The following is a 230686-nucleotide window of genomic DNA, read 5'->3' as shown; positions in this document are numbered from 1 at the left end:
AGTCACCTCAGCGCCTTTCGCGTATTTCTTAATGCCCTCCAGGAAGCTTACCGCGTGCTGCTCCTCCCCGAAGAAGGACCAGGTGCCGTTCATGTCTGCTTTGTTGTTGCCTAGTGGTCCAATCACGGCTATCCTTTTAATGCTGACCGTCAAAGGCAGAACGTTGCCTTGGTTTTTTAACAAGACCATAGACTTGCGGGCCATGTCAAAGGCCGCGGCCAGGTTTTCTTTAGACCGTATCTCTTTCTTTTCGCGCTTCACGTCTGAGTACAGGTAGGGGTTGTCAAACAAGCCCAACTTGAACTTAAGCCAAAGCACCCGGCGCACCGACTCATCCAGAATCTTCTGGTCCAGCTTGCCGCTTCTCACTAATTCAGGGACGTATTTCAGATAGGCTTCGCCCATCATGTCTACGTCGGTGCCGGCTCTCAAGGCTTGCTCAGCGGCTTGGGCGTGGTCTTTGGAATAGCCGTGGTTGACCATCTCAGTTATGTTCTGCCAGTCAGAGATGACTGCACCTTTAAAGCCCCATTCTTTTCTCAGGATCTGGTCCATGGTGAACATATTACCCGTGGCAGGCACCCCGTTCAACTCATTAAACGCCGACATGATGGTAGCGGAACCAGCGTCCAAAGCGGCCTTAAAAGGAGGCAAGTACACGTCGCGCAAAACATACTCAGACATGTCAGTGGTGTTGTAGTCGCGTCCGGCTTCGGCGGCACCGTAAGCCACGAAGTGCTTGACGCAGGCGGCCATGGTGCGCGGGTCAGCCAGATCCTTGCCCTGAAAGCCTTTCACGCGGGCGGCGGCAATCAAAGAACCCAGGTACGGGTCTTCGCCAGCGCCCTCGGCGGTGCGGCCCCAGCGGGAGTCACGCGTAATATCCACCATGGGTGCAAAAGTCAGGTTGATGCCCCCGGCCGTGGATTCAATCGCGGCCACTCTAGCCCCGTTCTCAATAGCGGCCAAGTCCCAGCTGGCAGATTCGCCTAGGGGAATAGGGAACACGGTTTTAAAGCCATGGATGATGTCGGCGCCAATCAACAATGGAATACCTAATCTTGACTCTTTCACCGCCAGGCGCTGCAGCTTGCCTATGTAGGCGGCACCGTGGATGTTGAACATGCCCGTGATCTGGCCTTTCTTGATGGCCTCGTCAAACTTGTTGGACTCGGTGGTGCGAACGGTGGGGCCGGTGTTGAAGAGCTCGCCTACTACAAAATTGAGCTGGCCTACTTTTTCTTCCAGGGTCATTTTAGCCAGCAGGTCTTCAATGCGCTTTTCAATGGGCGCTTTCTGGGGGGCTGGCGTGAAGGAAGTAAAGGAAAAGATGGTAAGGAAAAGGAGCAGGCACGATGCGGAAAATCTTTTCATGAGATGGAAATTTGGTCAATGAAAGGTTGTACCATCCCTGTTCTCTGGCTTAGAGTAGCCAGAAAAGGTCATAAACAGGGAGGGGTAGGAGTTATTTCTGGATAAGAAGCCGTTTAAAGAGCATCGCTTTCTCGGTTTGGATCTGGCACAGATACACGCCGTCAGGGAGGTGCGTGGCCGGTTTCACTTCAGCGGTAGGTTTCCCTGCCACCTGAAAAGAAATCAACGCAGGAACCTCTTGGCCATTCAACGTGAAAAGCCGAATAGACGTGATCTTGGTGCCAGCAGGGTAAGAAAGGGAAAACTTGGACTTTGCCGGATTTGGGAAGATTTGCATTTGCCGGGCCAGTACCTCATCATTAGGCAAACCACTGATGACCCCAGCTACCGATGCTATGTTAGAAAAGCCAGCCATGCCCGCTGCATTGGCCGCCTGAATTTTGTAAAAGCTCTCCCTGGTGCCGGCCGGGTCTGTAAACGTTTTGGTGTTGGCGGCTACAGAGCCAATCTCCTGGTAGGTGCCGTGGCTTTGGGTGCCTCTGAAAATCTTAAAATTTTGCTCATTGGAGGCATTGTCTTGCCAGGTCAAGGTAACGCCAGAAGCCGCCGCAGCCGCAACGGCGTGGGAAGCCCTGTTAGGAGTAGTGGGCAAGTTTGGTAATACGCTGAAACTATCTATCCACAAAGAGTCTTGTCCCGGTGAGCCAAACAACCCATAATTAATCAGAACTCTGATTTTGCTAATGGTGGCAGGATCTACCTGCCCAGTACCGGTGCCAAAGGCACTGGCATAGTTGAAATGGTAGGTATAGTATTCGCCGTCATCAATGATGGGAGATAGCGTAAAAACTTGATTGCCACCGGTAATTTTACCGGTGGCATCTAGTAGGTCTATGCGTAAAGAAACAGCCTTGCTTTTGTTGAGCGTCTTGATGGAGGCCGCCAGCACCGGATAGTCGGTCATGTCCAGCGGGGATTCTAGTTCATACACCACCGCTGGCAGGTTGTTGGGAGTAGTGATGGTGTAATTAATCCGGAGGGCGTCTATGGCCTGGCTTAACTGGAACGTTCCCCCAGACGTTTTTAACAAAGACGAGGGAATGGGAGAGAAACCTTCAATCAGGAAGGAACTCCCCGAGGGCACCAGCTTCGTCTTTACCTCCAGGGTCTTGGTATAGGTCTGGCCGTTGTGCTGCATTTGCACCTGAACCGTTCCTGCTTTCCGGCCCCAGTTAATCACCACCTCTGACGTGTTCTGTCCGCTAACGATGGTAGCGCCTTCGGGCAGCGTCCAAACATAAGTGGCGTTGGCTAGCTGACTAGCCTTGTAGGTGACGTTCTGCGCCGATGGCTTCACCAAAGTTGGACCCGTTAGGGCAAGTTCTTTGAAGGTTTGGTAGACCCGTACATACTCAATCTCCATGCGGGTGCTGGTAAGATTGGGGTCCACGCCGTTCTTCTGGCCGTTGGTTTCCAAGCTTGGTTCACTGCCCATGTTACCGCCCACGGCAATGTTCATGATCAGGAACTGGTCCTCAGTGAACGGCCAGGTTCTGGCATCTCTCACCGCCGGTGCATAGGTATAATACAGGGTGTTGTCCACGAAAAACTTAATCTCAGTTGGGGACCATTCAGCGGCGTAGATATGATAGGTAGTGGTAGCGTCTGGGATTTGCGTAGAGCCTATGTTCTGAGTGTTGCCAAAACTGGACGGCGTGTGCAAGGCGGCCTGCACCTTGCCGGGCAAGCGGTCTATGTACTCCATCACGTCAATCTCGCCGCAGGCAGGCCAGCCTTTGGTGGTCACGGCCTCGCCTAACATCCAGAGGGCAGGCCAAGTACCTACGCCCGGGGCTAGTTTGGCTTTCCATTCCACGCGGCCATAGGTAAACTTGAATTTGCCCTGAGTCTTAACGCGTCCTGAGGTCCAGTTGCCGTTCTGCTTGATGGCTTCAATCACCAGCTTGCCCCCTGACTGGCGCACATTGGCCAGTTGGTTGGTATAAGACTGCAGCTCGCGGTTTCCCCAGCCGTTGTCTCCGGTGCCAAGGTCGTAGCTCCACCAAGCGGGGTTAACGGCACCTTCTCCCTCAAACTCATCGCTCCAGACAAGCTCATTGAAAGTGGTATTCTGCGCCTTTGCACCCAAGCTCCATAAGAGGCTCAGGCACAGGGTCAGATATTTTAATTTTTGCATTTTTGGGCTGTTTTAGAAAAAGTAGGCCAGAAACGGATGCCTCTGGCCTACAGAAAGTCAAAAAGCGTTTTACGGCATCAACCGGAAATCATCCAGGTAGAAAATACCCGGGTTAAAGTGGGCTTCGCCGCCAAACTGAACCACTATTTTGTCAAAGTCTTTTCTGGTGGCATGCGCCCCAAAGTCAAACGTCAACTCCACCCATTGGTCCATCTGGGTTACCTGCTGTACCACCTCGGCCTGCGTGGTCCAGGCGTTGCCGCCCAGCTCAGAGTTCTGCAGTTTCACAGACAGTTGTTTTTGCAAGGTTTTCACTGGTGACCAGTCCTCGGCGCCACCCATGGTGGTGTAGTCATTGTAGCTAGGCAAGAATACCTTCACTTTGAAGACGTGGCGTTTGGTAAGGTCTAGGTTATGGGTGAACTGAATAGATGCATTCCCGAACTCATTGGCCTGACCTGCCTGTCTCACATACCTGCCTACTTTGTCAGAAGGGTTAGAAGGCAATTGGGCTGGGTTGTCAAAGGACTCGTTGAACCCGATGTTCTCAAACTTCCAGGTGAAGGTACCCGGGGTGTCAAAATTGTCGGCTACGTCTACTTCTTTGTATTCCTTTACCGGTTTAGGCGGTGCATAGCCTTTGCGCACCAGTTTCTGGTACCAGGCGTGTTCTGCCACGGCGGCACTACCGCTGCGCAGGTACATTTCGTTCTCAGTGAGGGAAAGAATCTCATACTTTGAAACGCCGGTGTAGTAGCCAATGAACCCACCGTTGGAGATGATCAGGAATTTCTTGTCGCCTTCTTCAGAAATACTCCAGGTAAGGTTGGTAGGCGGGGTATAGTTAACCGTTTGGTCAGCGCCTTTGGTACCTCCAATGCCAGGGGCATTGTCACCATTGGAAAAGGTAGTGCCGTTGTTTTTATAGGTATAAGACAAGGTGTTGCCCAATACAAAGGTCATCTCGTCATCATAGTACCCTTCGCTGGCTTTCTCATTGGGTGCCGCGGTGTACCATTCTGGCGTAGTGCCCCCAATTGGACCAATGCCCAGGTGGCCACTGGCGTTTTTGTCAATCACCCAGGTCTTGCCTTCTAGTTGGTTCACACCTCCCGTCAAGAAGTTGTAGTCTTCACGGTTCAGCATGGTAGGGTTGGTGTTGGCAATAACCACCGTTTTGGTGCTGGAGGCAGAGCCGCCCGCGGTATAGATGGTGAGCTTTACCGGATAATTTCCTTTAACAGGATAGGCGTGCGATACTTTGGTACCCTCGCCGGTGGCGCCATCCCCAAAGTCCCACACCGCTTTAAAGCCTGGTGAAGTGGATTCAAAGTTAATGATGTTGGCGTTGGCCGCAGTAGGAGCCGTGGTGAACGACACCATCTCTGAAGAGGGAGCCTCTGCCAACTCTGGATCGTCTACCTCGCAGCCGCTCCAGACAAAGGTCATTAGCAACAGGGTTGCCAGATAAGATAAATACCTTTTCATATTTTCTGTCTTTAAATACATGTATTAATAGCCTGCGTTTGGCTTAAGCGTACCACCAGATAAGTCAATCTCGCTCTGCGGAATAGGGAAGAAGCCTTTTCTGGCGGCATTGTAAGTGATGACAAAATCGCTGTTGTCACCCACATACATAGAACCAACCTGCGTGGTTGGAATTTCTTGGCCCGCCGCGTTCCAGCGTAGCAAGTCCCAATAGCGGTGACCTTCTAAGGCCAGTTCTAAGCGTCTCTCTTTCTTGATGTTGTCCAAGGTAGCAGGCACTGGGGCCAACCCTACACGCGCTCTTACCTTGGTTAAGAAGGTTTCTGCGTTACCGCCGTTGGTTAGGGCTAATTCTGCCGCCATCAGCAACACGTCTGCATATCTGATGGCACGGTAGTTATTGCCCCAGTTTAATTCTGGTTGTCCAGCGGCAGGCGCATATTCTTTAGAGGTAGAATACTTCTGACTGAAATATCCAGTGTGCTGGTAGCCAATGTTGAGGTTGGCTTTACCCCCAGCCAATTCGGTTTCTACCAAAATGGTGGCATCGCGTCTTGGGTCATTGGCGCCAAATGCATCAAACAGCTCCTGCGTTGGGGTGGCAGCGCTCCAGCCGGCTACATAGCTCTCAGTGGCTGGGTTCTTGATGCGTGGTCCCTGCATTTGTGGTTGCATGTTGCCCTCTCCGCCGTGAATGTAGCCCCAGTCCCACCATGGGTTCTCATCTGAGTAAGAAATCTCCCAAACAGACTCAATACCAAATTCACTGGCTCTTTTGAAGACGTCGCCATAGTTAGGCATAAGGTCATGGCCGCTGTTGGTGATAATGTCCTGCAGATGCGTCAAGGCTCTGGCACCGTTTACCGTAGTACTACCAGCTTGCAAATCTTGACCGTACACGCCTTTGTAAAACATGTAGGTTCTGGCAAGAAGCGCTTTGGCCGCCCATTTAGTAGCCTTTCCTTTGCTCACTGTCAAGGTAGTGGCAGGCAGGTCAACAATGGCTTCCTCTAGATCCTTAGCTATCTGGTCATACACCGCCTTAGGGCTTGCCTGTGGCTGATTGTACTCGCTGGGTGCCAATGGCGTCAAAATAAGGGGAACGTTCTCAAAGAAGCGCACCAGGTCCAGGTAGAAATGAGCCCTTAAAAACTTGGCCTCGGCAATGGTTGCTTTCTTGAAGTTCTCAGAAGCTTCCAGGCCTTCCATTTTCTGAAGGAGCGTGTTGGCGCGGGCAATCCCAAAGTAATGCTTCTTCCAGAGACCTTGCACTTCTGGGTTGTTCGGTAAGATTTTATGAAAATCCATCTCTTGGATGTTCACAATGTCTGTACGGTTACCACCGCCCGCGTAAGCATCATCTGAAGCTACGTCCAGCAACATTGGAGTTGGGTGGAAGCCTCTCACGGTGTTCCACTGCAGGACGTCATATACACCCACCAAAGCCTCTCTGGCGTCTGCCTCTGTTTTAAAGAAGTTATCAGTGGTTCTGTTGTCAATGGGGGTTAGGTCCAGGAAGCTGTCACAGCTGGCAGAGCCAAATGCTAGCAAGCCCAGAACTAAATATTTGGAAGTGTTTTTACGAATATTCTTCATGAGTTCATTCTTAGAAAGTGGCATTGAAACCTAATCTGAATGTTTTTGACTGCGGATACACGCCTCTGTCAATACCTATGTCAATGGCACCACGGGCTCCAATTTCAGGGTCAAAGCCAGAGTAGTCTGTCAAAGTGAACAGGTTGTCTGCAGATACATACACCCGCAGTTTCTCCATATGGATTCTGGTTAAGAGACTTCCTGGCAAGTTGTATCCTAACTGTAGCGTTTTCAAGCGGACAAAGTCACCGTCTTCTACATACAAATCAGAGATGTTCTTGTAGTTGCCATTGGCATCATTGAAGGTGAATCTAGGGAAGTCATTGGTACTTCCTTCTCCCGTCCAACGGTTCAAAGCTCTTGACTGCGTATTAGAATACACTAGGTCATAGCGGCGGGTACCGTTGAAAATCTTGTGGCCAAAAGCGCCATAGAAGAAGGCGCTGATGTCAAAATTCTTGAAGTCAAAACCCATGTTAAAGCCCGTAGTGAACTTTGGGGTAGGATTGCCCAGGTACGTACGGTCATTGGTGTCAAACTTGCCATCATTATTGACATCTACAAAAATCACATCACCCGGCACCGCGTCAGGTTGAAGCTCTTGTGCATTTACCTGTGCTTGGTTTTGGAAGATACCAGCCGTCTTGTAACCATAGAAAGCACCCACTGGCAAACCAACTGCCGTTCTGTTGGCAGGGCCATAAGTAGAAATGTTTACCTGGCCAAGAATTCCTTCTTCGTTGTTGATTTGGGTAACTTCATTCTTATTATAGGTTCCGTTTAGAGACAAGTTATACCCAAACTCACCTGCATTGCCTTGATAGGAGAGGGCCATCTCCAAACCTTGGTTTTTAACCGTTCCACCATTGACGGGGCCAGGATTTTCACCTACGTGTCCCAAGATAGGGGCCACAACCAGAAGACCTTTGGTGGTCTTGATGTAGTAGTCAGTGGTGAAGTTCAAAGCATTGTTAAAGAAGGTAAGGTCTAAACCAATGTTGGTTTGCTCTGAGGCTTCCCAGCCCAATTCTGGATTGGCAATGGCCACTGCCGCCGCACCGCTGGTATAGCCTTTAGCACCTGGGTTCAAGAAAGTGTAGCCTCTGCCAACGCCAATCTGAGCGGCCCAAGGATAATTGCCTCCAATTTCTTCGTTTCCATTTTGTCCCCAAGAGGCGCGTAGTTTGGCCATTGACAGGAAGTCGTTTTTAGGGAAGAAGACTTCGTCTGATAGCACCCAGCCCGCTGAGAAGGAAGGGAACGTGGCGAATCTGTTTTTTGAACCAAATCTGGAGGAACCGTCTCTTCTAACCGTAGCTGAGAAAAGGTACTTGCCCATGTAATTGTAATTAGCTCTACCAAAGAAGGATAGAATAGCGCGTTCACCGGCTCCACCTAAGGCAGTTGCTGTACCAGCGTTCACTGCCAAGTTAAGATAGGCCATGGAAGGGTCTGTGGTTACCAGGCCAGTGTTAGAACCAAATAATCCTTCGCTGCGGCTTTTCAAGGCAGAAGTACCGCCGGTCACTTCTAGGTTATGCTCACCAAATCCTTTTTTATAGGTAAAGTAATTCTCAGCTTGCCATGTGTAGTATCTGTCTGTGTTTCTAGATACCAAGGACGTTGGATTGAATTGTGCGGCATTCAAGTAAAAGATGGGATTGTAATTGCTACCCACCACAAAGGCTAGGTCTATGCCCAAAGTAGAATGGAAAGTAAGGCCGTCCAGTAATTTCAGTTCGGCCATGGCGTTTCCTACAAACTTGTCCACGTTGGTCAAACCGTTCATCACTTGTAGACGGGCCAACGGGTTCACAATCTCCTGTGAGGCGTACGGCGAAATGGCAAACACATTGCCGTTGGCGTCTCTTACCACCGGATTCAAGGTGTATTGGGTCTGCGCCAACTTAGCTGGGTCTGTCTCAAACACTGGGGTCAAGGGGTCCATGTTGATGGCGTTGCTCAGAATACCACCAAACTCTTGATTCGCATCAAAAGATCTTCTCTTAATGTGTGTGTAGGCCAGGTTGGTGCCAATCTTTAAGAAGCTCTTTACTTGATTGTCTGCGTTGATTCTGGCCGTGTAGCGCTGGAAGTTGGACTTGTCGCCACCCACAATGCCGTCTTGGTCAAAATAAGAGAAGGCTGCTGAGTAACCCGACTTATCTGATCCACCATTTATGGTCACTTGATGATTCTGAATAGGAGCGTTCTTTTCAAAAATGGCGTCTTGCCAGTCTGTGCCTTCACCGTATTGGCTAGGGTCTGCAAACGGAGGAGTAAGGCCTGCATTGGCGGCGCCTTCATTCATCAAGGTGGCGTATTCACTGCCATTCAACAGTTCAAGTTTTCTCCAAGGATTCTGCACGCCATAATAGCCGTCATAAGAAACCGTCATTTTGCCGTCTCTCTTTCCTTGCTTGGTGGTAATGATCACTACCCCGTTGCCGCCTCTGGCTCCATAAATGGCCGCCGAAGCCGCATCCTTTAAGATGTCGATCTTTTCAATGTCGCCGGGGTTCAGGTAGTCAATGCCGCCCACCGGAAAACCATCTACTATATAGATAGGGTTTGAATTGCCAGTAGAGCCAATCCCTCTGATTCTAATAGTGGGTGCATCACCAGGCTGACCAGAGATGTTGGTGGCCTGCACGCCTGCTACCCGGCCTTGCAAGGCTTGCTCAATGCGGGTGACCGGGGTTTGGGTAATTTCTTCTGTAGAAACGGAAGAAATGGCAGTGGACACCTCTCTTCTTAACTGGGTGCCATATCCTACCACCACTACTTCTTCTAAAGCTCTGGCGTCTTCTTGCAAGGACATGTTCACAGTAGTTCTTCCGTTTAAGGCTTCTTCTCTGGAAATGAATCCTATATAAGAGAAGACGAGGGTGCTGCTAGACGCAGGCGCTTGAATTTGATAGCGGCCATCTGCGTCTGTAGAAGTACCATTAGTGGTTCCTTTGATCACCACGCTCACGCCGGGCAGTGGTTCACCGCCCACCGCAGAGGTGACGCGTCCCGTTACAGTGGTTTGCGCGAGGGCAACCCAGCTTAAATGGAATAAGAGGAAAAAAAGTAGCTTTTTCTTCATGTGTTAGGTTAGTTTAGATGGTAGCGTTAAGCATGGTTAAAAGTAGGAGAGTGGAGCGCGGGTACCTAACATTTGACTACATCAATACTACATCACCTCCTTAAAGATACTACATCACCACTACTACAAAAAGGAGCAAAACGCAGTTGGGATAGTTTAAATGCATTTTTATCAAAAAAGATAATGAGAAATATGTTTTTCATAATTACATCACGGAGTAATTACAGGATTATGGCAAATTTGTATATTTGAACATGTTCCCACTTAGGTTTTTCATTGGTATTTCAATTGGGTTTCTTCTGTTCTGGACTACAGCAGTCTCGGCGCAGGACTACTTCTTTGGCAATCCGGTAATTCGCAACTTCAAGCCTGATGAGTTTAAGGGCGGCATCCAGAGTTGGGGTATTGTCCAGGATGATAGAGAACTCTTGTATGTAGCCAATAACTTTGGGTTGCTGGAGTTTGACGGGGCTACCTGGAACATGTACTCTGTTAAATCTGGGACCAAAGTGCGGTCTGTGTATGTGGCTAAGAAAGGACGGGTCTACGTGGGCAGCCAGGGCGACTTTGGATATTTTGAGCCTAACAAATCGGGTATTCTTACCTATAATTCGTTAGCTGATAGCCTGCCAGTCAAGGACCGGAACCTAGATGAGGTGTGGCGCATCTATGAGCAGGCAGGCCACATCTATTTTTTTACCTTCAAAAACATCTACCAGTATACCCCGGGTCAGAAAGTAGAAGTCATCAAGACGAATGGCCCTTTAGAGTTTACCTTTCAGGCCAATAAGAATCTGTACACCCTTGCCTGGAACAAGGGCCTTTGCCAGTTTGAGAACAATAAACTAACCCTGTTGCCCGGCGGTGAGTTTTTCGCGCAGAAGCAAATTGCCTCTGTCTTGCCGTATGACAGAGACCGGCTGTTGATTGTGACCATTAAAGAAGGCTTGTTTCTGTATGATGGGCAGCAAATAAACCCCTTTACTCTACAAAAAGAACCTTCCTGTCAGGGGCTGGTCATTAACCAGGCCATTCTTTTAAAGGACGGCAACTTTGCCTTGGGCACCCAGAACAAGGGATTAGTGGTGGTAGATAACCAAGGCCGGCTGGTTTTGCATACCTCGGTACAGGACGGCCTTTTAGACAATACCATCCACACGCTGTACCAAGACACTCAGGACAATCTCTGGCTAGGCCTCAACAACGGTCTGGCCATGGTAGAGTTGAGTTCTCCGTTTAGCAAGCTGGACGGGACGCTGGGTTTGGCAGGGACGGGGTACGCGGCCATGCAAAAGGGCAACTCCTTGTTTGTGGGCACCAACAGCGGGCTGTACGTCTCCAACATCACCTCAGGTAAAAAGCGGTTCACGCTGGTGCCCAACAGCACGGGTCAGGTGTATCATTTAGACCATATTGGCGGACAGTTGCTCATGGCCCACCACAACGGTCCTTTTTTAATTAAAGGCAACAGCGCCAATCTGATCTATCCGCAGGGCGGGGCCTGGGAGTTCGTGCAGGTGCCCAACCAACCTGACAGACTGATCTATGGCTCCTATTACGGGCTTAGCCTGTTGTCTTCCGCGCCAGAAGGGTTACAACTCTTGCAGAAATTTAAGGGCTTGGACGAGTCCTCAAGGGTGTTAGAGTTTGACAAAGACGGCGACCTTTGGATGGCCCACGGTTACAAGGGCATTTTCAGGATTACGTTTGATGCCCGGTATGAGAGAATTGTGAAGGTGCAGTTCTATAACTCCAAAAACGGATTCCCCTCTGACCAGCTCATCAACATGGAGAAGATCAACAATGAGCTGATTTTCCCGGCCATGAGCGGCGTCTACAGGTTTAACAAAGCTACCAACCGGTTTGTGTTGGACAAGGCATACGCCTCCTTGTTTGCGCCAGAAGAGCACGTGATTGAGATGGAGGAAGACATCCAGGGCAACATCTATTTCATTTCTAACCAGCGGGTGGGCAAAATCTCCTTTAATAAGTTTGGCAAGCCTACTATTGAAGAAAAGCTCTTCCGGAACATCAAGGACCAGCTGAATGATGACTTGAGCTACATCCAGATTCTGGATTTGAACAACGTGCTGTTTGGCGCCAAGGACGGCTTTATTCATTACAACGCGGCCAAGCCCAAGCGCATGGCACCTTTCCAGACCAGGCTGGCACACGTGACCGGCACCGCCGGAGAAAGAGACTCTTTGCTATTAACCGGTAGATTGCTGGACCAGGCTAGTGGCATAGATTGGAAGTATGCGTTTAACTCCCTTAGGTTTGTGTACGCCTCATCTTTTTATGAGCAGCCCGAGAAGACGCAGTACCAATACTACCTGGAAAACTTTGACGGCGGCTGGTCTTCTTGGACGCCTAAAACGGAGAAAGAATACACCAACCTACCCGAGGGCACCTACATCTTCCGGGTAAAGGCCAGAAACGTTTACGGCACCATCAGTGAGGCGCAGCCTTTTGAGTTTACCATCCGGCCGCCGTTCTACCGAAGCAGTTGGGCGTTTTTGCTATATGCCTTGCTGGGCGGCTTGATCATTGGCGCAGTGGCCATGCAGGTGGACCGACGGTTTAAAACCGAAAAACGTCGCCTCATCCTGGACAAAGAGCGCAAACTGGGGCAGAAGGAGATGGAGATCAGGGAGATCACCAACCAAAGCGAGCAGGAGATTGACCGCCTGCGGGACGAGAAACTGCAAGCCGAGATTGACCACAAAAACCGCGAGCTCACTTATTCCACCATTCACCTGATTAACAAGAATGAGCTGCTCACCACGGTCAAGGCAGAGCTGCAGAACATTATCAAGAACGGAGGCCGCGCCGCGCAGGCAGATGAGCTGAACCGCATCATCAAGAACATTGACCACAACATCACCAGCGAGGTAGACTGGAAACAGTTTGAGCTGCACTTTAACCACGTGCACGGTGACTTTATTCATCGCCTACAGGACAGGTTCCCTAACCTCACCCCGCAGGAAATAAAACTAAGTACCTACCTGCGCCTCAACCTCACCACCAAGGACATCGCCCAGCTGCTCAACATCTCGGTGCGCGGCGTAGAGATCAGCCGTTACCGCCTCCGGAAAAGGCTGGAACTGGACCGCAGCGAAAACCTCACCGATTTCATGCTCAAGTTCTAGACATTGCCACCGCTATAAATAAAAAGCCGTTTTTGGCCTGTTTTCTAGAAAGCAGGCCAAAAACGGCTTTTGAATGATAACATAGCAGCTAGTTCAGATTACCTGAACTTCGCGCGCTCATATTGGACCGGCCATTCTAGTTCTTCGCCTAGTTCATGCGCGGCCCTGAGCGGGAAGTTGGGGTCCCGCAAAGACTGGCGGGCTAGCAGCACCAGGTCAGCCTGTCCGCTGGAAACGATGGCTTCGGCCTCTTGGCTGGTGGTGATGATGCCCACGGCGCCGGTCATGATACCCGCCTCCTTTTTTATCTCTTCAGCAAACCGAACCTGGTACAAGGGCCCCACCGGAATGGGCGCTTTGGGTACGTTGCCGCCAGTTGAGCAGTCAATCAAATCCACACCATGGCCTTTCAGGATCTTGGCCAGTTCCAGGGAGTCGTCCAGCGTCCAGCCGCCTTCGGTCCAGTCTGTGGCAGAAAGCCGCACGAACAGCGGATACTCCTCTGGCCAGACGGAGCGCACCGCCTGGGTTACTTCTAACAGCAGCCTGATCCTGTTCTCAAAGGAGCCGCCGTACTGGTCGGTGCGGTGATTGCTGAGCGGTGACAGGAACTCGTGCAGCAGGTAGCCATGCGCGCCGTGCAGTTCAATTACCTTGAAACCCGCCGTGAGGGCCCGCTGCGCCGCGGCCTTAAAATCTGCGATGACTTTGTCAATGCCTGCCTGGTCCAAGGCCAATGGCGTAGGCTCACCTTCCAGAAAAGGAATGGCGCTGGGCGCCACGGTCTGCCAACCATTGTTAGCCTGCGGCGGAATAGCAGTGCCGTCTTTCCAGGGAGAAGTGTGGCTGGCCTTGCGGCCCGCGTGCGCCAGCTGGATGCCGGCCACCGAGCCTTGGCTGTGCAAAAATGACACGATGCGTTCCAGAAACGGGAGGTGCTCGTCTTTCCAAAGGCCTAAATCGTCTGGCGTGATCCTTCCCTCGGGCGAGACGGCGGTAGCCTCCAGAATAATGAGGCCGGCTCCGCCCACGGCCCGGCTACCCAGGTGCACCAGATGCCAGTCATTGGCAAATCCGTCCTCAGAAGAGTATTGGCACATGGGCGAGATGGCAATTCTATTTTTAAGCTGGATGCCTCTAAGGGTGAGCGGTGTGAAAAGTGAAGCCATAAGAGAGTGAGTTGCAGATAGTGACGTGTACCTCGGCTGAAAGCCGAAAGTTATGTACAAAACCAAAAACGCCAGCTTAATGTAGCTGGCGTTTCTTATAAAGTGAAAGCGCTGATGCCTCCAGAATGTTTTCGTTTTTGGCCTCTTTTCCAGAAACCAGCCTAAAACGGCCGGTGGCTTCTTGACAAACAAGATTCCAGGAACTTGCGTTAGAAAATCTTGGGTCTTGAATCCTGTGTCTTACGTCTAAGAATTTACGCCTTAGTTAAAGTGGTACAAGAAGGTGATGACGCCGGAGAAGGCGGGTTTCTTGGTGTCTTGAATCTCCATGGTCACTTCCAAGCGGGCTTTGATGACGCCGCGCAAGTTCACCGCAGAAAGTAGCTTTACGCGTAAGCGCACGGCGCTGTCTACTAAAACCGCTTGGTTAAAGCGTAGGCTTTCAATTTCATAGTTCACCTGCATCTTGAGGTTCTGTATCTCAATGATCTGTCCCCACAGGTATGGTAGCAGGGAGACGGTCAGGTAGCCGTGCGCGATGGTGCTCTTGAACGGAGACTCGGTCTGGGAGCGCTCGGCGTCCAGGTGAATCCATTGGTAATCTAGGGTGGCCTCGGCAAATTTCTGGATCTGCTCCTGCGTGATGGTATGGTACTCAGAAACGCCTATTTCCTGGCCCTCATATTGCTGCAGTTTCTCAAAGCTGTCAATGGTAAGTTTGCTCATGTGGTAAAGGTTTTTCCTATAAAAAGGAGGACTTGGTGGTTGTGTTTGGTTGTATTTGGAATTGGTCTTTACTGCGCTGGACAGCGATGGTTGGTGCAAAAGCGCGTTTTTAACCTGTTTTCCAGAAATCAGTCCGAAAACGGAGGTAGGTGAACACTCCATTCTCGGGCCGAAAGTAGGAAGATTAATTCACTTCCAGAATCTTGAAGAGCTCGTCCAATTTTGGGGTGAGGATAATCTCGGTGCGGCGGTTCTTCTGGCGGGCGTCGGCGGTCTTAGCGGCAACTAAGGGCACGTTCTCGGCGCGGCCAGAAGGCGTGATTTTGGTGCCGGCTAAGCCGGCGGTGGTCAAGATGCGGGTGATCTCGGTGGCGCGCAGCACGCTCAGGTCCCAGTTGTCCTGCATGCCTAGGGTGCCTTTAGAAACCGGTACGTCATCTGTGTGGCCTTCCACTACCACGTTCACATCGTTCTGATCTTTTAGGGCGGTGGCTAATTTGCGGAGGGCGTCCTGGCCTTTGGCGTCTACTTTGGTGGAGCCAGACTTGAACAAGAGTTGCTCAGAAAGAGAGACGTACACTTTGCCGTTCTGCACGTTCACGGTCAGGTCTTTGCTATTAAAGCCCAACAGGGCGTTGCTTACTTTGGTTTTAAGGGCGTTCACGGCCTTATCCTTCTCAGAGAGGATGCGCTCCAGTTCGTTCAGGCGCTCTTCGCGTGATTTCAAATCTGTAGAAAGCTGGTCTACCTGCGAGCGGTTCTTGGCCAGGGCATCGTTCAGTTTCTTCAGTTCTTCTTCGCGGCGGGTCAAGTCTTTGGAGAGCTTAGAGGACTCCAGCGCGCTGTTGGCCATGAGCTTGTCATGGTTCTTCATGAGCTTGTCATAACTGTCGCTCATGTCATTGTAGAGCGCCTGGGTTTTGCGCAATACGTTACCCAATTGGGTGGTGTCTGAGGCCAGCTGCTGACGGTAGCTGGTCAAATCGGCTACCTGTTTGTTCAGGTCGGTGCGCTCATTGGTGATGGCAGCCAGTGAGGTTTCGCAGTCGGCTTTCTCGCGCTCCAGGTTTACTTTCTGGGCCAGGAGGGCATTATATTTTTTGGTGGTGGTGCAGGAACCCAACAGGCACGTACCAAGCAAGGCTACACCGGCATAGCGTAGTAGAGGTTTTTTAATCATGACAAAGTACTATAAAGTGAATAGGGTTTGGGCGGAATTACAAAGATAAAAACCTTGGGGGCGTAGCCAAGTCTAATTTCGTTTTCGGGCCGTTTTCTCAGAAACAGGCCGAAAACAAAACAGCCACGACCTGATGGCCGCGGCTGTTTCTTGCCCGTCATGCTAACAGGCGGGTGATGGTTTCTGAGCCTTAGTCGTTTTGCAACAGGTTCAGGATTTTCTCAAAGTTGGGGGCCAGGATGATCTCGGTGCGGCGGTTGCTTTGACGGGCCTCTGGCGTGCGGGTCATGGCCAACGGCGTATACTGGCCGCGGCCGGCGGGCACGATCATTTGCGGGGCCACGCCGTTGTTGATCAAGAGGCGCGTCACTTCGGTGGCACGCAACACGCTCAGGTCCCAGTTGTCTTTAAAAGTAACGTTAGACGGGTCCACCGCCACGTCATCGGTGTGGCCTTCCACTACAATCTCAGTATCACGTTGGTTTTTGATAGCGCTGGCCAGTTTGCCCAGGGCGTTCTGGCCGTTGGGGTTCACTTTGGTGCTGCCGGTGGCAAAGAGAAGTTTTTCGGGCATGGTCACGTACACCTTGCCGTCGCGAACGTTCACGGTCAGGCCCTGCTCTTTAAAACCAGACAATGCCTCATTCACTGAGGCGCGCAGCTCATTCAGTATCTTTTCTTTTTGGGCAATCTGCTGTTGGTATTGGGCCAGCTTGGCGTCGCGGTCGCGCACGTTGGCGTTGGCTTCTTCCAGACTACGCTGCGCAGCGGCTTTCTCTTGCTCCAGCGCGTTTTTACTTGCTTCTAGTTCCTTGTATTTCTTGGTAGAAACGCAAGAACCTAATGAGGTGACTGCCAATAAAACTGCTAGGGAAGAGGCGGCGAAACGTGTTCTTTTCATAGGGTTAAGATTAGGTGATGGATGTTGGTGAGACAATGGTGGGCTATACGCAAGACGGTCTCTTGGGTATAAAACACTTCTAAGGTAACGCCCCATCCGTTTTCTACATTGCCTTGTACGGGCGAATGGACGTGAAGTGATATGGTAAGGTGTTTAAAATCAGAAAGATGGCGCCATGAATAATTTTGCCGCCTGCGGCTCAAACTCCGGAATGGGACTGGCCGTATGCTTTAACCACTATCCTTAAAGAATATGTAGTTGGATTTTGTTTAGAGCATTTTACCTAGCCTTTTCCCTGAATCTATGAGTGTACAAACCGTTACTTCTCTCTTAGGCAAAGACGCCGAATCCTTGTTAAACTACCAAGCCACCGCCATCCCGAAGGAGCTGCTTCATCTGCCCGGCCCCGATTTCTTAGACCGCGTGTTTGTGAACTCCAACCGCTCGCCGCAGGTGCTGCGCAACCTGGGCCAGCTCTTTAACAACGGGCGCCTGGCGGGCAGCGGCTACGTGTCCATCCTGCCCGTGGACCAAGGCATTGAGCACACCGCCGGAGCCTCGTTTGCGCCCAACCCGATTTACTTTGACCCTGAGAGCATCATCAAATTGGCTATTGAGGGAGGGTGCAATGCCGTGGCCACTACGTTTGGCAACCTGGCCATGCTCAGCAGAAAGTATGCGCACCGAATTCCGTTTGTGGTCAAAATCAACCATAACGAGCTGCTCACCTATCCCAATAAGTTTGACCAGATCATGTTTGGGTCTGTGGAGGAGGCCTGGAATCTAGGCGCGGCGGCGGTGGGAGCTACCATTTACTTCGGGTCTGAGGAGTCTAGCCGTCAGATAATTGAGGTGGCCGAGGCCTTTGAGCAGGCGCACCAGCTGGGCATGGCCACCATCCTCTGGTGCTACACCCGCAACAACGCCTTTAAGAAGGACGGCACAGACTACCACGTCTCCGCAGATTTGACTGGGCAGGCCAACCACCTGGGTGTCACCATACAGGCAGACATCATCAAACAGAAACTACCGGAGAACAACGGTGGGTTTACGGCCATCAACTTTGCCAAGAGCCACCCCAAGATGTACTCAGACCTCACCACCAACCATCCCATTGACCTCACGCGCTACCAGGTGGCCAACTGCTACATGGGCCGGGCGGGTTTGATTAACTCGGGCGGGGAGTCTAAAGGCGAGTCTGACTTAGCAGACGCGGTGCGCACGGCCGTCATCAACAAGCGGGCCGGCGGCATGGGCTTGATCTCGGGGAGAAAGGCATTCCAGAAAGACATGAAGGCCGGCGTGGCGCTGTTGAATGCCATCCAGGATGTTTATTTGGACCAGGACATTACCATTGCGTAACCAATATCGTTTACAAACAAAAAGGGTAGTGCGTATTCTACGGCAACAAAGTAGGGCGCTACCTTTTCTTTTTTATCTTTGCAAGCTTTAGAAATCCTGAGCGGGTTTCTGCCCCCAAAGCTTCATTGTTGAAAAGAACCTTACAAATACACTATGTCTTGGTTTAGAAGAGTAGAAAAAGGCATCGTTACCCCAACGGAGCAAAAGAAGGAAACCCCAGACGGGTTGTGGCATAAATGCCCTGAGTGCAAGGCGGTTACCAGCAAGGCAGAACACAGACAAAACCTCTACACCTGCCCCAAGTGTGACCACCATGACCGTGTCAACTCACATGAGTACTTTGAAATCCTCTTTGATGACAACGCCTTCACAGAGCTGGATGAGAACATGAGCTCAGGAGACCCCTTGCACTTTGTAGACACCAAGGCCTACCCAGACCGCATCAAGGCTACCCAGCGCAAGACCAACCTGAAGGACGCCGTGCGCACCGCCCATGGCAAGGCCAATGGCCTGGACCTGGTGGTGGCCTGTATGGACTTTAACTTTATTGGGGGTTCTATGGGCTCTGTGGTAGGGGAGAAGATCTCAAGAGCCATTGACTACAGCCGCCAGCACAACATCCCGTTCATGATGATCTCAAAGTCTGGGGGCGCGCGCATGATGGAGGCTGGTTTCTCCTTGATGCAAATGGCCAAGACATCGGCTAAGCTAGCTCTCTTGTCTGAAGCTAAAATCCCGTACATCTCTTTATTAACAGACCCAACCACAGGTGGCGTGACCGCCTCTTATGCCATGCTCGGGGATTTTAACATCTCTGAGCCGGGTGCTTTGATTGGCTTTGCCGGACCGCGCGTGATTAAAGAGACCATTGGCAAGGACCTGCCCAAAGGCTTCCAGAGCGCTGAGTTTGTCTTGGAGCATGGCTTCCTGGACTTTATAGTGCACCGCAAAGCTTTGAAAGACCGCGTGGCGCAGCTAATTGCCATGTTGGCACCTTCAGAGGCAGTCATCAAAGAAAAATCTGCAAAGAATTCTGGCGCTAATTAAGCCTTGAATCCAATATAAAAGCAGCGTGGCCCGTTTGAAAGACTCAGACGGGCCACGCTGCTTTTATATTTTCCTTAAATTGGCACGATTATTACATTAGGTAATATAGTTTTGGAACTATACTGAACATTTTAACCGGAAATGAGTATGTATGTCCGATGCTAAAGACCTAAAACTGTCAACATCATTCATTAAAAATTAAAACGCTATGAAAATTCTAAAAGGAACACTCACCGCTATGTTAGCAGGAAGCTTGATCTTCTCTTCTTGTAAATCAAGCGAAACTGCTAGCACTGGTACTACTACCGGCACTACTCAGAATAAAGGAATGAGCAAAACCGCGAAAGGCGGTATCATAGGTGCCGGTTCTGGTGCCATCATTGGTGGTATCATTGGTAAGGCCACTGGTAACACGGCTCGTGGAGCCATCATTGGCGCGGCTGCGGGTGGTGCCACTGGTGCGATCATTGGTCGTAGAATGGACAAGCAGGCTGAAGAGCTTGAGCGTGAAATGAAAAACGCGCAGGTAGAACGTGTAGGCGAGGGTATCAAAGTAACCTTTGACGCTGGTCTATTGTTCGCTACTAACTCTGCTGAGCTACAGTCTTCTTCAAGAGCAGACATCGCTAAACTAGCCGAGACCTTGAAGAAATACCCAGGTACCAACGTATTGGTGGAAGGACACGCAGACAACACTGGTAACGATGCCATCAACCAGCCGCTTTCTGAGCGTAGAGCCCAGGCTGTTGCCAACTATGCCACTTCTTTAGGGGTAGAGTCTAGCCGCATCCAGACCCGTGGTTATGGTTCAACCCAGCCAATTGCAGACAACTCTACGGCTACTGGTCGTCAGCAGAACCGTCGTGTAGAGGTGGCCATCTTCGCGAGTGAAGAATTGAAGAAAGCCGCTGAGCGTGGTGAAGTGAAATACTAAGCACCCGTTGCTTTAAACTATTAAGAAGGCTGGCCTGCAAAGGCCAGCCTTCTTTTTTTGCCCCTTTGGTAATCCAACCTCTTGCCATACCTTCCGTTTAAGCGGTAGCAACCAATTGTACAAAACTATGAAAATGAACATACAGCCATTGGGCATCCTGCTGCTGGGTTTAACCCTTGGCGCCTGTGAGAAAGTAAAGACAGAAGAGGCCCGCGCTGACCTGCCCAAAACCACCGTGGAAGACACGTTGGTCTTTACGCCAGACAGCGCCGAGGTAGATACTACGGGCGTAGCCTACACGGGGGATGATAGCACCTACAACAGATATGCCTCTGAGTGGCCAGATGAAGACATGGCCTATATTCCCAAAGCAGACAGAGAGGGTGGAGAGGAAGCAGGCACTGTAGAGACGGACAGAACCAGGTCTAATAGTGCTACAGCGGGCACTGCGAAGGCAGAAACCAAGTCAACCGCCAGTACCACTGTAAAAACCAAGACCACTACCCCAGCCAAGAGCACCGTTTACCGCAAACCCACCAAAGCGGCTTTGCAGCGCTCGTTGGCCAATGACGCCCGCCGGTCCAGCCAGATGAGCCTGGAAGAGTTGCGCCGCTATTGGACCTCAAGGCAGTATTACTACAAGCGTGCTTCTAAAGAAGTGAAATACGTGGCCGGCAAAGTGAAAATCAACATCAACCAGGAAGAGACCAAGATTGAAACGCCGCTAGGCAAAGTAAAAATGGAGCCCGGTGATGTAAAGGTTAAACCAGACTAACCAGTCTATAACAGAAAAGCAATCCCCGTTTTTGGCCTGATTTCTAGGAAACAGGCCAAAAACGGGGATTTTTAGTTAGGGGAGAATCTATTGCTCAAGAAAACGGTACCCATGGTGAGCATAGCCCCAAACATGGCAATGGCAATGTCTTTCTGAGCATCCCAGATATCGCCTTGGGTGCCTAGGTAGGCCATGCCCTGCGCCGGGAAAAAGATGTCGGCTACGGCCCATTCAATCAGTTCATAGAAAGCGCCCAGGCTAATGGTCAATTCAATGGGCAGCAGCAAGGCAAACAGCAGGCGCATCTTGGTCAGGCGTCTAAACAGCTCATACATAGGGTAGGCCAACAGAAACCCGAAGCTAAAATGCACCAGCCGGTCATAGTGGTTTCGGGCCAAGTCCAATTCGTCTTTTACCCAATACCCAAACGGATTCTCTGAGTACGTGTACTGGCTGCCATACACGTGCAGCATCATGAACAGGAAGATGCAGGTGTAGCTGGCGTCTGAGAACCTAAAGTGCTTGTAAAACGCCACCAGCAGAATGATAGCCGTGAACGTGAGCGTGTTTTCCAACCACCAGTTGTTCAGATCTGGGGTGTTAAAACCGGTGTAGGCCCAGTAACCCAGGAAGACAAGTACATAAAAGATAAGCAGTGGGTTCTTCCTGAAATGTCTATGCTCAGGGTCAAGGGCAAACGAAAAAGCCATACGGGATCAAATGAAAGAAGCGCAAGATAGCGGTTCTACCTAAATGTTAAGACAACCGCCCAAATTTGGCTGCCTAAAGAGAGGGGTTAATGCTAGAAAATCCTTGGGAAAGGTTGATGGTTTGCGTTTTTGGCCTGATTTCCAGAAAACAAGCCAAAAACGGTAACGGGCTTTAATGGCTCAGCTCTTGGTGCAGGCCCGCCGAGACCATCATGCTGGGCTGGTGGTAGACCAAGGGAAAAGGATTGTCTTCTGGACTTTGGCTGGGATCACAGTGATACCCATACAGGTGGTAATCGCCTACCAACGGAATCAGCTTTTTATAATACGTGTGCGCCGTGTTCTCCTCTTTGAAGGTGATGTCATGGTAAAAGCAGGTAGGGCGTGGTGGCAGGCTTCTGATGTGGGCAAACAAAGCCTCAGGCTGACCTAAATCCCCCGAAAAAACCACGCGGTTGCCGGCGTCCTCAAAGATGTAGGCGTAGGTCTGGTAGTTTTCGGCGTGCTGGCCAAACGTGTCTACGGCCGTGATGCCGGGCATTTCTGAGAGGGGCATAAAATCTGCGTACTGTTCTGGCTTCTGCAACTGCAGCCGCAAAAACTCATACAGCTCACTCCTGAAATCATCATCTGGGTAGAGAATTACAGGCCGGCAGTTTTTATTGAAGAAATGGCAGTGCAACAGCACATTGGCCAGGCTGCCCGTGTGGTCATTGTGCAAATGGGTAATGAGAATGTATTCTATGGTGCGCGTAAGTTCATGCTGGCGCAGGGTAGGGTAGACCGTGAAACCACAGTCCAGCAGGATGCTTTTCCCTTTAAAAGAGACTATCGCCGCCGAATTTCCATAGTCCGTGTCAAAGGCTCCGCCGGTGCCTAAAAATCTGAATTTCATAGTGTTAGGTGTGTGATGGCTCTCTTGGGTTTTGTACGTAAACTTTGCCAACGTTGGCGCGTTTCAAGGACAAACCTTTTCTATATGTCGCAACTGGCCCACATGCTCCCGCCCAAAGAGAAAGCTTGGCAGGTACACCTACGGTTAAACGAGGTTTTTGGACTTCTGCCCACCTACCCCCGGCAGGACCCCATGCGTGAACTCATCTCTACCATGCTCTCACATAGGACCACGCACGCCAATGAGGAAAAGGCCTATTCCCAGATGCTGGAGCGGTTCCCAAGCTGGCAACAGGTCATGGATGCGCCCGTAGAGGAGTTGGCAGATGCATTGTCACCAGCTGAGTTTCCGGGCGCCAAGGCCGTCAACATCCAGAAGACCTTACGCATCATTCAGCAGACCCACCCAGACTTTAATTTGGCTTTTCTGGAGCAGATGGATGTGTCCCCCGCTATGGACTGGCTCATGGCCTTGCCGGGCGTTGGGCTGAAAACGGCCACGCTGGTCCTACTCTTCAACTTTCATAAGCCGGTCTTGCCCGTAGACACGCACGTGCACCGCATCAGTCAGCGGGTGGGATTGATTGGCGCTAAGGTGACCCATGACAAAGCCCACGCCATTCTGCTGGAGATGTTTCCGCCAGACGCCGATGTACTCTACAATTTTCACCGGCACATGCTCAAACACGGTCAGAAAGTGTGCACCTTCCGGTATCCTAAGTGCGGGTCTTGCGCCCTGCAGAATCTCTGCAATTATTATGAAGAGGTGCGAAGCAAAGGCATTGACCTGTAATACCGTTTTTGGCTTGTTTCTTAGAAATCAGGCCAAAAATGAGTAGTGCTGCGGCGTTCAAAACAAATAGCTTGGTTTCTAGGTTGCACGCATATTACCTCGTTTCTTACTAGTCAACATGAGACCCTTCCTAGCCCTATTTTCAGTTGTTCTTTTTCTGGGTTTTTATCAGGCGCAGGCCCAGAGCGTGGGCAGAATCACGGGCGTAGTGCGGGACCGGAATACCCAGGAGCCCATCATTGGCGCCACGGTAAGTTTAGAGGGAACTACGCTGGGGGTGGCCACAGATGGGCAGGGCCGGTACAGACTGGAGAGCGTGCCCACGGGCAGTTACAACCTCAAGGCCACGTATTTGGGCTATGAACCGGTCACACGTTTCAATATACCCGTGACATCGGGCAACGCCTTGACCTTGAACCTGGACTTGGCGCCCAGCCAGACACAGTTGCAAGCGGTAGACATCTCAGTAGACAGGTCTATACGGGTAGCCACGGTAGAGACGCCTTTGTCCGTACAGAGTTTGAGCAGTGAGGAGATTAAAAGCAACCCGGGTGGGAATTTCGATATATCAAGGGTGATCCAGACCTTGCCGGGCGTGGCCGGGGCAGGGAGTACGGGGGCTGGTTTCAGGAATGACATTGTGATTAGGGGCGGAGGCCCCGGCGAGAACGTCTTTTTTCTGGACGGCATTGAGATACCCGTGATCAACCACTTTTCTACGCAGGGCAGTAGCGGTGGTCCGCAGGGTATTTTGAACGTGTCCTTTATTGAGGACGTGACCCTGAGCACCAGCGCCTTTGACGCCAAGTATGACAATGCCCTGTCCAGCGTGTTCCAGTTCAAACAGCGCGACGGCAACCCAGACCGCCTGCAAGGCAACGTGCGCCTGAGCGCCACCGAGGTAGCCGGCACGCTGGAAGGTCCGTTGGCGCCCAAGACCACGTTTCTGGCTTCGGCCCGCCGGTCCTATTTGCAGTTGCTGTTCAAAGCCATTGACCTGCCCATCAGGCCTAATTACTGGGATTTTCAGTACAAGGTCACGCACCAGCTAAACGCCAAAACCACCATAACGGCGCTGGGCCTTGGGGCCATTGACGAATTCAGTTTTGCCGTGCCCAAGGAATCCTCGCCGGAAAAAGAATACGCCTTGCGGTCCAATCCGCTTATCAACCAGTGGAACTACACCACGGGCATAAGTGTGAAACGCTCCTTAGAAAACGGCTTTGTGCAGGTGTCTCTGAGCCGAAACGTGTTTGAAAACCGGCTGGACCGTTTTGAGGACGCGCAGTACGGAGACGAATCCAGAAGAGTGCTCAAGGCGCGGTCGCAGGAGAGAGAGAACAAACTACGCCTGGACGTGAACAAGTTTGTGGGCGGTTGGAAGTTCTCTTACGGGGCCATTGGGCAGTACGTGGGCTATGACAACGCTTTCTTCAGCCAGATACGGCAGGAGGTGCGCGACCAGAACGGCACTGTGGTACAGCCCCGCGTAGTCCTGGACTTCAATACTGATTTGGATTTCTTCCGCTACGGGTTTTACGGCCATACGTCCAAGAGCTTTCTGCAAGACAAACTGAGCCTTTCCCTAGGCGTGCGCACAGATATGAACTCGTTCACTACGGATGGCAACAATCCGCTGGAGACGCTGTCCCCGCGCCTGTCTGCGTCCTATGCACTGACGGAACGCTGGAAACTGAACGGATCTGTAGGCACGTATTACCGTCTGCCCGTCTACACGGTGCTGGGTTATAAAGACGCCGATGGCACCTACGCCAACCAAGGCAGCGATTATCTCAAGTCCACGCACTACGTAGCGGGCGTGGAGTTTCTGCCGTCCATTGCCAACCGCCTCACCGTGGAAGGTTTTTACAAGCGCTACGGCAATTACCCGGTTTCTTTGCGTGACGGGGTTTCCCTGGCCAACCAAGGCATTGAGTTCGGAGCTATAGGAAACGAGGCCGTGGCCAGCGTGGGCAAAGGCCGGGCGTACGGCGCCGAATTTTTCTTCCAGCAGAAGCTGACCCGCGGACTCTATGGCTCCGTTTCTTATACCTTGGTGCGCAGTGAATTCACAGGGCTGGACAACGAGAACTACATCGCCTCGGCGTGGGATAACCGGCATTTGGTGTCTGGGTTGCTGGGCTGGCAGTTTGGCAAGAACTGGGAACTGGGCGGGAAGTATCGGTTTGCCGGTGGTTCACCGTACACGCCCTTTGACCTGCAAGCCTCGCAACAGAACTACGCCTCGCTGGGCACTGGTCTGCTGGACTATGACCGCCTGAACACCCTTCGCCTGCGCTCTTTCCAACAACTGGACGTGCGCCTGGACAAGAAGTGGAACTACAAACGCACCACTTTGGACGTGTACATAGACATTCAAAACATCTTTAGGTTCAAAGGCCCGTCTTTACCGCAATACACGTTCCAGCGCAACGCAGACAACACCGGTTTTGCCACCACAGACGGCCAACCCCTGCAACCCAACGGGGCCAACGCCATTCCGTTGATTTTAAATGAGGATGAGGTGACGTTTCTGCCCAGCTTCGGGTTTGTGTTTGAGTTTTAGGCAGTCGTTTTTTTGGCTGTTTTCTGGAAAGTAAGCCAAAAATGCGTGCTTAAAACTATTGGTACTCGCCACCTCTTCTTGAATCCCGTATGCAATGCGTACCTTGCAGGAGCCAAGGCATCAGTAGAACCAACCCTAAATGCGCTTAATCCATCATCCCGTTCTGGCCAATTATTACGTGACGTACCGGTGCAACGCCAAGTGCTCCTTCTGTGACATTTGGGAGAAGCCGTCGCCGTATATTGAGCTAGAGGATGTGAAGCAGAACCTGAAGGACCTGCGCCGACTGGGGGTGAACGTGGTGGATTTTACCGGTGGTGAACCCTTGTTGCATAGACAGATAGACCAGTTTTTGGGCACGGCACAGGAGATGGGCTTCATTACCACGCTCACCACCAACGGCATGCTCTACCCCAAATGGGCCGAGCGCCTGAAAGGCAAGGTGGATATGCTACACTTTTCCCTTGACTCCGCGGACAAGACCGAGCATGACACCGGAAGAGGCGTGGCTTGTTTTGATTTCGTGCTAGAGTCTATCCAAATAGCTAAATCCTTGGGTGAGCGTCCTGATATCCTGTTCACGGTTTTCAAACACAACCTTGACCAGATTGAGCGGGTGTATAATGATATTTGCCTACCCAATAAATTGATGTTGCTCTTGAACCCAGCCTTTGAGTACAACCAGGTAGAAACCGGCGACCAGCTGTCAGAACAGGAGCTGGATTACCTGGTCACCTTCAGCAAGCAGAAATGGGTGTACCTGAACGAGGCTTTTGTGAAACTGCGCAAGGACGGCGGGAATCATATTGACAAACCGGTCTGCAAAGCGGCCAGCACCACGCTGGTGATTTCGCCGGAAAACGAGTTGGTCTTGCCATGCTATCATCTGGGCGCTAAAACCTTTCCCATCCAAGGACAGTTGTATGACCTGTACAAATCCAAAGAAGTAAAAGAACTGATTGCCCTGGAAGGCCGACTGCCCGCCTGCGAAGGCTGTACCATCAACTGTTACATGCAACCCAGCTTTGCCGTGGAGCTGAACAGCTACTGGTGGAAGGCCCTGCCCAGCACCCTTAAGTACAACCTCCGCAAAGGCACCTGGAAGAAGATGCTGTCATAGAGTTAAGGATTGAAAATCCTTGACTCTAATTGAAAGAAGTAATTGAAAAAAATCAACGGGTCGGGTTGCATTTCCCTGACCTCTTATACTGTTAAGTAGGTAAGCCGCCGCTTTGTAATAAAAAAAGCCTGTCATTCTGGAGAGGCTTTTTTATTTTAGCTTTGTTAAACCCATATCGCTATGCCAGTTATCTTACCTGTCAAAGGAATCATGCCCACCTTGGGCGATGCCTGTTTTATTGCCCCCAACGCTACCATTGTTGGAGACGTCCAACTAGGCGACCAATGCACTGTCTGGTTCAATGCTGTGATTAGAGGAGATGTGCACCGCATCCGCATCGGCAACAAGACCAACATCCAGGATGGAGCTGTCATTCATTGCACCTACCAGAAAGCGCCTACTACCATTGGCAACAACGTGAGCATAGGCCACAACGCGCTGGTGCACGGCTGTACGGTAGAGGACAACGTACTCATTGGAATGGGGTCTATTGTCATGGACAAAGCCGTAGTACAGCAGCACTGTATCATAGCCGCCGGGGCCGTGGTGTTGGAGAACACCATCTGCGAAAGCGGACACATCTACGCCGGTGTTCCCGCTAAAAAAGTGAAAGCCCTAAGCCCTGACCAAATCACAGGAATGGCGCAGACAGCTAATAACTATGTTTTGTACGCTAGCTGGTTTCAGGAAGGGGAGGAGAAGCAAGGGATTTGATTTCATCCTGATTTCCAGAAAACAGCCCAAAATCACCTTTCCTAGAGCGGCGTGCTGATCACCTCGGCTACTACAAAAGTGAGTACCGAGATGATAAAGCCGATCATGAAGAACATGTAGGAGAAACGTAGCCGGCGGTATTTGCTTTCCAACACTAGACCCAAGCTGTAGTTGTCCTTGATCATACTAGTGTAGAGAAAGTCAGAGTCGTTCATCATGGTCTTGATGCCTTCCTCATAGTCCTCATAGCGCATGCTGTGGTAGTTCCCGAAGAACAGCAGATTCACCTTTCTGTTCATGATGTCCTCTCTAGAGAAGGAGCCCTCAGTGATTCTGGGCATAGTCACCAAAATAGCCGATACAATAGTTACCAGGCACGTGATGAGAAAGCAGATGGTGGGAATAAGCAAATTGGGCTCGGTGCCCAGCTTGCGCAACAGCAATGACACCACAATGGAGACAATGATGGAGTTAATGGTGAGGAGAATGTGCGCCTTGTTGTCGGCCATGTCACTCAAGCGCATCTGGTTGGTGGCCGTGATGCGGAACATGGTTTCGGTGCCCTTTTTAGACCGTTTTACTTTGGGGGAATCTAGTTCAGAAAACTGTTTTTCTGTTTTCTCTGCCATGGGTGTGCGAAGGAAGATAGGATATGTACGACTGAGGCCTTCCTGTCAAGAAAATGGTACGCCCAGCCGATGGGGCGATGCCTCAACTTACTCCTATACTTCATTTAGCGCCGGTAGTTGGGCTTAGCGCTAAATTTTCTTCAGAAATCCTAAAAGCCCCAGAGAAACCAAGCCATTCTCTCTAAAAGAACCGCTTAAAACACAGTTTTTTGCAAGTGCTGCAAGGCCATAAAACACAAAGACACAGAGCAAGACACCTGAATCTCGCCAGCCATAATTTTAGGCATGACCTCTGCCAACGGAATAGGCACCACCTCCACGCATTCGGTCACGTCCCACTCTGGGGCACCGGTGAGCTGGGCACCATGCGCTATGAATAAGTGTACCTGGCTGGTGTCTTTGGTGGGGTTGTCATAGAGAATGCCAATAGGAGAAATGGACGCTACACTGTACCCAGTTTCTTCATAAAACTCACGGGCGGCAGCCTCACTGGGGTCTTCGGTTTCTGCGTCAAACATGCCACCGGGCAGCTCCAACAGAATCTTGCCGGCCGCGTGCTTGTACTGGCGCACAAAAATCACCTGGCCATCTGCGGTTACCGGAAACACCAGCGCCCCCGCCGGCCGTACGCTTACAAAATAATCATCGAGAATTAGGCCGTTGGGCAGCTGCACCGTGTCTTGGCGCAGGTTGTACCAGCGGTGCTTGAAAACAGTCTCAGATTTTAGGATAATCCAGGGTTGGGGCGTGGTCATGTAAACGTAAGTAAAACCGAAGTTATCCGTTTTTGGCCTGTTTTCACAGAAACAGGCCAAAAACGGACAGGTGCTACACCTACGCAGAAACCAGAAAACCGGCTGAGAGCCGAGGGGAAAACGTTTTCTTTTGGGGTGAAAAAAACTTGAAAATATTTGACTTAGTTCGCCAAGTCAAGATGCTTTAAAACTGCTTTATAGATTCTGGAGTTCTTTTTGGGTTTAGTATTTAAGAAACGATTCTAGTACGCTAATTTCAATTTATACAGGATTCTAATAACCTAGAAATTTGGCCCTCCTTCTAGCTGAAGTCTCCAATGCTTGGCTGTTATAGAAGGTAAGGCAAGAGGAAATGACATGCTTGCCGTCCATTCCTTCGGCCACTTGGTATTGAGCTCTATCCAAAGAGTCCAGCCTTATTTTTTTAACTTCACGCAACACCAGACTATCTATCGCGTCCCCTTCAGAGTAAAGCCAGTCAGGCGGACGGCAGCTAACATCATCATCTGCTAAATCAAGTTTCTTATTGTTAGCTAATTCCACACATCTGCAAAAGCTAATGGTCTTGAAGCTGTCTATAAATTCTGCTCTACTCAATCTTGCACCGGGTTTTCCAGCCGTTCTACAACTGAACATCAAGACTATAAACCATACTGAAAGGAGCAATTTCTGGTACTTCATTTTAGCAGGGACAAAAGTTATGAATGTCTTACCTGAAGGTAGTATGTTCAAGAAAACCAAAGCATTTATTTGTCAGATGTTGCTTAAACCGTTTTCGGCCTGCTTTAGAGAAAACAGGCCGAAAACGGTATGATACAAGAAGAGTAAAAACGTTTACAAGATATCGTCGCGCTTGTCCTCGGTGACGGTGAGGAGGACGGACTCTACGTTGCGCTCGGTCTTTTCCAGAATCTTGAACTCGTAGACGCCGTGCACTACGGTGTCGCCAATCTCTGGGATGCGGCCGTAAATCATGTTCAGGTAGCCGCCCACGGTTTCATAGTCTTCGCCTTCGGGTAGGGGGTAGGGCAGGTCATCATTGGCATCTTGGATGGATACAGAGGTATTAACCTTGTACTCAAAGTCGCCGGTCTTTTCAATAAGCGGAACCTCTTCATCGTACTCATCCTGAATCTCACCTACCAGCTCTTCAATGATATCTTCAATGGTGACAATACCCGAGGTGCCGCCAAACTCATCTGACACCACAGCAATGTGCATCCGGTTACGCTGGAAATCCTTGAGCAAGCGGCTGATTTTCTTGGTCTCCGGTACGTAGTACGCAGAGCGCATAAGTTTCTCTAGGCTCACCTGTTCGCCGGCGCGCAGTACTACCAGAAGGTCCTTCACATAGAGAATGCCCACAATGTTGTCAATGGTGTCGCGGTAGACGGGCATGCGGGTGTAGCCTTCGTTGAAAACCACTTTGAAGATCTCGTCCTCGGTAGATTCCAGGTCAAGGGCCACCAGTTTGGTGCGGGGCACCATGATCTGCTTGACCATGCGCTCATTGAACTCAAAGACGTTCTCCATGAGCTGTTGCTGGCTGTCGCCTATCTCACCGCTCTCAGCGGACTGCTCAAAGAGCAGGCGCAGTTCCTCGGCGGTGTGCACCTCAGAACCGTGCATGGGCGTGATGCCCACCCGCTTCAGGATAAAATTAGAAAGGCCATTCAACACCCAGATGAAGGGAAGCAGTACATAGTACACAATCCGCAAGGGCACGGCCACGGCCAAGGTGGTGGACTCTGGCCGCTGAATGGCCAGGGACTTAGGCGCCAGCTCTCCGAACACAATGTGCAGGACGGTGATGACGGCAAAAGAGATAGGAAGCGCAATCTTATGGGCCAGAACTGGGTCAGGATTAAAGCCCGCCGCGTGCATGATGGCAATGATGATCTCAGAAACCACGCCTTCGCCAATCCAACCCAAGCCTAGGGAGGCTAGTGTAATACCCAACTGAGTGGCTGACAGGTAGGCATCCAAATGGCCAATCATGTGAAAAGCGATTTTAGCCAGATTGTTTCCGGCTTGGGCACGTAGTTCTATCTGGGAGGCGCGCACTTTTACCAACGCAAATTCGGCGGCCACAAAGAAGCCGTTGAGCGCCACCAGAAACAAGGTCAAGAAGATATTTAGGATCATAGAGTATACCGGCTCTCAAGGTGTCAAGAAACCAGATTAGGTCAAATTTAACGGTTTATCAGCACTATCAAAGTGCTAATAACCGTTTGGTCTACGAGATTTGCCCCAGAAGGTAAGCCTTTTCTCTATGTTTGAACAAAGGGCTTTCTGTTGAGTTGTACTTGTTTATGGGGTAATTGTAGTAATTTGCCTCTTTATTGAAGACCGTAACTTTTAAATGATATGGCATTAAAACGCCTGTGGATGTTCTTGCTTCCTTTGCTGCTTCTGGTGACAATGGTGCAGGCGCAAGTATTAAAACCGTCCAGCTGGAGCTATGACGTCTCCAGCACAGAGGTGAAAGTAGGCGAGGAGGTGGACCTTATTTTCAACGCGAAAATTATCCCTGACTGGTACCTCTACTCCTCTGACTTTGACCCGGACCTGGGCCCGATGGTGACCACGTTCACGTTCCAGAAGCACCCGTCTTTTGCGCTGGTGGGCAAGGTGAAACCCATGGGCCCGAAGAAAAAATACGATGACACCTGGGGCGGCGAATACACTTATTTTACCAAGACGGCCCAGTTCAGGCAGCGCATCAAAGTCTTGCAGCCCACCTTAGTCCTGAAAGGCAGCTATGAGTACCAGGTTTGTTCTGATGTGACCGGCCAGTGCATTCCCGGCGAAGGCGATTTCAACTTCACCCAGATAAAAGTCTTGCCGGGCGCCGCGCCTACTATAACCCCTGCGACTCCCACTACCACCACTGGTACTGAGCAAACACCTGCGACGAGTGCCTTGGACAAAGCAAGAAGCACCTCTGTTTCTACTTCGGCGGGACTAGCTTCTACTACGGTGGATTCCTTGACTGCCACCACGCCTTTTCCCAACAAAGACATAGAGAATTCCAGAGCAGCCCAAGCAGATAAGAAAGCTGATACTGCCACTATAGCAGCCCCTGCGGTCATGGGTGGTGGAGCCACTGCCGGCGGTTTGCCCACCGAAACGCTTTGGGAGTTCATGCTGGGTGCGTTCCTCTCTGGGATGATTGCCCTGCTTACGCCCTGCGTCTTCCCGATGGTGCCCATGACGGTAACCTTCTTTACTGGCGGCAGCGCTAGCCGCGGACAAGCCATCATGAAAGCCTTGATTTACGGCTTGTCCATCATTGCTATTTATACCTTAATCGGGACGCTGGTGGCCAAACTGGCCGGGCCCGAGGCCGCCAATTTCCTGAGTACGCACTGGTTCCCTAACCTGCTGTTCTTCGCCATTTTCCTGTTTTTTGCCATGTCTTTCCTGGGCATGTTTGAGATTACCCTCCCGCATTGGCTGGTGAACAAGGCAGATGCGCAGGCAGACAAAGGCGGCTATTACGGTGTGTTTTTCATGGCCATCACGCTGGTGCTGGTGTCATTTTCCTGCACCGGCCCCATTGTAGGTTCTATCCTGGTAATGTCGGCGGGCGGCGAGACGCTTAAGCCCATTGCCGGCATGTTCGCGTATTCCCTGGCCTTTGCCTTGCCATTTACCTTGTTTGCTATCTTCCCGAACTGGCTGAGCAGCCTGCCCAAGTCTGGGGGTTGGTTGAACTCCGTGAAAGTGTGTCTGGGCTTTATTGAACTGGCGCTGGCGCTTAAGTTCTTGAGCGTAGCCGACCAAGTCTACCACTGGCGCTTGCTGGACCGCGAGGTGTATCTGGCGCTTTGGATAGTGATTTTCGCGCTGATGGGCGTGTACCTGTTGGGCAAACTCAAGTTCTCCCATGATTCAGACTTGCCGTTTTTAGGCGTGCCGAGGCTGTTGTTGGCCATTGCCACGTTTTCGTTTGTAGTTTACTTAATCCCTGGCATGTTTGGTGCGCCTTTGAAAGCCCTAGCCGGTTACCTGCCGCCGCAGTCTACCATAGACTTTGACCTGTATTCCAATAGAGGCACCACTGCTGGCGGAACGACGGTTTCTACCTTATGCGAGACACCCAAATACGCCGAGTTTCTAGAACTGCCGCACAATTTGCAAGGTTATTTTGACCTGGAGCAAGCCAAGCGTTGCGCCGAGGAGCAGGGCAAGCCCATCTTCATTGACTTCACGGGCCACGGCTGCGTGAACTGCCGTGAGATGGAGGCTAACGTCTGGTCGGACCCCGAGGTTCTGAAACGCCTGCGGGAGAACTTCGTGATTGCCGCGCTCTATGTAGATGACAAAACCGAACTCCCTAAAAACGAGTGGTACACCAGCACCTACGACCAGAAGGAGAAAACCACCCTCGGTAAAAAATACGCCGATTACCAGGTGACCAAGTTCAACGTGAACGCCCAGCCGTATTACGTGCTCATGGACGAGAACGAGAACATGCTGGTAAAACCGGTGGCCTATGAGAAAGACGTCCAGAAGTTCATTCAATTCTTAGACGCCGGCGTAGCCGCTTACAAAGCCAAGCAACAGGCGCAATAAGTATTAAATTGTTAAAACAGAGAAGCCCTGACATTTATGCTGGGGCTTCTCTGTTTTGGCCTATTTCCCTAAAAAAAGGTCAAAAACGCATCTATGCATTAACACAACCCCTCTCAATGTTAACAGCCTTTACTAAACGCGGATTCTCCCCTTGAGGGGAGCGCAGAGGGGTGTTGGCATCACCAGGTCAAAGCTTTCCCAACTGAGGAAGGTGATTTTTAAGAATAGAGATACTTCTCTATTTACTTAGGATAGCCTCTAGAGTAAGCAATATGTGCTCTCCTGTGTAAACACCCCTCTACGCTCCCCTCAAGGGGAGAATCGTTTTTAGTGAGGCCTATCCGTTTTAGCCTAATTCCCAGAAAACTGGCTAAAAACGCTACTTCTCATAATAAGCATCCCTAAATTCCTGCTTCTGCCTCAAATACTCTGGATGGTCTTTGGCTTTTAACCAATACTCCTTGAAAATTGCGGCCGATTGGGCTTTCTCGTTGGTGAGCGCGTCTGCCTCTTGGGGTAGAATGTCATTGCCTTTGTGGGCGCTTCCGGAGGAGTAGGGGTAGGGCAGGCCTTCTGAATGGTCTTGGTTGGTGGCTTCATACTTGCGGCCGCCTTTGTGGTTGGCGTACCGGCGCGCGCGCGTGAAACCCATCTGCAGGAACTTGCGGGCCATGTCGGCGCCCACGAAGTCATGCTGGGCGAGGTAGGTTTCAAAGAGCTGGTAGATTTTCTGAGCCGAGGGTAGGGCCACTTCGGGGTTCTTGAACCGCCAGTGCGGCAGAATCTCGCTTTTGTAGGGCTCTACCAGCAACACGCCCTGCTCGCCCACGCCCACACGGTACAGCTCTGGATGCTCCCTGAAGTCTACTTTCTTGAAATCGAGTTCGTACTTGAAACCGTTTTTTGCCATACCTTGCTACCGTGAACGCAGGCAAAAGCACCTAAATTGCCCTAGTCTGCGTATGCGAGTTGTTTACACATACCTACTACTATGAAACGCGTTCATCTGTTTTCCAAGACTTTCTGCTCGCTGGCAATTCTGTCAGGGGTTCTACTGTTGTCCAGCTGTGATACCACCCCCCGGGAGCGCAAGGAGATTGCCGCGCGTGAGATTGACCAGCTAGACGAGAAAGCAAGCGCCGCCGCCGCCAAGTCTAAAGAAGAAATCAAGAGATCCAGAGAAGCGTTAGCCAAACAGCGTGAGGAGCGCAAACTGCGCGAAGCCCGCGGCACTACCGCCGGCAAAAAAGCCCAGATGGAGAAAGACTTGCTAGGCGACTACCGCATGCTTTCCCAGACTACGCCTGAGAACCTCAAAGATGCCTACATCTATTTCCTGCAACAGGTGCGAGACCGCCGCGAGATCTGGACCCTAGAAGACTGGGACTACGCCAACGCCATCTATAAGCAGCTCAACGACCGTGAAAAAGTGTTGCATGATGACATCATCCTTCGGCACGCCACCAAAATCAAAGCCCTGCAGGCAGAATACTTGGCCCTGGAGAACAGCGCTGACCTGAAAGACTACCAACGCATCAAGAAAGAGCAGAAGCAGTAATTAGTGTGCTAATTGTTTAATGTGCTGAGATGCTATTTTCCTTTTGTCTTCCTGAAAGGACCTTGTGAGCGAATTAGACAGGCGTTTGCGTAAATGCGACTATAGTTTGCCCATAGGTTCGGTTCAAAAGGACACAAAGTGACCAATTGGGTTCATTGGGGAATATCTCCATCCCTTGCCACAGCCCGTTTTTACCATAATTCCCAGAAAAGAGGCCGGAATCGAATTTCGGCCCCTTTTTATTTGGCGGAGATGGAGTCTTTGGGCAGGTAGAACAGCTTCACCTTCTTCTCCTGGGCTAGCAATTTGGCGGTCGGGAATTTAGGCAGGATGTCCTGTTCTCTGAGCGTCATCATCAGTTCTGGATGCTCCAAAACCCCGTTGTTGATGAGCAGGAAAACCGTGTCTGCCTGCTGGTCTTGGGCTGAGTAAAACTCATACCGTTTGAAGGTATAATTCTTGGGTACCTGATAGCCATAAAAATACTCATAGCCCCAGAGCATGGTTGAATCCATTAGTACCACGTGGGTGCCTGTGGCATGACGCAGGTGCTGGTCTATGATTTTCTTCTGCTCAAAATAGTAGGAGACCGTAGGCTTCAGGATAAAATAAACCGGCCGTATAGCGCTTACCAAAGCCACCGCCCCTAAGCCTAGCCAGAAAGGTACGGGTCTGTTGTAAAGGTACAGCGCCAGAAAGAGCACAGCCAAGGGTGCGTACACTACCCAAAGATTATCGCCAGACAGCCAAGTGCCAAGGCCAAACAAGACCGCCATGAACAGGTAGGCGTTCCTGTGGTTCCAGGCTTTCTCCAGCGCCAGGCCAGCTGTCAGGCAAAAGGCAGGGAGCAAGGGGTGAAACATGCGCGGTACCAGGGGCATGGGCTTGTAGAAGTCTACTGTGGCCGAGCCAAACCAGATAGGGAACAGCATGCAGACCATGGCCAGCAACCAGAAGCCGTGGGGCTCGCGCCAAGAAACGGGTTTAGCAAAGCGCAGAAAGGAAAGCAAGGCAAACCCCGCCGGAATAGCCAAGGCAGAGCCAATGAAAAACAGCAACGGCCCGTAGGTCAGCCTCGGGAGCAAGGTGGCCGACCGGCTGTCTAGGTAGTCTTGGCGGGTTTGGTCTGTGTTGGTAGCGGCAATGTCATGCAGGCGGAGCAGCATGTCGCCGGTGAAAATCTTGTAGGAGAGGAAATAGATGGTCAGTAATACCGCACCCGTGGCCGCCGCAGCTACCCAGAACCTAATATTCTGCTTTCTTCTTATCTGCAAAAAAAACAGCGCCAGGTAGAAAGGCACCGTGTAGACGATGGTCTCCTTGGTTAAAAAGGCCAATAGGTTCAGCACCGCGAAAGAAATGCCCCAGTTGAGTTCTTGCTTTGGAGAAATGGCCAGCGGGTTTCTGAGCTTGTACAGAATCAGCAGACAAGTTGTGGTGAAGAACAGGAGGATGTTGTCTGGGTACAGGTAATTGACCGTGTTCAGCTGAAAGTAATACAGCCCTAGCAACACCAAAGCCCAGCAGGTGGCTACCGGGTGTTCCTTTTTAAAGCTGGCGTAGAGAAGGTACAGTGTGCCCAACGTGCAGAGCAGCGGCCAGAGCGTGGTGGTGTAGACGTTGTGTCCCCCAAGCAAATAAAAGAAGGCCGTGGGCACGAACACCATAAATCTGTGGGAGAAGGAGTAGTTGTCAAAGTGGAACGTGCCTTGCAGCAGTTGCATGGCAAATAGGCTGTAGTCATGGTCGTCCCCGAAATAAAAGCCCTCATGTTCCAGAAAGAAATACACCAGTGTAAAGCCAATGACCAGCAATAGCCAGAAAGTAGGTTTTGAGAAGAGTTGCCAGAGCGGTTGCAAAAACAGCGTCATACAGGTTACTTGGGTATGAGGTAAAGTTCGGAAATATAAACCGAGTTCTATAGCCCCTTCCTTTGGCAAAAGCCATTGAAAGCCCGACCTTTGCAGAAGATACGAGAAGGGGAGCCCTCTGCGTTAGAGGGAGAAGACGCAACCGCATTACATGAGAGCAACACTACTAACTAAAGTCTTTTTCTGGGTAACGCTGTGCTGTGCCGCCACTGTGGCGCAGGGGCAGGACATGATTGAAACCCGCCTGGGATACAACTACCTGGACAAGTTTGAATTCTCTGATGAGTGGCAGTACCTCACCACAGACATGTACCTGCTCAACGCGGGCCAGTTCACCAAGGTCATCAATGAACTAGAGCAGGGCACCACCAAAGCCCGCAAGCGCGACTACATCAACCTGGAGTCGTTGTTCATTTCGGCGCAGCTCAAGAATGCCAAGCTGTTTGGGCAACAGCCCATTGTGTACCCGCTGTTCAACTTCGCCATTGACAACTCCAAGAAGGAGTACACTACGCATATTTCTGACCACCTGGATGCCATCAGAATCATAGATAAACTACCGTTGGCCGCCGACGAGCGAAACATTGACGCGGTGGTGGAGGCCAAGCTGTTCACCTCAGACAGCCGCGAAGTCTTCTTTAACATCATCGCCAACCAGCTCACCAACATCGGGTCTTTGGCCACGCCCCAGACGGCCATGCTGTCTCTGGTAGGCGAGTTCGGGAATCTAATACGCAACTCCGCCAAGCGCCAGGAATACAAGTTCAGCTCCACGATTAGGCTGTACGAGGGCCAGAACTTTGACACGCGGCTGCATTCGGTAAGGGTATATGTGTTTGTGCCGTCCTTCGCCAAAGTGCCTGCCTTGCGAACCGCCCGGTTGACTGAGCTATTAAGCAACAGTCCACAGGGATTTGAGAAGCAGAAGCTGGAGGCGGCAATGAACTTCAAGGACTATCCGGTGCTGGTGGTGGCCAATTACAAGTCACTGTACAAGATGGACGCCCTGACCGGGAGTGAGATTTCCTCAGAGACCATTGAGCGCCGCCGCGTGCGCATTGAGCAGGCCTACAGCGCCGGCCTGGTGAACGACGATGCCTACAAGCAGGAGAAATTCTTCGTGGAGTATCTGCGCAACTTCGCCGACCTGAAGCAGAACCTGAACAGCTACCGCCTTAACTACAAGAACAACAGCCCCGAGGCCAACGCCAAGACGCTGTTCGCGGTGATACAGGATTATAAGCGCCTGAAAACGCTGGCCCGTCAGCGCGACAACGAGTTCGCCCGCAACAGCACCTACCAGCGCATCTTCAAAGGCGAATACCAATCCATCCTGGCCTCTGCCGACGGGTACATGGAAACCGACCATAACCTCAAGAACGGCAAAGAACTGGTGAACACCCTGGTGGAACTAGACCAGGAGCAAAGCAAACCCTTCACCGTGGCCCAGCGCGAGTTCTACCTGAACAAGCTGTACTCCGTAGAGATGCCAAGCCCCGAATTCCTGGCCACCACTCTGGAAGGAGAGGCCTTCACGCGACAAGTAAACCGCTTGGAAAGCGCACAGTACAATGACCTGTTCGCCAAAGAGGTGAGCCGCCTGCGCGAGGCCACGCCTACGGAGGAGACCCTGACCCAGCGCAACGCCTTGCTGGAGAAATCCACCACCACCAAATGCCGCACTTGCCGCGAAGACGTGAAGCAGTCGGTACGCGTCTTCAACCAACGCCTGGAAGAGCAGCAATTGGAGAAGGAGCGCGCCAGACGCTTAGACCTGGGTCTGCAAGTGGAGCGCAAGGTCATTTCTTGGCTCAAGCAAGACGCCTGCATGGAAAACGCCTTTAAGACCCAGTTTCCCACAGACACCTTGCCGGCCCACATCCAAAAGCTGCGCGAGAAGAAAGAAGAGCTGAAACGCGAGATAGCCGAACTGGAAGGCATCCAGAAAACCCCGCCCACCGATGAGAAGTCTGACCTCCTCAAAGAGCACAACCAACGCCTGGCCGGCCGCTTAAAATTGCTGGAACAGGGCTACGCCGATATCTGTACCGCTGAGAAAAGCCTTTGTGGCTGCGAGTAGTGAAACAGATTCAAACCTATAATTGCCGTTTTCGGGCTATTTTCTGGAAAACAGGCCAAAAGCAAAGAAGCCGCTCCTTGTACAGGAGCGGCTTCTTTCATTCTAAAATAGCTAGGCTAGCTTAGGCTAATTGGCCATCTAGTTTCTGAGCCAAAACGTTCTTCGGAACGGCGCCCACTTGCTTGTCTACTACCTGTCCGTTTTTGAAAACCAGAAGCGTAGGAATGCTGCGGATACCGAACTTAGCAGACGTCTGCGGGTTGGCGTCCACGTCCACTTTCCCAATGATTACGCGGCCTTCATAGTCGCCGGCCAGTTCCTCTACTACGGGTCCTACCATGCGGCAAGGTCCGCACCATTCTGCCCAGAAGTCTACCAGGACAGGTTTATCTGAATTGATGATCTCCTCAAAGTTAGCGTCGGTGATCTCGATTGCTTTATTTCCCATGATTGTCTTTTTATAAATCGGTGTATGGTAAATGTCTCAGTTCAAATATAGAACCATTTCTTGTTTATCTATCAAAACTGCGTGGCCTCTGCCAGTTTTACCAGTTTTCTGCATGATACCGTTTTTGGCCTATTTTCCAGAAAACAGCCTAAAAACGCTTTCCTATCTACTGATTCCTGTTCAAAAAGGTTGGATGCGGCTAGAGGTTGGTTCATGACAGTTTGTCCTTTAATCTGCTGGCTTCGGCTTTTAATTTATTATAATGACTACCAGATGGATAAACTTCCATATTCTATGCTGCCTCTTTTCTGAACCCTACTTTACCATAAATTTATTTTAGAGGGAGCTAATAACAATCCAAAGGAATTGTGATAATTTTAAGAGATAAAAATCACAAAATCATGTTGGCTGTTTTGGTAGGGGCTACGCGTAAAGGTTGGCGCTCAGGTATATTTCTGTTTCTATTGTTGGGTTTGTCTGTAGTGGGTTCAGCACAGACAAAGGTGTATTTCCCATTTTATTCTCCAGATACTGTACAATTGCACACCTTGGCCTTGACGCAAAAGGCAGGTGTCAAAACTTCCATGCCACTGCCCAAGAGCAGCTCGGTTACCTACCGTAATCATTTCAAAAGGATTGTAGATGAGAGTGCTGCCTATGCTTACAATAGAGTAAGGTACTCTGCGCTGTTAGATGAAGAACTGAATCCTTTTATCCAGAATATTTACCAGCGTATTGTTAAGAATAATCCAGGACTACCCGCATCTCAATTGATTCTTTCTAAAAGCCCAATAGAAAATGCGTTTGCCCTGTCTAACGGAACCATTGTCTTCAATGTGGGTTTGCTGGCGCGTTTAGAGAATGAAAGCCAAGTGGCGTTTGTGATTAGCCATGAGTTGGCGCACGTGTATTTTCAACACATGCAAACGGGAATAAAGCAAACCCTAGATGCCTTATATGACAAAGAGCACCAAAAAGAGGTCCGCCAGATTGTAAGGCAGGTATACAACACTCATTCTAAACTAGAAAACCTGGCCCTAAAGTTCTCCATGAACAACAACTTCCATCGGCGCGGGCATGAGAAGCAAGCAGATTCTCTGGCATTTACCATGCTCTTGAAAACTGATTTTGACCCGGCGCAGGCATACACCGCTCTACAGTTGATGGACAAAATGGACGCCCCAGCCAACCAGCGTCCGTTAGAATTAAATAGCTGGTTTAGCTGCCAGAGTTTTCAATTGCCACCCTCTGAAAAACAAAAGCCGAAATCCATTTTTGCGGTCATCCCTGAGGTGAAGGACTATGAGATGAGTGACACCCTGAAAACGCATCCAGACTGTAAAAAGCGGATGGGGTACATAAAGGAGTTGGCGCTGCGTACTAGCATTACAACTGAATTTGCCACCCATATTTCCCAAGAATTAAGTGCTTTACAGCTAAATTGTAACCGTGAGATTGTACAGAGCTGGTTTGATATGCAGCGGTATGACTATGCGCTTTACCAGGCTCTCTTGCAATTAAACGCCTCGCCTAATGATGACTACTTACAGGCTATGGTCATGTTGTGTCTACACCAATTCAAGGACCACTTTGAGCGGCACCAATTTGCAGATGTAGTGTCTAATGTCTCTGATGAGCAACCCAACAATTTAAAAGAGTTGTTGCAATTCCTGCACTTGCTCAACCTATCTGATTTTAAAGGACTGAGCAGTTGTTATCAACAGAAGGCGCCAATAAAAAGCCAGGGAAATGAGTATGCCTTGTTGGCCCAGTATGCGTGGGCCATTCTGCAGAATGATGTTAGCAAAGCTACAGAAGCGCAAGCTGCTTATTATACACAGTATAAAAACGGAAGATTCAAAAAATATTTTATACCTAAACTTTAATAAAAACTATTCCACAACCGCCCTTTATGAAACACTTATTACGCGCGCTTACTTTCAGCTTGTCTTTACTTTCTGCCACGGCGGGGTTTAGTCAATCCTATTCTATGGAGGGCTTTACCAACATGCCCAAAAACGCATTAACTCCCATTTATGATAGCCATGTAGTACGTGGCTATACCATGTATTACAAAGCAGACAAGGCTGCTAGAAACCTAGATAACTATGGGATCGACTTCTTTGACCAAGATTTGAACAAGGTGAAAAGCGTAACCCTGCAAAAAGCCCGCAACAGCCATTTTCTTTTAGAAAACGGGTTTAACGGCAATACCTTTGGCTTTTATTTCTATAACCTAAAAGAAAATAAGGTTGAGTTAGAGACGTATGATGCAGGACTTAATAAAATTGCCAGCAAACAGATAGACAACGTTTCTAAGTTAGACAGAATGATGATTGGGCAAGACATGGCTTCTACCACAGAGGAGTCAAATCACCCAATGGCTGGCTTTAATTTATATCCGGTACCTAACAAAGGATTTATCAGGAATCGTTATACCGGTATGGTGCAACAAGGTTTTGCGCTGGAGATGTATGACAACAACCTTAACCTAAAATGGCAATATGAGACTGATAAGAAAGAAAAGGACAATCTTTCTGTCATGGTAAATGAGGTTACTGAGAAATACCTAGTGGCTACCATTGCCCGTAAGTCTGGGATGATGTCTCAGAAAATGACCTTTTTCATAGCGGCCTTTGACATTGAGACTGGTAAGAAACTATTTGAGAAACTTGTGGAGGCGTCAGCCACAGAACAGCTTTCTATGAGTTCAGTCAACTATGACAAAACCAAAGATGAATTCTTAGTGGTAGGTGAATATTATCGTTTAAAAGACAAACCTTTTGTGAACACCAGCATGGGCTTCTTTGTAAAGCGTTTCTCGCCTCAGGGAGAACAGAAAGTTGCAAAGTTCTATGCTTGGGACAATGAAGTGCGTTCACTGTTGCCGGCTGCAGCCAAAGCTAGCCTAGCAGAAAACTATGTCAATTACATTCACCGCGTATTTAGAGGAGGAGATGGAAACTTGTACCTAGTGGCTGAGCAATACAAGATTGCCGGCAGAGGAGCCAGTATTGCCACCTCAGCCTTACTGGGTGTAACCACTGTGCACGGCGTGGTGGGCAATATGCTTATCTTCGGGATTGATGCTGATTACAAATTGAAACAGGTAGAGTTTTTCGCCAAAGACAAATCTAAGGTGTTTCTACCTTCTGGAGCTGAGATGATGAGCGCCGGTATTCTGGGCCACATGATCAAGCTGTATAGTGGCTTTGACTATCAATTTACGCAAGTGAGTGAAGACGCCTCTTCCTTTAGCGTGGCCTATTTTAACTTTGATAAAGAGAAAGGTGAAAAGACCAAGAAAATGTTGATGAACGCGGTGCAGACGCCTGCCAAGAAGTTTACTGTTGATCAACTAGATGTTACGTCTACTAAAGCTTCTCACTGCTATATCTACCCAGCCAAACCTGGGTATAATATGGTGGTGGACATACAGAGCAAGGAAAAGAAAATGGAAATGAAGTTGGTGAAACTAGCGAACTAAGCAGATCCTTTAAACTAAAAAGCAGGCCTGATTGCTCAGGCCTGCTTTTTAGTTTAAAGGATTTTATAAGTATTTCATACACAGCATTCTTATGCTGTGTATGAAATACTTATAAAAAAACTTGGCTTTTCTAGTAAAAGAGGTGGAAGCCAACTTAAACCGGAAAAGCCAAGAACCCGAAGGTTTGACACAAAGGTAAGCGTTTCTTAGGGAAGGGACAACGAAGAAGAGAATAAATTAGCTAGAAGAGTGATTGTGGAAAATGTAATTTGTTTGATTATCAGCTCTTTTAATCCTAATATTTAATATCTTTAGAGGTAGTATATGTTTGTTCCTGCTATTTAGCAATCCTAGTTTATATGAAAAGAAATCTAATAAAATTCTGTTCGCTGTTTTTTGTGCTTTGGATAATAAGTACACATGTAAAGGGGCAAGTAAAGGGTATGATCGTGTCCTCTAACTTAAAGGATGCAAACTATAACGGCAATTCTTTCACTGGGGTGGGAGGGTCGCCTTTTCTGTCTGACAAATGGGCTTCTGGAAAAGTTAAGCTAGCCGATGGCAGCAACTACACCGATTTGAAATTGAAGTATAACGTAGAAAACAACCAGGTTTTCTTGTTGACTGACAATAACGAAGTAAAAACCTTTCAATTCCCTGTTACAGAATTCACTTTGAGCCAAGGGGCTAATGAGGAGAAGGGGCAAGAGCGAGTTTTTAGAAATGGTTTCCCTAGCATAGATGATGCAAATGCAGAGACATATTATGAAGTGCTTGCTGATGGAAATACCAAGTTACTGAAACGGACTTTCAAAACCATTGTGGCAGAACGATCCCCAAGCGCTACTACTCCTACTAATGTATTCAAAACAAAAGAAAAATATTATGTTTTGAGAGATGGCGAAATGGTAAATACCAGAACTGTAAAAAAATCTGTCCTTACAACTCTAAGCAATAAGGCGGTTGAAATAGAGAAATATATGCAACTGCAAAAAATTAATATGCTAGATGAGAAAGCACTTGCAAAAATTGTCACTTATTACAATAGCTTGTAAGTCTTGAATTGCTATGCAGTGTGATTACTGCCTATGTAGTTAAATCTATCTAATCAAATTTGTTGAGTGGTTTAGCATTAGGTAGTCGGAATAGCTCTAATATCTTGCTATAAGAAGCCATAAAATTCATGACTTAGAATAATAAGTTAGTAAACAGATAAATAGCTACTGCTTATTACTTAAAACAATAAACCCTAGGTGAGGATAGCTCACCTAGGGTTTATTGTTTTAAGTAATGCTAGACAAACGAAATGGCTATTAGCTAAAGATTAAATCAACTGACACGTCGCCACTTCCAAGTCCTTCACGTTCTGCAGGAACACCTTCGGGTCAATTCTATACTTTCTAGAGAACAACTCTACCGCCAACCTCTCCCCCGGTTCCGTCAAGACCAGCTCCAATTTCTTTTGGCCGGGGCTGTTGACGGCGGCTTCTTCCAGACGGTCAATGAGCATGGCGTTTATGTTGCGGATGTCGATGTCCATGCGCACACCTTTGCTCATTTTCTCGGCTACATCGCTGAGCAGTTGCATGGAGAGCGGTTTCAACTCCCACTGGTCCTCAGACTTGTAGCGCAGGGTTACTTTGGCCCGAATGAACAGGTACATACCCTCTTTCACATAAGAAGAGAACTTTACGAAGTCCTCACCGAACAAAGCCAACCCCATGGTGTTGTCATAGTCTTCCAGGGAGAAGAGTAGGAACGGGTTGCCGTTTTTACCGGTGCGCATGACCACGTTGCTGATGATACCGGCCACGTTTACGTCACGGCCTTTGAATTCCTCAATGCGGTCCAGGCTACAGGTGCAGTACGAGTCAATCTCCAACTTGAATTGGTCCAGCGGATGGCCCGACAGGTAGAAACCAATCACTTCTTTCTCACGGCGAAGCATCTCGGTCAAAGACCAGGGCTGAACATCAGGCACCTTCGGCAACGGCATGTCCACGGCTCCGCCACCACCGAACAGCGACTGCTGGGCGGCGCTTTTCTCGGCCTGAAACTGGTTCCCGAAACGGACGGCCTTCTCCAGTAGGTTAATGGTTTCGCCGGGAGGGGTTTCTATGTACTGGGCGCGGTGGTAGCGTTCAAACGAGTCAAATGCGCCGGCTTGGGCTAGGCTTTCAAAGGTTTTCTTGTTCACGGCGCGCAGGTTCACGCGTTTGGCGAAGTCAAAGACATCGGTGTACGGGCCGGTTTTCTCGCGCTCTTCAATGATGGCTTCCACGGCGGCCTCGCCGGTGCCTTTCACGGCGCCCATCCCGAAACGGATTTGCCCCTGCTGGTTCACATTGAACTGGTGGATGGATTCGTTTACGTCGGGGCCCAGCACCTGAATCTGCTGTTTGCGCGCTTCCTCAATAAAGAACGTCACCTTCTTGATGTCGTTCATGTTGTGGGTGAGCACGGCGGCCATGTATTCTGCCGGGTAATGCGCTTTGAGGTAACCGGTCTGGTAAGCCACTACCGAGTAGGCGGCGGAGTGCGAGCGGTTGAAGCCGTACTGCGCAAACTTCTCCATCACGTCAAATACCTCAGAAGCCTGCTTGGCTGGAATGCCATGAATTTCCTTGGCCCCAGCCACGAATTTCTCGCGTTCCTGGGCCATTTTCTTCATGTCCTTCTTACCCATCGCCCGGCGGAGCAAATCGGCACCACCCAGTGAGTAGCCCGCCAATACCTGCGCTGTCTGCATAATCTGCTCCTGGTACACCATGATACCGTAGGTGTTCTTCAGGAGCGGCTCCAGCAAGATGTGCGGGTATTCCACTTCTTCACGACCTTGTTTCCGGTTAATGAAGTTCGGGATGAACTGCATCGGGCCCGGACGGTACAAGGCGTTCATGGCAATCAAGTCTTCAATGTTGGTGGGCTTCAGGTCTTTGAGGTACATGCGCATGCCCTCGGACTCGAACTGGAACGTGCCGATGGTGTCGCCGCGCTGGTAGAGGGCGTAGGTTTTCTCGTCATCCAGCGGAATGTTGTCGATGTCAATCTCCACCCCATGGTTGCGCTTAATCAAAGCCATGGCGTCTTTGAGGATGGACAGGGTTTTCAGGCCCAAAAAGTCCATCTTCAGCATGCCCGCACTCTCAATCACCTTCCCGTCAAACTGCGTCACCAACAGGTCTGAGTCCTTGGAGGTAGACACCGGAATGTAATTGGTGATGTCATCTGGCGCAATAATCACGCCCGCCGCGTGAATACCGGTGTTACGCACCGAACCTTCCAACTTTTCGGCTAGTTTCAAAACTTTAGCGCGCAGGTCGTTGCCATCTCTGATAGAAGCCAGTTCCGGCGATTCAATAAACGCCTTGGCCAGCGTAGTGCCGGGCACCTCAGGCACCATTTTGGCCAGTTCGTTGGCCTCAGACAAAGGCAAGTCCATAGCGCGGGCCACGTCTTTGATAGAAGATTTGGCGGCCATGGTACCGAAGGTGATGATTTGGGCCACCTGCGTCTTGCCGTATTTGTCTACCACATAGTCTATCACGCGCTGGCGGTTCACGTCATCAAAGTCAATATCAATATCGGGCATGGACACCCGCTCAGGGTTCAGGAAACGCTCAAACAGCAGGGCGTACTTGATGGGGTCAATGTTGGTGATACCCACGCAGTAGGCCACGGCAGAACCCGCCGCTGAACCCCGGCCCGGACCAACGGCTACGCCCATGCTTCGGCCTTTGTTGATGAAATCCTGGGTTATAAGGAAGTAACCCGCAAAACCCATGGTCTCAATGATGCCCAGCTCGTAGTTCAGGCGTTCCTTAACTTCTGCGGTAATCTCATGGTATCGCTTCTTGGCTCCTTCAAAGGTCAAGTGACGCAAAAACAAATCTGCCGTAGGGTGCTCCGGAGGGAGCGGGAAGTTGGGCAACAGAATGTCGCGCTGAAGCTTGGGCGGCGTAATCTTGTCTACAATCTCATTGGTGTTGTCCACTGCAAAGGGCACGTCCGCAAACAGCTGGTTCATTTCAGCTTGTGACTTAAAGAAGAACTGGTCGTTCGGGAACCCAAAACGGTCCTGCGGACGCGGTTTCTGTTGTTCTTCCTCAATGCGGTAGAGCATCCGGCGCACGTTCTCGTCGTGGCCGTAAGAGTTTCTAATGTTAGTTAGGGTATCATAAATCACCTCACCGCTACCCGACATCATCCTGAAGTACTGCGTCTGGAAATCGCCTACCGGTACGCTTTCCTGCTCACCAGTGTTCACACACAACAGAATGTCATGCGCGTTCCAGTCGGTCTGCTCTACGTAGTGAGAGTCATTGGTACAGATAACCTTGACGTTGTACTTGATGGCAAATTTGAGCAACACCTGGTTTACGTCTTCCTGAGACAGGCCGGTGTTGTCAATGTTCATGAGCCCATGCCGCTGAATCTCAATGTAGTAGTCATCGCCGAACAAATCCAGCCACCATTTCAGGAGTTTCTCAGCCTCTTCCTCGCCTTTCCAGAGAATGGCCTGGGGCAGTTCGGCACCAATACAGCAGGAGGTGGCGATAAGACCTTTGTGGTATTTGACCAGCAGTTCCTTGTCAATGCGGGGCCATTTGCTGTATAAGCCGTCAATGTAAGAGTAGGAGCAGAGCTTGGCCAGGTTCTGGTAGCCTTCCTGGTCTTTGGCCAAGAGCAACTGGTGGTGACGTACGTCTTTCTGTTCTTTGGTGAACGTCTTTTGGTGACGGTCATTTACCAGGTAGAACTCGCAGCCCACAATGGGTTTCACGTTGTACTTATTGGCCTCGGCCACAAAGTTGAACGCCCCAAACATATTGCCGTGGTCGGTCATGGCGACGGCTTTCATGCCATCGGCCTGCGCCTTTTTCATGAGTCCGCTGATGCTGGCGGCCCCGTCTAGCAACGAGTATTGGGTATGGGTATGGAGGTGGGAAAAATCTGGCACGACAGGGTAATTAGAAATTAGAAATTATGAGTTAGAAATGACCGCAAAGCCACCTCTAAAACCCGCCGGAGCGGACTACGAAGATACAAAGAAAACACCGGAAGCTTGGGTAAAAGTTGCTCTATGGGTGCATCGTTTTTGGCCTGTTTTCTGGAAAGGAGGCCAAAAACGATGGGGCTGAAAATTAGTAGGAATTAAGCGGGAGAGAATAAGATTTGAGAAGGGAAATCGTTTGGGGAAAGGGATGATTACCGGCGCGTGATGTACCTTTGTGATTCAATCTTACACAGTTATGGCTCTTTCGTTTTCTACTACCCTTGACCGCTTTAGGTCTATCGCTATCATAGAAGGTATCTCATTCTTGTTGTTATTGATCATCGCCATGCCCATGAAGTACATGATGGGTATTCCTGAGCCCGTAAAATACATGGGCTGGGCGCACGGCGTGTTGTTTGTGCTGTTTGTGGCCTTACTGCTTCAGGTTTGGATACAGTATAAATGGTCTTTCTGGAAAGTGACCTTGGCGTTCATCTCTTCGCTGGTTCCATTTGGGACGTTCTGGATGGACAAACGTATTGCCCGCGACGAGGTGCAGTAAGTTTTAGGACAATATTTAAAAAGCCGTTTTTGGCCTGATTTCCGGAAATCAGGCCAAAAACGGCTTTTCTGTTATACTACTTGGGTGCGGTTGTATGTGGGGATGAGGTATTCGTCCTTATCGCCTAGCAGATGGACGCGCAAGCCTTTGGCCGTGAAGGGTTGGCCGTTCTCAATGTCAAAGATGTTGGTTTCGGTCATGCCCATGCCGTCCACAATGGTGATGAGACCGCTGCCTACCACTTCCACCTTGCCCCCTTCGGTGACCAGGATGGCGGTGTCTTCTTCCAGCCCAATGCCGATGCACTCTGGGTTGGTGGCAATGGCCTGGGTCATGCGCACAATGCGGCCGCGGGTCAGGAAGTGCGTGTCAATGGCCACGTTCTTGATGAACTCCAGCCCAGTTGTCATGCGCACATCGCCTTTAATGTACCCACCATCCGACTCGCCCTCAAAAATCATGGGCGTGGACATGGCCGCCGCCCCGGCGCTGGTGCCGGCAATGATGATGTTTTCGCGCATGTAGCGTTCTTTGAGCCGGTTCAGAATCTCGGTGCCGCCGTAAATGGCCGTGAGCCGAAGCTGGTCGCCGCCCGTGAACATGAAGCCGTCTCCTTTGTCTATCATCTTCAGAAACTCAGGGTTGTAGACATCAGCCCTGGTTCTAACGTCCATCACCAGCAGGTGGTGCACGCCCAGATCTGTGAAGAGTTTGACGTAGTCTTGGGCAGATTCGTCGGGTTCATTAGAGGCGGTGGGGATGACCACTACGGTGGGGTTGTCTCCTTTTAGCTCATGTACAAAGCGCTTGAGAATCTGCTCGCTAATAAAGTTGATGTTCTTGTCCTTGCCTTCGGCTTTGTCAGCGCCTTTGTTTTCTTTGCCGCCAATGGCCAGAATTTTTCCCTTGGGCAAGGGGCCTCTGATAGGTTTAGGAGATGCTTTCGGTTTTTTAGACGATGTAGTCATGTTTGCATAATCTGGATGAATAGATACAAAACATTGGATAAACTATTTTCTGAAACGGATACACAGGCACCAAAGCAGAAGGCACAACAGCCCTCAACGCATTGTTGGTGGTTGGTGTCAATACGCGCGCCTTGGGCTTGGGTTGAAAATCATACATAAAGTGTAAGCTCAGGTGCCTTTCAGGAGGAGTAAAGTATCCTGTTTTTTCTACCCTTGGCCACGGCGGGTACGTACACCTTTCTGGCGTATTCCGCTACTTAGATTATGGCAGAAAGTATCTCTTCCACGCAGCCTTCCAGACTGGCTGGCATGTTCAGGGCCTTGCAATACCGCAACTACCGCTTGTTTTTTGCCGGGCAGAGCGTCTCTTTGATTGGAACCTGGATGCAGCAGGTGGCCATGAGTTGGCTGGTGTACCGCCTCACAGATTCTGTCTTTCTGCTGGGTATGGTCAGTTTTGCCAACCAGATTCCGTCGTTTGTGCTGGGTCCGTTTGCCGGCGTCATTTCTGATAGGTTCAACCGCCACCGCGTACTCTTGGTCACTCAGTTTCTGTTGTTGCTGCAGGCCAGCATCCTAGCGTTTCTGGTGCTCACAGACGCCATAACCATCACGCATATTCTGCTATTGGGTGCCTTCGCCGGGATTGTGAACGCCTTTGACATGAGCGCGCGCCAATCCCTGGTCATTCAACTGGTAGACAAGCGCGAAGACGTGAGCAACGCCATCGCGCTCAACTCCTCTATGTTCAACATGGCGCGGTTGGTGGGGCCATCGGTGGCGGGGGCGCTCATTGCCGCGGTAGGGGAGGGCGTCTGTTTTCTCATCAATGCGTTGAGTTATCTGGCGGTGTTAGGTTCCTTGTTTCTTTTGCGCTTGCCAACATTCATCAAAGCAACGGAAAAGGAGAATGTGTTCCAGTCTCTGGGCGAAGGGTTTAGTTACGCCTTCGGGTTTGCGCCCATCCGGACCATTCTGCTGTTGATTGCTTCTTTGAGTTTGTTTGGGATGCCGTTTAGCGTCCTGATGCCCGTGTTTGCGCGGGACGTCTTGCACGGCGATGCCAGCACGTTGGGTCTGCTCATGGGAGCCTCGGGCGTGGGAGCCTTGTGTGCCGCTCTGTACTTGGCCGCCCGAAAAACGGTGGTGGGCTTGGGTAAGGTCATTGTGGACGCGGCGGTGCTGTTTGGGGTGGGTCTGATTTGCTTTTCCTTCTCGCAAACGCTGGTCATCTCCTTGGTTTGCATCTTCTTCACCGGGCTGGGCATGATTCTGCAGATGGCCTCCAGCAACACGCTGTTGCAAACCATTGTGGACGATGACAAGCGGGGCCGCGTGATGAGCTTCTATTCCATGGCCTTCATGGGGATGGCGCCCATTGGCAGTCTGTTGGCGGGCTGGGCAGCCGAGAAGTACGGAGTCCACTACACACTCATGACCTGCGGCATCATCGGTCTCTTGACTATTCTACCATTTGCGCTCATGCTCCCCAAACTGCGCGCCATGGTGCAACCCATCTACCAGCGCCTGGGCATATTACCAGAAATTGCCACCGGCCTGCGGTCTTCCACCCAGTTGACCACGCCGCCCCGGCAGGAAAAAGTGTAGCCCGTTTTTGGCTTGTTTCTAAGAAAATAACCTAAAAACGAATCGGCCTGGCATATTCAATTGCCAGGCCGATTCTTGGAGAGAATAAAATAGTCTTAGTTAGAAGTGGTCTTCGGTTTGATGGTCAGGTTCTCGCCTAAGGTCACGTTGAAATCTGCCTTGTTGTTCCATTCCATGATTTCCTTGATGGTCACGCCGTACTTGCGCGAAATCTGGTACATGGACTCGCCGGCGGCTACTTTGTGGGTGATAGTGCCCGTGGCGGATTTTACGGGTGCAGCCATCGGCATAACAGCGGGTGCCGGTTTGGTTTCTGAAAGGGTCACTTCTTCCTCTGCCGGTCCCACTACTACCAACTTCTGCCCGATGGACACCGGGCTGTTGTCCGTCAAGTTGTTCCACTCCAATAGGTTCTGAATGGTGACGCCATATTTTCGGGAAATGGAATACAACGTTTCGCCGGCTACTACCAAGTGCTCACGGGCGGCGACTTTGGCCTCAGTGGCGGTCATGGCTGGAGTGGCCGCTATCGCTACCGATGACGCCGGTCCTTTCAAAGACAATTCCTTGCCCACCGACAAAGGCCCGCCGGTTAACTGGTTCCAGGCCTGCAAGTTCTCCATGGACACGTTATAGAGTTTGGAGATGGAATACAGGGTCTCGCCTTTCTGCACCACGTGGAAAGAGGCATTGGACACCGGAGCCGTCGGTTTAGCCGGAGTAGCTGGGGTTGCAGTGGTAGAAGGAGTCAAGACTTCTCTGCCGTTCACCTCCGGTGATTTTACCTCAATAGGTCTTTCTGGGCGGGCTCCGTTGCCTAAGGTTTTGGTAGGGTACAACACGGCATTGGTTGTGACGGTAGTAGTGACAATCACGCTGTCCATGGTGGGTTTGGGCGCGGGCGTATTGCCAGAAATCTTGGTTGTCATGCCCACGGTGTCTTCCACCATAATGGAAATGGCACCATCCTGTGGTTTAGCCGGCGTTACGGAAGCAGCCGGGGTTTGCACGGCAGCGCTAGCGGCTGGCGTAGCCGTGGCCACTACTGGCGCCACATCCTCGTTCAAATGTCTAACCTCTACCGGAATGTTGCTTGGACGCGTCTGTTGCAGCCACAAGACTCTGCCTACCAGCAGGGCCTCGTTTCTCTTCATGCGGTTCTTGCGCAACAGGTTGCTGAGCTTGATGCCGTATTTCTGAGAGACATCATGCATGGTTTCGCCAGTACGGGCCACGTGGTACTCGGTGTCTGCCTTGGTGCGCTTGGCTTGCAGGTAATAGATGCGGCCCGGTACAATCTCGTCAAAGCTGCGCATGTCATTGTACTTCAGGAAACGGCGCGTAGACAGGTTTGCCTGCAAGGCCAGCACGTCTTTGGTGTCACCTACCTGCGCAATGATGGCTTTGAGGCCGTTGGAGTTGGTGAACTGCGCGCGGCGCTTAGAAACTTTGGCCTCCAGTTCTTCTTTAGACTCTTTGCCTGTGATGGACTCGGTTAAATCCTTCAGTTTCTGCAAAGGACCGCTTCTCTGGTTGTCCTGCGCCAATACGCCCGTGGTAGGCGTGCCGTTGAACACCGGTACCATCACGTAGTAATCCTTGTCGGCGGGCACGGTAGAGGCCAGGAGCCACTTGTTGTACTGCTCCAGTTGCCCAGCTTCTACCTGAGCGGCCATGGCAATCTCTGTCAGGCTCTGGCCCGAAGAGACTTTCATGGGCTGCAAGGCTAGGCTGGGCTTCGGGTTTCTGCCGATGGCGTTCTCATAGGCCACCTTGTGCGCCAAGAAGGTCAATAAATAGCGGTTGGTCTGCGAGGTCACATCCATTTCCTTCACCCCAATGTCTGAGGTCTTAGTAAGGGCTTTGGTGCCGGTCAAACCTTGGTAGTAGGAGAGAAGCGTGTTAAACCAGTTCTTGTAGTAGTTGTTGCTGCGGTGAAGGTACTTGGCGGCGCCTCGGCTGGACTCAATGATGTGCTTGCGCTCATCTACCTGTGAGTTCACGCGCACGCCCAACTCCGTAGCCGATGTTTCTTTGAACTGCCAAAAGCCCACGGCATTGGACGTAGACACGGCGTCAGATACCAGCCCGCTTTCCTGCAAGGCCAAATATTTAAAATCTGAGGGCAGGTTCTCTTGTTTGAAGGCCTGCTCAATGTGCGGGAAGTAGGCATCAGCCAGTTCTACCTTCTTCTGGAAGTACCCCGGGTGCTTGACCAGACCGTCCACAATCTTCTGAATCTCTACGCGCGCGTCTTCCTTAATGGTCAGGCGCATGTCTGTGAAATGGATGGTATAGGGGACAATCGGGTTTTGGGCTTGCGCCGCCAGCGTGAAAAGGCAAAGCAGAAGGAGAGGGAATAGTTTTCTCATCTTCATAAACTGGGTTAAAACGTACTTTCGCACTTGGTGAGTGAGCCTCTTGTGATACTGGAATTACATATAGCTAAATTGCTATTTAGTAAAGACTTGCAAAGCAGGCTCCTGCTACAAAGTAGGCGATTTTGGGAGGGGAAAGGAAAGAACCGGGCGCTAAAATTTTTCCACCCAGTTATCCACAACGGGAAAATTTACTTTTTGCGGGCCACCAAGATGCCGTCTCTAATAGGCAGCAGCAGGTTCTCTACGCGCGGGTCTTGGTGCACCAACTGGTTGAAATCCAGCACCATCTCGGTGTCCTTATCCAGCTTGGGCCTGAACTTCTCTACCACCTTGCCGCTCCATAACACGTTGTCTGCCAGAATGAAACCACCCGGACGCACTTTGTCCAAGACCATTTCATAGTAGAGCGCGTTGCTTTTCTTATCGGCGTCAATGAAGACCAGGTCCCAAGTTTCTTCCAAGGTTGGAATCACATTTGCGGCCTGCCCGATGTGCATCTGAATCTTCTGCTCTAGACCAGCTTGGTTGATGTAACTGCGCACCATGTCCTCCAACTCATCATTCACGTCAATGGTATGCAGGACGCCATCCTCTGCCAATCCCTCGGCCAGGCAAAGCGCCGAGTAGCCTGTGTAAGTGCCAATCTCCAGAATTCGTCTAGGCCGCATCATCTGCGACACCATGGCCAACACCCGCCCCTGCAAATGCCCTGACAGCATGCGCGGCTTCATGACGTTCAAGTGCGTCTCGCGGTTGAGACGGCGCAACAGGTCAGACTCTGGCGAGGTATGCGCCTCTGCGTAGGCTTGCAGATCGGGATCCAAAAAATCCATTTTTGGTCAATTAGAAATTAGAAATTAAAGATTAGAAATGCCCAAAAGTAGAAGTAAGAAAGGAATCGTTTTTGGCCTGTTTTGGTGAAAACAGGCCAAAAACGAGCGGGCTAAAAACTTTCGCAGTGCCCTATTTCTGATTTCTAATTTTGAATTTCTAATTGTCGAGCTTTAGCTCGGGACGTATTGCAGGAAGCTCAGGTTGTCTTCCTGGAAGGTGTCATTGGCGATGTCCAGCAAATCCTTGGCTTCAATCTTCTTGATCTGGTCAAAGATTTCGTTGAGGGTTTCAATGGTGTCCAAGTCCAGAATGCTCTTGCCCATCATCATCATGAGGCCCATGTTGCTTTCCTCGGCCATGGCTAGTTGGCCCATGAGCTGTTGCTTGGCGGTGTGCAGCTGCACAGAGCCCATGGGTTTCTCGCGGAGCTGTTTCAGCTCCTTCAAGACCAGGCCAATGGTGCGCTTCAATTGCTTTTTCTCGGTGCCGAAGTAAATCCCGAACATACCGGTATCCACGTAAGTGGAGTAGTTGGCATCAATAGAGTAGACCAGGCCGTACTTTTCGCGCACGCCCATGTTCAGGCGGGAGTTCATGCCGGGGCCGCCCAGAATGTTCACCAAGGTGAAGAAGGTCAAGCGGCGTTTGTCTAGCAAGGAATACGCCGGACAGCCAATGATGCAGTGCGCCTGTTGGATAGGTTTCTCAGACAACAGCGTCTGGGCCTGGTAGCCCGTGAACGGCGTGCGCTCCCGGTTTCTGGTCTGGGTAGGAATCTCGCCCAGGTATTTGTTGGCCATCTTCAGGACTTTCTCAAACGGCCAGTTGCTCACTGAGCAGAACACCAGCTTGTCGGTGCTCAGGTTGCGCTTGATGAAGGCCTGGAAGTCTTCGCGCTGGAAACCGCTCACGCTCTCCCGCGTGCCCAGAATGTTGTTCCCCAACGAATGGTCTTTGAACACCACGGAGTCAAACTCGTCAATGATGGCGTCCTCGGGCGTGTCTAGGTACATGGCCATCTCCTCCAGAATCACGCCGCGCTCTTTCTCAATCTCCTTGGCCGGAAAAGTGGAGTGGAAGGTGATGTCGGTAAGTAGCTCAAAGGCCTTCTCAAAGTGGTTCTCCAGCACCGAGGCGTAGAAGCTGATTTTCTCTTTGGTGGTGTAGGCGTTCAGTTCACCGCCCACGCTCTCCAGACGATTGAGAATATGAAACGACTTCCGTTTTTGGGTGCCTTTAAAGGCCATGTGCTCCCAGAAGTGCGCCAGCCCCAGCTCATGGGGCAGCTCATCACGGGAGCCGATGTCCATCATAAAGCCGCAGTGGGCAATCTTGGTATGCGGCACCTGCTTGTGCAACACGCGGATGCCGTTGGGTAAGGTATGAATATGGTAATCAGGTAGCTTGGTCAAAGTCAATCTGTTTTATCTAGGGATAAACCTGCCGGCGCGGGGTTTGTTTCTGAGCCCCGCCAAGCAGCCTGCAAAGGTACGGAGGAAAGATGTGAAAATGAGTAGATTTGGAAATTTGAAAATGCCACAGCAATAACTGTGTAGTAATGCCAGAGAGCATTCGTTTTTGGGCAGTTTTACAGAAAACAAGCCAAAAACGACCCGAGCAGGAGGTGTGTCTATCTTTAACACTGTGGGCTTTGGCCGTATATACAGAGGTATGACAGAAAAAATACGCACCTATGTCCGGCGGTATTATACGCAGGTAGTGACCAGTATAGCCTTTTACCCGGCGGTTATTGCCCTTGTCTTTTTAATCATTTCCTATACCATGCTCCATATTGACTTCTCTGAGTCTGGCAGGGCATTAAAGAGCCGGTGGGACTTTCTTACCCTAAAAGACGCCAGCACCGCCCGCACCATAGCCGCCACCATAGCCGGTGGTATTCTGTCTTTGACCGTCTTCAGCTTCTCCATGGTAATGATTCTGCTCAACCAGGCGGCCTCCAACATGAGCAACCGTGTCTTGGACAGCATGATAGGCAACCGGTTTCAGCAGTGGGTGCTGGGCTTTTACATTGGCACTATTGTCTACGCGCTTTTCTTGCTGAGCACCATCCGGGACATTGACTCTGGCGTGCTGGTGCCCGCGCTCAGTGTGTACCTGCTCATTCTGCTCACCGTGGTAGACATCTTCCTGTTCATCTATTTTCTGCACTACATCACGCAGTCCGTCAAGTATGACACCATCATAGACCGCATCCATAAGCAGACCCGGCAAAAGCTGGAGGAGCTGTGCCCCTTAAAACAAGTACCTGGTGAAGTAGCGCCTATCATCATGCCCGGCTACGCCCTAATTGCCAAAACGTCTGGCTATTACCAGGGATTCAACCAGAAAGCCTTGTTGCGCCTGTGCACCCAACACCAATGGCAGGTGGTGGTTCTGTTTCCGATTGGGGCCTATGTACTAGACGGGATACCCTTTTTGAGGGTGCATTCCCATACCCCGGTCACAGCGGAGCAGGAAACCGCCCTTAGGCTTCTGGTAGAATTCTACCGTGGAGAGTCCATCCTGATAAGTGCTTATTATGGGTTCAAGCAACTGGTAGAGGTGGCCTTAAAAGCCTTAAGCCCGGGCGTGAATGACCCCGGCACGGCGGTGCTCAGTCTGCAAGTGCTGGTGGACTTGCTATCATTTCAACTAAACCATTACCCACGGCAAGTCATCCAAGACGCAGACGGTGGTGGTAGAATATTCATAAGGGTAAAGACCTTTGAAGAGATTTTTGAAGAGACCCTCTTGCCCATCTGGGACTATGGCCAGGAGGATAGAATTCTGCAAATAGAGCTAGAAAAGCTTTTACAGCAACTGCAGAGCCAGGTAGAGGGCCAGGAGAGAAGTGCCTGTATACGCTCCCTCCTGCATAGGGTAGAACAGAAGGCGGAAGAAAAGAATAAAACCTAATTTTTATCTTTGGGCCGAAACTTCCCTATCCAAAACCTTGGCTACTTCCACTAATCCAACCTCAGAAGTGTGTACCGTTACACCGGCAGATTTTCTAGAACTGACAGACGTCTGGGAAGTCTCCGTGCGGGCCACCCATCACTTTCTGCGGGAGGAAAACATTCAGTTCTTCAGGCCCCTCATCCTGCAAGAGTTTCTGGCGCAATTAGAATTGCGCTGTGTGCGGGAGAGCAGCAAAGTCTTAGGCTTTGTGGGGGTGGCTGATGGAAAAATAGAAATGCTCTTTCTGCACCCAGATGCCAGAAGCAAAGGCATCGGCAAACAACTCCTGCAGTACGCCATGTCAGAATTAAGCGCCACTAAAGTAGACGTGAACGAGCAGAATGAAAAAGCCGTGGGCTTTTACCTGCACAATGGGTTTGGAGTGAAAAGCCGCTCAGAGGTGGATGGCATGGGCAAGCCGTTTCCGTTATTGCATTTGAAATTAAAAGCGTAAGCACGCATTTCGTCCCCCTTCGGAGGGGGTAGGGGGAGGACTTCTCGTGCTGGATATAAACTTGATGTATTTTTTTGCCTTTGAGATTCGGCATTGAATAGAAGCTTTTGCTTTCTCAAGTTATTAGGTCATCCCCTTCAAAGGGGTCGATAAAGTAACACCTTAGGGAAAGCTTCACGCTCAGTAATTAACAACCAAGCACTTGCTCATACACTTGGTGCAGCTGCGGAATGGTCACTTCTGGCCTAAATGTCTGCGCATGCTCCAAGCCTCTCTGCACCATTTCCTTTTGCACATCGGTGCTGTTCAACACTTCCTGAATGGCTTGTGACAGCGCCTCTACGTCAGTAGGGGAAACGTACTTCGAGGACGGACCACCGGCCTCCGCAAAACAGGAACCGGTTGAGGTAATCACGGGCACGCCGCTGTTCAAGGCCTCCACAATAGGAATCCCAAAGCCCTCAAACACCGACGGGTACACAAACAGCGTAGCCAGCTGGTAGATGATGGGCAACTCTTGAAACGGGATGTAGGGCAAGAACAGCACCTTGTCCTGCAAGTTATGCTGGGTGATGAAGGCCTCCATTTCCTTGTAGTACTCCGTCTTGCGGCCAATAAACGCCAAAGGAATCTGCGCTCCGGCCGCGTGCCAGGCTTTGAGCAGGTGCAGTTGGTTTTTACGGCGCTCTAAGGTGCCCACGCACAAAATGAACTGGCTGGGCAATTGGTATTTCTGCTGGACGGCGTTTTGGGCCTCTTTTCCAGAAATCAGGTGAAAAACGGGGTCACAGTCCTGATAAACCACTTTTATCTTTTCTTGCGGCACGCCAAAGAACTCCTGCAAATCCTGCGCGGTCTGCTCACTGATGGCTACAATCTGGTGGGCCGCATCACAGGCCGCCTTGAACTTCTTCTTATAGATATAGCGGTCAATGGTGGGGTACAGCTCCGGGAAGCGCAGGAAAATCAGGTCATGGATGGTGACCACCAGCTTGGTGTGGTTGGTGTCCAGGCCGTAGGGCAGTTCATTGCTAAGGCCGTGGTACACTTGCACACCGTGCTTGACCAGCGCCGACCGCAAGCCAAACGTCCGCCACAAAGAAGAGACGCGCTTTCCCAGACCGTCTGGCTGAATGATTTGCGTTTTGGCTACCTTCGGGAAGAAGCCTTTGAACAGGTCTTTCTGCTTGGGCGTGAACAAGGCATACTCGTCCTGCGGGTAGAAAGTCATCATCCCCGAAACCACAAACCGGCTGTAATTGCCCAATCCCGAGGTATTGGTAAAGGCGCGCTTGGCGTCAAATCCTATTTTCATGCTAAAAGCAAAATTGAGGAAAAACTAGACGCATAGCAATTTTCTTAGGATGTATAGAAAATTACATGTGCTGAAAATTGAAATGCTTTAGGGTGAAGTAGTCCGTTTTCGGCCTGATTCTTAGAAATCAGGCCGAAAACGGATTTTTACTCCCAGACCACCTCCAAGACATTTTCCCCAAACTGAATAGTAGTATGCGTCTCACTGGTCATGCGTTTAAGCAGGAGAATGCTGGTGCGCACAGACAGCCGCTGTTGGGTTATGACCTGCGTGGCAGACTTCTTCCTAAAGAGCACAATGCCGCCTTTCCCCGCCACCTGCCACTCTTTGGGCCGCTTAAAGGAGAACTGGTCTCCAGAAGCTTTCATGACGGTGGGCGCAGGAAAAACAATGGTAGAGTCTTGGGCTAATTGAATGGCCCGCTCGGCGTTGGGCACGCCGTAGCCGATGTAGTTATTGCCATAGGGATACAGATGGCTGCTTCTCTGGATAACGCGGGTAAGTTGTTGAGCCGAAAGGTTGGGATTCACCTGCAAAAGGCAAGCCGCCAACCCGGTGATGATGGGCGTAGTGAAGGACGTCCCGAAGGCCGAGAAACAGGCTACATCAGGTTTGAGAAAAGGCAGAAAGCTGGGGCCTATGCCGCTGTAGCCCTGTTTTATCCAGGCGTTGTAATCCGTGGCACCCACGGTCAGGACACCGAGCGCGTCTGCGGGGGTATTCAAGACTTGCCAGCTTTTCTTAGCCCCATCGTTGCCTGCCGAAATCACCATACACATGCCTTTCTCCTGCACCGCCATCTGCGCGGCGCGCGCAATAAAGCTGTTGCCATCCATCTGCTCGGGTCGGTAGTTCTCAATTGGGTTATCAAAACCGGTGCCGTAGCCCAAGGACGAATTGACCAGACGCACCCCCAAGCTGTCCAGCCATTCCAGAGCGCGTACAAAATGCTCCTCCTCCAAGCGGTTTTCGCGGCTGCCATGGTCGGTGCGGGCCAGGTAATACTCTGCCTCGGTGGCCAGGCCAAGCTGAAGGTTCTGTTTGGGGTAGTAGCCGGCCAGGCATTCCAGAACCATGGTGCCGTGGTTGTCCAGAAACGATTCTTTGTAGGTATAAGGCTTGCCTGCGGCGGAGTTCACGAAGTCCTTGTAGCCGCGTACTAAGTCCTGGTTGAACAGCTTTTTGAGGCTGGGCTGCTTGTTCGCTTCGTAGAAGCCTACGTCAATCACACCAATTTTTACGCCCTTGCCGGTCAGGCCTTTCTCTCTAAACTGTTGGGCATTGATTTGATGCAGCACCGGCGCACCTTCGTCTTTTTTAGCCGAGGCAGAAGTGGCTTGGAAATAACCCGAAATAGGGGAGACCTCCTTGATAAAACACTTCTGCCGCAGGGCTTCTACCTGGCAGGTGGTGGCCGTGACGGCGGCGGCGTTCAGCCATTTAGAGACCGCGCTGACTTGGATTCCTTCTGAGATTAAGCCGTTCAGATAGGCTTGATGCACAGGAACGTCAGAAAACTGTGAGACCGGCAGACCCTGCTGCTGGCGCTGTTCCTGGGTTTCGGCGCTTACCCAGGTCGCAGTGGTTTTTTTGGCGGCGGGCTTGTCCTGGAAGGCGACCCAGTAGCGGTTTTGCGCCACGGCCAGGCTAGACGGAAGGGCGCAAATGGCAAAGAGCCAGAAAAAAAATACTTTAATGCAATTGCCCACCGTTACAAGATTTATACACGCCCGTAAGCCTGCAAATTAGCGTTTTATATCCTACATTTAAGCCGTCAAGACCGGGCCGTTTTTACGTTGTTTTCCAGAAAACAGCCTAAAAACCAAACCAGTTTTACCTGTGCCACACCACAAACCACTGCGCCATGAAATACGAAGCCCTCGGGAAAGACCTCTTCATTCACAACCGTAAAAAGTTTACCGAGTACATGAAGCCCCAGTCCCTGGCGGTCTTCCATTCCAATGACGTCATGCCCACCAACGCAGACGGCACCATGCCCTTCAGGCAGAACAACGACCTGCTGTGGCTGAGCGGCATTGACCAGGAAGAAAGCGTGGTGATTCTGTTCCCTGACGCCCGTGAGCCGCGCCTGCAGGAGATTCTTTTCATCCGGGAGACCAATGACCACATCCTGACCTGGGAAGGCTACAAGCTCACCAAAGAACAGGCCCGCGAGGTCTCCGGCATAGAAACTGTCTACTGGACCCATGAGTTTGACTCTATCCTCAATTCCTTGATGGCCTACGCCGAGAACGTTTACCTTAACTCCAATGAGCACCTGCGCGCGGTCATTGAAGTAGAGACCCGTGACGCTCGCTTCATCAAAAAGATAAAAGAGAGATTCCCGCTCCATAATTACTGCCGCAGCACGCCGCACCTGCACCACCTGCGCTCCATCAAGCAGCCCCGTGAGATTGAGATGATGCGCACGGCCTGCAACATCACAGAGAAAGCCTTCCGGCGCCTGCTCAAGTTTGTGAAGCCGGGTGTGATGGAGTATGAGATTGAAGCCGAGATTGCCCATGAGTTCCTGCGGAACCGTTCCCGCGGGCCGGCCTATGGGTCTATCATCGCCTCGGGCGCTAACGCCTGCATTCTGCACTACGTGGACAATTTTAGAGAGTGCCAGGACGGTGATGTGCTGTTAATGGACTTCGGGGCGGAGTACGCCAACTACGCCGCCGACCTCACCCGCTCCATCCCCGTGAACGGTAAATTCACCAAGCGCCAGGCAGACGTCTACAACGCTGTGCTCCACGTCATGAACACCGCCAAGCAGATGCTTGTGCCGGGCAACACCCTAGACCAATACCACAAGTTTGTAGGCAAGGTGATGGAGAACGAGCTCATCAAACTGGACCTGCTTAATGAGAATGACGTGCACAACCAGAACCCAGACGCGCCGCTCTACAAGAAATACTTCCCGCACGGCACCTCGCACTTCCTGGGCCTGGATGTGCATGACGTGGGTGACAAGTACCGGCCGTTTGAGGCGGGCATGGTCTTTACCTGTGAGCCGGGCATCTACATCAGGGAGGAAGGCCTGGGCATACGCCTGGAGAATGACTTCCTAATCACCGCCGGCGGCCCAGAAGACTTGATGGCCAACATTCCGCTGGAGATTGAGGACATTGAGCGCGAGATGAGAGCTTAAACAAGCATAAAATAAATGCCGTTTTTGGCCTGATTTGAGGAAATTAGGCCAAAAACGGATTGATATCCATCATAGTAGAAATTAGTAGCGTACCAGATTACCATTACCTAATTGTGAAAAAAGTAGCGACCAGCGGAGACGCTATGCCTTGGGTGTATTTGCTAGCCTTGCTGTTTCTGGCAACCGGCGTGCAGGCCCAAAAGAAAAGAAAATCCTTGCCAGAGGAAGAAGATTCACCTAACACCCGTCGGTACAGCCTGGTGGAGGTGGTGCGCATGGCCAAGGAACAATCGCCTAGCTATCAACAGGCAGTCACCACGCTTGAGAACCGTACCTGGCAGCACCAGACGTTCAAGAGTAACTACCTGCCGCAGCTCATGCTGCACGCCACGCTGCCAGACTACACCAAAAGCATTGACCCGGTGCTGCAGCCAGACGGTAGTCTGCAGTTTAGGCAACGAGACATTTCCACGTCATCGGCGCAGTTGGCCTTGAGCCAGAACATTGGCCTGACGGGTGGGGTGGTTTCCGTCAATTCTTACCTGCAGCGCATTGATGACTTTATGGCGGTAGAAGGCGGGAAATCCTACGCGTCCAATCCGGCCAACATTACCTTCAGCCAGCCGCTTTTCTCTTACAACGGCCTTAAATGGGACCGCAAGATAGAACCCCTGCGTTTTGAGGAAGCCAAGCGTGACTTCTGGGAAGACATGGAAGACATCTCCGTAAGGGCCACAGACCTGTACTTTTCCCTGTTGACTAACCAGCTGAGCTATGACATTGCCCAGAAGAACGTGGCCAACAACGACACCCTATTCAAGCTGGGGCAAGCACGTTTTCAGGAGAACCGGATTGGCGAGAACGAGTTGATGCAGCTGGAGCTGAGTTTGCTGACTTCGCAGCAGAGCCTGGAGCAGGCCAAGCTGGACATGGAGATAAGCGCCCTACGCCTGAAAGTGTTTCTGGGGCTCACAGATGACAGACCCATCAGGCTCACCACGCCAGACATTATTCCGCAGTTTGAAGTAGACGAGGAAATGGCCTTGACCCAGGCCCGGCAGAACCGCGCCCGTATGATATCCTTAAAGCGTGAAGAACTGGAGGCCGAGCGGAACAGCGCCCGCGCCGAAGGTGACGCCGGTCTCAATGCCAACCTTTTCCTCCAGTACGGCTTAACCCAGCAATCCAAGGAAGTGTTGGAAGCCTACCGTGACCCTTCTGAGCAACAGCGCGTGCGCATTGGCTTTAGCGTGCCCATCATGGACTGGGGTAGAACCAAGTCAAAGCTGGGCACTGCCCGCGCCAACCAGAAACTGGTCAAAGCCAACCTGGAGCAGCAGCAGGTCAACTTTGACCAGGACGTATACCTGCAGGTGAAGCGGTTTAAGATGCTACGCGAGCAGATGAAAGTGGCCTACCGGGCGAATGAACTGGCCGAGCGCCGGTTTCAGGGAGCCAAGGAACGGTACCTCAATGAGAAAATCAACCTCCTAGAGTTGAATCAGGCCTCCTCAGAAAGGGACTCTGCCAGGCGCGGGTACGTGGGCTCACTCAGAAACTTCTGGAACGCCTACTATAGCCTAAGACTGCAGACGCTGTATGATTTTGAGATGAATGAGCCGCTCACCTTACCGCTACCTTTGTAATGAAATAACCGGCCTTTTTTAGGCCGTTTTCCAGAAAACAGGTCAAAAACGCAGGAGCCCCGGCAGATAGTTTCTGCCGGGGCTCCTGCGTTTTAAATAAGATTTTTACTGCTTAGTTCAGAGTGGCGTAATACTCCACCAGCCATTGTTCGGCGGTTTTTATGTTGTCAAAGTATTGGGCGTCAAAGTCTTTTAGCTCATTGATAAAGGTGTCGGCAGAAGATTCTGCGAAGCTGGCGGGATTGGCCAGCATGGCAATACGTTTAAGGCCGGCCTTGGCCGCCAAAGGGGCCCAATCGTTAATCACCCACTCCATGGAGTGGTTCCAGGAGCCCACAATGGAACGGGTGTCGTTCAGCACGCAGCTGTAGCCTGCCTCGGCTAAGGCTTTGGTATAGGCCAGAGCGCCCGTCTTGACGTTTTCTTCTGTCAGGTACCCAATCCAGTTCACATAAAGTAACTTATTGTCCGTATCCTTCTTAATGGTGAGGTACACTTTCCCGAAAGGATTCACAAGTTCTTGGGTCATACAAAAAACGCCGTCAATTATATTTAGTGGAGCCAGTTTACACTGTTTCCTGACAGACGTTGCAGCAGTAGGTGTTGGTTCCTGACCTCTCAAAAATAGTAGCGGTATCTTCCTTACAAAGGCAAATGCCGTTTTTGGCCTGGTTTCAGTAAACCAGGCCAAAAACGGCATTTTAATGAAAGAGGATTTTATCCTCGGCTGGCAAGTAGGTACAGCACCGCCATGCGTATGGCCACGCCGTTTTCTACCTGGTCCAGGATGATGGAGTGCGGAGAGTCTGCCGCGTCTGAGGTCAGTTCCACGCCGCGGTTGATAGGGCCGGGGTGCATCAAGACAATCTCTTTGTTCAAGTTATCCAGCATCTTCTTGTTAATGCCAAAGTACAGGGCATACTCGCGCAGCGAAGGAAACAGCTTGCCCGTCTGACGCTCCAGCTGGATGCGCAGCACGTTGGCCACGTCGCACCATTGCAGGGCTTCCTGCACGTTCCAGAAGATTTTCACGCCCAGTTCACCAATGTGCTTGGGCAGCAGGGTAGGCGGTCCGCAGACAGCCACCTCGGCGCCTAGTTTCTGCAGGGCAAAGATGTTGGACAGCGCCACGCGCGAGTGCATGATGTCCCCAATAATGGCAATCTTCTTGCCTGCCACCTGTCCTAGCTTTTCTCTAATGGAAAAAGCGTCCAATAAAGCTTGGGTGGGGTGCTCATGCGTGCCATCGCCGGCGTTGACTATGTTGGCGTTGATTTTACGGGACAGGAAATGGGGCGCCCCGGGGCTGCTGTGCCGCATCACAATCATGTCCACTTTCATGGCCAGGATGTTGTTGACGGTGTCCAGCAAGGTTTCGCCTTTTTTTACGGAGCTACCCGAGGCAGAGAAGTTGATCACGTCTGCTGACAGTCGTTTTTCTGCCAGTTCAAACGAAAGTTTGGTGCGGGTAGAGTTCTCAAAGAAGACGTTGGCAATGGTGACGTCCCTGAGCGAAGGTACTTTCTTGATGGGCCGATTCAAGACCTCCTTGAACTGGTCTGCCGTCTCAAAAATCAACTGGATGTCCTGCTCGGTGATGTCCTTGATGCCCAACAGGTGCCGGACGCTAAGCTGTTGCATGGGGTTCTTGGTCTGGGGTTTTAGTCAATAGCCAGATGGCGTCCTGTTCTGATTCTGCGCCTTGCCAAGCCACTTCTACTCGCTGTGAGTGCAGGGAGTTGACTTTTTGGCCCACGTAGGTGGCTTCTACCGGCAGGTCTCTGGTGTATTGGCGGTCAATCAAGACCAGCAGTTCTACTTGGGCAGGCCTTCCGTAAGAAATCATGGCATCCAGCGCAGCCCGCACCGAGCGGCCGGTGTACAACACGTCATCCACCAGAATCACGCGCTTGCCCTCCAGAGAGAACTCTACCTTGGTGGCATTGGGCGCGAGGGGCGTAGAGCGGCGTCTGAAGTCATCTCTATGGAAAGTGATGTCCAGGTAGCCCGTTTGCACGGTTACGCCCAGAATTTCTTGAAGGGTTTCTTGCAGCCGGTCTGCCACAAAAATACCGCGGGGCTGCAAGCCCAGAATCACGGAGTTGGAAAAATCACGGTGGGTCTCAATCAGTTGGTGCGCCAGGCGCCGGATCATGATTTGAAACAAGGCGTGCGGAACAATGAGACGTTTGTGCATAGTCCGGGTTTTGGGCAAAGATAAACACTTCCGGTTTGTAGCACCTATCTGCAAGCGTATTTCTTGTCAGGAAAATATGGAATGGCGACAACCTCCCTTTGTTAGCTATGCATGGGAATGGTTTATTCAAAGGCCACCTTTTGCAAATAGAAAACTGTACGCGATGCTTCCTTTTTAGAACTGATTCTCTGAAAGCCATACGCAATGAAATTGGTGCCATGCCAGTGCTGAATGTCTTCTTGTGAGCTGGTCACACGTTTGTCTGTCTCTTTTGGCAGTTGTACCGGTATTCTATCGGAGTTGGTGCTGTTAACCTGTAGTTTCTTGTAGAAAATCTCGCTTTTGCTCAAGTATGTCATGATCATGTTGCCTTCTGGTGTAATAGCAGTTCTTACACTTGGTCCATAACTAAATCTCTTATTGTCAGGTAGTTTGTAAGAATTGTCCCAAAGTAAATTCCCGTTAAAGTCAAACACACAGGCAAAGGCATGCTGATATTTATACATTATCGTGCTTTTGGTAGTAGTGGTGGTACTGCTAAGTAGAAAACCGGAGGCTTCTACCTGAGTTTCTGATTTAACAAATGGCTCAAATAATTCTCCTACAAGCGCGTAGCCCTGCGGATGTGGCTGTACTTTGTGCAACACCATGCGGTACTGTTTGATGGGGGCACTGCCTTCGGCCTCATTCCGCAGAGCCCTTGCTTTCATGCGCAATGCTGCTGCAGGTGAAGATTTGTACTCATAAAAATGACTCAGTTTGCCAAAGTCATAGTAGTTCATTTCACCTTTCATGTTGATACTATACAAGCCCTGCACAAATTCATCTGATTTATAACCATAGGTGCCCAGAAGCAATTTTTGAGAAGTAAGTCCCGGCGTTAATTTGGCAGGCCAAAGCACCTGGCCCGTTATAGGCATTTCTTTAGGCTTAATAATCATAGTATTTATGGGAGCGCCTTGGGCGGTCATAAACTTTGCCTGTAGTCTAGCATGAATTCCTTGTGATTCTGTTATTAGAAGCTCTAATGCCTTATTGAGCGTGTCTATTCTAAACTCGCCTAAGTCTCTTGCTAGGCCTGAAACAGCTGGTAAAATTCTAACCTCTGGTTCTTTGGGATTTAAGTGCAACATGGCTAATTGGCCCTTGTCCAGGGCATTCAAAAATACCTGTCTGTCTAATACCTGCATGTCTCTCAAAGTAACATACGGCGAGTGTAGAAAATGCTCAGTCAAGGAAAAGCTACCAGATTGTTTGTCAATTTGATATAGAATAAGCTTTGTGTCTGAGATAGACGTGCTAAAGAGAAGGTAGACTCTGCCTCTTTCTTCAGCTTTGAACATTAGCTTGGTATTATTGGGTTGCGGTGCCTTGCTTTCCCAGACAGACTTTAATTGATGATTGTATTTGGTAAACAAGACCTCGTTTTTGCCCACTCCTACATCTCTTTTCTTAGTAATCAGCAATAGAGTACTATCCATCAATGGAAAAACAGAGTGCGCATAGTCAAAAGAGTTTCTGGGTAGCTCTATTCTTAGAGTCTGTTTGGGTGCATTCTTTTTTTCTTTGTCGTTGGTTGTTCGCGCCCCCGCAGATAAAGTAAAGCTAATGAAGAACAGAAATAAGATACACGATTTGTAGTGGGGGGTAAAGCCTTTAAACATAAGAAAATGAGCTGTTTGTATTATAAAATATAGGATACAATAAGCTGTTGCAAAGAGCAGCCTTTAAGAATAATGATTGATATAAAGTGGGAGTAATAAAATTCTTATCTTTTGGATAAGTAATATACTTAAAAGGCCAGGTTCTGCAAGACAAAAACCGTGCGTGCTTTCCCTTCTTTAGGGCGTATGCGCTGAAACCCGAAGGCGATGAAATTACCCCCGTACCAGTGTACCACGCCTTCAGAGTTGCTATCTACCCGTTTTTCATCTGTTTCCTCCACGCGCACTTCAAACTCCTCATTGTTTGTAAAAGAGACCCCCTGCAGCAAACGCTTGAATTTGAGCTCATCTTCGTCTGGGTATAATATGGCTACTTGGCCGTCTCGAGCCACGCCTGCTTCAATGGTAGGGGCCAGGTCAGCATATGTTTTGCCTTCTAGTTTATAGTTGTTGTCCCAGAGCAAGTTGCCCTCTTTGTCAAAGACACAAACAATGGCGTGCGTGAACCTGAACCCATCATAATTACGTCGCTGGGTATTGTCTACGTTATAGCGCGGGTCATAATTGTTGTAGTATGAGTTCTGGCGGTACTGCGGGTAATAGACTTCACCTACCAGTGCATACCCTTGCGGATGCGGCATGATGGGGTGCAGGAGTAAACGATAGCGCAGTACTAACGGCTTGCCTTGCCGCTCCCGCCGTACAAATTTGGCTTTCATGCGGCGCTGCTGCCGCTGCGAAAGATGGTCAAAGAAACGGTCGAATTTACTGAAGTCATAAAACTTGATGTTGCCGGCCAGGTCACTGCTAAAGACGCCTCTGGCAAAGGTGGTTTCTCTGTAGCCATAGGTGCCCAATATTAATTTAGAGAGCGTATCACCGGGCGTGAGCCGTCCATCCTGAATGTTGGTCTCTGTGCTGAAGTCTATGCGCGGTGGCAAGAAATACGTGCCCAACACATCTCCTTTGGGGTCCATGCGTTTGACCTGCACGCGGGACCGGTAATTGTTGGTTTCAGAGACTAGAAACTCGGCGGCATGGGTGAGGGTGTCCACTCTAAACTCGCCTAAATCTTCTTCCTGTCCAAATACGGCAGGCAGGATTCGGCAATCTTCTACGGCCGGGTCTATGAGTAAAATGTTGATTTTGTAATTCTCCACGCCAGACAAGAACACCTTGCCTTGGCTGGCCATAATCTCATTTACATAGATATAGGAGTTAGGCAGTACATGCGTGGTATAAGTTATCTCCCCAGTGCGGTTGTTGAGTTTGTAAAGGAGAAGTTTCTTGCGCTCACGGGTGGTGTAGAGCAGAAAAGTGGAGGCCCCGTCCGAAGTGATTTTATGAAAATCAGTGCCCTGTTGGTTTTCTTCTTCTTTAGTCCAGAGCACTTTAAGCGCTTTGCTGTACTTGGTGTATTTAGTCTTGCTCTTAGAGAACCAAGAATGCTTATCAAAAGTGATTACTAACACAGAACTGTCTGGCAAGGGATGCACAAAGTGTTCTTCCTCAAAAGAATCACTGACAATCTCTGCCCGTAACGTCTGCTCTGGAGCCTTTGGTTTTTCTGGATCTTTGGATTTTTGTTGCGCAAAAGCGCCTATGCCTGTGCCTAAACAAATGACCAATAGGCAACTCAACTGCTTAAGGTGGATAGACAAAGACATAGGCGTGCTGTTTTTCTGTTTAATATACAAAAAACCCTTGAAAAAAGCATGCTGTCAAAAACAGACAGACGTTTAATTCGCCAAGCCTAGCAGCATGTCAAATTCCTCAGCGCTCAAGGGCATGACAGACAAGCGGGACTGGCGCAGCAAGCCAATGTTTTGCAGCCGCTCATCTTTTTTAATTTGCTCTAAGGTGACCTTTTTTTGCAATGCTTTTTCTGGTGCCAAGGTAACCGCCACCCATTGCTTTTCTGGAGTGGTAGGATCCTGGTAGGCCTCATTTGCCACTTTGGCCACCCCCACAATTGCCTTCTCAGAGACGCTGTGGTAATACATCACTAAGTCTCCTACTTGCATCTGCTGTAAGTTGTTGCGCGCCTGAAAATTGCGCACACCGTCCCACGTGGTTTGACCATCGCGCACCAAATCTGACCAAGCGTATTTGTCGGGCTCAGACTTCACTAACCAGTACTTCATAAAGGTAAAAATAGGCACCTATGCAGACGCCATAAAAAAGGTGAAAGGGATAAACTGTTATTGGTCCTCAGAGGATTTTCGTTTGATTTTGAGCACGGTAGGCGTACCTGAAAGCACTTCAATGGTGTGCAATTTGCCAGGGGCTCCCTCTAATTCTACGGTGATGACATTCTTGCTCTGCGCAGTCCACTTGCCGGGCTGTTCTTCCAGGCCGTCTGTGGGGGCAATGGCGTAATTGATGAACGTGCCGTCTTCTTTGATCATGAACCCGGTCCGCCCCCTGGACGCCGGAAAGTCAAAGGTGTTGGGACGGTAGGTGCGCACATCTGCAGAATCCTCCTCATATGAATACAGCCAGGTTTTACCATACACTTCTTTCGGGAAGTTGGGGCCAGAGCCGCATTTGGCTGCCATCAATGCCACGGCAAACAGACAAAGCAAGGAAAGGTTTTTCATAGGGAGACGGGTTGCATGCCTTCATGCTTGGTTTCAATTTCAGGCACAAGATAGGCAAAAACGCTGAACCCGTATAAGGCACTATTTTTGGCCCTTAATTTTCGTTTTTAGTGTATTTTCTGGGAAACAGGCCAAAAACGGAAACCTTGGATTTGGTGTTGAACATGGCAGAATCTGTATCTTTACCAATTCCCTTACCAACTCAAATCCCGTGGAGAACAAAGACCTAATACGCCTTTTCCGTGTAACGGCTTCCTTGATGGAGCTGCATGATGAGAACCCCTTCAAGATACGGTCTTACACCAATGCCCTTCAGGTGCTGGAGCGGCTGGAGTCGCCCATTCACCAGATGAGCCAGGCGCAATTAGAAAAGCTGGACGGGATTGGCAAGGGCATGGCCGCTAAGATCATGGAAGCCATTCAGACGGGCAGCCATGCAGACCTGAGCCGGCTGCTGGAAACCACCCCCGAAGGCGTGGTGAAGATGCTCAACATCAAGGGCATCGGGCCGAAGAAGATACGCACCATCTGGAAAGACCTGGGCGTGGAAACTTCTGAGGCGCTCCGTGAAGCCTGTGAGAAAAATGAGTTGTCCAAACTAAAAGGCTTCGGGGCGAAGACGCAGGAAACCATTCTGCAGGCGCTTCAATACTCAGATGAAAGCAAGGGCAAGCTCCTCTGGGCTGAGGCCGAACCGCTGGCCCTGGATTTGCTCCAATTCCTGAAAAACAGGCCAGAAATGGCTGCCGCCGAATTGGTAGGAGACATGCGCCGCAACCTGGAAACAATTGACGGCCTACAGTACCTCATCAGCTTGAAGAATGACGCCACCTGGCCCACCTTTTTACAGGAATTGCCAGGCGTGACGGCCATAGAATCCATCTCGGGACCGTTTGTCTGGCGAGGGCAATTAGAAGAATCTGGCCTAAAGCTGGAGGTGCGCTTGGTGCCGGAAAGACGCTTCGCGAACCAAGTGTTGCTTTATTCCACCAATCCGGCCTGGCTCACGCACCCATTAAACAGCGTGGGTGATACACTTATGGATGAAGCCTACGGAGAGCCCGCTGCCTCTGAGGAAGAGATTTTCAAACGCGTAAACCTAGCTTATGTAGCCCCTGAACTTAGAGAAAGCCTGCGCGTTTTGGAATTGGCTCAGGAAAATAAACTGCCCACGCTATTACAGGACACTGACCTGAAAGGCATTCTGCATAACCACAGCACCTACTCAGATGGCGCGCACACTTTAGAGCAGATGGCTGTGCATTGCAAGCAGCTGGGCTATGAGTACCTGGGCATCTGTGACCATTCCAAGTCGGCGTTTTATGCCAATGGTTTGCAGGAGTTCAGGGTGCAGGCCCAGCAAAAAGAGATTGACCGCCTGAACCAGGAGTTGGGACCCTTCACCATCTTCAAAGGCATTGAGTCTGATATCTTGGCCGATGGCTCTCTGGATTATGAACCCGAGGTGTTGGCTACGTTTGACTTTATTGTGGCCTCTATTCACAGCAACCTCAAAATGGACGTAGTCAAAGCTACTGACCGCCTGCTCAACGCCATACAGAACCCGTACACCACCATGCTGGGCCACCCCACCGGCCGGTTACTCTTGCGCCGCGAAGGCTATCCCATTGACCATAAAGCCGTGATTGACGCCTGCGCAGAACATGGGGTCATCATTGAAATAAACGCCAATCCGCGTAGACTTGATATTGACTGGCGCTGGGTAGAATATGCCTTGAGCCAGAACGTGTTACTGAGCATTAACCCAGATGCGCACAGCATGCGCGGCTATGAAGACATGCGCTACGGTGTGCTGGTTGGCCGCAAAGGCGGGCTTACGCCAGAAATGACCTTCAATACCAAAAGCAGGGAAGAGGTAGCCGCCTATTTTGCAGAAAGAAAACGCCTGAAAGGAATATAAACTACAGAACAAAGCCCTTCACTGTTGCCAGCATTCTAGCAGCATTGTGAAGGGCTTTGTTTTACCTAAGGTGCGCGTTAGTTCTTAGGCGGAGAATACACCCAGGCAATGTTGCCTTTGTCATCAACCCCTACAGGGATGGCTACGTGCATGATTACCTCCCTTTCACCTTGAATGCCCGGATGAAAAGCGGGTAGTTTCTCTACTAGGCTCGCCAACAGCTCATTGGTCTTACGGCTATGCCCATTGAAGATTTTGGTGTTTCCTTTCAAGACAGTGCCATCTGTGTTAAGGTTAAAAGCCAGGATTAAGGGCTTAGCAGGATCCTTCACTAGAGGCCTGGGGATGTTTTTAAAACGGAGCTGCAATGCTTTTAAGAGTTCCTCTGCGCCACCTTTATAAGAGGGCATGTGTTCTACTGCCACGTAATACTGGTATTCCTGTATCTGTTTAAAGTTTTTATCATAGCTGCTTGGATACACCTTGACAGGCACGTTTAGAATACTGTGCACTTTCACGCCATTATGTTCTGCCGGCACCCAAGCCGGAACTGACTTAAACACCCGTATGAACTCCTGGTCTATGGCCGGTGAAATGCTCTTTAGTGTTTTTACCTCTACTAACTCACCTGCTGGGTTGATGGTAAGGGTAAACAGGGCCGTGGTGTACTCAGGAATAGCAGCCAAGGCTTCTTTGTCCTTGAAATTATCCGCTAGATACGCATACAGGGCTTCTCTTGCCTTCGCTTCAAGAGCTGGAACGCCACCCTCTGTTAAAAAGCTGGCCGGCTGCTCCACATAGGTATATACCTTGGGGGACTGTTGCTTTACAGGGGCTTGCTGCTTTGGGGTTGGCTTTCGTTTAACAGGCGCAGTCTGTGCCGAAGCTGGTAGATGGCCAAGGACTAAAAAAGATAAAAGCAGTAAGTAGCGCATCACAGTAGGGTAACGGGTAAGGTTGAAATGAAGTAGGATGGCCTGCAACTCTGCAGGTTGATACTAGATAGTTGATAATTGAACCAGGGGGGAGCTGGTGGTGCAAGAGGACGGGGGAGCGCCTCTAGAATGGTAGCAAGATAAGCGGGGCAGTAGGCATAAAGCAAGAGCGCCAGCCGGTTTCCCATCTGGCGCTCTTGCTTTCTATGGTAGACCTTGAAGGTCTTCTGGTTTCTAAGTGTTACCTGATGGAGTTGATTCTACCAGAACCATCTAACCCAATGGTGTAGGTGATTCTGTAAGGAACGGCGCGGTTATTAACTAAGGCCGGTGTGAATGCTGGTAAGCTGCTTAAGGTCTTCAAAAGTGGCTCATCTGAACCGTAACCCAGCGTCTTGATGATTTTAGTGTCCTTTAAACGAACTTTTCCTTTTTCATCTAGCACTACTTGTACAATGATAGTTCCTCCGCTGCCTCTGGCTGTAAAGCTTTCTGGCGCCTGGTAGTTGTCTTTCATGAACTTGGCCAGACCTTTGTCACCTTCTGGGAACACAGGCATCTGCTCCACCTTGTCATAAATCATGGCTGAGTCAGAGACCATTACCAAAGATTTAGAGCTGGCTTCGGCAGTAAAGGCACCACCAATTAAAGCGATTAGTAAGAAAAGGCGCTTCAAAGTAGAAATAGGAGATTTCATGTTGATTTAATGGAGTATAAATAGTTTACCAGTTGGTATTCTGTGTTTGCAGGCACAAAGATAGATAAATCCTTAACAACATATAATAATGGCTATCTATCTTATTTAATTTTTTTCTTGAATTGCTTATATGAGCCAAATACTCACATTTGCGCATCTTCCTTCATGAAGAAATTTACCTTTCAAGCCTCTCTGTGCCCCACCGCAACTATTTCCTACTTCGCACTCCCATCTCTGAGTAGCAATTGGCCATGTGCCTAGTTCGCTACTTCCTCCTTCAATAAATATCTTACGGATTAAATATAGTAATTTTATATAAACAACAAACATATTACTGGATAATTCTTCAAAAAGATTCACCATGGGATTAGCTTTGGTAAAGTAGAGATTGGTCTTGTCTCGTTTTTGGCTCCTTTCCCAGAAAACAGGGCAAAAACGGATACGTAAAACTCTTTGCGCCTAACTGTTTTCTGTTCAGTACCAAGACGCGTACCTTTGCCGAAGCTAAAACGGTTACGTGTGAAAAAAATCCTCATCATCCGGTTCTCCTCCATAGGTGACATTGTGCTCACCACGCCCGTCATCAGGTGCGTGAAACAGCAGGTGCCCGGTGCCGAGGTGCATTTCTGTACCAAAGCCGCTTTCAGAAACATACTTGCCAGCAATCCTTACGTGGACAAGGTATTCTGTCTGGAGCATTCGCTCAAAGACCTGTTGGTCCAGCTCAAGGCTGAGAATTATGATCTGGTGTTGGACCTGCACCACAACCTGCGCACCCGCATCTTGAAAGCTCGTTTGGGAAAACCCTCTAAAAGTTTTGACAAGCTCAATCTGGAGAAGTTGCTGTTGGTCAAATTCAAGATCAACTGCATGCCCAAGGTGCACATTGTAGATAGATATCTGGCTACGGCGGCCTCTTTGGGAGTGACCAATGATAATAAAGGCCTTGACTATTTCATCCCAGAGAAGGACGAAGTAAACTTGGCCACCTTGCCTGTCACCCATCAAAACGGCTACTACGCCATTGCCATTGGCGCCCAGCATTACACCAAGCGTTTGCCGGTAGATCGGCTTATTGAGCTCTGCGAGAAGATTAACGGTCCGGTTGTTCTTTTAGGCGGTAAGGAGGATATGGCTGTGGGGCATGTAATAGCGATGTACTTCCAAACGGAACCGTACAAAAGCCAGCACGAGGCAGATTCTACGCAAAATACGGTCATCTTGAATGCCTGTGGTCAATACAACTTGAACGGTTCTGCCTCCCTTGTGCGTCAGGCTTGGGCCGTTTTCAGCCATGACACGGGCTTGATGCACATTGCCGCCGCGTTCCATAAGAAGATTTACAGCATCTGGGGTAACACCGTTCCGGAGTTCGGCATGTACCCCTACACGCAGGATTATGAAGTGCTGGAAGTGAAGAACCTGTACTGCCGGCCTTGCTCTAAGATTGGCTATTCAAAATGCCCCGAGCGCCACTTTAGGTGTATGCGGGAGCAGACGTTTGATTTTACTCTGCCTGTCTTAACGCCTACTAAGGAAGCGTAGCCGTTTTTGGCTTGTTTTCTGGGAAATAGGCTGAAAACGATTCTCTGTTTAAGCCTTTATTAGGAAAAGAACTTCTTCGTCCCCCTTTGAAGGGGGTAGGGGGATGACTTCTTTATCTGATTATTCATTTAGGCCTCTGCCTCCCAAACTCATCACTACCAATTTCATTTTCCCTTACTTTCTACCCGCGTCTGTCACTTTTCTCCTTGATGAGAAAAGTAACCAAAAGAATCAAGAACCACCGAACTCGCTGCCGCTCAGACAGGCGGTGGTTCAGTTTTGTGCACCTGGCTGGCGTGATTTGTTTCATGGCGGGCTTACGGCTCTGCTACTTGTTAAGTCACTGCCGCTTCCTCCCATGCTCCGGGCGCACAGCCGATGGCTGCCCTGCGCAAGGTCGGTCGGTGGGCTTCTAGGTGGATGAAGGATTGCAATGCCTGCGTGCGCTGACGCGGATTTATCTGTAGAGACAACGGCACTGCCTTGTCTCTGGCGCCCATCGGATAAAACGGATGCGGCAAGGGACGTTTTCGGCATCATTTCTAGAAAACAGGCCGAAAACGAAAGAGGCAGTGATGATACATCACTGCCTCTTTTTAGTACATTTCCTAAGATGACAAGTTACTACTTCGTAATCATCTCAAAGCCTAAGTAAGAATGTAACACCTTTGGTAATTTGATACCTTCTGGCGTTTGGTTGTTCTCTAATAATGCGGCCACTATGCGCGGGAGGGCCAAGGCACTTCCGTTCAAGGTATGGAGCAGTTGAGGCTTTCCGCCTTCGGTGCGTTGGCGTAGCTTTAAGCGGTTGGCTTGGTAGGTCTCAAAGTTAGAGCAAGAACTCACCTCCAACCAACGGCCTTGGGCGGCAGAGTACACTTCCATGTCATAGGTAAGGGCAGAGGTAAAGCCCATGTCACCGCCGCAAAGACGGAGCACGCGGTAAGGCAACTCTAGTTTCTGCAACAAACCTTGTATGTGCTGGCTCATTTCTTCCAGGGCCTCATAGGATTTTTCCGGTGCCTGTATCTGCACTATCTCTACTTTGTCAAACTGGTGTAGGCGGTTCAGACCGCGCACATCGGCGCCCCAAGAACCAGCCTCTCTTCTAAAACAAGGCGTATAGCCCACGTTTTTGATGGGCAGTTTTCCTTCAGCGATGATCTCATCGCGGTACAGGTTGGTGATGGGAACTTCGGCGGTAGGGATTAGATATAAGTTATCTGCCTTGTCATGGTACATCTGGCCTTCTTTGTCGGGGAGCTGGCCGGTGGCAATGCCAGAGGCTTCATTCACCAGGATAGGTGGCTGTACTTCATAGTATCCGGCTTTGATGGCTTCGTCTAAGAAGAAGTTGATAAGCGCGCGTTGTAGACGGGCACCTTGGCCTTTGTACACGGGAAAGCCCGCGCCGGTGATTTTATTACCCAGGTCAAAATCAATGATGTCATATTGTTTGATGAGTTCCCAGTGCGGCTGGGCGTTCTCTGGCAACTGCGGGATGGCAACGTGCTCCAAAACTACCTCATTGTCCTCAGAAGACTTACCGGCGGGCACGCTGGCATGCGGCACGTTCGGGATTTTGTAGAGGGCCTGCTGCAGGTCATGCTCCAGTTGCTGTACCTCTTCGTCTAGGGCTTTGGTTTTCAGCTTCAGCTCGGCGGTCTCGGTTTTGAGTTGCTCGGCCTGGTCTTTCTGTCCGTTTTTCATGAGGCCGCCAATTTCCTTGGCTAGAGAGTTTGCCCGTGACAACAACTCGTCACGTTCTGTCTGCAAGGTGCGGCGCTTCTGGTCCAGGTCAAGGATGGACTGTACCTCCTGGGCGGCGTTGCGGAAATTTCTCTTCTCTAGGCCGGCCAGGACTTGGGCGGTGTTCTCGCGTAAAACGGGTATTTGTAACATGGTAAGGCGGTTTATCTGCTCACAAAAATAGAATATTTTGAATAGGCTACGGCAGCCGGCACTTTTTTATCAAAATTAACGTAACATAATATATAAAAAGCCTCGTATTGCTTGTAATTTAGAACGAGGCTGCCTAACATTGCAGGACATTTTCAGTAAGACCGCCATCCTGGTTCTTCATTACCAATTCACCACCAAAAATTTTCCTGATTTTTCGCCTGACCGTTGCGCTCGCAACCGCTATGTCTTTTAAAATCGAATAGCTAATTACCTATTTATGTACAACATTGAAGAGTTGAAAGAAAGTCTTCTTTCAGAGCTCAAAGAAATTGCCGAAAACCTCGGTGTCACCAACTTCAAGAAGCTCAGCAAGCAAGAATTGGTCTACAAGATTTTAGATCAGCAGGCTGTCACTCCTATTGAAAAACTCCCCAAGAAATATAAAGCGGCCGCTGCACCCGCAGAGGCTGAAGGCGTAGCCGTGCAACAAGAAGAAGAACTGGTGGAAGCCATGGCCGAAGCGCCAGTGGCCCTGGTAGCCGACGAGGCCCGCCCAGCCCAAGTGGCAGAGCGTCCGGCCCGCGCAGAACGACCTGAGCGTGCACCAAGAGAAGCCCGTGCCCCGCGTGAGCGCACTCCTAAGACCGACGAGGCCCGTGAGCAAAGAGCTGCCCGCCCAGAGCCCGCCTCTGACAACCCTGAGGCCGCCCCGCGCACCGAAGCCCGCGAGCCGCGCGAGAACCGCATGCAACAGCCGCGTGAGTTCCAGAACCGCGAGCCGCGCGAAGGCCAGCAGCCCCGCGCTCCAAGAGAACAACGTGAACCAAGAGAGCAACGCGAGCCCAGAGAAGCGCAACAACCGCGTGACAACAGCAACCGCGAGCCAAGAGACAACAACAACCGTGACCGCGAACCCCGCGACAATCAATCCAATACCCGCGACAATCAGCAAACCAACCGCCGGGACCAAAACCAAAATCAGAACCGCAACCAGCAACAGAACAACCAGCCCAACTTTAGAGAGTTTGACGGCGTTATTGCCAATGAAGGCGTTCTGGAGTTGATGCAAGACGGCTACGGCTTCCTGCGTTCTGCTCATTACCATTACCTGGCCAGCCCAGATGATATTTATGTGTCTCCGTCGCAGATCAAATTGTTTGGTTTGAAGACCGGTGATACCGTGAAAGGTACCGTGCGTGCCCCGAAAGAAGGAGAGAAGTACTTTGCTCTTTTGAAAGTGGATTCTGTGAACGGCCGTACTACTGAGGAGATCAGAGACCGTATTCCGTTCCAGCACTTGACGCCTTTGTTCCCAGAGGAGCGCCTGAAACTGACGACCAAATCCAGCCAATACTCTACCCGCATCATGGACCTGTTCGCGCCCATTGGTAAAGGACAGCGTGGTCTGATCGTGGCACAGCCGAAGACTGGTAAAACCGTCTTGTTGAAGGAGATTGCCAACGCCATCACCGAGAACCATCCAGAAGTATACCTGATGATTCTCTTGATTGATGAGCGCCCGGAAGAGGTAACCGACATGGCCCGTAGCGTAAAAGCCGAAGTGATTGCCTCTACCTTTGATGAGCAAGCCGACCGTCACGTTAAAATCTCCAGCATTGTGCTAGACAAAGCCAAGCGCATGGTAGAGTGCGGCCATGACGTGGTCATCCTGTTGGACTCCATCACACGTCTGGCCCGTGCCTACAATACCGTGGTGCCTTCATCTGGAAAGATTCTTTCTGGTGGTGTGGATGCCAACGCCTTGCACAAGCCTAAGCGCTTCTTCGGGGCGGCCCGTAACGTGGAAAACGGTGGTTCTTTGACCATCATCGCTACTGCCTTGATTGAGACCGGTTCTAAAATGGACGAGGTAATCTTTGAAGAGTTCAAAGGTACTGGTAACATGGAACTCCAACTAGACAGAAAGCTAGCCAACAAGCGTGTGTACCCTGCCATTGACGTTCCGGCGTCTGGTACTCGCCGAGAGGACTTGTTGATGGACCGCGACGAACTGAGCCGTGTTTGGATTCTGCGCAAGTTCATGTCAGACATGAACTCTGTAGAAGCCATGGAGTTCTTGAAAGACCGCATGAAAGGCACCAAGGACAACGATGAGTTCTTAATCTCTATGAACAGCTAGTCTTTATTTAGACACAAGATAGAAGACGCAAGACACCAGCTGTTTTGCGGAACCAACAAGGCCTTGCAGAGAAATCTGCAAGGCCTTGTTGGTTTATATAGTTGCCGTTTTTAGGCTGTTTTCTGGATAGTAGGCTGAAAACGGTGCCTTTCTATTATCTACTGATAGGTTTATAGTACTCCAAAATATGAATTATGAGAAGGTACTTGCTGCTTTTATACAACATATAATAATCCATATATTGGGCTAATAATTCAATTACGTTCACTTTACACAAAACCGGTAAGAACCTGCTTGCTAAAAATTAGATTTAAATGAAGAAAGGAGTCATCATCTTGGGAAGTTCTAATAGCAATGGAACTACTAAGAGTATAGCCAATTTTATAAGTACAAGAACAAACTTTCCTATCATAGATTTGAAGACCAAAAAGATAGGAGAGTTTGACTATGAGTTTAAAAACAGGGACGACGATTTCCTTCCTTTAATCAGGCATATTGTAGAAGAGTATCAGATTGTTGTTTTTGCAACGCCAGTTTACTGGTATGCCATGAGTGGAACAATGAAAATCTTCTTCGACCGTCTTTCAGACTGTTTGAAGACAGAGAAGGAAACCGGCCGAAAATTAAGGGGAATGGAAATGGCCGTTGTCTGCTGTGGGTGTGACCAGGAGCTGAAGGATGGGTTCTATATGCCCTTCAAGGAAACAGCAAAATATCTGGGCATGCGGTATATGGCAGATATGTACTGTGTAGAAGAGAGTGGGCTTCCTACTATTCATGAAGACGAGGTAGAATCCTTCTTAGCCAGCATAAAGGATGGTCATTCTGTTCTGTCTTAAAAGGTTAAATTACGTTAGCGTAATTTTTGGAAATGAGGGACTGTTTTGGGTGTGACTGGTAACCAGCCTGTTGAAGATAAATTCTAATTGATAAATATTCAATTGAAGGCATTAGGCAATAAGCATAGCTTAGGAATGTATTAGTGTAATATTTAAACGAACCTAAAATACAATGCCGACCAATTCTACAGCTTACCACGAAGGAAAGTGTATGCAATCAGCTTCCCAATATGTGCTTAAAATTGGCCGGAAGGTTGGCATTCTTTTGTTGCTTCAATTAATTACTGCGCTAACTCTGCCCTTTATCTTATCAAAGCCCATTACATTGGGCTCACCGGCTTTTCTTTCGGCGGTGGCAGAGCAAGCCCTTCAGATTAGGGTGGCGGTGCTTCTCTCTTTCATAGGTTCCGGGGTTACAGTGTGCCTGGGTATCACTGCCTTCCAAGTTTTCCGACGGTATAGTATAACAGGTGCGCTAGTGTTCTTAGTGGTTTGTGTTGTCAGTTGCATCTTGGATTTAGTGCACGCCAGCAGTATCATGTCTATGCTGGCAATAAGCGATAGGTTTGTTTCTGCAGGTGCCCCAGATTCAGAACTATATCAGGTGATTGGTGCAACGGTGGCTTCCGCGAGGCGCTCTGCTCATATAACGCAGTTGTTTGCCATTGGCGCCTGGATGTTTATTTTTTATGTCTCACTGTTTCGTTTCAAGCTGATTCCAAGAGCATTGGCTAGCATTGGACTCTTTGGGATACTACTTCAATTCACTGGAGTAACATTGATGATGTTCTTGGGACACCGTCCCATTGGAGAGATGGCTATGCCCTTGCTTCCTATCCAGATACTCGTTTCTGGCTGGTTAATTTTTAAAGAGTTCAACAACCTTACTATAGAGCCACCAACCCAATGGGGCGTAGGGTAAAGTTGTTGATTGGAAAACTTGCAGGCGAAATTGGTAAAAGCAAATCTCTTTCAGCAACTTAACTCAACTTATACATTGTACTGGTAAACATTACTGAAAATAATACCAGCAAAACTTCTCACAATGATTCAATCCCAAATAAGACCTGAAGAGTAAGAAGAAAGTTTGCTTGAATGATAAGACGAATTGAAAAGATTACAATAATATGACCACTACCCCAGAGCACGACGCCAAAATAGCGAGTTTGACCTTTGCCTCTGTATATCCGCATTACGTCAAGAAAGTGGAAACAAAAGGCAGAACCAAAGAAGAGTTGCACCAAGTGATAGAATGGCTGACGGGCTTTGGAGAGAAAGAATTGCAAGAGCAGATTGACCAGAAAGTGACGTTTGATACCTTCTTTCAAAACGCCAACCTGAACCCCAATGCGCACCTTATTACCGGAGTTATTTGTGGCTACAGGGTAGAAGAGATTGAAACGCTCTTAACCAAGCAGGTGCGGTATTTGGACAAGTTGATAGATGAACTGGCCAAAGGCAAGAAAATGGAGAAGATTCTGCGCAAAGCGTAATAAAACCAGTGCCTATTGACAATGCCTCTTTAAAGAAAACTCACCCCAGTTAAACTTCTTGCAAAAATGCCATCATCAAAAAAGCCTCAACGAGGTATAAAAAATTCTGCTTGGTTAATATTTGTGCTAGCGGGCATTTTAGGATTCTTACTTTATATCCAGCTCTGGTATAAACCCGAAATTGTAAACAGTAATCTTTTTAGCTTAACGTCCATCCTCTCTGGTCATCGGGCAGATATTTGGTCAGTGAGGTTTAGTCCAGACGGTAAATGGCTGGCCACCGGAAGCGTGGACAGCACCGTTAACATTTGGGACACTACCAACAAATCATTGGTTAAACGTCTGTCTCAACCAAGTGGGGTGACGGCGGTCACCATCAATCGCACACCCTATTATGTAGCCTCGGCGGGGTATGATGCCAAAATAAGACTCTGGGCTTTGCCGACTGGAACGCTTGCCAAGGAATTGGTAGGACACAATGGCACGGTTTGGTCCATAGATTTCAGCCCCAACGGAAAGGTGCTGGCCAGCAGCGGAGAAGACGGCACTATCAAAGTGTGGGACGTTGAAACTGGGCGCCTGTTACACGTCCTCAAAGGACATGAACGCAATGTGTGGGTCGTGAGAATCAGCCCTCTGGGAGACAAAGTGGCCAGTGGCAGTTTTGACAGCACCATTAAAATCTGGGACCTGCATACCGGTAAGCTATTGAAGACAATTGCGGGTCACTCAGAAGCCGTGGTCTCCATGGCCTTCAGCCACGACGGTACCATCCTGGCCAGCACCAGTGATGATAAAACCACCAAACTGTGGGCCACCGCAGATTGGCGGCTATTGAAAACACTTCACACGCCAGAACATGCCCAGGCCGTTGATTTCAGCCCTAACAATGAATTGCTGGTGACCGCCGGCCGTGACAAACCCGCTCTTGGGGAGTTCCTGCAAAATTTCTTGGGTGATTCTAAATACAACAAAGGCGTTTCTATGCGCTTATGGCAGGTGAAGACTGGAAAACTGCTACAGACCTTCTCGCAACATGAAAACGATGTGAATGATGTACAGTTCTCACCAGACGGGAAATGGATTGCCGCCGGAAGCTCAGACCGAACCGTCAGCCTCTGGAAGTCCTCCAATTAAGAGAAGGACCAAAATAATCAATATTAAGGATTGATGGATATATCATCACGTTGCGCAACTCTATATGAGATTGCATTTAATAAGCTTCACCTAATCTAGCTTACCCGCCAAAACTACCATAACGTATTGCTTTCTTCTGGCTGGGGTCATACACCAACAGCCGCCCGTCTTCCTTGCCTAGCAGGTACTTAAACCCAGTAGCCGAAGGATTAGCTTGGATAGCTTTAAACGTGGTCAAGGAAACAAAGGCCGTATCTGCGCGCATAGTGGCCGGAATGGCCGGCGTTACAAAATCATCTTCCTGCACAAACTCCTCCATGCGACGCAAGATATAGGCTTCGCGGTCACGGATAGGAGCAGTTGGCGTTTCCATCTCATATACCATGGCGGCCTCTAAGTCGGCGGCGGTGAACTGCTCCTCATAAATCTTCTGGCCGTCAGCAGCGGTGATGGTAAAAGCCACGTTTCCGGTAGTGATGGAATCGCCGGTCAGCACCAACCTAAAATAATCTGGTTGGGACGCAGAAGAGAATTTGTGCGTGCGTTGCACAATCTTTATCACTGGGATTTTGCCCTTTTTATTGTCTGCCGTGGTCTCTTGGGCTTCTACCGGGTTAGAAGTAGAAGTAGTTGTCTCTTTAGTGGCGGGCTCACAAGCAACCAGTAATGACAAAAGGCAGATAAAAGGGAAGGTACGCATGGGTGTATGAAGCTTCGTAAAAACCCATGTACGCAGTTCCTGCAAGGCTGTTGGCGTTTTACCCCAAATGCCAGATTTGCCAAGCCAAAATACCCGCAAATGTAAAGCTCATGCTTAGGCTGGAGACCTTGTTCATCTGCATGGTATGATCAAAATCTGCCACAGCGGCGTCTTTCTGTACCCGCAATACCCAACGCGTGAAAACCAGAATCACGGGGAACGTACCCAATAAAAAGAGCAGGCTGTGCGTGTTTTGATTGCGCAAGAAATATGTGTAAAGCAGTACGCTGGTAGCCAGTAACATACTTATTCCCGCAAACAGAAAGGTGCCGGTCAGGCCCAAGAGCAAACTCAAGGTTTGGTCGCCGCGGCGGGCGTCTTCTTGATGCTGATACACTTGGGTGAGGGGATAAGAGCCACACAAAAATAGTGAACTCACCAAAGCCAGCAACAGATTGGTGTCGTCTTGAATCTGATCCATAGGCACGCCACTCCCCACCTGTACCATGACAAACGTGAATGCCCCTTGGAATAGCACCACTACCAACGTACTCAGGAAAGGATACTTCTTCAGCCGAATCCCTTTAAAGCTATACGCCTTAGACACCAGCAAATACACAAGAACCATCACCGCAAACGGCCAGGAAATCAACAAAGACAAGCCCACCGCCAGCACATCAAAAACTAACACCAGCCAGTACAAAGATTCTGTGACCTGCGGCGGATGCTTGAGACCACCAATGCTGCCTTCGTCGCGATCATAATAGGAGTTGTAGCCGTTGCTGGCGGGGTACACTAACAAGTGCAGAATGCAGAACACCGCTGCGGCTCGCCAGACAGAAATAGTAGGCGTGGCACTCACCGCAAACCAGAAAATAGGCATCAAAAACACCGAGAACGGAATGCGCAACAGCCGCCAGGCGCTAGACAGGGAAAGGTTCATGGACGCAGTTTACGAAGGATAGCCTATTAAATACAACACACCCGTGCCACTCCAGTGTTTGGCCCGGCCAATCTGCCAGGTATAGTGCGGAGCATTCAAATGTTGCACCATGGTTTGTAGATGCTCTGGGGTGTACATGCGCAAGATAGAAACCGTCCCGTCCCACACCACGCCCAAAGGAATCAACGGGAGTAAGTAGGTAAAGAACAACCTGCTCCAGGTAAATGGCCTGATGAACGGCGTAATCAACAAAATCACCCACGGGAAGACCAGCCACACCAACAGCAACTCGTGCCATTTCTTGCTGGCGCCTTCAAACACCCCAATGCCTTGGTTCTGGCGAACCGCGTCTTGCAAAATCTTTTGCGCCATCTCAGGCTTAAAATGATGAAACGCCGAAAACACCGTCCTAAACCCTCTCAGGTCTGGCGGCACAGCGGTGGCATCTACTTCCGTTTCTACAAAAGAGATAGCCCCGTTAGATTGAGTCTCTAGAAATTGGTAAGCCTCTACGTTTGGGAATTTGTCTGTGACGGTAATGTTGATGGCTTGACCGCTCTGTTTTTCCAACTCCTCCCAAATCTGCAAGATGCCGCCGCCCGCACCCGCACACAGGTCTACAAGCTGAGTTTGGTTGGTCTGCTTTAAGCCATTCAATAGCAGGGGCACAATAGGTTTGTAGATGCCCAGCGCCGTAATCAGAAACCGCAATACGTCCATCATGCCCTGCCGCACCGCATGCGGAAACCACGCCTGGTCTTCCAGCTCAAAAAGTTGCCAGCGGTTTTTCATGGTTTAATGGAATGGCTGAGGGCTAAGGTGCTACTTATGTAATGCGCTGAAATTTTAATTTATGAAGCATGTATTCATTTAAAACTTAGAAGTGAATACATAAACTGGTTGAAAGTGAAGTAAGGAAATTTCTAGTTGATAAGTGAAAACCTGTGAAATTGTTTTTGGCCTGTTTTCTGGAAACCAGCCCAAAAACAGCTGTGGGTTTCTACCCTATTCTCTCACTAATTCAATCCTTCAAACTCTCAATAAAAAAGCCCGCCATGTACAGAGACAAACCGGGCTTTTTTTTAAATGCTAGTATGAAAATTATTCAGCTTCCATGGCCAGGGTAGAGCCATCTGGGGCCTGCAGTTTCAAGTCGTTTTTGGTAAGCTCCGTTACCGTGAAGTTCTCGCTTACATTGTTGTTGGCGTAAGTAAGGCTTAAGGTCTTGGTGCTGGCGTCATAGGTCCAGGTTCCGTTGGCCGACTGGCTGTTAGATGTCTGGGTGAAATTACCGTTGGCGAAGAACTGAATTTGCTCTTCCTTCTCGGCAGAAGTCAGCTTGTCTTTGTCACCGGCGGCGGTGGTTTCTTTGTCGGCTTTCCAAACTTTGCTGGTAGTGCCCGAAATCATGCTGGAGTCTCCGCCTTCGGCGCCTTTTTTACCGCAGCTAAAGGTGAACGCCGTGAAGGTAAGAACCATCACCAAAGAGAGTAGTTGAGTGAATGTTGATGCAATTGACTTTTTCATAGTTGTGGGGTTGTGGTTGCTATTACTTGTACTGATTGCGCAAAAGACAATCGGTAGTTCTTACGTGGTATTTACCACACAGTTCTACTAAATAATTCTAACAAAGGGGGCCAAGAATCGTAAGTAGAAAAGTGAAAACCAATGTGCTAGCTACAAGGCACATGTCTAGCTATTACCAACTAAACTAGAAATACTACTATGGGACTGTTTGATTTTTTAAAGAAAGGCGAAGAAAAGCCGGCCGCTAAGCCAGCCGCCAATAATGACTTTTTCAAGAACAACCCTAATGCGGCCCAAACGCCAGCAGCAGGAGCAGCAGCCAATCCAGCTACTGAGTACTATACCGTACAGAGCGGCGACTCGCTGTCTAAAATAGCCAAGCACGTGTATGGAGACGCCCAGCAGTGGCACAAAATACACCAAGCCAATACAGACCAGGTAAAAGATCCAAACTTGATCCACCCTGGTCAAAAACTGATCATTCCTAGATAGTAAGGCATTCAAAAGCTTCTTTGTAGATTTGTTTGGAAAAAGAGTTTCGGTGAAAGCGCTGAGGCTCTTTTTTTATGCCCTGCCATTTAGAATGATGTTCATAAAAAAAGCCGTTTTTGGCCTGTTTTACAGAAAACAGGCCAAAAACGGCTTTCACTGGTTTCAGGAACAGATTGCCTAAGACTGCGGGTTCTTCTTTAGGTAAGTAGCCACCGCCGTACAGGTAGCCCGTACCTCATAACCGTTTTGTCTGGCATGGTCCAGCCCGTGCTGAATCAGTTTGTCTGCCAGGCCTTTGCCCCGGTGCTGCTCCTCAATAAACGTATGCTGAAAATCTATGATCTTGGTGTCTGGCAGGGCATAGGCCAGTTCGCCAATCTCCTCGTTCTCTAAATACGCCGTGAACTGCTGATTCTGCGTGTCGTGTTTTATGTCTAAGGCCATCTTGGTTTATCTTAAAGGTCAGAAAAATTTGTTCTTGCTTGTACCCCGTTCCCGGTAAAAGGTTAGAAATTGAATGGATTCTGAAAGCCATTCTAAAGCAGAAAGCCAAGAAAAAAGGAGCCTACAAGGCTCCTTTCACAATCTCATCTACAATCGGCGGATCCAGCAAGGTGCTGGTATCGCCTAGGTTTGTCGTGTCTCCCTCGGCTACTTTCCGCAAGATGCGGCGCATGATCTTACCCGACCGTGTTTTGGGCAGGCCGCTTACAATCTGGATCTTGTCTGGCTTGGCAATCTTGCCAATCTGTTCCACCACGGTTTCAATGACTTCGGCGCGAAGGTTCTCTTCATTGGTAGGAGCCTCTTCGCCGCAGACCACAAAGGCGTAAATGCCTTGGCCTTTCACTTCATGCGGGTAGCCCACCACAGCGCTCTCCACTATGTGCTTGTTCTGGTTGATGGCGTTCTCAATCTCGGCGGTGCCAAAACGGTGGCCCGAGACGTTGATCACATCATCCACGCGGCCAATGATGCGCCATAAGCCATCCTTGTCGCGCTTGGCGCCGTCGCCGGTAAAGTACAGGTTTTTGTAGGTGCTAAAGTAGCTCTGGCGGCAGCGCTCATGGTCGCCGTAAGTGGTTCTAATGATGCCTGGCCACGGAAACTTCATGCACAGGTAGCCTTCCTGCTCGTTTTCTAAGATTTCGTTGCCCTCCTGGTCAATCAAGATGGGCTGCACGCCCGGTAGCGCGAAACCCGCATGGCTGGGTTTGGTGGGTGTGATGTTGGCCAGGGAGCTGAGCATGATGCCCGCCGTCTCGGTCTGCCACCACGTGTCTACCACAGGACAGCGCTCCTTGCCCACATGGATGTGGTACCAATGCCAGGCTTCCTCGTTGATGGGTTCGCCCACCGATCCCAGCACCTTCAAAGAATCCAGGCTATACGACAACACATGGTCCAAGCCCGAGGCCATCAACGACCGAATAGCGGTGGGTGCGGTATAGAAGATGTTGACGCCAAACTTGTCAATGACCTGCCAGAAGCGGCCCGGGTCTGGGAACGTGGGCACGCCCTCAAACATGAGCGTGGTGGCACCTGAGAGCAAAGGACCGTACAGCAAATAGGAGTGGCCGGTGATCCAGCCAATGTCGGCGGTGCACCAGTAGATGTCGCTCTCCTCGTACTGGAACACGTTCCGGAAAGTATAATCCGTGTAGACCATGTAGCCGCCGCAGGTGTGCACCACGCCTTTGGGTTTTCCGGTGGATCCCGAGGTGTAGAGAATGAAAAGCAAATCCTCAGCATCCATCTCCTCGGCGGGGCAGTTCTTGTCTACGTGCTCCAGTTCTTCATGGTACCAGACGTCGCGGCCCTCTACCATGTTCACGGCCCAACCAATACGGTCTACCACCACCACCTTCTCCACGCTGGGACAGGTTTCCAAGGCCTCGTCTACTACGCGCTTGACCGGTATCTGCTTGGGACCACGGTTCAACCCATCTGAGGTCAAGACTACCTTGGCTTGGGCGTCATTGATTCTATCGGCCATGGCCGTATGAGAGAATCCCGCAAAAATCACCGAATGCACCGCCCCAATGCGCGCGCAGGCCAGCACACTGAACGCCAACTCCGGGATCATGGGCATGTAAATGCACACGCGGTCGCCTTTCTGCACACCGTTGCGCTTTAAGATGTTGGCCATCTGGCAGACCTTCTCGTGCAACTCACGGTACGTGAACCGGATGAAGCGCTCTTTGGGGTCGTTGGGTTCCCAGATGAGGGCCAGTTTGTTGCCGCGTTTCTCCAGGTGTCGGTCCAAGCAGTTCTCCGTGATGTTGAGCTTGCCGTTCACAAACCATTTCACGTTGGGCTCTTCAAAGTTCCAGTCCAAAACCTTGTCCCATTTCTGGCGCCAGGTGAAGTTCTTGGCTACCCCGGCCCAAAACTCCTCTGGCTGCTCCACGCTTTTCTGGTACGCGGCTTGGTACTCCTCCATAGATCTGATGCGGTCGTCCATAGTGTTGCTGGTAGGTTGAATCCTTAAAGTTAAGGTTTACGCTGAAGCGGCCAAGAAATCAATGGTTTACTCTATGAAAGAGGTGTTTTTGGGGTGTTTTCTGGGAATTAGGCGGAAAACGAGGTTTGATTGCTAATTGCTTACCATTAGCTAACCTCAACTTGGATTACCGTGCCTTAACCTGCCTGCCGTTTTTAGTGTTCTCATTACCGACCGCTTTATGCCTTCAAGCCAACAGCTTATTGGACACTGTTCAAGTGCACGCCGTTGGCTGTTCGTTTGTAGTAGCCGCTTGTTCCGGAGCGCACTCACAGCCTTGTTTCATCTCATCCGCTAAGCGCTCACGGCCGCGGGGCCTCGTCCTGATCCTTCGCACTGCTGTTGTACTCTGGGCCTGTGGGGCCCTGCCTGCGGCAACGAAACAACAGAGGCGCTCAGGGTCAGGACTGGTTTGGGTTCCAGTTCTGAAATGGCCTGATGGTGGGTTTGTTGGTTGCAGGCAATTACGGTTCCTGTCGCTGCAGAGGCATGCGTGCCAAGGCACGGTTTGTTTGATCTGCATTCCCGTGCCCATGGTTCAAGTCTGCGAATTGGACCCATGGTGGAGGCAGTTTGCAACTGCCGCGAAGCGCTTGCTTTTACCTGCGCATTGCGTCCCCCTTTGAAGGGGGTAGGGGGATGACGAGGGCGCTGGGAATATTGACTACTGCTATCAAGGTCTCGCAGCGTCCGGCTAGACCTGCGAGTGTGCGCGCTACTGGCCATTAGTCGCTCGTTGTGGTAATGCCAAGTGTAATGATTAGGAAAGGAACCTCAACTTACTTTAGAAGGGCGTATTGTGCCAAGCGAGAAAATTGAGCTAGCCTACGTACCTTCGCTGAGAATTATTTTGGGGGAAGTGCTGTTTTACCCCAGACAGAAAAACGAAGGAATATGCTGATTGCCAACCATAGCGGTAAACTTTTGGAAGCGGGCTTGGATGAGGCGGGTAGAGGATGTCTGGCCGGGCCGGTGGTTGCTGCGGCGGTGATTTTGCCCTCAGATTACCACCACGCCCTGCTCACGGACTCCAAGCAACTGTCTGCCAAACAACGTGACTTGCTGCGCGAGGAAATTTACAAGGAGGCTCTGCACTGGGCCGTGGCCGAGGTATCGCCGCAGGAGATTGACCAAATCAATATCTTGAACGCCTCTTTTGAGGCCATGCACCGTGCAGTGAATCAACTTACCATAGAGCCAGAGTATTTGTTGGTAGACGGCAATCGGTTTAAGGCTTACAAGCAGGTGCCGCATGAATGTATGGTAAAAGGCGATGGGCGCTTCTTTAGTATTGCCGCGGCGTCCATCCTGGCCAAAACGCACCGCGATGAGCTCATGAAGAAGCTAGGCGAGGCACATCCTTTCTATGGTTGGGAACAGAATGCGGGCTATCCTACCAAATCACATAGAGCAGCTATTTCTCAATACGGCACTACGCCGCACCACAGAATGACGTTTAAATTATTGGCGGAAGAAGAGACGCTGGAGCTTCTATAGTCACCAATATTAGTAAAGAAAAGAGCCGTTTTTGGCCTGTTTTTATGAAAACAGGCCAAAAACGGCTCTTTCGTGTAAGCAAGAATGTCTGTTATTGCGGTTTCAGCTTCAACAGGTCAAGGAACAAACTGAAGGAGTCAATGCCAGAACCACCTTCCCCGAAGGAGTCAAAGGAGAGGGGCTTGACAATGTAGCCGCTCACGCGCAGGTCTTGGGCGGCATGGCGGTCAGAGTCTTCGTTGGAGGTGGTCATGATGAACACGTTCAACCCAGACAAACTGGGGTCTTTGCGTATTTCCTGTAAGAACTCTATGCCGTTCATGCGGGGCATGTTAATGTCTAGCAACACCACGGTTGGCAAGGGGGACAGCTTGGGAGTGCCTGGTTCGCCGCGGAGCATGGCCAGGGCCTCGCGTCCGTTTTTGGCTTTGTGTAGCGGTACCATCACCTTGATTTTACGCAACTCGCGCTCTACGCTCATGGCATCCAGGTAATCGTCTTCCACTAACAAAATACTGGCTTGGGATTCACTCATAATATAGAATTAAGTACTAAATAGATTGCTAAAAATAGGGTTAGGCTGCCTCGGCTAATTTAACCTTGGGCCAGGTAAAGGTAAAGACAGAGCCTTGGCCCGGGCTAGAAGCCACTTGGATCTTGCCGCCCTGCCGTTCAATGATCTTCTTGACAATTGACAGGCCCACGCCTGTACTTTCTACGGCATCGCGCTCTTGTAGTGTCTGGAACAGGACAAAGATTCTGTCATGGTACTCTGCCTCAATGCCGGGGCCGTCATCTGCCACAGAGAATTCATGGTAGTCAGCAAACTCATTATAAGACACGGTCACGTTGCCTTTTTCCTTGTCATGGTATTTGATGGCATTGCTGATCAAGTTACTGAACACCTGCTGCAACTCTACCTTGGCGGCGCGCAAAACGGGGAGCCTGTCGGGCATGTGAATCTGGAAACCAGCCGGTGGGTTGAGCATGTCTATCACGTCAAACAAAAGGTGCTGCACGTTCACATTCTCTTCCTCCAGTTTGGCCCTGCCCACCCGCGCCAGGGCTAGAATCCCGTTGATCAGGTTTTCCATGCGGTGCACACGGGCCCGCATCATGAGCAGGTATTCTTGAATATGGCTGGGGAGCTCCTTGCCCATGTCTTCTTCAACCCACTTAGAGGCGTTCTCAATGCCACGCAAAGGCGCCTTTAAGTCATGCGAGACCACGTAGGCAAACTGGTCCAGTTCCTTGTTCTTGCTGTCTAGCTCAGAGAAGGTTTTATCAATGGTGCCAGACATGCGGTTGAGAGAGTCTGAGAGCAAGGTGAGCTCATCATGGGCATCGTCCTGAATGGCGGTCTTATACTCACCGCTGGCAATGCGGTCTGCCAGGTTCACCATCTTCATGATACGCCTGGAGATAAGACGGGTAATGTAATAGGCCCAGGCAAGTCCCAGCATCACAGAGATAATGGTCAAAGCGGTAGACACCCGGCGCGTCTCATTGATACTCTGGTCTAGCCTGTTGCGACGCTCTTCACGCACCTGGTACTCAATGCTGTTAAACGCCCTGAAGTAAATACGCATCTGGTCTGTGAGGCGCTTTCCTTCCTCATTGAGCACCAAATACCCGTGGTCCAGATTCCTGATGCCCTTGGTATTTATCCCCTGTTCATTCTCTTTGCGTTTCTCTGAGATGAGCAGTTCAGCAAATTCGGTTTTCCATTTTACCTGCAGTTCTTCAATCTCCTGGATTTTCTTTAACTGCTCCGGCGAGTCATCTACCAGTTTCTTGAGGTCCTGGAAGAGGGCGGGCATGAGGCGGTCTGCGGTATGGTAGGGCTGCAGGAATTCTTCGTTGCCCGTGAGTAGGAAACCGCGCATACCGGTCTCCATGTCAATGATGTTCCGTTGCAAAGAAGAAGAGTTACGGATAACGTTCTGCGACTCAGAGACAAACTTGGAGTTCTCAATCACGTCCTCAGACAGGCGGTAGTTGACCACCCCCACGGCCGTGAATAGAAAAGAGATAAGGACGAAACCAGCAAAAAGCTTGGTAGATAATTTCATGAGCATGGGGTATGGATGGCGAAACAGCCACCGCCGGGAATCCAAAATGAAACAGAAAACCCCTCCTTACAACGGGTCTCTGCGCAAAAATAGAAAAATATATGAACCTGCCTTGGCAGAAGGCTGGGTAAGAAAATCCTTTGCCAAAAGCGTATGTTTAAATTTTATGTTGGTGATAGACAGCGGTTTGTTACTTGATGACTGTTTGTGAATGATGCTTTATTACCTCAATGCTTAAAGCTAAACAAGCTTGCCTTCTGCCAGCCAAAGGCAGTACGCCCGTCCACCTACTTTAGTTTTGGACCTTATGCGAAGATTGCTGCACTCAAAAAAGAATCAACTTTTGCAAACCTTTCCTAGGTAATGAACCTGTTGAGTAAAATGCGGGCGTCCACTTTCCAAGGTAAGGAATGGTAGAGAGTGCGGTTCTTAGACTTGGAAATGGCCAGCGTAAAACTTGCAGAGAAGTGGTTTCCAAACCCGCTTCAAATCTGTACTTTTGCCTTACTAGTACAGTTATTCCTTCAAACAAAGACATATATGGAATTAAAGAAAGTTGCCCTGAACGATGTGCACGAGGCCTTAGGTGCCAAGATGGTGCCTTTTGCCGGTTACAACATGCCGGTGCGCTACTCCTCAGACTTGGATGAGCACCACACGGTGCGCAAGGCGATGGGTATTTTTGACGTGTCGCATATGGGCGAGTTCATGGTGACCGGACCTGGTGCTTTGGACTTGATTCAGCGCGTGACCTCCAATGATGCCTCCAAGCTGACGCCGGGCAAGATTCAGTACTCCTGCTTTCCTAACCAGGAAGGCGGTATTGTGGATGACCTGTTGGTGTACTGCCTAGCTCCTGAAGAGTACATGATGGTGGTGAACGCCTCCAACATTGAGAAAGACTGGAACTGGATCAATCAGTTTAACACCGGCAATGCCAAGCTGGAGAACATCTCTGACCAGATGTCCCTGTTTGCCGTGCAAGGCCCTAAGACGGCGCAGGCGCTTCAGTCTTTGACGCCGGTAGATTTGCCTAACATGGTGTACTACACCTTTGATAAGGGCACCTTTGCTGGCGTACCCAACGTGATTATTTCTGCCACGGGCTACACCGGCGCGGGCGGGTTTGAAATCTACGTACCGAATGAGAATGCCAAAGAGGTGTTTGAGAAAATCATGAAAGCCGGCGAGCCCTACGGCATCAAACCAATTGGTTTGGGCGCCCGTGACACCCTGCGTCTGGAGATGGGCTACTGCCTTTACGGCAATGACATCACCGACTCTACCTCGCCGCTGGAGGCGGGCTTGGGCTGGATTACCAAGTTCAGCAAAGACTTTACCAACGCAGACAACTTAAAGGCCCAGAAAGAGCAGGGCGTGAGCCGCAAACTGATTGGCTTTGAGATGATGGAGCAGGGCATTCCGCGCAGCCACTATGAGATTGTGAACGCCGAAGGCGCTACCATTGGCGAAGTAACCTCTGGCACTATGTCTCCTTCTTTGGGCAAAGGCGTGGGCTTGGGCTACCTACAAACCGAGTACACTACTCCGGGCACTGACATCTTCATCAAGGTCCGTAACAAGAACCTCAAGGCCCAGGTGGTAAAATTGCCTTTCTATAAACCTACAGTATAGTTCTGAGTCTTGAGTCAAGAGTCCTGAGTCTGAGGGATTTGTTTTCAGCTCAAGAATCAGAATTTGTAATTGGCGTTTTTGGCCTGTTTTCATGAAAACAGGCCAAAAACGCCAAACTTTTTTAACAAGACTCGCGACTCATAACTCGCGCTCAAGACTATTTAAAAATGCCTTCTATAGATGTTTGCTTCAGCCCAGAGCTGTTGCCTTTGTATGATTTAAAGGGAAAGATTGCCGTAGCCGTAGACGTGTTGCGCGCTACTTCCAGCATGGTCACCGCCCTGGCGCACGGCGTCACGCACATTGCCCCGGTCAGCGAACTCCACGAATGCCTGGCCTACAAAGAACAGAACTACCTGGTGGCCGCTGAGCGCGACGGCGTAAAAGCTGAAGGGTTTGATTTGGGCAACTCGCCGTTCCATTACCGCGAGGATGGCGTGAAAGGCCGTTTCTTGGCCATCACCACTACCAATGGTACGCAGGCCATCAACCGGTCCCGCACGGCAGACGCGGTCATAGTAGGCGCTTTCTTAAACGTGGGCGCCGTGGCAGATTATTTGCGAAAAGCTAACAAAGACGTGGTGGTAGTCTGCGCTGGCTGGAAAGGCTTGTTCAACCTAGAAGACACGCTGTTTGCCGGCGCCTTGGCTGAGCGCTTAGAAGGGAATTTCTCCCTGAACCATGACGCCACGCTGGCCGCGCATTCCATGTACCAAAGTGCCAAGCATGATTTGCTAGGCTACTTGTCCAAGTCCAGCCACGTACAGCGCCTGGAGCGCCTGCACATTTTACCAGACATTGAGTTCTGTTTGCAGCATGATGTCTATGACGTAGTGCCGGTGCTGGAAGGCGATTTTCTAGTGCCTGCCAAATAAATAAAGACAATTACACAACGAATGAGGTAGCTAGTTACAATTAGCTACCTCATTCGTTTTTGGGCTGTTTTATGAGAACCAGCCTAAAAATCAAGCTGCGGTTAATCCTTTAGTTTCGGGTTGTTCTGATGGCGGTCCTTGTCACGGTGGGTGCGTTTGGCCACGCCTTTTTCAAACTCCTCGGTGAGGTTCACGCCGGTCTGGTTGGCCAAGGCAATCAATACGAACAGCACATCGGCCATCTCGGCGCCCAGTTCCACGTCCTCGTCGCTTTTCTTGAAGCTCTGATCGCCGTAGCGGCGGGCAATGATGCGCGCCACTTCACCTACTTCCTCGGTGAGAATGGCCAGGTTGGTGAGCTCAGAGAAATAGCGCACGCCCACTTCTTTAATCCAGGTATCTACGGTTTTCTGCGCTTCGTCTAGGGTCATGTTTCTTATTGTTAATTGTCTATTGCTGGTTGTTAAGGCTAGGAGTGACGTTAATCGTTTTTGGCTTGTTTTCCAGAAATCAGGCTGAAAACCGTTTTGAATCTACGTTCAAACAACCAGCCATTAGCAAGCAACAATCACTTTATTCTTTGTTCTTAGAGTCAATGGTGATGGTGACCGGACCGTCGTTGACCAGGCTTACTTTCATGTCTGCGCCAAAGACGCCGGTAGGAATGGGTTTGCCCAACTCTGCCTCCAGTATTTGGTGGAACTGCTCATACAAGGGAATGGCCACCGCCGGCTGCGCGGCGTCAATGTAGGAGGGACGGTTGCCTTTCTTGGTGCTGGCGTATAGCGTGAACTGGCTGATCAGGAGAATGCCGCCATTTACGTCCTGTACGCTCAAGTTCATCTTATCCTGGTCATCAGAGAAAATGCGCAGCTGGGCTATTTTCTTGGCGGTCCTCTGCAAATCTTCTTTGGTATCTGTGGGCGTGAAACCGGCCAGCACTAGCAGTCCCTGCTCAATTTGTCCGTTTACCTTTTCGTCAATCACCACGGCGGCCTGGCTCACCCGTTGTATCACTACGCGCATAAAAAATCTAATTTGGAAGCGCCAAGATAAAAAGAAAAGCGCGGCCACGGCGCCAGAATACCAGTATATGCAAATTGACGGGGCCTAAACGCTGAAGCGGAGCTTTTTCCGTTATTTTTGTGGTTCCTAACTCTGTAAGGATGCCGAAAAAGACGATTTACTGGCTGTGTGGCTTGTTGGTGCTGGGTGCGCTGGGATTTTACGGATTTACAAAATGGCAGGAGACCCGCGAAAAAGTGGATCTCTGGACGATAGTACCCGATGATGCCGTCTTTGTAGTAGAAACCAACAACGCCCCCCGCTTTGTAGAGCACCTGCAACAGACAGACCTTTGGGCCACCGTCTCGCGCATGCCGTACGTCTTGCGATTAGAAGACCAGCTCTCTTTACTAGACACCCTTTCCACGGGCCGGATTCAGCTCAAGAAATTCCTGACCAAGAAAAACGTGCTGGTATCCATGCACGTGCTGGGCCGCTCAGACTATGACTTCATCTATTACGTGCCCGTCAAAACGGTAGGGGAGCACAGGTACATCAGAACGCTGGTAGAGAACCTGGGGCGCAACCCAGAGTACCGCCAAGAGATGCGCGAGTACCAGGGCTTCCAGATCACGGATATCTCACACAACGGCAACAAGGAAAACCTTTCCTATTTCTCATACCACAACAACTTGATCATCAGCCCCAGCCCGGTCTTGATTGAGGAGATTGTGCGCAAGATCAACCGCGGGCAGCTGGAGTCGCCGGCAAAGGACTACAAGAACACCAACTACCTGAGCCAACCTGACGTGTACGCCAACGTCTTCGTGAACTACCAGCACGTACCCGACCTACTGGGCGTGTTTCTGCGCAAAGACTTGCAGGGCGATGTCAACCTTATCAGCAGCCTTTGCCGGAGCAGTCTGCTAGAATTAAAGCTGGACAACAACCGCTTGTTCATGAACGGGTTTTCTATTCCAGAGACCATTGAAGGCTCCTTGTACAGCCGCTTAAAGGGCCACAAAGCCAAGACCTTTAAGATGAAGGATTTTCTGCCCAGCAGTGCGGCGGTGGTCTTGCATTTGGGCATGGACAAAATGGGCGTCTTGAAAGGCGGTCCCGGCAAAGAAGGACCAAGTTTTGTAGATACGCTGGCCAACTCTTTTTCGGGGGAGCTGGGGCTCTGCTACCTGGAATCCTATGACACCAAAACCGCCACGGAGAAAGTCTTGTTCGCGCAGGCCAGCAATCCTTCTTACACCAGCGCCTTGCTCAACCGCCTGCAACCGGGACGTACCAACGGCACCGAGGAGCGGCACGGCAAAAACGTGATCAGGCTGCTGACTACCCGTGAACTGCCTGAGCAGTTGTTCGGCGAATTGTTCAGGGGCTTTGAGCAGGTGTACTATACCACCTTGCAGGACTACATTCTGTTTACAGATGACGTGCAGACCATGCGCACGCTGCTAAAAGAAGTAGAGGCGGGCAGGGTTTGGAGCAAGTCGGCGGCCCTGCAACCCATGCTGGAGCAAACCCAGCAACAAGACAACGTGGGTTTGTACATCAACACCGCCAATGCCTGGAACCTGCTTATGCGCGGCATGAGTGCAGAAAAGCAAACGGCGTTGGTGCGTAACAGCTCCATCATCAAGAAATTCAACCATTTCAGTTTTCAGTTCACGGCCAAGGAAGACAGGTTCTACACCAGCCTGCTGCTGCGCCACCAGGAGGAGTCATCTGTGAAGGCGGTGCTGGCCAACGAGGGCTTCCGGCAGGAGGATGTGTTCACCTTAAAGAGCCAGCTCCTCACTTCGGCGTTCTTGACGCAGTACCCGGTAGACAAGTCAGATGAGATTGTGGTGCAGGATTCGGCGCACGTCTTGTATGGCTTGGGCACGCAAACCGGCAAGCAGAACTGGACCGATTCTTTGGAGAACGCCATCATTGGTCCGGTGCAGCAGCTCACCTTCGGGGAGGACAAACGCCTTAAGTACCTATTTGCCACGGCCAACCGTATCTACTGCGTAGACAAGAGCGGCAAGGACGTGAGTGGTTTTCCGTTCACGCTGGGGGACACGCTGGCCCTACAGCACCTCACCGTCTTTGACTACAGCAAAAACCATGATTACCGGCTGGCCGCCGATGATAACCTAGGCAACCTCTACCTACTGGACATGCAAGGCAACCTACAGTCTGGCTGGGGGCCAATGCGCCTGGATGCCCGCCTGGCGGCCCCACCTCAACACCACCGGGTCAACGGCCGCGACGTGATTTTAGTCGTGTTGGAAAACGGATTTGTGTATGCCTTTACCACGCAAGGCGAAACCTACCCCGGCTTCCCGCTGAACCTGGAGAAAAACCTGCGCTCTACCGTGTACGCCAAACCGGGCATTTCCTTTAGGCGTTCCTTGTTCACCACCGTCACCCAAGACGGGCAGGTGATTACCTTTGACCTGACCGGCGAGATTACCAAGCGGGAACAACTGTTGCGCACCGACAGAAGAAGCACCTTTGAGCTGGTGCCTGAGGTAGGCGGCAAGTCCTTTATCATTGCCAGAAGTGACCCAGGGCGCGTAGCATTGTACAGCCAGGAGTTGAAGCTGCTGTTGGACAGGAAGTTTGTGACCTCATCCAGGAAAGTGATACAGTATTTCCATTTTGGGGGAGACCGCAAGCTGTATGTGATTACAGAGACTGGTCCGCGCAAGGCGTATCTATATGATGTGCAGGCCCAGCCACTGGGACAAGAACCCATCAATGCTAGTGCGCCGGTGACCGTGCGCTACAACGAGGTGCAGAACCAATATACCGTCTTCGCTACCTTTAAGAACGCCGTGCAGAAGATCATTGTGCAGGGCCGGGATTAGTTTTTAAGTCCAGACTCTTAAAAATTTTCTCAGAATTTCAGGATACCTTCTAAATCAACATAGACTTTCGTTTTTGGCTTATTTTACCGGAAATAGGTCAAAAACGAGGTATATACTGATGTTTTGGCTGAATACTATCAGCTCTTTCAACCTGTGACCTTAAGAGGAATTTGCAATCACTCATGAACTAAAAAAATATTTTTCATGTAGACATATGTATATACATCAATTGTTTATACATTTGTAACATCAAACAAAAAATAACCACAGCCATGAAATTGAAAAACACCTTATTAGTAGCCCTAGTGGCATTTGTAACCTTCGCGTTTGCCGGTAAAGGCATAGACTACAAAGTAGTGAATGGTCAGTCTAAAGTAACTTGGGTAGGTAAGAAGGTAGCTGGTGAGCACTCAGGCGCCATCAAAATCTCCCAGGGTAAATTGACTAGCAACGGTAAGAACATCACCGGCGGTACGTTCACCATGGACATGACCTCTATCACCAACACAGACATCACAGACGCCAAATACAACCAGCAGTTGGTAGGTCACTTGAAGAACGATGACTTCTTTGCCGCTGACAAATACCCAACTTCTACCTTGGCCATCACCAAAGTAACCAAAGCCAAAAACGGTCAGTACCTGATCAACGGTGACTTGACCATCAAAGGCATCAAAAAACCTATCCAGTTCCCAGCTACCATCACGCACGCTGGCAACCAGATCAAAGCCAAAGCAGCCATCAAAGTTGACAGAACAGCTTATGACATCAAGTATGGTTCTGGTAGCTTCTTTGACAACCTAGGCGACAAAGCCATTGACAATGAGTTTACCTTGAACGTGGATCTGGTAGCCCAGAAATAATCTCCCCTGCATGTTTAGAAAGGCCCCCGGGCAGAGCTTTTGCTCTGCCCGGAGGCCTTTCTCTTTTTGTACCCTAGTAGTGCTTTATAGGAAGCAGAAGCCTTTCCAGCAGCAATCACGTGCAGCATACCAAACTAAAATTCTTTGACTTTGCTTAAACAATTGATAGTGGTGGTGGTTTGGGTAATAGTAATGCTATCATTTTTGAGAGTAGCACCTAACTAGATCCTTGCACAGTGAGCACCGTAATTAATGTAAAGCTAAACGACAAGCTTTTCCTCAGGGACCCAGAACAGACAGAGTTGGGAAAGGTCCTGGTGAGGGAGAGCATCAAGCTGATAGACGAAGTAGGCTTTGAGCACTTCACGTTCAAGAAGCTGGCGCAGAGCATCTCTTCTACTGAGGCTTCTGTGTACCGGTATTTTGAAAACAAGCACAAGCTGCTGCTGTACCTGGTATCCTGGTATTGGAACTGGCTGGATTACCGCCTTAGTTACCACACGCACAACGTAACCAGCGCTAAAGAGAAACTTGAGATCTTTATTAAGATTCTGGCCCAAAGCCAGGTAAGTGATGAACTGACCCCGCAGGTAGATGTAGATGCCCTGTCCCGGATGGTTATCCTGGAAGCGTCCAAGGCCTACCTAACCAAAGAGGTGGACTCCAACAACAAAGACGGCCTGTTTCAGGACTACAAAGGCATCTGCCATAAGATGGCCTTGGTGGTGCTGGAGATAAACCCACAGTACCCTTTTCCGCATGCCTTGGTCAGTACACTGTTTGAGGCCTCCCGCAAGCATACCTTCTTTGCCGAGCACCTGCCTTCTTTGACAGAAGTTCGGTCCATGAATTCAGGTGAAACCAGTTTAGTCAGCTTTCTGCATCACCTTGCCTTCTCTGCTCTGGTCTCTTTGCCTGTTCCACCTGCGGTCAACCCCTGAATCTTATGCCCTCACAGCACACTACCCGGCCAACGCCGTTCCAGCGGTTTTTAGAGCTGCTCTCCTCTGAGCACAAGGTCATAGGGTACATTTACCTGTATGCCGTTTTCTCTGGATTGGTCAGCCTGTCCTTGCCTTTGGGTATCCAGAGTCTGATTGGGTTTGTCTCTAGTGGGCAGATGGTCACCTCGGTCACCGTCCTCATCCTCCTAATCATTGTGGGGGTGCTGGTGGTGGGTGGCTTGCAGGTGATGCAGTTGTATCTGGTGGAGCATATCCAGCAGCGCCTCTTCGCAACCAAGGCTTTTCAGTTCACTACGCAGCTCACTCACCTAAAGAGCAACCAGATGGCTGAGCACAACCTGCCAGAGTTGATGAACCGGTTCTTTGATGTGATCTCCCTGCAGAAAGGCCTGGCCAAAATGCTGACGGATTTCTCTGCGGCGGCCATCCAGATTTTGTTCGGGGTAATTCTGCTGTCCTTCTACCATCCGTACTTTATCCTCTTTGGGTTGGTGCTGGTGGTGTTGCTTATCCTCATCATTCGGATTACCAGTCCAAAGGGCATGCGCACCAGTCTGGAGGAGTCAAAGTACAAGTACCGCTTGGTGCACTGGTTGGAAGAACTGGCCCAGAACCTTGTCATTTTTAAATCTGCGTCCCATGAACGGCTGTCCCTGGAGAAGACCGACTATTACACCAGCGGCTACCTGAAGGCCAGAGGCGCCCACTTTAAAGTGCTCATCACCCAATACATTGGCTTCATTGGCTTTAAAACGGTGATCACGGCTGGCTTGCTCCTCATGGGTAGCTTTCTATTGTTAAACCAGGAAATCAACCTGGGGCAGTTTGTGGCCTCAGAGATCATCATCATCCTCATCATCACTGCCGTGGAGAAGCTGCTGGTGAAGCTGGATGTGGTGTATGACGTTTTGACCAGCCTAGAGAAACTGGGTGGCGTGACGGACCTGCCCTTAGAAGAAACCAAAGGGCTCACCAGAGAAATGCCCTCTACCTACCAGGGCGTGTCTGTGCAGGTGAAAAGTTTATCATTCAAGTATGCAGGCGCGCAGACGCCAGTCTTGCAAGGAATGGACCTGACTATAACCACTGGCGAAAAGCTGTGCCTCACCGGCCCAGAAGAAGGAGGCAAGTCCACGCTGTTGCAAATTCTGGCAGGCCTTCATACAGAATATGGAGGAACAGTGGTCTTTAATGACTTGTCCTTGAAGGATTACCTGCCAGAGGCACTGCATGAGCAGATAGGATTCTACCTGCTGCCAGCCCTTTTGTTTGAGGGAACCATCCTGGAGAACATTACCCTGGGCCAGCCGGATGTTACCTTAGAAGAAGTCTTGTGGGCCCTGCAGACAGTAGAACTAAGTGATTATGTGCAAAGTAAGCCAGAAGGTCTTTATACCCTGATCCATAGTAACTCACCGGGCATGCCCAATGGGGTGTCCCAGCGGCTGGCCTTAGCCCGCAGCATTGCCAGAAAGCCAAAACTTCTGTTGCTGGACAATTTCCTGCCCTTGGTGAACAAAGCCTTGCGGGCCCGGATTGCAGAAAGACTCCTCCATCCAGACATGCCTTGGACTGTGGTGGTGATCTCAAACGAGAAAAACGTCATGCGCCTCTGCACCAGAGTGGTGCTGGTGCAGCAGGGGCGGGTAAGCCAGGTAGTCACTGGAGAAGAAGCAGTCACCGCAGAATTTAACAAGCTTGTGTAATGGCAAAGCAGATAACACCTCATCCCGTGCAAGAGGAATGGGAACAGTTCAATTCCTTTAAGCTAGTGACCAAGCCCAGGCTGGCAAAAGTATTGGCCTACTGGGCCGTCGGCTTTTTTGTCCTGTTATTCATCGGCTTGTGGTTGCCCTGGACCCAGAACATCCGCTCCACCGGGGCAGTGACTACGTTACAGCCGCAAGATAGACCCCAGACCGTGCACAGCACCATTGCCGGGCGCATTGAGAGCTGGCAGGTGCAGGAGGGACAGAAGGTAAAAAAAGGGGACACCTTGGTAGTCCTCTCTGAGGTGAAGGAGAAATACTTTGACCCTCAACTACTGGGCCGAATCAAAGAGCAGCTGCAGGCCAAAGAAGGCAGCCTGGAGTCCACCCAAGCCAAAGCCGAAGCCCTCGCCAAGCAAATTGCCGCCATGCAGCAGGGACTGCGGTTTAGTTTGCAGAAAGCCCGCAACAAGGTGCTGCAGGCCAACTTGAAGGTACAGAGTGACAGCGCAGATGTAGTGGCCATGCGGGCTGAGTTTGAAGTGGCCCAAGCCCAGTACGCCCGGCAGGAGAAACTGTACCAGCAGGGCTTAAAGTCGCTCACAGAGTTGGAGAGCCGGCGCCTTAAATTCCAGGAGGTGCAAGCCAAGTGGCAGAGCGTGCAAAATAAGGTGAGCATCAGTCGCAATGAAAAGCAGAATGCCCGCCTAGAGCTCTCCTCCCTGCAGGCCGAGTATCAGGATAAAATTGCCAAGGCCCGTTCTGAGCTGAATGCCACCCTGGCCTATGTGAATGATAGCCGCGGAGAAATCTCCAAGATGGAAAACGAGTATGCCAACACCCAGATCAGGAGTTCCTTTTACCAGATAACGGCCCCGCAAGACGGGTACGTGGTGCGCGCCTTGAAGGCCGGCATTGGCGAAACCCTGAAAGAGGGCGAACCAGTCTGCAGCATCATGCCCGCCAATCCGCAGTTGGCAGTACAGTTGTATGTGCGGCCCATGGATGTTCCCTTGTTGGAGGTGGGCCGCCAGGTGCGGTTACAGTTTGAGGGATGGCCGGCCCTGGTCTTCTCCGGTTGGCCCAACATGGGCTTTGGGACGTTTGGCGGCGTGGTGGCCGTCATTGACAACATTGACAGCCAGGGCAAGTACCGCATTCTGGTGGTTCCAGATCCAAAGGAAGGGCCATGGCCAGCTCCGGTGCGGGTAGGGTCTGGGGCCTATGGCTGGGTCATGCTCCAGGATGTGCCTATCTGGTATGAGTTGTGGCGGCAGTTGAACGCGTTTCCGCCGGACTATGTGGGCAAGGTGAACGGACAGCAAGAAGAAGCGGGCAAAACCCCAGAGAAAGAGCAGAAATGAGAAGGCGCTCCTACATCCTTGGCTTGGGTCTTAGCTGGGCGCTGCTCCTGGTCAGCAGATTTAGCCTGGCCAGTGACAGCACCTCGGTCTTCACTATCCAGGATCTGCTGACCCAGATGGCAGTACATCATCCGGTAGTGAGGCAGGCCAACCAATTCTCCGAGCAGGCCCGGCAGGAGCTGCGCATTGCCAGAAGTGCCTTTGACCCGGTGGTGGCTTCTAAGTTCTATCAGAAGGAACTGGACGGTAAAAACTACTTCACCCTGTGGGACAATGTTTTAAGAGTGCCGGTCTGGATTGGCGAGGTAAAAGCGGGCTACGAGCGCAATAGCGGCATCAATGTGAACGGCGAGAACATCACTCCCCGCCAGGGACTCCAATATGTAGGCATCTCGGTGCCCATCGGGCAGGGCCTGTTGATTGATGAGCGCAGAGCCACCCTGCAACAGGCAAAGCAAGCCCAAGAACTGGCAGAGGCAGACCGCGTCAAACACATCAACAAGCTGCTGCTGGAGGCCGCCAAAACCTACTGGGACTGGGCCTATGCCTACCACCGCAGCCAATTACTGGCCCAAAGTCTGCAGTTGGCCACCGTGCGTTTACAGGCCGTGCAAGAAAGGGTGCGCCAAGGCGACCTGGCAGCCATTGACTCTGTAGAAGCGCAGATTGAAGCTCAGAACCGCCTGGCGCTGCTAAGGCAAGCCCAGATGGAGAGCCAGAACGCGGCCCTGCTGGTGTCTAATTTTCTGTGGGGACAGGACAATACACCCCTGGAACTGCCAAAAGGAGTGGTGCCTTCCTTGCTGGGCACTGACCTGGAGCCGCTCTCAGAAACAGACCTTGCCGCACTGCTGACCCTTGCCAAAGAACGGCACCCAGACGTGGCCAAGCTACAAATAAAGCTCCGGCAACTGGAGGTAGACCGGCGGTTTACCCAAAGCAAACTACTGCCCAAGCTGAACCTGGAATACAACCTGATTGGCCCCGGCGGTACGGCAAGTGAACAATGGCTGGAGGAGCGCTACCTGTCCAACAACTACAAGCTGGGCGCCAGCTTCAGCGTACCCCTGTTTCTGCGGCAGGAGCGGGGCAAGCTGCAGCTAACGCGGCTCAAAATTAACGCCGCGCAAATGGAATTGGAGCAGACCAGGCGGGAGAGCCTTAACCTGGTGCAGGCCGCCTACAATGAACGCCAGCAGCTAGAAGACCAAATCAACCTGCAAGAGCAGATTATTGCCAACAGCCGCCTGCTACAACGCGGGGAGCAGCAACGGTTTGAGAACGGCGAAAGCTCCCTGTTCCTGGTCAATACGCGCGAGATGAACCTGCTGAACCAGCAGCTGAAGCTCTATGAACTCAAAACCAAATACGGCAAAGCAAAATACTACCTGCAATGGGCCGCCGGCCGGTTAGGGGCTGCTGACTAAACCGGGCACGCGCAAAGCAGAAAAAATCCTATATTAACCCACAAGTTGCCTCTACATTATGAATCGCTGTTTTTTCCATTTTGGGAGATGACTGATCCTTCTTGCGATTCTAGCTGAGCCAGCCTTTTCTGTAGAAGTAGTACACCATGCCTATCACCACCAAACCCATAAAGCCCAGCAAAGTGACGTAGCCGTAGGGATGGTACAGCTCAGGCATGTTCAAGGGATTAACGTCTCCGTCTGGCTGTTCCCTGGAGAAGTTCATGCCATACAGGCCCACAATAAAACTAAGAGGGATGAAGATGGTGGAGATGATGGTCAATACCTTCATGACCTCATTCATGCGGTTGCTCACATTGGAGAGGTACAGGTCGGTTAAACTACTGGTGGTCTCTCTATAGTTGTCTACTAAGTCTATGAGTTGAACTGCGTGGTCATAAATGTCTTTAAAGTAGATTCTGAGGTCATGCGGTATCTGCGCCTCGTCCATGCGCAGAATCTCATTGATCTTGTCCCGCTCTGGCCAGATGATGCGCCTTATTTTGACCACTTGGCGCTTTAGGTCTAAAATGTCACTTAAGAGCTTTTTGCTGGGGTTTTCAAAGAGACAATCCTCCAGCTCTTCGGCGTATTCGCCTAGTTGGGCCATGGCCGGAAAGTAGTGATCTAGCACTACGTCCAGCATGGCATAGGCCAGGTACATGGATGATTTCTTTCTAATGCTGCCTTTGCCGGCCCTAATGCGTTCTCTTAAAGGGTTTAAACAATCCTCGTAATCACTCTGGAGGGTGAGTACATAGTTGGAGCCTGTGAACATGGAGAATTGGTCATCGTCAATCTCATGTTCCTCGGTGAAGGTGACCATGCGCGAAATAATGAACAGGCGGTTGCCGTCTTCCTCTACTTTGGGCCGTTGGTAGTCATTGATCACATCCTCCATCTGCAGCGGGTGTATCTGGAAGTCTAGCATGATGCGCTCCATCATTTCCAGGTTCTGGTAGCCGCGCACGTCTATCCAATGGCGGGCGTTGGGTTGGCTCACAAACGCAGCCATGAGGCTGTCATAATCCTCAAATTCACGGCTCTCATACAAGTCGCCGTCAAAGGTCACCAGAAACAGCCTTGGCGGAAGCGAGTGTTCAGCGACATTCAAGAAGCCCGGCTTTTGGCCAACTTTTCGCTCTAAAATGTTTTTGGTGAATTGCTTGGTAGGGCTAGGCGTCATGCAGTTTGGACTTTAAGCAGTGAGGCACGCCATTACATGAGCATGCGGACAAAAGGTACGGAAATCTAAGAATAATGATTGCTTGATCCTTCTTCATTGGCTATTGAGTAACTCCCAATGACGAAGGGTTAATACTGAGAAGAAACTATTAGGTGGATTTTATGCCCGTAGCATAAGTAAAGGCACAGTTCCTTTTCAATGAAAGAGAAGAAGTCATTTTTGACCTGTTTTCTAGGAAACACGCCAAAAATGGTCTGCCAATTACTTTATTGTTCACTGGTCATGACCAGAAGGTCCAGCTTTTCAAATTGTTCTATTAGTTGGGGGATGAGGCCTTTTCGGGCCTCCACGGTAAGGCGGCAGTCCAGGTTGAAGTCCTGCTGGCGCACCGGTAAGTCATGGTCTTTGACTAGCTTCATAACCTCGTTCATCTGCTCATATCCAAACTGGACGGTCAGTAAACCAGTCTCGTGGCGCTCCATCACTTCGGCTTGGGACAAGGCTTCTGCGGTGGCGGTTTTGTAGGCATGGATGAGGCCGCTCACGCCCAACTTGGTGCCCCCAAAATACCGAATCACCACCACCAGCACATTGCTCAGCCCCGCAGATCTAATCTGCCCCAGAATAGGATCCCCGGCCGAATGGTTGGGTTCACCGTCATCGTTGGCGCGGTAGGTGGCTCTGTCGGCGCCCAACAGGTAGGCGTAGCAATGGTGGCGGGCATCAAAATACTCTTTGCGCAAGGCCTGTAGCACGTCTTTGACCTCTTCCTCTGAGTACACAGCATAAGCCTTGGCAATGAACTTACTGCCTTTCTCTTTGTACAACCCCTCGGCGGGCGCGGCTATGGTGCGGTACCTATCCTCCATGCAGGCAAAGGTACGCAGGAAAACAGAATTGCAGGTAGGGCCCGTTTTTGGCTTGTTTTACAGGAAACAGGCTAAAAATGGAAGTACTAGATAAGAGAAGCTTTCCTAAGCCTGTCACCAATTGCCGGGCATTCCGTAACTTGGGCACATGAACCACCCGGAGCCGCATTTACTTTCTTTTAAGCAAATCAACAACGTAGAAGGTGTTCTTATCTCTACCCAAGATGAGAAGGGCTTGCCGTTTACCGCCAAGCGGGTTTTCTGGGTCATGAACACCACGCCCAACTCTGAGCGCGGCGGACACGCGCATCATACCACGCAGGAGCTTATGACCGTTTTGAGGGGCACCGTGCGCATTGACACCGAAACCGCCCAAGGCACCGAATCCTTTCTCTTGGATGCACCCACCATGGGACTGTACATTCCGCCGTATTGCTGGATCAAAGTGTTCCCTACGCCAGATGCCATTCTCTGCTGCATGGCCTCTACGGTGTATGACGAGGCAGATTACCTGCGTGATTACCCCGCCTTTAAGCACGTCATCCACCAGCAGGCCACGTCCAAATAACCGTTTTTTCTGATTTCATTCAACCACGTATGCACGTTCCGTTTTTTGAGTTGAGGGACTTCCCCGAGGGACTAGAAGCTTCCATTCAGGAGAAGGTAGCTTTTACTCTGGCTGAGAAGCGGTTTGTACTGGGTCCGGCGGTGACAGCTTTTGAAGAAGAATTTGCCCAGTACCAAAACGTGCCGCATGTGGTGGGCGTGGGCAATGGATATGATGCATTGGTCCTGTCCTTAAAAGCCTTGGGCATTGGCGAAGGGGATAAAGTTCTGTTGCCCGGCAATACCTACATTGCCACCATCAACGCCGTACAACAAGTAGGGGCCACGCCCGTGCTTGTGGAGCCCGACCCAGAAACCTACAACCTCACCGCTGCTGGGATAGCCAAAGCTATAACACCTGATGTGAAAGCCATCTTGCCCGTGCATTTGTATGGCCAAGCCTGTGACATGGAAGCCATCATGGAAGTAGCCAACCAAGCCGGTCTATTGGTGGTAGAAGATTGTGCTCAGGCTCACGGCGCCTATGTGGGTGGTCAAAAAGTAGGAACCTTCGGGCATGCCAATGCTTTCAGCTTTTATCCAACCAAAAACCTGGGTGCCTACGGCGATGCCGGCGGAGTAACCACTCAATCTGAGGAGGTGGCGGATTCCCTTCGCAAATACCGCAATTACGGCCAATCAGAGCGCTACTATTATGACGTGGTAGGTGTGAACTCACGACTAGACTCTTTGCAGGCAGCAATCCTCTCTGTGAAGCTAAAACATCTGCACGCCTTGAATTTGGAGCGCCAACGCTTGGCCAAAATCTACCTTCAAGAGTTACAGGGAGTAGGGGATTTGGTGCTTCCTGCAACACAGGCGGGTTGCGGGCACGTATACCATTTGTTTGTAGTAAGGACTTCGCGCCGCGATGCCCTGCAACAACACCTTCAGGCGAAAGAAATCACCACCTTGATTCATTACCCGGTGCCGGCTCATCTGCAGCCGTCTTACGCGCATCTAAACTTGAAAGCAGGTGATTTGCCCATCACTAAGGAACTAGCCAATACCAGCTTGAGCCTGCCGCTATTTCCGGGCATGACCGAACAAGAACAGAGTTTAGTCATTAAAGCCGTCAAGCAGTTCTTCGCCTAAATCTGACGCACCATTAAAATCATTCATCGTTTTTGGCCTGATTTCCTGAAAAGAGGCTAAAATCGGGAATCCTGCACCAATCTTCGTAGTTTGCACCATGGCTCGCAAACAGCTCATTCATCAGTTTCTGGGAGGTTCTTTGTGGTCTGGGCTGTCTACGGTAGCCCGGGCGGTGAGCGCCTTGGTAGTGAATAAACTGTTTGCCATGGCCTATGGTCCCAGCGGCATCACGTTGCTGGCCCATTTTCAGAGCCTCATCGCCATTCTTACTACCCTGCCTAACAGCGGCGTGAACGTAGGCCTGATCCGGTACCTGGCCAAAGGCCAACCCGAAGAACCTGCCTATCAATCTTATTTTTGGACGGGCCTAGGATTAAATCTGCTTACGTTTTTGGCGGTGCTGGGCGGCTTGTTCTTATTCCCATCATTCTTCTTTGAGCGGTTCGGCCTACCCGAGTTCCTTTCCTTGCACCCGTGGTATTGGGTAGCAGGGCTGGGGCTTTTTCTGTTGTTGCTGTTGCAGTTGTTCTGGCTGTCGGTGCTGCTGGCTAGGCAAAAGTTGCAGTTGTACGTGGGCTTGAGCCTGTTCACCAGCGCGCTTTCCATTGCCATTACCTGGCTAACGGTAGGTAAGATGAGTCTGCCCTTGGTACTCTTATTCTTCCTGGGGGCGCAAGCGGTGACCGGGTTGGTGGCTACTGCCGTTGTCCTTAGTAAAAAGTTGGTGCCAGCTTGGCGTGGGCATTTCTCAAAAGTGTCGCTCCAGGATTTGGGGAAGTTTCTGATGATGGCCATTGCGATGTTAGTAGGCGGCAAGCTGGCTGAGTTTCTGGTCCGTGAGATGGCCATCCGGCATTTTTCTCTGCATGAGACCGGCATGTGGCAGGCCGTGGCTAAAGTTTCTGATTCGTACACGCTGGTGTATACCTCGGTGCTGGGCATGGTGTATTATCCCAGAATTGCGGCCCTGCTCCACCAGGAGGAAAAGGACCTCCGGAAGTACGTGCGCACCATCTTCTTCACCTTGACTCCCTTGATTGCCGCCGGGCTGACCTTGGTCTGGCTATTGCGACGCTTTTTGCTTCTGCTGTTTTTCAACGAAGAGTTCTTGCCTGCCCAGTCGCTGTTTGAATATCAACTCTTAGGCGATTTCCTGAAGATGGTGGCCTGGATTCTGTCCTATGTGGTGACCGTGCGGGCGCAGGTGAAATTGTATGTGAGCGTGCATTTGGTGTCGCCGGCTATTTACGTGTTGCTGGTACTGTGGTTGTTGCCCTTGTATGGCTTGCATGGACTTTTGTGGGCCTATGCCTTGGACTGGGGGTTGTTTCTGCTGTTTCACGTATGGCTGTTCAGGTCGTATTTTTATTCCCAGAAATGACACAGCCGCTGGTCTCTATTATTTGCCTTTGCTACAATCATGAGCGCTTTTTGCGCGAGGCCCTGGACTCTGTCCTGGCGCAGACCTACCCGCGCGTGGAGGTGATTGTAGTGGATGATCTGAGCCTGGATAATAGCGTGGCCATCATCCAGGAATATGTGGCTGCGCACCCGCATATTCAGTTCATACAACATGCTCAGAACCAAGGCAACTGCCGTTCCTTTAATGAAGCCTTTGCCCTGAGCAAAGGTGAGTTTATCATAGACTTCGCCACGGATGATGTCCTTCACCCAGAACGCCTGGCCAAACAAGTAGCAGCTTTTGAAACATTGCCTGAAAAGGTGGGTGTGGTCTATACCGATGCGGAATTGATAGACGAGCAGTCCAAGCCCTTAGGCCTTTTTTACCGAAGAAATACCAAAGGCGAAATATTCCCAAAACCAGCCCAAGGAGACGTTTTTGCAGATGTGCTGGGCCGTTACTTTATCTGTCCGCCCACCATGATGGTGCGCCGGCAGGTCTTGCAAGGACTGGGAGGATATGATACAACGCTGGCCTATGAGGACTTCGATTTTTGGGTACGCTCTGCCCGTAACTGGCACTACCATTTCCTAGACGAAGTGCTCTGCCAACGCAGGGAGCATGCCAGTTCTCTGTCCAACCAAATCTACAAACCCGGCGACCGCCAACTCCAGTCTACCATTCAGATTATCCAGAAGGCCCAAATATTGGTGCAAAATGAGCGGGAGAAAGAAGCTTTGGTAAAGCGTATTCAATACGAGGCACGACATGCCTATTTCACAGGAAATTATCCAGAAGCGCTAACGCTGTTGCAAATGTTGGAGGATGAAGGAGGCATGAGGCCTGCGTATAGATTACTAAAGTGGCTTACTCAGAAACGCGTGCCTTTGCAGATGTTCCGGAAGTGGTATCATCTATTGCGCTATGGACGTATCGCCGCATAAAATTGCCTATCATTTGCGTGAATACCTTGTCTACACCCAAACCGCTGCCGCTTTGAATAGAACCAGTAGCTAGTACCGCATGTTGCTTTGACAACTCAGTAATAGTTATCTCGCCACCGCCGGTGCCATCCCAAGCATTATCCTCTTGTTTATAAACTTCTACATCAGAGGTAGCTATAGTTTTGTTAAGGCCACGGGCCAAGACCACTGTATTTTCAGGGCTGCTCCAGGTAGTTTTATCGGTTTCATCCCCGCAAATGGGTAAGCCGTCTATTCCTGCCTGGCCAAATACATCGCCGTTTTTCACCTCGCAGTTTTCAAATAGCCAATGACTTGCTTCTATAACTTGATAGGGAGCGTAGGTGCCCATTCCGGCCTCGGTGAAGTTTCCACCCAATAATTTACTTTCCGGGGTGGAGGTATGGCGCCAGAGGCCGCCTCGTTTTGGGCTGTTTTGGAAAAAAGAGCCATTTTTAGGACACTCCACCTGCGTGAAGTTCTGATGCCAGCGCACTTGCCAGTAGACTTGATTTCCGCCTAAAGAGAGTAGGGATTTGCCTTTTTGCCAGACAAGTTTCTGCAAGGTTAGGTACATGGCCTCAGAGAAATACTCGGCGTGGTAAGCCAGCACCAGCACTTGGTAGGAAGCCAGTTTTTCTGGATGCGCTTCTAGCCAATAATCGGGGAGGAGGTCTGCTTGGTAGTGCTCAGCAAACCAATAGAAGATATGGGACTCTATGCGTAGGTCGTGCTGGTGGCTGTTGCTTCTGCTATAGGTCAGGGCGGTGTTAGGCCGAAGCGCTGAAACCAACGACACATTTGCTGGGGCAACGGCATTCCGGTAGAGGGACTGTCCACCGTAGGCGTTGTAGGCGAGCCAGGTGGTGACCGGCGCCAACACCGCCACTTGGCTGGTGGGTTGAGCGCTTCCTACTATAAAATGGATATCAGAAGACAGGTTCAAGGCTTCATTTACCAATAAAGCACGATAATAGCCTTGGGGTTGGTCATGCGGCAACGCGTATTCCCAAACCACAATCCAATGGCATCCCTGCTGCGCCTCCTCTAGCGTTTCAGGCTGTACTATTTCCCCAAACGAATACTCTGTGACAAGCTCCCAGGTTTCTGCCGCGGTTCTGCATTGCAACAACAACCGGTTGCCGGGTTGTAGGGCTTTTAGATGGAATTGGATGGTTTGTCCCGGGGTGTAAAAGAGCTGGTGGGCATAGCCTTCCAAGGGTTGCGGAACCATGTCTGGCGTGACGGGGTCTGGAGCCGTTGGCTTGGTGAGGCGCATTCGCCACCAGTAATGCCGTAATGGACCCGACCAGCGTAAAGCCAGCTTTTGCAAGCCGGGTGCTGCGTGTAACAGGCGTTTAAGCAGGGACATGGGCAGAAGGAGTAGCCACAAAGATGATTTCCTGCTGACCCAGGCCTAGGTGTTGCTGTTCTTGGCTGGTTCTGGTGAGGGCGTATTCTATTGGGTTGACGGTAAAGCCTTGCGCGCTCACGCGGTCGGCAAAGTCCAAGCCATACTTTCTAAACCTGTCTGCCTGTCCGTGTGCTTTAAGGCGCAGCTGCGGCGTGGCTACGTCGGCTTCTTCCAATGTCTGCGGCAGGTCTTGGAAGATTCTAGCTTGGAGTAGCAACTGTCCTTGGGGCTTCAAGACGCGGCGCAATTCCTGCAAGGCTAGCTTCTCATCTGGAACGTGGGCCAGCACATGGGAACACAAGATCAAGTCAAAGGACGCGTCTGCGTACGGCAGTCGTTGAATGTCTACTTGGTCCATGGCCAGGGGAGAAGATAAATCGGCGCTTCGGTACTGGAGGTTGGGCAGGCGTTTGAGTTTCTCTTGTAACACCGGCTCGGGTGCCATGTGCAAGATGGAAAGCTTCTGGGTTTCTACCTGAACTTGCTCCTGCAGGTACAGCCACAGCAGACGGTGCCGCTCCAAAGTATGGCATTTAGGGCAGAGCGCCTGCGGTCTGCGCTCCACGCCAAAGGGCAGAAACTTCTGGAAATGCCCTTGGCACAATGGGCAGAAGACTTCCTTGCCTTGGTAAAACCACCCTCTGGCCCACCAGGAATAGCTACGCAGGCGCAGGCGGGTTTGGGCAGGCAAAAGGGCTTTCAAAAGGTACATGGGCAGGGCAAATCTTACCAAAGATACAGACCGTTCCGTATTTTATCTGCATGCGCACGGGATTAGTACTGACATCTTTAACGGCTGGTTTACGTAGGTAACAGTTCCTTCCTTCTCCCTTGTTGGCGCAGTAACAGTTATTAAGCCCAGAGTCAGGTAGAATGCTTGAAAACTAGTATATTTGACATTCCATATAGATACACGTATGATCTCAACGCTCACGACCACCCGTTCTGAGGTAATGAAATACCTGGAGAATTTCCTGGAGCAGAAGCTTCCGGAGTTCCTGAAATCAGTGGAAGACAGCTGGCAACCCGCAGACTTTCTGCCAGACGCCCGTTTTGACAACTTCTTCTCTGAAATAAAAGACCTGCAAGAGCGGGCCAAAGAACTGTCTTATGACCTGCTGGCCGTGCTTATTGGTGACACCATCACCGAAGAGGCCCTGCCTACCTATGAAAGCTGGATCATGAGCATTCATGACATCAACAATGACGAGCACAGCGCTTGGATGAAGTGGAACCGCGGCTGGACCTCTGAGGAGAACCGCCACGGCGACTTGCTCAACCGCTACCTCTACCTGACCGGCCGCATTGACATGCGCCAGATGGAGGCGTCAACGCAGTACCTGATTGCTGACGGCATGGACATTAAAACAGACAATGACCCGTACCGCAGTTTTGTGTATACCTCTTTCCAAGAGACAGCTACCAACGTGTCTCACCGCCGCGTAGGTGCCCTGGCCAAGAAAGTAGGCGAAACCACCTTATCCCGTATCTGTAACTTTATTGCCGCAGATGAAGGACGCCACGCGTTGGCCTACAAAACCTTTGTGAAGAAAATCTTTGAAGTGGACCCGTCTGAGATGATGATGGCCTTTGAAGACATGATGCGCAAGAAGATTGTCATGCCGGCTCACTACCTGCGCGAACTAGGAATTGATCAAGGCCAGACTTTCGGGCACTTTACAGACGCCGCCCAGCGTATTGGCGTGTACACGTCTACAGATTACGTAGAAATCATGGAAACCTTAATCCGTGAGTGGAAAATCTCTACCATGACGGGTCTCAATGAAAACGGCGAACGCGCCCGTGACTACATCATGCAACTGCCTAACCGCCTGCGCCGCGTGGCTGAGCGGTTACGCGTACCAGAACTGCAATACAAATTCAAGTGGATTGAAGTATAAGCTAGAAGTCGTTTTTGTCTTTTTTCCCAGAATATAACCTAAAAACGCCCTGCTGAAAAGTGGGGCGTTTTTGGTATAATGCATTTTGGTATTTTTAAAAAGAACAGATTGAAATCTAAAGTTTTAGCCTTTATCAACTCTCTATTTGTTGATGAAGAAGCCGTTGGTCGGGAAAAAATAATTGAATACGTTTCTAAAGGCTGGATTTATAAGGGGTATGACAAACTTTTAATAGGTGGCCTAATTTCTCTTTTTGAGCAACTGTGTAGCAAAGGCATCCCTTTAGAAAACATACAAGAAATTTCATGCATTGGCCGAATACCGGCTAATGCCGAAGGTTTGATTGAGTATAAACAACGGATAAGTGATAATAGATTTAAAGGTACTCCAGTAATTGATTTTGATGTGTGCCAGGACTATGTGCTGTTTAAGCAATTGCTTCTAAAAGATGGGAGTGCGTTTGCGTTTGCCTATGGAAGTCCAGCAGATTATATGGTAGGAAAGGTAGAAATAGGAGTCCTTTGGGTTGTTAAACTTACACAAAAGATATATCCTGCTTCTATAAGAGGATTTATTGAATTCTCAGCTTCTCCCATAGAGACTCTAAAGGCTGGAAACGAAATCCTCTAATGAAGAATTATTCCATTAGTACTGAAATGGTAAGAATTAAGATCAGGCTTCTATCCAGCAAAAACGCCCCACTTCTCAGCGGGGCGTTTCTTTTTACCAAATCACCATTAACTGTGTACGGGAGACGGGTGGCTGTGGACCACTTGTACCCCTTTCCAGAAGGCCACGTATCCTTCAATAGGTTTGGCGGCTTGTTCTTGGGTGTTGGAGTAGGTCCAGGCGGCGTCTTTGTTTTCAAACAGTCCCACCTTTACAGAGTAGTAAGAGGCTTCGCCTTTCCAGGGGCAAAAGGACTGGCGGGTGCTAGGCTGTAGAAATTCCCACTTAAGGGCACTCGGCGGAAAATAATGATTGCCTTCTATCTCCACGGTCTGTTCGCTCTCTGCAATAATTGTGTTTTTCCAAATGGCACGCATACTTTACTATAAAAAATGTAATTATTTTACTAAAATGATTGTATTCTCTCTAGTTGTTTACTGCTTTGCCATGAGAAGGTTGTGTATTTAAGGAACAATGCCGTTTACTCGTTGTTTAGTTATAGATACAAGACGTAAGACATAAGACACAAGATTTTCTTCTGTTACTTGGTTAAGAACGTTCTTTGTTCTTTCAGGAGTATAGTGTAGAAAAGGATACCATCTAATAGAAACTGTTCTTACCTGCGTCTTGTATCTTACCTCTTACCTCTTATGTCTTTTACCATGTCAGCCGGTTATAGATTCACCAATTTTGTGCCCGAAGAAACCACCCAGAAGGGGTTTGAGGCACTGCTCAATATCTTCTTACAAATCATCACCCTCACTGCTGGTGATGTAGCCGAGGCCATGTCCTGGCTTAACAAGCTGGACCAGAAGTACCGTCTCACCGATGATTCTTACGGCATGGGCGATTTCTTTGAAGACCTCAAAAAGCAGGGCTACATAGATGACCAAGGCCCAGACGGCCAGTTTCAACTGCAGGCCAAAGGGGAGCAAAAAATTAGAAAGAGTGCGCTGGAAGAAATCTTCGGGAAGCTGAAGAAAGGCGGCCGCGGAAGCCATTCCACGCCAAAGTCGGGCATTGGCGATGAGCCCAACGCAGACCGCCGCGAATTCCGTTTCGGGGATGCGCCCGAGCAGATTGAACTCACAGAGTCTATCCGGAATGCCCAGATTCACCACGGCCTCACGGATGACTTCTTCTTGACAGAAAACGACCTAGAAGTAACCGAGCGGGAGCACAAAACACAGACCAGCACCGTGCTCATGATTGACATATCGCACTCCATGATTCTGTACGGCGAGGATCGCATCACACCCGCTAAAAAGGTAGCCATGGCCCTGGCAGAGCTGGTCAAACTCAAATACCCCAAAGACAACCTGGACATCATCGTGTTTGGTAACGACGCCTGGCAGATTACCGTCAAAGACCTGCCATACCTGATGGTGGGCCCGTACCATACCAACACGGTGGCAGGCTTAGAACTGGCCATGGACTTGCTCAGAAGAAGGAAGACCAGCAACAAGCAAATCTTCATGATTACAGATGGCAAACCCACCTGCCTGAAAGAAGGCCTGAAGTACTATAAAAACAGTTTCGGGTTGGACAGGAAAGTGGTGAACAAGACGCTCAATCTGGCCGCTCAGTGCAGAAGGCTCAACATTCCCATCACCACCTTCATGATTGCTTCAGACCCCTACCTGCAACAGTTTGTGGAAGAGTTCACCCAGGTCAACAACGGCCAGGCTTATTACAGCAGTCTGCAAGGCTTAGGAGACCTAGTGTTCAGAGACTACGGCCGTAACCGCAAGAAGCGAGTTTAACATGCTAATTGGGTAATGTGTTATTGCTTCAATTTGAAAGTTTGGAGATGATAGCACGCATTTCGTCCCCCTTTGAAGGGTAGGGAGGAGGATGAACCGAAAACAGCAGTTTGTTAATTGGAAGGATGAGATTCTCGGGAATGTGATGCACTACAGATGTGAATCATCCCCCAACCCCCTTTCAAAGGGGGACGAAGAAGCTCCTTATGCAAGCTCCGTTTTTAGCCTAATTTCCAGAAAACAGGTTAAAAACGACTAGTCCTGGTCTTGGGCTTCTGAGCGGTCGTTCTGGTAGTTGAGTACGCGGGCGATGACCCTGAGCACCAGACCCAAACCAATAAAGATGAACACCACCGTCAAGCTGGCCAAATGGAATACGCGCAAAAGCAACCCGCATACAAACAAGATGATTGCAATGACGGTTAACCACGTAGGCACAGCAGTTTTTTTCATATGACAAAGACACCAATACCCAATACCATTTTTACGTAAGTCAGGATAGAACAATCAACAACCAGCAATCAACAATTATTTAGCCATCAGTCCTTAAAAATGCTTTATACAGATATACCACCCGCCCAGCTTTTGAAAATAAAGACCCTGGGGCAGTTGAAAGCCGCCGGCTATGAGCCGCGCAGTGTCAAAGAAGAACTAAGAGCTAACCTCATCAAAAAACTAAGCTCCGGCGAAGACGTTTTTCCTGGCATCTACGGCTATGAAGAAACGGTTATTCCAGATTTACAGCGGGCCATCCTAAGCCGCCACCACATTAACCTGCTGGGATTAAGGGGGCAGGCGAAGACGCGCATAGCTCGGCTCATGGTAGACCTGCTGGATGAGTTCGTGCCTGTGGTGGCCGGCTCAGAGCTCAACGATGACCCCTTACAGCCATTGTCCAGGTACGCCTTGGACCAGATAGCCCATCACGGCGATGAAACGCCTGTGGGTTGGTTGCCCCGCGCAGAGCGTTATACTGAGAAACTAGCTACGCCAGACGTTTCCGTGGCTGACTTGATTGGCGATGCTGACCCCATCAAAGCCGCCACGCTCAAGTTGCCGTACTCAGATGAGCGCGTGATTCACTTCGGGTTGATACCTAGAGCCCACCGCGGCATTTTTGTGATTAATGAGCTGCCCGATTTGCAGGCGCGCATCCAGGTGTCCCTGTTCAATATTCTGCAGGAAGGCGACATTCAAATACGTGGTTTCAAGATTAGACTGCCTCTGGATATTCAATTTGTATTTACGGCCAACCCAGAGGACTACACCAACCGCGGCTCTATTGTGACGCCGCTCAAGGATCGCATTGACTCCCAAATCATCACCCACTACCCTAAGAGCCTGGAAGTGGGCAAGCGCATCACCAAGCAGGAGGCCCGCATCACAGACGCCCAGAAGGACCGTGTGCTGGGCCATGAGCTTATCCATGACCTGGTAGAACAGATTGCCTTTGAGGCCCGCGAGAGCGAGTACGTGGATGCTAAATCTGGGGTGTCAGCGCGTTTGACCATCTCTGCCTATGAAAGCGTGATTAGTGCCGCTGAGCGACGTGTTTTATTGAACGGCGAAGCTAAAACTCATGTACGCGTCACCGACTTTCTGGCCGCGGTGCCATCGGTGACGGGTAAAGTGGAACTGGTGTATGAAGGCGAACAGGAGGGAGCCGGCGGCGTGGCATATAGACTGATGGGCAAAGCCATTCGGACGCAGTTTGTGCACTACTTCCCAGACCCAGACAAGTTCAAAAAGCAGAAAGACAAGGACCCCTACAAGAAAGTCACCGAGTGGTTCTCTGACGGCCATACCCTGGACATCTTAAACGATGCCTCAGACGCAGAGTACAAGCACGAACTAAACCAAGTGCCGGGTCTTTCTGAGGTGGTGAACAAGTTCCAGGCCACGCCTAAAAATGAGGCGGAGCACCTTTTCTGGATGGAGTTCTGCTTGCACGGTCTGGCTGAATACAGTTTGATTTCACGTAACCGCCTCACGGCGGGCTTGCAGTTCAAAGATCTTTTGAGCAGCATGTTCTCCGGAGGCGGCTTTAGCCTAAGCGAAGAAGACGAGGACGATGAAGATGAAGACCGTTTTTAGCCTCTTTTCCAGAAAATAAGCCAAAAACAACCTTAAGAAAAGCCTGAGTTTCTGTAGAGATCTCAGGCTTTTCGCCGTTTAAGGGTTTGCCTGCTCACTCATAGTCGAGAACAATTCGTTACTTTGGTTTTTACAACGGTGCAGCTTTGGAAGTGTGTGCGCCTCTCTATATGCTCCACTACCTGAAACACCATGAGATTGACTACGCAGAATGGGACTGGTGCCTGGAGGCCTCGCCCAATGCCATCATCTATGGGTTTACCTGGTACCTGGACATAGTGGCCCCGGGCTGGCAAGCCATCGTGAAAAAGGAAGGTGAGAAGTACCTAGCCATCATGCCCATTCCGGTGTTTCAGAAGTTTGGGGTGAACATAGTGCGTCAGCCTATCTTCGCGCAGCAGTTGGGAGTATTTCATGCGCAGCCGCTCACGCCAGCAGAATGGCAAGAGTTTGGCTGTCTGCTGTACCAGAACTTCAAGGTGATTTCTAGCTATGAGTTCAACACCGGCAACATTGAGCTGGTACAAGACGGCCTGCCCAACTTTGAAACAGCCAGCTTCTCTACCTATCATTTAGACTTGAAGCGAGGGTACCCCGCCATTGTGTCTGGCTATAGAAAAGACCGGCGCTGGCGCATCAACCAGGCCAAACGCGTGGGCCTGACGGCAAGGCCCTCTACCAACATAGACCTCATCATCCATATTTTTGACCAACACATCGCCCAAAAAATTTATGGCGTCATCGGTGAAGCCTATGAATACAAAATGCTTCGGCAACTCTATGCAGCAGCCAGTAAACGCGGCCTAGTCTCTATGCACGAAGCAGTGAATGCGCGGCAAGAAGTGGTGGCCATGATCATGCTCTTCCATTACAACCAGAAGCTCATCTACATCTTCAACTCCTCTACCCCCGAAGGCAAGAAAACCAACGCCATCTCATTTCTGGTAGACCATATTCTGCAGACCTACGCTGACCAAGACTTGGTATATGACTTTGAGGCCCCCGAAGTAGGCCCCATCTCCGACTTTTACAGAAGTTTCGGGTCAGAACCCGCGTATTTCCTGTCCGTGAAAGCTAATAATCTGCCTGCCCCTCTTAAGTGGATTCAGAAACTCAGAGCCAAAGCTTACCAATTGCTCAGGGCTAAACCAGAAACAGGAAATTGAAATAAGCTTAACCAGCCTTTGTCCTTCCAATTTCGAAATTCCAACTTATAATTCTTCAACCCACTTCTTTGTCATCCTGAAAGGACCTTGTGGGCCAGCTAGAAAAGCGGTGACTACAGGCAAAATCCGGTTTTGACGTAATTCCAAAAAAATAGCCGAGAAACGAATGTCCCTCGGCTATTTGAATTGTTCATTGCTGATTGTCAATTGTTGAATCAAAAAACAATCAACAACTAACAATCAATTACGCTTCTGTTACTACAATCTTCTCGATTTTGTCACCGGCTTTGATTTCGTCAATCACGTCCAAGCCTTCTACCACTTTCCCGAAGCAGGTGTGGTTTCTGTCCAAGTGCGCGGTGTTGTTGCGGCTGTGGCAGATGAAGAACTGTGAACCACCGGTGTTGCGGCCAGCGTGCGCCATTGACAACACACCACGGTCATGGTACTGGTTGCCGCCAGTCAATTCGCAGTCAATTTTGTAGCCTGGTCCGCCGGTTCCGGCCATGCCTTTAGAGCCTTCGCGGCTGTTAGGGCAACCACCCTGAATCACGAAGTCAGGCAATACGCGGTGGAACGCCAAGCCGTCATAGAAGCCGTCTTTGGCCAGTTTGGTAAAGTTCTCAACAGTTTTAGGGGCGTCTTGCTCGTAGAATTCTACTTTCATGACACCTTTAGCGGTATGGATTTCTGCAGTTTTCATAATAATAGGTTAATGTGCTAATGGTTAATGTGCTGATGTGCTATCGCTGATTTTCTTCAATAGCCAGCACTGGTTTTGACTCTACAAAGGTACGCAATTTTGCAATGTATGGCCCAAGGCTGAATTGCTGGTCATACTTTCACTTTTGGGCTGTTTTCCAGGAAATAAGGCAAAAACGGATTTAGCGCGTTTAGCCACCGCTCATCTAGTTTGGCCACAAGGTCCTTTTAAGATGACAAAAAGGGAATGAGGCTCTCCAAATTTTTGACTCGCGACTCAAGACTCAGAACTCGCGACTTGTCTTACCGGTGGCTGTCCTCGTCCTGCAGCAGGCTCAGGTAGCTCTCATAACGGGGCAGCGCAATCTTGCCCGCTTTGACGGCAGCTTGGATGGCGCAGCCGGGTTCGTTGACGTGCAGGCAGTTGTTGTATTTGCACTGGTTCAGGCGCTCGCGCATCTCCGGGAAGTAATGGCTAATCTCCTCGCGCTTCATTTCCACCACGCCTAGTTCCTTGATGCCGGGCGTGTCAATGAGGTAGGTTCCTGGCTCCACTTCAAACATCTCAGCAAACGTGGTGGTGTGTACGCCCTTGTCTGAGAAGGCAGAGATTTCTGTAGTCTTCAAGTCCAAATCTGGGACTAGCACATTGATGAGCGTGCTCTTGCCCACGCCCGAGTGCCCGGATAGCAAAGTCGTTTTGTCCTTGAGCAATGCCTGGATTTCAGGAATGCCTTCACCAGTGTGCGCCGAGCAGCTGATGCCCGGGTACCCGATCTGGCTGTACAGGCCCATCACTTGTTTTAGGTATTTCTGCGCCTCCTGGTCATACAAGTCACTCTTGTTGAAGAGCAGCGTGGTAGGAATCTGATACGCCTCTGCCGTCACCAGAAACCTATCAATAAACCCGAACGAGGTGCGCGGCGAGGCCAGCGTCACAACCAGAAAGGCCTGGTCTAGGTTGGAGGCCACAATGTGGGCGTGGTGTGCCTTGTGCGTGGACCTCCGGATGATGTAGTTTCTACGAGTGGCAATCTCAGTGATGACCGCGTGGCCCTCGCCACCCTCTAGCTCCATGGTCACCTCATCGCCTACGGCAATGGGATTGCTGACCTTAAGGCCTTTGTTCTTGAACTTCCCCCGAAGGCGACACCGGTAAAGTTGTGAATCTGCATGGTTGCGGACCAGGTACCACGAGCCGGTAGATTTTATGACAGTGCCAATCATGTAGTAGGAACGGGAATCCAGGTTTCCAGCGCCTCTAATATGCGGTTGGTGGCACCTGCCTGTTTGTGTATGTAATGTGTGATATGTTCTCTGATTTTAGCCATTTGTTCATCATTGCTGGATACTTTGTTAAAAACGGCATCCAGTTCTTGGGACGATTTCACGGGGAACGCCGCGCCCATCTCTACCAAATCAATTGCTTCCTGAAACTTCTGGTACTTAGGCCCGAAAAATAAAGGTGGCCCAAATACGGCTGGCTCTAGGGTGTTGTGCAAGCCCTTCCCGAAGGCGCCACCCACGTACGCATAGTCTGCATATTGGTATAAGGCGCTCAACATGCCAATGTTGTCAATTAAGAGCACGTCATAAGACGCCACGGTGTCTGGAATAGCTTTTGAGAACCGTACGGCTTTGCCGGATAGTTGCTGTTCTATTTCTGCCAGCTCTTTGTCCTTGATCTCATGCGGCGCGATGATGAACTTGAGGCTGCCCAACTGCTTTTTGATGAAGGGCAACAGCACTTTCATGTCTTGCGGCCAGCTGCTCCCCACTACCATCACCGGACTGTCCTGCCTAAAGGCCTCCACCAACGGGATGGGCGCTACTTTGTCGGCGGTTTGCAGTACGCGGTCCATCCTGGTGTCACCGGCCAAGGTTACTTTGTTGATGTCTACGCTGGCCAGCAGTTCGGCAGATTCTTGGTTTTGGGTGAAGAAAAAGGTAAACCGCTTTAAGATACGGCAGTAAAAATCGCCGCCCTTCTTGAAGTAAATCTGGTTGGGCCTGAAAATGGTAGACACGGAGAACAAGGGAATGTGCCGCTTCTTCAGCTCCTTGGTGTAATGGTGCCAGAACTCATACTTCACAAAAAACGCCACCTTGGGCCGCACCTTTGAGATGAATTTCTTGGCGTTGCCGGCAGTGTCTAGAGGCAGGTAAAAAACGTAGTCTGCACCCGCGTATTTCTTGCGTACCTCATACCCAGACGGGGAGAAGAAGGTGAGGACTACTTTAAAATCGGGATACTTCTCTTTGAACGTTTCTATCAAAGGGCGGCCTTGCTCAAACTCGCCTAAGCTGGCGCAATGAAACCACGCTACTGGGCTTTTGTTGCCCTTCATCTTGGCAGCAATCTCCTCCAGCAGATTCACCTGGCCATTTACCCAAAGCGCGGCCTTCTTATGGAACGGGGCAGCCACTCGGGCTCCTAGTCCATAGGCGTGAATGCCGGCATTGTATAAAATCAAAGACATACCTTTTGCGTGTGCGTTTGTAGGTTTGGGGGGAATACCACCTGGTAAGGTATATTCAATAATAAGGGACAAAGGTAAGGGTATTTTTAACTTGCCCTTCGCCTTGCTCTTTTGCCTTTGTGTATAACGGTTTTTGAGTACTACCTGTTTTGCTTGACCAAGAATAGCTGACCGTTAAAAACAAAGCAGCCTCTACCAAAGGCAGAGGCTGCTTCTATTAAGAGATTAAACTCTAACTAATTACTTGGCTAGGTAGCTAGAAACACCTTCGCGGGTGGCTTCCATGGCTTCTTTGCCTTCTTCCCAGTTAGCAGGACATACTTCGCCTTTCACCTCAAAGTACTGAAGGGCGTCAATCATTCTAAGCGCCTCATCAATGCTACGGCCTAGTGGCATGTCATTCACTACTTGGTGACGCACTACGCCTTCTTTGTCAATTAAGAACAAACCGCGGTACGCTACTGGCTCACCCACGAAAGTCATTTCGCCTTCGTCGTTGTAGTCATAGTGACCGGCCAACACGTCATAGTTAGACGCAATGGTTTTAGAGGTATCTGCTACCAATGGGTAGGCAACGCCTTCAATGCCACCTTTGTCGCGGGGGGTGTTCAACCAAGCCCAGTGCGAGAAGTGGGAGTCAATAGAGCAACCTACCACGGCTACGTTCTTGCGCTCAAAGTCATCCATGCGGTCCTGGAACGCGATGATCTCAGTTGGACACACAAACGTGAAATCCAGTGGATAGAAGAAGAAGATAACGTGCTTCTTCCCAACGTACTGCTCTAAAGAGAAATCTTCTACAAACTCACCGTCTACTACCGCGGTTGCCTTAAATGCAGGAGCTTTCTTGCCTACTAATACTGCCATGATGCTATGTGTTAAAATGTAAATTAAACCTTGCCTGAAAAGGGTGAAATCACCTTCCCGTTTGCGGGTGCAAAGGTACAACCTATAGAACTAAGCTGCAACCAAGGACCCTAACATAGAAGTACCCAAAAGGTTACCAGCTCGCTTTAGAATTTGATAAAACAAGAAATCCCGATTTTGACCTGATTTCTGAAAATCAGGTCAAAATCGGGATTCAGGTCTTACGTCTTGAATCTTGTGTCCTGTGTCTAAAAAACTACCTACCCGTGAACGTTGGTTTACGCTTCTCCACGAAGGCATTCATGCCTTCGGTTTGGTCTTCAGAGGCGAAGGTGAGGTAGAAGTTCTTGCGCTCAAAATGGAGGCCTTCGTCCAGGTGGGTTTCATAAGAGCGATTCACAGATTCTTTGGCCAGCTTCACAGCTACTGGCGACAGTTGGGCAATCTCGGTGGCCAGTTTGAAGGCTTCCTCCAAATACAGTTCTACTGGTACTACGCGGTTGATGAGGCCGTGTTTTTCGGCTTCCTGGGCGGAGATGAATTTACCTGTCAAGACCATTTCCATGGCTTTGGCTTTGCCCAGGGCACGGGTCAAACGCTGGGTGCCGCCAGCGCCGGGCATGACGCCAATCTTGATTTCGGGCTGGCCGAACTGAGCCGTCTCTGAGGCGATGATCATGTCACAAGTCATGGCCAACTCACAGCCACCACCCAAGGCAAAACCGCTCACGGCTGCAATGATGGGCTTCTTGGTTTTCTTGATCTGGTCCCAAGTAGAGAACTGGTCAATGTTGAGCATGTCAATGGCGGTTTTGCCAGCCATCTGCTTAATATCGGCGCCGGCGGCAAAAGCGCGGTCATTGCCCGTAAGGACTATGGCGCGCACATTCTCATTGTCGTCCAGCTCTTTGAGGGCATCGCGCAGTTCGCCCATCAGTTGCAGGTTCAAGGCGTTAAGTTCTTTGGGACGGTTCAGTTGGATGAGGGCTACCTGGGGACGGACCTGCTCGGTTACTTTTATGAATTCCATTTTATATCTATTTGTAGTTGGTCGTTTTTGGGTTGTTTTCGGTGAAAATAGGCAAAAAACGGAAAAAGCTTAGCCCGCCAGCGTTTCTGAAGGTCGGCAGACAAACTGGAAGGTAAGCCGGGTGCGCTGTTCCATCAAGATTTCGCGGTCCTGCGTGAGGCGCTGGATGCTTTCCTGGTCATAGTTTTTGATGGTGAACAGGTGCAAGGGCTGGTTGTATTTGATAATAAACTGGTCTTCCAGTTTCTTCTTGATTTGCTGTACCCGATCCTCGTCATAGTCACAGCAGACAGAGAAAGAGAGCGCTGAGTTCTGCATCATGTTAATCTTCAGACGACCTTCATGCACCGCCTGAAAGATCGCGCTTAGATGTTGTTCAGAAATAAAGCCCAAGTCTTTGGCCGTAAATGACAGCAAGCATTGGTTCTGCTTGAGAATAAAGGAAGGCGCAATACGCGCGTGCTGGCAGTCATGAATCACGGTGCCGGGCAACTCTGGCTGCAGAAACGATTTCACAAACAGTGGAATGCACTTGTTGGCTAGGGGCTGAATGGTCTTGGGGTGAATCACCGAAGCCCCGTAATAAGCCATTTCAATCGCTTCCTGGTAAGCCACCTCTTCATAGCGGGTGACTTCTTTAAACAGCTTGGGGTCCGCGTTAAGCAGACCGGGCACATCCTTCCAGATGGTGAGTGATGAGGCGTTGAGGCAGAAGGCGAAGATGGCAGCGCTGTAGTCAGAGCCTTCACGGCCTAGGGTGGTGGTAAACCCGTCTTCTGTGCCCCCTATAAAGCCTTGGGTCACGATGATTTGTTTTTGCAAGATAGCTGGCAAAGTGGCTTGAATCTGACTTTCGGTGAAGGTCCAGTCTACCCGTCCCTCTCGCCAAGTGCTGTCGGTGCGCAGGCAGGTACGGCAGTCCAGCCAGAAATTGGAGATGCCCTGGCTTTGCAGGAAGTGGTGCAGTATCAGGCTGGAAAGCAACTCGCCCCGGCTAATGACCTGGTCATATTGCTGGTCCCAATGGTCAGGCTGCAACGTAGCTAGTGTCTGCTCCAGTTCCTGAAACTGTTGGGCAATGTCTGCGTACACGGGGCTCCCGGCCTCTGGGAACAAAAGTTGCGCTATATCTTCATGGTAGAACCGGCAGGCTTGTAAGGCAGGGGCGAAGTCTTCCTTTTGGTGGGCTTTGCGGTAGATGGCCTCTAGCGCGTTGGTGGTTTTGCCCATCGCCGAGACCACAATCACCAGCTCCTCTTTCTCTGGCAGGCCAGACAGGATCCTGTAGATGTTGCGCACCGCGTCAGCGTCTTTTACAGAGGCTCCCCCAAATTTAAAAACTCTCATTTATTGACGTTAAAATTATCGAATTTATAAAAACATTGCCCTCTCTAACAGAATTAGTAGTATTTTCGTAATCTAATTCGATCTTACCCCGCTTTCATATGACTATTACAGAGAATCTGGCCCTGCCGGTAGGCACAACGCTTGACCGGTTTATTATGCGGAAACAAGAGGACTTTCCTTTTGCGACCGGGGAGCTTTCCCAGCTGTTGCGTGACATTGCCCTGGCGGCAAAGATCGTAAACCGCGCCATTAATCACGCAGGTTTAACAGATATTGGCGGTGCCTACGGCAAACAAAACGTGCAGGGCGAGGACCAGCAGAAGCTGGACGTGGTGGCCAACATACGGTTCATCAGGGCTTTGCGCAACGGCGGCGAGGTCTGCGCCATCATCTCTGAAGAAGACGAAGAGGTCATCCAGACCGGCAATCACAAAGGTAAGTACATTGTAGCCATTGATCCCCTGGACGGCTCTTCTAATATTGATGTGAACGTGTCTATAGGGACTATCTTCTCTGTGTACCGTCGTTTGTCTGAACAAGGCTGCGAAGGCACCATGGAGGACTGCCTGCAGCGCGGCGTACAACAGGTGGCGGCCGGTTACATCATCTATGGTTCTAGCACCATGCTGGTCTACACCACAGGCTGTGGTGTGAATGGCTTCACGTATGAGACTTCCCTGGGCGAGTTTTTCCTATCTCACCCTAACATCACGATTCCGGCTACAGGCAGCATCTACTCCATCAATGAGGGAAGCTACAACCAGTTCCAGGCGGCCATCAAGCAATACGTAGAGCTGTGCCGCGAGCGCAACTACTCGGCGCGCTACATAGGCTCTCTGGTGGCAGACTTCCATAGAAACATGCTGAAGGGCGGTATCTACATGTACCCAAGCACCACCAAGGCGCCAAACGGTAAACTGCGTCTGTTGTATGAAGCCAATGCCTTGGCCTTTATAGTAGAACAAGCCGGCGGAAAAGCGTCTAACGGCTCTGAACGCATCATGGAACTATACCCAACGGATCTTCATCAGCGCTGCCCGTTGTATATTGGTTCTACAGAAATGGTGGAAGAAGTAGAGCGGTTGCTGGCTAACTCAGAGGCTACAGTTTCTGCTTCTATGTCTGAGGCATCTCACAACTAATACTACCTCGTTTTGGCCTGTTTTCCAGAAAACAGGCCAAAAACAGAAAGGCCCCTACCAATGGTTGGGGCCTTTCTGTTTTATGTAAAAGCAATCAGCTTATTTCTTGGCGGCTGCTTTTTTAGCTTTCGGCTCTTTGGCTGGCGCTTCTTCTGTTGTCTCTTCTTTGGCTTCTGTTTTGGCAGGAGCTTCCTCTTTTGCTTCTGTGTACGGCACAAATTTGCTAACCAGAGAATACCACTGCACCAGTTTCTTCATGTCTGAGGCATACACGCGGTCCTGGTCATAGTCAGGCAATACGGTTTCCATGAACTTGGCTAGTTCTGGGTTGCTAGACTTAGAGGTTACCGGCAGGGTGTCTCCGTACTGGCTGCGCACGCGGTCAAAAATCTCCTCTAGAGGCACTGTGCTTTCCTCGTCATTGGTGTACATAGAGATCTCATGCAGGATAGACACGCGGTTGCGGGCCTGGGCCACGCTGCGCACCGGGGTCTCTGCCAGGCTTTCTACAATAATGCCGCTACGGGTAGGGGCTACAATACGGTATAAACCGGGCATGCCGGCAATAGAGGCAATCTCTCTCAGGTCAAATGGCATAGAGAAACAGGTTGGTTAAGTTTGATTATAATTTAAAGTTCACCGGCAGGCTGTAGGTCTGGCTATAACCTGGGGCTTTGAATTTAAGGTTCTGTACTACGCGCACGGCCTCGGCGCCGGTGCCGCTGCCCACTTCCTTCAAGATTTTGAAGTTGCTGGTGGAGCCGTCCTCGTTCAACAGGAAGCTTACAATGCATTGGCCCATCACGCGGTTGCGCTTGGCAGAGGCAGGGTACTGGATGCTGCGCTTAATGTGCGCTACCAATGAGTCCTGGCCACCTTCATAGTGCGCAGACACCGGGTACTTGGTGGTTTGCACGGCAACGGTTGCTGGTTCATTAGACGCAGTGGCAAACGCGCCGGCTGTGAATAAAACTAAGATGGCGGCTAAAATAGTGTGTTTTGCTTTCATTTTATTTAAGCGGTTATAAGTATTAATAGGAGTCCTCTTGGTTGTGGTAACGCTCATTGATCTCTTCTATGAAGGACAGAATCTCCTCACGGCCCTCTTTGGACGTAGAAGAACTTCTAAACATCATTGGGAGCTCATCCCAGCTTTCTTTCAAGACCTGCATGAACGCGGCAATGTTAGAATCTGTCTTGGGCGCCGATTGCTTGTCGGTTTTTGTGAAGATAAGCACAAAAGGCACCCCCATGGTTCCAAGTAACTCTATAAAATCTAAATCAACTTTCTGAGCGGGCAGCCGCGAATCAATCAAGACAAAGACGCAGGCCAGGTTGGGCCGGTTCTTTAAGTAGAAATTGATCATCTTGCGCCAGGCCTCGCGGGAGTCCTTGCTCACCTTGGCCCAGCCGTACCCTGGTAAGTCTACCAAATACCATTCCTCATTTATGAGAAAGTGATTAATCAGCTGCGTTTTTCCCGGGAAAGAAGAAGTCTTGGCCAGCTTTAAGTGGTTGGTAAGCATGTTGATCAAAGAAGACTTGCCCACGTTGGAGCGGCCAATGAAGGCGTATTCTGGCAGGGTGGTGGTAGGGCAGAGGTCTGCCCGGGTGTTGCTGCAGATAAACTTGGCTTCTTTGATTTTCATAGGTACTCCCTCAAAACTTTAGGCGGCAACCACAAAGTTACCAAATAATGTGGCAAGGCAATAATTACCGCAGTTTTAGGTGTGGATAAGTTAAATGGCCAAAAAGGCAACCCTAGCGTTGTTTTTGCAGTATCGAATCTCGGATAAGTACGGTGAAAATGTATTTCATATATAGCCCAGCGCTAATGAAACCCGCCTCTCATTAATTTACGTATAAAATATCTGGAATTTTTAATATCATTGTCCTTTCATGTACGCAAGTGCCAAGTGAACACCCCGGTCAAAACGGCTTTCTGGCCCCATAACCTTCTGCGTGTTTGCACTTGTTTCCGAAACCAAGCTATACCAAAATCTTTACCTATGGATCACTTAGACAAGCGGTTGTTCAAATCTTCTTTACTTGCCCTTCTGCTTTTTGTCCTGGCCTCTACTGCGGCTATGGCACAGAGCACGCGGCAATTGATCAGAAGCGGAGACAAATTATTCAACCAGACCAACTTCCGTTCCGCGCTTCCTTTCTATGAGCGCGCATTGGAGCGTGAGCCAGACAATGCCAAGGCCTTGTACAGAGCTGGTATCAGTTTAATCGCCTTTGACAAGGAGAAGGCAAGCGAGTACATCTACAAAGCCTATTCTCTTAAGCCGAAGGTAGAAGAGGATGTCCTGTACTGGCTGGGCCGCGTGGACCTGGTGAACTATGAGTTTGACAAGGCCATTCAGCACGCGCAAGAATACCAGAAAACCCTGGGCAAGCGTGACGAAGAAGGCAAAGAGCAAGCTGCTTTGTTGATTCAACACGCGCGTAACGCCAAGAAAGAAGTAGCCAACCAGAAGGACGTGTTTGTGAAAAACCTGGGCCCAACGGTAAACACCCCTTTCTCTGAGCACAGCCCGGTTATCTCTAAAGACAACAACTACCTTTTGTTCACCTCACGTGGGCAGAATGTGACAGGTGGCAAGGAAGCAGATGACGGAGAATACTTTGAAGACATCTTTGAGACCCGCCGTCTAGGACCAGACACTTGGGAGACGCCACGCGCCTTGAGCGGTGTGTTGAACGGTACCGGCCATGATGCCTCTATCCAGTTGATTGACAATGACTCTAAATTGTTGCTTTACCGCCAGGATGAAAACGGTGACATCTTTGTAACCAGCCGTGAAGGGGGTGACTGGGGCAAGCCAAGCAAACTGAACCGCAACATCAACTCCAGAGAATTTGAAAGTGATGCCTTTGTTACGGCAGATGGTCAAACTATCTATTTCTCTACCAACCGTTTCTCTGAAAACGGAGACCTGGACATCTACTACGCTAAGCGTGATGGCAACGGTGAGTGGGGCGAGCCTAAGAACTTCGGGAACGGCGTAAACACTGAGTTTGATGAGGATAGCCCTTATTTCACGCCAGATGGTTTGACTATGTTCTTCAGCTCACGCGGTCACACCACCATGGGTGGCTATGACATCTTCACCATCAAGTATGACACGGTGGCCCGCCGTTGGAGCCGTCCAGTGAACATTGGCTACCCTATCAACACGCCAGATGATGACACCTATTACCGCTTAAGCGGCGATGGTAGCTTGGCCTACTTGTCTTCTTACCGCATGGGCGGTTACGGTGAAAAGGATATCTACACCATCAACTACATCAAGAACGCCATTGTACGCGGTCATGTGTACAGCTTGCGTGACTCTTCTATCATCCCTGGGGTGGAATTGGTGTTCACCGGTAAGACTGCGGCTAGCACACCTCTGGAGTACCGTGACGTGACCAAGCCAGACTCTGGTAACTATGAGGTGACTGTTTTGTCAAATCGTCCTTACACGGTTACGCTTTCTAAAGACGGTGCTAACATTGCCACAGAACAGTTTGAAGTTCCTTTGTCTTTGGTAGACACTACCGTGGTGGAGAAGGATTTCTACATTGACTTTGCCGGAGGCTCTAGCATTGACGTTGCTTCTTATGCTTTCAAGAAAATCTACTTTGACACAGACAAGTGGGATTTACGCCCAGAGTCTATCAGAGAGCTGGATAACTTAGTGAAAGTGATGAAAGCCAACCCAGACCTGCGTATCTCTGTTGATGGTCACACAGACTCTAGAATGCCAGATTCCTACAACATGCTGTTAGGTGAGAACAGAGCCAACGCTGCGTATGACTACCTGATCAAAGCAGGAGTACCGGCCAACCGCTTGATCTCTAGAAGCTACGGTGAGCGCAGACCAATTGCGCCAAACACCTCTGCTGAGAACATGCAGCTGAACCGCCGCACAGAGTTCACCATCATCAAAGGAGCTGACCAGAAATAAGCTTCCGTTTTTGGCCTAAAATCCAGAAACCAGCCCAAAAACGCCGCCCCAGACCAGCAATGGCCGGGGCGGCGTTTTTATTGGGACGGGCGCTGTACAACATATTACAGGAAATGTAGTTAAAGCATAGTAGCTTTGCCCTCCATAACATGATGAGAAGTCAATGTCAGTAGTACCGTATAAAGATCAAAACGAGGGCAAGAAGACCCAGGTGGCCAACATGTTTAACAGCATTGCCAAGCGGTATGATTTCCTCAACCATTTCCTGAGCGCCGGCATAGATATTATATGGCGCAAGAAAGCCGTAAAATTACTGGAGAAGGCGCAACCCAAGACCATTCTGGACATTGCCACCGGCACGGGAGACTTTGCGCTGGAAGCAGTTCGTTTAAAGCCCCAGCAGATCACGGGCATTGACATCTCTGAGGGCATGCTGGCCGTGGGCCGCGAAAAAATTCAGAAGCGCGGGCTCAGCCATTTGATTCAGTTGCACGTAGGAGACTCAGAAAATATCCAGTTCCCAGACAACCACTTTGACGCCATCACGGTGGCGTTTGGGGTGCGTAACTTTGAGAACCTGGAGAAGGGCCTCTCTGAGATGTACAGGGTCTTGAAGCCGGGCGGCATGGTGGTCATTCTGGAGTTCTCCAAGCCCCAGAGCTTCCCCATGAAACAAGGCTATAATTTTTACTTCAAAAACATACTACCGCTTTTTGGCAAGCTGATTTCTAAGGACAATGCCGCTTACACGTACCTGCCCGAGTCGGTGCAGGCGTTCCCAGACGGCAATGATTTCCTTTCCATCTTCCAAAGAATTGGTTTTAAAGACACAAAATGGCATTCACTTACTTTTGGCATAAGCTCTATTTACACAGGCATAAAATAACCCTGGCCTTGGCAGTGGTGCTCACCAGTGCGTTACAACCGGTCTTGGCCCAGAAAACCATCAAAGGCGAAAACCTGCAAGGCTACGAGAGCCGCACCTTTAGATGGGGCTTCTCTCTGGCCATGAACACGTCCTGGTACCAGCTGGAGCATTCAAATAGCTATGTAGACCGCCTCAAAACGGCAGATCTCAGCGATGACATCTCCATGAATGCCAAGATGGGCATAGGCTTCAACGTGAACTTCATTGGCTCTTACCGCCTGTCGCCGGATTTTCTCATTAGACTGCAGCCGGGCGTGGGCTACTACAGCCGGTCTGTGGAGTACAAAGGAGACGTAACGGCACCCGGCAACACTGAGCCCTCTGAGGACGGTGCGGTGCTGCAGGAAATCAACACCTTTACAGGGGAGTTCCCGGTGCTGTTAAAGTATGAGTCGCTGCGCCGCAAGAACACCCAGATGTACTTTATTGCCGGTGTAAAACCCTCCATTGTGGTAGGTGGCCAGAAGAAGGACAATGAGATTCTGCAGGTGGGCACCTCAGACTTTAGCGTGGACTTTGGCGTGGGGCTGGACATGTTCTATCCGTTCTTTAAGTTTGCGCCAGAGCTGCGCTTCTCCAGAGGCATCACCAACTTGCACAAGCCCGTTGACAACAACTTTAACAACAGTATTCAGCGCATGAGCAGCAATACCATCACGCTCTACCTCAACTTTGAGTAATCTGTCCTCCACTATGTCACAGAAGAAAACAGCCCTCATTACTGGTGCCAGTTCGGGCATTGGCAGAGCCACCGCCATGGTCTTGGCTCAAAACGGTTTCAGGGTCATTGCCGCCGGCCGCCGCGTAGAGCGTCTGCAAGAACTAGTCAACCAGTTCGGCGAAGCCACCATTCAAACCCTGGCCTTTGACGTGCGGGACAAAGTAGCGGTGAAGGAAGCCATTGTTAGCCTACCGTCTGACTGGTCTACCATTGACCTGCTCATTAACAACGCCGGCAACGCACACGGCCTGGCGCCTATCCAGTCTGGTGATGTAGACGACTGGGACGCCATGCTGGACATCAACGTGAAAGGCTTACTTTATGTGACCAAGGCAGTCTTGCCGGGCATGGTGGCGCGCAAAAGCGGGCACATCATCAACATCGGGTCCATTGCCGGGCAAGAAGCCTACGCCAACGGAAACGTGTACTGCGCCAGCAAATTTGCCGTAGACGCGCTCTCCAAAGCCATGCGCATTGACTTGGTACAAGAAGGCGTGAAAGTCTCTGAAATCAATCCCGGTGCCGTTGAGACTGAGTTCTCTGAGGTGAGATTCAAAGGCGATAAGGAACGCGCCGCCACGGTCTACAAAGGCTACGAGGCGCTTCAGCCCGAAGACATCGCCGACCTGATTCATTTCATGGTCACTCGCCCAAGCCGCGTAAACCTAGCCGAAGTTCTGATTCTGCCCGCCGCCCAGGCTTCTTCCACGGTCATGCACAAGCAGCTGTAGTTTTAGGGGAACAAACCGCCAACCCTTACTATTCAAGGACTAGCTTCATAGCAACACCTCTTAGGACTTCCCTGGGAGGTGTTGCCGTTTTTGGGCTGTTTTCTGGAAAAGAGGTCAAAAACGAAGCATCTTTTAGAATTGGGCTCTCGTTGAAATAGGAAAGCCTTGCGTATGGAGTTCACCCAAATCAAAGAGACCTGTCTGTACGTGCGTGACCTGCACCGCACCACGCATTTCTACGCCAACATTTTGCATTTACCCATCATTGGGCAGATGCCAGGTCGTTATGTTTTTTTTAGGGTAGGAAGTTCCGTGCTGTTATGCTTTGACCCTGAGGTGAGCCGAGACAACCATGGTCTGCCGCCGCACTTCGGGTCTGGCCACCAGCATCTGGCTTTTGAATGCCAGCCAGAAGACTATGAGGCTTGGAAAGAAATGCTGTTGCGGTCAGACGTGCCCATGGAACATGAAGAGATTTGGCCGCACGGCCGAAAGTCCTGCTACTTCAGAGATCCAGACCAGCATCTGCTAGAGATTATCATGCCCGGCATCTGGGGCGAAGACTAATCTTCGTTTTTGGCCTGTTTTCTGGAAAATAAGCCAAAAACGAAGGCTATCTATTTTTCTTCCTCGGAGGCTTCTTCGTCCTCTGCATCCTCCATGCTTTCCAGAATAGAAAGATATTGGTCCCAGTCAGCGTCCTCTTCAACGGTCAGTTCTAAGGGCAGTTGGTCAAATTGATGTAGAGCCTCGTTCAGTTGTTCTTGAGCGGCGGCAACATCTGTAGTGTACCAATGCCATTCTCTTCTATCCTGGCCCGTGTAGACAAAGGCCAAGACGGTTTGAGCCTCCTCCTCCAGTTTTTCTATAAGCTTTTCCTCCACATCGGCCATCACATCTGCGTCTTCTGGCGTGGGGAACAAATAATCGTCTTCTGAGGTGTAGTTCCAGAGGATGATGAGGCGCTTGGTGTATTGCTGGGTGTTGACGAAGTCCTGCAAGTGGGGCCTGAACCGAAGGAAGAACGGCGTGCCACTGCTTTCACCCTCGGCCATGGTCCAAGTGTCTTCTTCCGTGAGGAGTGCTTTTAGATGGGCTAGGTTAGAGGATTGTGCCATGGTAATTCTAGTTTGCTAATGTTAGAGAAGATCGCCTTTTAACTGCGCCAGTATCTCTTTGTTTAATTCATGTTTGCCCTCAAACGGAACCATGACAGGCTGTATGTTCTGGGATTTAAGAATGTCCAGTTGGGTTTGCAGGCGTTCTTGGGTGATGAAGGGATCTTGCAGGCCGTACACCATGTACACCGATGCATGTGCCAGCGTAGTGCTAAGAACGTTGTATTCTATGTCTTCTGGAAAGGCACCGGCCCACAGGATCAGTTTCTCACAGGGTACGGCAGAAAAAGCCAGCCAGCGGCAGACGGTGACGGCACCTTGCGAAAAACCTAGTACGGTGAGCTTCGCGTTGGGCGCCTCAGATTTAACCATTTCCCACACCAAGTCCAGGTACCGTACATAGTCCTCAATCTCCAGCAGGCGTTCTTCCTTGGTCATCCAGGTAGCCCCCACGCGTCCAGAGAAGCCTTCCAGGTAAAACTTAGACAAGCCCTCAGGGGCCAGAATCACGGTTTGCTCATCCTCCAGTCCTTGAAAATGCCGGATGAAGTATTTTGCCAATTGGCCATAGCCGTGACACACTACCCATACGTGTTGGGTGGCAGGGGAAAGCGTGCCTAGTTGGTGCAGATGCGCGGTTCTGGGGACAGAAAGGGTTCTGTGTTGGGCAGTCAAGCTTACAGGCTCTCTTTGGAGAAGGAAAATGGCAGTAAATCCAGTGCGGTGGAGAAACGTACTACTTTGCCGTCTTCGGCTTGCATCAATAATTTGATGGGTTTGCCTTGGCGGTTCTGGTACTCGGCCATGACTTGGCGGCAAGCGCCACACGGGCAGGCAGGCAGGTAATGCGACTCATGGCGGCGGCGCGCGGTCACGGCTAAAATCTCAATCTGCTGGTCTGGGAAGTTGGAGCCCACGCCAAACAGCAAGGTGCGCTCAGCGCAGAGCCCAGATGGGTAGGCGGCGTTTTCCTGGTTGGTTCCTTGGTGGGTGGTTCCGTCTGAAAGCAAAAGGGCGGCGCCTACCATAAAGTTGGAGTAGGGGGCGTATGCTTTGTCGGTGGCTTTCTGGGCCAATTGGAGCACTTGTCTCTCTTGAGCGGTGAGGCCTTCTTGGGAAGACACCACTTCATAGGTGATGTTAAGTTGTACTTGTTCGGTCATAAGATGCGTTTTCCGCACGAGCACGTACGGGAGTCAAAGTTAATAAGTTAGCCCGAAAAACCAAGCAGAGGTTGCCTGTCCCGCAGAAAATGCCCATTTTGAAGCCTCATTCCACCTGCTATGAAAAACATTCTGCTGTTGGGAGCCGGTCGGTCGGCTTCAGTGCTCATTGACTACCTCATCTCCAACGCCCCACAAGAAAACTGGCTACTGGCCATAGGCGATGTACGCGTAGACCATTTGTCTAGCTCCGTTTTGACCAACCCCTTGGTGCGTGCTTTTACCTTTGATGTGCATGACGCCGCCCAGCGCGAAGCAGAAGTCAACCAAGCCGATGTGGTCATTTCCATGCTGCCGGCGTTGTTCCATCCCTTGGTGGCCAACACCTGTCTGGAGCAAGCAAAGCATCTGGTGACGGCCTCTTACGTGCCAGAAGACATCAAGCAATTACACACGCAGGCACAAGAGAAAGGCTTAACGTTTTTGATGGAATGCGGCTTGGACCCGGGCATTGACCACATGTCTGCCATGCAGATCATCCATCATTTGCAGGGCCAAGGCGCTACCATAACGTCGTTCAAATCCTTCACCGGCGGGTTGATGGCCCCTGAGTCAGATACCAATCCGTGGCATTACAAATTCACCTGGAACCCGCGCAACGTCATCTTGGCTGGGCAAAGCACTGCTAAATACATGGAGAACGGCAGCTACAAATACATTCCGTATCCCAAGCTCTTTAGCCGCACTGAGGCTTTTCATGTGGAAGGCTACGGCTTCTTTGACGGCTACGCCAACCGAGATTCTTTAGGCTATCGCGAACCCTACGGCTTGCAGGAAATCCCCACCATGCTGCGCGGCACACTCCGCAGACAGGGCTATTGTCAGGCATGGCAAGTACTGGTGCAATTGGGTCTACCAGATGACACGTATTTTCTGGACAATCCGCAGGAAATGACCTACCGCGAACTAGTGGAAAGCTTCTTGCCCGCCGACCATGGAACCGCACCGCTCCGTGATAGAATTGCTGCTTACGTGGGCCTTTCGCCAGACGCCAAGGAACTGGACCTGATTGAATGGGCCGGGCTGTTGGAAGACGAACCTATTGCCATGATCACCGCCACGCCTGCCCAGGCCTTAGAGAAACTGCTTACCCAGAAATGGCAGCTGAGCCCCGGCGACAAAGATATGATCGTGATGCTGCACCTCTTTGAATATGAGCTGGACGGTCAGAAACATAAATTGACATCTTCTCTGGTAGTACTAGGGGATAACGAGGTGCAGACGGCCATGGCCAAGACCGTAGGCCTACCCGTGGGAATTGCCACCAAGCTGTTGTTGCAAGGAAACTTGAAGCAAACCGGGGTGGTAGTGCCGTTGCAGGCAGATCTGTATTCGGCTATTTTACAGGAGTTGCAGGGGTATGGGGTGCAGTTTCAGGAAAAGGTAGAAGCGCTGGACTAAAAGCCGTTTTTGGCCTGTTTTCCAGAAAATAGCCGAATTTAGGAAATCGATTTCCTAGATAGCCGGAAAGATGCCATCTTTAAGAAGTAATTCTAGACAACGTTCTCTTGGCTAGGCTTTATTGGTCTCTAAACCATCCCACTATGCAGAAAATTTTCCTTTCGCTGTGCCTGCTGTTTGTCACGCTGGCCACCCAAGCGCAAACCCTCACCTCCCCCGACAAAAATCTAAACTTCTCCTTTGAAGTGCAGAACGGCGTGCCGTACTACCAACTCAGTTACAAAAACAAGCCAGTCATCAAAACCAGCCGCCTCGGCCTTGAATTGGTGAACAATGCATCTTTGCTGGATGGTTTTACCGTAACCAACACCGAGCAGAAATCTGTGAATGAGACCTGGGACCCCATCCTAGGCGAGCAGAAAACCATCCGGAACAACTACAACGAGCTGCTGGTAACCTTAACCCAGAAAGGGAAGAAGGACCGTTTCATCAAGCTCCGGTTTAGAGTGTTCAATGACGGCCTTGGCTTCAGGTATGAATTCCCGAAGCAGAAGGAGCTGAATTACTTTGTGATCAAGGAAGAACGCACCGAGTTTGCTTTGGCGGGTGACCACAAGATTTTCTGGATGCCGGGGGACTATGACACCAACGAGTACACCTACACCACGTCCAAAGTCTCTGAGATCCCAAGCCTTCAGAAGAAAGCCACCATCCAGATTTCGGCGCAATCGCCTATCAAGAACCCAAGTGTACAGACGCCTTCCATGATGAAGTCCACTGACGGGCTGTATATCAACATCCATGAGGCGGCCTTGATCAACTATCCGGCCATGCACTTGAACGTAGATGCGCAGAACCTGAAAATGAGCGCGCACCTGACGCCAGACGCAGTGGGCAACAAAGGCTACATTCAGACCAATGCCACCTCGCCGTGGCGGACCATTGTGGTGAGTGACAAGGCAGCCAACATCTTAACCTCAAAGCTGATTTTAAATCTCAACGAGCCTACCAAGTATCAGGACGTGTCCTGGATTAAGCCGGTTAAGTACATTGGCGTGTGGTGGGAATATTTTGTGGCCGGCAAGTCTTCGTGGGGTTACAGCACTGAGAACAACACCAAACTCACCGATGACTTTACTAAATACAAGCCCAACGGCCGGCACGGTGCCAACAACGAAAACGTAAAGCGTCACATTGATTTTGCCGCCGAGCATGGATTTGACGCGGTGTTGGTAGAAGGCTGGAACATTGGCTGGGATGACTGGTTTGGCAACTGGAAAGAAGAAGTGTTTGACTTTGTGACGCCGTACCCAGATTTTAACGTGAAAGAATTGCAGGCCTATGCGGCTTCTAAAGGCGTGAAAATCATGATGCACCATGAAACGTCTTCGTCGGCTACCAACTATGAGCGTCGCTTGGACAAAGCCTTCCAGTTCATGGTAGACAATGGTTATAATGCTGTGAAGACCGGCTACGTAGGTTCTATCATTCCGCGCGGTGAGCACCATGACGGCCAATGGATGGTGAACCACTACATTCACGTAGCCAAGACCGCCGCTGACTACAAGATTATGGTCAACAGCCACGAGGCCGTTCGTCCTACCGGTTTGAACCGTACGTTCCCTAACTGGATTGCCCAGGAATCTGCCCGCGGCACCGAGTTTGAGGCCATGGGCGGCTTAGCTCCTGAACATACTACCATTCTGCCGTTCACCCGCTTAATGGGCGGGCCTATGGACTTCACGCCGGGTATCTTCCAGACAGACCTTACGGTTTATGGGCACGGCAACCGCGTCAACACCACGCTGGTGAAGCAACTGGCGTATTACGTGACCATGTACAGCCCGCTGCAAATGGCCGCCGACATGCCTGAAAACTACGCCAAATTCCCAGACGCATTCCAGTTCATTAAAGACGTGGCCGTGGATTGGGATGATACCTATGTGCTGGAGGCTGAACCTGGAGATTACATCACTACTGCCCGTAAAGCCAAAGGCAAAAACGAATGGTACATTGGTGGCATCACGGATGAGAACAAGCGCACGGCCAACATTTCCTTCAGCTTCTTGCCTAAAGGGAAAGACTATATAGCTACTATCTACGCCGATGGCCCAGATGCCAGCTATGACAAAAAGCCACAGAGCTACACCGTGCGCAAAGTGAAGGTGAACTCTAAGAGCATCTTAAAGCAGGGATTGGCCTCAAGCGGTGGTATTGCCGTGAGTGTGAAAGAAGGCAACAACTCTGAGATGAAAAGTTTAAAGAAGCTATAATCTCTAATTCAGAGTAATCAAAAAAGCGACGGCTTCCTGCAAAACAGGAAGCCGTCGCTTTTTTTCTGGTCCTATTTATTCAGCCCGGGTGAGTCTATAGGTGAATACTTTCTTGGCCGTGGTGAGCCGCACGTAAAAAAGCTTGCCAGACCATTGCTCCAGGTTGACTTGGTACTTGTAAAGGTTATTGCCTTTAGCTTTGCCCGTGAACAAGGTGATTAGTTTTACACCGTTGGGGTCATACACTTCTAGATAGGTCTTGGAATTTGCCCGGGGCAACTCAAACTGCACCATCATCTGGTTGGAGTTAGGATAAGGCAGAACCTGAAAATCAACATCTGCCTCCTTCATGGCCGCCGCGTCTACGGCGGTGGCTTGCAAGAACCTGGCGGTGGCTATTCTGGGAATAACTTTAGGAACAGGCAGTACTTCTTCTTCTAAGTGAGAGGGAATGGTAGCAGAGCTTACCAATTCAATGGTCACAACTACTTGGGCAGAAGAGGTGTTGCCGTGCTTGTCTTTGGCCGTGACCGTCACATAGTTCTTGCCAAGGTTAGCCGACGTGAATTCTGATTGAGAAAGACTGAATGTGATTTCCTCTGAAGGCGTGTCATTGTCATGCGTGCCGTCATTGACTTCAAAAGGAATGATGGTAACCGGTCCGTCTTTGAGGCTTCTGGAGATATTCTTTACCAATACCACGGGTCCTGTCTTTTCTGGCGGCGTTATGGACTCAACCGGCTGTACCGGCTGGCCGGTATTCTCAGCAATAGCTACCGTAGTGCCTTGCTCTTGCCCTAAATCCTTTTCCTGCAACTGCTTCTCTAGGTTCTGCACCTGGGCAATGGACGGCATGGAGAAGGTAGCCACATTGGTAGGGGTGCTCTCATTGTGAAAGCGGTCTAAGGCTGTGACCAGGTAATAGTATGGCTTGGTAGCATCTGGAACCTTGTCCGTGAATTTGGTACTGGTACTGATGGCAACTAGGTTCTCGGCATCCGCCCAGTCAATGACGGGCTTTTCTGATCTGTAAATGGCATATTGGCGCACTTTGTCAAATTCGGTTTTGCCCGGTAGGGGGGCTTTCCAGGACAGCACCACCGAGTCTGGCGCCGTGATGGAGACTGTCAAACTCTTGGGCGAAGCGGGCGGAGTATTGTCACGCCAGGGCATGGTAGGGAGCAGGGCCGGTTTCTGGTAGAAATTCTCACGGAGAGAATCCCTGAACCCATGTTTCTGGTTGGCGCTCATGCTGCCCGTGTTGTACATGATTTGGCCGTGGATGTTGGTGTGGCCCGGCTGGCGGTTGAACCGTATCTGGTTAGGAATCTGGGATGGATTGGCCCAATTCACGCCTGAAGCGGGGTCGTTGATCTTATAGCTACCCAAGCCTATGTACATGTGCCGGCCATAGGTGTTGTTGTTCCACCAAGGCACAATCTGGCTGTAATTGGCGCGGGTCTGGCCCATGTACCAATACACCTGCGGCGCCAGATAGTCTATCCAGCCCTCTTTTAGCCATTTTTTGGTATCGGCGTAGAGTTCATTGTAGTGCTCTAAGCCCGCGGTGGGCGTGCCAATGGCAGGATTTAAGCTGTTTCTATAGATGCCAGACGGCGAAATCCCGAACTTGACCCAAGGCTTCACTTTCTTGATGGTAGCGTCCGTTTGTTTGATGAGCAGATTCACGTTGTCACGGCGCCAATCGGCGCGGTTCTGGAAACCGCGTGGGTCTGCCGCATAGGCTGCATCATCATTGAACGTGCCGCTGGGGTAGAAGTAATCGTCAAAGTGAATGCCGTCTACGTCATAGCGCTGCACAATGTCTTGGATAACCGTCTGGATGTAGTTGCGCACGTCCCGCAGGCCAGGGTTGAGCGTACGCAGGTTGCCCGTGGCCATAAGCCATTCTGGGTGTTGCTTAGCTACGTGTTGCGGTGAGAAGCTGGGCAAATTCATGACGTGGCCCACGGCCCTATATGGATTTATCCAGGCATGAAACTCCATGCCGCGCTTGTGGCACTCTTCAATGGCAAACGCCAAGGGATCCCAGACAGGAGCGGGCGCTTTGCCTTGGATTCCGGTTAAATCGGCGGTCCAGGGCTCCAGGCGGCTTTCATAGAGGGCATCGCACTGGCTCCGTATCTGCAAGAAAACGGCGTTGATGCCCGTGCCTTTGTGAGTGTCTAAAATAGCGATTAGTGCCTTTTGCTGTTGAGCTGGGGTTTGGTTGCGCTTGGGCCAGTCAATATTGGCATAGGTGGTCAGCCATACGCCCCTGAACTCGCGTTTGGGCGTGTTTCCGGCTACGGAAGCGGCTATGGATATAGAAAGAAAGAGAAAGCTGAGGAAAAGTCTTTTCATCCCTAGGAAAGGGTTAATCATCCTTCAAAATTAAGGAGAATTTGCCAAAGCCTTTCAGAAAATCGCTCTGGCTCAAAGCATTGTAGAAACGCTATGTTAAGGAAAACGACGCGTGGTTCCGCAGGGCAGGTTTGTTCCCTAAATAAATCAGTAAAAACAGGAGGGACTGTATGAGCCGTCGTTTTTAGCCTAATTTCTGGAAAAGAGCATAAAAACGGCTTCGGCTAGAAAATGAGGTAATACTCTCTCAATAATTCTTGAAACGTGGCCGTGTAAGCATTGTCTTTCTCCCGGACCGGCAATCTGCTTTGCGTGAGCGGAGCGGGTGCTTTGGTATAACTGTGGATGGCGCGCAACAGCTTGCCGCCGGGCGTGGCCTCCAGCCAGAGAATGTGCTGGGTGTGAAAGCCCAATTGATGAGCCTCCTTCTCTAAGACTTTGGCCTCATGAGGCGGCAATAAAATATGCAACTTGCCATCAGGTGCTAGAAACTGCTGAGCAAACTGCAGCAGTTCTGTAAAAGATAGGGTTTCTGTGTGCTTGGCTACGTTCTTGGCCGTGTCTGCAGATTTCAAAGAAGCCTGAAAGAACGGCGGATTGCTGATGATGACATCAAATGGCGCTGGCTTAGTCTCTTGAAAGGCCTGCAGGCTTTGCGCATGTGACGTGATTCTGGAGGCCCAGGGACTTCTCTCAATATTAGACTTCGCCTGTTGGGCCGCGGCTTGGTCAATCTCCACGGCTTCAATCTGCGTTCCTTCTGGCGTGCGCTGGGCCACCATTAGACTCAACAACCCGGTGCCAGCTCCAATATCCAGTATCCGTTTGGCATCTGTTACGTCCACCGAAGCACCTAAAACGCACGAGTCAGTGCACACTTTCATGGCGCACTGGTCCTGTTTGATTAAGAACTGCTTAAACTGGAAATAGTCGTTGGCCACGTTTTAGATGTGAAGATTTGAAAATTTGAGGATGTGCTGATTGAAAAATTATTATTCGTTTTTTGGCCTATTTTTCAGAAAATAAGCCAAAAACAGCATCATTAAGTTGCTTGTAGAGAATTGATTTTAAAATTTAGGAATTCCTACCATTTCCAAATCTGCAAATCTCCACATTTTCACATCTCCAAATTAAAAAGATTAACCTTTGGTTGGATTGGCCTCGAAGCCTTTGTCTGGCGGAAGGTTGGGTTGCAGGGCGGCCGCTACGGCCAGCTCGTCGCAGCGTTCGTTCTCGGGGTGGCCGTTGTGGCCGCGTACCCAAACAAAGCGCACTTGGTGCTGGCGGTAGATCTTGAGGAAGCGTTGCCAAAGGTCGGGGTTGGCTTTGCCGGTGTAGCCTTTCTTCTCCCAGCCAAACACCCACTTCTTCTCCACGGCGTCAATCACGTATTTTGAGTCTGAGTAGACCGTGATGGGAATGCCCGGCTTGGTGATGGACTCTAGGGCCACAATCACGGCCAACAGCTCCATGCGGTTGTTGGTGGTCTTCCTGAACCCTTCACTCATCTCTTTCACATGGCGCCCATAGCGCAGAATCACGCCGTAGCCACCGGGGCCCGGATTGCCTCTGGAGGCACCATCGGTAAAAATCTCAATCAAAACGCGGGAGGTTAGTAAACCCCAAAATTACCACTTAAGCCCGTAGCCTTCCTAATAGGGCAGGGGATTAATTTGCGAACCCTGCCTTCTAGTGATGGTAATATCCTTGAAATGAAAACCTCGTTTTTGGCCTGATTTTCAGAAAACAGACCAAAAACCAGGTTTCTTAACTAGAGGTGTCTATTTCTCTTGACTAACGGTGGCGTTAAAGCCGAGGCCAATGAAAGGGATTCCTTCCCAAGTGCCTTGACTGGCTTTTCTAAAGTAGGTGTCACTGTTAAACATGCCGGCACTAAACCACAAGCCCCCTGCGCCTAGGTCTTTCACTAGCTCTAATGCCAAAAAGGAATCGGATTCCAGATAGATGTTATGCTTGGAAAGGTCAACTGATATGGCATTTCCCACTTCTGGCTTGGCAAGGTTGATGAAGATGGGTTCGCGTAAGAGGTTCTCCTCAGGCCCGTTCTTGCCCATTTTGTAAATGTTGATGCGCAGGAAAAGCGTATCAAACTGATTTCGGGCTACGTTAACGGTGATTTTCTCTACAAAGCTGGGCTTCTTTATTTTCAGGACAGACCCAACTTCACTGCCCAAGCCGTTAATCTTGAAGCCCGCCATCATGGTCTTGGAGTCAGTAGTATTGCCCACCACTTTGGTCTTGTATTCCTTAGGCCGTACCACCACCTCGTTCAAGGAAACTACGTCCTCCTGCAATTGAATGGAAGCCGTCTGGCTCGCAAACTTCTGCTTGAACTCGCTCACTTTCCACTTGACGGGTTTGTACCCAATGGCCGAGAAAAGGATCGTTTCTGAATTGAGGGAGTCATCCAAGGTGAGCGCGAAGGTGCCTTTCACCGAGGTAACCGTGCCTACGTCCTTGCCAATGACGCCAACGTTGACGTATTCCAGCGGTGCGTTTTGCTGGTCCAGGATTTTGCCCTGGAACCGTTGCGCCTGGGCGTAAAAGGAAATCAGAAGCAGGCAAAGGAGGAGAGAATTTTTCATAGGAGTAGGTGCTTGCAGGTTAGATGCAGAACGCCTCCTATAGGTTGCCTGGTCTATATATGAAAAGAAATATTCTTCGGTTAGAACGTGACGTTGGTCTTGAAGAGCTTGATGGCAATGGCCAACAATATCACCCCGAAGACCTTGCGCAAGACCTCGGTGCCGTTCTGCCCTAGTTTGCGCTCCAGCCAATTAGAGCTCTTGAGCACTATGTATACAAACAGCAAGTTGAGCAAAATACCCACCAACACGTTGGGCAGGGCATAGGCTGAGCGCAAAGATAGAAGAGTGGTCATAGTGCCGGCGCCTACAATCAGCGGGAAGGCCAGTGGCACGATGGAACCGGTTTTCACCTCTGGGTTGGAATGAAACAGGTGAATGCCCAAGACCATCTCCATGCCCATCAAGAAGATAATGATGGCACCGGCAATGGCAAAAGAGGCAAAGTCAATCCCGAAGAGCTTTAAAATACCATCCCCTACAAACAGAAACACAATCATGAGCACGCCTGCCACCAGCGTGGCCTTCTCTGACTGAATCACGCCTTCGCGCTGACGCAACTGGATGATGATGGGAATAGAGCCCAGGATATCTATGATGGCAAACAGAATCAGGCTAACAGAAACTATCTCTTTAAAACTGAAGCTAATCATAGGAGGGCAGAGGTTTGACGCAAAAATTATGGCGCAAAGCTAGTGATTTTCATAGAAAGCAGGGGCATGCCTCTGCGCACAGGTTTTAATAGAATTCTGCTTATTAGGACAAAGACTAAAAGGATTGATATTGCAGAGTTCCCCGTTTTTGGCCTGTTTTCTCAGAATCAGGCCAAAAACGAAAAATTTTCTAGGCCGGGTACTGCGCCCTGAAGAAGTTGAGCAAGGTGTCATACTCGCTGTCTTCTATGGCCGGGAAGTTGGCAATCCTAAAGGTGTTCTTGGCCCAGGCGCCGTAGCCGTTGCCCAGCGTGATGCCGTGCGTGAGCGCCACGCGTTTCAGTTCCTGCACTTTTTTATCAGGGGCTTGCAGGGTTAGGACGGTTTGGGAACGGACCTCGGGGTTTTCTACCAGCAGACGCACGTCGCCGGGCATTTCCTCAAAGAAGGCATACAAATCATGCGCACGCTTAACTAGGTGCTGGTCTACCTGTTTGATGAGGGGCAGTTGCTCCAGCATTTGGCGCATGAGGTACAAGTCCAATACATTGGGCGTGTGGCCAGTCTGATAGTTGAGCATCTTTTCATACAGAAACACCAAACTGTTATAGTGCTTCCGGTCGTTCAATGCCTTGGCGCGTTGCAAGGTGCGCGGAGAGCAAACCAACACGCTTAAACCGGCTGGCAAGCCGAAGCACTTCTGTACCGAGGCAAACCAGATATCTGCGCGTATAAACTTGAGGTTCAAGCCAGCCATGCTAGAGGTGGCATCCACGGCCAGCAAAGGATCCTTGAACTGGTTCTGCAGTTTCAAGAGTGTCTCCATGCTCACCTGTGTACCATTAGAGGTCTCGGTCTGGGTCACGCAAATCAAATCGGTGTCATCTTCTACCGGAATATTGGGCACGTCCAGCAGGTCATTCACGCCAAAGGATTGGCCGTAGCTGTCGGGGCGCAGGCGCTTGGTGTACTGGCACCATTTCTCCCCGAAGGCCCCATTATACAAATGCAGGCTTTTGTGAGGCGTCAGGCTCTGGGAGATGATTTCCCAGCACTCGGTGGCCGAGGAGGTGAAGAACAGGTAATAGTCCTGGGGGATGTTGAGCTTCTTTCTGAGCAGTCCCACCAAGTCGCGCATCATGAGCACAAAGCGCTCACTGCGATGCGGAATGCTGAGAATGCCCTCGTCATAGGCCATGGTGAGGTAGTCCCGCACTTGGGGGTAGACTTTTGAGGGCCCAGGATAAAAATTGAGCATGAGGGAAATAGGTATAGGAGGTTGTTTTGGGAATTCGCGCAGAGTAGGAGCCCAGGGCCCGTTTGTACACAAGGACTTCCGTTTTTGGCTTGTTTTACAGAAAACAGGCCAAAAACGAAGCCAGCAGAAATCACCTACACGGTAAAAACGCCCGCTGGTTACGCCTTCTTGTAATTAAATCCCACTTTTGAAGGCTTCAGACGCTCAAAGTATTGTAAGGCAAGCCGATAACTTTCCAACCCGAATCCACTGATGCTTCCCACGGCTCTCCCGCCAATATATGTGACTTGGCGGGCGGCCTCCCGGGCGAATACATTGGAAATGTGCACCTCTACCACCGGGGTCTCAATGGCGGCAATAGTATCCATTAACGCTAGAGAGGTGTGCGTGTACGCTCCGGCATTGAACACAATGCCCTGATAATGGTAGCCTACCTCCTGCAGTTTATCTATGAGCACGCCCTCCACATTTGACTGAAAGTACTCCAGTTCCATGTCTGGGAAAGCCGGCAACAGGTCCTTCTCATAGTAGTCTTCAAAGGAGCGCGAGCCGTAGATGCTTTTCTCACGTTTGCCCAGCAGGTTGAGGTTAGGGCCGTTGAGGATTAATATTTTCATAGGTAGAAATCTGTAGGGAAAACACGCAAAGGTAAGTAAGGTACAGAATCTTTCTGGTACCCAAATGCTTGGTTTTGTTGGAAGTTAAAAGACTTCTAGTAAGGTGGTCTTACTTAATGATGCAGCGTTTGTCAAAGAACGTAAACCGTCTTTTGTCATTCCTAGCAAGCATCTCCATGGTTTGATGTATTAAAACAGAAAGAAAATATTCATTATTTCTATGTAGGCATGGGGGTAAGGCGCTATTAGGTTGTCTTAAGAGTGAGAGATGGTGCGTGACTACCAAGTAGTTGGCCTCTTTAGCCATGGTCTTTCTCTCTGCCCAGCCAAACTCCCCGCGAGTTTCCACGAAATAAAAACTGCAGTTCCATTAGGAGAAAGTCTGCTAAGGGCTGTAATTTTGACAATAGACATTGGTTGTGGACGTTTGTCTCTGGAAGAGAGGCTCTACCAGCCAATTGTATATAAACCATAGGAGGGTGATAGCCCGCTTTACATTCCATTCTATCCCCCATGAATTGGTCATTAGGTTTAAAACAGTTTCAAGAGTACCTGCAGATAGAAAAGTCGCTGTCCGGCAATTCTGTGGAGGCCTACGTGCGCGATGCTAAGAAGCTGGTTCAGTATTTTGAAATCACGCAGCAGAAGGTAGGCCCGCTAGAGGTACAGCCCATCCACTTACACGGTTTTTTGGAGTGGATCAATGCGCTGGGCATGACGTCCCACTCGCAGGCGCGCACACTCTCCGGCATCAGGGCGTTCTATAAGTTTCTCATCATGGAAGATTTGCTCCACGCAGACCCCATGGAGACCATTGAGGCGCCCAAGCTCCAACGCAAACTCCCAGACACCCTAAGCTATGATGAGATTGTCATGCTCTTTGAGGCCGTAGACGTGAGCACCCCAGAAGGCACCCGCAACAAAGCCATGCTGGAAACCCTCTACAGCTCTGGCCTCCGCGTCTCAGAGTTGATTGAGCTCAAGCTGAGTAATTTGTATGAGGATTTAGGGTTTGTTCGCGTGACCGGTAAAGGCAACAAAGAGCGTCTGGTGCCCATTGGCCGCGATGCCTTGAAGTACATTAGGCTCTACATTGAAGGAGTGCGCCGCCACCAGACCATCAAGAAAGGGCAGGAGGATTTCATCTTCTTGAATCGCCGGGGCTCCAGCCTGACCCGTGTCATGGTGTTCAACATCATAAAGGACCTGAGCGCCAAGGTGGGCATGCAGAAAAGCATCAGCCCGCATACGTTTAGGCACTCCTTTGCCACGCACCTCATTGAAGGCGGAGCCGACCTGCGCGCCGTGCAGGAGATGCTGGGCCATGAGTCCATCACCACCACCGAGATTTACACCCACCTGGACCGTGATTACCTCAAGCAGGTCATTCATGAGTTCCATCCAAGAAGCTAGTTTAAAGTGAAGGCTAACGCCAGTTTTGGCTTGTTTTCTGTAAAATAGCCTAAAAACAGAACGCCCCGCAGAAGTTTTCTGCGGGGCGTTCTGTTTAAAAAAAGAGCCGTTATTTCAGGGCCAGTTGTTTGGCGTCAGCAGCGATCACTTTTTTGTAGAATTCTTCAAACGCAGCCATTTGCTGCGGTTCAATGATATCCTTGGTAAAGCGAAGCTCGCGGGTGAAGACTAGTTGGTTGTTTACCTTCTTGCATGTTAAGGAGTACTCCGCAACGGGGCAGCTCAGTTTCACTGGCAGTGGCATTTCGGCTAACACTTTCTTGTCTGGCAAGGTCATGGTAATAGTGGCGCGGTCATGGTCTGCGTACAATGACTGTGACAAGTCTACCGGCGTGGTGCGGGTTTCATTGAACGTGAAGTCTTGCGCAGAGGCCTTGTTGAACCATGGAAGGGAGAATAAAGACATGCCGCCTACCTGCGTCACCATGTCCGTTGCCTGGTATGCAATATGGCTCTTAACAGTGTCTTGCGTGCCCTCCAGCCCTTTGAAAGAGAGTTTGGTCAGCTTAAAGCCGGTCAAAACAGAACCAAAAGACTCATGAATCATCTTTTCGCGTTCTTTCTGGCTGGCGTCCCGGTAGCGCTGCTTGGCGTCGGCGGCCATGGCGCCGGTTCTGTAATAGTCTTCTTCAACAGAAATATTGCTGCCTACCAGTTTCACCGTAGACTTCCGGTCAATGATGTTTAGTGGACGGTTGCCCGGGTTCAAGTGCGTCAATGTACGGCTGGCAGGAGCCTTTCCGTCACCAATCTCTAATATGCCAGATTGTAGCATGCTCTGGTGGAAACTACCGAAGGGCAAGAAGTTAGAAGTCAACTCCACATAAGTTTCCTTGCCAGGCAGCGTCACCTTGGCGATGCAGTGGTTGAAATCAATGGAAGGCAAGGTAAGGTCATGCAAACCATTGTCCCGGGTGTTGACCAGCACCAATTGCGCCGGTACACCTGCTTCTTGGCACATAGCCACAAACAGGGTAGACACGTCTTTGCAATCACCAATCTTGGTGTTCAACACATCTGCGGGCTTCTGCGGGATTAACCCACTCTGCCTAAATGAAATGGAGCTGTACGTGATGTTAGAAGTAATGTATTCATAGATGGATCTGGCTTTCTGGATAGGCGTCAGGTTCTTTTTATCAGCGAACAACTCCTCTACCGCCTGCTTCACTTCAAAGTCTGGGCGAGCCTTGGAAGAGGCCAGGTCTGCGTACCAGCTAGAGATGAAATTCCAGTCTGGGAAAGAGGAAAGGTACAGCGTCTGGCCCACATCCGCGAGCACCGGCATCTTGTCCTCGCTCTTTAACCCGGCGTGGTTTTTCTGTTCCCAGACATATAGCTTGAACTCATCTGAGGCCTGCACTTTGGGCTCAAGCGTGCCTTGGGTCATTTTGTGCTGGAATTTGGTTTCAGGGTCTACCAACAGGCTGTACCGGGTGGTTTGGTACGGCAAGAAATGGCTGAAGAACTGACGATCCCAGAAGTAAGGTGCCAGTTTACCCTTCAAATGGTTCTCCAGTTTATAGCTAATGTGGATGGCATCGCCGGGTTCCAGGTTGGTGAATACCAATTGGTCATCATTGCTTTCAGCGGGTACTTTGCTGCCGTTCTGCTTCACCACTTCAGATTTCTCCACAATCAGACGTTGCATGTTGTGGTAAGAAACGCCGTATTCTTTCCAGTCTTCTACACCCTTTTGGTTGAATACTTTCACCACCACGGTGCGTTTTTCTTCAGAGGCTCCTCCTTTGTATACTACTTTCTGCACATCGTCTAACAGAATAAGGCTGTTGTCTTCTGGGAAGGCGGCGGCTTTGGGCGCGTTTTTAATGAGGGCGTACACATCATTCTGCGGGAAATAGCTGAACACTTCTTTTTTGTTCTCCAGCTGGCGCAGTTTTCTCAGGCTCTCATAATCTGTAGGGTCTAGTTGTACCGCTTTTTGGATAGCCTGCAATGCCTCTGCCTTTTTCTGTTGTGCCTCAAAGGTTTTGGCCAAGTCTGCCCAATAGGTGCCAATGTACGGGGAGATTTGCAGAACCTTGCGGTAAGACTCTTCGGCCATCTTGTAGTTCTGGGCCTGGTAGTAAATGTTGCCTAGCGTATGTTGTATACCCACAGATACAGGCTCCTCTACCATATATTGCTGGTACAATTTTATACCGTCTGTGATGTCTCCCTTGTCAAAATAAAGCGAAGCCAGTTTCTGAGAGGTAGGGTATGATCGGTTTTCTTTGAGGTACTTCTTGAGCACGTTGGCCGCATTGGTCTGGCTTTTGTTGACGTTCTTCTCAATGGTGTATTTAAGGTCCATGAAGGCCGCGCTCTGCGGATAGGCAGCGTACCCTTTCTCCGCTAAGGAAAGTACCTCATTGTATTGCTTTTGATTGGAAAGCACCTGAATGCGCCTGGCCAGAATTTCCTCGGTTTGACCTTGGGCCTTTTCCATCTGGTCTACCAACGCTAGGGCCTGCGTGTAGTTTTCTTTCTCAATTTCATCCTGGTAATTCAAGCTAAGGGCGAAAGGAAGCTCAGGGTCATGCTCTTTTAGCCACTCCAAGGCTGTTGCCAAGGACGTGCGGTTGCTCTCCCGTTGGTAGGCATCAATCAGGCACATGGTCAGGTAGCTGTTGGTAGGCACCATCTTCTGTACCTGGCGATATACGCGGCGGGCGTCTGCGGTTTTGTCATTGCGCAGGTACGTCTGAGCCAGCAACAGTTGCGGCAATACTTGTTGCGGCTGTTGTTTTATTATGGCTTTGAAAAACTCTTCATAAGACAAAGGAAGCGGCGTGGGCATTTCTCCCTTGTCTGCGGTGTAAGCCTGGGCAGTGGCAGTAGCAGTAAGGCCTGGCAAGGGTTGGCCTTTGTCATCTGTAAGACGTGCCATGAAGTTAGAGCGCTCAGCGTAACTTTCACCTATCTGCACCAAAATACGGTTATGCCCTTGCTTAAGTGTTACTGGGGTAAGGTAGGTGTCCAAGTCATTGTTGCGTTCTATGTCATCTGCATATACCAGGCGGTCATTCACCCAGGCCTTGATAGAGCCAGAAACACCTAGTCTAAGTTGAGCTTGCTGCTCTTTGGGGCTGTTTACAAACGTCTGGGCAAATAAGATGGCATCATCTGAATAGAAATGGTAGGTGAAGTCAATCCATTTGTTGTTGCGGGTGCCGGGCAGGGCAAACCAAGAGATAGGCGCCCCGTGTTTGTTTACAAAGCTGGCATTGGCTTGTGGATGCCCCAGCGGACCAAACTCCTTGCTGAACCCGCTGCCAGACATGTTCTCAAACTCGCCTACTACCTGCCACTTGTCTAAAGCGCCAATTAGGGCGTACATCTGGTTGGCCGTAGCTATCTGGTTGCTATTCTCATAGTGGTTTCCAAGCGAGGAATAGGCCATGGCCTTTAGGGTCCCATCGGCCAAGGGGTCTGTGGTGAGTTTTTTCAAGAAGGCTACCTGAGCCGCGGTCTTCTTTCCGCTTCCTTCCATTAAGGAAGGGGTAGACCACAAGGCATACACATACGGATATGGGTTGTTAGAAGCCTGAAAGAACTGCTGGAATTCAGCGAAAGCCTCCGTTGAAGGCCTATCCAAAGCGGCCAGCATGGAAAGTCCTAAGTGGGCCTCTGCGTTGTAAGAAGATTCTAGACTTGCTTTTTTGAATAACTCCCGAGCCTCGGCGCGTTTGTTTTCATGAAATTTGGTCCAAGCTTCTTCAAGAGGAGAAGGAGCGGTAGAGGCTAATGCCGGGAAAGCAGGTAAAAGGTACACCAGTAGCAAAAGGAGAGCTGTCCACCGGCGTAGTTGGGAAGAACGCAACTGCATAATAAAGGGTTAGAGGTTTTAGCCCTTTAATTACATAAGAATCTAGAAAGTAAGCAGCCAGAGAAAATATTATTTGAAAATATCTACTGATTCTGGCGTTTTCGGCCTGTTTTCCAGGGAATAGGCCGAAAACGGCGCTTCTTTTACGCGTGCGCTGAATTGAGCAATTCTTCGGCGGCGGCAAACGGTGATTTCTGGCCTTCTACCACCTGCTGGGCAATGCGGTCCCATTGGGCCATGACCAAAGGATGCTGATAGAAGCGCTCTTCTAAACTCTGCCGGATGCTGTGCTTAAGCCAGTGCAGGTTCTGGTCTTTTCTGCGCTGGGTAAAGTAGCCGTTGCCCTGGGTGAGCTGCACGTAGTCCATCACAGATTCCCAGAGCGGGGCTAGACCGGTTTTCTCATAGGCAGAGCAGACGGTCACGCGCGGACTCCATTTAGAAGCGCCCAGCGGAAAAAGATGCAAGGCGCCCTGGTACTCAGCCTGTGCGCTGGTGGCTGGGTGCAGGTTGGCGCCGTCGGCCTTGGTGATGGCCACGGCGTCGGCCATTTCCATAATGCCTTTCTTGATGCCTTGCAGTTCATCGCCGGCGCCTGCTAGCATAAGCAATAAAAAGAAGTCTACCATCTCATGCACTGCGGTCTCAGACTGGCCCACGCCCACGGTCTCCACAAAGATGACGTCAAAGCCGGCGGCCTCACAAAGAAGAATGCTCTCGCGGGTACTGCGTGCCACGCCGCCCAGGGTTTTGCCGGCCGGCGAAGGTCTGATGTAGGCAGATGGGTTGGCGGCCAATGTTTCCATGCGGGTCTTGTCGCCTAAGATGCTTCCGCCGGTGCGCTGGCTGGTGGGGTCTATGGCCAGCACCGCCAGTTTCTTGCCGTGCTGTTCTAACAGGTAATTCCCGAAGGCTTCAATAAAAGTGCTTTTACCCACGCCCGGCACGCCCGTAATCCCCACTCTTACAGACTTACCCGCATACGGCAAGATCTGTTCCATGACTTGATGGGCCAAGGTTTGGTCTGAGGGCAGGGTGCTTTCTACCAGTGTGATGGCTCTACTCAGCAGCACGCGGTTGCCGGCCAACACGCCTTGGGCATACTCTTCTGGGGTGAATCTTTTGGGCACTCGTTTTTGGGCTATTTTCTGGAAACTACGCTAAAAGTACGAAGAAGCCGCAAAATGACTTTACAAATTCAAAGACGCTAGGGGAGTTGTAAGGCTAATGCGCGACAGCTCTGCGTTTGCACAAGGTCTGTTGCGAGGGTTTCAACTCATTGTAGAGAATGGCTTCCTGCAACAATTCCCGCAAACCGGCTTCTGGAAAGGGTTGACCTGAGTGGAAGAAGACTTTTCTGATTTGTTTGGTGTCAGGCTCTGCGAAGAGTCCTTGCGCATTGCTCAGGTGCATTCCCTTGACAAAACCCAAGTAGGCAGACCCAGTTTTGGTAGTGCTCATGTAACACAACTGGCCCAGGTAATAATAGAAAGGACACTTGTATATGAATCGCTCCTCTACCTGCGGGGCCGCTTGCAGAATGAAACGCCTGAGACGCTGAAGCAAGGGCTGCAACTCACTTTCTTGGTGCTGAATATAGGCCGACACCTGCGGTGAAAATACCAGAGTTTCCATGCCTGAAAAGTACCTAATTAATTGCTGATTGCTTATTGTTGGTTGTTGAAAAAGACCAGAATCAACAATTAACAATCAAGTTACTGTTTCTGGACTACCTGGCCGGTGGTGGGCAGAATGTTCTGGAAATAGAAGCCCGGAAAGTTAGGCAGGCCCAGTTCGCTTTTCTGATTGCCCAAGCTTACGCCCGCATCTTTGTAGTTACACTCCTTACCCAGTTTGTTAGGTTCTTGGATGACGCCCAGCCAGTTGTTACCGCTTCGAGCCACGTAAATGCGGCCGTCAGGGCCCAGTTGTAGGGCGCCAATCTTCCGGCTCATGCTCTTGGCCACCTGCTGACCAGAAAGCTTAATAGCTTCTGCATTTCCAGCCGCTAAATTAAATTGGAAGATGCGCGCCTCGCCACCCGAAAGGCCGTTTTTAGCGCCGTACAGTTTAAATCCGTCAGAAGAGAACTCCACGCCGTAGGCTTCGTCAAACCTTCCCAAATCCAAGGCATTGGACACCACGCCGGTAACTCTGTCAAAATCAAACAATTCTATTTTATTCACGGCTGCCCAAGTAGCCATGGCTAGCTTATCACCAGCCGGAGAGGCTTTCAGGTAGCCAATGGCGGCGCCGTCATCGCCGGCGTGCATGCTGCCCAAGCGGCTTTCTACCGGGGTAAAGGTGAGGCCATTGGAGGTGAGCAAATAAGCATAGAAGGCACTGCTGTTCCAACGGTGGGTGATGATCCAGTAATCGCGGCCGTTCTCATGGCGCACGGCCGTCAGTTTCTCGGCAACGGGCGCAAAGATGAGGTTGTTCTTAGTGACCACTTCGCCCAGGCCACCGTTCTTGCTCATGTCTACCATGTGGTATTGCAAGCCATGGCTCATGCCCTGAAAATCGGTGGTGAAGAGATAATAGATAGAAGAGGAGCCAGGCCTAGGCAGAATAAGTGCCGCCTGGGTAGAAGACTCGTGGCCTTTGAGCTCATCGCCGTTGGCCATCAGTTCGCCGGTGCGGTTCCAGACGCGCATGCCGTTGCTGTAAAACAAAAGGTTTCCACGGGCGTCTGAAGCGGTGGCAGCGCCTTCCTCGCTAAACAGGTTGCCACCTTTCACGGCTTTGGGCGCGCCGTCGGCAAAGGAGAGCGCGGCGTTTCTTCCGAAGTACCAAAAAGTAGCCTCTTTCTGCGCCTGGGCCGCCACAGAAACTAACCAGAAGGGCATTAGCAGGAAAATCGTCTTCAATGTCTTCATCATCCACAGAACAAATTGTCTACCCCCAAGAATTCAAAGATTGAGCCAAAACTTCTCAAGCTCCTTACTAATAAACGCCGAAACCCAACTCTAGTACATACTTGCCCAGATTTAAACCGATGACTTTGAATAAATACTGTAAAATAGAATGAAAGGAAGATGAGACTAGTATACTGCCCAGAAAAGCCTTATCTTTCATTATCTTAGCTACCCACGCTTGCGCACCGCCGCCGGGTAGTTTCTAAAATGGGTTAAAGCTGTTGGACGAAAGACTAAGATGGATTGCCTTTTGGTCACCTAACACGCTCACCCCCATGAAAAAAGTACTTAAAAACGCCTTAGGGCGGGTTTTTCTCACTGTTGAATACAATGAGAAGGCCAACTGGGTCTATAACAACTGGATAGGCTACCAGTCATTTGATAGCATCGTGTCTGGTGCCAACGCCTGCGCCGAGGTCCTCAGCCAGCACAACTGCTCCTTCCTGCTCAATGACAACCGCCAAATCATTGGCCCATGGAACCACGCCGTAGAATGGATTGCCACCGATTGGACACCCAGAGCCATTGCCGCTGGTCTGCGCTATTTTGCACACGTGGTAGACACAGACTCCCTGGCTAAACTGTCTAGTGAGGAAATGAAACAGACCGCCGACGGGTTTGAGATGCAGATCTTCGGGGATATAGAAGAGGCCACCGCTTGGTTAGCTGCCCATCAACAAGTAACCCAGCAAGCGTAGCCTTCGGCATTCAGTTAATATCGTTACTGAAGGATAGAGAAATTTGATCCTGAATACTGCTGAATAGACGTGTTTTTGATGTGAAAGCTTAGACTCTGCAGGGAGGCTCTTTTACTGAGGGTGTGTCTGCTTTCGGCTAGGTGGGTGGCACAACTCAAAATGAGCAGCCCGGTTATCACACAAATGATCAACTTCTTCATAAAGGGCAGGCAGGTTGGGTTTGTTTATAAAGTTGCCCAATCTTCCTTCTAATTCACAGGAAGGAAATCCCAATCCGTAACTTGTACAATCTTGCCAATTTGTTGATTACTGACGGTCCAACGTCTTTTAGCTGTTTTAAGACAAGGCCGTTTAAGAAAGTTGTGCCAGTTTGGTAACGGCAACTTTCTTATTGGTTTAAAAAGAGAACTCCCGTTTTTGGCTTGTTTCCTTGAAAAGAGGCTAAAAACGGGAGTTCAATATTCTCCTGAGAAGGGAGGATTTTACGCCTTCAACAGCTTTTCCAGAATCTCCTGCGCGGCTACGCTAATCACGGTGCCCGGCCCGAACACGCCAGACACACCTGCGTCAAACAGGAACTGGTAATCTTGCGCCGGAATCACCCCGCCCGCAATGACCATGATGTCCTCGCGGCCCAGCTTTTTCAACTCAGCAATCAGAGAAGGGATTAATGTTTTGTGGCCGGCGGCCAGACTGCTCACGCCTACCACGTGCACGTCGTTCTCGGCGGCTTGCAGGGCTACTTCTTCTGGGGTCTGGAATAACGGGCCCAGGTCCACGTCAAAGCCCAAATCCGCGAAAGAGGTGGCGATGACTTTGGAGCCGCGGTCGTGGCCGTCCTGGCCCATTTTGGCCACCATGATTCTTGGTCGGCGACCTTCCTGCAAGGCAAATTTATCGGCTAGCGCCTGGGCCTTCCCGAAGTTCTCATCGTCTGAAATCTCTGAACTGTACACGCCTGATATTGCTCTAATGGTGGCCTTGTGACGGCCGTACACTTTTTCTAGGGCATAGGAAATCTCGCCCAGGCTGCAACGCACGCGGGCGGCCTGTACAGCCAACTCCAGCAGATTGCCTTCCCCGGTCTCGGCGGCGTTGGTCAAGGCATCCATGGCAGCGAAGACAGCGGCATCATCCCGGTTCTCACGCAGATTGGCCAATCTAGTCAGCTGGGACTCGCGCACGGCGGTGTTGTCAATGTCCAGAATCTCCAACTGCTCCTCAGACTCTGGCTTGAACTTGTTCACGCCCACAATCACGTCTTTGCCGGCGTCAATGCGCGCCTGCTTTCTAGCCGCGGCTTCTTCAATGCGCATCTTCGGCAGGCCGGTTTCAATGGCTTTTGCCATTCCGCCCAATCGTTCCACTTCCTGAATCAAGTCCCAGGCGCGGTGAGCGAGCTGGTGGGTGAGGGCCTCTACGTAATACGAGCCGCCCCACGGGTCCACGGTCTTGGTGATGTGCGTTTCCTGTTGCAGGTAAATTTGGGTGTTGCGGGCAATCCGCGCCGAAAAGTCGGTGGGCAGGGCAATGGCTTCGTCCAAGGCGTTTGTGTGCAGACTCTGTGTTCCGCCTAGGGCGGCGGCCAAAGCTTCCACGGTGGTGCGGGCCACGTTGTTAAACGGGTCCTGCTCCGTCAGGCTCCATCCAGAGGTTTGGCAGTGCGTGCGCAGGGCCAGGGACTTATCGCTCTTCGGGTTGAACTGCTTGATGAGCTTGGCCCACAGCATACGGGCGGCACGCATCTTGGCAATCTCCATGAAGTGATTCATGCCAATGGCCCAGAAGAAGGACAAGCGCGGCGCGAAGGTGTCAATGTCCATGCCCGCGGCTAGGCCGGTCCGCACGTATTCCAGACCGTCTGCCAAGGTGTAGGCCAGCTCCAAATCTGCCGTGGCCCCGGCTTCCTGCATGTGGTAGCCCGAGATGGAGATGGAGTTGAACTTGGGCATGTGCTGGGAGGTGTAGGCGAAGATATCGGCGATAATCTTCATGCTGGGTTCCGGCGGATAAATGTAGGTGTTGCGCACCATGAACTCCTTCAGGATGTCGTTCTGGATGGTGCCGCTCAACTGCTCAGGCTTTACGCCCTGTTCCTCAGCGGCCACAATGTAAAAGGCCAAAATGGGCAACACCGCGCCGTTCATGGTCATGGACACGCTCATTTGGTCCAAAGGAATCTGGTCGAACAGAATCTTCATGTCCAGAATGGAGTCAATGGCCACGCCTGCTTTGCCCACATCGCCTACCACGCGTGGGTGGTCAGAGTCATAGCCTCTGTGGGTGGCCAAGTCAAACGCCACCGAGAGACCTTTCTGCCCAGCCGCCAGATTGCGGCGGTAGAAGGCATTGGATTCCTCGGCGGTGCTGAAGCCGGCGTACTGCCTAATGGTCCATGGGTTCTTCACGTACATGGTGCTGTACGGACCGCGCAAATACGGCGGCAGCCCGGCGGCAAAGTCCAGGTGCTCAAAGGCCTGCGTGTCTTCCTTGGTGTAGAAGTTCTGCAAGGGCAAGCGCTCCGCAGTCTTCCAGGTCTTGGCTTCCGTTTTTGGCTTGTTTTGGCCAGAACTGCCCGAAAACGTAAATGGTATCTTGGTGAAATCTGGTTTCATGTTTTTAAGACGTAAGACATATGACTTTTATAGCTCGTACATCTGGTTTCTATTCTTGGTATCAAGTAGCAGGTATCATGTAGCAAGATGCCCGCTGTTGTTATCATAATTATGTGTGTCGCTCTCCCTCTTGTCATCCTGAAAGGATCTTGTGGGCGAATAGTAACTCAGCTTGCCATGCCCAAAAACTCATTTTAGAGTTTTTGGGCATTATTGAAATTCCCCCTGTCCTTTAGAAGTTTTTAAAAAATGTAACTCTGGTATTTCGTAGCCAAAGTCGTTTTTAAATCCTTTTACTGTTCTTCCATTTACCTTCAGCTTCTTTGTTCCATCGGTTTTAGTTGAAAAAATGATGAAGAAGTCTGGTATGAATTTTACAGGTCCTATTGGCTTAACTTTTTCCAATGCATTTAATAATTCAATTATTACGCTCTCTGAAAGTTGCTTTATTTCTGCAATCTCTCCATTCGTCTTCTCATCAGGCCGAAGTAGTTCTACTTCAACAACATCTTCTATTCTCTTGGGGTAATCGAGTTTGTCGTTGTCTGATGAACAGGCAGATAAGATGGACAGGACTGCGATAAAGAATAACTTCATTTAACTAATGGTATTTAGCTTTGACGTGACTCCTGTATTTATATAAGCCTCTCTTTAACTTCCTGTGACTATCGCTTCAGTCTTTCTCATTCGCTCACAAGTTCCTTTCAGGATGACAAAGTGGGGGAGGGTAAGTGTTCCGCACGTTTTTTGACTCGCGACTCAAGACTCAGAACTCGCGACTCATCAAGAAGCATGCTCAGAGGTAATCACCCATTTGCCGTTCATCTTTTTCCAGACTTGGGAGGAGATGCCACCCATCAGTCGCTTGCCGTCTCGCTCAATCTTCCATCTGATAACATAAAGCGCGGCGTCTTTCCCTAAAGCTTCCAGGTGCAGGGGCTCATAGGAGTAGGTGCCCATGGTGCTTCGGTCTTTGAAGTCCTGCTCAAACATCTCCAGCACCGGTTGCCAGGCTTTTTCTACGCCATTCTTGCTTATCCAGAGCATCTCCGGTGAGTTCCAGTAGAAACTCATGGCGGCTTCCAGATTGCCCGCGTTCCAAGCGTTTACCTGTCCGTCTAAGCCTTTTCTGGCACCTTCTATGGGGCTTTCAGCAGTGATAGAAGTAAGCTCGTTTTTCAAGGAATCAGCCATGGTTAGGTGCGTGAACAGAAGCGTGAATAACAGAAGTAAGCGTTTCAAGGTAACGTTGGTGTTTATGTCGTTTTTAGCCTGATTCCTAGAAATTAAGCCCAAAATGATGTTTTTATAAGACTACAAGATGACTCGGGACTCAAGACTCAGAACTCAGGACTAGGCGCTTCGCGCCTTATGCGCCCAAGCGTTCCTGAATGCGGGTGATGATTTCCTTGGTGTCACAGCCTTGGAACAAGAACTCGTCAAAGCCGTTGGCTCTTAGTTCATCTTTCAGGTGCAGGGGGTCATCTGCCAGAATAAGCGCCGGGCCTTGTTTGTGCTGGTCGCGCATGCCGCGGGCAAACTCGTCTGCGAAGTCTGAGAAAGCCTGTTCGGGCGTGGCCATTACAATCACCTGCGCGTCCAAGGGTTTCACTGAAGCCAAAGCCTCGTTCACCGTGTTTACTTTCACCACCTGGGTAGTAAAGCCAGAACAAGTGAAGAATTCGCGGGCGAAGGAGGCGTGAATGTGCTCTTGAATGGCTGGCCCCATGTGCACCACCACCGCCAACGGACGACGCTGTTTCTTGCGCAGGTGCATTTCGGTGGCCAGGCGCATCACTTCATACGGGTAGGCGGCGCGGGTATTGTCGAAGTCTCGGCTCTGCATCAAAGCCTCGGGGTTATAGTCGTGCTTTTCGTTGGTGTTGGGGTATTTATTGGTACCCAGAATCACCTCTTTGCCGCTGGCAATGTTCTTGAACTTTTGGTTGCTGGCCTCTTTTATCAAATCCTGGATGAAGCCCGAGTTAGACGCCGCCATGAAACCACCCAGACCTTCAATCTCCTGGAACAGCGCCCAGGCTTTCTCAGCGATCTCCTGGGTGAGGTACTCAATGTAATAAGAACCGGCGGCCGGGTCAATGGCTTGGTGCAGGTAGGCTTCTTCTTTTAAGATGATAGAGATGTTGCGGGCGATGCGCTCGCTAAAGGCATTCGGTTCTTTATAAGTGCTGTCAAAGGGCTCTACCTCCACAGAATCAACGCCACCCATGATGGCGCTCATCAGCTCAGTGGTATGGCGCAACAGGTTGGTGTGCGGGTCTAAGGTAGCCTGGTGCCAGCGCGAAGTAGAGGCATGAATGCGTAGATGCCCCGCTGATTCTACCGGAGCTTTATAGGCTTCCACCACTTTAGACCATAGCAACCTAACGGCCCTGAACTTGGCAATCTCAAAGAAGTAGTTGGTGCCCACAGATAGGTGAAACTGCATATCACGGAACAAGCGCTCTACCGGCAGAATCTCATTCGTCAGCCCGTTGGTATAGCACACGGCAATGGCCAACGTGATGGCAATTTCCTGTACCAGCGTAGCGCCTTTGTTACTGAAGTGCGCACCGTTGATGGTAAGGGCATAGAAGTTGGGTGCATCCAGGGTTTGCTCCAGCAGATGTTTCGCGTGCTCCATGTCCAACTGACGGTAACTCTCAGATGACAAAATGGGTGCGCACTTTAAGAAGCCGTTCAACTGGTTTAAGGATATGCCTTTGCGGTACAGGCCCGTCACCAGATGGTGCAGGAAGGTAGCGGCATCAGAAGAAACGGTATAAGAAACTGGAACATCACCCAAGGATAAATGCTGCACCAGGTAGTCTACGTCAAAGTCTACGCCGTTTTCAATGATGAAATGGATGCCGTCGGCGCCGCGAGTTAAAGCGTCTGCCGCTTTGTCTACGGCCTCATGGCCTTTGCCAGTCACGCGTATAGCCTGCAGGTTCAGCCAGGTGTTGGTGCCGGTTTTAGGGGAGCGCAGGAAAGGGAATTCGCCGGGCTGGGTCTGGTATTGGAGCCCTTGCGGCAGGTTTTCTTTGGTATAGAAAGGCGCCACGTCAATGCCTTCATAGCTCTGCCAGTGCAGTTCTTGCGGGGCAATGCCTTTTAAGTCTTTGCTGATTTTTTCTTCCCACTGCGCGGGTGTTGGGGCGGTGAACTCGGGGAAAAGGGAATCAGAAGCGGAAGTATTCATCATAAAGAGATGCTGTATTATGGGGTAAAGATAGTTTTTTGCCCATATACTTCTACGGCTTCAGGGGGAAATCCGCTAATCGGTTTTGGGCTGTTTTCTGAGAATTAGGCCAAAAACGCAAGAACCCTTAAATAGTTTCTGCGTCTGTAAGGGGCATGGACTTAGAACCGAATCAACTCTACATAGGCACCTCGGGCTGGAGCTACGCCTGGCGCGGCATCTTTTACCCCGAGGATATCAAGTCAGCGGACATGCTTCCGTTTTACGCCGAGCACTTTAACTGCACCGAAGTCAACAGCAGTTTCTACCATTTCACGATGGAGAAGACCATCCAGAAATGGCTGGACACTACACCCGCACATTTTAAGTTCGCGCCCAAGATGCACCGCTCCATCACGCATGAAAACCGCCTGCAAAACGTGGAGGAGCCTCTGCGCAAATGGATGGACCGGTTTCTGGTGATGGGAGACCGGCTGGGACCCGTACTGGTGCAACTGCCCGGAAGCTTCCATTACAACGAGCTCATTGCCAAACACTTTTTCACGCTCTTGCGGGAGCTGTACCCAGACACGGTCTTTGCCCTGGAGGTGCGGCACGCATCCTGGCATACTGAGGAGGTGCTGGAACTACTAGAGGAGTTTGAGATTTCTCTGGTGGTGATAAGTGCCGGAAAACGCTGGCCCGCGCTGGCCACCTCAACTACTAATACGGTCTACATGCGCCTGCACGGCCATGAGCAACTGTACCGCGGCGCCTACCCCGCCGAGGAGATGGAACGGTTTGCTTATATGGCGCAGGACTGGCTCATGGACGGAAAACAAGTGTGGGCTTTCTTCAACAACACCATCGGAGGGAACGCCACAGCAGACGCTGACAGGTTAAAGCAGGCTATTCTCAACCTCTAGCGGTTCTGGTACCAGTGCCAAGCCAATCCACCTGCCCAACACAGGATGACCAGCCAAAGGAGAATAATCAAGATGGCCGCAGTTTTGCTTTGAGGTAATTTCTGTTTTCCGGTCAAAGCCACTTGTTCCTTAAATTCTTGGAACAGAACCGGCGGAATGAGTTTAATGGAAAGCCAGATGCCAATGGGCAGGAGCAAGAGGTCATCCAGGTAACCTAAGATGGGGATGAAGTCTGGGATGAGGTCAATGGGGCTGAGGGCGTACGCCACCGTAATACCGGCCATCACTTTGGCGTACCACGGCACCCGAGCATCCTGCACCGCCAAGGCCAATGCTTGGATGTCTGCCTTGAGTTGCTTCGCCCATTGTTTCAGTTTCTGCCACATAGGAGTAGGTACGTTAGTGGCTGAAGGAGAGAAACCCGTTTTTGGTCTGTTTTACAGAAAACAGACCAAAAACGGGTTTCTCTCTTATTGTTGATTGCTAATTGTTGATTGTTCGACCAGCAATTGACAATTATTCTATTACCATTACTGCGTCAGATTTAAAGTCTTCTAAATTCGAGAACTTAAAAGCATACTCTGCGGAAGGGCGTATTTGATGGAATTTAACTACACACCCTCCATAAGTATCGACTTCTTCTCCAGAGTAAGTTGTCTCGTAAAAAGATACTATGATTCTAAATTTCGCATCAAATCTGGAGCGTAATTCCTTGTTAAGCCTTTTCGCTAGTTTGAGGCCAATTGTTAAGTATTCTACTTCGCTTTTAATATGTTTGAAATAATCATCAACGTGGATATCATTCAGAAAGACTTCATACTCACATTTCTTAAAGTCAGTGTTTAATTCACCAGGCCCGACGTACTGAAAATCTTTCAGCAAAATACATCCTTGTTTTGTTCTGAATCCATTAGCAAGCAACTTTTCTAGCTCTTCTGGTAATTCTGTATTACTACTTTCAAAATCATACTCTGCGTTCAATAAGTATGAGTTCATGAGAGAATTAGTTGTAGGCTTCATATCGATCATTTCAAATTAACAGGTATTCTGGGTTTCAAAACACCTATTTATAGAATCACACAAAAATCTCCGCCAGCATACAACGGGCGCTTCCGCCGCCGTGGGCTTCAATGGTGCGCAGGTCTGAGCGCATCATCTTGGTGAGTTTTTTGAGTTCTTCAAACTGGTCTTTGCGCAGGGCTTTGTAAGCTTTTTCAGACATGACCAAAACGGGTTCGCCCACGCGGTTGCGGACCTGGAGCATGTTACCGGCCATCTTCCTGATTTGCTTTAAACTCAGGTCAATGATGTCTTTGCCGGCGTCTACCAAGGCTTCCAGGATTTCGCCCTGCTCTTCTTCGCTTTGGATGCACTCCAGGCATATCAGCGCGAAGTCTGCGCCAATGCTCATGATGACGTTGGTGTGGTAAATAGGTAGTCCCTGCTCGTCGGTGGCATGGAACAGGATACTGCGATAGCCCAGCTTCTCGCAGAAGGCTTCTACCACCTCGGGGTGGGTGCGCTCAGAGATACAGGCAAAAGCAATCTTGTTTTTCCGGTCCAGGACCAGACTGCCAGTGCCCTCCAGAAACTTGCCCTGGTCTTCAAAATAGGTAAGGTCAATGACTTCGGTGAAGGGGAGGTTGTGCTCGGTTTTCAACTGTTCCAGCAGGACTGGGTTGCGCTCCTGTCTTCTGGCGCTAGCCATCATGGGGTACAAAACCACTTTGCCACCCTCATGAAAAGAAATCCAATTGTTAGGGAAGATGGCGTCTGGCGTGTGGGGCTCAGGGGCATCCTCTAGCACCACGGCGTCAATGCGGTTAGCCCACAGGTTGAGCAGAAACTGGTTGAACTCGTCCAAGGCCTTCTCCTGAACTTTCTCGGGTGTACTTTCGCCCAGTTCCTGTTGAAAGGCGTTGGTGGCGGCCGTCTCTGGGTTGTAACCAAAGCCGGCGGGTCTCACCAGTAGAACCTGGGTGGCTAAGGGGTATTCTGTATGTAGCGGGAGCGTGTTTTCCATGATTTGTCCGTTAGCGGAGGCCTGCAAGATACTTAATTAGTGATTAATGATTAGTGACCAATGATTGATGATTAATGAGGGAATTGGCAAGTTGAGAAAGCAGAAGGGAGATATATGAGTAGCGTGAAGAGTAATTATTTAAAATGCGAAACTCCGTTTTCGGCCTGTTTTCTAGAAACTAGGTCAAAAACGGAGTTTGCTGGTAGTATGAATGCTGTATAAGCCAGTGAAGCCTTTACCCTTGGTAATTAATCATTAATCACTATTCATTGATTTCTTCTTCCAGTTGAAATACCTAAAACACCGCGACATGATGCGTCTGAAGTTTTTGGGAAACGTGGCGCGGCACCAGTGACGGAGTTCACGGATTTCATGGGTCAATAACTGCCGAAGGCATTTTCGTAGCTCTTTCTCAAATAGGGTAACGTCAAAACTTACTTTTAAAAGAATCAATTTGCTGTACTGCAAGTAAGAAGTGCTCATGATAGATAGAATCTGGAATGACAATTAAGGTGCTTTTGATATAATGGGAACGCTGACAGATAACCATCCATTGCCCATTTTGTTGGGCGCGGAGGACCGGAGAGAAGCTTGAACGCGGTAGGATGGGGGAGAATCCTAGGTAAGAATGCGGTGGTGCACCAGATAAAGAGAAAGCCGCACCGCCTTTGATACTGAGAGACTTACGCCTTGCGCACCGTTAATAATATTTCCTTGGAAAACCGCCAAAGAAAACTGGTGGGCAATGCTTAATTTTTGCAAAACAAAACGCCAAACTTTTTTAGCCCGTGCCCGCCATTGGGTATATGCCGGACGGTAAGCACACACGCTTTCTAAGCACCGGAAGAGGCCCGGTATCCATCGTCTTACCTGACGAAAAAACAACCAAAGAAAAGTTAGCATGTGGTTAGATTGGCAATGAATCAGTTCTCCAATAACCAGAAAGGGTTAAACAAGTGTACGTAAAAACATCTTAATTGTCAATGACTTATGGGTTAAAATTATACAAGAACATTATAAAATCAGTACAAATACCTATGTAGCCGTGAGCGGCGAGGATAGTTAGGTTCTTTGGCTTCTACCGGTAAGGGCCGTATCTTTGATAAAACCTCAATGGCATGCAAACATTACATCGCATAAAATATAAGTGGGTCTCCTTTGGCCTCGGCTTGACGCTAGCCTTCACGGGTTGCCAGAAGCCACTTGCACCCTCGGCCCAGCTTTCCCAGAATACCGACATTCCGGTGAACATCCAGATAGCTACAGACCCGGCCGTGGAGACTGCCATTGTGCCATACCGCGAGCGCGTGGATAAGACCATGAACGAGGTGATTGGCCAGGCGCCGGTAGCCTTGGAGAAAGGCGAACTGGAATCCAGCCTCGGGAATTTTGTGGCAGACCTAACCCGCACCCAGACCATGGCCGTGTACGGCAAGCCCATTGACATGGGCGCCATCACCAGCGGTGCCTTGCGCAACCCCATTGACCAGGGACCCGTGACCGTGGGCGACATCTTTGAGCTGATGCCCTTTGAAAACGAGATGATGGTCTTGACCTTGTCTGGGAAGACGGTGCAGCAGATGTTTGACTTTGCCGCGGCCCGTAAAATCTTGTCGGTGTCCAACGCCACCTTCACGGTGCAGAACGGCAAGCCTTTGAACATTATGATTGGCGGCAAACCTTTTGACCCTGCTAAAACTTTTACGCTGGCCATCTCTGATTACCTGGCCAACGGCGGCGACAACATGGGTTTCCTGAAGGACGCACTCAAAGTAGAGAAAGCCAGCCTTCTGGCCCGCGACGCCATCATGAACGAAGTAAAACAGCTCACCGCCCAAGGTAAACCTGTTACCGCCGCTAAGGACGGAAGAGTGAAAGTGATTAACTAGACACAAGATATAAGACACAAGACGCAAGACCAGTAATTAGTAAGTCTTGAATATTGTGTCTTGCGTCTTAAATCCAATAGACAATGAAACGTCGTGAATTTATAAAGAGCACCGTGGTGGGTACTGCAGGTTTGGCGGTGTTGGGTTTGCCAAGTCTGGCAGAGGCGGCGGCTAAGCCTATCAAGCTCACCATTCTTCACACCAATGACATGCACTCGCGCATTGACCCGTTCCCGAATGATGGCCGCAAGAACGGCGGCATGGGTGGCATGGCCCGCAGAGCCACGGTGGTGAAGCAGATTAGACAGCAGGAACCCAACGTGCTGTTACTGGACGCGGGTGACATCTGGCAGGGGACGCCCTATTTCAACTTCTTCGGGGGCGAGGTGGAGTTCAAGCTCATGACCCAGATGGGCTATGACGCGGCTACCTTGGGCAACCATGACTTTGACAACGGACTGGAAGGCCTGCAGAAGCAACTGCCGCACGCCGGTTTCCCGTTCCTCACGGCCAACTATGATTTCTCTAACACACCGCTTAGGAGTGACATCAAGGCCTACAAGGTGTTTGTAAAGGAAGGGGTGCGTGTAGGCGTGTTTGGGTTAGGCATTGAACTGGCCGGGTTGGTAGCCGACAAGAATTATGGTGGCACAAAGTACCTGGACCCGGTGACCACGGCCCAGCGCATGGTCAAAACCTTAAGAGAGCAAGAGAAGGTGGACTTAGTGATTTGCCTGAGCCATTTAGGCTATAAATATGAGAGCGCCAAAATTGACGACCTCAAGCTGGCTAAGCAGGTGAGCGGCATTGACTTGATTATTGGTGGGCACACGCACACCTTCTTGGATGAGCCAGAAAAAGTGGTACATTCAGATGGGCATGTCACGCTGGTGAACCAAGTGGGTTGGTCGGGCATCAACCTGGGGCGCATAGACTTCACCTTTGACAGAAAGAGAAAAGTAAAAACAGGGTCTACGGCCTCGGTTCTGCCCTTGAATCCTAGTGTCAATATTTCGTAAGGTTCAAGTTTTTTGTTCAAGAGTTTTTTTTCATTTTTGTAGCCCTCTGAAAAAATCATCACTCAAATAAACGCGGGATTGGAAGAAGCGATGTTAATGGTAAAAGACTGTACAACCGTCTGGCATAACTGTTTACAGGTTATCAAGGACAGCATAGGAGAGCAGAGCTACAAAACGTGGTTCGAGCCGATTGTGCCCTTGTCTTTAACCGGGAACGTATTGACCATCCAGGTGCCTAGCCAATTCTTCTATGAGTGGCTGGAAGAACATTATGTGGGTCTGCTTAAGAAAGTGGTGTTCCAAGAGCTGGGTTCAGAAGGCCGCCTGGAGTACTCTATCATTGTAGACCAGGGCAACGACCACAGCAAGCCCCAGACCGTGAACATCCCTACCAAGAAGGTGCCTTCTGCGGTGGTGAATTCATATAGCCCAGAGCGCTCTTTCTTAAAGAACCCGTTTGAGAGCAAAGCCATTGACCGGCACTTCTTCAACTCCCAGCTTAACCAGAGCTACACCTTTGACAATTACATTGAAGGTGACTGCAACCGCTTAGCGCGCTCGGCGGGCTACGCCGTGGCCAACAAGCCAGGTACTACGTCCTTCAACCCCTTGATGGTGTACGGTGGCGTGGGACTGGGCAAGACGCACTTGGTGCAGGCCATTGGTAACCACATCAAGAGCAACAACCCAGACAAGTTTGTGTTGTATGTGTCTTCTGAGAAGTTCGTGAACCAGTTCATTGAGTCTTTAAAGACCAACAGCGTACAGGATTTCGCCAACTTTTATCTGTTGGTAGATATCCTTATCATTGACGATGTGCAGTTCCTGAGCGGGAAAGAAAAGACCCAGGAAATGTTCTTCCATATCTTCAATCACCTGCACCAGTCTGGCAAGCAGATTGTGATGACCTCAGACTGTCCGCCGCGTGACCTAAAAGGCCTGGAGGAGCGTTTGTTATCCCGTTTCAAGTGGGGCTTGACCGCCGATTTGCAGAGCCCGGACTTTGAGACCCGCATGGCCATCATCTACAAGAAGATGCAGTCTGACGGGATTCATATTCCAGACAACGTGATTGAGTACCTGGCTTACAGCGTAGATACCAACGTGCGTGAACTGGAAGGCGTGCTCATTTCCTTAATTGCCCAGTCTTCTCTCAACCGCAAGGAGATTGACTTGGAGCTGGCCAAAGCCGCGCTCAAGCACATCATTGAAGACGTTGAGACCGAGGTGAATCTGGACTTCATCCAGAAGACCGTGGCCGAGTACTTTGACGTGACCTTAGATTCTCTCAAAGCCAAGACGCGCAAAAAAGAGATTGTGACGGCCCGTCAGGTTGCCATGTACTTCGCCAAAGAATACACTAGCCATTCGCTTAAATCCATTGGCTATCATTTTGGCGGACGTGACCACTCTACGGTTATTCACTCGGTGCAGACCGTGTCTGACCTTATTGACACCGACAAGAAATTCAAAGCTTCTATTCAGGAGTTGCAGAAGAAATTCAAGGTCAAGGCCGGCTAAGCTTCCTCATCTGGTATGATTTCCAAGAAAGCCAAGTACGCTCTCAAGGCGCTACTCTACCTTGCCAAGAACTCAGAAAAACCGTTGGTGCTCATCTCTGAGATTGCCGAAGGCGAGCGCATTCCCCGTAAGTTCCTGGAAGCCATTCTGGTAGACTTGAAAGTGCAGCAGGTGGTGCAGAGCACGCGCGGCAAGAACGGCGGCTATACCTTGGTCAAAGACCCCTCGCAGATTTCTGTAGGCAACGTGATACGCATGATTGACGGCCCGTTGGCGCCCGTACATTGCGTAAGCCACCTCTATTACCGCAAGTGCGAAGAGTGTGTGGATGAGACCACGTGTGAGATTAGAATCCTCATGAAACAGGTGCGTGACGCTACGTGCGCCATTTTGGATACCACCTTTCTCACAGATTTAACCAAGGTAAGGACCTTGGTAGAGGCTGAGGCCTAGGACTTCTCCTTTTTATTTATTCTATTTGTCTACTACTTCTATAGAGATTAGAAAGTAGTGGTTTTTCCGTATGTGCAGATGGAGTGTGAAGAAGAGGGAAGCCTACCCAGACAGGAGATTCTTGACCATTTTTAACCATTAACCCATCACAACATGGCATTACGTTTAGGGGACATCGCCCCAGATTTCACCGCCGACACCTCACAAGGCCCTATTTCTTTCCATGAATGGATTGGCGACAGTTGGGCGGTTTTGTTTTCGCACCCTCGGGATTACACCCCGGTCTGTACCACAGAGTTGGGCGCCGTGGCCCGCATCAAAGACCAGTTTGACCAGCGCAACGTGAAGGTGGCCGCCATCAGCGTTGACCCCGTAGACTCGCACCAGGGCTGGATAAAAGACATCAATGAGACGCAGCACACCAACGTCAACTTCCCCATCATCGCAGACCCGGAGAAGAAGGTAGCCAACCTGTATGACATGATTCACCCCAACGCCAGCGACACCGCCACCGTGCGCTCTGTGTTTGTGATTGGGCCAGACAAGAAGATTAAGCTGACTTTGACCTATCCGGCATCTACGGGTAGAAACTTTGCGGAGATTATCAGAGTGATTGACTCTCTGCAACTAACCGCTAACCACAGCGTGGCCACGCCAGCCAACTGGGAAAACGGCCAGGACTGTGTGATTCTACCGTCGGTACCACAGGAAGAGGTAGAAGCCAAATTCCCGAAGGGCCACACCGTCCTTAAGCCGTACCTGCGCATGACGCCCCAGCCTAATATAGACTAAGCCGTTTTTGGCCTGTTTCCTGGAAATCAGGCCAAAAACGATGCTCTTAATAACACAGAAGCGGCCACCCTGGGTAGAGTGGCCGCTTCTGCTTTTAGGCTGTTTCCGGGAAAATAGCCCGAAAACGGTTGGTCTTATCTTCTGTTATTGGCAGAGTTGTCCGTCACCGGGATGGCGTGCTTATCGGCTACCTCTTTGATTTTTTCCTTTACCAGTTTCAGGCTTTTGCGGCTACGCACCAGTTTCAGGTCCAGTTGGCAGCGGGTGTTGTCGCGCAGGTCAAAGCGGGCGGTCGTGTTGTTGAAGGTGATGCCCGTCACATCTTGCAAATGGATGGCCACCTTCTTTTTGAAGTGACCGCGTTTCTCCACCACGTAGGCTGGCGTAATCTCCAAATAAGACTGGGACCCAAACAGGGACGTGTTTTGCGCCAGGATGAAAATCAAGTAGCCAACGGCCAGCACCAAGAAGATGTAATGGAAGAAGTGGCGGTCATTGGTGCCACCTTCTGGTTCTGTGAAAATCAGAAACAAACTGTATACAATCCACAGCAATACTAATGATAACTGTACCCCGAAGGAGATTTTGTGATCGCGCGACGGGCGCAACCCTACTCTAGCCAATGATCTCATGCAAAATGTCTATTGGGCAAAGATACTAATTTTTCTATACTACCCGGGCTGATGCCGCAGTAGTCTTCTAGGCGTTTTTTAGAGTCGCCTGCAGGGTGATTTCCTTTACGCCGCCTAATGCTCTGGAGATGGGGCAGCCCTCTTTGGCCTTCTGAGCGAACTCCCGCAACTCTTCATTGGTAATGCCGGGCACCTGGGCCTCAGTGGTCAAGGCAATCTTGCTGATGAACGGGCCGGTGTCATCTTTGCTCAAGGTGATCTTAGCGTCTGTGCTCACAGAGGTGGCTGGTTTGCCGGCGCCTTCCAGCAGTGCGGCTAAAAACATAGAGAAACAGCCCGCGTGCGCCGCGCCAATCAGTTCCTCTGGGTTGGTGCCCGTCACGTCATCCTCAAACCTTGTCCCGAAGGAGTAGCGCGCATCTAAGGTTCCGCTTTGGGTAGAAACTGTTCCTTTGCCGTCTTTCAGGCCGCCGTTCCAGACAGCTTTTCCAGTATTATTTGCCATAGTTTTAAAGTATTAAATGTGTTGGTATGTACTTATTTGCGTCGTTTAAGTTAGAAATTTTAATCTATTCCCTGCAATTTGATAATAGGGCGTGCCGCCGCGGTTTTTATTACTAGGAAGAAGGATGCAGAGAAGGGAGCAACTAAGGAAAATCGTTTTTGGCCTGTTTTCTAGAAATGAGGCCAAATTTGCCTGAGGGCAGAACAAATCATAGGATGCATGACCGGCAACGCAATTTTAATTTAGGCCCGATGTCTTTTCTGGATACATGCATCAGATTCTTATCTTTACCAGCTTACAAATGAATGAACTATGGGCATAAAGGCTTTTTTGAGTAAACCACTGGCGGCTCTGGCCCACAGCCGCCAACAGTCCTGGATGCAAGACCCCTCCGCCGCGCAGCAGAAAATCTTGCAGGAGCTTTTACAGAAGGGTGCGCAGACCGCGTTTGGCAAGGACCATCATTTCAAAGACATATGTACGCATCAGGAGTTTACGCAGGCCGTGCCCGTACGGGACTATGAGGCGCTCAAGACCTACTTTGACCGCGTAAAGGAAGGAGAGAAGGACGTCCTGTGGCCGGGCCAGCCGTTGTACTTTGCCAAAACCTCCGGCACTACCTCGGGCACCAAATACATTCCCATCACAGCAGACTCCATGCCCAACCACGTGAGCGGCGGCAAGAGCGCGCTGCTCAGCTACATCCATGAAACGGGCCAGTCGCAGTTTTTGGACGGGAAGCTTATTTTCTTGAGCGGCAGTCCTGAGCTGGAGAAAGTAAACGGCATCAACACCGGGCGTTTGTCGGGCATCATCAACCACCACGTGCCGGGTTATCTGCGCCGCGACCAATTGCCTAGTTATAAAACCAACTGCATAGACGACTGGGAAACCAAGCTGGACGCCATCATCAATGAGACCATAGACCAGCGCATGACGCTCATTTCGGGCATTCCGCCGTGGGTGCAGATGTACTTTGACAAAATCATGGCGCGTACCGGAAAGCAGATAAAAGACGTCTTCCCAGACTTCAATCTGTTTGTGTACGGCGGCGTGAACTTCGCGCCTTACCGCGCCAAGCTGCTGGAGAGCATCGGTAAGAAAATTGATTCCATAGAGACGTTTCCAGCCTCTGAAGGCTTCTTCGCCTACCAAAACCTACAAGAAGACCCCGGTTTGCTATTGATGGTGGATAGCGGCATTTTCTTCGAGTTTGTGCCCGTGGAGGAATTCCATCAGCCAAATCCCACGCGCCTGACCGTGGCTGAGGTGAAGACTGATGTAAACTACGCGCTCATCATCAACAGCAACGCCGGATTGTGGGGCTACTCCATCGGCGACACCGTCAAATTTACCTCGCTGTTTCCGCATAAGCTGGTGGTGAGTGGCCGCTTGAAGCATTTTATCTCGGCGTTTGGCGAGCACGTGATTGCCGAAGAGGTAGAAGGCGCCTTGCAAGATGCCATGAAGGAATTCCCGGAGGTGGCGGTCACGGAGTTCACCGTCGCGCCTTATGTAAGCCCAGATGCCGGGGCGTCGTATCACGAGTGGTTGATTGCCTTCGCGCAAGCACCGCAGAACCCAGAACAGTTTGCCAAAGCCTTGGATGCGCATCTGCGCAAACGCAACTCCTATTATGATGACCTTGTTACGGGTAATATCCTGAACACTTTAAAAGTGACGGCCTTGGCGCCCAACGCTTTTCAGGAGTACATGAAACAGCAGGGCAAATTGGGTGGCCAGAACAAAGTGCCGCGCCTGAGCAATGATAGAACCCTGGCAGACGGCTTGCTGGCTAATTTGTAAGGGAAAATTGCACGTATCTAAAAAAAGTGATGGGAGTGAGGGAAGGAAAAGTAGCCTTCCAGGAAAATGTCCGTATGCGGTCTTAGATCAATTAAAAACGACATGCGATATTTTTCTTCCTTCGTTCTAGGCCTTTGTGCTACTGTGTTGGTAGGATGTAGTGAGAATAAAACGGTTCGGGAAACTACCACTACTTCTTCTGCTCAAACCATAACAGAGCCTATGAAAACAGATACTACAAAGAAAACAACAGTAGCAGACACCCTATCTGAAGTGTCCAAACCGGAGAAAGTCATTGCTAGCCTGGAGCCGCAAAAACCTTCTATGGAGGTGGATGTTATCAATGGGTATTTAGATGAGTTCAGGGGCTGCGCCTGCTACTTTGCCCGGAACGAGCAGGAATTGAAGCAGGAGAAGTTCATCTACTTCAATGACTACCAGCAAAAGGCATTGGTGTCTATAAACGGCACTAAAATTCCCCTAGTTGGCGCAGCAAAAGGCAACCCATCCACCTTGAATTCGCCTTACAAAGACCCGAAGGGTCGGTATGAGGTGAGCGTATCCATTCAAGACAGCAAACAGACTGGTGACGAGGTAGCTTCCAAGAAAGGCCTTATGCAAGTGAAGGATTTGAAAACCGGGGCTACCCAGACAGTGCCGTTTTTGGGTGAGTGCGGTTGCTAATACTACTTTCCCGTTTTTGGGCTATTTTTGGTAAAACAAGCTAAAAACGGAACAAGGCAAATGGTGAGGTTTTATGAGATGATGTATTACGCCATCTACAAAAGGAGGCTGGAAGAGGGATATGAGGGTTATAATTACGCCTTCAGGTTCTATACAGGTCTAGTTTTTCTGAATGTTACCACTCTTCTGCTTCTGCTACATGCGGTGTTTCAGCGGCAAGGCGTTCAAGTGCCTAAAGAGGATTTTATTGCTTATTCATAGGTGGCGTAGCTGGGCTTTGGACTGACTGGTGGATGGGCAGAAGGGATACGCACATCAAGCGTTCGTTTGAGAATGAGAATTGGCCAAACATTGCAACTTATCTGTTGGCATACATTTTTGGGAGTATTGCCCTTTTTATTCTGGTAGTCTGGTTCTTTTAAAATTCTAGGCAAGGGTTTATAGCCAGCGTAAGTTTTAAACGCAAGAAACTCCCGTTTTTCCCCTATTTTCGCAAAAGCAGCCCAAAAACGGCTTTTACTTTTTTACATGAAGAAACGAGTAGCCATTCTTGGCTCAACCGGCTCAATAGGCACCCAGGCCCTGGAAGTAATTCAAGCGCAACCGCATGCGTTTGAGGTAGAGGTCCTAACGGCCCATTCTAACGCAGACTTGCTCATTGCCCAAGCCATCGCCGTACAGCCCAACGCCGTGGTCATCACGCAAGAAGACCTGTATGACAAGGTGCGGGACGCCTTGGCATCGCATCCTATCAAGGTGTATGCCAGCCTGAACGCGGTGAGTTCTGTGGTGCAGATGGACACCGTGGATATTGTCCTGACGGCCATGGTGGGCTACGCGGGGCTGTTGCCTACCATCAAAGCCATTGAGGCGGGTAAGACCATCGCGCTAGCCAACAAAGAGACGTTGGTAGTGGCAGGACAGTTGATTACAGACCTGGCCAAAGAGAAAGCGGTGAACATCTATCCTGTGGATTCTGAGCACAGCGCCATCTTTCAATGCCTCACCGGCGAATTCCACAATCCCATTGAGAAAATCATCCTGACCGCTTCGGGTGGGCCGTTCAGGGGCAAGGACCGCACGTTTTTAGAAACGGTGACAAGAGCGCAAGCCTTAAAACACCCTAACTGGGAGATGGGCGCCAAGATTACCATTGACTCGGCCTCACTTATGAACAAAGGCTTGGAGGTGATTGAGGCGAAATGGTTGTTTGGCTTGCAGAATAACCAGATAGAAGTAGTGGTGCATCCGCAATCTATTGTGCACTCGCTCGTTCAGTTTGAGGACGGTTCCTTGAAGGCACAGATGGGCCTGCCCGATATGAAACTGCCCATCCAATACGCCTTGGGCTATCCAAACCGTTTGAAATCCAACTACCCGCGGTTCAACTTCATGGACTATCCGCAACTCACCTTTGAGAAGCCTGACCTGGAAACGTTTCAGAACCTGGGCTTGGCGTTTGCGGCTATGGAGAAGGGCGGCAACGCGCCGTGCGTGCTCAATGCCGCCAATGAAGTGGCCGTAGCGGCGTTTTTGCGCGAGGAGATTGGGTTTTTAGAGATGTCTGACCTCATTTCTGACTGTCTCAACAAAGTTGCGTATATTGCCAATCCTTCTTTGGACGACTTTATTCAGACAGACCAGGAAGCCCGTCGTTTAGCGCAGGAAAGAGTACATGCCTAAGGGCCTGACCCTTCCAGCAAAACAACAAAAAGACACATACTGCGACCAGACAGCACACGCCAAAGAGTCGCTACACCTTATAACCATAACAAATGGATGCTTTAGTAATGGCCGGCCAGTTAATTCTGGGGCTGACCATCTTAGTGGGAATACATGAACTGGGTCACATGCTGACCGCCAAATGGTTTGGGATGCGCGTAGAGAAATACGCCATCGGGTTCCCTCCTAAATTAGTGAGCAAGCAAGTAGGAGAGACCGAGTACATGATTGGCATGATCCCGCTGGGCGGCTTTGTGAAAATCTCAGGAATGGTGGACGAGTCGCTGGACACGGCTACCTTGAACCAGGAGCCACAACCGTGGGAATTTAGGGCCAAACCCGCCTGGCAACGTCTTATTGTGATGATGGGTGGAATCATTTTCAACGTGATTACCGGTATCATCATTTACGCGGGCCTTACCTGGTACTACGGTGACCGTTACCTCTTAGCCGATGACGTGAAATATGGCATTGTCACCAACGAGATTGGCCAGCAGATTGGCCTGAAGGACGGTGACAAAGTAGTAGGCATCAATGGAAAGCCTTTAGTGGAGTTCCAGGATGTGTACAGCCCAGAGGTTTTGCTAGACCGCAACGGGTCTTACACCGTGGAACGTGACGGACAGCGCCTGAACATTCCGGTACCCTCTAATTTGATGGACAAGCTTGCGGATAATGACAAAGTTGGGTTCATCCTACCGCGTGAGCCGTTTGTGATTGGCAGCGTGAAATCTGGCAGTGCCGCAGACAAAGCTGGTTTACAGGCCGGTGACAAGATTTTGAAGATTGGCGACCAGCCTATCCAGTTTTTCCATGAGTTTCAGGCGGCCTTGGTGGATCACAAAGCCAAGACGGTTCCTTTGCAGATTGAAAGAGCCGGCAAGCCTTTAACCCTGAAGCCAACAGTAGAAGAGGATGGTACCTTGGGTTTCTACCCAGAACTGCTCTTGCCGCGCGCTACGCACCATTATGGCCTGCTAGAGTCTATTCCGTTGGGCGCCGAAAAAGCGTTCTCTGTGATCACTACCAACATCAAAGGCTTCGGGAAGATTTTCAGAGCCGAAGTTTCTGCTTCTAAAGCCTTGAGCGGACCTATTGGCATTGCCCAGATTTTTGGCGGAACCTTCTCTTGGATTAACTTCTGGACCATCACGGCCATGTTGTCCATGGTGCTGGCGTTCATGAACTTCTTGCCCATTCCAGCCTTGGACGGTGGCCACGTGATGTTCCTGACCTACGAGATTGTGTCGGGCCGTAAGCCAAGTGACAAGTTCCTGGAGAACGCGCAAAAGGTGGGCATGGTGTTGTTGTTGGGCTTGATGGCCTTTGCCATTTTCAATGACTTCTTTAAATTGCTTTTCAAATAGCATTTAGACGCAAGATTTAAGTCACAAGACGTAAGGCTTCTTTTTGAAGTTTAAAACATAATAAGAGCCAGAAGAGACGCAATAAAATTGCGTCTCTTCCTGTTTAAAAGAACACATGAATATTAGAAAGGCTTTATATTTTGCTTTGCTGGCCGTTTCCCTGCTTCCTGTTCAGGCGTGGGCGCATGACTTTCATACCAGCATCACAGACGCCCGCTACAACCCCAAAACGCAGAGCTATGAGCTCTCCATCCGATTGTTTGCAGATGATTTGGAAGATGCCCTGAGCAAGCGCCACAAGACCAGCATTAGACTGGACAAGTCTGAGCGCGTGAACAAACTCATCGCCGACTATCTGCAAGCGCACGTCACCATCTCGGGTAGCAAAGGTGCTAAGCCCACGCAAAAGTTTGTGGGCGCCCAAGAAGAAGCAGACGCCATCTGGCTCTATATTGAGATACCGGCTGGCAAGGCTCCTGCGCAGAGCCTTTTTGTGCAGAATGATTTGCTGATGGAGTTGTTTGATGACCAAACCAACATCCTCAACCTGCAGGTAGGCGCCAAGAAGAAGTCGGTGCTGAGCCGGTCAGGGGATACTCAGCATACCGTGACGTTGTAATCGCGACCTTTTAGGTTTGCGTGCTAAGAAATAGGGAAAGCGATTTTTTATGAAAAAACAGTTACTCAAGGTTACTGCCATTGTTTTGGCCTTAGGCGCCACCAGTTGTTCTAGTGTGTACATGCCCAATGTACCCAATACCCCCATGCTCACCTCACAAGGCGAACTAAGTACCAGTGCCCATATCACCTTAAAAGGCAATGCCAGCTTTAACTCAGCGTACGCGGTCACAGACCATGTGGGCGTTTTGGTGAGTGGCGCCATGATGAACAATGATTCCCGGAAGAAAGATTTTCGGCATAATCTGCTGGAGGCCGGAGGGGGCTACTTTACCACGTTTGGTCCCAACCAGAACCGCATCCTGGAAGTCTATGCCGGCCTTGGCCGCGGCAGCAGCGATCGTACCTTCAAAGACTCCACACCTGAGGGAATGATGACCTATGACCGCCAGGAGGTGACCTTCAACAAGGTCTTTCTGCAAGTCAACTACTCGTCTAGAAAGAAACGCCTGCTCAGGCTCTTCGGGAATGAGCACACGCTTAATTACGGAACCGCCCTGCGCATGAGCCGGGTGAACATGAGCGAATTCCTGCGAAACGACATCAAGCAAGCCACTGAGGACAACATCTTCTTTGAGCCGGTCTTCTACACGCGCCTGCACCTTACGCCCAACATCCAGTTACAATACACCAGCGGCAGTAACTTCGGGTTGAAGAACCGAGAATTTATGACCGCTGGTAACTCTGTCATGAGTATTGGCCTGATTGTGAACGTGGGTGGCAAGAAACTCAGAAAAGACGCCCCCCGCCCAGAAGACCGTACGCCTGCCATTCAGATTCCGGGATTACCCAAGAAGAATTAAATAGAATTGCTACTAAGCACAAACTCCCGTTTTTGGCCTGTTTTACAGAAAACAGGCCAAAAACGGGAGTTTGTGCTTAGGGAGTTGGTTTACTCCACAGATTCCGCAGCCGTTTTACCCCGTGCTACTATTTTATTGATTTTAGGTTGAAGAATCCAGATGCCTAAAGGGAAGGCAAGCATCAGGAAAAAATAATAAAAGTAGTCTCCGAAACTAGCCTCGCTCCTCATTTCAATAGATTTAATGGCTTTGGCTGGAAAAGCAAATGAATAGAAAAATGCAAAGACTATATAAAAGAAAAGTAGGCCGGACAAACCACTGAATTCTTTTTTTTGCCCTTCAAAAAGAATCAATGCCACCAAATAGGCGCCAAGCCATAGGAAGCTGTTGATAATAAAGAAAGTATATTTCAACTGAACCCTAGAAGGTAAATAATCCTGCAATAAATACCCGACCATAAAAGGGTAAATGAAAACCATTAGGATGCCTGTCGCTGAGCCAAGCAATTGTAATGAAGGCGAGCTGGTAAAAAATATGGTTCCTAATAAGTGTAAAAAGACGCCTAGTATAAAAACCTGCCAATGCTTCGCCCTTAAAAATACTTCCATGATTTACTTTTTGCGATATAAAGAATGTTTCAAACGAACTCCCGTTTTTGGCCTGTTTCCTGAGAAATAAGCCAAAAACGGGAGTTTGGGTTAAAAGAATTTGATTAGCTATTTACCAGCCACCGGCTCCACTATCATTCTTATTTTCAGAAGTGCCAGTTCCTGGTCGTATAAGCTTGAACTCTACGCGGCGGTTCACAGCGCGGTCTTCTAAAGTAAACTCTTCTTTGATGGGCTCAGAGCTTCCTTTGCCTACGGCATGGATGCGGCGTTCATCCAATTTGCCCTTGTCTACTATGTATTTCTTAATGGAGATGGCGCGCCAGTTAGAGAGTTCCAGGTTGGCGTCTGGGTCACCGGAAGCGTCGGTGTGGCCTTCAATGCTGAGGTTGATCTCGGGGTGGTCTACCATGAAAAGCACAATGCGGTCCAGGCTGGATTCCATCTCGGTTTTAATGTCGGCTTTGCCTTCGTCAAACTCTAGGTTCTTGAAGATAAGCGGAATGCTATAGTCAATGAGCGTGGTCATGATTTTCATGACGGTGTCACTCTTCAGGTCCACCTCTTTTTCAATGGAGAAGAAGTCGGGGCTCTGGATGAGCATCATGTACCGGCTGTTGTCAATGAGGTCAAAGTCAAAAGAACCGTCGTCGCGCAGATACTTGGAGGCTACTTCTACACCGTTGTCCATGTCAATGATGGAGATGATGCCGTTGAGCGGTTTGTTGGTAATGGAGTCTGTGAGCACACCAGAAAGCTTGGTCACGGCCAGTGGGTGCGCTTCCATGGGCAACGGGAAGGAGAAGAGGTCCAGGTTCTTCATGTCCTTCTCCTCTGAGCGGGCGTAGTACAGGTTCTTGGAGGCGGCGTCAATGGTAAAGTAATACTCACTGCCTTTGCCGTTCACCAGCGGGCCCACATTGCGCGGCTCCTGCCAATGGCCATTCACGCGGTAGGTCTTGTAAATGTCAAAATCCCCGAAGTTGAGCAACTGTCCCCGTGAACTGAAATATAGCACCTGGTACAACGGATGGAAATACGGACTCACCTCGCTCTCGCGGGTGTTTACCACCGGCCCTAGGTTCTTCGCATCAGACCATTCTCCGTTTTTCTGTTTATGAATAAAGTAGATGTCTGAGAGTCCAAAACCACCCAGGCGGTCAGAGGCAAAATACAGAGTGTCTTCTTTTGGTGAAAGGGTAGGCTGCGAGTCCCAGGCTTTGCTGTTAACGTTAGCCCCTAGGTTTTTAAGCTGACCCCAGGAACCGTCAGACAGTTTGGTAGCAGAATACAAGTCACAGTTGCCAAAACCGTTAGGGCTTTCGCAGCGGGCGAAGTACAAGGTCTTGCCATCGCGGCTGAGGCAAGCCGAGCCTTCGTTGTAAATGCTGTTGATGGGCTTGCCAAACGACTGGCCCTCATGCCAGAAACCGTTTTCGTTTTTAGAGAAGTAAAGGTCCTCATCGGTGCCGGTGGCTTTGGTGGCCTTTCGGCGCGAAGTGTAAATGAACAAGGCACTATCTGTGTGCACGGCCGGGCCATAATCCTCTGACTTGGAGTTGATGGCATCGCCCATGTTGGTATACACGCCGCGCGGTGGTTTGTAGGTAGCCACAGATTTGCGGTACTCCACAATCTCATAATACTGTTTGAGCGGTACGTATAGGTCAGATTTTTTCTGCTCCAAAGAATCATAGTACAACTGCACCCGCTTGATGTCGGTGCGGTGGTGTTTGAGTACCAGGCGGTAATAGGCAATGGCTTTTTCGCGCTGGCCAAGTTTCTCATACAGCTGCCCTAGACGCCAGAGCAACTTGGTATCACGGTAGAAATTGTCAATCCCAAAATTGCCCACATATTCCTCCAGCAGCGGCAGGACTTTGGACCAGTTTTGCTTCTTCTCAAGCTTTACAATGGCCTTGAGCTTGGATGGGTTCTGATAGAAGGCTACTTTGTTGAGGTTGGGGAATTCAAGCACTAACTCTGCATCTGGGGTACGGTCTCTGAGCGAGTCTGGTACAGCTTTTTGGCGCAACCGCAACGGCGATTTTGTCTGCCCTAGGGTAGCAAGACTGTAGGTGCCAAACAGCAGAAAAAGGCAAAAGAGTCGAAGTAGTGGCATAGTAAAATAGCGGCCAGGGGTACACTATTCTTAATTACATATCAAATGTAAGTTTTTCTGTTGGGTTCTCTTAGCAAATAGAGAAGTTTTGCGGCAGACATTGGCATAGGACTTGACATATATCTATCTTCATCCAAAACCGCGCATTGCCTGCGCAGAATGCTGTCATTATGGCATTCCAAGAGAACGCTTTTATGAATAATACCCAAGATACCCTACTGCACCAACTCATGCTTGCCGACTTGGCAGATGATGGCAATGGAGACATCATCTCTATTATCACCACTGACCTGGAGGACGGAGAAGGCGCTGAAAAGAATAAACCTGATACTCTGCCGCTTTTGCCGGTGCGCAACACCGTGCTTTTCCCGGGCGTGGTCTTACCTATCACCGTGACCAGAAAGAAGTCTGTGAAACTGGTGCGCAAAGCCTACCGCGGCGATAAGATTGTGGGCGTAGTAGCCCAGAAGAACATGTCCGCTGAGGAGCCGGGCGGCGAAGACCTCTACACTGTGGGCACCATGGCCAAGATCCTGAAGATGCTGGTCTTGCCTGACGGGAACACCACCATCATCATTCAAGGACAGAGCCGCTTTAAGGTAGAAGAAGTCACCCAGGAAGACCCGTATTTAACGGCCAAGGTGTCTTACTGCCCAGAAGTATTTCCTAACAAAACCAGCAAAGAGGTAAAGGCCTTGGTGAGCTCCCTGCAAGAGGCGGCGGCCAAGATTCTCAAGCTGAACCCAGAGATTCCGCAAGAGGCACAAGTAGCCCTGGACAACATTGACAGTCCTAGCTTCTTGACGCATTTCTTATCCTCTAACATCAACGTAGAGGTGGCCCAGAAGCAGAAGCTGTTGGAAATCAATGACGGCGTGGAGCGAGGCACTACCTTGTTGCAGTTGATGATGCGCGAAATCCAGATGCTGGAAATCAAGCAGGAAATCCACAGTAAGGTACACCTGGACATTGACGAACAGCAGCGCGATTATTTCCTGCGTCAGCAGATTAAGGTTTTGCAAGATGAACTGGGTATGGACGGCCCTGAGCAGGAGGTGGAGAAGATGCGCCTGCGCGCCGCCAAGAAGAAATGGCCCGAAACCGTGGCCAAGCACTTCAACAAAGAGATAGACAAACTAGGTCGCTTGAACCCGCAGGCCGCGGAGTATCCCATCTCTTTGAACTACTGCGAGTTCTTGCTGGACTTACCTTGGAACGAAAACACCAAAGACAACTTCAACTTAAAGCGCACCAAGAAGATTCTGGACGCCGACCATTACGGGCTGGAGAAAGTGAAAGAACGCATCCTGGAGTACTTGGCCGTCTTGAAGCTGAAAAACGACATGAAGGCGCCTATCCTTTGCCTGTATGGACCTCCGGGCGTGGGGAAAACCTCGCTGGGTCGTTCCGTAGCCAAAGCGTTGGGCCGTAAATACGTGCGCATTGCCTTGGGCGGTGTGCGTGACGAAGCGGAGATAAGAGGGCACCGCAAGACCTACGTGGGCGCCATGCCGGGCCGTATCATCAGCCAAATCAAGAAGGTAGAATCCTCTAATCCGGTAATGATTCTAGACGAGGTAGACAAGATTAATTCTGATTTCAGAGGCGATCCATCCAGCGCCTTGCTGGAAGTTTTGGACCCAGAGCAGAACCATACCTTCGTGGATAATTACCTGGAGGTGGAGTATGACCTGTCCAAGGTGCTTTTCATCGCCACGGCTAACTCCCTGGATACCATTCACCCGGCTCTACGCGACCGGATGGAGATTATTGAGGTGACTGGTTATACCATTGAAGAAAAGATAGAGATTGCCAAGCGCCACCTGCTGTCCAAGCTCAAAGCAGACCACGGCCTGGAACCCAAAGACGTCGCTTTCTCCACGGCGGCTATTCAGAAGGTGATAGAGGACTATACCCGTGAATCTGGGGTAAGGAATCTGGAACGGAAACTAGGTGCGGTAGTAAGGAACATTGCCAAATCCAAGGCCATGGAAGAGGAGTGGCCGGCCAAGCTGGAACCCAAAGACGTGGTACGCATCCTGGGACCAGAAATCTTCGACAAAGAACTCTACCAAGACAATGAAACCGCAGGCGTGGTGACGGGCTTGGCCTGGACCAGCGTGGGCGGCGACATCCTGTTCATTGAGTCTCTGTTGAGCCGCGGAAAAGGGAAGTTGACCTTGTCAGGTCAGTTAGGCGATGTGATGAAGGAGTCTGCCATGACAGCAATTTCTTACTTGCGCGCCCGCGCCCAGGAGTTAGACATTGACTACCGCCTGTTTGACCAGTATGACCTGCACATCCACTTCCCGGAAGGGGCGGTGCCGAAGGATGGGCCAAGCGCTGGTATCGCCATCTTTACCTCCATTGCCTCAGTGTTTACGCAACGCAAAGTGCGCTCGCATCTGGCCATGACTGGTGAAATAACCCTTCGCGGAAAAGTATTGCCGGTGGGTGGTATCAAAGAGAAGATTCTGGCGGCCAAGCGCGCCGGCGTGAAAGACGTGATTCTCTGCGACAAGAACCGCAAAGACGTGAATGAGATTGCCGCCCATTACATTGCTGGGCTCAACATTCATTACGTGGACCGCGTGGATGACGTGCTGGAGTTCGCGCTTCTGCCAGAGAAAGTATCTAAGCCCTTAGAATTGAAGGTCACCGAGGAACCAGTTCCGGCCAAAGCCGACAGCTGATTTTAGCCTCTTTTCACGAAAACAATGCAAAAACGCCTTTTCCTTCTGGGGCTTCTATGGGTTGCTGTGCTGCAGTGTACCTATGCCCAGATAGGAGGGCGTTCTGCTTTTTCGTTCCTGCAGGTGCCCACGCATGCACGGGTTGCCGCTTTGGGCGGTATCAACATTTCCTCAGGTTTGGAAGAGGTGAACGCAGTCACTGAAAACCCGGCCCTGTTGCAGGCTAAGACCAACAACCACCTGTCGTTCACGCACCTCAACTACCTCTCAGACATCAGTCAGAACAATGTCCAGTACACCTTTGATCACGCCAAATACGGCAGAAATGCCGTGGGGGTGCAGTACTTGGATTATGGCGATTTCACCCAACGTGATGCCGCCGGTTTGGAGGAGGGAAGCTTCAACGTGCGGAACTATGTAGTTACGCTTTCGCATGCGTCAACCATTGAGCATTTCACGGTAGGTGGCACGTTGAAAGGAGCCGTATCTAACATTGCCGGCAACCAAGCCTTTGCTACGGCCATTGATTTGGGTGGCGCGTTCAAGCATCCCCAAAAGGAGTTGATTGTAGGCGTAGCCATTAAAAACCTGGGCCTTATGCTCAAACCCTATGACGGGGGAGAGCTTGAGCCGTTGCCCTTGGACGTACAGCTGGGCGTGAGTTACAAGCCCGAGCATGCGCCGTTCAGGTTGTCGGTGACGGGCCATCAGTTGCACAGATGGGATATTGTGTATTTGGACCCCAACCAGAAAGGCACTATCAATGAGAACAACGAGGAGGTGAAGGAGGAGAAAAGCTTCGGGGATCAACTGGCCCGGCACTTTGTGGTGGGCGGCGAATTTCTCCTGAGCCAAAACTTTCAGCTGCGGGCGGGGTACAACCACTTGCGGCACCAGGAACTGGTCCAAGAAAACGCGGGCGGCATGGCAGGCTTCTCCTTCGGGAGCTCCATCCGTATCAAAGCCTTCCGGCTTGACTACAGCTACGCCAAGTTTCACGTGGCCGGCGCCGGTCATTACCTCACGCTCACCACCGACCTGAACAGCTTTTTGAGTAAGGCACCAGACCTTTGATAATGTGCTAATGGTTTAATGTGCTGATGTGCTATTTCTTATTTGAAAATGTGAAAATTTGAAAATGTGGAGATGGTAGGAAAGAACACGGAGTATTACCGTTTTTTGCCTATTTCCTGTGAAAGAACCTAAAAACGATGGCCTTAAAATTAACTATAGAAAGCAAACAAAGTGAACAAATCCAAGGTTGAGAATAATTGGCTCTCAATGACAATAGAAAGTTTAGAAAAGGATTATTGGGGCGAACCAGAGTACAACAGTCATTTGGTAACAACCTGCCACAGACTTAGAAAGAAGCCCCTTAAGGACTTTGAAACAGAAGACCTAAGAATCATGATTGGGCAGAATATTGGGCTTAAGTATCTGGTACCTATAGCACTTGATAAATTAGATGGAAATATACTATCTGACGGAGATTTATATGATGGTGACTTATTACAGGCAGTTTTAAAAAGCGACAAAGGATATTGGAAAGCAGAAAAGGAGAATTGGATAAGGATGTGCAATATATTCAACCGTGATATAAGCCTGTTAGAAAATCACTACAATGCCAGTAGTATCAAAGATGAATGGTTTAGCGCTTATGCTGAATTTGAAAGATTTAACTAGCAAAACGATACATAACAAAATCTGTAAGTCAGCTACGCCATCTTATACCCCATTTTAAAGAAGTAAAAAAAACAGCCTTCGGGTGTAGACTATAAACTTGAAGAAGGATGCATAGAGAAAATATCAATCTCTCAATCATTCAATCTCTCAATCATTCAATAACTTATGTTAGATCCAACCAAGTACTTGACCCCCGCTCAGATTGTAGCCGAACTGGATAAATACATCATTGGCCAGCATGACGCCAAGCGCAACGTGGCCATTGCCCTGCGTAACCGCTGGCGCCGCATGCACGCCGACCCCGAGATGCAAAAGGAGATTGTGCCCAACAACATCTTGATGATTGGCGCCACAGGCGTAGGGAAGACCGAGATTGCTCGTCGTTTGGCCAGCATTGCAGACGCACCCTTCACCAAAGTGGAAGCCTCCAAATTTACCGAGGTGGGTTACATAGGCCGCGACGTGGAAAGCATGGTGCGTGATCTGGTAGAACAGGCCGTGAACATGGTCAAGACCCGTAAAAAGGAAGAAGTGAAAACGCAGGCCGCCCAAATGGTGGAAGACATCATCCTTGATGCCTTGATTCCGCCTATCAACCAATCTGGTGGCGGTAACGGCATGCTAGGTTTTGGCGGGAGCTCCAATTCTACCTCAGACGTGCCTGACAATGACTACGAACTGAACGAGCGTACACGTGAGCGCTTTAGAGAGAAGATTAGAAACGGCGAACTGGAAGACCGCAAGATTGAAATCAAGGTAGCGCACAATCCGTCTTCGGGCGTGGGTGTGATGGGGCCTGGCATGGACGAAATGCAGATGGCCGGCATCCAGGAGATGATTGGCAACATGATGCCAAAGAAAACCAAGAAGCGCAAAGTCACTATTTCTGAGGCCCGCAAGATTCTCCTAGAAGAAGAAGCGTCCAAACTCATTGACATGGACGAGGTGAAGGAAGAAGCCATTGCCAAAGCCGAAAACGCCGGTGTCATCTTCATTGACGAGATTGACAAAGTAGCCAGTGCCAGCGGAAAAGGCGGGAGCGGCCCGGACGTGAGCCGCGAGGGAGTACAGCGTGACCTTTTGCCTATTGTAGAAGGCAGCACCGTGAACACCAAGTACGGCGTCATCAAAACCGACCATATCCTGTTCATTGCCGCCGGGGCCTTCCACGTAGCCAAGCCCTCAGACTTGATTCCAGAGTTGCAGGGACGTTTCCCGATTAGAGTAGAATTGCAAAGCCTGAGCAAGGACGATTTCTATCAGATTCTCAAGTATCCAAAGAACGCCCTTACCAAGCAGTATGTAGAGTTGCTTCGTGCCGAGGAGGTAGAACTTTCCTTCTCAGACGAGGCCCTGCACAAGATCGCAGAAATCGCGTTTGAGGTAAATGCCGAGGTAGAGAACATTGGCGCCCGCCGTCTGCACACCGTCATGAGCCGCCTGCTCAATGACATTCTGTATGACGTGCCAGACACCATTCCCGCCAATGCCCGGCTTTTGGTGACCCCAGAGCTGGTGGAAGAGCGTCTGCGCGACATGGTCAAGAACCGTGATTTGAGTCAATACATCCTTTAGGTAATTAGAAATTAAAAATTAGAGATTAGAAATTAGCAATGCAGCTCTACCCACATTTGTCATCCTGAAAGGATCTTGTGGGCGACCTAGACAGGCGGTGATAAAATGCAATGAACATAAAATGAAAGAGCCAACACTCGCGAGCGTTGGCTCTTTCATTTTGTAAAGGAACTCCGTTTTTCGGCTATTTTTATGGAAACAGGCCAAAAACGGAATCTAAAGGCAGAGCCTATACAAGATGAGAATCAAACCGAAACTGCTTTTCTTAAAGAAAGAGCCATACATAGCTCTCCTGCTTCTTTAAGCCACAGCAGTGGTTGGTTTGTTTTGGGCAAATCCTACCTATACAAAGGAAGAAAGCTACCTAAGGGGGGTTAGAAAACGGGTTTCAGATTGCGCCTCAGGCAAATCATTGGCGCAAGAAGAGATTGCGCACGGAGATACAAGAATGATTATTGAGGTTGGGTTTGACTCAGATTCTACTAGTATGCTGCATATCTTTTATACTAAGTTGGAGAAGGAATATGGGGTGAAAATTAACCGTGTAGTCACGTGCATTGGTGTACCGGGTGTAGATTGCTACAATGACCAAATGCGGTTGGCGCTTGAAAAGAAATTTGGGAAGGACCATCTTACTCAACTCTATGAATCCATGCACATAGCCCAATACGGCCCTCGCAAGTAATTCATTTGCCAGAAGGTGTTGTATCTAGCATCACATGCCAACTTTCTACCCATTCTTTTCCGTATGCAAATCCAAGGTGGAAATCCAGAACATCCATTTCCAATCTCTAATTTTTAATTTCTAATTAAATAGAAATGAACTACTATATCATCACGGGGGCCAGTAGGGGTTTGGGCAAGGCCATAGCCGAAGCCTTGTTGAAAGACAATCAAAACAAGGTCATTGGCGTGTCTAGAAACTGCTCCATCACCAATAAAAACTACCGGCACCAGCCGCTAGACTTCTCAGACATGGCTGGGGTGGAGCACAACCTGCACAAGATTTTTGAACCCTTACCCGATGCCCAGAAGATTGTGCTAGTGAACAACGCCGGCGTGGTAGGTGACATTGGGTACGTGGGCCAAAGCCAGAACGAGCACTTTGAGTTTGTCTTTGACGTGAACGTGGTAGTGCCGGCCATGCTCATGAACATGTTCTTGCAAAGCTACCAGCACCGGCAGGATTGTGAGAAGATGATTGTGAACATCAGCTCGGGGGCGGGGCAGCGGCCTATTGATGGCTGGGCGGCCTATTGCGCTTCTAAAGCGGCACTGGATATGCTGTCCCAGACGGCACAAGTGGAACAAGACTTGATGCAAACCGGGGTGAAGGTGTTCTCACTGTCGCCGGGCGTGATTGACACTGACATGCAGGAGCAGATTAGAAGCTCAGATGAGACGCAGTTCAGCAGCCTGCAGAATTTCAAAGACATGCACCAGAACAATGGCTTGGCTTCGCCGGAAGAGGCGGCTAAAAAAGTAATTCAATTGATGAAAAAGCCAGACTTGGCAAAGAATGTGGTTTGTTCGGTGCGGGATTTTTAAAAAGCGTTTTTAACCTATTTTCTGGGAAATATGTCAAAAACGGATGGGCTTGCTTTACACAAAGCAAGCCCATCCGTTTTTGCTGGTTTTACTAGTTAGACGAGGTGAGACCAGCAGCCCTAGCAACACCCAGTTTCTTTAGTTCTTCGTCCAAATAAGCGTTCCATTTCATTTGAACGGCCATAGACTGACCATGATTGGTGTCTGCGTCATACTTTTTCTGCTCAGCGCCAATTTCCCAGAGCGCTTTCAGGTACTCATATTGAATCATGGAATCATAGTCATCAATGGTGAGCTTGTGGGGTTGTATGCGCTGTTTAAAGCGCTCAGAAGCCACTTTCACAATGTCAAAATGCCGTTGCTCATGGTTAAGCGTGCGGGCGTCACGCGCATCATCGCGCACTTTAGTGAGTTCACGGAGGGCATACACTTTTATATGGATTTTAATATGAATGATGCCCTTGTCCATGGTAGCCGTGCTTTCATAAGACAAGCCTGGAAAGATGGTAGCGGCAAAATTATCGGGTGGGCGTCTACCTTTGAAATCACTGAAATTCAGCGGACGGTTAGGGTCATAGAAAAGCGTGTCGGGCTCTGTGTTTTCGGTGTGGTCCGTAATGTGTACTTGGAGTCCTTTGGCTAGTTTCTCATTGCCGGCGGCTTCGCGCTCCATCCAGAGATGAAAATATTCCAATGAGCCATTTAATAATTTTCTAAGCGTAGGTTCTACCACCGTCAATTGGTTGCCAGACCTACTATACCGCGCACCGCTTTTATAATCTAGCAGGTGAATCTGTTTGCCTTCGCGCCGAAGCTCAAACGCCACCGTAATTGTGACCTGGCCGTTCACTTTGCCTTTGGCGCCAGGCGTTTCTGTAACTTGATATTCTTTAATTTTGAGCGTGATAGGCCTTAAACTGGCATCTTGTGCCAGGCTTTGCTTGATGTACGTCTTGATGGCTGGTAAACTGCCCCCTTGAAAGTCTACAGCCTGCGCCGCAACTGGTAAATCTGGCACCACAAACGGTGGGATAAGATGCCCTACCATTTTGCTGGACGTCCTTTCATCCACCACATCGGCTATGAAAAACTCATTGGGCGTGAACGAAAGCTTCTCAGCGCGGAGTTGGATGGGGGCAATGGGAGCAGACCTAGGCTTTCCGGCGGCTATCAATAAAATAAGGTTTAGAAGAAGGAATGCGGCAATCAGCAACTTCCAGAAAATAGATTTCCAGAACGGCCTCAAACGCCTTTGAACGCGGGGAGAAGTTCTATAATAAAAGTAGTTCATAAAGAAGACAAGCCCACCGTTGAAAGCCAAGCCAATTGTTTCGCCTTTAAGGACTTCTGTAGGAAGTGCGACGTACGGAAAGAACAAGCGTAAGGGGGGCTCGGTTCAACAAGGCATGGTATTTCATTGAGCGGAAATCAAGCTCGTTTTTAACCTGATTTTCTGGAAACAGGCCAAAAACGAAAGCGCCCTCTACTTACAAGTAGAAGGCGCTTTTTAAAAATGAATTCAAACCCGATTTTCTAGTTCTGCATCAAGAAAGCTTTGATGTAGTCATCTATGTCACCGTCCAGGACGTTCTGCACATCGGTGCGTTCAACGCCGGTGCGTATGTCCTTGATAAGCTTGTACGGGTGCAACACGTAGTTCCTAATCTGCGACCCGAAGTCAATGCGTTTTTTGGTGCTCTCCACCTTGTCCCGTTCCTCATTACGCTTGTTAATCTCAATCTGGTATAGCTGAGATTTTAGCATCCTGATGGCGTGCTCCTTGTTCATGAGCTGCGAACGCTCAATCTGCACGGCAATGGTAATACCGGTTGGTTTGTGCTTGAGGCGCACGGCCGTCTCCACCTTGTTCACGTTCTGGCCACCGGCGCCGCCTGCGCGGTAGGTATCCCATTCAATGTCGCCGGGGTTCACCGTGATTTCAATGGTGTCATCCACCACCGGGTAGGCGAACACTGAGGCAAAGGACGTATGACGGCGCCCACCCGAGTCAAACGGCGAGATCCGCACCAAACGATGTACGCCAATTTCTGCCTTCAGATAGCCATAGGCAAAATCGCCGTCAAACTGCAGCGTAGCCGACTTGATACCAGCGCCCTCGCCAGGCTGGAAGTCAATCTGCTTGACAGTGTAGCCTTTGCGCTCGCCCCACATGAGGTACATGCGGTAGAGCATTTCGGCCCAGTCCTGGCTTTCTGTGCCGCCCGCGCCCGAGTTTACCTCCAGCACCGCGCCTAGTTGGTCTTCCTCGTTGCTAAGCATCCGCTTGAACTCCAGGGCTTCTACGGTTTCCTCGGCAGACTTGTACTCGGCATTTATGTCGTCTTCAGACACGTCGCCTTCCTTATAAAAATCGAAGAGTACTTCTACGTCCTCTACTGCCTTATTGGTCTTCTCAAAGTCGTCGGTCCAGGTTTTGAGGCCTTTGGCTTCTTTTAAGACTACCTCTGCTTTCTTGGGGTCATCCCAGAAATCAGGAGCGGTAGATTTCTCTTCAATGGCTAGGACTTGTTCTTTCTTGGCATCATAGTCAAAGATACCTCCTCAAAGCCTCTACGCGGCCTTTTAACTCTTTTATCTGCTCTTGGGTCATTATGCTAATGTGCTAATTGTTTAATGTGCTGATGTGCTATTTTTTGAAGTGAAGGTGCTTCAAGTATCGTTTTTGGCTTGTTTTCTGGAAAATAGGCTAAAAACGAAGGCACTCACTTCTAAATCTTCTCACATAGGAAAGACGCAAGATACAAGATTCTCAAGTGAAACTACCTGAGCGGTCTTGTGTCTTGCGTCTTACCTCTTGTGTTTCTTAAATCTACTGCACCGGAACCATCCAGCCGTGCACGTCTTCGGCTTGGCCGTGTCTGATTTTGTCCAGCTCTGCAGATACTTTGTTAGAGAACGTACGGTCTGCTACGGCCGGTAACTCCATTTCATGCTCTTTGAACGTGATGGACTTGATAGGCGCAATGGTAGCGGCAGTACCGGTTCCAAAAGCGTCTTCTAGCTTGCCAGCTGCGTGGGCGTCTACAATCTCCTGTACAGAAATGCGGCGCTCTTCTACGGGCATTCCCCAGTCGCGGGCCAATTGCAGCACGCTGTCACGGGTGATACCAGCCAGGATGGAGGAGCTCAATGCTGGGGTTACCAGTTTTCCGTCAATCACAAACATCACGTTCATGGTACCCGACTCCTCAATGAAGTTGTGCTCCTTGCCGTCTGTCCAGATGACTTGGTGGAAGCCTTTCTCATGGGCCAACATGGTTGGATAGAGAGAGGCACCATAGTTGCCGGCGGCTTTGGCGTAACCAGCTCCACCTTCAACAGAGCGGGTGTATTTTTCCTCAATCTTCACGCGCACGGGCTCAGCGTAGTATTGGCTGGCCGGGCTGCAGAAAATCATGAATTTATAGGTCTCAGAAGGACGCACGCCCACCAAGGCATCACTAGCGAACATGAACGGACGGATGTACAAAGAATTGCCCACTTTGTTAGGCACCCAATTAGCGTCTAAGGCAATAAGTTGCTTCAGGCTTTCCATGAATAATTCTTCCGGAATCTCTGGCATGCACAAACGCTTGGCGGACTCGTTCATGCGGGCCCAGTTGGCCTGTGGTCTAAACAGCACTACCTCGCCCTTCACGGTTTTGTAGGCTTTCATGCCCTCAAACAAGGCCTGGCCGTAATGGAGCGCCGCCGTGGCAGGGCTTAATTCAATAGGGCCGTAAGGTAAGATTTGAGGGGCCTGCCACTCGCCGTCTGCATAGTCAATGGAGACCATGTGGTCAGCAAATATTTTCCCGAACTGGATGTTCTCCATGTCAAGGTCTGCCAACCGGCTGGCGGTGGTTACTTGGGTATGAATCGTCATGATGTCTGATTGCATAAAAACAATAGGTGAGTATAGTACGGTTTTTAAGTTCTGCTAGAATAAAAAAAGCCTCAGATACGAGGCTTCCAGGTTATCTCTTGTGCACCCAGCTCTTGGCTGATGGCGCGGCTTAGAACAAAAAGGAAGTCTGACAGTCTGTTCAGGTACTTGATAATAAGATCATCTACCGGAGAGTCTTCTTGTAAGGCAATGGAAAGGCGCTCTGCCCGTCTGCACACTGTACGCGCAACATGGCAAAATGATACAGCCACATGCCCGCCCGGCAAGATGAAGTTACGCAAAGGCGGTAAATTCTGGTCCAGCGCGTCCATCTCTTTCTCCAGAAACTGGATGTCTTCTTCTTGCAGGTCTGGCGTCTGAATTTTGGTGTCTTTTCCTGGATCTGTGGCCAAAGTAGAGCCAATGGTGAACAGGCGATCCTGTATCTCAGAGAATAAGGCCTGGCGCTTCTGGTTTACTTCCTGGTCACGTACCACGCCAATAAAGGCATTGAGCTCGTCTACGGTGCCGTAAGCCTCAATGCGGACGTGGGACTTTTTTACGCGGGTGCCGCCAATCAAAGAGGTTTCGCCTTTGTCGCCGGTCTTGGTGTATATTTTCATTAACTAAATAGATGCGTTGTGCGCGGTGGCCTGCAGATGCGGGATCGTCACGTTTTCATTGATGAGGTCAGACTCAATCAGACCATCGCGCAGGCGTACAATGCGGTGCGCGTAATGGGCGATGTCGTCCTCGTGGGTAACCATGATAATGGTGTGGCCTTTGGCGTACAGGTTCTCAAACAGCTCCATGATCTCATAAGAGGTTTTGGAGTCAAGGTTACCCGTTGGCTCATCTGCCAGCAGAATACTAGGATCGTTCACCAAGGCGCGGGCAATGGCCACGCGTTGGCGCTGACCACCTGACAGCTCATTGGGCTTGTGTTTGGCTCTGGTATCCAGACCAACGCTTCTTAGAGCCTCCATGGCTCTTTCTTCGCGCTCAGATTTGCTGTAACCGGCATACACCAACGGCAAGGCCACGTTCTCTAAAGAAGAGGACCTGGGTAGCAAGTTGAACGTCTGAAACACAAAGCCAATCTCTCTGTTACGCACCGTGGCCAGCTCATTGTCCACCATGTTGCTCACATCCTTGCCGTTGAGAATGTAGGTACCGCTGGTGGGCGTGTCTAAGCAGCCAATGATGTTCATGAGCGTGGACTTACCAGACCCCGAAGGTCCCATAAACGCCACGTACTCGCCTTTCTGAATCTCAATGGAAATAGACCTAAGGGCATGGATGGTTTCGGTGCCCATCTGGTACATGCGCGAGATCTCATTGGTTTGAATGATGGTGCTCATAGGTTGGTCCTTATTGCCACCCTTGGCTCAGGGAATCACTGGCCTGCAAGTGGGCGTCTATTTCTCTTTTAAAGGTAAGGTATTCCGTAGGACTAACCAAAGGCTGTAACCCTTCCAACCCCTGCAAGGCGTAGTCTTTGAATCCTTGTTTAAGGGCCTCTTTGATGTAGGCTTTGCGCAAGGTGATGGACTGCGGATTGTAAGAGACTGCTTCTAGTAAAATGTCATACGCGCGTAATCCCTGCTTCTGGGCACTGAAGAAAGACGCTGCGGTCAATTGGCCTGCCTCATGCCCCGGCGCCTTCTGTGAAAGCTGGTTGTAGAGATTAGTCGCTTGCTTGGTCTGTTTATTACGCCGGGCCGTCAAAGCCTGGTAATAAAGTTTGGTGCCTACGTGCTGCGGTGCGAAATACATTTTAGGGAGCTGTTCCTCTAACCCTTGCCACGCCTGGGCTTTGTACCACAATTGGGCCTGCAAACCGGTCGCCTCTGACTTCAACACGTTCTTTGGGAAGTTGGCCGGGAAGTGCGTGTTCAATTGATTTTGCGCCGCTACCAGGTTGTTCTCCTGAAGGTAGCGTGCCACCAAGGGTAGGGCTGCTACCGGAGCCAAGGCGGACGTGGTAATCTGTTGGGCCACTTTCTCGACGTCGGCTATAGGTAACTGAGAGGCCTTCAATTGCAAGAACCTTACTTTCAAAGAGTCTGGGGCGGTAGTGGCTTGTTCTGGGGTGAGCTGGGTGGCAATGGCCAGGTTGGTGGCCGCTTTCTGTTGGCTGGCATTTGGAAACGCATTGGCTGGTTGCAGGGCAATCTGGGCCGCCAACTCATGGTTTCCGTTCAAGGCGTGGGCAATGACCGCGTGCAAGTGCGCATCTTTATAGCCTGCCTGACGCGCTTCCTCAAAGTAATTAGCCGCCAGTGGGTAGAGCTTTGACTGTAGCATCCACTGTCCCAAGATGTCATAATAGTAGCCGGCAACGCCTTCGCTGGCCGTAGCTAATTGGGTGAGCGTTCTCTTAGCCTCCTGCGATTGACCCTGGCGTTGCTGTAAAATGCCTTTCAAGAGAAGCAAGTCATCTGCATAGGACTGGTTTACCTCTTGTCGTAACAGTTGGCTGATGGTTGAAATAGCAGACGTGTCTGCTTTCACGGTTGTCACCAAGTTTTTCAGGTAAAAACCGGCAAAGCTTTGCGTTGTCAAGACACTATCCTGCAACGTAGGTGGCAAAGTGGCAGGCGTTGGCTCATTTAATATATAAGAAATAGCCAGCTTGTTGGTAAGCAGAGGGCTGTAATCTCCGTCATATTTGGCGGCAAACTCCTTGGCCTGGGCTGCGAAGTTATGGCGTAGCAGGAACGCCAATTGGTTGGCCTGCACCACCTCGGGGTCCTGGGCGTGGGTCAAGGCTAAATCTAAATACTGCGCCGCCGAATCCTGAAAGGTTGTAGTCCCATACAGCAGGGCCATGTTGTTGAGCAGCGGGCCGTTCTCCGGAAACGCTTTTACGCCGTCCCTTAATAGTTGCAGGTGGGCAAATAAGTCGGCCTGGTCGGTCATCAAATCTGCGTAGCGCAGGTAATGCGTGGGCGCCGGCGTGTTTTCCATGAGGGTCTCCAATTGCCTCAGCTCCAAGGTGCGCATGCCTCCTTGGTGATACATATCCACTAAAGAAACACGAGCGCGCTGACTGGTGCGGCTTCGGTCGGCGGCCTCGGTGTAATATTGTTCAGCCAGCAAAGGCAAGGCCTCCGTTTGGCGGTACAAATCTCCCAGATAGGTATAATAGCCGCCCATGGCCTGGTTCTGCACCGCGTAACTGGAGTGCAAGAGCAACACCACCATAATCACGGTGCCCATCAGGTAAACTGTGTAGTACTGCAAGCGCTTCGGTTCATAAACCACTTTGTACACGCGCAACTTTTGCTTGATCAAGGGCCCGAAGTTTACTACCACATACAGCAGGAACGGTATACCGTAGGCCAGGTGCGTTAGGATAACCAGGTTTTTATAGGCGTTCAGAGTGGCGTCATTAGCCAACAGATAGGCATAGCCTATGTTCAGGAAGGTCAGCAAAGCCAGCACCAGGTAAATAGGAGCAGCCTCGGTGTCAAACCGCAAAAACCGACTATAGTGCACTTGCCGTTGGCGAAGGCCCCAGAATCCCATAAAAGCAGAGCAAAGCAGAATCAAGAAGGGATGCAGTAAGACCAAATCCAGATCCAGGATGCGGCGTTGCTTTAAGTACAGCAGCAACAAGTTGCCCAGGTACAGCACACTGATGAGCAGAAACTGCGGCAGGCCAAAGCGGCGGTTAGGGTTTTGAGCCTGCGTGTTGAACCACAACAAACCGTGCAGGTTCTCATAGCCCACCAAGATCATAAACAGCAAAGAGGCCACTATGCTTCCCAGCGTGCTATAATTGACCAAATGCATGGCCGTTAAATCAGAGGAGAACGGCGAGGCATAAAAAATAGCTGTGCCTAAACCCAACACCAACAGCGTAAAGACTAGAAACCGTTGGGTAAACGAAAACTGCGGCAGAAAGGAGTGAAACAGGTAGCTGGCGCCGCCCAATACGCCCAGCGTGATCAATAGCAGCGTGCGACCGGTCTCTGAGAAGATGCCCAGCAAGTCCAGGTTAAAGGTAGAAAGCCACAGCATGCCCAGGCCAACGGCCACGTAAAATGGGAGCCGTTTAAGCGAGCTGATGAGCGTCCAGAAAAAGGTGAGGGAAATGGCCAAACCGGCCAATACCGTCCAGACCGCCCAGATGGGCAGTTGCATGGCGCCCACGGTGTAGCGCTCAGAGACCAGGTAGGCGTTTACTTCAATCCTGATGGGCGTGAGCAGGGGAGAGGCCTCGTCCAAATGCGCCTCGGCAGGGAAAAGCTCGGCCTGTCTTTCTAAGGGGAAAACCAGCTGGTCTCCTTTATAAAATCCGTAGATGCCCAAACCAATAGCCGCCAGAACGGCACCCAACAGTAAAAGATAAAGGGCACGTCGGCCCCCATCTAAGTTTTTCCAGAAAGAAAGAAATGTCATCTAGCCTATTCCATCACTTTAGGAACCCTGAAATAGTCTGAGTCTTTGCGCGGCGCCAGACGCAGGGCGTCTTCATGGCTCACGGTGTTCTGGGCCACGTCTTCGCGCAGCACGTTCACTTCCTCAGACATGTGCACCAGCGGCTCTACGTTGGCGGTGTCCAGTTGGCGCAGTTGGTCTACCCAGTCCAGGATCTCATTTAAACCTTTGAGCATTTCCTGCTCTTTGGTCTCATCAAACTCAAGCCGGGCTAAGTGCGCTAACTGACGGAGTGTCTCTATATTGGTACTCATGGTTCTTGGCGTGTAATGCTTCTTGAATAATGGAAAAGGTCTGCTGCTTCAAAAATTCTACATCTTGCAGCGTCAGGCCCTCGGTAGGGATAGGTCTGTGAATGGTCATCTCCAGACGATGGTACCGGATGATCAGTTTCCCCTTCACGTCTGGCAGAAAGAGATGATTGTATGGCATGGAAATGGGCACCAGCGGCACCTGCTTCTCAATGGCTAATTTAAACGGTCCGTCCTTAAACGGCAGCAACTCCTTGCCCGCTTCCTCAGAGATGGTCCCCTCCGGGAAGATCACCACGCTGCGGCCCGCCTCCAAACTTTTCTTGCTTGAGATGTAGGCTTTGGCGCTGCTCACGGCGCTTTTCCTGTCTACTGATATGTACAGCCGGTCATAGATCAGGCCCCACAGCGGCACCTTGGTCAAAGACTTCTTGCCCACAAAGTTGAGGAAGCCCGGAATGGCCGCCAACAGCATGGGAATGTCAATGAACGAACTATGGTTGGGCGCAAAAACGTAGTTCTGCTTTGGGTCCAGGAACTCCTGACCGCGTACTTTAACGGGCATTAGGTACATACGCAGCTGCACTTTTGACCAGAGACGGTTCAAGGTATGGCCGTGGCGGTACCACTGCGGCTTGGAGACAAACAGCCTGAAAAGCGGATAGGACGTGATAAATGGCAGCACAAACCATGTGGTACACCACACAGAGTAAGCTTTCTTTCCGGTTTTCTTTAGCCAGTTCATCTTTTCAAAATTACAAATAATTTAAAACTTACCACGCACTCTGTTTCCATCGGCCGTTTTTGGCCTGTTTTCTAGGAATCAGGTCGAAAACGAAACAGCCCGTTCTCAGAATTAGTGCTAAACCAAGTAAATTATTTGTTTTGCCGGGCTGCCAAAACGCGTTCCGCCTTAAGCAAACCCGCCACCGAAATGACATCAGTAATTTCCTCGTTCATCACCATTTCTATCGCTTCACGAAGGGGAAGAATCCAAATTTTGAGGTCCTCAGTTTCTTCAAAGTCAGGTTCTCCAATTGTTAAGTTTTCAGCAATAAAGATAAAGCCCTCTTCGTCAGTTACCGAATTAGAGGTATGTACCCTGCCAATTCTAGTCCAAGTCATGGCGGTTAAGCCAGTTTCTTCCTTAAGTTCGCGTTGCGCAGATTCCAATACGTCCAGTTCAATTGGACCGCCCCCCATAGGAATCTCCCAAGAGTACTCATTTAATGCGTATCTATATTGACCAACAAGCCAAGTATTGCCATTCTCATCAATCGGAATAATTCCAATGGCTTTATTACGCATTGTGACGATGCCATAAATGCCTTTTCCTCCATTTGGATTGAGTACTTTATCCTCTCTGACACTAATCCAAGGGTTATTATATATATGTGTTGACTCTAACGTCGTCCAAGGGTTTTCTAAAGAATGTTCTGGCTTCAAGGGAAAGAAGTTTAATGAATTATAAGTTGTAAAGCACTTTTGACCTGATTTATCAATAATAAGCCAAAAACGAATTTAAGAGGACTTGGTAAATGCCGGCTTCTTTCTGCCCAGGTCTTTGTAGAAATAGAGGGCGTTTAATGCTGCGGCTGCCAAGAGGATAACATGCAGCATCTGCGTGGCGCCCTGGATGAACAGCTCATTGGCCAGCATCAAGCCGGTGCCCAGAATCAGCCACAGAAGCCAGAAGCCACCGCCGGGCAGTTTGGGCGTGAAAAGCTGTAAGAGCAAACCGTACACGTAATTGAGGAACACCGCCACCAGCAGGTAATCCAAGGGATACAGCCAGGCCACGCCCATGTCTCCCGCCTCAGAAAAAACGCCGAGGCCCAGCGTCACCACAAATTGCACCACGGCAATGATGCCTAAGTATTGACCTATTTTAAAGTTTTCCATTGCTTGAAAACTAAGAAGTTGAAATAGAAGCGTGTGTAGCCCTTCAGTTGCATAAGATACTCGTTTTTGGTCTATTTTCTCTAAAACAGGCCAAAAACGACTGCTTTACCTTAAACGTTGGTTCCTATTACTTCTTGTATGGCCTGCTGGTAGACCTCCTCGTACATGGGTACAATCTTGCTGATCTCAAACTCTTTGGCTCTGGCCAGCGCATTGGCTTTGAAGGTGGGCAGTTGGTCATCTTGTAACAAGAAGAGCGTGTTTTTGACCATGTCTTTCACGTCGCCTACTTTGCTTACAAAACCCGTTACGCCATGAATATTCAACTCTGGCAAACCGCCCGCGTTGGAAGAAATCACGGGCACTTCACAGGCCATGGCCTCTAAGGCGGCTAGTCCAAAGCTCTCTTTCTCAGAAGGCATCAAGAAGACATCGGCTACGGAAAGTAATTCTTCTACGGCCTCCAGCTTGCCTAGAAAGCGCACGTCCTGGCAGATGCCCAGTTTGCGGCACAGGTTCTCCATTTTTGGGCGCTCGGGGCCATCACCTACCAAAAGCAGTTTACTAGGGATCACTTGGCGTACTTTAGAGAAGATTTTGATGATGTCCCCAATGCGTTTCACGCCCCTGAAGTTGGACGTGTGTACCAGCAGTTTCTCGCCAAACGGCGCGATGGCCGCCTTAAAGTGATCTTTCCGCTGCTTCTGGAACCGCTCAATGTTCACGAAGTTGGGAATCACCACAATGTCCTTGGTGATGGGGAAGTGTTTGTAGGTTTCCGTCTTCAAGTCCTCAGATACAGAGGTCACGGCGTCTGACTGGTTGATGCTGAAGGTCACTACCGGCTCATAGGAGGCGTCTTTTCCTACCAGCGTGATGTCCGTACCATGTAAGGTGGTGATGACCGGTATCTGTATGCCTTTAGTTTTGAGGATCTGCTTGGCCATGTACGCCGCTGAGGCGTGCGGAATAGCATAGTGCACGTGCAGTACGTCTAGCTTTTCATACTGTACAATGTCCACCATCTTGCTGGCCAGGGCCAACTCATACGGCGGATACTGGAACAGGGGGTAGGCCGGAATGTTCACCTCGTGGTAAAACAGGTTCTCGTTGAAGAACTCTAACCGCGCAGGCTGGCTATAGGTGATGAAATGTATCTTATGACCCTTTTGGGCCAGGGCTTTCCCAAGTTCGGTGGCGACTACTCCGCTACCACCAAACGTAGGGTAGCACACTATTCCTATCTTCATTTGTTGTTGCTATGTGGCTGCATAAACATATCTATTTGCCTTATGCCATTGTGGTCTTGTGCAACAAGGCCTCCTGTCAAAAAACAGTCAAAACACTTCATGTAAAACAATTTCCAAAACAAGGCTCTACCGCCAGTATACGTGGCATTTGCCAGAGAGACCAGCAAGCACCACCGTTGAAACAAAAGTAAGGGAATGTGGATGTATGCTGCTATGTAATTGATAAAATCTGATGGTTTACTCAGAGAAAGGGGCAAAGAAAATTCACGTATCTTCATCATCTCCTAAAACTCTAAGCTTCTACCCTGATTCTTATGCCTTTCCTGAAAATTAAACTAAAACATTAGGTCATTGCCATAGCATGCACTGCCTTGGGTTTGGTTGTCGCTTTTCTTCTGAAGTACTGTTACAATTTATTGTTCGGCTGAGGTTCTACCTCAGCCCACAAATTAAAAAGGAGGACCTAATAAGGTTCTCCTTTTTAATGCTGTTTCTATAAATAAAACCCCAATCTAGGTATAGCTGATTACGGTTTAGGTTCTAACGATTGATAGACCACGTCATGAATACGCGTCCGGATGTTGTATTTCAACAGTTTTGTGTTCTCAGCGTCTGGATGCACGCGGTTAGAGAGGAAGATATAAATGATGTTGTTCTCTGGGTCAATCCAGGCGCCAGTACCAGTAAAACCCGTATGCCCGAAGGTGCTGTTAGGCGCCATCTCTGAAGTAGGGCCGTTTCCGTCTGGGTCTGCCTTGTCCCAGCCAATGGCGCGGCGGCTGTTATCACTGCCACTCTGCGCAAACTCCGTCACCACCGGCGTCCTGAAATACTGCTGACCACCGTAGTTCCCGTTCTGCAAGTCCATCTGCAATAAAATGGCCAAGTCATTGGCATTGGAGAACAAACCCGCGTGACCGGCTACCCCACCCAGCATAGCGGCGCCTTCATCATGCACGGTACCTTGTAACAACGTTTTTCTAAAGGTGCTGTCCTTAGCGGTAGGGGCAATCTGCTCTTTTAAGAAGCGTTGCAATGGGTTAAACGTCAGGCTATGCGCGCCCAGCGGGGCATAAAAGTTCTGCTCCATGAAATCAGGCATGGTCTGGTTAAGCAGGCGCTCGGCAATGCGCTTCATCAAATGCAAGCCCAAGTCTGAGTAGCGGTACTCAAACTTGCCATTGCCCACGCGCTGGCCCACTAGCTCAGACTTCACAATCCAAGTCCACACTGAATCTTCCAGCCGTTTGCTGGCAAACAGGCCGTTGGCCACTATGTTCGGGTACGCCTCCGATCTTACCGAGTCATAGTACATGGGATTCGGCTGGCCGTTCAATAAGGTCTTCTTCCAGAAAGGAATGTAGGCCTGCAAACCCGACTGGTGCAACAGCACATCCCGTATGGTCAAGTTGGCCTTGTTAGAGCCTTTCAATTCAGGTAGATATGTTACTAGTCTATCGTCTAATTTCAATTGGCCCTGGTCTTTCAGGAACATGACGGCTTGCAACGTGGCGGCTACCTTGGTGATAGAGGCGAGGTCAAAGATGGTTTTCTCGGTGACCGGCTGGGTTTTGTCATAGGTATAATGGCCGTAGGCTTTGTCCAGCACCACCGTGCCGTCCTTCACCACCAGCACCTGGCAACCCGGCGTGGCCGCGTAGGCAATGGCTTCTAGCGCTATGTTGTCAATCTGCTTGAGAATAGCGGAGTTCATCCCCACACTCTCAGGCAGGGAATATTTTAATCTATTTAAGGCAGGCGTAGAAACACCCATACCGGCTTTCAGTTTAGGCGAAGCCGTCACCGGTAGGCGTCCGTTGGCGGGCAGGGCTCCGAACAGAATCTGCGGCACCACGCGCTGCACCACTTCATTGTCTTCAAAACCGCACACCAGCCAATCACTGTCCTCAAAGCTTCTCAGGCCATAGGCATTGCCCATCACCACCACTATCACCTTCTTGGTGGAGTCCTTCTGCAAAGCTTTGACAAAGTTGACGGCGTTGGTGCCCAAGCCAAAATTGCGGGTTGGCGTGTTGGAAAGATCATGCAAGGTCACCACCACCACGTCCGCGCTGTCCAGGTTCTTGCGCACGGCACTGTACACGCTGTCTGGGGCAAAGCGGCTGCTCACCGAGAATTTCTTGAAAGGCGCATATTTCTCTAAGGTACGCGTGAAGTGGTTGTTGAAGCCCTCGCCAATAGAGACAGAGGCAAACTGCACCGTGTCCAGCACCCTGAAGGGTAACAGGTTATCTTTGTTAGACACCACCGTCACCGCCTGCTCATACAACTGCTGTTGCAGTACCATGCTGGCAGGGCCGCTCAAGTCCTTGGATAGGTTCTCCAGGTCAATGGGTTTGTACTGGTTCAGGCCGGCCCAGTACTTGGCGTGCAAAATTTTACGCACCCGAATCTCAATCTCCTGCTGAGTGATCTGCCCGTTCTCCACTGCCTGCTGAATCATGGCCATGGCCTTGGGCACGTCTTCAGAGAACAAGAGCACGTCATTACCCGCCATGAAGGCCAGAGCATCCACTTCGCCGGGCTTGTGGTAGCGGGTCACGCCTTTCATGTTGAGCGCGTCTGTGAACACCAGCCCGTCATACTGCATCTGGCCTTTTAACAAGTCGCGCACCAGGTACGGAGACAAGGTAGCGGCGCGGTTGGCAATAGAATCCAGCTTAGGAATGTATAAATGCGCCACCATCACGCCCATCACGCCAGCGTCAAAAGAGCGTCTGAAGGGGTACAACTCCACCTCGGTGAGGCGGGCCATATCATGGGTCAGGACGGGTAAGGCAAAATGCGAGTCGGCGTCTGTGTCGCCGTGGCCAGGAAAGTGCTTTGCCACCGCAATAATGCCATGGTCCTGTAAGCCTTTGATATAGGCAATGCCGCGCTGGGTCACCTGCTCCTTGCTTTCGCCGAAGGACCGGATGCCAATCACGGGGTTTTTAGGATTGCTGTTGACGTCAATCACCGGGGAGAAATTGACATGAATGCCCAGACGTTTTAGTTTGAGGGCAATCTCGCGGCCCATCATGTACACGTAGTGGTCATCTGGCAGGGCGCCCAGGGTCATCTGGCGGGCGAAGTGCATGCTGCTATCTAGGCGCATGTCCAGGCCCCACTCGGCGTCCATAGCCACCAGCAAGGGTACTTTGGCCAGGCTTTGGTATTTGTTGGTGAGTTTGGCTTGGCGCACCGGTCCTCCCTGCATGAACATGACGCCGCCAATCCCATATTGGCTCACCAATTGTTCAATTTCGCGCACATGGGTCTGGCCGCTGTTGGAGTAGGCCGCCACCATGAACAACTGCCCCAGTTTCTGCTGGGGGGTAAGAGATTGGTACACACTATCTACCCAACGCTGCTCCTGCAGGCTGATGTTGCCGCGGCCCGCCGGTCCAAAACCAGACAAAGCCCACCAGGCGCACATCACCACTGCCGTCAGCGCGAGGCTATATTTCTTCAGCATTTCACAACGCGTAATTTAAACTTTGATTAACTCTTACATTAGGCCTAATTTCGCAGAGAAATAAAAGCCAACGTACCGGGGCACAAAAAGGCGTTTTCAGGCTGATTTCTGGAAAACAGGCCAAAAACGCTTATTGTTTGCGCCGCCTCTCTAACGACAACGCCCTTCTTGCTATGGAACGAGGGCCCCCAAATTGGACCACCAACCCGTTAGAAGCAGAAGAGCGAAGCGAGAACAAAGGTACGGCGTACCGGTATCGCGAGTTGAGCTGGTAATATTACTCAAAAATTCGCTTTTGCGCGGCATAAACTTCAAAAATGCACAGCTAAAGCGCTCATTACGGCCTGCTTAGACGGGCCAATAGAACTACGCAGGGATTTTGTATGGCAGATATCATTCGTTTATTACCCGAGCATTTAGCCAACCAGATTGCCGCCGGTGAGGTAGTGCAACGGCCGGCCTCGGTGGTGAAGGAGTTGTTGGAGAACAGCGTAGACGCACAGAGTACTTCTGTGCAGTTAATCATCAAGGACGCGGGCAAGCAACTCATACAGGTGGTGGACGATGGCATTGGCATGTCTGAGACCGATGCCCGCATGTGCTTTGAGCGCCACGCCACCTCCAAGATTAAAACCACGGAGGACCTGTTCAGAATCAAGACCATGGGCTTTAGGGGAGAGGCCATGGCGTCTATTGCCGCCGTAGCCCAGGTAGAGATGAAGACCCGCGCCCGCGGCACCGAACTAGGCACCTGTCTTTCTGTAGAAGCCAATGAGGTCGTCAAACAAGAACCTGTGGCCATGTCTGAAGGCACCATCATCAGCGTGAAGAACCTTTTCTTCAACGTGCCGGCCCGCCGCAACTTTCTGAAAAGCAATCCCGTGGAGATGCGCCATATCTTGGACGAATTCCAACGCGTGGCCCTGGCCAACCCCGAGATTGCCTTCACGCTGTACCAGAACGAGGTGGAGGTGATGAACCTGCCCGCCGGCAAGCTGAGCCAGCGCATTGTGAGCATCTTTGGCCGCGAGTACAAAGAGCAGATGGCCTCTTGTGAGGAGACTACGCCGTTTTTGACGGTGCGCGGCTACATTGGCAAGCCCGAGTACGCCAAGAAAAGCCGGGGCGAACAGTTCTTCTTCGTAAACAACCGCTACATCAAGAGCCAGTACCTGAACCACGCCGTCTTGACGGCCTTTGAAGGCTTGTTGCCCAAAGACAGCTTCCCGTTTTACGTCTTATTCCTGGAAATCGCGCCAGAAACGATAGACATCAACGTGCATCCCACCAAGACCGAAATCAAGTTTGAGGACGAAAAGACGGTCTACGCCATTGTGCGCGCCGCCGTCAAGCAAAGCCTGGGCTTGCACAACATTGCGCCGTCCCTGGATTTTGGTGCTGATGTGAACTACATTCCCTTGCAACCCATGAAGTTTCCGGCCTCCATGGACTTTGACACCTCGCCAGCTAAGGCTCCTAGCGCTTCTTCGGCTCCAGCGCCCAGGCCTACCACCTATGCCAGCAAAGCCACTATGGGGGATAGGGACGAAAGCTTTTTCAAACCGGCGGCTCTGCGGGAAATCTCCAGAACCGAAAACCAACCGGAAAACCGACTGTTTACAGAAGAGGAGAACCCGGCGGTAAGTGTGAGCGTGACAGGCGGCTCTAAAACTTTACAACTGCATCAGAAGTATTTGATGGTGCAGGTGAAGAGCGGCTTGCTAATGGTGGACCAGCAGGCGGCGCAGGAGCGTATCTTGTTTGAGAAGTACAGTCAGGCCTTGGGCAAGCGGAGCGGGGCGTCGCAGCAGTTGCTGTTCCCGCAGACGGTGCACCTTTCGCCGGCAGACTATTCTTTGATTATGGAGCTGGCAGAGGAGTTTAACGCGCTGGGCTTTGTGTTCAGTGAGTTTGGCCAGAACACCATTGTTGTGAACGGCATCCCCGCCGAGGTGCCGTTGCGCGACGAGCGGGAACTGATTGAGGGCCTGCTGGAACAATATAAGAACAACCTTTCCTCGTTAAAGGTAGACCGGCAGGAGAACCTGGCGCGGGCCATGGCCAAACGCGTGGCCTCCCGTTTAACGGGCCGACTGTCTGACCAGGAGATGAACGCCTTGGTAGACCAGCTGTTTGCCTGCCAAGTGCCCAATTACACGCCTAGCGGCCAAAAGACGCTGGTGATTTTACAGATGGAGCAGCTGCAAGATTTGTTCCTTAAATAGAAGTAGACCTTAACCTAGAATCTATGCCTCCTATCACCCCGGTGGTGCGCGTCCTGCTTATTTTGAATGTGCTCATCTTCTTTGTGGGCCAGAGCGCTGAAGTTTTTGTCTTTCAGAATTTTGCACTGCATGACATTCGCTCAGAGTATTTTCAGGCGCACCAGGTCCTGACGCACATGTTCCTGCATGGCAGTTTCATGCACCTGTTCAGTAACATGCTGAGTTTGTTCTTCTTTGGGCCCATGCTAGAGCATTACTGGGGCGGCAAGCGGTTTGCCATTTTCTACTTGGTAACTGGGATTGGCGCCAGCATTCTATATTCTGTCGTGCGGTACGTAGAGATCAGCCAGATTCAGGAAATGGTGGTGGCCTTCATGCAAAACCCTGATCCGGTGGACCTGCGCAAGATCCTGGACAGCTTGGTAGGCAACAATTACAACGTGGATTTCATCCTGCAACTGAAGCGCAACCCGGACAACGTAGCCATGATTGCAGAGGCGAAGGAAACGGTACAGCAGCTCTTTCAGCGTACCTTGAATAGCCCTATGCTAGGGGCTTCTGGGGCGGTGTTTGGGATATTGATGGCCTTTGGCATGCTCTTCCCGAACACGGAATTGATGTTGTTGTTTTTTCCTATTCCCATCAAGGCTAAGTATTTCGTATTCCTGTATGGGGCGTATGAGTTATATGCCGGGGTGCAACGCGCGCCCGGCGACAACGTAGCACATTTTGCGCACCTGGGCGGAATGCTCTTCGCGTTCATCCTGCTTAAACTGTGGCAACGCAACCGTACCACCTTCTACTAAACTATGACCAGCATTTTTGACGATATCCGTTCCTCGTTCAGTAGGGGGAACAACGCCTTGCACCAGCTCATTGCCATCAACGTGGTAGTGTTTGCAGTGCTGGTGATTCTGCGCACCATCATGACCATGAGCGGTTCTGGGGCTACGTTTACGTACCTCATTACCTTCCTGAGCGTGTCCTCTAACCTGGATATTTTCATCTGGCGGCCTTGGACCCTCTTTACCTATTTCTTTACGCACCTAGAGTTTCTGCACATCATCTTTAACATGCTTAACCTGTACTGGTTTGGGATGCTGGTGCGCGAATACCTGGGAGATAAGCGTCTGGTAAACCTGTATGTGCTGGGTGGCTTGGTGGGCGGCTTGTTCTATCTCTTGACCTACAATACCATCCCGTACCTACAAGTACGCGCCGACAATTCCTTGATGATGGGTGCCTCTGGGAGTGTGATTGCCATCATGGTTGCTGCGGCTACCTTGTTGCCCAATTATACCTTTAATCTGCTGCTGTTCGGGCCTATACGTATCAAGTACATTGCCGCGGTAATGGTGTTGCTGTCCATCTCAGGTGCTACCGGCGGAAACGCGGGCGGTAACATTGCCCACTTGGGCGGCGCTCTATTAGGCTTTCTGTACATCAAGCAATTACAAAGCGGGACAGATTTAGGAAGACCCGTGCAGGCAGTGCTGGATTTCTTTAGAGGACTTTTTGCCCGCCGAAGCCCCTTGAAAGTAGCCTACAAGAATCCCAACAGACCGTTCTCCGCGCCCTCCTCTGCTTCTACCACCAACCCAGTTGCTGGATTCTCAGGAAGCACCACGCCCAGCGAGGATGAGATCAACATGATTCTGGATAAAATCTCCAACTCGGGTTATGAAAGCCTGACCAAGGAAGAGAAGCAGAAACTGTTCAGAGCCAGCCAGAAGTAGTTTAATTGCTAATTGTTGTTCCTTAAGTATTGCATAAAAGCAGAGGCCCCGCTAAACTTACTTAGCGGGGCCTCTGCTTTTATGAATGTTCTGTTTTTGGCCTGTTTTCTAGAAAATAGCCCGAAAACGGAATTAAGCTTTTCCTACGGTGCCAGAGTTCTTCAACATTTCGCCAATGGCGCCAATGCTGCCCATGGTTTCAACGGCGGTGGTAGGGATGAAGATTTTGTTGGCAGGACCCATGGCAATCTTCTCCAGTGCCTCAAAGGATTTGTAGGTTAAGACGCGCTCGTCCAGACCGCCTTCAATCAGCAACTGGATGCGTCTTTTCTCGGCTTCGGCTACGTCTGAGATAGCGCGGGCCTCACCCAAAGCCTGAAGTTCCACAGAGGCGCGGTCGCCTTCGGCCCGCAGGATTTTACTGGTCTTGTCCCCTTCGGCGCGAAGGATCATGTCTTGTTTTGCGGCCTCGGCCTCTAAGATGATGGCGCGGCGGTTCCGCTCGGCTTTCATTTGCTTGTCCATGGCCTCCTGTATGTCCAACGGCGGCTTAATGTCAATTACCTCCACGCGCTCAATGCGGACGCCCCATTTCTCGGTGGCCTCGTCCAGGGCGGTTCTAATCTCAGCGGAGATGCGCTCCCGTCCAGAAAGGGTCTCGTCCAATTCAAGGTTGCCAATGATTTGCCGCATGGTGGCGGTGGTGATGTTACGCACCCCCAGCACGTAGTCAAAGATGCCGTAGGTGGCCTGCTCTGGACCTACCACTTGGTAAAACACGATGGTGTCAATGAGCACCTGTACGTTGTCGCGGGTAATCACGCTCTGGGGCGGTACGTTGGTCTGCTGAATGCGCAAGTCATGGTACACCCGCACGCGGTCAATGATGGGAATAAATAGGTTCAAACCCGGATGCATCAGCCTTTGAAACTTACCCAGCCGCTCCACTACAGCCACGCGCTGTTGCTGGATGATGCGGATGGACATTGCCATGAGAATGATGACGGCGGCCAGAATAATGAGAGAGGTGGTCATAGTTTTATCAAGGGTGTAGTATAGGTGGAAAGGGATATGGGTTACTTTACTTTGAGAAATGGTATCTACCAGACAGACTCCTGCCGAGGCTGGTTTTGTGAGTTTTCTACCAGCGGCTGGACCTGCAAAACGGTACTGCTCTGACTAATAATCAAGACCTGCTGGCCCGGGGAAAGATTCTCCTGCGCGCTAGCCGACCACATGTCATTGCCAACTTTCACAATGCCCAGACGGGTAGGGGTGACGGGTTCCACAATTTCGCCTACGCGGTTCACCATGAACTGGGCCGGGTCCTGAAAACCTTTGGCCTGACGGGCACGCGCAGTGAGCGGCTTGGTGAAGACAATAAGCAACACGCCGGTGATGCTGGCGGCCAACGGCGGAAGCCAGTATTCCCCTGGGAAGAAGTACGCCAATACGGCTGCCACCATGGCGGCAATCCCCAGCCACAGCAGGTAAAAACTGACCGTGAACATTTCCCCTACTATGAGCAGGATGCCGGCCACAAACCACAACCACCAAAGTGAAATATCCATTGCTTTCAAGTTTATGTCAGTAATATACAAAAAGTTAGAGGCCTTTCAAAGGATTTGGACGGGTTTGACACGGGTCAATGTGCAGACCTTTAGCCATTACTTGCACCTCGTTTTTAGCCTGTTTTCCAGGATATAGACTGAAAACGGCGCAAACAAAAAGCCCGACCTTATGGGTCGGGCTTTTCAATATGATTAAGATGTGGATGCTTATGCGTTAACTGGCATGTTGTCCAGAACGTCCATCACCTCGCGTACGGCTTTCTCAGAGGCTTTCAACAAGGCCATTTCTTCTTCGTTCAACTGAAGCTCAATCACCTTCTCTACGCCGTTCTTGCCTAAGATTACTGGTACACCTAAATACGTGCCGGTGATGCCGTATTCGCCTTCTAGTTTAATACAAACCGGGAATACGCGCTTCTGGTCACGTACAATGGCTTCTACCATCTGGGCAGCGGCAGAACCTGGTGCGTACCAGGCAGACGTACCCATCAGTTTCACCAACTCGCCACCACCGTTCTTGGTGCGGTCTACAATGGCGTCTAGTTTAGCTGGGTCAATCAGTTCGGTTACCGGGATGCCACCAACCGTGGTGTATCTTGGAAGTGGAACCATGGTATCACCGTGGCCACCCATCAACACCGCTTGGATGTCTTTTGGAGACACGTTCAATTCTTCGGCTAAGAAAGCACGGTAACGAGCCGTATCCAGGATACCGGCCATACCCATCACTTTGGTGCGAGGCAGTTTAGAAGTCAAGTGCGCCGCGTAGGTCATCACGTCTAGTGGGTTAGACACCACAATGATGATAGCCTCTGGCGAGTGCTTGATGATGTTTTCGGTTACAGAACGTACGATGCCCGCGTTGGTGCTGATCAAGTCGTCACGGGTCATGCCGGGCTTGCGGGGCAAACCTGAAGTAATCACCACCACGTCTGAATTGGCCGTGCGGGTGTAGTCATTGGTAACGCCCACGGTGCGGGTGTCATACAGGTTGATAGGGGACTTCTGCCAGATATCCAGCGCCTTGCCTTCGGCAAAACCTTCTTTGATATCCACTAACACTACTTCATTGGCGATTTCGCGGTAAGCCAATACGTCTGCGCACGTAGCGCCCACGTTACCAGCTCCAACAACGGTTACTTTCATTCTATTTATGTTTGGTTAGACGGTTATACTTATAATGTGGGTAAAATTAAACAAATGTCCGTTAGGTAGGCAAGGAATTGATTGTTAATTGTTGATTGCTAATTGTTGGTTGTCGTTTTTGGGCTGTTTTCTGGGAAAAAGGCTGAAAACGACTATTTATTCTTTAAAGGCATTTCCACTAGCATAAAGATCAAAATCTATAGAGAGATTTAGCATTTCCATTCTCTTAATGCTTGTGCTATCAATGTTCATTCCACCCAGCATGCCATTCCCATTGTGAAAATCCATTGCAACTGATATCCAGCCATTGGCTCTTTCAACCAAGGCACCGACACCGTCTTTGTCTTGCTCTAGAAAGTCAAGAAGGTTTCTAAGTTTATCTTCAAATTCGTCTGGCTCAGGGTTGGGCATGAACTCAATAGAACTGAATTTATAGGGTACATTTCCAGACTTGCTTAAATCACCTTTGCTCCATCCCTGCGTTGGGGACAAAGTTGTGAATGCTTTTAACTCATCAAGCGTGAATTGTTCAGAGGTTGCTTTGAAACGAACACGGTTAAAAGATTCCATTTCTACATTAGTCACGCATTTTTCCTTAAGGTCTACATTAACCGCGAAATGAAAGTATTCTCCATCCACTGGTATATAAACAATAGCCAAGCCAGATGCACCTTCTGCGTCTACTCTGTCAATTCTTATTTTGCCTTCAATAGTTACGGGTTGATGGATTTCCAAATACTGCTCTGTCACCCCAAGCGTCGGGTTCTGGAGTTCTTGCGTAGCTAGAAGGATAATTTCCTCTTCAGACATTTTTCTTTTACTGTCATTGACAATCAACAATCAATTTCTGGTAATCTTAATCTCCAGCACTTCCTGCGTGTCTGCGGTGACCTTGAAGCGGTTGTCCAGCTGTTGGCCAATGACCCAAGTAAGCGAGGCGTCTGACACCAATACCCATACATCCTGCTTAAGGTTGGCAGGCACTTTCTTATCAATGAGCAGGTCGCTTACTTTCTTCTTGCCGTTCATGCCCAGTGGAATAAACCAATCGCCTTGTTTCCAAACGCGCAGTTTTAGCGGGAATTTAAGGAGAGCCGCATCCAGGGCGGTGTGGTCTTTGCCTTTGGGAATTCTGTAGTCCTCGGGCTTGGGCTTGCGGGTGAAATGCGCGGTGTACGGCCCGAAACTGATGTTGGTAGTCTCCTCTGGGATGGTGATGCTACCGTAATGGGCCAGGTTCTTGGCGGTGATGACCAGGTCCTCGCGGTCTTTCACAAGTGTGTGCGACGGTGACGTAAAGGTCTTGCCGGCCTGGGCCTCAAACGCGCCGACAATCTCCTGCGTCTGGGCATAGGAGAAGTGGAAGGGCTTCAGGAATTCATGCAGGAGCACGGCTGGGGCGGGGCTTTCCTGCAGCGGGGCAATACGCAGGTAGGTGGCGCCGTTCTCCTCACGTTGCGTTTTTGCCTTCATTTCCAGAAAAGAGGCCAAAAACACTTTCTCGGCACCTTGCAGGCGTTCCAAGGTTTGGCTGAAGGTCTCGTCTAAATTGGGATTGAGTTGCTTGAGTACTGGGATTACCTCATGGCGCAAGAGGTTGCGGGAGTATTTAAGGCTTTCATTGGAGGAGTCTTCGCGCCAGGCTAGGCGCTTGGCCACCAGCCAGTCGTATAAATCATCTTTTGGGAAGCCTAGCAGGGGACGAATGATGTGGCCGTTTTTTGGCAAGATGCCGTGCAAGCCGGCTAAGCCAGTACCACGAACTAGGTTCATTAAGACGGTCTCCAGGGCGTCTGCCTGGTGATGGGCGGTGGCAATGACATCATAGCCCAGCTGCTGGCGCATCTGCTCAAACCACGTGTAACGCAGGGTACGGGCCGCCATCTGGATGGAAACGCCTTCCTGCTCGGCAAACGCCTCGGTCTGGAACTGCTCGCTGTAGAATGGCGCCTCGTAGGATTTAGCCAGTTTGCGTACAAACAATTCATCGGCGTCAGACTCCTCGCCGCGCAGCCCGAAGTTGCAGTGCAGAATGGCAATATTGTATTTGGCGCGATGCAGTAAATCTGCCAGCACCACGGAGTCCAGCCCGCCGCTCACAGCTACTAGAATCTTGGTGCCTTCGGTGGCCAGCTGGTGGTCTGTGATGTATTGTATAACTTTTGGAAGCATCCGTAAAAGAAAGTATAAAGTGGAGACACGGCAGATAAATGCTGGAGAAATAGAAACTGGCAGGAAGGAGTCTCCTTAAAACCACTTGGCAAAAGCCTTTAAAAAGCTAAGCTTGTAGCGGTTCTGTACCTTTTTCTATCACAAAAACGATTTATACGGCTGTTCTTAGTAATTTTGCTTGAATTAGAATTCATTGATGACGTTCACAAAGGTAGTTTTTGCTTCGCTAATTTCCCTGATAACTGTGGTGGGTGCCTTCGCGCAGGGCGGACAACCCGTGCAGGTGTCGGCTAATACGCTCCAAAAGGGCAAGTACAATGGGCAGGACGTGCGCCGTCTGCTGGGCAACGTGGTCATGAAACAAGGCACCACCACCCTCACCGCCGACTCAGCCTACCAGTATGAGGACGACGCCAACCGCTTGGAGGTGTTCAGTAACGTGCGCATTGTGCAGGAGAACATGAACGCCACCAGTGCCACGGCTAGCTATGACGGCACCAAGCGCATTGCCAACATGCGTGGCGGCGTAGTTTTACAGGACCAGGAAATGACCCTAACCACGCCTTCCTTAGATTACAACCTGGACGCCAAGCGTGCTTATTATACAGAGACTGGTAATATTGTGGGCGTGGATTATACCATCAAAAGTGCCATTGGCGCCTATCAGACCGAGAGTAAAACCCTTTCCTTCAAACGTAACATTGTGCTGGTGACCAAAGGCTCTGAGGTGCAGAGTGACACCATGAGCTACAACACCGTCTCGAAGATTGTGGAGTTCTTCGGGCCCACCACGGTTAAATCTCCGGACGGAACGCTGTACGCCACCCGCGGTACCTATAATACTGTGACCCGCGAGTCTAATTTCAGGGGAGGGGCCAGCATCAAGACGCCTGAATATTTAATCAAAGGCGAGATTTTAACCTACGATAAGCAACGCGAGTATTTCACGGCTACCCAGAAAGTATCCATGACCTCGTTCAAGAACAATACCGTCATTACCGGCGAGGTGGCCAAATACTGGCGCGCGCAGGGAAGGTCCAAGATTTACGGCTCTCCAGTGATGCGCAACATCATGAAGCAGGACACCATGTACCTGTCGGCAGATACGCTGTACTCGGTGGAGAACGTGAAGGACAAGACCAAGAAAGGCATTCTGTACGCCTATTACGGAGTGCGCATCTTCAAATCAGATTTGCAGGGCTTGAGTGATTCTGTGACATACAACCTCAACGATTCTACCATTTACATGAGTGGTAATCCCAAGTTGTGGGCTAATAAAAGCCAGTTGACGGCAGATAGTGTGGAGTTACAACTAGCCAACAACACGTTGCACCAAATGAGGCTCTTCGGGAATGCCTTTGCTATTTCTCAAGACACATTGGACAATTACAACCAGGTGAAGGGCCGCAAGATGCTGGGTCATTTCTTGGATGGCAAGCTGCGCCGCATAGACGTGAACGGGAACGGGGAGAGTATTTACTTTGCACTGCAGGGAGATACCTTGTTGACCGGCATGAACCGCGCCGTGTGCAGTGACATGCGCATGATGTTCCAGAATGGGCAGGTAGAGTCTATCACCTTCATCACAGATCCAGAAGCCAAACTGATTCCGCCGCATGAGTTAGCGGAGCCGGATAAACGTCTGATTGGATTTGTCTGGTTAGAGAAAGAGAAGCCTACCCGCGCCAAGGTTCTGGCCAAACGCGCGCCGGCTAAACCAAAACCGGCTGCCAAACCCAAAAAGAGCACGCCAACCCCCAAGCGTAAAAAAGCCCCTGCTGGACGAATAATAGGCTAAACGGCTAAATACTGAAAGCCTTAGGCAAGACGTTCTATTGGATATAAAAGATTTTAGTTATTTTTGCGCGCTTATGACCCAACGCCTTTTCCCTTTTTTGACCATTTTGCTGGCAGCCGTGCTGTTGAGCTCTTGTAGTAATTTCCAGAAATTGATGAAGAGCGATGACGTGGACAAACGCTACGCAGGCGCGCTCAAGTACTACGAAGAGAAGGAATATGAGAAGGCCGGGGTGCTTTTAGGCGAACTGTTGCCTTTGTTAAAAGGCCGCTCTGAGTATGAGAAAGCCAATTTCTTGTACGCCTACACCAAGTACCACCAGCAACTGTACTTAGAGAGTTCCTTCCATTTCATTCAGTTTGGATCTACGTTCCCTAAAAGCCAGTTAGTGGAGGAGGCCGCGTTTATGAACGTGCGTTCTTTGGCCAATGAGTCGCCTAATGAGGATTTGGACCAGTCTAACACTGCCAAGGCGTTAACGGCCATTCAAGATTTCTTGCGCCGCTACCCAAACAGCACCTTTAAGGAGGAGGCCAACAAACTTTACACAGAGCTTTCTTCTAAAGTGGAGTATAAGGCCTTTGACAACGCCAAGCTGTACTACAACCTGCGGTATTTCCAGTCGGCGGTTATTGCTTTGGGTAACTTCAGGAGAGATTATCCTTCTTCTAAGTTCTCAGAAGAAGCAGCGGCTTTAAGGATAGATGCTCAGTACAGCTACGCAGAGCAAAGTATTGAGAGCAAACAAAAGGAACGTTACCAAGAGGTAGTTGCGTTTTACCAGAACTTTGTAGATACTTACCCTAACAGTAAATATTTACGTACTGCTGAAGGCTTCTATGACAACGCCCGCAAGGCGCTGGAAAAGCTTACTACGGCAGAGGCGGCTTCTGCGACAGCCACCACCAAACAATAATTAATTTTTGTAATTACTTATATTCTAGATATATGGCACAAGTTCCTGCATCCATTGTAACGCGTAATATTTCTGACCTTGCCAATGAAACTGGCAACGTGTATCAGTCTATCTCTATCATCTCTAAGCGTGCCAACCAGATTGCGGTAAAAGTAAAGGAGGAGTTGAACTCTAAGCTAGCCGAGTTTGCCACCACGGTAGACAACCTGGAAGAAGTATTTGAGAACCGTGAGCAGATTGAGATCTCTAAATACTATGAGCGCATGCCTAAGCCAACCAACATGGCCATTGAAGAATTCATTGAAGGCAAAGTGTATTACCGCTTCGCCGACGAAGAGACTGAAACTTCTTCAGCGCTTTAAGAGCCCGCTCTAGATGCTTCGGCATAAGAAAATTCTTTTGGGGGTTTGTGGGAGTATTGCAGCCTATAAAGCGGCGTCTCTCATACGCTTACTGATAAAAGCAGAAGCAGAAGTACAGGTCATCATGACTACTTCTGCTTCTGCTTTTATAACCCCTGTCACGCTGGCTACGCTTTCTAAGCGGCCAGTGCTTTCTGAGTTCATTAAGGCAGACGGTTCTGGTTTATGGCATAACCACGTGGAACTGGGCCTCTGGGCAGACGCCTTTGTGGTAGCGCCCGCCAGTGCCAACTCGGTGGCCAAGTTTGCGCGCGGCCTCTGTGACAACCTTTTGTCGGCTACCTATTTGTCGGCGCGCTGCCCGGTGTTTATGGCCCCGGCTATGGACTTGGACATGTACCAGCATCCGGCCACCCAGGAGAATTTCAGGCTGCTACGCTCTTATGGCAACCACATCATTGAAGCCGGTTACGGTGAACTGGCCAGTGGCTTGGTAGGGCAGGGAAGGTTAGCTGAGCCCGAGGAAATCCTGGACGTTTTAACCCAACACTTTACGCCCCGTGAGTTTGTTTAGCGGCAAGAAAGTCATGATTACGGCGGGCCCCACCTATGAGCCCATTGACCCGGTGCGCTTTATTGGCAACCACTCCACGGGCAAGATGGGCTTTGCCCTGGCACGTTGTTTTGCCGAACAGGGCGCCGAAGTGCAGCTAATCTCAGGACCGACGGCCTTGACGCTAGAGCATCCCTTGGTGCACGTGACCAACGTCATGACCGCCGATCAGATGTTTGAAGCCTGTCAGCAACACGCTGAACAATCGGATATCTGGGTTTTCTCGGCGGCGGTGGCAGATTATCGGCCTAGGGAAGTAGCAGGTTCCAAAATCAAAAAAAATGAAGATACGTTTACCATTGAGTTGGTTAAAAGCGTTGACATAGCGGCTACCTTGGGTAAGCAGAAACGGGCAGACCAATTTACCGTGGGCTTCGCGCTAGAAACCAATGATGAGTTGCAAAACGCCCGTCTCAAATTGGCCAAGAAGAACCTAAACATGGTGGTCTTAAATTCCTTGAAAGACCCGGGTGCCGGTTTTAAGCATGACACCAACAAAATCACCATTGTCAAGCCAGAGGCCGTAGAAACCTACGAGCTTAAAAGCAAGGAAGAAGTAGCCCAAGACATATTAGCATCAATAAAAGCGGAAATGGCATGCGTTTAACATCATTCTGGATTGGAGTGCTTTGCCTGTTGTTCCCTGTAGCGGGAATGGCGCAGGAATTACGCTGTGAGGTAGTGGTGAACAGTGACCAGATCCAGGCCACCGACCGGCAGGTTTTCCAGGAGATGCAGAACGCCATCTCTGAGGTCATGAACAACACCCGCTGGACCAATGACACATACCAGAACGACGAGCGCATCCGTTGTAAGCTGTTCATCACTTTGCGGGCTATGCCGCGCATCGGGTTTTTTGAGGCCAACGCCCAGATAATCTCCAGCCGTCCCACATACGGCACCGGTTATGAAACCACGGTCCTGTCCTTTGTAGATACCAAGTTTGTGTTTGAGTACACCCAGGCACAGCCCCTGCAATACGCTCCCAACACGTACACCTCACCTTTAACGGCCTTGCTTTCTTTCTATGCCTACACCATTATAGGCATGGACAATGACTCGTTTGCCCGGTTGGGCGGAGCAGGTGCCTTAACAGAGGCCAACAACATTCTCAACTTGGTCAACTCTTCTGGCGGCGGCATGGGTGGCTGGACGTCTACAGATGATACCCGCAACCGCTATTGGCTCTTGAACAACTTGCAAGACCCGCAGTTTGAGCCTTTCAGGGCGGCTTTGTACATCTACCACCGCCAAGGCCTGGACTTGATGGCATCAGATCCAGAAAAGGCCAGACAGAATATTCTGGAGGCCTTGCGTGGCATTCAGCGTGTGGGGCAGTTACGTCCTGGCGCGGCGGCCATTCGGTCTTTCTTTGAGGCCAAGTCTACGGAGCTGGCCAGCGCTTTCAATTCTGCTACCCCCGCCCAGAAGCAGCAGGCCTATGATTTGCTCACGCAAATTGACCCCACCAACCGGCCTAAGTATGACGGCCTGTTAAAGCGATAATTCCGTTTTTAGCCTATTTTCGGTAAAACAACTCAAAAACAGACATGGGTAAGCGTCAGCGTAGATTTTTCTTTCAGAAAGATATTGAACAAGAAATGCCCCTGTTGTTGGGGCATACCCTTCAAGTGATTCTCCGGCAGGGTCAGGTGCTGACGGGCAGGTTGCAGCGTATGGAGGAGGGGGTTCTTTTTCTACAAGATGGCCGTCATCACGTTCACCATTTGCCCTTGCTGGACGTAGAGGAGGTAGTGCTGGATTTGGTGTCTGAGTATTAGCAAAACTCTTGAAACCAGACGGACTATTCCTTTTAGATTAGCAAAATGCTAGGTAAATTAGCAGTCTGGAAAAATCCATCACCCCAATCAACATTCATTCTTGACCACGGTACATCTTCCTTATGCTGGTAGATCTTAAGATAAAGAATTACGCCCTCATTGAAAAGCTGGAACTCCAGCCTTCGCCGCTCTTGAACATCATCACCGGTGAGACCGGTGCTGGTAAATCCATCATGTTGGGAGCCATTGGTTTGCTATTAGGCAACCGCGCCGACTCCAAACTGCTGTTCAACCAGGATGAGAAGTGCGTGATTGAAGGCTCTTTCAATATCTCTGAATACAAGCTGGAACCCTTCTTTGAAGAAGAAGACCTGGACTTTGAGCCGGTAAGTATCCTGCGCCGGGAGATTAGCCCATCGGGCAAGTCCCGGGCTTTTGTGAATGACACGCCCGTGACCCTGGAGACCATCCGCAAGATTGGCGAACAGCTCATGGACATCCATTCCCAGCATGACACGCTCTTGCTGGGGGACCCAGCCTATCAGTTGAACATCCTGGATTTGTATGCCCAGAACGAGGACCTGCGCAATGACTATGGCTCTGCTTATAGAAACTACCGCAAACTAGAGCGCGAGTTCAAAGACTTGGAAGCCCAGCTGGCGCAGTCTGAGAAAGAGCTAGACTACAACACCTACTTGCTCAATGAACTGGCAGAAGCCAATCTGGTAGCTGATGAGCAGGAAAGCCATGAGGTAGAGCTCAAGCAACTGGAGCACGCCGAAGAGATCAAACTGAAGCTGACCCAAGCCCTGCAATACCTTTCTGAGTCTGAATTCAACGCATCTATCGCCTTGAAGGATGCTAGTCATCTCTTAGGCCAGGTAACCGAGTATGGCGAGAACTTCCAGACCTTGAAAGAGCGCTTAGACAGCTGCTTGATTGAACTGGTAGACATCTCTGGAGAACTGGAAGATGCCGAACGCAAAACCGAGGCAGACCCACAGCGCGCCGAGCAATTGCAGGAGCGTCTGGACTTGATTTATACTCTCCAGCGCAAGCACCAGGTTAAAACCATTGAGGAAATTCTGACTATTCAGGCAGATTTGGAGACTAAAGTTGGAAGCGTTCATAACTTGGATGCCGCCATCTCCAAAACCAGAAAAGCCTTAGAAGAAGCCCTAGCCGAAGTAGAAGCGCGCGCCCAAGCTTTATCACAGAGCAGAACCGGCGTATTTGACACTTTCCAAAACGAGTTGCACACACTGCTGTTTGAATTAGGCATGCCGAACGCTCGGGTAGTGGTGGAACATAAAACTTCCGCGCCAAGCCCGACGGGTATTGATGTGGTCAACATCTTGTTCAGCGCCAACAAAGGCGCCGCGCCGCAGACCTTGAGCAAAGCCGCCTCGGGTGGTGAGTTCTCCCGCTTGATGCTCTGCGTGAAGTACCTGCTCGCTGATAAAACCGCGTTGCCCACCATTATCTTTGACGAGATTGACACGGGTATCTCGGGGGAGATTGCCGTGAAAGTGGGCCGCATGATGCAGCAGATGTCACACAAGCACCAGTTGATTTGTATTTCGCACTTACCGCAGATGGCCGCGCAGGGAGACACGCACTACTTTGTCTACAAAGAAGACCGCGCCGACCGGACTATCTCTCGCATCAGGCAGCTGACGCATGAGGAGCGCGTGAAGGAGATTGCCCAGATGATTTCAGGGGCCAACCCTTCAGAGAACGCTTTCCAAAGTGCCAAAGAACTGTTGGCCATTAGCGCGGCTAGTTAATCTTAGACCCAGATAGCCTAGAAAATAGAAAACCGGTGCGGAAGCTGCCGGTTTTTTTTTCATATTTGCCACAGCCTTCGGTAAGAGGGCTCTTCAACTCAGAATAATTAACACGTTTATGGCATACAACTTACTGAAAGGAAAGCGCGGAATCATTTTCGGGGCGCTGGATGAGAAATCAATTGCTTGGAAAGTGGCGCAACTGGCGCATGAAGAAGGTGCACAGTTTGTCTTGTCAAACGCGCCGCTGGCCATGCGCATGGGCGAAATCAATAAACTAGCCGAGGCCACTGGTTCTCAGATTGTACCGGCAGATGCTACCTCAGTAGAAGACTTGACCAACCTGTTCACGCAGGCGCAAGAGATTTTAGGCGGTAAGATTGACTTCGTGCTGCACTCCATTGGCATGAGCCCGAACATCAGAAAGAACCGTCCGTACGGCGACCTCAACTATGACTGGTTCATGAAGAGCATTGACGTGTCTGCCTTGTCTTTCCATAAGGTGATGCACGTAGCCGAGAAGCTGGACGCCATGAACGAATGGGGTTCTATTGTGGCATTGAGTTACATTGCTGCTCAGCGTGTATTCCCAGACTACACAGATATGGCCCAAGCCAAAGCCATGCTGGAGTCTATTGCCCGTAGCTATGGACACCGCTTTGGTAAATTGAAGAAAGTGCGCGTGAACACTATCTCTCAGTCGCCCACTAAAACGACGGCTGGCACAGGCGTAGGTGGGTTTGATGCGTTCTTTGACTATGCAGACAAGATGTCGCCGCTGGGTAACGCCTCTGCCGAGGATTGCGCCAGCTACTGCGTGTCTCTGTTCTCAGACTTCACCAAACTGGTGACCATGCAAAACCTAATGCACGACGGCGGATTCTCTAGCATGGGTATCTCTGAAGACGTGGTGGGCATGATGGAGGCCAAAGCCGCCTCACAAGAGCAGAACTCTTAATTTGAAGATTTGAAAAGGAGGAGATGTGAAAATATCCTCTCCATTATAAAACAGAAAGGCCGCTCTTTTTCAAGAGCGGCCTTTCTGTTTTTAGGCTGTTTTCTGGGAAATAGGGCAAAAACGAACCTCAAGAATCTTTACAGCTACTTATGCGAAGTTTTAATCCTCGCGGTTTACCGTGCTAATATCAAAGGCTGGCACACAAACAGACCAGTACTCACATTCCTCGTCATAGGGGTTGGCGTACCGGATGCGGGCACCAGCCTTGATGAGAAGCGTTTGTCCGGCAGTTAGTTCTACCACCTCGCCGTCAATCTCAATCTGCTTTTTGCCGCGCAGGACAATGGTGACTTCGTCAAAAGCTGGGGTTTGGTGCGGCTCACTCCAATGCGGCGGGGCAATCATGTGCGCCACGCTAAAGGCACTCGTCTTGGTGCTGGCCAGACCAAAATGCTCCTCTATCAGTTTGCCGTCATTGGTGGGCACTCTAAAGGGAGCGGTTTGCAACACGTAGTTCTTGTCTTTCATAACAGTTTATTGGGCGTTGCCTTTAGTGGCGCATTCGCCTTTGGTGAATGAGGTGACACCCGCGTTGGTAGCGGTGCAGGCGTTGCCGTAGGTTTTGCCGTCACAGCCGCAGACCGGATCATACTGCATGGTGCAGGCCATGTCTGTGCGTATTTTGGTGGGGTCAATGCAGGTGCTGTCTGGGGTTTGCTGGCAGGCCTGCGTGAGTAAGAGCGCCGCCAGCGGGAATAGATACAAAATGCTCTTCTTCATAGGGTAGGTTTATGATGGCTTTATACGCCGTATTCGGGTAACCGTAGCTACCAACCGCTAAATAACCGTTTTTAGCTTAATTTCCAGAAAAGAGGCCAAAAACGTTAACCCGGCTTTGTATAAATACGTACAGGACTAAATATATAAGTTATAATATATTTATGGCTGATTATATCAAGGTCAACCACTTACTCGTTTTGGCGTAAAGAAGCCTCAATCTTAAAAACAGTCACAATACATCTTTCTATATACTATGAAAAACGATAGCTCAAAAATTCTGATTGCTGCTGCGGCAGGTGCGGCGGCTGGTGTGATTGCCGGTTTATTGATGGCTCCTGGCACTGGTAAAGACTCAAGAGAAGGCTTTATGAAAATGGCTAGCCAAGTAGCTGACAATTTCAATGGCCAAGTGGCAACCTATATGGAGAAATTCTCTGGTCTTGCTAGCATGTTGAACGGCGGCGGCGCAGATAACTCTATGTCTGTGGGCGCAGATGCCAACACCGGCAAGACTGCTGACCAAGCCTAAGTCATTTAAACAAAGGGAATAACCTATATAACCAAATTTGGGTATTCCCGTTAAGCTTGAAACAGTGCTTTTGGGTGCTGTTGGTTTTATCTAAACATCAAGTAAAAAATAGAACTCATGAAAAAAGACAATAACGGAAAAATCCTTCTGGCTATGTTGGCTGGTGCTAGCGCTGGCGTAATTGCTGGTATCTTAATGGCCCCAGAAACTGGCGAAGCCACTCGTGGTAACCTAAAGAAGTCTGCTTCTAAGCTAAGCAAAGACCTGGAGTCAAAACTACAGGCTGGCATGGAGCAATTGCAGACTTTAAGCTCTAGCGTAAGCACAAGCGCTGGGTCTTTGTTGAACAAAGTGAAAGGCGGTTCTGGTGATGCGGGTGTGACCAACACTGGCTCTAACACCAATGCCACGTCTCACTTGGCTAACAACCCAACCGGCGGCAATATTGAGGCAGCCGGCGAGGCTACTCCATCTGGTGCAAAAGCGCCAGGCAAGGGTGCCAAGACCATGGGCGGCGGCGCCAATACTGCTTCCTAGTCTTAAATTTTTTAGCGGTTTTGTAACCTCAGGGTCTGTAAAGCCGTTAAAGAAGGTAGATATGATTGATTAAATAAATAAAAAGCGAAAGCGATGAAGTAGAACTGAGCAAGTCACTTTTTGTTGAAACTTAGAAGTTTGAATCCGATTTAGGAATTATTTTTTTAAGGGATACAAGAAGCGTTCAGGGAACAAGACGAAAGTCACATCCAAAAGTAGCCTTACGTTATTTAATCAATATGGAAAGCCTTCCCAGACGGGGAAGGCTTTTTGCATGTATAGGGTTTTCGTTTTTGGGCTGAATCCCAGAAAACAAGCCAACAACAGAAAGGCCGCCCTTTTTCAAGAGCGGCCTTTCTGTTGTTTAAAGCTGATGAGAAATAGCGCATCAGCCCCTTAAACTTATTTGCACATTGACTAGTCCTGGCGCTCTGGCTTCATTTGCGGGAAGAACAGCACGTCCTGGATGGAATGCGAGTTGGTCATGATCATGCTCAGGCGGTCAATGCCAATGCCTAGACCGGCGGTTGGTGGCATGCCATACTCCAAAGCACGTAAGAAGTCCTCGTCCAAGACCATCGCCTCGGTGTCTCCACGCTTACCCAGTTCCAGTTGCTCCTCAAAGCGGGCGCGCTGGTCAATCGGGTCGTTGAGCTCAGAGAAGGCGTTGCAGATTTCCTTGCCGTTGCAAATGGCCTCAAAACGCTCTACCAGACCTTCTTTGGTGCGGTGCTTCTTGGCCAGCGGGCTCATCTCTACTGGATAATCCGTGATAAACGTAGGCTGGATCAGCTGCGCCTCGCATTTCTCCCCGAAGATCTCATCAATGATTTTCCCTTTGCCGATGTTCGGATCCAACTTGATGCCCAGGCTGGCCGCGGTTTCACGCAGCTGCGGCTCGTCCATCTCAGAGATGTCAATCTTGGTGAAGTGCTCAATGGCCTCAAACATGGTGAAACGCTTCCAAGGGCGCGCGAAGTTGATGATGTTCTCACCTACTTGTACCTCAGTGGTGCCATGCAGCGCAAGGGCTACCTTTTCTACCATCTCTTCTACCAGGTCCATCATCCAGTAGTAGTCTTTGTAGGCTACGTACAGTTCCACCTGGGTGAACTCTGGGTTATGGAAACGGCTCATGCCTTCGTTCCGGAAGTCTTTGGAGAACTCGTACACGCCGTCAAAGCCACCCACAATCAGACGCTTTAGGTACAGCTCATTGGCAATACGCAGATACAGCGTCATATCCAGCGTGTTGTGGTGCGTCTTGAACGGACGGGCCGCGGCACCCCCGTACAAAGGCTGAAGGATAGGCGTCTCCACCTCTAGGTAACCGCGCTCGTTCAAATACTCGCGCATGGTGTTCACCAGCTTAGTACGCTTGATGAAGGCCTCTTTCACATGCGGGTTCACCACCAAGTCCACGTAGCGCTGACGGTAACGCAGTTCTGGGTCAGAGAAGGCGTCATACACATGCTCTACGCCGTTCTCGTCTACCTCGCGCTTTACAATTGGCAAGGGCTTCAAAGACTTGGCCAGCAAGGTTAGTTCGGTTACGTGCACAGATGTCTCGCCTACCTGGGTCTTGAATACGTAGCCCTTGATGCCTATAAAGTCCCCAATATCCAGCATCTTCTTGAACACCGTGTTGTACAGGTCCTTGTTCTCGCCCGGCGCTATGTCATCTCTGGACACGTAGATCTGGATGCGGCCCGAGCTGTCCATGAGTTCGGCGAAGGACGCCTTGCCCATCACGCGGCGACTCATGAGGCGGCCGGCCAGCGTTACCTCCTGGAAGTTGTTCTCCTCTGGGTTGTACTTCTCTTTTATATCCTTGGCCGAGGCATTGACTTCAAAAAGTTCTGAAGGGTAGGGGTTGATGCCCATCTTCTGGAGCTCTTCGCGCTCATGGCGCCGGCGTAGTTCCTGTTCGCTTAATTGCATGGAAACGTCTAATTCAGTGGATTCTATAATTGAACCCGCGAATTTCGGAAATTATTCGCAGACCTAAACAGAATCCTTTTAGAAAAGGAGGGCAGCCTCTGCGCATTATAATTTTAAAATGGCTATCTCATAAAGATGTAGGTCGTTTTTGGCTTCATTTCTGGAAAACAGGCCAAAAACCTTGTTTTCAAAGCTTAGTTTGCATTTCAGATTTTATAATAAAAACAAGGCTTGTTGGGGTTTTGCCAATCCTTCAGGGCCAAATCACGTTAGAGAGGCAATACACAATCTATCTGCACTATGAAATGTGAATTGACCTTGATTTTTGAAGAGAATGACGGCACCTTACGGTGGCTATTCAACATATTAATCTACGCACACCAGATTAGTGACCTCGAAGTACGCACCGCTTTACAACCTACCTTGCAGGAATTTTTGCACGAACGCAGTTACCAAGAAGTGCTACGTCTAGCCGATACTGACATTGAAGAACAAGTGTTTGTGAAGGATTACCTGCTGCAGGACCTTATCAAATTCAAACCCGGCCAGGTAAAGATGAGGGGCGAAAAGATAAGAGCCATGTGCTTTACCATTGAGCAGGCCGGCAACATGCAGGCCGAAGCAGATCCCAACTCAGTGTCTGCCGAGGTCATTGCCTTGTTTGAAGGCCATGAAAACCGCCTTAACCAAATTAAAGATTGTATGATAAAAGCCCTAGAGGAAGCCGGTGCCAGCCAGGTGCAGATTGGAAGTCTAGCTTCGCAGTAAATATAATGAAAAGACAGAGGCCGATTTTGGACTGTTTCCTGGAAAACAGCTTAAAATCGGCCTCTGAATGTATACCCTCTACCAACTAAGGCAGCTTAGACTTATGCCGCCACTGCCATTGGGGAAGAAGTATCCTCATTAAACAGGGGTTGTACCTGCGTCCTGAATCTGTCTTCTACAAAGCTGTTGCGCAAGTGTTCGGGTAGCTCAGCTACCAGTTTCTGGTAGGCCTCTATGCCCAGCGCCTTGGCCACGTAGCTTTCATGCACGCCGTTGAGGTAGCTCACAATAGACAACAAAGACTCATGGAAGAGTTTGAAGTCAATGGCGGCCTCTATAAAACGGTCAATCTCTTTTTGGCTAGACGAAATACGCAAGCGGCTCAACAAATCAAACAGCGTGGTGTAGCCCATGCGCCAGGTAATTTGCTGCCAGTGCTGTGCGTTCCATTTATCCAACACCTGACCAGTCTTCGCGCTCTTTATGGCCGTAGCCGGATTGGCCTGCACCTTGGCGCGAATGTTAGTGGCCACCAATTTTCGGGTGGTACGCAGAAACTGACCAATCTGGGCCTGCGCTTCAATCTCCTTGCCCGCAATCTGCAAGCCAGGCTTGTAACCGGCCAACGGCAGTCTATGCACGCTAAAGTCATTATACGCCCCAGCGGCATAAAAACCGACCGCTCTTGGGTAGGCATTCTTCACCACTAATCTGCCCACTTCTCTGCGCAAGACCGCATCATGGTTGGTCTTAATGCCCAGCGTATACAGGAATGCCTGCAAGCCAGCAAACACAGAATAATACGCCTGCGGAAACGTCCAGTGCAAGGCGTTGCGCAAATACGTTTCATCACCTAACTCGGCGGTAGCGCGCAAGGCGTACTCGGTGCTCCAGCAGTTGTGCAGAATCTTGACAAGCGCCTGTTGGTCAGTCTCTGTCAAGTCTGCAGTATGCGCCCTGAAGAACGCCAAGTGCTTGACGCCTGACTCCTCTGAGCTATGGTGGATATGGTAGTTAATGGCAAAAAAATAGTTGAGAAAGACCTGCGCCGGAATGGATTTCCGCCAGGCTCCCTCGTCTTGCTTTTGCTCTTCCTGGAAGAGCGGAATCACGTTCTCGTCTACTACTTTCTTCATGTTTTATCAACACAAATGACGGAGTGTGAGTTGCATTTTGAGTTGGTTTTTATACGTTGTAAATAATTGAAAATCAAATAGTTATAAACTATTTTAAAAATTTATTTTCATGCAAAACGAGTACTTATTTAGCTTGTAATTATTGGCTTAACTTAAGTTGATTTGTTGCATCCTATCAAGCAGTTTTTGAACGGAAGTAAGAGTTTGAAACGAATAAAAAAATAACCCAATCATAACATGGAGTCCAAACCAAATGGCTACTTTTGTTTATCATGAGCAAATCCTCATTCGGCTGTAAATAAGGCGATTGAGGGTCTTGTGGCCTTCTTACTAAACCTACTTTCAAATCTTAACTTTATGATTAAACATTTACAAAAAATTAGTCTGCTTCTGGTAGCTGGCCTCTGGCTTGGAAGTGGGGATGATGCATTGGGGCAAATCAATTTACCAGCCACAGGTTACACTCAGAATTTTGAAGGGATGACAACTGCACTTCCTACAGGCTGGGAGGCGGTGAGATTAGCTGGGTCGGGTACTGCTAACCAAGCCCTTACTCCTTCTGTAAATGATGGAAATAGCAGTTCTGGTGCTGTATATAGTGTTGGTTCTACAGGTAGTAATGAACGGGCATTGGGTATATTAGCATCAGGTACTACAGTCCCTGCTTTTGGAGTTTCCTTTAAAAATACATCAGGTGCCACAAAAACAGGTCTTAATGTAGAGGCAGTGATGGAGCAATGGAGAAGTGCTTCAGCAAATGATATTACTGAGAGGATAGTATTTGAGTACAGTACAGATGCCACAAGCTTAACAACAGGTACTTGGACTACAGTTACAGCCTTAGATTTAGTTGAAAAATTAACATCAACTACTGCGGCTGCGGCAGTTGATGGCAATTTGGCTGCAAATAAATCTAACTTTTCTGGTACGATCAATGTGAGCTTAGCTCCAGATGCAGTAATATATCTGAGATGGAAAGATACTAATGACGGGGGTAACGATGGTATGTATGCCATTGATGACCTGACTGTAACATTATTAGGTGGAGCAGCAGCTGATGTAACTGCCCCAACCTTAGGTACAACGCCTTTCATGCCAGCAGACAATGCTACAGGTGTGGCTACTGCCACTGATTTAACTGTTACGTTTAATGAGGCGGTGAAATTGGGTACTACAGGTACTTTCACCCTGAACAACCTATCAGATGGTACCAACTCAGCATTGATAGCAAGCGCCACAGGTTCAACTGTGACGTTAACAAGTGCAACGGCTTTGGTACCAGGTAAGAACTACGCTATTCAGATTGCCGCCGGTTCTGTGACTGATTTGGCTGGCAATGCTTTTGCTGGTATCACAGACAACACTACCTGGAACTTTGCTACTGCTTCTGTAGCCACTCCAGTTATTACCACTGCTGTTTCTACTGTGACGTTTGGTATAACCGCCATAAATAAATTTTCAGCGGCTCAGTCTTATGAGTTTTCTGCCTCAGATTTAACTGGCAATGTAACAGTGGCCGTGACTGGTCCTTTCCAGATTGCTAAAAGAGCACAAGCAGAACTAGGAACCTTTGGAACTACTGCGTTAACCTTTACGCCAGCAGAAATCACCGCTGGTGAAAAAGTATTCGTGCGTTTTGCGCCTACGGTTGCTGGTGCAGCTACAGGTTCTATCACACACAATGCCACAGGTGCGCAAGAGGTAACGGTTGCGTTAACAGGTACTGCCTATAATCCATATGTACAGAACTTTAATGATGCTGCCTTCTTGACCAAAAGCGGTTGGAGCCAATATAGTGTGACAGGTGCTCAAGTTTGGGCCAGCACTAACTTCGGGCAGACGTGTTTAACGGGTTGCTCAGCTACCACTGTTGACAAGGCTGCTCAAATCAATGGTTTTGACAATGGTAACAACGCCAATGAAGACTGGTTGATTTCGCCGGCTATGGACTTGGCCAGCTTTACCAACTTCCCGGTATTGTCGTTTGCTTCTATCTCCGCGTTTGAAGGCAACCAGTTAAAACTGATGTACTCTACCAACTACACAGGCACCGGCAACCCAAATGACGCTACCTGGACAGAGATCCCTAATGTTTTCCCAGCTTCAAACAGCAGCGTTTGGACCATGGCAGAAGGTATTTTGCTGCCTAAAAATGCCAATGTTCATGTAGCGTTTGTTTACACGTCTACAACTGAGGCCGCTTCACGTTGGACCGTAGATAACTTTAAGGTAGAAGATGCGGCATCTTACCATCAGATTCCAACAGCCATGTTCTCTTTTGGTGAAGTTGCCCCTAATGCTACTTCTACGCCGCAGAACTTTACTTTCAAAGCAGTGGGTTATGGCAATGTGACGGTAACTGCTCCGGCTGGCTTTAAAGTAGCAACCTCTGCTACTGGCACTTTTGCCCAAAGCGTAGAAATTGCCGCCGCAGATGCTGCCAATGGCCAAGCTATTTTTGTGGCCTACGCTCCAACCACCAAAGTGATTTCTCAAAAAGGTCAAGTGGCCATTACTGCTACTGGACTTGACGTGAAAACGATCTCAGTAGAAGGAAGCTCTTACTTTAAGTCTGAGACGTTTGAGGTGACTACCTTCAATATGGAATTCTTCGCCACAGACATCAAGGATAATACGGGCTTTGAGTATGGTCCAACCAATGATGAGTTGCAAGTGACCAATGCCACTAGAGTGATGCAGACTATTAAGTCAGATATTTTTGCCGTACAAGAAGTTGTAGATGAGCCAGAGCTAGCCAAAGTGGTGGCCGCTATGCCGGGTTACGCTAAAAA

At 50.2% G+C, this 230686-nt stretch carries 200 protein-coding genes (2 of these 200 cut by a window edge); 91 read left to right on the top strand and 109 right to left on the bottom strand.

Going from position 1 to position 230686, the window contains the following annotated elements:
- The 5 genes from bglX to TH61_RS02730 form a co-directional block, all read right to left on the bottom strand.
- A protein-coding gene (bglX, locus tag TH61_RS02750) for a beta-glucosidase BglX (RefSeq protein WP_066505576.1) crosses the window boundary here: on the bottom strand, nucleotides 1–1374 show its 5' portion. It extends 894 nt beyond the left edge of the window; only the first 1374 of its 2268 coding nucleotides appear in the window; it begins with the start codon at nucleotides 1372–1374; the stop codon falls past the left edge of the window.
- Between the two features lie 91 nt (nucleotides 1375–1465).
- Nucleotides 1466–3571 carry a family 16 glycosylhydrolase gene (locus TH61_RS02745; RefSeq protein WP_066505575.1) on the bottom strand — a complete coding sequence of 702 codons (2106 nt, stop codon included), beginning with the start codon at nucleotides 3569–3571 and terminating at the stop codon, nucleotides 1466–1468.
- A gap of 69 nt (nucleotides 3572–3640) precedes the next feature.
- Entirely contained in the window at nucleotides 3641–5059 is a 1419-nt protein-coding gene (locus TH61_RS02740) for a PKD domain-containing protein (RefSeq protein WP_071887763.1), read from the bottom strand.
- Between the two features lie 24 nt (nucleotides 5060–5083).
- A complete protein-coding gene (locus TH61_RS02735; RefSeq protein WP_197464086.1) occupies nucleotides 5084–6655 on the bottom strand; it encodes a RagB/SusD family nutrient uptake outer membrane protein in 1572 nt (523 codons plus the stop codon).
- A gap of 10 nt (nucleotides 6656–6665) precedes the next feature.
- A complete protein-coding gene (locus tag TH61_RS02730) occupies nucleotides 6666–9746 on the bottom strand; it encodes a TonB-dependent receptor (protein WP_066505565.1) in 3081 nt (1026 codons plus the stop codon).
- A gap of 254 nt (nucleotides 9747–10000) precedes the next feature.
- Here TH61_RS02730 and TH61_RS02725 point away from each other — a divergent pair, with 254 nt between their 5' ends.
- Nucleotides 10001–12895, top strand: coding sequence for a triple tyrosine motif-containing protein (locus tag TH61_RS02725; RefSeq protein WP_066505562.1), 2895 nt, complete (start codon nucleotides 10001–10003; stop codon nucleotides 12893–12895).
- 98 nt (nucleotides 12896–12993) lie between these two features.
- Here TH61_RS02725 and TH61_RS02720 read toward each other — a convergent pair whose 3' ends face one another.
- From TH61_RS02720 to TH61_RS02705, 4 genes are all read right to left on the bottom strand, one after another.
- Nucleotides 12994–14064, bottom strand: coding sequence for an NADH:flavin oxidoreductase/NADH oxidase (locus tag TH61_RS02720; RefSeq protein WP_066505559.1), 1071 nt, complete (start codon nucleotides 14062–14064; stop codon nucleotides 12994–12996).
- Between the two features lie 261 nt (nucleotides 14065–14325).
- Nucleotides 14326–14790: a MaoC family dehydratase gene (locus TH61_RS02715; RefSeq protein ID WP_066505556.1), complete on the bottom strand. Its 465-nt coding sequence runs from the start codon at nucleotides 14788–14790 to the stop codon at nucleotides 14326–14328.
- 184 nt (nucleotides 14791–14974) lie between these two features.
- The gene (locus TH61_RS02710; protein WP_071887762.1) at nucleotides 14975–15970 is read right to left on the bottom strand and encodes an OmpA family protein; all 996 of its coding nucleotides are present in this window, start codon (nucleotides 15968–15970) and stop codon (nucleotides 14975–14977) included.
- A 190-nt stretch (nucleotides 15971–16160) separates the two neighbouring features.
- Nucleotides 16161–16871: a flagellar motor protein MotB gene (locus tag TH61_RS02705; RefSeq protein ID WP_066505553.1), complete on the bottom strand. Its 711-nt coding sequence runs from the start codon at nucleotides 16869–16871 to the stop codon at nucleotides 16161–16163.
- A gap of 303 nt (nucleotides 16872–17174) precedes the next feature.
- Here TH61_RS02705 and TH61_RS02700 point away from each other — a divergent pair, with 303 nt between their 5' ends.
- The 4 genes from TH61_RS02700 (at nucleotide 17175) to TH61_RS02685 (ending at nucleotide 20989) form a co-directional block, all read left to right on the top strand.
- On the top strand, nucleotides 17175–18233 hold the full coding sequence (locus TH61_RS02700; protein WP_066505550.1) for a class I fructose-bisphosphate aldolase: 1059 nt from the start codon (nucleotides 17175–17177) through the stop codon (nucleotides 18231–18233).
- 153 nt (nucleotides 18234–18386) lie between these two features.
- Nucleotides 18387–19280 carry an acetyl-CoA carboxylase, carboxyltransferase subunit beta gene (accD, locus tag TH61_RS02695; RefSeq protein WP_066505546.1) on the top strand — a complete coding sequence of 298 codons (894 nt, stop codon included), beginning with the start codon at nucleotides 18387–18389 and terminating at the stop codon, nucleotides 19278–19280.
- 208 nt (nucleotides 19281–19488) lie between these two features.
- Complete coding sequence (locus TH61_RS02690) at nucleotides 19489–20214, top strand: OmpA family protein (RefSeq protein WP_231862290.1); 726 nt, start codon at nucleotides 19489–19491, stop codon at nucleotides 20212–20214.
- 127 nt (nucleotides 20215–20341) lie between these two features.
- Nucleotides 20342–20989 carry a hypothetical protein gene (locus TH61_RS02685; protein WP_157600512.1) on the top strand — a complete coding sequence of 216 codons (648 nt, stop codon included), beginning with the start codon at nucleotides 20342–20344 and terminating at the stop codon, nucleotides 20987–20989.
- 71 nt (nucleotides 20990–21060) lie between these two features.
- On the opposite strand, the gene TH61_RS02680 is transcribed toward TH61_RS02685, so the two are convergent.
- Together TH61_RS02680 and TH61_RS02675 are read right to left on the bottom strand one after the other, a co-directional pair.
- The gene (locus tag TH61_RS02680) at nucleotides 21061–21699 is read right to left on the bottom strand and encodes a DUF2238 domain-containing protein (protein WP_066505543.1); all 639 of its coding nucleotides are present in this window, start codon (nucleotides 21697–21699) and stop codon (nucleotides 21061–21063) included.
- 172 nt (nucleotides 21700–21871) lie between these two features.
- Nucleotides 21872–22594: an MBL fold metallo-hydrolase gene (locus TH61_RS02675; protein ID WP_066505537.1), complete on the bottom strand. Its 723-nt coding sequence runs from the start codon at nucleotides 22592–22594 to the stop codon at nucleotides 21872–21874.
- Nucleotides 22595–22678: 84 nt separating this feature from the next.
- On the opposite strand from TH61_RS02675, the gene nth reads away from it, so the two are divergent.
- The 4 genes from nth (at nucleotide 22679) to TH61_RS02655 (ending at nucleotide 27786) form a co-directional block, all read left to right on the top strand.
- On the top strand, nucleotides 22679–23386 hold the full coding sequence (gene nth, locus TH61_RS02670; RefSeq protein WP_231862289.1) for an endonuclease III: 708 nt from the start codon (nucleotides 22679–22681) through the stop codon (nucleotides 23384–23386).
- A gap of 118 nt (nucleotides 23387–23504) precedes the next feature.
- The gene (locus tag TH61_RS02665) at nucleotides 23505–25952 is read left to right on the top strand and encodes a TonB-dependent receptor (RefSeq protein ID WP_066505534.1); all 2448 of its coding nucleotides are present in this window, start codon (nucleotides 23505–23507) and stop codon (nucleotides 25950–25952) included.
- A gap of 139 nt (nucleotides 25953–26091) precedes the next feature.
- Nucleotides 26092–27072, top strand: coding sequence for a radical SAM protein (locus TH61_RS02660; protein WP_066505530.1), 981 nt, complete (start codon nucleotides 26092–26094; stop codon nucleotides 27070–27072).
- Nucleotides 27073–27252: 180 nt separating this feature from the next.
- Nucleotides 27253–27786 carry a gamma carbonic anhydrase family protein gene (locus TH61_RS02655; protein WP_066505527.1) on the top strand — a complete coding sequence of 178 codons (534 nt, stop codon included), beginning with the start codon at nucleotides 27253–27255 and terminating at the stop codon, nucleotides 27784–27786.
- A gap of 41 nt (nucleotides 27787–27827) precedes the next feature.
- Here the strand turns inward: TH61_RS02655 and TH61_RS02650 are convergent, their stop codons facing one another.
- From TH61_RS02650 to TH61_RS02635, 4 genes are all read right to left on the bottom strand, one after another.
- Nucleotides 27828–28415 (bottom strand): Pycsar system effector family protein, encoded by a 588-nt coding sequence (locus TH61_RS02650; protein ID WP_066505520.1) that lies wholly within the window; start codon nucleotides 28413–28415, stop codon nucleotides 27828–27830.
- A 194-nt stretch (nucleotides 28416–28609) separates the two neighbouring features.
- The gene (locus TH61_RS02645; RefSeq protein WP_066505519.1) at nucleotides 28610–29170 is read right to left on the bottom strand and encodes an NUDIX hydrolase; all 561 of its coding nucleotides are present in this window, start codon (nucleotides 29168–29170) and stop codon (nucleotides 28610–28612) included.
- 273 nt (nucleotides 29171–29443) lie between these two features.
- Complete coding sequence (locus TH61_RS02640) at nucleotides 29444–29851, bottom strand: hypothetical protein (RefSeq protein ID WP_157600510.1); 408 nt, start codon at nucleotides 29849–29851, stop codon at nucleotides 29444–29446.
- A gap of 153 nt (nucleotides 29852–30004) precedes the next feature.
- Nucleotides 30005–31315, bottom strand: a complete 1311-nt coding sequence (locus TH61_RS02635; RefSeq protein ID WP_066505515.1) for a hemolysin family protein — start codon at nucleotides 31313–31315, stop codon at nucleotides 30005–30007.
- Nucleotides 31316–31537: 222 nt separating this feature from the next.
- Here TH61_RS02635 and TH61_RS02630 point away from each other — a divergent pair, with 222 nt between their 5' ends.
- Nucleotides 31538–33748, top strand: coding sequence for a thioredoxin family protein (locus TH61_RS02630; RefSeq protein ID WP_066505513.1), 2211 nt, complete (start codon nucleotides 31538–31540; stop codon nucleotides 33746–33748).
- Nucleotides 33749–34127: 379 nt separating this feature from the next.
- Here the strand turns inward: TH61_RS02630 and TH61_RS02625 are convergent, their stop codons facing one another.
- Nucleotides 34128–34658 carry a DUF4385 domain-containing protein gene (locus TH61_RS02625; RefSeq protein WP_066505511.1) on the bottom strand — a complete coding sequence of 177 codons (531 nt, stop codon included), beginning with the start codon at nucleotides 34656–34658 and terminating at the stop codon, nucleotides 34128–34130.
- An 81-nt stretch (nucleotides 34659–34739) separates the two neighbouring features.
- Between TH61_RS02625 and TH61_RS02620 the strand changes: the two genes are divergently transcribed.
- The gene (locus TH61_RS02620) at nucleotides 34740–35306 is read left to right on the top strand and encodes a hypothetical protein (RefSeq protein WP_066505510.1); all 567 of its coding nucleotides are present in this window, start codon (nucleotides 34740–34742) and stop codon (nucleotides 35304–35306) included.
- 239 nt (nucleotides 35307–35545) lie between these two features.
- Here the strand turns inward: TH61_RS02620 and TH61_RS02615 are convergent, their stop codons facing one another.
- Nucleotides 35546–37177, bottom strand: coding sequence for a glycosyltransferase family 39 protein (locus TH61_RS02615; protein WP_066505509.1), 1632 nt, complete (start codon nucleotides 37175–37177; stop codon nucleotides 35546–35548).
- Between the two features lie 151 nt (nucleotides 37178–37328).
- Between TH61_RS02615 and TH61_RS02610 the strand changes: the two genes are divergently transcribed.
- Nucleotides 37329–39257, top strand: a complete 1929-nt coding sequence (locus TH61_RS02610) for a hypothetical protein (protein ID WP_157600507.1) — start codon at nucleotides 37329–37331, stop codon at nucleotides 39255–39257.
- 121 nt (nucleotides 39258–39378) lie between these two features.
- Here the strand turns inward: TH61_RS02610 and trxA are convergent, their stop codons facing one another.
- Nucleotides 39379–39705: a thioredoxin gene (gene trxA / locus TH61_RS02605; RefSeq protein WP_066505504.1), complete on the bottom strand. Its 327-nt coding sequence runs from the start codon at nucleotides 39703–39705 to the stop codon at nucleotides 39379–39381.
- 401 nt (nucleotides 39706–40106) lie between these two features.
- Here trxA and TH61_RS02600 point away from each other — a divergent pair, with 401 nt between their 5' ends.
- From TH61_RS02600 to TH61_RS02590, 3 genes are all read left to right on the top strand, one after another.
- Nucleotides 40107–41591: a M48 family metallopeptidase gene (locus tag TH61_RS02600; protein WP_066505503.1), complete on the top strand. Its 1485-nt coding sequence runs from the start codon at nucleotides 40107–40109 to the stop codon at nucleotides 41589–41591.
- Nucleotides 41592–41617: 26 nt separating this feature from the next.
- On the top strand, nucleotides 41618–43192 hold the full coding sequence (locus TH61_RS02595) for a DUF6770 family protein (protein ID WP_066505501.1): 1575 nt from the start codon (nucleotides 41618–41620) through the stop codon (nucleotides 43190–43192).
- A 449-nt stretch (nucleotides 43193–43641) separates the two neighbouring features.
- Nucleotides 43642–44247, top strand: coding sequence for a hypothetical protein (locus TH61_RS02590; RefSeq protein WP_231862288.1), 606 nt, complete (start codon nucleotides 43642–43644; stop codon nucleotides 44245–44247).
- Between the two features lie 269 nt (nucleotides 44248–44516).
- Here the strand turns inward: TH61_RS02590 and dnaE are convergent, their stop codons facing one another.
- Entirely contained in the window at nucleotides 44517–48152 is a 3636-nt protein-coding gene (gene dnaE, locus TH61_RS02585; protein WP_066505495.1) for a DNA polymerase III subunit alpha, read from the bottom strand.
- Nucleotides 48153–48444: 292 nt separating this feature from the next.
- On the opposite strand from dnaE, the gene TH61_RS02580 reads away from it, so the two are divergent.
- On the top strand, nucleotides 48445–48750 hold the full coding sequence (locus tag TH61_RS02580; protein WP_066505493.1) for a DUF3817 domain-containing protein: 306 nt from the start codon (nucleotides 48445–48447) through the stop codon (nucleotides 48748–48750).
- Nucleotides 48751–48821: 71 nt separating this feature from the next.
- Here the strand turns inward: TH61_RS02580 and TH61_RS02575 are convergent, their stop codons facing one another.
- A complete protein-coding gene (locus TH61_RS02575; RefSeq protein ID WP_231862287.1) occupies nucleotides 48822–49664 on the bottom strand; it encodes a cyanophycinase in 843 nt (280 codons plus the stop codon).
- A 318-nt stretch (nucleotides 49665–49982) separates the two neighbouring features.
- Here TH61_RS02575 and TH61_RS02570 point away from each other — a divergent pair, with 318 nt between their 5' ends.
- Nucleotides 49983–51326, top strand: coding sequence for an MFS transporter (locus TH61_RS02570; RefSeq protein WP_066505489.1), 1344 nt, complete (start codon nucleotides 49983–49985; stop codon nucleotides 51324–51326).
- A 95-nt stretch (nucleotides 51327–51421) separates the two neighbouring features.
- Here the strand turns inward: TH61_RS02570 and TH61_RS02565 are convergent, their stop codons facing one another.
- The 3 genes from TH61_RS02565 to TH61_RS02555 form a co-directional block, all read right to left on the bottom strand.
- Complete coding sequence (locus TH61_RS02565; protein WP_071887885.1) at nucleotides 51422–53698, bottom strand: LysM peptidoglycan-binding domain-containing protein; 2277 nt, start codon at nucleotides 53696–53698, stop codon at nucleotides 51422–51424.
- A gap of 197 nt (nucleotides 53699–53895) precedes the next feature.
- Nucleotides 53896–54540 (bottom strand): O-methyltransferase, encoded by a 645-nt coding sequence (locus TH61_RS02560; protein ID WP_066505486.1) that lies wholly within the window; start codon nucleotides 54538–54540, stop codon nucleotides 53896–53898.
- 171 nt (nucleotides 54541–54711) lie between these two features.
- Nucleotides 54712–55953: a pitrilysin family protein gene (locus TH61_RS02555; RefSeq protein WP_231862286.1), complete on the bottom strand. Its 1242-nt coding sequence runs from the start codon at nucleotides 55951–55953 to the stop codon at nucleotides 54712–54714.
- Between the two features lie 259 nt (nucleotides 55954–56212).
- Between TH61_RS02555 and TH61_RS02550 the strand changes: the two genes are divergently transcribed.
- Entirely contained in the window at nucleotides 56213–57457 is a 1245-nt protein-coding gene (locus tag TH61_RS02550; protein ID WP_066505468.1) for a DUF2254 domain-containing protein, read from the top strand.
- 37 nt (nucleotides 57458–57494) lie between these two features.
- The gene (locus TH61_RS02545; protein WP_231862285.1) at nucleotides 57495–57953 is read left to right on the top strand and encodes a GNAT family N-acetyltransferase; all 459 of its coding nucleotides are present in this window, start codon (nucleotides 57495–57497) and stop codon (nucleotides 57951–57953) included.
- A gap of 187 nt (nucleotides 57954–58140) precedes the next feature.
- Here TH61_RS02545 and TH61_RS02540 read toward each other — a convergent pair whose 3' ends face one another.
- The gene (locus TH61_RS02540) at nucleotides 58141–59268 is read right to left on the bottom strand and encodes a glycosyltransferase family 1 protein (RefSeq protein ID WP_066505466.1); all 1128 of its coding nucleotides are present in this window, start codon (nucleotides 59266–59268) and stop codon (nucleotides 58141–58143) included.
- Nucleotides 59269–59414: 146 nt separating this feature from the next.
- The gene (locus TH61_RS02535) at nucleotides 59415–60908 is read right to left on the bottom strand and encodes a S8 family serine peptidase (RefSeq protein ID WP_197464085.1); all 1494 of its coding nucleotides are present in this window, start codon (nucleotides 60906–60908) and stop codon (nucleotides 59415–59417) included.
- Nucleotides 60909–61132: 224 nt separating this feature from the next.
- Between TH61_RS02535 and TH61_RS02530 the strand changes: the two genes are divergently transcribed.
- Both TH61_RS02530 and TH61_RS02525 read left to right on the top strand, forming a co-directional pair.
- Complete coding sequence (locus TH61_RS02530; protein WP_066505462.1) at nucleotides 61133–62422, top strand: aminopeptidase P N-terminal domain-containing protein; 1290 nt, start codon at nucleotides 61133–61135, stop codon at nucleotides 62420–62422.
- A 59-nt stretch (nucleotides 62423–62481) separates the two neighbouring features.
- Entirely contained in the window at nucleotides 62482–64068 is a 1587-nt protein-coding gene (locus TH61_RS02525) for a TolC family protein (protein ID WP_066505460.1), read from the top strand.
- 112 nt (nucleotides 64069–64180) lie between these two features.
- On the opposite strand, the gene TH61_RS02520 is transcribed toward TH61_RS02525, so the two are convergent.
- The 7 genes from TH61_RS02520 to TH61_RS02490 all read right to left on the bottom strand — a co-directional run bounded on the left by TH61_RS02520 (nucleotide 64181) and on the right by TH61_RS02490 (nucleotide 70529).
- Nucleotides 64181–64597, bottom strand: a complete 417-nt coding sequence (locus TH61_RS02520; protein ID WP_066505457.1) for an STAS/SEC14 domain-containing protein — start codon at nucleotides 64595–64597, stop codon at nucleotides 64181–64183.
- 188 nt (nucleotides 64598–64785) lie between these two features.
- On the bottom strand, nucleotides 64786–65709 hold the full coding sequence (locus tag TH61_RS02515) for an aspartate carbamoyltransferase catalytic subunit (protein WP_066505454.1): 924 nt from the start codon (nucleotides 65707–65709) through the stop codon (nucleotides 64786–64788).
- Nucleotides 65696–66265 (bottom strand): bifunctional pyr operon transcriptional regulator/uracil phosphoribosyltransferase PyrR, encoded by a 570-nt coding sequence (gene pyrR, locus TH61_RS02510; protein WP_066505451.1) that lies wholly within the window; start codon nucleotides 66263–66265, stop codon nucleotides 65696–65698. Before pyrR ends, TH61_RS02515 begins: the two co-directional genes overlap by 14 nt.
- A gap of 122 nt (nucleotides 66266–66387) precedes the next feature.
- Nucleotides 66388–67929, bottom strand: coding sequence for a hypothetical protein (locus TH61_RS02505; RefSeq protein ID WP_066505448.1), 1542 nt, complete (start codon nucleotides 67927–67929; stop codon nucleotides 66388–66390).
- 128 nt (nucleotides 67930–68057) lie between these two features.
- Entirely contained in the window at nucleotides 68058–69596 is a 1539-nt protein-coding gene (locus TH61_RS02500) for a hypothetical protein (RefSeq protein WP_066505440.1), read from the bottom strand.
- Nucleotides 69597–69668: 72 nt separating this feature from the next.
- A complete protein-coding gene (locus TH61_RS02495; protein ID WP_066505437.1) occupies nucleotides 69669–70073 on the bottom strand; it encodes an EVE domain-containing protein in 405 nt (134 codons plus the stop codon).
- Between the two features lie 57 nt (nucleotides 70074–70130).
- A complete protein-coding gene (locus TH61_RS02490; RefSeq protein ID WP_071887761.1) occupies nucleotides 70131–70529 on the bottom strand; it encodes a hypothetical protein in 399 nt (132 codons plus the stop codon).
- Nucleotides 70530–70740: 211 nt separating this feature from the next.
- Between TH61_RS02490 and TH61_RS02485 the strand changes: the two genes are divergently transcribed.
- On the top strand, nucleotides 70741–72450 hold the full coding sequence (locus TH61_RS02485; protein WP_066505434.1) for a helix-hairpin-helix domain-containing protein: 1710 nt from the start codon (nucleotides 70741–70743) through the stop codon (nucleotides 72448–72450).
- 77 nt (nucleotides 72451–72527) lie between these two features.
- On the opposite strand, the gene TH61_RS02480 is transcribed toward TH61_RS02485, so the two are convergent.
- A complete protein-coding gene (locus TH61_RS02480) occupies nucleotides 72528–73433 on the bottom strand; it encodes a hypothetical protein (RefSeq protein WP_157600505.1) in 906 nt (301 codons plus the stop codon).
- A 193-nt stretch (nucleotides 73434–73626) separates the two neighbouring features.
- On the bottom strand, nucleotides 73627–74082 hold the full coding sequence (locus tag TH61_RS02475; RefSeq protein ID WP_066505427.1) for an energy transducer TonB: 456 nt from the start codon (nucleotides 74080–74082) through the stop codon (nucleotides 73627–73629).
- A gap of 519 nt (nucleotides 74083–74601) precedes the next feature.
- Here TH61_RS02475 and TH61_RS02470 point away from each other — a divergent pair.
- Complete coding sequence (locus tag TH61_RS02470; protein WP_066505425.1) at nucleotides 74602–75627, top strand: glycosyltransferase family 9 protein; 1026 nt, start codon at nucleotides 74602–74604, stop codon at nucleotides 75625–75627.
- A 624-nt stretch (nucleotides 75628–76251) separates the two neighbouring features.
- On the opposite strand, the gene serS is transcribed toward TH61_RS02470, so the two are convergent.
- Entirely contained in the window at nucleotides 76252–77529 is a 1278-nt protein-coding gene (gene serS / locus TH61_RS02465; RefSeq protein ID WP_066505423.1) for a serine--tRNA ligase, read from the bottom strand.
- Nucleotides 77530–77806: 277 nt separating this feature from the next.
- On the opposite strand from serS, the gene rho reads away from it, so the two are divergent.
- The 5 genes from rho to TH61_RS02440 all read left to right on the top strand — a co-directional run bounded on the left by rho (nucleotide 77807) and on the right by TH61_RS02440 (nucleotide 83138).
- Nucleotides 77807–79669, top strand: a complete 1863-nt coding sequence (rho, locus tag TH61_RS02460; RefSeq protein WP_066505421.1) for a transcription termination factor Rho — start codon at nucleotides 77807–77809, stop codon at nucleotides 79667–79669.
- Nucleotides 79670–79983: 314 nt separating this feature from the next.
- Entirely contained in the window at nucleotides 79984–80508 is a 525-nt protein-coding gene (locus tag TH61_RS02455; protein ID WP_066505418.1) for a flavodoxin family protein, read from the top strand.
- Nucleotides 80509–80719: 211 nt separating this feature from the next.
- Nucleotides 80720–81430 (top strand): DUF4386 domain-containing protein, encoded by a 711-nt coding sequence (locus tag TH61_RS02450; protein ID WP_066505415.1) that lies wholly within the window; start codon nucleotides 80720–80722, stop codon nucleotides 81428–81430.
- Nucleotides 81431–81635: 205 nt separating this feature from the next.
- The gene (locus TH61_RS02445) at nucleotides 81636–82001 is read left to right on the top strand and encodes a DUF2200 domain-containing protein (protein WP_066505413.1); all 366 of its coding nucleotides are present in this window, start codon (nucleotides 81636–81638) and stop codon (nucleotides 81999–82001) included.
- Nucleotides 82002–82067: 66 nt separating this feature from the next.
- Nucleotides 82068–83138: a WD40 repeat domain-containing protein gene (locus tag TH61_RS02440; RefSeq protein WP_082780278.1), complete on the top strand. Its 1071-nt coding sequence runs from the start codon at nucleotides 82068–82070 to the stop codon at nucleotides 83136–83138.
- A 100-nt stretch (nucleotides 83139–83238) separates the two neighbouring features.
- On the opposite strand, the gene TH61_RS02435 is transcribed toward TH61_RS02440, so the two are convergent.
- The 4 genes from TH61_RS02435 to TH61_RS02420 all read right to left on the bottom strand — a co-directional run bounded on the left by TH61_RS02435 (nucleotide 83239) and on the right by TH61_RS02420 (nucleotide 86308).
- Nucleotides 83239–83838 (bottom strand): hypothetical protein, encoded by a 600-nt coding sequence (locus TH61_RS02435; protein WP_066505405.1) that lies wholly within the window; start codon nucleotides 83836–83838, stop codon nucleotides 83239–83241.
- Nucleotides 83839–83896: 58 nt separating this feature from the next.
- Nucleotides 83897–84781 (bottom strand): UbiA family prenyltransferase, encoded by an 885-nt coding sequence (locus tag TH61_RS02430; RefSeq protein WP_066505402.1) that lies wholly within the window; start codon nucleotides 84779–84781, stop codon nucleotides 83897–83899.
- 9 nt (nucleotides 84782–84790) lie between these two features.
- Complete coding sequence (locus TH61_RS02425) at nucleotides 84791–85573, bottom strand: hypothetical protein (RefSeq protein WP_066505400.1); 783 nt, start codon at nucleotides 85571–85573, stop codon at nucleotides 84791–84793.
- Nucleotides 85574–85882: 309 nt separating this feature from the next.
- Entirely contained in the window at nucleotides 85883–86308 is a 426-nt protein-coding gene (locus TH61_RS02420; protein ID WP_157600503.1) for a lipocalin-like domain-containing protein, read from the bottom strand.
- A gap of 198 nt (nucleotides 86309–86506) precedes the next feature.
- On the opposite strand from TH61_RS02420, the gene TH61_RS02415 reads away from it, so the two are divergent.
- Nucleotides 86507–86800 carry a LysM peptidoglycan-binding domain-containing protein gene (locus TH61_RS02415; protein WP_071887760.1) on the top strand — a complete coding sequence of 98 codons (294 nt, stop codon included), beginning with the start codon at nucleotides 86507–86509 and terminating at the stop codon, nucleotides 86798–86800.
- Nucleotides 86801–86977: 177 nt separating this feature from the next.
- On the opposite strand, the gene TH61_RS02410 is transcribed toward TH61_RS02415, so the two are convergent.
- On the bottom strand, nucleotides 86978–87244 hold the full coding sequence (locus TH61_RS02410; protein ID WP_066505396.1) for a GNAT family N-acetyltransferase: 267 nt from the start codon (nucleotides 87242–87244) through the stop codon (nucleotides 86978–86980).
- Between the two features lie 121 nt (nucleotides 87245–87365).
- A complete protein-coding gene (gene acs / locus TH61_RS02405) occupies nucleotides 87366–89264 on the bottom strand; it encodes an acetate--CoA ligase (protein WP_066505394.1) in 1899 nt (632 codons plus the stop codon).
- Nucleotides 89265–90197: 933 nt separating this feature from the next.
- On the opposite strand from acs, the gene TH61_RS02400 reads away from it, so the two are divergent.
- A complete protein-coding gene (locus TH61_RS02400; protein ID WP_066505386.1) occupies nucleotides 90198–90800 on the top strand; it encodes a ribonuclease HII in 603 nt (200 codons plus the stop codon).
- 91 nt (nucleotides 90801–90891) lie between these two features.
- Here TH61_RS02400 and TH61_RS02395 read toward each other — a convergent pair whose 3' ends face one another.
- Together TH61_RS02395 and TH61_RS02390 are read right to left on the bottom strand one after the other, a co-directional pair.
- Complete coding sequence (locus TH61_RS02395; protein WP_066505384.1) at nucleotides 90892–91335, bottom strand: response regulator; 444 nt, start codon at nucleotides 91333–91335, stop codon at nucleotides 90892–90894.
- Nucleotides 91336–91375: 40 nt separating this feature from the next.
- Entirely contained in the window at nucleotides 91376–92872 is a 1497-nt protein-coding gene (locus tag TH61_RS02390; protein ID WP_066505377.1) for a CHASE3 domain-containing protein, read from the bottom strand.
- 540 nt (nucleotides 92873–93412) lie between these two features.
- Between TH61_RS02390 and gcvT the strand changes: the two genes are divergently transcribed.
- The gene (gcvT, locus tag TH61_RS02380) at nucleotides 93413–94507 is read left to right on the top strand and encodes a glycine cleavage system aminomethyltransferase GcvT (RefSeq protein WP_066505373.1); all 1095 of its coding nucleotides are present in this window, start codon (nucleotides 93413–93415) and stop codon (nucleotides 94505–94507) included.
- A gap of 167 nt (nucleotides 94508–94674) precedes the next feature.
- A complete protein-coding gene (locus tag TH61_RS02375) occupies nucleotides 94675–95382 on the top strand; it encodes a 2-phosphosulfolactate phosphatase (protein ID WP_066505369.1) in 708 nt (235 codons plus the stop codon).
- Nucleotides 95383–95483: 101 nt separating this feature from the next.
- On the opposite strand, the gene TH61_RS02370 is transcribed toward TH61_RS02375, so the two are convergent.
- Nucleotides 95484–95813, bottom strand: coding sequence for a nucleotide pyrophosphohydrolase (locus TH61_RS02370; RefSeq protein ID WP_066505367.1), 330 nt, complete (start codon nucleotides 95811–95813; stop codon nucleotides 95484–95486).
- Nucleotides 95814–95955: 142 nt separating this feature from the next.
- Nucleotides 95956–96408, bottom strand: a complete 453-nt coding sequence (gene dtd / locus TH61_RS02365) for a D-aminoacyl-tRNA deacylase (protein WP_066505364.1) — start codon at nucleotides 96406–96408, stop codon at nucleotides 95956–95958.
- A 140-nt stretch (nucleotides 96409–96548) separates the two neighbouring features.
- Here dtd and TH61_RS02360 point away from each other — a divergent pair, with 140 nt between their 5' ends.
- The 6 genes from TH61_RS02360 (at nucleotide 96549) to TH61_RS02335 (ending at nucleotide 105582) form a co-directional block, all read left to right on the top strand.
- Nucleotides 96549–99254, top strand: coding sequence for a hypothetical protein (locus TH61_RS02360; RefSeq protein ID WP_157600501.1), 2706 nt, complete (start codon nucleotides 96549–96551; stop codon nucleotides 99252–99254).
- 272 nt (nucleotides 99255–99526) lie between these two features.
- The gene (locus tag TH61_RS02355; protein WP_066505360.1) at nucleotides 99527–100117 is read left to right on the top strand and encodes a YceI family protein; all 591 of its coding nucleotides are present in this window, start codon (nucleotides 99527–99529) and stop codon (nucleotides 100115–100117) included.
- 236 nt (nucleotides 100118–100353) lie between these two features.
- Nucleotides 100354–101058, top strand: a complete 705-nt coding sequence (locus TH61_RS02350) for a TetR/AcrR family transcriptional regulator (RefSeq protein ID WP_066505358.1) — start codon at nucleotides 100354–100356, stop codon at nucleotides 101056–101058.
- A gap of 5 nt (nucleotides 101059–101063) precedes the next feature.
- On the top strand, nucleotides 101064–102788 hold the full coding sequence (locus TH61_RS02345) for a peptidase domain-containing ABC transporter (RefSeq protein ID WP_066505356.1): 1725 nt from the start codon (nucleotides 101064–101066) through the stop codon (nucleotides 102786–102788).
- The gene (locus TH61_RS02340) at nucleotides 102788–104155 is read left to right on the top strand and encodes an HlyD family secretion protein (protein WP_066505349.1); all 1368 of its coding nucleotides are present in this window, start codon (nucleotides 102788–102790) and stop codon (nucleotides 104153–104155) included. The genes TH61_RS02345 and TH61_RS02340 overlap by 1 nt, the downstream gene beginning before the upstream one ends.
- A complete protein-coding gene (locus TH61_RS02335; RefSeq protein ID WP_066505348.1) occupies nucleotides 104152–105582 on the top strand; it encodes a TolC family protein in 1431 nt (476 codons plus the stop codon). Before TH61_RS02340 ends, TH61_RS02335 begins: the two co-directional genes overlap by 4 nt.
- A 109-nt stretch (nucleotides 105583–105691) precedes the next feature.
- Here the strand turns inward: TH61_RS02335 and corA are convergent, their stop codons facing one another.
- Nucleotides 105692–106807, bottom strand: a complete 1116-nt coding sequence (gene corA / locus TH61_RS02330) for a magnesium/cobalt transporter CorA (RefSeq protein ID WP_066505346.1) — start codon at nucleotides 106805–106807, stop codon at nucleotides 105692–105694.
- Between the two features lie 266 nt (nucleotides 106808–107073).
- The gene (locus tag TH61_RS02325; RefSeq protein WP_066505343.1) at nucleotides 107074–107676 is read right to left on the bottom strand and encodes a YigZ family protein; all 603 of its coding nucleotides are present in this window, start codon (nucleotides 107674–107676) and stop codon (nucleotides 107074–107076) included.
- Between the two features lie 148 nt (nucleotides 107677–107824).
- Between TH61_RS02325 and TH61_RS02320 the strand changes: the two genes are divergently transcribed.
- The 4 genes from TH61_RS02320 (at nucleotide 107825) to TH61_RS02305 (ending at nucleotide 111723) form a co-directional block, all read left to right on the top strand.
- Entirely contained in the window at nucleotides 107825–108244 is a 420-nt protein-coding gene (locus TH61_RS02320) for an FdtA/QdtA family cupin domain-containing protein (protein ID WP_066505340.1), read from the top strand.
- A 29-nt stretch (nucleotides 108245–108273) separates the two neighbouring features.
- A complete protein-coding gene (locus TH61_RS02315; RefSeq protein WP_066505337.1) occupies nucleotides 108274–109377 on the top strand; it encodes a DegT/DnrJ/EryC1/StrS aminotransferase family protein in 1104 nt (367 codons plus the stop codon).
- A 97-nt stretch (nucleotides 109378–109474) separates the two neighbouring features.
- Complete coding sequence (locus TH61_RS02310; protein WP_066505335.1) at nucleotides 109475–110758, top strand: oligosaccharide flippase family protein; 1284 nt, start codon at nucleotides 109475–109477, stop codon at nucleotides 110756–110758.
- Nucleotides 110755–111723, top strand: a complete 969-nt coding sequence (locus TH61_RS02305) for a glycosyltransferase (protein WP_066505332.1) — start codon at nucleotides 110755–110757, stop codon at nucleotides 111721–111723. The genes TH61_RS02310 and TH61_RS02305 overlap by 4 nt, the downstream gene beginning before the upstream one ends.
- On the opposite strand, the gene TH61_RS02300 is transcribed toward TH61_RS02305, so the two are convergent.
- Together TH61_RS02300 and TH61_RS02295 are read right to left on the bottom strand one after the other, a co-directional pair.
- Nucleotides 111647–113113 carry a N,N-dimethylformamidase beta subunit family domain-containing protein gene (locus TH61_RS02300; RefSeq protein ID WP_157600499.1) on the bottom strand — a complete coding sequence of 489 codons (1467 nt, stop codon included), beginning with the start codon at nucleotides 113111–113113 and terminating at the stop codon, nucleotides 111647–111649. The genes TH61_RS02305 and TH61_RS02300 overlap by 77 nt on opposite strands.
- Nucleotides 113100–113867, bottom strand: coding sequence for a class I SAM-dependent methyltransferase (locus TH61_RS02295; RefSeq protein WP_157600497.1), 768 nt, complete (start codon nucleotides 113865–113867; stop codon nucleotides 113100–113102). The genes TH61_RS02300 and TH61_RS02295 overlap by 14 nt, the downstream gene beginning before the upstream one ends.
- Nucleotides 113868–114072: 205 nt before the next feature.
- Between TH61_RS02295 and TH61_RS02290 the strand changes: the two genes are divergently transcribed.
- Together TH61_RS02290 and TH61_RS02285 are read left to right on the top strand one after the other, a co-directional pair.
- Entirely contained in the window at nucleotides 114073–115056 is a 984-nt protein-coding gene (locus TH61_RS02290) for an acyl-ACP desaturase (RefSeq protein WP_066505323.1), read from the top strand.
- Between the two features lie 108 nt (nucleotides 115057–115164).
- Complete coding sequence (locus TH61_RS02285) at nucleotides 115165–115686, top strand: hypothetical protein (RefSeq protein ID WP_157600495.1); 522 nt, start codon at nucleotides 115165–115167, stop codon at nucleotides 115684–115686.
- A 107-nt stretch (nucleotides 115687–115793) separates the two neighbouring features.
- Here the strand turns inward: TH61_RS02285 and TH61_RS02280 are convergent, their stop codons facing one another.
- The gene (locus TH61_RS02280; RefSeq protein WP_066505317.1) at nucleotides 115794–116102 is read right to left on the bottom strand and encodes a DUF427 domain-containing protein; all 309 of its coding nucleotides are present in this window, start codon (nucleotides 116100–116102) and stop codon (nucleotides 115794–115796) included.
- Between the two features lie 273 nt (nucleotides 116103–116375).
- On the opposite strand from TH61_RS02280, the gene TH61_RS02275 reads away from it, so the two are divergent.
- Nucleotides 116376–117488, top strand: coding sequence for a VWA domain-containing protein (locus TH61_RS02275; protein WP_231862283.1), 1113 nt, complete (start codon nucleotides 116376–116378; stop codon nucleotides 117486–117488).
- 255 nt (nucleotides 117489–117743) lie between these two features.
- Here TH61_RS02275 and TH61_RS02270 read toward each other — a convergent pair whose 3' ends face one another.
- Complete coding sequence (locus TH61_RS02270) at nucleotides 117744–117941, bottom strand: hypothetical protein (RefSeq protein ID WP_066505314.1); 198 nt, start codon at nucleotides 117939–117941, stop codon at nucleotides 117744–117746.
- Between the two features lie 99 nt (nucleotides 117942–118040).
- On the opposite strand from TH61_RS02270, the gene TH61_RS02265 reads away from it, so the two are divergent.
- Nucleotides 118041–119582, top strand: a complete 1542-nt coding sequence (locus TH61_RS02265) for a sigma 54-interacting transcriptional regulator (protein WP_066505312.1) — start codon at nucleotides 118041–118043, stop codon at nucleotides 119580–119582.
- A 170-nt stretch (nucleotides 119583–119752) separates the two neighbouring features.
- Entirely contained in the window at nucleotides 119753–120748 is a 996-nt protein-coding gene (locus TH61_RS02260) for a GNAT family N-acetyltransferase (protein WP_066505310.1), read from the top strand.
- 244 nt (nucleotides 120749–120992) lie between these two features.
- Here the strand turns inward: TH61_RS02260 and TH61_RS02255 are convergent, their stop codons facing one another.
- The 6 genes from TH61_RS02255 to TH61_RS02230 form a co-directional block, all read right to left on the bottom strand.
- Nucleotides 120993–121451 carry a peptidylprolyl isomerase gene (locus TH61_RS02255; protein ID WP_066505308.1) on the bottom strand — a complete coding sequence of 153 codons (459 nt, stop codon included), beginning with the start codon at nucleotides 121449–121451 and terminating at the stop codon, nucleotides 120993–120995.
- A 302-nt stretch (nucleotides 121452–121753) separates the two neighbouring features.
- Complete coding sequence (gene rsgA / locus TH61_RS02250; RefSeq protein WP_066505306.1) at nucleotides 121754–122677, bottom strand: ribosome small subunit-dependent GTPase A; 924 nt, start codon at nucleotides 122675–122677, stop codon at nucleotides 121754–121756.
- On the bottom strand, nucleotides 122674–123930 hold the full coding sequence (locus TH61_RS02245; RefSeq protein ID WP_066505304.1) for a 3-deoxy-D-manno-octulosonic acid transferase: 1257 nt from the start codon (nucleotides 123928–123930) through the stop codon (nucleotides 122674–122676). Before TH61_RS02245 ends, rsgA begins: the two co-directional genes overlap by 4 nt.
- A 240-nt stretch (nucleotides 123931–124170) precedes the next feature.
- Nucleotides 124171–124797 (bottom strand): peroxiredoxin, encoded by a 627-nt coding sequence (locus tag TH61_RS02240; protein ID WP_066505302.1) that lies wholly within the window; start codon nucleotides 124795–124797, stop codon nucleotides 124171–124173.
- A gap of 256 nt (nucleotides 124798–125053) precedes the next feature.
- The gene (locus TH61_RS02235; protein ID WP_066505300.1) at nucleotides 125054–125827 is read right to left on the bottom strand and encodes an enoyl-CoA hydratase-related protein; all 774 of its coding nucleotides are present in this window, start codon (nucleotides 125825–125827) and stop codon (nucleotides 125054–125056) included.
- Nucleotides 125828–125896: 69 nt separating this feature from the next.
- Complete coding sequence (locus TH61_RS02230; protein WP_066505291.1) at nucleotides 125897–127174, bottom strand: aspartate kinase; 1278 nt, start codon at nucleotides 127172–127174, stop codon at nucleotides 125897–125899.
- Between the two features lie 98 nt (nucleotides 127175–127272).
- Between TH61_RS02230 and fbp the strand changes: the two genes are divergently transcribed.
- Nucleotides 127273–128316 carry a class 1 fructose-bisphosphatase gene (gene fbp, locus TH61_RS02225; protein ID WP_066505290.1) on the top strand — a complete coding sequence of 348 codons (1044 nt, stop codon included), beginning with the start codon at nucleotides 127273–127275 and terminating at the stop codon, nucleotides 128314–128316.
- 99 nt (nucleotides 128317–128415) lie between these two features.
- Here the strand turns inward: fbp and TH61_RS02220 are convergent, their stop codons facing one another.
- From TH61_RS02220 to yihA, 3 genes are read right to left on the bottom strand one after another with little or no spacing between them, the layout of a single operon-like run.
- Nucleotides 128416–128913 (bottom strand): DUF5606 domain-containing protein, encoded by a 498-nt coding sequence (locus tag TH61_RS02220; protein WP_066505288.1) that lies wholly within the window; start codon nucleotides 128911–128913, stop codon nucleotides 128416–128418.
- A gap of 25 nt (nucleotides 128914–128938) precedes the next feature.
- Nucleotides 128939–129325, bottom strand: coding sequence for an energy transducer TonB (locus TH61_RS02215; RefSeq protein ID WP_066505286.1), 387 nt, complete (start codon nucleotides 129323–129325; stop codon nucleotides 128939–128941).
- Between the two features lie 22 nt (nucleotides 129326–129347).
- Nucleotides 129348–129965, bottom strand: a complete 618-nt coding sequence (yihA, locus tag TH61_RS02210) for a ribosome biogenesis GTP-binding protein YihA/YsxC (protein WP_066505283.1) — start codon at nucleotides 129963–129965, stop codon at nucleotides 129348–129350.
- 360 nt (nucleotides 129966–130325) lie between these two features.
- Between yihA and TH61_RS02205 the strand changes: the two genes are divergently transcribed.
- The 5 genes from TH61_RS02205 to TH61_RS02185 all read left to right on the top strand — a co-directional run bounded on the left by TH61_RS02205 (nucleotide 130326) and on the right by TH61_RS02185 (nucleotide 135219).
- Complete coding sequence (locus tag TH61_RS02205) at nucleotides 130326–132272, top strand: OmpA family protein (RefSeq protein WP_066505281.1); 1947 nt, start codon at nucleotides 130326–130328, stop codon at nucleotides 132270–132272.
- A 163-nt stretch (nucleotides 132273–132435) separates the two neighbouring features.
- Entirely contained in the window at nucleotides 132436–133158 is a 723-nt protein-coding gene (gene ubiE / locus TH61_RS02200) for a bifunctional demethylmenaquinone methyltransferase/2-methoxy-6-polyprenyl-1,4-benzoquinol methylase UbiE (protein ID WP_066505279.1), read from the top strand.
- Nucleotides 133107–133880 (top strand): porin family protein, encoded by a 774-nt coding sequence (locus tag TH61_RS02195; protein ID WP_082780277.1) that lies wholly within the window; start codon nucleotides 133107–133109, stop codon nucleotides 133878–133880. The genes ubiE and TH61_RS02195 overlap by 52 nt, the downstream gene beginning before the upstream one ends.
- 13 nt (nucleotides 133881–133893) lie before the next feature.
- Nucleotides 133894–134652, top strand: a complete 759-nt coding sequence (locus TH61_RS02190; protein ID WP_066505270.1) for an SDR family NAD(P)-dependent oxidoreductase — start codon at nucleotides 133894–133896, stop codon at nucleotides 134650–134652.
- A gap of 171 nt (nucleotides 134653–134823) precedes the next feature.
- Nucleotides 134824–135219 (top strand): VOC family protein, encoded by a 396-nt coding sequence (locus TH61_RS02185; RefSeq protein WP_066505267.1) that lies wholly within the window; start codon nucleotides 134824–134826, stop codon nucleotides 135217–135219.
- Between the two features lie 50 nt (nucleotides 135220–135269).
- Here the strand turns inward: TH61_RS02185 and TH61_RS02180 are convergent, their stop codons facing one another.
- Genes TH61_RS02180 through cdd form a run of 3 tightly spaced genes read right to left on the bottom strand, consistent with a single transcriptional unit; the run spans nucleotide 135270 to nucleotide 136933 of the window.
- Nucleotides 135270–135770 carry a DUF695 domain-containing protein gene (locus TH61_RS02180; protein ID WP_066505265.1) on the bottom strand — a complete coding sequence of 167 codons (501 nt, stop codon included), beginning with the start codon at nucleotides 135768–135770 and terminating at the stop codon, nucleotides 135270–135272.
- Between the two features lie 21 nt (nucleotides 135771–135791).
- Nucleotides 135792–136445 (bottom strand): alpha/beta hydrolase, encoded by a 654-nt coding sequence (locus tag TH61_RS02175; protein WP_066505261.1) that lies wholly within the window; start codon nucleotides 136443–136445, stop codon nucleotides 135792–135794.
- Between the two features lie 2 nt (nucleotides 136446–136447).
- Nucleotides 136448–136933, bottom strand: a complete 486-nt coding sequence (cdd, locus tag TH61_RS02170) for a cytidine deaminase (RefSeq protein WP_066505258.1) — start codon at nucleotides 136931–136933, stop codon at nucleotides 136448–136450.
- A gap of 120 nt (nucleotides 136934–137053) precedes the next feature.
- Between cdd and TH61_RS02165 the strand changes: the two genes are divergently transcribed.
- Both TH61_RS02165 and TH61_RS02160 read left to right on the top strand, forming a co-directional pair.
- Nucleotides 137054–138394: a saccharopine dehydrogenase C-terminal domain-containing protein gene (locus tag TH61_RS02165; RefSeq protein ID WP_066505256.1), complete on the top strand. Its 1341-nt coding sequence runs from the start codon at nucleotides 137054–137056 to the stop codon at nucleotides 138392–138394.
- A gap of 143 nt (nucleotides 138395–138537) precedes the next feature.
- Complete coding sequence (locus TH61_RS02160; RefSeq protein WP_066505254.1) at nucleotides 138538–140667, top strand: glycoside hydrolase family 97 protein; 2130 nt, start codon at nucleotides 138538–138540, stop codon at nucleotides 140665–140667.
- Between the two features lie 75 nt (nucleotides 140668–140742).
- Here the strand turns inward: TH61_RS02160 and TH61_RS02155 are convergent, their stop codons facing one another.
- From TH61_RS02155 to TH61_RS02125, 7 genes are all read right to left on the bottom strand, one after another.
- Nucleotides 140743–143031: a family 10 glycosylhydrolase gene (locus TH61_RS02155; RefSeq protein WP_197464083.1), complete on the bottom strand. Its 2289-nt coding sequence runs from the start codon at nucleotides 143029–143031 to the stop codon at nucleotides 140743–140745.
- 224 nt (nucleotides 143032–143255) lie between these two features.
- The gene (locus TH61_RS02150; RefSeq protein ID WP_066505252.1) at nucleotides 143256–143972 is read right to left on the bottom strand and encodes a tRNA1(Val) (adenine(37)-N6)-methyltransferase; all 717 of its coding nucleotides are present in this window, start codon (nucleotides 143970–143972) and stop codon (nucleotides 143256–143258) included.
- Nucleotides 143973–144170: 198 nt separating this feature from the next.
- On the bottom strand, nucleotides 144171–144632 hold the full coding sequence (gene rnhA, locus TH61_RS02145) for a ribonuclease HI (RefSeq protein WP_066505250.1): 462 nt from the start codon (nucleotides 144630–144632) through the stop codon (nucleotides 144171–144173).
- A 180-nt stretch (nucleotides 144633–144812) separates the two neighbouring features.
- A complete protein-coding gene (locus TH61_RS02140; RefSeq protein ID WP_066505248.1) occupies nucleotides 144813–145637 on the bottom strand; it encodes a carboxypeptidase-like regulatory domain-containing protein in 825 nt (274 codons plus the stop codon).
- 80 nt (nucleotides 145638–145717) lie between these two features.
- Nucleotides 145718–146290: a MarC family protein gene (locus TH61_RS02135; RefSeq protein WP_066505246.1), complete on the bottom strand. Its 573-nt coding sequence runs from the start codon at nucleotides 146288–146290 to the stop codon at nucleotides 145718–145720.
- 190 nt (nucleotides 146291–146480) lie between these two features.
- Nucleotides 146481–147548, bottom strand: coding sequence for an aminotransferase class V-fold PLP-dependent enzyme (locus TH61_RS02130; RefSeq protein WP_066505243.1), 1068 nt, complete (start codon nucleotides 147546–147548; stop codon nucleotides 146481–146483).
- 158 nt (nucleotides 147549–147706) lie between these two features.
- A complete protein-coding gene (locus tag TH61_RS02125) occupies nucleotides 147707–148165 on the bottom strand; it encodes a type II 3-dehydroquinate dehydratase (protein WP_066505241.1) in 459 nt (152 codons plus the stop codon).
- A gap of 513 nt (nucleotides 148166–148678) precedes the next feature.
- Here TH61_RS02125 and xerD point away from each other — a divergent pair.
- The gene (gene xerD / locus TH61_RS02115) at nucleotides 148679–149578 is read left to right on the top strand and encodes a site-specific tyrosine recombinase XerD (protein ID WP_066505235.1); all 900 of its coding nucleotides are present in this window, start codon (nucleotides 148679–148681) and stop codon (nucleotides 149576–149578) included.
- Between the two features lie 109 nt (nucleotides 149579–149687).
- Here xerD and TH61_RS02110 read toward each other — a convergent pair whose 3' ends face one another.
- The 4 genes from TH61_RS02110 to TH61_RS02095 form a co-directional block, all read right to left on the bottom strand.
- Complete coding sequence (locus TH61_RS02110) at nucleotides 149688–153464, bottom strand: DUF3857 domain-containing protein (RefSeq protein ID WP_066505232.1); 3777 nt, start codon at nucleotides 153462–153464, stop codon at nucleotides 149688–149690.
- 143 nt (nucleotides 153465–153607) lie between these two features.
- Complete coding sequence (meaB, locus tag TH61_RS02105; RefSeq protein WP_066505229.1) at nucleotides 153608–154594, bottom strand: methylmalonyl Co-A mutase-associated GTPase MeaB; 987 nt, start codon at nucleotides 154592–154594, stop codon at nucleotides 153608–153610.
- A gap of 94 nt (nucleotides 154595–154688) precedes the next feature.
- Nucleotides 154689–155099, bottom strand: coding sequence for a DUF1801 domain-containing protein (locus TH61_RS02100; RefSeq protein WP_066505227.1), 411 nt, complete (start codon nucleotides 155097–155099; stop codon nucleotides 154689–154691).
- Between the two features lie 80 nt (nucleotides 155100–155179).
- Nucleotides 155180–156313 (bottom strand): hypothetical protein, encoded by a 1134-nt coding sequence (locus tag TH61_RS02095; protein ID WP_231862282.1) that lies wholly within the window; start codon nucleotides 156311–156313, stop codon nucleotides 155180–155182.
- A gap of 344 nt (nucleotides 156314–156657) precedes the next feature.
- Between TH61_RS02095 and TH61_RS02090 the strand changes: the two genes are divergently transcribed.
- Complete coding sequence (locus TH61_RS02090; protein WP_066505226.1) at nucleotides 156658–157080, top strand: hypothetical protein; 423 nt, start codon at nucleotides 156658–156660, stop codon at nucleotides 157078–157080.
- 482 nt (nucleotides 157081–157562) lie between these two features.
- Here the strand turns inward: TH61_RS02090 and scpA are convergent, their stop codons facing one another.
- The 4 genes from scpA to TH61_RS02070 form a co-directional block, all read right to left on the bottom strand.
- Nucleotides 157563–159695, bottom strand: a complete 2133-nt coding sequence (gene scpA / locus TH61_RS02085) for a methylmalonyl-CoA mutase (RefSeq protein ID WP_071887759.1) — start codon at nucleotides 159693–159695, stop codon at nucleotides 157563–157565.
- 210 nt (nucleotides 159696–159905) lie between these two features.
- Complete coding sequence (locus tag TH61_RS02080) at nucleotides 159906–160292, bottom strand: hypothetical protein (protein ID WP_066505224.1); 387 nt, start codon at nucleotides 160290–160292, stop codon at nucleotides 159906–159908.
- A gap of 186 nt (nucleotides 160293–160478) precedes the next feature.
- The gene (locus tag TH61_RS02075) at nucleotides 160479–160937 is read right to left on the bottom strand and encodes a DUF4440 domain-containing protein (RefSeq protein WP_231862281.1); all 459 of its coding nucleotides are present in this window, start codon (nucleotides 160935–160937) and stop codon (nucleotides 160479–160481) included.
- A gap of 127 nt (nucleotides 160938–161064) precedes the next feature.
- Nucleotides 161065–162900 (bottom strand): methylmalonyl-CoA mutase subunit beta, encoded by a 1836-nt coding sequence (locus tag TH61_RS02070; RefSeq protein ID WP_231862280.1) that lies wholly within the window; start codon nucleotides 162898–162900, stop codon nucleotides 161065–161067.
- Between the two features lie 152 nt (nucleotides 162901–163052).
- Between TH61_RS02070 and TH61_RS02065 the strand changes: the two genes are divergently transcribed.
- Complete coding sequence (locus TH61_RS02065; RefSeq protein WP_066505221.1) at nucleotides 163053–163802, top strand: DUF72 domain-containing protein; 750 nt, start codon at nucleotides 163053–163055, stop codon at nucleotides 163800–163802.
- Here the strand turns inward: TH61_RS02065 and TH61_RS02060 are convergent.
- From TH61_RS02060 to TH61_RS18070, 5 genes are all read right to left on the bottom strand, one after another.
- Nucleotides 163799–164188 carry a YkvA family protein gene (locus TH61_RS02060; protein ID WP_066505219.1) on the bottom strand — a complete coding sequence of 130 codons (390 nt, stop codon included), beginning with the start codon at nucleotides 164186–164188 and terminating at the stop codon, nucleotides 163799–163801. The two genes, TH61_RS02065 and TH61_RS02060, sit on opposite strands and share 4 nt — an antisense overlap.
- 130 nt (nucleotides 164189–164318) lie before the next feature.
- On the bottom strand, nucleotides 164319–164798 hold the full coding sequence (locus TH61_RS02055) for a hypothetical protein (protein WP_157600493.1): 480 nt from the start codon (nucleotides 164796–164798) through the stop codon (nucleotides 164319–164321).
- Between the two features lie 79 nt (nucleotides 164799–164877).
- Nucleotides 164878–165825 (bottom strand): citrulline utilization hydrolase CtlX, encoded by a 948-nt coding sequence (gene ctlX / locus TH61_RS02050; protein ID WP_066505210.1) that lies wholly within the window; start codon nucleotides 165823–165825, stop codon nucleotides 164878–164880.
- 255 nt (nucleotides 165826–166080) lie between these two features.
- Nucleotides 166081–166308, bottom strand: a complete 228-nt coding sequence (locus tag TH61_RS17750) for a hypothetical protein (protein WP_071887758.1) — start codon at nucleotides 166306–166308, stop codon at nucleotides 166081–166083.
- Between the two features lie 135 nt (nucleotides 166309–166443).
- Nucleotides 166444–166728 carry a hypothetical protein gene (locus TH61_RS18070; RefSeq protein ID WP_157600491.1) on the bottom strand — a complete coding sequence of 95 codons (285 nt, stop codon included), beginning with the start codon at nucleotides 166726–166728 and terminating at the stop codon, nucleotides 166444–166446.
- Nucleotides 166729–166943: 215 nt separating this feature from the next.
- Between TH61_RS18070 and TH61_RS02045 the strand changes: the two genes are divergently transcribed.
- The 5 genes from TH61_RS02045 (at nucleotide 166944) to TH61_RS02025 (ending at nucleotide 171499) form a co-directional block, all read left to right on the top strand.
- Nucleotides 166944–167714 carry a 5'-nucleotidase C-terminal domain-containing protein gene (locus tag TH61_RS02045; protein WP_082780276.1) on the top strand — a complete coding sequence of 257 codons (771 nt, stop codon included), beginning with the start codon at nucleotides 166944–166946 and terminating at the stop codon, nucleotides 167712–167714.
- Nucleotides 167715–167797: 83 nt separating this feature from the next.
- A complete protein-coding gene (locus TH61_RS02040) occupies nucleotides 167798–168733 on the top strand; it encodes a bifunctional UDP-sugar hydrolase/5'-nucleotidase (RefSeq protein WP_066505207.1) in 936 nt (311 codons plus the stop codon).
- 96 nt (nucleotides 168734–168829) lie between these two features.
- Nucleotides 168830–170254, top strand: a complete 1425-nt coding sequence (gene dnaA / locus TH61_RS02035; RefSeq protein WP_066505205.1) for a chromosomal replication initiator protein DnaA — start codon at nucleotides 168830–168832, stop codon at nucleotides 170252–170254.
- Nucleotides 170255–170269: 15 nt separating this feature from the next.
- Nucleotides 170270–170707 carry an Rrf2 family transcriptional regulator gene (locus TH61_RS02030; protein WP_066505203.1) on the top strand — a complete coding sequence of 146 codons (438 nt, stop codon included), beginning with the start codon at nucleotides 170270–170272 and terminating at the stop codon, nucleotides 170705–170707.
- 153 nt (nucleotides 170708–170860) lie between these two features.
- Entirely contained in the window at nucleotides 170861–171499 is a 639-nt protein-coding gene (locus TH61_RS02025) for a peroxiredoxin (RefSeq protein WP_066505198.1), read from the top strand.
- Nucleotides 171500–171633: 134 nt separating this feature from the next.
- Here TH61_RS02025 and TH61_RS02020 read toward each other — a convergent pair whose 3' ends face one another.
- Together TH61_RS02020 and TH61_RS02015 are read right to left on the bottom strand one after the other, a co-directional pair.
- Nucleotides 171634–172131, bottom strand: coding sequence for a hypothetical protein (locus TH61_RS02020; protein WP_157600489.1), 498 nt, complete (start codon nucleotides 172129–172131; stop codon nucleotides 171634–171636).
- A gap of 67 nt (nucleotides 172132–172198) precedes the next feature.
- Complete coding sequence (locus TH61_RS02015) at nucleotides 172199–172636, bottom strand: OsmC family protein (protein ID WP_066505193.1); 438 nt, start codon at nucleotides 172634–172636, stop codon at nucleotides 172199–172201.
- A 312-nt stretch (nucleotides 172637–172948) separates the two neighbouring features.
- Between TH61_RS02015 and TH61_RS02010 the strand changes: the two genes are divergently transcribed.
- From TH61_RS02010 to TH61_RS01980, 6 genes are all read left to right on the top strand, one after another.
- A complete protein-coding gene (locus TH61_RS02010; protein ID WP_066505191.1) occupies nucleotides 172949–174442 on the top strand; it encodes a GH3 auxin-responsive promoter family protein in 1494 nt (497 codons plus the stop codon).
- Nucleotides 174443–174664: 222 nt separating this feature from the next.
- Nucleotides 174665–175126 (top strand): hypothetical protein, encoded by a 462-nt coding sequence (locus TH61_RS02005; protein ID WP_066505189.1) that lies wholly within the window; start codon nucleotides 174665–174667, stop codon nucleotides 175124–175126.
- A 528-nt stretch (nucleotides 175127–175654) separates the two neighbouring features.
- Nucleotides 175655–176809 (top strand): 1-deoxy-D-xylulose-5-phosphate reductoisomerase, encoded by a 1155-nt coding sequence (locus TH61_RS01995; RefSeq protein WP_066505181.1) that lies wholly within the window; start codon nucleotides 175655–175657, stop codon nucleotides 176807–176809.
- Nucleotides 176810–176901: 92 nt separating this feature from the next.
- Nucleotides 176902–178215: an RIP metalloprotease RseP gene (rseP, locus tag TH61_RS01990; RefSeq protein WP_066505180.1), complete on the top strand. Its 1314-nt coding sequence runs from the start codon at nucleotides 176902–176904 to the stop codon at nucleotides 178213–178215.
- Nucleotides 178216–178330: 115 nt separating this feature from the next.
- Nucleotides 178331–178834 carry a DUF6702 family protein gene (locus tag TH61_RS01985; protein ID WP_066505172.1) on the top strand — a complete coding sequence of 168 codons (504 nt, stop codon included), beginning with the start codon at nucleotides 178331–178333 and terminating at the stop codon, nucleotides 178832–178834.
- A 49-nt stretch (nucleotides 178835–178883) separates the two neighbouring features.
- Nucleotides 178884–179696, top strand: a complete 813-nt coding sequence (locus TH61_RS01980) for a hypothetical protein (RefSeq protein WP_071887757.1) — start codon at nucleotides 178884–178886, stop codon at nucleotides 179694–179696.
- 89 nt (nucleotides 179697–179785) lie between these two features.
- On the opposite strand, the gene TH61_RS01975 is transcribed toward TH61_RS01980, so the two are convergent.
- Both TH61_RS01975 and TH61_RS01970 read right to left on the bottom strand, forming a co-directional pair.
- Nucleotides 179786–180304 (bottom strand): hypothetical protein, encoded by a 519-nt coding sequence (locus tag TH61_RS01975; protein WP_066505170.1) that lies wholly within the window; start codon nucleotides 180302–180304, stop codon nucleotides 179786–179788.
- A gap of 112 nt (nucleotides 180305–180416) precedes the next feature.
- A complete protein-coding gene (locus tag TH61_RS01970) occupies nucleotides 180417–182426 on the bottom strand; it encodes an OmpA family protein (protein WP_066505167.1) in 2010 nt (669 codons plus the stop codon).
- Nucleotides 182427–182620: 194 nt separating this feature from the next.
- Here TH61_RS01970 and lon point away from each other — a divergent pair, with 194 nt between their 5' ends.
- From lon to TH61_RS01940, 6 genes are all read left to right on the top strand, one after another.
- The gene (gene lon, locus TH61_RS01965; RefSeq protein WP_066512426.1) at nucleotides 182621–185119 is read left to right on the top strand and encodes an endopeptidase La; all 2499 of its coding nucleotides are present in this window, start codon (nucleotides 182621–182623) and stop codon (nucleotides 185117–185119) included.
- A 24-nt stretch (nucleotides 185120–185143) separates the two neighbouring features.
- Nucleotides 185144–186193 carry a type IX secretion system protein PorQ gene (gene porQ / locus TH61_RS01960; protein ID WP_066505164.1) on the top strand — a complete coding sequence of 350 codons (1050 nt, stop codon included), beginning with the start codon at nucleotides 185144–185146 and terminating at the stop codon, nucleotides 186191–186193.
- A gap of 171 nt (nucleotides 186194–186364) precedes the next feature.
- Complete coding sequence (locus TH61_RS01955; RefSeq protein WP_197464082.1) at nucleotides 186365–186802, top strand: contact-dependent growth inhibition system immunity protein; 438 nt, start codon at nucleotides 186365–186367, stop codon at nucleotides 186800–186802.
- 165 nt (nucleotides 186803–186967) lie between these two features.
- Nucleotides 186968–188377: an ATP-dependent protease ATPase subunit HslU gene (gene hslU, locus TH61_RS01950; RefSeq protein WP_066505159.1), complete on the top strand. Its 1410-nt coding sequence runs from the start codon at nucleotides 186968–186970 to the stop codon at nucleotides 188375–188377.
- Nucleotides 188378–188825: 448 nt separating this feature from the next.
- On the top strand, nucleotides 188826–189062 hold the full coding sequence (locus TH61_RS01945; protein WP_157600487.1) for a hypothetical protein: 237 nt from the start codon (nucleotides 188826–188828) through the stop codon (nucleotides 189060–189062).
- A 134-nt stretch (nucleotides 189063–189196) separates the two neighbouring features.
- On the top strand, nucleotides 189197–189925 hold the full coding sequence (locus tag TH61_RS01940) for an SDR family NAD(P)-dependent oxidoreductase (RefSeq protein WP_066505154.1): 729 nt from the start codon (nucleotides 189197–189199) through the stop codon (nucleotides 189923–189925).
- 91 nt (nucleotides 189926–190016) lie between these two features.
- Here the strand turns inward: TH61_RS01940 and TH61_RS01935 are convergent, their stop codons facing one another.
- From TH61_RS01935 to TH61_RS01875, 12 genes are all read right to left on the bottom strand, one after another.
- A complete protein-coding gene (locus TH61_RS01935) occupies nucleotides 190017–191099 on the bottom strand; it encodes a hypothetical protein (protein ID WP_157600485.1) in 1083 nt (360 codons plus the stop codon).
- Nucleotides 191100–191458: 359 nt separating this feature from the next.
- Nucleotides 191459–192536, bottom strand: a protein-coding gene (prfB, locus tag TH61_RS01930) for a peptide chain release factor 2 (protein ID WP_157600483.1) whose coding sequence is annotated in 2 segments (ribosomal slippage) — nucleotides 191459–192484 and nucleotides 192486–192536 — 1077 coding nt in all. Because the reading frame shifts where the segments join, the coding sequence is not laid out codon by codon here.
- Between the two features lie 219 nt (nucleotides 192537–192755).
- On the bottom strand, nucleotides 192756–193811 hold the full coding sequence (locus TH61_RS01925; RefSeq protein ID WP_231862279.1) for a branched-chain amino acid aminotransferase: 1056 nt from the start codon (nucleotides 193809–193811) through the stop codon (nucleotides 192756–192758).
- 71 nt (nucleotides 193812–193882) lie between these two features.
- Complete coding sequence (locus TH61_RS01920) at nucleotides 193883–194434, bottom strand: cob(I)yrinic acid a,c-diamide adenosyltransferase (protein WP_066505147.1); 552 nt, start codon at nucleotides 194432–194434, stop codon at nucleotides 193883–193885.
- A gap of 3 nt (nucleotides 194435–194437) precedes the next feature.
- On the bottom strand, nucleotides 194438–195172 hold the full coding sequence (locus TH61_RS01915; protein WP_066505145.1) for an ABC transporter ATP-binding protein: 735 nt from the start codon (nucleotides 195170–195172) through the stop codon (nucleotides 194438–194440).
- Nucleotides 195173–195182: 10 nt separating this feature from the next.
- Nucleotides 195183–198218, bottom strand: coding sequence for a hypothetical protein (locus tag TH61_RS01910; RefSeq protein WP_066505143.1), 3036 nt, complete (start codon nucleotides 198216–198218; stop codon nucleotides 195183–195185).
- A gap of 5 nt (nucleotides 198219–198223) precedes the next feature.
- Complete coding sequence (gene gatC / locus TH61_RS01905; protein WP_066505141.1) at nucleotides 198224–198511, bottom strand: Asp-tRNA(Asn)/Glu-tRNA(Gln) amidotransferase subunit GatC; 288 nt, start codon at nucleotides 198509–198511, stop codon at nucleotides 198224–198226.
- A complete protein-coding gene (locus tag TH61_RS01900) occupies nucleotides 198459–199253 on the bottom strand; it encodes a 1-acyl-sn-glycerol-3-phosphate acyltransferase (protein ID WP_071887755.1) in 795 nt (264 codons plus the stop codon). The genes gatC and TH61_RS01900 overlap by 53 nt, the downstream gene beginning before the upstream one ends.
- A gap of 131 nt (nucleotides 199254–199384) precedes the next feature.
- Nucleotides 199385–199954: an NUDIX hydrolase gene (locus TH61_RS01895; RefSeq protein WP_066505139.1), complete on the bottom strand. Its 570-nt coding sequence runs from the start codon at nucleotides 199952–199954 to the stop codon at nucleotides 199385–199387.
- Between the two features lie 75 nt (nucleotides 199955–200029).
- Entirely contained in the window at nucleotides 200030–200410 is a 381-nt protein-coding gene (locus TH61_RS01890; RefSeq protein ID WP_066505137.1) for a hypothetical protein, read from the bottom strand.
- Nucleotides 200411–200520: 110 nt separating this feature from the next.
- Nucleotides 200521–201660 (bottom strand): N-acetyl-alpha-D-glucosaminyl L-malate synthase BshA, encoded by a 1140-nt coding sequence (gene bshA, locus TH61_RS01885; RefSeq protein WP_066505135.1) that lies wholly within the window; start codon nucleotides 201658–201660, stop codon nucleotides 200521–200523.
- A gap of 526 nt (nucleotides 201661–202186) precedes the next feature.
- Nucleotides 202187–205138: a glycoside hydrolase family 3 N-terminal domain-containing protein gene (locus TH61_RS01875; protein ID WP_071887754.1), complete on the bottom strand. Its 2952-nt coding sequence runs from the start codon at nucleotides 205136–205138 to the stop codon at nucleotides 202187–202189.
- Between the two features lie 383 nt (nucleotides 205139–205521).
- Here TH61_RS01875 and mutL point away from each other — a divergent pair, with 383 nt between their 5' ends.
- From mutL to TH61_RS01860, 3 genes are read left to right on the top strand one after another with little or no spacing between them, the layout of a single operon-like run.
- Nucleotides 205522–207363: a DNA mismatch repair endonuclease MutL gene (mutL, locus tag TH61_RS01870; protein WP_066505130.1), complete on the top strand. Its 1842-nt coding sequence runs from the start codon at nucleotides 205522–205524 to the stop codon at nucleotides 207361–207363.
- Nucleotides 207364–207386: 23 nt separating this feature from the next.
- Nucleotides 207387–208169: a rhomboid family intramembrane serine protease gene (locus TH61_RS01865; RefSeq protein ID WP_066505127.1), complete on the top strand. Its 783-nt coding sequence runs from the start codon at nucleotides 207387–207389 to the stop codon at nucleotides 208167–208169.
- A gap of 3 nt (nucleotides 208170–208172) precedes the next feature.
- Nucleotides 208173–209099, top strand: a complete 927-nt coding sequence (locus TH61_RS01860) for a rhomboid family intramembrane serine protease (protein ID WP_066505125.1) — start codon at nucleotides 208173–208175, stop codon at nucleotides 209097–209099.
- Nucleotides 209100–209231: 132 nt separating this feature from the next.
- Here TH61_RS01860 and TH61_RS01855 read toward each other — a convergent pair whose 3' ends face one another.
- The 5 genes from TH61_RS01855 to tilS form a co-directional block, all read right to left on the bottom strand.
- Nucleotides 209232–210134, bottom strand: a complete 903-nt coding sequence (locus tag TH61_RS01855) for an SPFH domain-containing protein (protein ID WP_066505124.1) — start codon at nucleotides 210132–210134, stop codon at nucleotides 209232–209234.
- A gap of 65 nt (nucleotides 210135–210199) precedes the next feature.
- Complete coding sequence (locus tag TH61_RS01850) at nucleotides 210200–210670, bottom strand: NfeD family protein (protein ID WP_066505123.1); 471 nt, start codon at nucleotides 210668–210670, stop codon at nucleotides 210200–210202.
- Nucleotides 210671–210877: 207 nt separating this feature from the next.
- Nucleotides 210878–211816, bottom strand: a complete 939-nt coding sequence (gene mdh / locus TH61_RS01845) for a malate dehydrogenase (RefSeq protein WP_066505121.1) — start codon at nucleotides 211814–211816, stop codon at nucleotides 210878–210880.
- 156 nt (nucleotides 211817–211972) lie between these two features.
- Nucleotides 211973–212626, bottom strand: a complete 654-nt coding sequence (locus TH61_RS01840; protein WP_066505120.1) for a DUF4279 domain-containing protein — start codon at nucleotides 212624–212626, stop codon at nucleotides 211973–211975.
- Between the two features lie 30 nt (nucleotides 212627–212656).
- Complete coding sequence (gene tilS, locus TH61_RS01835) at nucleotides 212657–213988, bottom strand: tRNA lysidine(34) synthetase TilS (RefSeq protein ID WP_066505111.1); 1332 nt, start codon at nucleotides 213986–213988, stop codon at nucleotides 212657–212659.
- 196 nt (nucleotides 213989–214184) lie between these two features.
- Between tilS and TH61_RS01830 the strand changes: the two genes are divergently transcribed.
- The 9 genes from TH61_RS01830 to TH61_RS01795 all read left to right on the top strand — a co-directional run bounded on the left by TH61_RS01830 (nucleotide 214185) and on the right by TH61_RS01795 (nucleotide 222203).
- The gene (locus TH61_RS01830; protein WP_066505109.1) at nucleotides 214185–215786 is read left to right on the top strand and encodes an OstA-like protein; all 1602 of its coding nucleotides are present in this window, start codon (nucleotides 214185–214187) and stop codon (nucleotides 215784–215786) included.
- A 73-nt stretch (nucleotides 215787–215859) separates the two neighbouring features.
- Nucleotides 215860–216702, top strand: coding sequence for an outer membrane protein assembly factor BamD (locus TH61_RS01825; protein ID WP_066505107.1), 843 nt, complete (start codon nucleotides 215860–215862; stop codon nucleotides 216700–216702).
- Between the two features lie 32 nt (nucleotides 216703–216734).
- Nucleotides 216735–217064 carry a DNA-directed RNA polymerase subunit omega gene (locus tag TH61_RS01820; RefSeq protein ID WP_066505104.1) on the top strand — a complete coding sequence of 110 codons (330 nt, stop codon included), beginning with the start codon at nucleotides 216735–216737 and terminating at the stop codon, nucleotides 217062–217064.
- 13 nt (nucleotides 217065–217077) lie between these two features.
- A complete protein-coding gene (locus tag TH61_RS18470; RefSeq protein ID WP_197464081.1) occupies nucleotides 217078–217638 on the top strand; it encodes a flavoprotein in 561 nt (186 codons plus the stop codon).
- On the top strand, nucleotides 217625–218284 hold the full coding sequence (gene coaBC / locus TH61_RS18465; RefSeq protein ID WP_369796916.1) for a bifunctional phosphopantothenoylcysteine decarboxylase/phosphopantothenate--cysteine ligase CoaBC: 660 nt from the start codon (nucleotides 217625–217627) through the stop codon (nucleotides 218282–218284). Before TH61_RS18470 ends, coaBC begins: the two co-directional genes overlap by 14 nt.
- A complete protein-coding gene (locus TH61_RS01810; RefSeq protein WP_071887753.1) occupies nucleotides 218275–219183 on the top strand; it encodes a DUF4835 family protein in 909 nt (302 codons plus the stop codon). Before coaBC ends, TH61_RS01810 begins: the two co-directional genes overlap by 10 nt.
- Nucleotides 219184–219227: 44 nt before the next feature.
- Nucleotides 219228–219458 (top strand): hypothetical protein, encoded by a 231-nt coding sequence (locus tag TH61_RS01805; protein ID WP_066505100.1) that lies wholly within the window; start codon nucleotides 219228–219230, stop codon nucleotides 219456–219458.
- 122 nt (nucleotides 219459–219580) lie between these two features.
- Nucleotides 219581–221245: a DNA repair protein RecN gene (gene recN, locus TH61_RS01800; protein WP_066505097.1), complete on the top strand. Its 1665-nt coding sequence runs from the start codon at nucleotides 219581–219583 to the stop codon at nucleotides 221243–221245.
- Nucleotides 221246–221363: 118 nt separating this feature from the next.
- Entirely contained in the window at nucleotides 221364–222203 is an 840-nt protein-coding gene (locus TH61_RS01795; RefSeq protein WP_066505093.1) for an enoyl-ACP reductase, read from the top strand.
- A 159-nt stretch (nucleotides 222204–222362) separates the two neighbouring features.
- Here the strand turns inward: TH61_RS01795 and TH61_RS01790 are convergent, their stop codons facing one another.
- Nucleotides 222363–222731, bottom strand: coding sequence for a cupin domain-containing protein (locus TH61_RS01790; protein ID WP_066505090.1), 369 nt, complete (start codon nucleotides 222729–222731; stop codon nucleotides 222363–222365).
- 6 nt (nucleotides 222732–222737) lie between these two features.
- The gene (locus TH61_RS01785; RefSeq protein WP_066505087.1) at nucleotides 222738–222983 is read right to left on the bottom strand and encodes a kazal domain protein; all 246 of its coding nucleotides are present in this window, start codon (nucleotides 222981–222983) and stop codon (nucleotides 222738–222740) included.
- A gap of 253 nt (nucleotides 222984–223236) precedes the next feature.
- Between TH61_RS01785 and TH61_RS01780 the strand changes: the two genes are divergently transcribed.
- Both TH61_RS01780 and TH61_RS01775 read left to right on the top strand, forming a co-directional pair.
- Nucleotides 223237–223512 carry a YtxH domain-containing protein gene (locus TH61_RS01780; RefSeq protein ID WP_066505084.1) on the top strand — a complete coding sequence of 92 codons (276 nt, stop codon included), beginning with the start codon at nucleotides 223237–223239 and terminating at the stop codon, nucleotides 223510–223512.
- Between the two features lie 117 nt (nucleotides 223513–223629).
- Nucleotides 223630–224049 carry a YtxH domain-containing protein gene (locus tag TH61_RS01775; protein WP_066505082.1) on the top strand — a complete coding sequence of 140 codons (420 nt, stop codon included), beginning with the start codon at nucleotides 223630–223632 and terminating at the stop codon, nucleotides 224047–224049.
- Nucleotides 224050–224466: 417 nt separating this feature from the next.
- Here the strand turns inward: TH61_RS01775 and lysS are convergent, their stop codons facing one another.
- Nucleotides 224467–225990 (bottom strand): lysine--tRNA ligase, encoded by a 1524-nt coding sequence (lysS, locus tag TH61_RS01770; protein ID WP_066505080.1) that lies wholly within the window; start codon nucleotides 225988–225990, stop codon nucleotides 224467–224469.
- Nucleotides 225991–226290: 300 nt separating this feature from the next.
- Here lysS and TH61_RS01765 point away from each other — a divergent pair, with 300 nt between their 5' ends.
- Complete coding sequence (locus tag TH61_RS01765) at nucleotides 226291–226758, top strand: hypothetical protein (RefSeq protein ID WP_066505077.1); 468 nt, start codon at nucleotides 226291–226293, stop codon at nucleotides 226756–226758.
- A 101-nt stretch (nucleotides 226759–226859) separates the two neighbouring features.
- On the opposite strand, the gene TH61_RS01760 is transcribed toward TH61_RS01765, so the two are convergent.
- Together TH61_RS01760 and TH61_RS18200 are read right to left on the bottom strand one after the other, a co-directional pair.
- Nucleotides 226860–227894, bottom strand: a complete 1035-nt coding sequence (locus TH61_RS01760) for a hypothetical protein (RefSeq protein WP_066505075.1) — start codon at nucleotides 227892–227894, stop codon at nucleotides 226860–226862.
- Nucleotides 227895–228358: 464 nt separating this feature from the next.
- Entirely contained in the window at nucleotides 228359–228988 is a 630-nt protein-coding gene (locus TH61_RS18200) for a hypothetical protein (protein WP_197464080.1), read from the bottom strand.
- Between TH61_RS18200 and TH61_RS01755 the strand changes: the two genes are divergently transcribed.
- On the top strand, nucleotides 228987–230686 hold the 5' portion of the coding sequence (locus TH61_RS01755) for an Ig-like domain-containing protein (protein WP_197464079.1). 967 nt of this gene lie beyond the right edge of the window; the window shows 1700 of its 2667 coding nt (coding positions 1–1700); its start codon is at nucleotides 228987–228989; its stop codon lies off the right edge, out of view. The genes TH61_RS18200 and TH61_RS01755 overlap by 2 nt on opposite strands.

The sequence above is a fragment of the Rufibacter sp. DG15C genome (assembly GCF_001577755.1).
GTDB lineage: Bacteria > Bacteroidota > Bacteroidia > Cytophagales > Hymenobacteraceae > Nibribacter.
This window is presented reverse-complemented; position numbering and strand designations above follow the sequence as displayed.

Coding starts and splice junctions, on each gene's coding strand:
- TH61_RS02745 (WP_066505575.1), bottom strand. CDS start 3,571: ATGCAAAAATTAAAATATCTGACCCTGTGCCTGAGCCTCTTATGGAGC.
- TH61_RS02740 (WP_071887763.1), bottom strand. CDS start 5,059: ATGAAAAGGTATTTATCTTATCTGGCAACCCTGTTGCTAATGACCTTT.
- TH61_RS02735 (WP_197464086.1), bottom strand. CDS start 6,655: ATGAAGAATATTCGTAAAAACACTTCCAAATATTTAGTTCTGGGCTTG.
- TH61_RS02730 (WP_066505565.1), bottom strand. CDS start 9,746: ATGAAGAAAAAGCTACTTTTTTTCCTCTTATTCCATTTAAGCTGGGTT.
- TH61_RS02725 (WP_066505562.1), top strand. CDS start 10,001: ATGTTCCCACTTAGGTTTTTCATTGGTATTTCAATTGGGTTTCTTCTG.
- TH61_RS02720 (WP_066505559.1), bottom strand. CDS start 14,064: ATGGCTTCACTTTTCACACCGCTCACCCTTAGAGGCATCCAGCTTAAA.
- TH61_RS02715 (WP_066505556.1), bottom strand. CDS start 14,790: ATGAGCAAACTTACCATTGACAGCTTTGAGAAACTGCAGCAATATGAG.
- TH61_RS02710 (WP_071887762.1), bottom strand. CDS start 15,970: ATGATTAAAAAACCTCTACTACGCTATGCCGGTGTAGCCTTGCTTGGT.
- TH61_RS02705 (WP_066505553.1), bottom strand. CDS start 16,871: ATGAAAAGAACACGTTTCGCCGCCTCTTCCCTAGCAGTTTTATTGGCA.
- TH61_RS02700 (WP_066505550.1), top strand. CDS start 17,175: ATGAGTGTACAAACCGTTACTTCTCTCTTAGGCAAAGACGCCGAATCC.
- accD (WP_066505546.1), top strand. CDS start 18,387: ATGTCTTGGTTTAGAAGAGTAGAAAAAGGCATCGTTACCCCAACGGAG.
- TH61_RS02690 (WP_231862290.1), top strand. CDS start 19,489: ATGAAAATTCTAAAAGGAACACTCACCGCTATGTTAGCAGGAAGCTTG.
- TH61_RS02685 (WP_157600512.1), top strand. CDS start 20,342: ATGAAAATGAACATACAGCCATTGGGCATCCTGCTGCTGGGTTTAACC.
- TH61_RS02680 (WP_066505543.1), bottom strand. CDS start 21,699: ATGGCTTTTTCGTTTGCCCTTGACCCTGAGCATAGACATTTCAGGAAG.
- TH61_RS02675 (WP_066505537.1), bottom strand. CDS start 22,594: ATGAAATTCAGATTTTTAGGCACCGGCGGAGCCTTTGACACGGACTAT.
- nth (WP_231862289.1), top strand. CDS start 22,679: ATGTCGCAACTGGCCCACATGCTCCCGCCCAAAGAGAAAGCTTGGCAG.
- TH61_RS02665 (WP_066505534.1), top strand. CDS start 23,505: ATGAGACCCTTCCTAGCCCTATTTTCAGTTGTTCTTTTTCTGGGTTTT.
- TH61_RS02660 (WP_066505530.1), top strand. CDS start 26,092: ATGCGCTTAATCCATCATCCCGTTCTGGCCAATTATTACGTGACGTAC.
- TH61_RS02655 (WP_066505527.1), top strand. CDS start 27,253: ATGCCAGTTATCTTACCTGTCAAAGGAATCATGCCCACCTTGGGCGAT.
- TH61_RS02650 (WP_066505520.1), bottom strand. CDS start 28,415: ATGGCAGAGAAAACAGAAAAACAGTTTTCTGAACTAGATTCCCCCAAA.
- TH61_RS02645 (WP_066505519.1), bottom strand. CDS start 29,170: ATGACCACGCCCCAACCCTGGATTATCCTAAAATCTGAGACTGTTTTC.
- TH61_RS02640 (WP_157600510.1), bottom strand. CDS start 29,851: ATGAAGTACCAGAAATTGCTCCTTTCAGTATGGTTTATAGTCTTGATG.
- TH61_RS02635 (WP_066505515.1), bottom strand. CDS start 31,315: ATGATCCTAAATATCTTCTTGACCTTGTTTCTGGTGGCGCTCAACGGC.
- TH61_RS02630 (WP_066505513.1), top strand. CDS start 31,538: ATGGCATTAAAACGCCTGTGGATGTTCTTGCTTCCTTTGCTGCTTCTG.
- TH61_RS02625 (WP_066505511.1), bottom strand. CDS start 34,658: ATGGCAAAAAACGGTTTCAAGTACGAACTCGATTTCAAGAAAGTAGAC.
- TH61_RS02620 (WP_066505510.1), top strand. CDS start 34,740: ATGAAACGCGTTCATCTGTTTTCCAAGACTTTCTGCTCGCTGGCAATT.
- TH61_RS02615 (WP_066505509.1), bottom strand. CDS start 37,177: ATGACGCTGTTTTTGCAACCGCTCTGGCAACTCTTCTCAAAACCTACT.
- TH61_RS02610 (WP_157600507.1), top strand. CDS start 37,329: ATGAGAGCAACACTACTAACTAAAGTCTTTTTCTGGGTAACGCTGTGC.
- trxA (WP_066505504.1), bottom strand. CDS start 39,705: ATGGGAAATAAAGCAATCGAGATCACCGACGCTAACTTTGAGGAGATC.
- TH61_RS02600 (WP_066505503.1), top strand. CDS start 40,107: ATGTTGGCTGTTTTGGTAGGGGCTACGCGTAAAGGTTGGCGCTCAGGT.
- TH61_RS02595 (WP_066505501.1), top strand. CDS start 41,618: ATGAAACACTTATTACGCGCGCTTACTTTCAGCTTGTCTTTACTTTCT.
- TH61_RS02580 (WP_066505493.1), top strand. CDS start 48,445: ATGGCTCTTTCGTTTTCTACTACCCTTGACCGCTTTAGGTCTATCGCT.
- TH61_RS02570 (WP_066505489.1), top strand. CDS start 49,983: ATGGCAGAAAGTATCTCTTCCACGCAGCCTTCCAGACTGGCTGGCATG.
- TH61_RS02565 (WP_071887885.1), bottom strand. CDS start 53,698: ATGAGAAAACTATTCCCTCTCCTTCTGCTTTGCCTTTTCACGCTGGCG.
- TH61_RS02560 (WP_066505486.1), bottom strand. CDS start 54,540: ATGGATTTTTTGGATCCCGATCTGCAAGCCTACGCAGAGGCGCATACC.
- TH61_RS02550 (WP_066505468.1), top strand. CDS start 56,213: ATGACAGAAAAAATACGCACCTATGTCCGGCGGTATTATACGCAGGTA.
- TH61_RS02540 (WP_066505466.1), bottom strand. CDS start 59,268: ATGAAAATAGGATTTGACGCCAAGCGCGCCTTTACCAATACCTCGGGA.
- TH61_RS02530 (WP_066505462.1), top strand. CDS start 61,133: ATGAAATACGAAGCCCTCGGGAAAGACCTCTTCATTCACAACCGTAAA.
- TH61_RS02520 (WP_066505457.1), bottom strand. CDS start 64,597: ATGACCCAAGAACTTGTGAATCCTTTCGGGAAAGTGTACCTCACCATT.
- TH61_RS02515 (WP_066505454.1), bottom strand. CDS start 65,709: ATGCAACAGCTTAGCGTCCGGCACCTGTTGGGCATCAAGGACATCACC.
- pyrR (WP_066505451.1), bottom strand. CDS start 66,265: ATGCACAAACGTCTCATTGTTCCGCACGCCTTGTTTCAAATCATGATC.
- TH61_RS02505 (WP_066505448.1), bottom strand. CDS start 67,929: ATGTTTAAAGGCTTTACCCCCCACTACAAATCGTGTATCTTATTTCTG.
- TH61_RS02500 (WP_066505440.1), bottom strand. CDS start 69,596: ATGTCTTTGTCTATCCACCTTAAGCAGTTGAGTTGCCTATTGGTCATT.
- TH61_RS02495 (WP_066505437.1), bottom strand. CDS start 70,073: ATGAAGTACTGGTTAGTGAAGTCTGAGCCCGACAAATACGCTTGGTCA.
- TH61_RS02490 (WP_071887761.1), bottom strand. CDS start 70,529: ATGAAAAACCTTTCCTTGCTTTGTCTGTTTGCCGTGGCATTGATGGCA.
- TH61_RS02475 (WP_066505427.1), bottom strand. CDS start 74,082: ATGAAATCTCCTATTTCTACTTTGAAGCGCCTTTTCTTACTAATCGCT.
- serS (WP_066505423.1), bottom strand. CDS start 77,529: ATGTTACAAATACCCGTTTTACGCGAGAACACCGCCCAAGTCCTGGCC.
- rho (WP_066505421.1), top strand. CDS start 77,807: ATGTACAACATTGAAGAGTTGAAAGAAAGTCTTCTTTCAGAGCTCAAA.
- TH61_RS02455 (WP_066505418.1), top strand. CDS start 79,984: ATGAAGAAAGGAGTCATCATCTTGGGAAGTTCTAATAGCAATGGAACT.
- TH61_RS02450 (WP_066505415.1), top strand. CDS start 80,720: ATGCAATCAGCTTCCCAATATGTGCTTAAAATTGGCCGGAAGGTTGGC.
- TH61_RS02445 (WP_066505413.1), top strand. CDS start 81,636: ATGACCACTACCCCAGAGCACGACGCCAAAATAGCGAGTTTGACCTTT.
- TH61_RS02440 (WP_082780278.1), top strand. CDS start 82,068: ATGCCATCATCAAAAAAGCCTCAACGAGGTATAAAAAATTCTGCTTGG.
- TH61_RS02435 (WP_066505405.1), bottom strand. CDS start 83,838: ATGCGTACCTTCCCTTTTATCTGCCTTTTGTCATTACTGGTTGCTTGT.
- TH61_RS02430 (WP_066505402.1), bottom strand. CDS start 84,781: ATGAACCTTTCCCTGTCTAGCGCCTGGCGGCTGTTGCGCATTCCGTTC.
- TH61_RS02425 (WP_066505400.1), bottom strand. CDS start 85,573: ATGAAAAACCGCTGGCAACTTTTTGAGCTGGAAGACCAGGCGTGGTTT.
- TH61_RS02420 (WP_157600503.1), bottom strand. CDS start 86,308: ATGAAAAAGTCAATTGCATCAACATTCACTCAACTACTCTCTTTGGTG.
- TH61_RS02415 (WP_071887760.1), top strand. CDS start 86,507: ATGGGACTGTTTGATTTTTTAAAGAAAGGCGAAGAAAAGCCGGCCGCT.
- TH61_RS02410 (WP_066505396.1), bottom strand. CDS start 87,244: ATGGCCTTAGACATAAAACACGACACGCAGAATCAGCAGTTCACGGCG.
- acs (WP_066505394.1), bottom strand. CDS start 89,264: ATGGACGACCGCATCAGATCTATGGAGGAGTACCAAGCCGCGTACCAG.
- TH61_RS02400 (WP_066505386.1), top strand. CDS start 90,198: ATGCTGATTGCCAACCATAGCGGTAAACTTTTGGAAGCGGGCTTGGAT.
- TH61_RS02395 (WP_066505384.1), bottom strand. CDS start 91,335: ATGAGTGAATCCCAAGCCAGTATTTTGTTAGTGGAAGACGATTACCTG.
- TH61_RS02390 (WP_066505377.1), bottom strand. CDS start 92,872: ATGAAATTATCTACCAAGCTTTTTGCTGGTTTCGTCCTTATCTCTTTT.
- gcvT (WP_066505373.1), top strand. CDS start 93,413: ATGGAATTAAAGAAAGTTGCCCTGAACGATGTGCACGAGGCCTTAGGT.
- TH61_RS02375 (WP_066505369.1), top strand. CDS start 94,675: ATGCCTTCTATAGATGTTTGCTTCAGCCCAGAGCTGTTGCCTTTGTAT.
- TH61_RS02370 (WP_066505367.1), bottom strand. CDS start 95,813: ATGACCCTAGACGAAGCGCAGAAAACCGTAGATACCTGGATTAAAGAA.
- dtd (WP_066505364.1), bottom strand. CDS start 96,408: ATGCGCGTAGTGATACAACGGGTGAGCCAGGCCGCCGTGGTGATTGAC.
- TH61_RS02360 (WP_157600501.1), top strand. CDS start 96,549: ATGCCGAAAAAGACGATTTACTGGCTGTGTGGCTTGTTGGTGCTGGGT.
- TH61_RS02355 (WP_066505360.1), top strand. CDS start 99,527: ATGAAATTGAAAAACACCTTATTAGTAGCCCTAGTGGCATTTGTAACC.
- TH61_RS02345 (WP_066505356.1), top strand. CDS start 101,064: ATGCCCTCACAGCACACTACCCGGCCAACGCCGTTCCAGCGGTTTTTA.
- TH61_RS02340 (WP_066505349.1), top strand. CDS start 102,788: ATGGCAAAGCAGATAACACCTCATCCCGTGCAAGAGGAATGGGAACAG.
- TH61_RS02335 (WP_066505348.1), top strand. CDS start 104,152: ATGAGAAGGCGCTCCTACATCCTTGGCTTGGGTCTTAGCTGGGCGCTG.
- corA (WP_066505346.1), bottom strand. CDS start 106,807: ATGACGCCTAGCCCTACCAAGCAATTCACCAAAAACATTTTAGAGCGA.
- TH61_RS02325 (WP_066505343.1), bottom strand. CDS start 107,676: ATGGAGGATAGGTACCGCACCATAGCCGCGCCCGCCGAGGGGTTGTAC.
- TH61_RS02320 (WP_066505340.1), top strand. CDS start 107,825: ATGAACCACCCGGAGCCGCATTTACTTTCTTTTAAGCAAATCAACAAC.
- TH61_RS02315 (WP_066505337.1), top strand. CDS start 108,274: ATGCACGTTCCGTTTTTTGAGTTGAGGGACTTCCCCGAGGGACTAGAA.
- TH61_RS02310 (WP_066505335.1), top strand. CDS start 109,475: ATGGCTCGCAAACAGCTCATTCATCAGTTTCTGGGAGGTTCTTTGTGG.
- TH61_RS02305 (WP_066505332.1), top strand. CDS start 110,755: ATGACACAGCCGCTGGTCTCTATTATTTGCCTTTGCTACAATCATGAG.
- TH61_RS02300 (WP_157600499.1), bottom strand. CDS start 113,113: ATGTCCCTGCTTAAACGCCTGTTACACGCAGCACCCGGCTTGCAAAAG.
- TH61_RS02295 (WP_157600497.1), bottom strand. CDS start 113,867: ATGTACCTTTTGAAAGCCCTTTTGCCTGCCCAAACCCGCCTGCGCCTG.
- TH61_RS02290 (WP_066505323.1), top strand. CDS start 114,073: ATGATCTCAACGCTCACGACCACCCGTTCTGAGGTAATGAAATACCTG.
- TH61_RS02280 (WP_066505317.1), bottom strand. CDS start 116,102: ATGCGTGCCATTTGGAAAAACACAATTATTGCAGAGAGCGAACAGACC.
- TH61_RS02275 (WP_231862283.1), top strand. CDS start 116,376: ATGTCTTTTACCATGTCAGCCGGTTATAGATTCACCAATTTTGTGCCC.
- TH61_RS02270 (WP_066505314.1), bottom strand. CDS start 117,941: ATGAAAAAAACTGCTGTGCCTACGTGGTTAACCGTCATTGCAATCATC.
- TH61_RS02265 (WP_066505312.1), top strand. CDS start 118,041: ATGCTTTATACAGATATACCACCCGCCCAGCTTTTGAAAATAAAGACC.
- TH61_RS02260 (WP_066505310.1), top strand. CDS start 119,753: ATGCTCCACTACCTGAAACACCATGAGATTGACTACGCAGAATGGGAC.
- TH61_RS02255 (WP_066505308.1), bottom strand. CDS start 121,451: ATGAAAACTGCAGAAATCCATACCGCTAAAGGTGTCATGAAAGTAGAA.
- rsgA (WP_066505306.1), bottom strand. CDS start 122,677: ATGATTGGCACTGTCATAAAATCTACCGGCTCGTGGTACCTGGTCCGC.
- TH61_RS02245 (WP_066505304.1), bottom strand. CDS start 123,930: ATGTCTTTGATTTTATACAATGCCGGCATTCACGCCTATGGACTAGGA.
- TH61_RS02240 (WP_066505302.1), bottom strand. CDS start 124,797: ATGGCAGTATTAGTAGGCAAGAAAGCTCCTGCATTTAAGGCAACCGCG.
- TH61_RS02235 (WP_066505300.1), bottom strand. CDS start 125,827: ATGGAATTCATAAAAGTAACCGAGCAGGTCCGTCCCCAGGTAGCCCTC.
- TH61_RS02230 (WP_066505291.1), bottom strand. CDS start 127,174: ATGAGAGTTTTTAAATTTGGGGGAGCCTCTGTAAAAGACGCTGACGCG.
- fbp (WP_066505290.1), top strand. CDS start 127,273: ATGACTATTACAGAGAATCTGGCCCTGCCGGTAGGCACAACGCTTGAC.
- TH61_RS02220 (WP_066505288.1), bottom strand. CDS start 128,913: ATGCCATTTGACCTGAGAGAGATTGCCTCTATTGCCGGCATGCCCGGT.
- TH61_RS02215 (WP_066505286.1), bottom strand. CDS start 129,325: ATGAAAGCAAAACACACTATTTTAGCCGCCATCTTAGTTTTATTCACA.
- yihA (WP_066505283.1), bottom strand. CDS start 129,965: ATGAAAATCAAAGAAGCCAAGTTTATCTGCAGCAACACCCGGGCAGAC.
- TH61_RS02205 (WP_066505281.1), top strand. CDS start 130,326: ATGGATCACTTAGACAAGCGGTTGTTCAAATCTTCTTTACTTGCCCTT.
- ubiE (WP_066505279.1), top strand. CDS start 132,436: ATGTCAGTAGTACCGTATAAAGATCAAAACGAGGGCAAGAAGACCCAG.
- TH61_RS02195 (WP_082780277.1), top strand. CDS start 133,107: ATGGCATTCACTTACTTTTGGCATAAGCTCTATTTACACAGGCATAAA.
- TH61_RS02190 (WP_066505270.1), top strand. CDS start 133,894: ATGTCACAGAAGAAAACAGCCCTCATTACTGGTGCCAGTTCGGGCATT.
- TH61_RS02185 (WP_066505267.1), top strand. CDS start 134,824: ATGGAGTTCACCCAAATCAAAGAGACCTGTCTGTACGTGCGTGACCTG.
- TH61_RS02180 (WP_066505265.1), bottom strand. CDS start 135,770: ATGGCACAATCCTCTAACCTAGCCCATCTAAAAGCACTCCTCACGGAA.
- cdd (WP_066505258.1), bottom strand. CDS start 136,933: ATGACCGAACAAGTACAACTTAACATCACCTATGAAGTGGTGTCTTCC.
- TH61_RS02165 (WP_066505256.1), top strand. CDS start 137,054: ATGAAAAACATTCTGCTGTTGGGAGCCGGTCGGTCGGCTTCAGTGCTC.
- TH61_RS02160 (WP_066505254.1), top strand. CDS start 138,538: ATGCAGAAAATTTTCCTTTCGCTGTGCCTGCTGTTTGTCACGCTGGCC.
- TH61_RS02155 (WP_197464083.1), bottom strand. CDS start 143,031: ATGAAAAGACTTTTCCTCAGCTTTCTCTTTCTTTCTATATCCATAGCC.
- TH61_RS02140 (WP_066505248.1), bottom strand. CDS start 145,637: ATGAAAAATTCTCTCCTCCTTTGCCTGCTTCTGATTTCCTTTTACGCC.
- TH61_RS02135 (WP_066505246.1), bottom strand. CDS start 146,290: ATGATTAGCTTCAGTTTTAAAGAGATAGTTTCTGTTAGCCTGATTCTG.
- TH61_RS02130 (WP_066505243.1), bottom strand. CDS start 147,548: ATGCTCAATTTTTATCCTGGGCCCTCAAAAGTCTACCCCCAAGTGCGG.
- TH61_RS02125 (WP_066505241.1), bottom strand. CDS start 148,165: ATGAAAATATTAATCCTCAACGGCCCTAACCTCAACCTGCTGGGCAAA.
- xerD (WP_066505235.1), top strand. CDS start 148,679: ATGAATTGGTCATTAGGTTTAAAACAGTTTCAAGAGTACCTGCAGATA.
- TH61_RS02110 (WP_066505232.1), bottom strand. CDS start 153,464: ATGCAGTTGCGTTCTTCCCAACTACGCCGGTGGACAGCTCTCCTTTTG.
- TH61_RS02100 (WP_066505227.1), bottom strand. CDS start 155,099: ATGGAAACTCTGGTATTTTCACCGCAGGTGTCGGCCTATATTCAGCAC.
- TH61_RS02095 (WP_231862282.1), bottom strand. CDS start 156,313: ATGCCCTTCTGGTTAGTTTCTGTGGCGGCCCAGGCGCAGAAAGAGGCT.
- TH61_RS02090 (WP_066505226.1), top strand. CDS start 156,658: ATGAAAAAAGTACTTAAAAACGCCTTAGGGCGGGTTTTTCTCACTGTT.
- scpA (WP_071887759.1), bottom strand. CDS start 159,695: ATGAAACCAGATTTCACCAAGATACCATTTACGTTTTCGGGCAGTTCT.
- TH61_RS02080 (WP_066505224.1), bottom strand. CDS start 160,292: ATGAAGTTATTCTTTATCGCAGTCCTGTCCATCTTATCTGCCTGTTCA.
- TH61_RS02070 (WP_231862280.1), bottom strand. CDS start 162,900: ATGATGAATACTTCCGCTTCTGATTCCCTTTTCCCCGAGTTCACCGCC.
- TH61_RS02065 (WP_066505221.1), top strand. CDS start 163,053: ATGGACTTAGAACCGAATCAACTCTACATAGGCACCTCGGGCTGGAGC.
- TH61_RS02060 (WP_066505219.1), bottom strand. CDS start 164,188: ATGTGGCAGAAACTGAAACAATGGGCGAAGCAACTCAAGGCAGACATC.
- TH61_RS02055 (WP_157600493.1), bottom strand. CDS start 164,798: ATGAACTCATACTTATTGAACGCAGAGTATGATTTTGAAAGTAGTAAT.
- ctlX (WP_066505210.1), bottom strand. CDS start 165,825: ATGGAAAACACGCTCCCGCTACATACAGAATACCCCTTAGCCACCCAG.
- TH61_RS17750 (WP_071887758.1), bottom strand. CDS start 166,308: ATGAGCACTTCTTACTTGCAGTACAGCAAATTGATTCTTTTAAAAGTA.
- TH61_RS18070 (WP_157600491.1), bottom strand. CDS start 166,728: ATGCTAACTTTTCTTTGGTTGTTTTTTCGTCAGGTAAGACGATGGATA.
- TH61_RS02045 (WP_082780276.1), top strand. CDS start 166,944: ATGCAAACATTACATCGCATAAAATATAAGTGGGTCTCCTTTGGCCTC.
- TH61_RS02040 (WP_066505207.1), top strand. CDS start 167,798: ATGAAACGTCGTGAATTTATAAAGAGCACCGTGGTGGGTACTGCAGGT.
- dnaA (WP_066505205.1), top strand. CDS start 168,830: ATGGTAAAAGACTGTACAACCGTCTGGCATAACTGTTTACAGGTTATC.
- TH61_RS02030 (WP_066505203.1), top strand. CDS start 170,270: ATGATTTCCAAGAAAGCCAAGTACGCTCTCAAGGCGCTACTCTACCTT.
- TH61_RS02025 (WP_066505198.1), top strand. CDS start 170,861: ATGGCATTACGTTTAGGGGACATCGCCCCAGATTTCACCGCCGACACC.
- TH61_RS02020 (WP_157600489.1), bottom strand. CDS start 172,131: ATGAGATCATTGGCTAGAGTAGGGTTGCGCCCGTCGCGCGATCACAAA.
- TH61_RS02015 (WP_066505193.1), bottom strand. CDS start 172,636: ATGGCAAATAATACTGGAAAAGCTGTCTGGAACGGCGGCCTGAAAGAC.
- TH61_RS02010 (WP_066505191.1), top strand. CDS start 172,949: ATGGGCATAAAGGCTTTTTTGAGTAAACCACTGGCGGCTCTGGCCCAC.
- TH61_RS02005 (WP_066505189.1), top strand. CDS start 174,665: ATGAAAACAGATACTACAAAGAAAACAACAGTAGCAGACACCCTATCT.
- TH61_RS01995 (WP_066505181.1), top strand. CDS start 175,655: ATGAAGAAACGAGTAGCCATTCTTGGCTCAACCGGCTCAATAGGCACC.
- rseP (WP_066505180.1), top strand. CDS start 176,902: ATGGATGCTTTAGTAATGGCCGGCCAGTTAATTCTGGGGCTGACCATC.
- TH61_RS01985 (WP_066505172.1), top strand. CDS start 178,331: ATGAATATTAGAAAGGCTTTATATTTTGCTTTGCTGGCCGTTTCCCTG.
- TH61_RS01980 (WP_071887757.1), top strand. CDS start 178,884: ATGAAAAAACAGTTACTCAAGGTTACTGCCATTGTTTTGGCCTTAGGC.
- TH61_RS01975 (WP_066505170.1), bottom strand. CDS start 180,304: ATGGAAGTATTTTTAAGGGCGAAGCATTGGCAGGTTTTTATACTAGGC.
- TH61_RS01970 (WP_066505167.1), bottom strand. CDS start 182,426: ATGCCACTACTTCGACTCTTTTGCCTTTTTCTGCTGTTTGGCACCTAC.
- lon (WP_066512426.1), top strand. CDS start 182,621: ATGAATAATACCCAAGATACCCTACTGCACCAACTCATGCTTGCCGAC.
- porQ (WP_066505164.1), top strand. CDS start 185,144: ATGCAAAAACGCCTTTTCCTTCTGGGGCTTCTATGGGTTGCTGTGCTG.
- hslU (WP_066505159.1), top strand. CDS start 186,968: ATGTTAGATCCAACCAAGTACTTGACCCCCGCTCAGATTGTAGCCGAA.
- TH61_RS01945 (WP_157600487.1), top strand. CDS start 188,826: ATGATTATTGAGGTTGGGTTTGACTCAGATTCTACTAGTATGCTGCAT.
- TH61_RS01940 (WP_066505154.1), top strand. CDS start 189,197: ATGAACTACTATATCATCACGGGGGCCAGTAGGGGTTTGGGCAAGGCC.
- TH61_RS01925 (WP_231862279.1), bottom strand. CDS start 193,811: ATGACGATTCATACCCAAGTAACCACCGCCAGCCGGTTGGCAGACCTT.
- TH61_RS01920 (WP_066505147.1), bottom strand. CDS start 194,434: ATGAAAATATACACCAAGACCGGCGACAAAGGCGAAACCTCTTTGATT.
- TH61_RS01915 (WP_066505145.1), bottom strand. CDS start 195,172: ATGAGCACCATCATTCAAACCAATGAGATCTCGCGCATGTACCAGATG.
- TH61_RS01910 (WP_066505143.1), bottom strand. CDS start 198,218: ATGACATTTCTTTCTTTCTGGAAAAACTTAGATGGGGGCCGACGTGCC.
- gatC (WP_066505141.1), bottom strand. CDS start 198,511: ATGAGTACCAATATAGAGACACTCCGTCAGTTAGCGCACTTAGCCCGG.
- TH61_RS01900 (WP_071887755.1), bottom strand. CDS start 199,253: ATGAACTGGCTAAAGAAAACCGGAAAGAAAGCTTACTCTGTGTGGTGT.
- TH61_RS01890 (WP_066505137.1), bottom strand. CDS start 200,410: ATGGAAAACTTTAAAATAGGTCAATACTTAGGCATCATTGCCGTGGTG.
- bshA (WP_066505135.1), bottom strand. CDS start 201,660: ATGAAGATAGGAATAGTGTGCTACCCTACGTTTGGTGGTAGCGGAGTA.
- TH61_RS01875 (WP_071887754.1), bottom strand. CDS start 205,138: ATGCTGAAGAAATATAGCCTCGCGCTGACGGCAGTGGTGATGTGCGCC.
- mutL (WP_066505130.1), top strand. CDS start 205,522: ATGGCAGATATCATTCGTTTATTACCCGAGCATTTAGCCAACCAGATT.
- TH61_RS01865 (WP_066505127.1), top strand. CDS start 207,387: ATGCCTCCTATCACCCCGGTGGTGCGCGTCCTGCTTATTTTGAATGTG.
- TH61_RS01860 (WP_066505125.1), top strand. CDS start 208,173: ATGACCAGCATTTTTGACGATATCCGTTCCTCGTTCAGTAGGGGGAAC.
- TH61_RS01855 (WP_066505124.1), bottom strand. CDS start 210,134: ATGACCACCTCTCTCATTATTCTGGCCGCCGTCATCATTCTCATGGCA.
- TH61_RS01850 (WP_066505123.1), bottom strand. CDS start 210,670: ATGGATATTTCACTTTGGTGGTTGTGGTTTGTGGCCGGCATCCTGCTC.
- mdh (WP_066505121.1), bottom strand. CDS start 211,816: ATGAAAGTAACCGTTGTTGGAGCTGGTAACGTGGGCGCTACGTGCGCA.
- TH61_RS01840 (WP_066505120.1), bottom strand. CDS start 212,626: ATGTCTGAAGAGGAAATTATCCTTCTAGCTACGCAAGAACTCCAGAAC.
- tilS (WP_066505111.1), bottom strand. CDS start 213,988: ATGCTTCCAAAAGTTATACAATACATCACAGACCACCAGCTGGCCACC.
- TH61_RS01830 (WP_066505109.1), top strand. CDS start 214,185: ATGACGTTCACAAAGGTAGTTTTTGCTTCGCTAATTTCCCTGATAACT.
- TH61_RS01825 (WP_066505107.1), top strand. CDS start 215,860: ATGACCCAACGCCTTTTCCCTTTTTTGACCATTTTGCTGGCAGCCGTG.
- TH61_RS01820 (WP_066505104.1), top strand. CDS start 216,735: ATGGCACAAGTTCCTGCATCCATTGTAACGCGTAATATTTCTGACCTT.
- TH61_RS18470 (WP_197464081.1), top strand. CDS start 217,078: ATGCTTCGGCATAAGAAAATTCTTTTGGGGGTTTGTGGGAGTATTGCA.
- TH61_RS01810 (WP_071887753.1), top strand. CDS start 218,275: ATGCGTTTAACATCATTCTGGATTGGAGTGCTTTGCCTGTTGTTCCCT.
- TH61_RS01805 (WP_066505100.1), top strand. CDS start 219,228: ATGGGTAAGCGTCAGCGTAGATTTTTCTTTCAGAAAGATATTGAACAA.
- recN (WP_066505097.1), top strand. CDS start 219,581: ATGCTGGTAGATCTTAAGATAAAGAATTACGCCCTCATTGAAAAGCTG.
- TH61_RS01795 (WP_066505093.1), top strand. CDS start 221,364: ATGGCATACAACTTACTGAAAGGAAAGCGCGGAATCATTTTCGGGGCG.
- TH61_RS01790 (WP_066505090.1), bottom strand. CDS start 222,731: ATGAAAGACAAGAACTACGTGTTGCAAACCGCTCCCTTTAGAGTGCCC.
- TH61_RS01785 (WP_066505087.1), bottom strand. CDS start 222,983: ATGAAGAAGAGCATTTTGTATCTATTCCCGCTGGCGGCGCTCTTACTC.
- TH61_RS01780 (WP_066505084.1), top strand. CDS start 223,237: ATGAAAAACGATAGCTCAAAAATTCTGATTGCTGCTGCGGCAGGTGCG.
- TH61_RS01775 (WP_066505082.1), top strand. CDS start 223,630: ATGAAAAAAGACAATAACGGAAAAATCCTTCTGGCTATGTTGGCTGGT.
- lysS (WP_066505080.1), bottom strand. CDS start 225,990: ATGCAATTAAGCGAACAGGAACTACGCCGGCGCCATGAGCGCGAAGAG.
- TH61_RS01765 (WP_066505077.1), top strand. CDS start 226,291: ATGAAATGTGAATTGACCTTGATTTTTGAAGAGAATGACGGCACCTTA.
- TH61_RS01760 (WP_066505075.1), bottom strand. CDS start 227,894: ATGAAGAAAGTAGTAGACGAGAACGTGATTCCGCTCTTCCAGGAAGAG.
- TH61_RS18200 (WP_197464080.1), bottom strand. CDS start 228,988: ATGAAAGGCGTTGTACCTAAGGTTGGGGCAGTTACATCAGCTGCTGCT.